The sequence below is a fragment of the Pseudomonas sp. SMSB3 genome (assembly GCF_052041965.1).
GTDB lineage: Bacteria > Pseudomonadota > Gammaproteobacteria > Pseudomonadales > Pseudomonadaceae > Aquipseudomonas.
On the sequence record NZ_JBKGGV010000009.1, the window covers coordinates 57053 to 268847 of the forward strand.

At 63.2% G+C, this 211795-nt stretch carries 195 protein-coding genes, 1 other RNA gene and 1 pseudogene (1 of these 197 only partly in view); 80 read left to right on the plus strand and 117 right to left on the minus strand.

Annotated elements, in window-relative coordinates:
• A protein-coding gene (locus tag ACLEJW_RS15725) for an ArsR/SmtB family transcription factor (protein ID WP_145188184.1) crosses the window boundary here: on the plus strand, positions 1-231 show its 3' portion. The gene continues 72 nt to the left of window position 1, outside the view; 231 of the gene's 303 nt are visible here — the last part of the coding sequence; its start codon lies beyond the left edge, outside the window; the stop codon is at positions 229-231.
• A gap of 17 nt (positions 232-248) precedes the next feature.
• A complete protein-coding gene (locus tag ACLEJW_RS15730; protein ID WP_440777868.1) occupies positions 249-1298 on the plus strand; it encodes an alkene reductase in 1050 nt (349 codons plus the stop codon).
• A gap of 46 nt (positions 1299-1344) precedes the next feature.
• Here the strand turns inward: ACLEJW_RS15730 and ACLEJW_RS15735 are convergent, their stop codons facing one another.
• The 3 genes and pseudogenes from ACLEJW_RS15735 to ACLEJW_RS15745 form a co-directional block, all read right to left on the minus strand.
• Positions 1345-2166 carry an ATPase gene (locus ACLEJW_RS15735; protein ID WP_440777869.1) on the minus strand — a complete coding sequence of 274 codons (822 nt, stop codon included), beginning with the start codon at positions 2164-2166 and terminating at the stop codon, positions 1345-1347.
• A gap of 81 nt (positions 2167-2247) precedes the next feature.
• Positions 2248-3249 (minus strand): NAD-dependent epimerase/dehydratase family protein, encoded by a 1002-nt coding sequence (locus ACLEJW_RS15740; RefSeq protein ID WP_440777870.1) that lies wholly within the window; start codon positions 3247-3249, stop codon positions 2248-2250.
• Positions 3250-3290: 41 nt separating this feature from the next.
• Positions 3291-4185, minus strand: a pseudogene (locus tag ACLEJW_RS15745) (LysR family transcriptional regulator ArgP); the annotation flags it as partial.
• A 90-nt stretch (positions 4186-4275) separates the two neighbouring features.
• Here ACLEJW_RS15745 and ACLEJW_RS15750 point away from each other — a divergent pair.
• The 9 genes from ACLEJW_RS15750 to ACLEJW_RS15790 all read left to right on the plus strand — a co-directional run bounded on the left by ACLEJW_RS15750 (position 4276) and on the right by ACLEJW_RS15790 (position 17588).
• A complete protein-coding gene (locus ACLEJW_RS15750) occupies positions 4276-4875 on the plus strand; it encodes a LysE/ArgO family amino acid transporter (RefSeq protein ID WP_440777871.1) in 600 nt (199 codons plus the stop codon).
• A 183-nt stretch (positions 4876-5058) separates the two neighbouring features.
• On the plus strand, positions 5059-5655 hold the full coding sequence (locus ACLEJW_RS15755; RefSeq protein ID WP_313645940.1) for a superoxide dismutase: 597 nt from the start codon (positions 5059-5061) through the stop codon (positions 5653-5655).
• A gap of 250 nt (positions 5656-5905) precedes the next feature.
• Positions 5906-7957, plus strand: coding sequence for a putative bifunctional diguanylate cyclase/phosphodiesterase (locus tag ACLEJW_RS15760; RefSeq protein ID WP_313295025.1), 2052 nt, complete (start codon positions 5906-5908; stop codon positions 7955-7957).
• A gap of 155 nt (positions 7958-8112) precedes the next feature.
• The gene (locus ACLEJW_RS15765) at positions 8113-9450 is read left to right on the plus strand and encodes an imelysin family protein (protein ID WP_145188208.1); all 1338 of its coding nucleotides are present in this window, start codon (positions 8113-8115) and stop codon (positions 9448-9450) included.
• Between the two features lie 163 nt (positions 9451-9613).
• Positions 9614-11041 (plus strand): di-heme oxidoreductase family protein, encoded by a 1428-nt coding sequence (locus ACLEJW_RS15770; protein WP_440777872.1) that lies wholly within the window; start codon positions 9614-9616, stop codon positions 11039-11041.
• A 19-nt stretch (positions 11042-11060) separates the two neighbouring features.
• Positions 11061-12125, plus strand: coding sequence for an imelysin family protein (locus ACLEJW_RS15775; protein WP_145188213.1), 1065 nt, complete (start codon positions 11061-11063; stop codon positions 12123-12125).
• Between the two features lie 2 nt (positions 12126-12127).
• The gene (locus ACLEJW_RS15780; protein ID WP_440777873.1) at positions 12128-13225 is read left to right on the plus strand and encodes a DUF1513 domain-containing protein; all 1098 of its coding nucleotides are present in this window, start codon (positions 12128-12130) and stop codon (positions 13223-13225) included.
• A 159-nt stretch (positions 13226-13384) separates the two neighbouring features.
• Positions 13385-14530: an efflux RND transporter periplasmic adaptor subunit gene (locus ACLEJW_RS15785; RefSeq protein WP_440777874.1), complete on the plus strand. Its 1146-nt coding sequence runs from the start codon at positions 13385-13387 to the stop codon at positions 14528-14530.
• 13 nt (positions 14531-14543) lie between these two features.
• Complete coding sequence (locus tag ACLEJW_RS15790) at positions 14544-17588, plus strand: multidrug efflux RND transporter permease subunit (RefSeq protein ID WP_440777875.1); 3045 nt, start codon at positions 14544-14546, stop codon at positions 17586-17588.
• A 69-nt stretch (positions 17589-17657) separates the two neighbouring features.
• Here ACLEJW_RS15790 and ACLEJW_RS15795 read toward each other — a convergent pair whose 3' ends face one another.
• From ACLEJW_RS15795 to colR, 5 genes are all read right to left on the minus strand, one after another.
• Positions 17658-17879: a hypothetical protein gene (locus ACLEJW_RS15795; protein ID WP_313295030.1), complete on the minus strand. Its 222-nt coding sequence runs from the start codon at positions 17877-17879 to the stop codon at positions 17658-17660.
• Positions 17876-18577 (minus strand): lipopolysaccharide kinase InaA family protein, encoded by a 702-nt coding sequence (locus tag ACLEJW_RS15800; RefSeq protein WP_313295031.1) that lies wholly within the window; start codon positions 18575-18577, stop codon positions 17876-17878. The genes ACLEJW_RS15795 and ACLEJW_RS15800 overlap by 4 nt, the downstream gene beginning before the upstream one ends.
• Positions 18578-18583: 6 nt before the next feature.
• The gene (locus ACLEJW_RS15805; protein ID WP_145188232.1) at positions 18584-19264 is read right to left on the minus strand and encodes a class I SAM-dependent methyltransferase; all 681 of its coding nucleotides are present in this window, start codon (positions 19262-19264) and stop codon (positions 18584-18586) included.
• Between the two features lie 107 nt (positions 19265-19371).
• The gene (locus ACLEJW_RS15810; RefSeq protein ID WP_145188235.1) at positions 19372-20673 is read right to left on the minus strand and encodes a sensor histidine kinase; all 1302 of its coding nucleotides are present in this window, start codon (positions 20671-20673) and stop codon (positions 19372-19374) included.
• The gene (gene colR / locus ACLEJW_RS15815; RefSeq protein ID WP_063913285.1) at positions 20663-21346 is read right to left on the minus strand and encodes a two-component system response regulator ColR; all 684 of its coding nucleotides are present in this window, start codon (positions 21344-21346) and stop codon (positions 20663-20665) included. Before colR ends, ACLEJW_RS15810 begins: the two co-directional genes overlap by 11 nt.
• A gap of 179 nt (positions 21347-21525) precedes the next feature.
• Here colR and ACLEJW_RS15820 point away from each other — a divergent pair, with 179 nt between their 5' ends.
• On the plus strand, positions 21526-22242 hold the full coding sequence (locus ACLEJW_RS15820) for a phosphatase PAP2 family protein (RefSeq protein WP_440777876.1): 717 nt from the start codon (positions 21526-21528) through the stop codon (positions 22240-22242).
• 141 nt (positions 22243-22383) lie between these two features.
• On the opposite strand, the gene groL is transcribed toward ACLEJW_RS15820, so the two are convergent.
• The 5 genes from groL to ACLEJW_RS15845 form a co-directional block, all read right to left on the minus strand.
• A complete protein-coding gene (groL, locus tag ACLEJW_RS15825; RefSeq protein WP_145188241.1) occupies positions 22384-24027 on the minus strand; it encodes a chaperonin GroEL in 1644 nt (547 codons plus the stop codon).
• A gap of 49 nt (positions 24028-24076) precedes the next feature.
• Positions 24077-24370 carry a co-chaperone GroES gene (locus tag ACLEJW_RS15830; protein ID WP_029614823.1) on the minus strand — a complete coding sequence of 98 codons (294 nt, stop codon included), beginning with the start codon at positions 24368-24370 and terminating at the stop codon, positions 24077-24079.
• Positions 24371-24624: 254 nt separating this feature from the next.
• Positions 24625-25086 (minus strand): FxsA family protein, encoded by a 462-nt coding sequence (locus ACLEJW_RS15835; RefSeq protein WP_145188244.1) that lies wholly within the window; start codon positions 25084-25086, stop codon positions 24625-24627.
• Positions 25087-25152: 66 nt separating this feature from the next.
• Complete coding sequence (locus ACLEJW_RS15840; RefSeq protein ID WP_145188247.1) at positions 25153-25884, minus strand: HugZ family pyridoxamine 5'-phosphate oxidase; 732 nt, start codon at positions 25882-25884, stop codon at positions 25153-25155.
• A 128-nt stretch (positions 25885-26012) separates the two neighbouring features.
• Positions 26013-27023 carry a DUF481 domain-containing protein gene (locus ACLEJW_RS15845; RefSeq protein ID WP_145188250.1) on the minus strand — a complete coding sequence of 337 codons (1011 nt, stop codon included), beginning with the start codon at positions 27021-27023 and terminating at the stop codon, positions 26013-26015.
• Positions 27024-27172: 149 nt separating this feature from the next.
• Here ACLEJW_RS15845 and ACLEJW_RS15850 point away from each other — a divergent pair, with 149 nt between their 5' ends.
• Positions 27173-27526 (plus strand): MGMT family protein, encoded by a 354-nt coding sequence (locus ACLEJW_RS15850; protein WP_313645653.1) that lies wholly within the window; start codon positions 27173-27175, stop codon positions 27524-27526.
• 43 nt (positions 27527-27569) lie between these two features.
• The gene (locus ACLEJW_RS15855) at positions 27570-29117 is read left to right on the plus strand and encodes an AmpG family muropeptide MFS transporter (RefSeq protein ID WP_313295036.1); all 1548 of its coding nucleotides are present in this window, start codon (positions 27570-27572) and stop codon (positions 29115-29117) included.
• A 39-nt stretch (positions 29118-29156) separates the two neighbouring features.
• Here the strand turns inward: ACLEJW_RS15855 and ACLEJW_RS15860 are convergent, their stop codons facing one another.
• From ACLEJW_RS15860 to ACLEJW_RS15870, 3 genes are all read right to left on the minus strand, one after another.
• Complete coding sequence (locus ACLEJW_RS15860; RefSeq protein ID WP_145188259.1) at positions 29157-30401, minus strand: MFS transporter; 1245 nt, start codon at positions 30399-30401, stop codon at positions 29157-29159.
• A 130-nt stretch (positions 30402-30531) separates the two neighbouring features.
• The gene (locus ACLEJW_RS15865; protein WP_145188261.1) at positions 30532-31371 is read right to left on the minus strand and encodes a mechanosensitive ion channel family protein; all 840 of its coding nucleotides are present in this window, start codon (positions 31369-31371) and stop codon (positions 30532-30534) included.
• A 114-nt stretch (positions 31372-31485) separates the two neighbouring features.
• Positions 31486-31971 (minus strand): YajQ family cyclic di-GMP-binding protein, encoded by a 486-nt coding sequence (locus ACLEJW_RS15870; RefSeq protein WP_145188264.1) that lies wholly within the window; start codon positions 31969-31971, stop codon positions 31486-31488.
• Between the two features lie 102 nt (positions 31972-32073).
• Between ACLEJW_RS15870 and ACLEJW_RS15875 the strand changes: the two genes are divergently transcribed.
• From ACLEJW_RS15875 to ACLEJW_RS15885, 3 genes are read left to right on the plus strand one after another with little or no spacing between them, the layout of a single operon-like run.
• A complete protein-coding gene (locus ACLEJW_RS15875; RefSeq protein WP_440777877.1) occupies positions 32074-32991 on the plus strand; it encodes a putative 2-dehydropantoate 2-reductase in 918 nt (305 codons plus the stop codon).
• Between the two features lie 32 nt (positions 32992-33023).
• The gene (locus tag ACLEJW_RS15880; RefSeq protein WP_440777878.1) at positions 33024-35054 is read left to right on the plus strand and encodes a sensor histidine kinase; all 2031 of its coding nucleotides are present in this window, start codon (positions 33024-33026) and stop codon (positions 35052-35054) included.
• A 1-nt stretch (position 35055) separates the two neighbouring features.
• On the plus strand, positions 35056-35622 hold the full coding sequence (locus ACLEJW_RS15885) for a cob(I)yrinic acid a,c-diamide adenosyltransferase (protein WP_145188272.1): 567 nt from the start codon (positions 35056-35058) through the stop codon (positions 35620-35622).
• Between the two features lie 31 nt (positions 35623-35653).
• Here the strand turns inward: ACLEJW_RS15885 and ACLEJW_RS15890 are convergent, their stop codons facing one another.
• The 4 genes from ACLEJW_RS15890 to secA form a co-directional block, all read right to left on the minus strand.
• Entirely contained in the window at positions 35654-36598 is a 945-nt protein-coding gene (locus tag ACLEJW_RS15890) for a Nudix family hydrolase (RefSeq protein ID WP_440777879.1), read from the minus strand.
• Positions 36595-37227, minus strand: a complete 633-nt coding sequence (locus ACLEJW_RS15895) for a glutathione S-transferase family protein (protein ID WP_313300751.1) — start codon at positions 37225-37227, stop codon at positions 36595-36597. The genes ACLEJW_RS15890 and ACLEJW_RS15895 overlap by 4 nt, the downstream gene beginning before the upstream one ends.
• A 60-nt stretch (positions 37228-37287) precedes the next feature.
• On the minus strand, positions 37288-38505 hold the full coding sequence (gene argJ, locus ACLEJW_RS15900) for a bifunctional glutamate N-acetyltransferase/amino-acid acetyltransferase ArgJ (protein WP_440777880.1): 1218 nt from the start codon (positions 38503-38505) through the stop codon (positions 37288-37290).
• A 171-nt stretch (positions 38506-38676) separates the two neighbouring features.
• Positions 38677-41412 (minus strand): preprotein translocase subunit SecA, encoded by a 2736-nt coding sequence (gene secA, locus ACLEJW_RS15905; protein ID WP_145188285.1) that lies wholly within the window; start codon positions 41410-41412, stop codon positions 38677-38679.
• A gap of 302 nt (positions 41413-41714) precedes the next feature.
• Between secA and ACLEJW_RS15910 the strand changes: the two genes are divergently transcribed.
• Positions 41715-42170, plus strand: coding sequence for a DUF721 domain-containing protein (locus tag ACLEJW_RS15910; RefSeq protein WP_440777881.1), 456 nt, complete (start codon positions 41715-41717; stop codon positions 42168-42170).
• Positions 42171-42217: 47 nt separating this feature from the next.
• On the opposite strand, the gene lpxC is transcribed toward ACLEJW_RS15910, so the two are convergent.
• The 18 genes from lpxC to rsmI form a co-directional block, all read right to left on the minus strand.
• Positions 42218-43129, minus strand: coding sequence for a UDP-3-O-acyl-N-acetylglucosamine deacetylase (gene lpxC, locus ACLEJW_RS15915; RefSeq protein WP_145188291.1), 912 nt, complete (start codon positions 43127-43129; stop codon positions 42218-42220).
• Positions 43130-43243: 114 nt separating this feature from the next.
• Entirely contained in the window at positions 43244-44440 is a 1197-nt protein-coding gene (gene ftsZ, locus ACLEJW_RS15920) for a cell division protein FtsZ (RefSeq protein ID WP_003251871.1), read from the minus strand.
• Positions 44441-44495: 55 nt separating this feature from the next.
• Entirely contained in the window at positions 44496-45752 is a 1257-nt protein-coding gene (gene ftsA, locus ACLEJW_RS15925; protein ID WP_145188295.1) for a cell division protein FtsA, read from the minus strand.
• Between the two features lie 14 nt (positions 45753-45766).
• Entirely contained in the window at positions 45767-46636 is an 870-nt protein-coding gene (locus ACLEJW_RS15930) for a cell division protein FtsQ/DivIB (RefSeq protein WP_145188298.1), read from the minus strand.
• Positions 46637-46641: 5 nt separating this feature from the next.
• Entirely contained in the window at positions 46642-47598 is a 957-nt protein-coding gene (locus ACLEJW_RS15935; RefSeq protein ID WP_145188301.1) for a D-alanine--D-alanine ligase, read from the minus strand.
• Positions 47595-49043, minus strand: a complete 1449-nt coding sequence (gene murC, locus ACLEJW_RS15940; protein WP_313300772.1) for a UDP-N-acetylmuramate--L-alanine ligase — start codon at positions 49041-49043, stop codon at positions 47595-47597. The genes ACLEJW_RS15935 and murC overlap by 4 nt, the downstream gene beginning before the upstream one ends.
• A complete protein-coding gene (gene murG, locus ACLEJW_RS15945) occupies positions 49036-50115 on the minus strand; it encodes an undecaprenyldiphospho-muramoylpentapeptide beta-N-acetylglucosaminyltransferase (protein ID WP_145188307.1) in 1080 nt (359 codons plus the stop codon). The genes murC and murG overlap by 8 nt, the downstream gene beginning before the upstream one ends.
• On the minus strand, positions 50105-51319 hold the full coding sequence (gene ftsW / locus ACLEJW_RS15950) for a putative lipid II flippase FtsW (RefSeq protein WP_145188310.1): 1215 nt from the start codon (positions 51317-51319) through the stop codon (positions 50105-50107). Before ftsW ends, murG begins: the two co-directional genes overlap by 11 nt.
• Positions 51316-52662 carry a UDP-N-acetylmuramoyl-L-alanine--D-glutamate ligase gene (murD, locus tag ACLEJW_RS15955; protein WP_440777882.1) on the minus strand — a complete coding sequence of 449 codons (1347 nt, stop codon included), beginning with the start codon at positions 52660-52662 and terminating at the stop codon, positions 51316-51318. The genes ftsW and murD overlap by 4 nt, the downstream gene beginning before the upstream one ends.
• A 6-nt stretch (positions 52663-52668) precedes the next feature.
• Positions 52669-53751: a phospho-N-acetylmuramoyl-pentapeptide-transferase gene (gene mraY, locus ACLEJW_RS15960; RefSeq protein ID WP_440777883.1), complete on the minus strand. Its 1083-nt coding sequence runs from the start codon at positions 53749-53751 to the stop codon at positions 52669-52671.
• A complete protein-coding gene (locus ACLEJW_RS15965; protein WP_440777884.1) occupies positions 53751-55118 on the minus strand; it encodes a UDP-N-acetylmuramoyl-tripeptide--D-alanyl-D-alanine ligase in 1368 nt (455 codons plus the stop codon). The genes mraY and ACLEJW_RS15965 overlap by 1 nt, the downstream gene beginning before the upstream one ends.
• The gene (locus ACLEJW_RS15970; protein WP_145188322.1) at positions 55111-56598 is read right to left on the minus strand and encodes a UDP-N-acetylmuramoyl-L-alanyl-D-glutamate--2,6-diaminopimelate ligase; all 1488 of its coding nucleotides are present in this window, start codon (positions 56596-56598) and stop codon (positions 55111-55113) included. The genes ACLEJW_RS15965 and ACLEJW_RS15970 overlap by 8 nt, the downstream gene beginning before the upstream one ends.
• Entirely contained in the window at positions 56598-58331 is a 1734-nt protein-coding gene (locus tag ACLEJW_RS15975; RefSeq protein ID WP_178108340.1) for a peptidoglycan D,D-transpeptidase FtsI family protein, read from the minus strand. The genes ACLEJW_RS15970 and ACLEJW_RS15975 overlap by 1 nt, the downstream gene beginning before the upstream one ends.
• Positions 58331-58624, minus strand: a complete 294-nt coding sequence (ftsL, locus tag ACLEJW_RS15980; RefSeq protein WP_145188328.1) for a cell division protein FtsL — start codon at positions 58622-58624, stop codon at positions 58331-58333. The genes ACLEJW_RS15975 and ftsL overlap by 1 nt, the downstream gene beginning before the upstream one ends.
• Complete coding sequence (rsmH, locus tag ACLEJW_RS15985; RefSeq protein ID WP_440777885.1) at positions 58621-59568, minus strand: 16S rRNA (cytosine(1402)-N(4))-methyltransferase RsmH; 948 nt, start codon at positions 59566-59568, stop codon at positions 58621-58623. The genes ftsL and rsmH overlap by 4 nt, the downstream gene beginning before the upstream one ends.
• Positions 59565-60020 carry a division/cell wall cluster transcriptional repressor MraZ gene (gene mraZ, locus ACLEJW_RS15990; RefSeq protein ID WP_313300831.1) on the minus strand — a complete coding sequence of 152 codons (456 nt, stop codon included), beginning with the start codon at positions 60018-60020 and terminating at the stop codon, positions 59565-59567. The genes rsmH and mraZ overlap by 4 nt, the downstream gene beginning before the upstream one ends.
• A 311-nt stretch (positions 60021-60331) precedes the next feature.
• An RNA gene (gene rnpB, locus ACLEJW_RS15995) (RNase P RNA component class A) lies at positions 60332-60691 on the minus strand.
• A gap of 67 nt (positions 60692-60758) precedes the next feature.
• Entirely contained in the window at positions 60759-61601 is an 843-nt protein-coding gene (rsmI, locus tag ACLEJW_RS16000; RefSeq protein WP_440777886.1) for a 16S rRNA (cytidine(1402)-2'-O)-methyltransferase, read from the minus strand.
• Between the two features lie 221 nt (positions 61602-61822).
• On the opposite strand from rsmI, the gene ACLEJW_RS16005 reads away from it, so the two are divergent.
• The 5 genes from ACLEJW_RS16005 (at position 61823) to ACLEJW_RS16025 (ending at position 65541) form a co-directional block, all read left to right on the plus strand.
• Positions 61823-63640 carry a penicillin-binding protein activator gene (locus ACLEJW_RS16005; protein WP_440777887.1) on the plus strand — a complete coding sequence of 606 codons (1818 nt, stop codon included), beginning with the start codon at positions 61823-61825 and terminating at the stop codon, positions 63638-63640.
• On the plus strand, positions 63640-64011 hold the full coding sequence (locus ACLEJW_RS16010) for a YraN family protein (RefSeq protein ID WP_440777888.1): 372 nt from the start codon (positions 63640-63642) through the stop codon (positions 64009-64011). Before ACLEJW_RS16005 ends, ACLEJW_RS16010 begins: the two co-directional genes overlap by 1 nt.
• Positions 64012-64097: 86 nt before the next feature.
• Complete coding sequence (locus tag ACLEJW_RS16015; RefSeq protein ID WP_008097558.1) at positions 64098-64691, plus strand: phosphoheptose isomerase; 594 nt, start codon at positions 64098-64100, stop codon at positions 64689-64691.
• Complete coding sequence (locus tag ACLEJW_RS16020) at positions 64688-65266, plus strand: BON domain-containing protein (RefSeq protein ID WP_145188346.1); 579 nt, start codon at positions 64688-64690, stop codon at positions 65264-65266. Before ACLEJW_RS16015 ends, ACLEJW_RS16020 begins: the two co-directional genes overlap by 4 nt.
• Before the next feature lie 56 nt (positions 65267-65322).
• Positions 65323-65541, plus strand: a complete 219-nt coding sequence (locus ACLEJW_RS16025; protein WP_145188349.1) for a YgdI/YgdR family lipoprotein — start codon at positions 65323-65325, stop codon at positions 65539-65541.
• Positions 65542-65589: 48 nt separating this feature from the next.
• On the opposite strand, the gene ACLEJW_RS16030 is transcribed toward ACLEJW_RS16025, so the two are convergent.
• The 7 genes from ACLEJW_RS16030 to rplM all read right to left on the minus strand — a co-directional run bounded on the left by ACLEJW_RS16030 (position 65590) and on the right by rplM (position 70453).
• A complete protein-coding gene (locus ACLEJW_RS16030; protein ID WP_145188352.1) occupies positions 65590-66021 on the minus strand; it encodes a ClpXP protease specificity-enhancing factor in 432 nt (143 codons plus the stop codon).
• Between the two features lie 10 nt (positions 66022-66031).
• Positions 66032-66655, minus strand: a complete 624-nt coding sequence (locus ACLEJW_RS16035; RefSeq protein ID WP_145188355.1) for a glutathione S-transferase N-terminal domain-containing protein — start codon at positions 66653-66655, stop codon at positions 66032-66034.
• A 115-nt stretch (positions 66656-66770) separates the two neighbouring features.
• Positions 66771-67550 (minus strand): cytochrome c1, encoded by a 780-nt coding sequence (locus ACLEJW_RS16040; RefSeq protein ID WP_313300808.1) that lies wholly within the window; start codon positions 67548-67550, stop codon positions 66771-66773.
• Positions 67550-68761 (minus strand): cytochrome b, encoded by a 1212-nt coding sequence (locus ACLEJW_RS16045; RefSeq protein ID WP_145188715.1) that lies wholly within the window; start codon positions 68759-68761, stop codon positions 67550-67552. Before ACLEJW_RS16045 ends, ACLEJW_RS16040 begins: the two co-directional genes overlap by 1 nt.
• On the minus strand, positions 68761-69354 hold the full coding sequence (gene petA, locus ACLEJW_RS16050) for a ubiquinol-cytochrome c reductase iron-sulfur subunit (protein WP_145188362.1): 594 nt from the start codon (positions 69352-69354) through the stop codon (positions 68761-68763). The genes ACLEJW_RS16045 and petA overlap by 1 nt, the downstream gene beginning before the upstream one ends.
• Positions 69355-69617: 263 nt before the next feature.
• Complete coding sequence (gene rpsI, locus ACLEJW_RS16055; RefSeq protein ID WP_003260797.1) at positions 69618-70010, minus strand: 30S ribosomal protein S9; 393 nt, start codon at positions 70008-70010, stop codon at positions 69618-69620.
• 14 nt (positions 70011-70024) lie between these two features.
• A complete protein-coding gene (gene rplM / locus ACLEJW_RS16060; RefSeq protein WP_003251819.1) occupies positions 70025-70453 on the minus strand; it encodes a 50S ribosomal protein L13 in 429 nt (142 codons plus the stop codon).
• Positions 70454-70712: 259 nt separating this feature from the next.
• Between rplM and ACLEJW_RS16065 the strand changes: the two genes are divergently transcribed.
• Both ACLEJW_RS16065 and ACLEJW_RS16070 read left to right on the plus strand, forming a co-directional pair.
• Complete coding sequence (locus tag ACLEJW_RS16065) at positions 70713-71753, plus strand: NADP(H)-dependent aldo-keto reductase (protein ID WP_440777889.1); 1041 nt, start codon at positions 70713-70715, stop codon at positions 71751-71753.
• Between the two features lie 230 nt (positions 71754-71983).
• On the plus strand, positions 71984-72907 hold the full coding sequence (locus ACLEJW_RS16070) for a GlxA family transcriptional regulator (RefSeq protein WP_440777917.1): 924 nt from the start codon (positions 71984-71986) through the stop codon (positions 72905-72907).
• A 91-nt stretch (positions 72908-72998) separates the two neighbouring features.
• Here the strand turns inward: ACLEJW_RS16070 and zapE are convergent, their stop codons facing one another.
• From zapE to ACLEJW_RS16085, 3 genes are all read right to left on the minus strand, one after another.
• On the minus strand, positions 72999-74093 hold the full coding sequence (zapE, locus tag ACLEJW_RS16075) for a cell division protein ZapE (protein WP_145188368.1): 1095 nt from the start codon (positions 74091-74093) through the stop codon (positions 72999-73001).
• Between the two features lie 85 nt (positions 74094-74178).
• On the minus strand, positions 74179-75528 hold the full coding sequence (locus tag ACLEJW_RS16080; RefSeq protein WP_145188371.1) for a tryptophan--tRNA ligase: 1350 nt from the start codon (positions 75526-75528) through the stop codon (positions 74179-74181).
• 9 nt (positions 75529-75537) lie between these two features.
• Positions 75538-76188, minus strand: coding sequence for an alpha/beta hydrolase (locus ACLEJW_RS16085; RefSeq protein WP_313457050.1), 651 nt, complete (start codon positions 76186-76188; stop codon positions 75538-75540).
• A 135-nt stretch (positions 76189-76323) separates the two neighbouring features.
• On the opposite strand from ACLEJW_RS16085, the gene ACLEJW_RS16090 reads away from it, so the two are divergent.
• Complete coding sequence (locus ACLEJW_RS16090) at positions 76324-76761, plus strand: YhcB family protein (RefSeq protein ID WP_145188377.1); 438 nt, start codon at positions 76324-76326, stop codon at positions 76759-76761.
• A gap of 63 nt (positions 76762-76824) precedes the next feature.
• On the opposite strand, the gene ACLEJW_RS16095 is transcribed toward ACLEJW_RS16090, so the two are convergent.
• Entirely contained in the window at positions 76825-78021 is a 1197-nt protein-coding gene (locus ACLEJW_RS16095; RefSeq protein WP_145188380.1) for a methionine gamma-lyase, read from the minus strand.
• A 127-nt stretch (positions 78022-78148) separates the two neighbouring features.
• On the opposite strand from ACLEJW_RS16095, the gene ACLEJW_RS16100 reads away from it, so the two are divergent.
• From ACLEJW_RS16100 to ACLEJW_RS16130, 7 genes are all read left to right on the plus strand, one after another.
• Entirely contained in the window at positions 78149-78628 is a 480-nt protein-coding gene (locus ACLEJW_RS16100; RefSeq protein ID WP_145188383.1) for an Lrp/AsnC family transcriptional regulator, read from the plus strand.
• A gap of 114 nt (positions 78629-78742) precedes the next feature.
• The gene (locus tag ACLEJW_RS16105; RefSeq protein ID WP_313301242.1) at positions 78743-81106 is read left to right on the plus strand and encodes an S-type pyocin domain-containing protein; all 2364 of its coding nucleotides are present in this window, start codon (positions 78743-78745) and stop codon (positions 81104-81106) included.
• Positions 81103-81363, plus strand: a complete 261-nt coding sequence (locus ACLEJW_RS16110) for a bacteriocin immunity protein (RefSeq protein ID WP_145188389.1) — start codon at positions 81103-81105, stop codon at positions 81361-81363. The genes ACLEJW_RS16105 and ACLEJW_RS16110 overlap by 4 nt, the downstream gene beginning before the upstream one ends.
• 841 nt (positions 81364-82204) lie before the next feature.
• Complete coding sequence (locus ACLEJW_RS16115; RefSeq protein WP_145188396.1) at positions 82205-82525, plus strand: S-type pyocin; 321 nt, start codon at positions 82205-82207, stop codon at positions 82523-82525.
• Positions 82522-82785, plus strand: a complete 264-nt coding sequence (locus ACLEJW_RS16120) for a bacteriocin immunity protein (protein ID WP_145188399.1) — start codon at positions 82522-82524, stop codon at positions 82783-82785. The genes ACLEJW_RS16115 and ACLEJW_RS16120 overlap by 4 nt, the downstream gene beginning before the upstream one ends.
• On the plus strand, positions 82782-82964 hold the full coding sequence (locus tag ACLEJW_RS16125; protein ID WP_145188401.1) for a hypothetical protein: 183 nt from the start codon (positions 82782-82784) through the stop codon (positions 82962-82964). The genes ACLEJW_RS16120 and ACLEJW_RS16125 overlap by 4 nt, the downstream gene beginning before the upstream one ends.
• Positions 82965-83036: 72 nt before the next feature.
• Positions 83037-83696 carry an RES domain-containing protein gene (locus ACLEJW_RS16130; protein ID WP_313301303.1) on the plus strand — a complete coding sequence of 220 codons (660 nt, stop codon included), beginning with the start codon at positions 83037-83039 and terminating at the stop codon, positions 83694-83696.
• A gap of 34 nt (positions 83697-83730) precedes the next feature.
• Here ACLEJW_RS16130 and ACLEJW_RS16135 read toward each other — a convergent pair whose 3' ends face one another.
• The 4 genes from ACLEJW_RS16135 to ACLEJW_RS16150 form a co-directional block, all read right to left on the minus strand.
• Positions 83731-84363, minus strand: coding sequence for a hypothetical protein (locus ACLEJW_RS16135; RefSeq protein WP_313301251.1), 633 nt, complete (start codon positions 84361-84363; stop codon positions 83731-83733).
• A gap of 158 nt (positions 84364-84521) precedes the next feature.
• Positions 84522-86423 (minus strand): sulfate adenylyltransferase subunit CysN, encoded by a 1902-nt coding sequence (cysN, locus tag ACLEJW_RS16140; RefSeq protein WP_313457057.1) that lies wholly within the window; start codon positions 86421-86423, stop codon positions 84522-84524.
• A gap of 15 nt (positions 86424-86438) precedes the next feature.
• Positions 86439-87356, minus strand: a complete 918-nt coding sequence (gene cysD / locus ACLEJW_RS16145; protein WP_283724765.1) for a sulfate adenylyltransferase subunit CysD — start codon at positions 87354-87356, stop codon at positions 86439-86441.
• A gap of 171 nt (positions 87357-87527) precedes the next feature.
• On the minus strand, positions 87528-88286 hold the full coding sequence (locus ACLEJW_RS16150; RefSeq protein ID WP_145188410.1) for a Nif3-like dinuclear metal center hexameric protein: 759 nt from the start codon (positions 88284-88286) through the stop codon (positions 87528-87530).
• Positions 88287-88454: 168 nt separating this feature from the next.
• Between ACLEJW_RS16150 and algW the strand changes: the two genes are divergently transcribed.
• A complete protein-coding gene (gene algW, locus ACLEJW_RS16155) occupies positions 88455-89615 on the plus strand; it encodes a Do family serine endopeptidase AlgW (protein ID WP_145188413.1) in 1161 nt (386 codons plus the stop codon).
• A gap of 32 nt (positions 89616-89647) precedes the next feature.
• On the opposite strand, the gene ACLEJW_RS16160 is transcribed toward algW, so the two are convergent.
• From ACLEJW_RS16160 to ACLEJW_RS16175, 4 genes are all read right to left on the minus strand, one after another.
• A complete protein-coding gene (locus ACLEJW_RS16160) occupies positions 89648-90412 on the minus strand; it encodes an amino acid ABC transporter ATP-binding protein (RefSeq protein ID WP_313301259.1) in 765 nt (254 codons plus the stop codon).
• 10 nt (positions 90413-90422) lie between these two features.
• Positions 90423-91520 carry an amino acid ABC transporter permease gene (locus ACLEJW_RS16165; RefSeq protein WP_145188421.1) on the minus strand — a complete coding sequence of 366 codons (1098 nt, stop codon included), beginning with the start codon at positions 91518-91520 and terminating at the stop codon, positions 90423-90425.
• 10 nt (positions 91521-91530) lie between these two features.
• Positions 91531-92709 (minus strand): amino acid ABC transporter permease, encoded by a 1179-nt coding sequence (locus tag ACLEJW_RS16170; protein WP_145188424.1) that lies wholly within the window; start codon positions 92707-92709, stop codon positions 91531-91533.
• A gap of 67 nt (positions 92710-92776) precedes the next feature.
• Entirely contained in the window at positions 92777-93805 is a 1029-nt protein-coding gene (locus ACLEJW_RS16175) for an amino acid ABC transporter substrate-binding protein (RefSeq protein ID WP_145188427.1), read from the minus strand.
• A 331-nt stretch (positions 93806-94136) separates the two neighbouring features.
• On the opposite strand from ACLEJW_RS16175, the gene ACLEJW_RS16180 reads away from it, so the two are divergent.
• Entirely contained in the window at positions 94137-94793 is a 657-nt protein-coding gene (locus ACLEJW_RS16180; protein WP_313301267.1) for an alpha/beta hydrolase, read from the plus strand.
• 99 nt (positions 94794-94892) lie between these two features.
• A complete protein-coding gene (rhlB, locus tag ACLEJW_RS16185; RefSeq protein WP_313457066.1) occupies positions 94893-96356 on the plus strand; it encodes an ATP-dependent RNA helicase RhlB in 1464 nt (487 codons plus the stop codon).
• On the opposite strand, the gene moaE is transcribed toward rhlB, so the two are convergent.
• The 5 genes from moaE to ACLEJW_RS16210 form a co-directional block, all read right to left on the minus strand.
• Positions 96357-96803 (minus strand): molybdopterin synthase catalytic subunit MoaE, encoded by a 447-nt coding sequence (moaE, locus tag ACLEJW_RS16190; RefSeq protein WP_145188435.1) that lies wholly within the window; start codon positions 96801-96803, stop codon positions 96357-96359.
• Between the two features lie 2 nt (positions 96804-96805).
• Complete coding sequence (locus ACLEJW_RS16195) at positions 96806-97051, minus strand: MoaD/ThiS family protein (protein WP_313301273.1); 246 nt, start codon at positions 97049-97051, stop codon at positions 96806-96808.
• On the minus strand, positions 97051-97521 hold the full coding sequence (gene moaC, locus ACLEJW_RS16200) for a cyclic pyranopterin monophosphate synthase MoaC (RefSeq protein ID WP_440777890.1): 471 nt from the start codon (positions 97519-97521) through the stop codon (positions 97051-97053). Before moaC ends, ACLEJW_RS16195 begins: the two co-directional genes overlap by 1 nt.
• Positions 97522-97654: 133 nt before the next feature.
• A complete protein-coding gene (locus tag ACLEJW_RS16205) occupies positions 97655-99049 on the minus strand; it encodes a PhoH family protein (RefSeq protein ID WP_145188441.1) in 1395 nt (464 codons plus the stop codon).
• 274 nt (positions 99050-99323) lie between these two features.
• Positions 99324-100460 (minus strand): polysaccharide deacetylase family protein, encoded by a 1137-nt coding sequence (locus ACLEJW_RS16210; RefSeq protein ID WP_313457071.1) that lies wholly within the window; start codon positions 100458-100460, stop codon positions 99324-99326.
• A gap of 136 nt (positions 100461-100596) precedes the next feature.
• On the opposite strand from ACLEJW_RS16210, the gene yaaA reads away from it, so the two are divergent.
• A complete protein-coding gene (gene yaaA, locus ACLEJW_RS16215) occupies positions 100597-101376 on the plus strand; it encodes a peroxide stress protein YaaA (protein WP_440777891.1) in 780 nt (259 codons plus the stop codon).
• Between the two features lie 15 nt (positions 101377-101391).
• On the opposite strand, the gene ACLEJW_RS16220 is transcribed toward yaaA, so the two are convergent.
• The 6 genes from ACLEJW_RS16220 to ACLEJW_RS16245 all read right to left on the minus strand — a co-directional run bounded on the left by ACLEJW_RS16220 (position 101392) and on the right by ACLEJW_RS16245 (position 107153).
• Complete coding sequence (locus tag ACLEJW_RS16220) at positions 101392-102618, minus strand: efflux RND transporter periplasmic adaptor subunit (RefSeq protein WP_313457075.1); 1227 nt, start codon at positions 102616-102618, stop codon at positions 101392-101394.
• A complete protein-coding gene (locus tag ACLEJW_RS16225; protein ID WP_313457078.1) occupies positions 102611-104002 on the minus strand; it encodes a TolC family protein in 1392 nt (463 codons plus the stop codon). The genes ACLEJW_RS16220 and ACLEJW_RS16225 overlap by 8 nt, the downstream gene beginning before the upstream one ends.
• Positions 103995-105080, minus strand: coding sequence for an ABC transporter permease (locus ACLEJW_RS16230; protein ID WP_256675090.1), 1086 nt, complete (start codon positions 105078-105080; stop codon positions 103995-103997). Before ACLEJW_RS16230 ends, ACLEJW_RS16225 begins: the two co-directional genes overlap by 8 nt.
• 76 nt (positions 105081-105156) lie before the next feature.
• Positions 105157-105828 carry an ABC transporter ATP-binding protein gene (locus ACLEJW_RS16235; RefSeq protein ID WP_440777892.1) on the minus strand — a complete coding sequence of 224 codons (672 nt, stop codon included), beginning with the start codon at positions 105826-105828 and terminating at the stop codon, positions 105157-105159.
• The gene (locus tag ACLEJW_RS16240) at positions 105825-106520 is read right to left on the minus strand and encodes a hypothetical protein (RefSeq protein ID WP_145188463.1); all 696 of its coding nucleotides are present in this window, start codon (positions 106518-106520) and stop codon (positions 105825-105827) included. Before ACLEJW_RS16240 ends, ACLEJW_RS16235 begins: the two co-directional genes overlap by 4 nt.
• A 195-nt stretch (positions 106521-106715) precedes the next feature.
• On the minus strand, positions 106716-107153 hold the full coding sequence (locus tag ACLEJW_RS16245; protein ID WP_313457090.1) for a hypothetical protein: 438 nt from the start codon (positions 107151-107153) through the stop codon (positions 106716-106718).
• Positions 107154-108083: 930 nt separating this feature from the next.
• On the opposite strand from ACLEJW_RS16245, the gene ACLEJW_RS16250 reads away from it, so the two are divergent.
• From ACLEJW_RS16250 to ACLEJW_RS16315, 14 genes are all read left to right on the plus strand, one after another.
• On the plus strand, positions 108084-109400 hold the full coding sequence (locus ACLEJW_RS16250) for a nucleotide sugar dehydrogenase (protein WP_440777893.1): 1317 nt from the start codon (positions 108084-108086) through the stop codon (positions 109398-109400).
• A gap of 85 nt (positions 109401-109485) precedes the next feature.
• A complete protein-coding gene (locus ACLEJW_RS16255; protein ID WP_178108334.1) occupies positions 109486-110967 on the plus strand; it encodes a glycosyltransferase family 2 protein in 1482 nt (493 codons plus the stop codon).
• Between the two features lie 37 nt (positions 110968-111004).
• Complete coding sequence (locus tag ACLEJW_RS16260; RefSeq protein ID WP_145188475.1) at positions 111005-112171, plus strand: alginate biosynthesis protein Alg44; 1167 nt, start codon at positions 111005-111007, stop codon at positions 112169-112171.
• Between the two features lie 12 nt (positions 112172-112183).
• Positions 112184-113611 carry an alginate biosynthesis TPR repeat lipoprotein AlgK gene (gene algK / locus ACLEJW_RS16265; protein ID WP_440777894.1) on the plus strand — a complete coding sequence of 476 codons (1428 nt, stop codon included), beginning with the start codon at positions 112184-112186 and terminating at the stop codon, positions 113609-113611.
• Positions 113608-115086 carry an alginate export family protein gene (locus ACLEJW_RS16270; RefSeq protein WP_145188481.1) on the plus strand — a complete coding sequence of 493 codons (1479 nt, stop codon included), beginning with the start codon at positions 113608-113610 and terminating at the stop codon, positions 115084-115086. Before algK ends, ACLEJW_RS16270 begins: the two co-directional genes overlap by 4 nt.
• Positions 115087-115108: 22 nt before the next feature.
• Positions 115109-116668, plus strand: a complete 1560-nt coding sequence (gene algG / locus ACLEJW_RS16275) for a mannuronan 5-epimerase AlgG (protein ID WP_145188484.1) — start codon at positions 115109-115111, stop codon at positions 116666-116668.
• Between the two features lie 13 nt (positions 116669-116681).
• Positions 116682-118121, plus strand: coding sequence for an alginate O-acetyltransferase (locus ACLEJW_RS16280; protein WP_313301318.1), 1440 nt, complete (start codon positions 116682-116684; stop codon positions 118119-118121).
• Between the two features lie 8 nt (positions 118122-118129).
• The gene (locus ACLEJW_RS16285) at positions 118130-119233 is read left to right on the plus strand and encodes a mannuronate-specific alginate lyase (protein WP_145188490.1); all 1104 of its coding nucleotides are present in this window, start codon (positions 118130-118132) and stop codon (positions 119231-119233) included.
• A gap of 186 nt (positions 119234-119419) precedes the next feature.
• Positions 119420-120880 carry an MBOAT family O-acyltransferase gene (locus ACLEJW_RS16290; protein ID WP_145188493.1) on the plus strand — a complete coding sequence of 487 codons (1461 nt, stop codon included), beginning with the start codon at positions 119420-119422 and terminating at the stop codon, positions 120878-120880.
• A 10-nt stretch (positions 120881-120890) separates the two neighbouring features.
• A complete protein-coding gene (locus ACLEJW_RS16295) occupies positions 120891-122048 on the plus strand; it encodes an alginate O-acetyltransferase (RefSeq protein WP_145188496.1) in 1158 nt (385 codons plus the stop codon).
• 20 nt (positions 122049-122068) lie between these two features.
• On the plus strand, positions 122069-122716 hold the full coding sequence (locus ACLEJW_RS16300) for an alginate O-acetyltransferase AlgF (RefSeq protein WP_313646961.1): 648 nt from the start codon (positions 122069-122071) through the stop codon (positions 122714-122716).
• A 34-nt stretch (positions 122717-122750) separates the two neighbouring features.
• Entirely contained in the window at positions 122751-124205 is a 1455-nt protein-coding gene (locus ACLEJW_RS16305; protein WP_145188729.1) for a mannose-1-phosphate guanylyltransferase/mannose-6-phosphate isomerase, read from the plus strand.
• Between the two features lie 583 nt (positions 124206-124788).
• Positions 124789-125253 carry a multidrug transporter gene (locus ACLEJW_RS16310; RefSeq protein WP_145188503.1) on the plus strand — a complete coding sequence of 155 codons (465 nt, stop codon included), beginning with the start codon at positions 124789-124791 and terminating at the stop codon, positions 125251-125253.
• A gap of 41 nt (positions 125254-125294) precedes the next feature.
• On the plus strand, positions 125295-126107 hold the full coding sequence (locus ACLEJW_RS16315) for an SDR family oxidoreductase (protein ID WP_313301329.1): 813 nt from the start codon (positions 125295-125297) through the stop codon (positions 126105-126107).
• Here the strand turns inward: ACLEJW_RS16315 and ACLEJW_RS16320 are convergent.
• The 4 genes from ACLEJW_RS16320 to ACLEJW_RS16335 form a co-directional block, all read right to left on the minus strand.
• Positions 126104-127573: an efflux transporter outer membrane subunit gene (locus ACLEJW_RS16320; RefSeq protein WP_440777895.1), complete on the minus strand. Its 1470-nt coding sequence runs from the start codon at positions 127571-127573 to the stop codon at positions 126104-126106. The genes ACLEJW_RS16315 and ACLEJW_RS16320 overlap by 4 nt on opposite strands.
• Positions 127570-128631 (minus strand): HlyD family secretion protein, encoded by a 1062-nt coding sequence (locus tag ACLEJW_RS16325; RefSeq protein ID WP_145188508.1) that lies wholly within the window; start codon positions 128629-128631, stop codon positions 127570-127572. The genes ACLEJW_RS16320 and ACLEJW_RS16325 overlap by 4 nt, the downstream gene beginning before the upstream one ends.
• Positions 128632-128658: 27 nt before the next feature.
• The gene (locus ACLEJW_RS16330; RefSeq protein ID WP_313301338.1) at positions 128659-130200 is read right to left on the minus strand and encodes an MFS transporter; all 1542 of its coding nucleotides are present in this window, start codon (positions 130198-130200) and stop codon (positions 128659-128661) included.
• 148 nt (positions 130201-130348) lie between these two features.
• Positions 130349-131257 carry a LysR family transcriptional regulator gene (locus tag ACLEJW_RS16335; RefSeq protein WP_440777896.1) on the minus strand — a complete coding sequence of 303 codons (909 nt, stop codon included), beginning with the start codon at positions 131255-131257 and terminating at the stop codon, positions 130349-130351.
• Positions 131258-131423: 166 nt separating this feature from the next.
• Here ACLEJW_RS16335 and ACLEJW_RS16340 point away from each other — a divergent pair, with 166 nt between their 5' ends.
• Positions 131424-131873 carry a universal stress protein gene (locus tag ACLEJW_RS16340; RefSeq protein WP_440777897.1) on the plus strand — a complete coding sequence of 150 codons (450 nt, stop codon included), beginning with the start codon at positions 131424-131426 and terminating at the stop codon, positions 131871-131873.
• Positions 131874-131895: 22 nt separating this feature from the next.
• On the opposite strand, the gene ACLEJW_RS16345 is transcribed toward ACLEJW_RS16340, so the two are convergent.
• The 4 genes from ACLEJW_RS16345 to ACLEJW_RS16360 are packed head-to-tail and all read right to left on the minus strand — an operon-like array spanning position 131896 to position 136675.
• Entirely contained in the window at positions 131896-132756 is an 861-nt protein-coding gene (locus tag ACLEJW_RS16345) for an efflux RND transporter periplasmic adaptor subunit (RefSeq protein ID WP_145188512.1), read from the minus strand.
• Between the two features lie 10 nt (positions 132757-132766).
• Positions 132767-132967 carry a DUF1656 domain-containing protein gene (locus ACLEJW_RS16350; RefSeq protein WP_145188732.1) on the minus strand — a complete coding sequence of 67 codons (201 nt, stop codon included), beginning with the start codon at positions 132965-132967 and terminating at the stop codon, positions 132767-132769.
• A gap of 4 nt (positions 132968-132971) precedes the next feature.
• The gene (locus tag ACLEJW_RS16355) at positions 132972-135149 is read right to left on the minus strand and encodes an FUSC family protein (protein ID WP_313301347.1); all 2178 of its coding nucleotides are present in this window, start codon (positions 135147-135149) and stop codon (positions 132972-132974) included.
• Positions 135146-136675 carry an efflux transporter outer membrane subunit gene (locus ACLEJW_RS16360; RefSeq protein WP_440777898.1) on the minus strand — a complete coding sequence of 510 codons (1530 nt, stop codon included), beginning with the start codon at positions 136673-136675 and terminating at the stop codon, positions 135146-135148. Before ACLEJW_RS16360 ends, ACLEJW_RS16355 begins: the two co-directional genes overlap by 4 nt.
• 179 nt (positions 136676-136854) lie before the next feature.
• Here ACLEJW_RS16360 and ACLEJW_RS16365 point away from each other — a divergent pair, with 179 nt between their 5' ends.
• Together ACLEJW_RS16365 and ACLEJW_RS16370 are read left to right on the plus strand one after the other, a co-directional pair.
• Positions 136855-137799: a LysR family transcriptional regulator gene (locus ACLEJW_RS16365; RefSeq protein ID WP_145188517.1), complete on the plus strand. Its 945-nt coding sequence runs from the start codon at positions 136855-136857 to the stop codon at positions 137797-137799.
• A gap of 732 nt (positions 137800-138531) precedes the next feature.
• Positions 138532-139506, plus strand: coding sequence for a 2-hydroxyacid dehydrogenase (locus tag ACLEJW_RS16370; protein WP_440777899.1), 975 nt, complete (start codon positions 138532-138534; stop codon positions 139504-139506).
• Between the two features lie 37 nt (positions 139507-139543).
• On the opposite strand, the gene ACLEJW_RS16375 is transcribed toward ACLEJW_RS16370, so the two are convergent.
• From ACLEJW_RS16375 to ACLEJW_RS16385, 3 genes are all read right to left on the minus strand, one after another.
• On the minus strand, positions 139544-140482 hold the full coding sequence (locus tag ACLEJW_RS16375) for a glycosyltransferase family 2 protein (RefSeq protein ID WP_313297722.1): 939 nt from the start codon (positions 140480-140482) through the stop codon (positions 139544-139546).
• 31 nt (positions 140483-140513) lie between these two features.
• Positions 140514-142034: a glucosyltransferase domain-containing protein gene (locus ACLEJW_RS16380; protein WP_440777900.1), complete on the minus strand. Its 1521-nt coding sequence runs from the start codon at positions 142032-142034 to the stop codon at positions 140514-140516.
• Positions 142035-142104: 70 nt separating this feature from the next.
• Positions 142105-143022, minus strand: a complete 918-nt coding sequence (locus tag ACLEJW_RS16385; protein ID WP_440777901.1) for a DMT family transporter — start codon at positions 143020-143022, stop codon at positions 142105-142107.
• Between the two features lie 182 nt (positions 143023-143204).
• Here ACLEJW_RS16385 and ACLEJW_RS16390 point away from each other — a divergent pair, with 182 nt between their 5' ends.
• A complete protein-coding gene (locus tag ACLEJW_RS16390) occupies positions 143205-144080 on the plus strand; it encodes a helix-turn-helix transcriptional regulator (RefSeq protein WP_440777902.1) in 876 nt (291 codons plus the stop codon).
• Positions 144081-144134: 54 nt separating this feature from the next.
• Here the strand turns inward: ACLEJW_RS16390 and ACLEJW_RS16395 are convergent, their stop codons facing one another.
• The 6 genes from ACLEJW_RS16395 to ACLEJW_RS16420 all read right to left on the minus strand — a co-directional run bounded on the left by ACLEJW_RS16395 (position 144135) and on the right by ACLEJW_RS16420 (position 150378).
• Positions 144135-146525: a TonB-dependent siderophore receptor gene (locus ACLEJW_RS16395; protein ID WP_313297710.1), complete on the minus strand. Its 2391-nt coding sequence runs from the start codon at positions 146523-146525 to the stop codon at positions 144135-144137.
• Between the two features lie 114 nt (positions 146526-146639).
• Positions 146640-147620 (minus strand): FecR family protein, encoded by a 981-nt coding sequence (locus ACLEJW_RS16400; RefSeq protein ID WP_440777903.1) that lies wholly within the window; start codon positions 147618-147620, stop codon positions 146640-146642.
• Positions 147620-148117 (minus strand): RNA polymerase sigma factor, encoded by a 498-nt coding sequence (locus ACLEJW_RS16405; RefSeq protein WP_145188735.1) that lies wholly within the window; start codon positions 148115-148117, stop codon positions 147620-147622. Before ACLEJW_RS16405 ends, ACLEJW_RS16400 begins: the two co-directional genes overlap by 1 nt.
• A gap of 55 nt (positions 148118-148172) precedes the next feature.
• Positions 148173-148499, minus strand: coding sequence for a DUF3325 domain-containing protein (locus ACLEJW_RS16410; RefSeq protein WP_440777918.1), 327 nt, complete (start codon positions 148497-148499; stop codon positions 148173-148175).
• Positions 148499-150076 (minus strand): PepSY-associated TM helix domain-containing protein, encoded by a 1578-nt coding sequence (locus ACLEJW_RS16415; RefSeq protein ID WP_440777904.1) that lies wholly within the window; start codon positions 150074-150076, stop codon positions 148499-148501. Before ACLEJW_RS16415 ends, ACLEJW_RS16410 begins: the two co-directional genes overlap by 1 nt.
• Positions 150073-150378: a DUF3649 domain-containing protein gene (locus ACLEJW_RS16420; protein ID WP_145188536.1), complete on the minus strand. Its 306-nt coding sequence runs from the start codon at positions 150376-150378 to the stop codon at positions 150073-150075. The genes ACLEJW_RS16415 and ACLEJW_RS16420 overlap by 4 nt, the downstream gene beginning before the upstream one ends.
• Positions 150379-150621: 243 nt before the next feature.
• Here ACLEJW_RS16420 and ACLEJW_RS16425 point away from each other — a divergent pair, with 243 nt between their 5' ends.
• Positions 150622-150969 (plus strand): HPF/RaiA family ribosome-associated protein, encoded by a 348-nt coding sequence (locus tag ACLEJW_RS16425; protein ID WP_145188539.1) that lies wholly within the window; start codon positions 150622-150624, stop codon positions 150967-150969.
• Between the two features lie 123 nt (positions 150970-151092).
• Positions 151093-151383, plus strand: a complete 291-nt coding sequence (locus ACLEJW_RS16430) for a DUF3509 domain-containing protein (protein ID WP_145188542.1) — start codon at positions 151093-151095, stop codon at positions 151381-151383.
• Positions 151384-151385: 2 nt separating this feature from the next.
• Here ACLEJW_RS16430 and ACLEJW_RS16435 read toward each other — a convergent pair whose 3' ends face one another.
• Both ACLEJW_RS16435 and ACLEJW_RS16440 read right to left on the minus strand, forming a co-directional pair.
• Positions 151386-151691 carry a hypothetical protein gene (locus ACLEJW_RS16435; RefSeq protein WP_145188545.1) on the minus strand — a complete coding sequence of 102 codons (306 nt, stop codon included), beginning with the start codon at positions 151689-151691 and terminating at the stop codon, positions 151386-151388.
• A gap of 109 nt (positions 151692-151800) precedes the next feature.
• A complete protein-coding gene (locus tag ACLEJW_RS16440) occupies positions 151801-152271 on the minus strand; it encodes a phosphate-starvation-inducible protein PsiE (RefSeq protein ID WP_145188548.1) in 471 nt (156 codons plus the stop codon).
• A gap of 218 nt (positions 152272-152489) precedes the next feature.
• Between ACLEJW_RS16440 and ACLEJW_RS16445 the strand changes: the two genes are divergently transcribed.
• Complete coding sequence (locus ACLEJW_RS16445) at positions 152490-152753, plus strand: YebG family protein (protein ID WP_145188551.1); 264 nt, start codon at positions 152490-152492, stop codon at positions 152751-152753.
• 14 nt (positions 152754-152767) lie between these two features.
• Here ACLEJW_RS16445 and ACLEJW_RS16450 read toward each other — a convergent pair whose 3' ends face one another.
• The gene (locus ACLEJW_RS16450; protein ID WP_313459776.1) at positions 152768-153787 is read right to left on the minus strand and encodes a Glu/Leu/Phe/Val dehydrogenase family protein; all 1020 of its coding nucleotides are present in this window, start codon (positions 153785-153787) and stop codon (positions 152768-152770) included.
• A gap of 121 nt (positions 153788-153908) precedes the next feature.
• Here ACLEJW_RS16450 and ACLEJW_RS16455 point away from each other — a divergent pair, with 121 nt between their 5' ends.
• A complete protein-coding gene (locus ACLEJW_RS16455; RefSeq protein ID WP_440777905.1) occupies positions 153909-154715 on the plus strand; it encodes a SirB1 family protein in 807 nt (268 codons plus the stop codon).
• Here ACLEJW_RS16455 and maiA read toward each other — a convergent pair.
• Genes maiA through hmgA form a run of 3 tightly spaced genes read right to left on the minus strand, consistent with a single transcriptional unit; the run spans position 154709 to position 157950 of the window.
• Positions 154709-155341: a maleylacetoacetate isomerase gene (gene maiA, locus ACLEJW_RS16460; RefSeq protein WP_440777906.1), complete on the minus strand. Its 633-nt coding sequence runs from the start codon at positions 155339-155341 to the stop codon at positions 154709-154711. The two genes, ACLEJW_RS16455 and maiA, sit on opposite strands and share 7 nt — an antisense overlap.
• Positions 155342-155352: 11 nt before the next feature.
• Positions 155353-156645 (minus strand): fumarylacetoacetase, encoded by a 1293-nt coding sequence (fahA, locus tag ACLEJW_RS16465; RefSeq protein WP_313297688.1) that lies wholly within the window; start codon positions 156643-156645, stop codon positions 155353-155355.
• 3 nt (positions 156646-156648) lie between these two features.
• Positions 156649-157950: a homogentisate 1,2-dioxygenase gene (gene hmgA, locus ACLEJW_RS16470; protein WP_440777907.1), complete on the minus strand. Its 1302-nt coding sequence runs from the start codon at positions 157948-157950 to the stop codon at positions 156649-156651.
• A gap of 111 nt (positions 157951-158061) precedes the next feature.
• On the opposite strand from hmgA, the gene ACLEJW_RS16475 reads away from it, so the two are divergent.
• Positions 158062-158844 carry an IclR family transcriptional regulator gene (locus tag ACLEJW_RS16475; protein ID WP_313297683.1) on the plus strand — a complete coding sequence of 261 codons (783 nt, stop codon included), beginning with the start codon at positions 158062-158064 and terminating at the stop codon, positions 158842-158844.
• Between the two features lie 206 nt (positions 158845-159050).
• On the opposite strand, the gene ACLEJW_RS16480 is transcribed toward ACLEJW_RS16475, so the two are convergent.
• The 3 genes from ACLEJW_RS16480 to ACLEJW_RS16490 all read right to left on the minus strand — a co-directional run bounded on the left by ACLEJW_RS16480 (position 159051) and on the right by ACLEJW_RS16490 (position 161619).
• Positions 159051-159953: an SDR family oxidoreductase gene (locus ACLEJW_RS16480; RefSeq protein ID WP_440777908.1), complete on the minus strand. Its 903-nt coding sequence runs from the start codon at positions 159951-159953 to the stop codon at positions 159051-159053.
• A 113-nt stretch (positions 159954-160066) separates the two neighbouring features.
• Positions 160067-160972, minus strand: a complete 906-nt coding sequence (locus ACLEJW_RS16485; protein WP_440777919.1) for an alpha/beta fold hydrolase — start codon at positions 160970-160972, stop codon at positions 160067-160069.
• A gap of 191 nt (positions 160973-161163) precedes the next feature.
• On the minus strand, positions 161164-161619 hold the full coding sequence (locus ACLEJW_RS16490; protein ID WP_145188574.1) for a flavodoxin: 456 nt from the start codon (positions 161617-161619) through the stop codon (positions 161164-161166).
• A gap of 181 nt (positions 161620-161800) precedes the next feature.
• Between ACLEJW_RS16490 and ACLEJW_RS16495 the strand changes: the two genes are divergently transcribed.
• From ACLEJW_RS16495 to ACLEJW_RS16510, 4 genes are all read left to right on the plus strand, one after another.
• Positions 161801-162418 carry a hypothetical protein gene (locus ACLEJW_RS16495; RefSeq protein ID WP_145188577.1) on the plus strand — a complete coding sequence of 206 codons (618 nt, stop codon included), beginning with the start codon at positions 161801-161803 and terminating at the stop codon, positions 162416-162418.
• Between the two features lie 104 nt (positions 162419-162522).
• Entirely contained in the window at positions 162523-163215 is a 693-nt protein-coding gene (gene folM / locus ACLEJW_RS16500; RefSeq protein WP_313644942.1) for a dihydromonapterin reductase, read from the plus strand.
• 9 nt (positions 163216-163224) lie between these two features.
• The gene (locus ACLEJW_RS16505) at positions 163225-163521 is read left to right on the plus strand and encodes a DUF1244 domain-containing protein (RefSeq protein WP_145188583.1); all 297 of its coding nucleotides are present in this window, start codon (positions 163225-163227) and stop codon (positions 163519-163521) included.
• On the plus strand, positions 163514-163855 hold the full coding sequence (locus tag ACLEJW_RS16510; RefSeq protein ID WP_313297671.1) for a HopJ type III effector protein: 342 nt from the start codon (positions 163514-163516) through the stop codon (positions 163853-163855). Before ACLEJW_RS16505 ends, ACLEJW_RS16510 begins: the two co-directional genes overlap by 8 nt.
• Positions 163856-163930: 75 nt before the next feature.
• Here the strand turns inward: ACLEJW_RS16510 and fabV are convergent, their stop codons facing one another.
• Entirely contained in the window at positions 163931-165142 is a 1212-nt protein-coding gene (gene fabV / locus ACLEJW_RS16515; protein WP_145188589.1) for an enoyl-ACP reductase FabV, read from the minus strand.
• A gap of 240 nt (positions 165143-165382) precedes the next feature.
• On the opposite strand from fabV, the gene ACLEJW_RS16520 reads away from it, so the two are divergent.
• Positions 165383-166561 carry an acetyl-CoA C-acetyltransferase gene (locus ACLEJW_RS16520; RefSeq protein ID WP_145188592.1) on the plus strand — a complete coding sequence of 393 codons (1179 nt, stop codon included), beginning with the start codon at positions 165383-165385 and terminating at the stop codon, positions 166559-166561.
• Here ACLEJW_RS16520 and ACLEJW_RS16525 read toward each other — a convergent pair whose 3' ends face one another.
• A complete protein-coding gene (locus tag ACLEJW_RS16525) occupies positions 166562-167413 on the minus strand; it encodes a 5-methyltetrahydropteroyltriglutamate--homocysteine methyltransferase (protein ID WP_440777909.1) in 852 nt (283 codons plus the stop codon).
• Positions 167414-167628: 215 nt separating this feature from the next.
• Here ACLEJW_RS16525 and ACLEJW_RS16530 point away from each other — a divergent pair, with 215 nt between their 5' ends.
• The gene (locus ACLEJW_RS16530; RefSeq protein ID WP_440777910.1) at positions 167629-169116 is read left to right on the plus strand and encodes a methylenetetrahydrofolate reductase C-terminal domain-containing protein; all 1488 of its coding nucleotides are present in this window, start codon (positions 167629-167631) and stop codon (positions 169114-169116) included.
• On the opposite strand, the gene yjiA is transcribed toward ACLEJW_RS16530, so the two are convergent.
• The 3 genes from yjiA to ACLEJW_RS16545 all read right to left on the minus strand — a co-directional run bounded on the left by yjiA (position 169076) and on the right by ACLEJW_RS16545 (position 172410).
• Positions 169076-170053 (minus strand): GTPase, encoded by a 978-nt coding sequence (yjiA, locus tag ACLEJW_RS16535; RefSeq protein ID WP_313297661.1) that lies wholly within the window; start codon positions 170051-170053, stop codon positions 169076-169078. The genes ACLEJW_RS16530 and yjiA overlap by 41 nt on opposite strands.
• Before the next feature lie 79 nt (positions 170054-170132).
• Entirely contained in the window at positions 170133-170330 is a 198-nt protein-coding gene (locus tag ACLEJW_RS16540; RefSeq protein WP_145188604.1) for a YbdD/YjiX family protein, read from the minus strand.
• A gap of 13 nt (positions 170331-170343) precedes the next feature.
• Positions 170344-172410 carry a carbon starvation CstA family protein gene (locus ACLEJW_RS16545; RefSeq protein WP_145188607.1) on the minus strand — a complete coding sequence of 689 codons (2067 nt, stop codon included), beginning with the start codon at positions 172408-172410 and terminating at the stop codon, positions 170344-170346.
• A 221-nt stretch (positions 172411-172631) separates the two neighbouring features.
• Here ACLEJW_RS16545 and ACLEJW_RS16550 point away from each other — a divergent pair, with 221 nt between their 5' ends.
• The 3 genes from ACLEJW_RS16550 to ACLEJW_RS16560 all read left to right on the plus strand — a co-directional run bounded on the left by ACLEJW_RS16550 (position 172632) and on the right by ACLEJW_RS16560 (position 175621).
• The gene (locus ACLEJW_RS16550) at positions 172632-173408 is read left to right on the plus strand and encodes a lytic polysaccharide monooxygenase (protein ID WP_313459749.1); all 777 of its coding nucleotides are present in this window, start codon (positions 172632-172634) and stop codon (positions 173406-173408) included.
• 67 nt (positions 173409-173475) lie between these two features.
• On the plus strand, positions 173476-173841 hold the full coding sequence (locus tag ACLEJW_RS16555) for a PilZ domain-containing protein (protein ID WP_145188614.1): 366 nt from the start codon (positions 173476-173478) through the stop codon (positions 173839-173841).
• Between the two features lie 262 nt (positions 173842-174103).
• On the plus strand, positions 174104-175621 hold the full coding sequence (locus ACLEJW_RS16560; protein ID WP_313297647.1) for a nucleobase:cation symporter-2 family protein: 1518 nt from the start codon (positions 174104-174106) through the stop codon (positions 175619-175621).
• 163 nt (positions 175622-175784) lie between these two features.
• Here the strand turns inward: ACLEJW_RS16560 and radA are convergent, their stop codons facing one another.
• A complete protein-coding gene (radA, locus tag ACLEJW_RS16565; protein ID WP_145188620.1) occupies positions 175785-177152 on the minus strand; it encodes a DNA repair protein RadA in 1368 nt (455 codons plus the stop codon).
• 174 nt (positions 177153-177326) lie between these two features.
• Here radA and mscL point away from each other — a divergent pair, with 174 nt between their 5' ends.
• The gene (gene mscL / locus ACLEJW_RS16570; protein ID WP_145188623.1) at positions 177327-177740 is read left to right on the plus strand and encodes a large-conductance mechanosensitive channel protein MscL; all 414 of its coding nucleotides are present in this window, start codon (positions 177327-177329) and stop codon (positions 177738-177740) included.
• A 74-nt stretch (positions 177741-177814) separates the two neighbouring features.
• On the opposite strand, the gene ACLEJW_RS16575 is transcribed toward mscL, so the two are convergent.
• A complete protein-coding gene (locus ACLEJW_RS16575) occupies positions 177815-178591 on the minus strand; it encodes a ferredoxin--NADP reductase (RefSeq protein WP_440777911.1) in 777 nt (258 codons plus the stop codon).
• Between the two features lie 206 nt (positions 178592-178797).
• Between ACLEJW_RS16575 and ACLEJW_RS16580 the strand changes: the two genes are divergently transcribed.
• The gene (locus tag ACLEJW_RS16580) at positions 178798-179508 is read left to right on the plus strand and encodes an autoinducer binding domain-containing protein (RefSeq protein ID WP_145188628.1); all 711 of its coding nucleotides are present in this window, start codon (positions 178798-178800) and stop codon (positions 179506-179508) included.
• A gap of 93 nt (positions 179509-179601) precedes the next feature.
• Complete coding sequence (locus ACLEJW_RS16585) at positions 179602-180726, plus strand: methyltransferase (RefSeq protein ID WP_313297728.1); 1125 nt, start codon at positions 179602-179604, stop codon at positions 180724-180726.
• A gap of 42 nt (positions 180727-180768) precedes the next feature.
• On the opposite strand, the gene ACLEJW_RS16590 is transcribed toward ACLEJW_RS16585, so the two are convergent.
• The 3 genes from ACLEJW_RS16590 to ACLEJW_RS16600 are packed head-to-tail and all read right to left on the minus strand — an operon-like array spanning position 180769 to position 183381.
• Positions 180769-180921 carry a DUF2474 domain-containing protein gene (locus tag ACLEJW_RS16590; protein WP_145188634.1) on the minus strand — a complete coding sequence of 51 codons (153 nt, stop codon included), beginning with the start codon at positions 180919-180921 and terminating at the stop codon, positions 180769-180771.
• A gap of 12 nt (positions 180922-180933) precedes the next feature.
• Positions 180934-181941, minus strand: a complete 1008-nt coding sequence (gene cydB, locus ACLEJW_RS16595) for a cytochrome d ubiquinol oxidase subunit II (RefSeq protein ID WP_145188638.1) — start codon at positions 181939-181941, stop codon at positions 180934-180936.
• A gap of 3 nt (positions 181942-181944) precedes the next feature.
• Positions 181945-183381 (minus strand): cytochrome ubiquinol oxidase subunit I, encoded by a 1437-nt coding sequence (locus ACLEJW_RS16600; RefSeq protein WP_145188641.1) that lies wholly within the window; start codon positions 183379-183381, stop codon positions 181945-181947.
• A gap of 343 nt (positions 183382-183724) precedes the next feature.
• Between ACLEJW_RS16600 and ACLEJW_RS16605 the strand changes: the two genes are divergently transcribed.
• The 3 genes from ACLEJW_RS16605 to trmA all read left to right on the plus strand — a co-directional run bounded on the left by ACLEJW_RS16605 (position 183725) and on the right by trmA (position 187491).
• Entirely contained in the window at positions 183725-184945 is a 1221-nt protein-coding gene (locus ACLEJW_RS16605; RefSeq protein WP_313459739.1) for an MFS transporter, read from the plus strand.
• Positions 184946-185113: 168 nt separating this feature from the next.
• On the plus strand, positions 185114-186409 hold the full coding sequence (locus ACLEJW_RS16610; protein ID WP_145188646.1) for an NCS2 family permease: 1296 nt from the start codon (positions 185114-185116) through the stop codon (positions 186407-186409).
• Positions 186406-187491 (plus strand): tRNA (uridine(54)-C5)-methyltransferase TrmA, encoded by a 1086-nt coding sequence (trmA, locus tag ACLEJW_RS16615; RefSeq protein ID WP_313297624.1) that lies wholly within the window; start codon positions 186406-186408, stop codon positions 187489-187491. Before ACLEJW_RS16610 ends, trmA begins: the two co-directional genes overlap by 4 nt.
• 45 nt (positions 187492-187536) lie before the next feature.
• Here the strand turns inward: trmA and pcaG are convergent, their stop codons facing one another.
• Positions 187537-188142: a protocatechuate 3,4-dioxygenase subunit alpha gene (gene pcaG / locus ACLEJW_RS16620; protein ID WP_440777912.1), complete on the minus strand. Its 606-nt coding sequence runs from the start codon at positions 188140-188142 to the stop codon at positions 187537-187539.
• Between the two features lie 10 nt (positions 188143-188152).
• Complete coding sequence (gene pcaH / locus ACLEJW_RS16625) at positions 188153-188872, minus strand: protocatechuate 3,4-dioxygenase subunit beta (protein WP_313297617.1); 720 nt, start codon at positions 188870-188872, stop codon at positions 188153-188155.
• Positions 188873-189058: 186 nt separating this feature from the next.
• Between pcaH and ypfJ the strand changes: the two genes are divergently transcribed.
• Together ypfJ and ACLEJW_RS16635 are read left to right on the plus strand one after the other, a co-directional pair.
• Positions 189059-189949, plus strand: coding sequence for a KPN_02809 family neutral zinc metallopeptidase (ypfJ, locus tag ACLEJW_RS16630; RefSeq protein WP_145188657.1), 891 nt, complete (start codon positions 189059-189061; stop codon positions 189947-189949).
• Between the two features lie 164 nt (positions 189950-190113).
• On the plus strand, positions 190114-192033 hold the full coding sequence (locus tag ACLEJW_RS16635) for a methyl-accepting chemotaxis protein (RefSeq protein WP_313459730.1): 1920 nt from the start codon (positions 190114-190116) through the stop codon (positions 192031-192033).
• A gap of 70 nt (positions 192034-192103) precedes the next feature.
• Here the strand turns inward: ACLEJW_RS16635 and ggt are convergent, their stop codons facing one another.
• The 3 genes from ggt to ACLEJW_RS16650 all read right to left on the minus strand — a co-directional run bounded on the left by ggt (position 192104) and on the right by ACLEJW_RS16650 (position 195454).
• On the minus strand, positions 192104-193771 hold the full coding sequence (gene ggt / locus ACLEJW_RS16640) for a gamma-glutamyltransferase (RefSeq protein ID WP_440777913.1): 1668 nt from the start codon (positions 193769-193771) through the stop codon (positions 192104-192106).
• A gap of 117 nt (positions 193772-193888) precedes the next feature.
• Positions 193889-194785, minus strand: coding sequence for a LysR family transcriptional regulator (locus tag ACLEJW_RS16645; RefSeq protein ID WP_313459726.1), 897 nt, complete (start codon positions 194783-194785; stop codon positions 193889-193891).
• Positions 194786-194863: 78 nt separating this feature from the next.
• Positions 194864-195454, minus strand: a complete 591-nt coding sequence (locus ACLEJW_RS16650; protein WP_313459723.1) for an NAD(P)H-dependent oxidoreductase — start codon at positions 195452-195454, stop codon at positions 194864-194866.
• Positions 195455-195619: 165 nt separating this feature from the next.
• Between ACLEJW_RS16650 and ACLEJW_RS16655 the strand changes: the two genes are divergently transcribed.
• Positions 195620-195934, plus strand: a complete 315-nt coding sequence (locus ACLEJW_RS16655) for a putative quinol monooxygenase (RefSeq protein WP_145188671.1) — start codon at positions 195620-195622, stop codon at positions 195932-195934.
• Positions 195935-196148: 214 nt separating this feature from the next.
• Positions 196149-196493, plus strand: coding sequence for a cupin domain-containing protein (locus tag ACLEJW_RS16660; RefSeq protein WP_209865360.1), 345 nt, complete (start codon positions 196149-196151; stop codon positions 196491-196493).
• Positions 196494-196547: 54 nt separating this feature from the next.
• On the opposite strand, the gene mmsB is transcribed toward ACLEJW_RS16660, so the two are convergent.
• Together mmsB and ACLEJW_RS16670 are read right to left on the minus strand one after the other, a co-directional pair.
• Positions 196548-197438 (minus strand): 3-hydroxyisobutyrate dehydrogenase, encoded by an 891-nt coding sequence (mmsB, locus tag ACLEJW_RS16665; RefSeq protein WP_145188677.1) that lies wholly within the window; start codon positions 197436-197438, stop codon positions 196548-196550.
• 10 nt (positions 197439-197448) lie between these two features.
• Complete coding sequence (locus tag ACLEJW_RS16670; protein ID WP_313297596.1) at positions 197449-198975, minus strand: CoA-acylating methylmalonate-semialdehyde dehydrogenase; 1527 nt, start codon at positions 198973-198975, stop codon at positions 197449-197451.
• 133 nt (positions 198976-199108) lie between these two features.
• Between ACLEJW_RS16670 and ACLEJW_RS16675 the strand changes: the two genes are divergently transcribed.
• Positions 199109-200053 (plus strand): LysR family transcriptional regulator, encoded by a 945-nt coding sequence (locus tag ACLEJW_RS16675; protein WP_313297593.1) that lies wholly within the window; start codon positions 199109-199111, stop codon positions 200051-200053.
• 36 nt (positions 200054-200089) lie between these two features.
• On the opposite strand, the gene ACLEJW_RS16680 is transcribed toward ACLEJW_RS16675, so the two are convergent.
• The 6 genes from ACLEJW_RS16680 to recC all read right to left on the minus strand — a co-directional run bounded on the left by ACLEJW_RS16680 (position 200090) and on the right by recC (position 211725).
• Complete coding sequence (locus ACLEJW_RS16680) at positions 200090-200581, minus strand: OmpA family protein (RefSeq protein WP_145188688.1); 492 nt, start codon at positions 200579-200581, stop codon at positions 200090-200092.
• 3 nt (positions 200582-200584) lie between these two features.
• Positions 200585-201856 carry a diguanylate cyclase domain-containing protein gene (locus tag ACLEJW_RS16685; RefSeq protein WP_313297588.1) on the minus strand — a complete coding sequence of 424 codons (1272 nt, stop codon included), beginning with the start codon at positions 201854-201856 and terminating at the stop codon, positions 200585-200587.
• Positions 201853-202422: a YfiR family protein gene (locus ACLEJW_RS16690; protein WP_145188694.1), complete on the minus strand. Its 570-nt coding sequence runs from the start codon at positions 202420-202422 to the stop codon at positions 201853-201855. The genes ACLEJW_RS16685 and ACLEJW_RS16690 overlap by 4 nt, the downstream gene beginning before the upstream one ends.
• 98 nt (positions 202423-202520) lie before the next feature.
• Positions 202521-204596 carry an exodeoxyribonuclease V subunit alpha gene (recD, locus tag ACLEJW_RS16695; protein ID WP_440777914.1) on the minus strand — a complete coding sequence of 692 codons (2076 nt, stop codon included), beginning with the start codon at positions 204594-204596 and terminating at the stop codon, positions 202521-202523.
• A complete protein-coding gene (gene recB / locus ACLEJW_RS16700; RefSeq protein WP_440777915.1) occupies positions 204593-208264 on the minus strand; it encodes an exodeoxyribonuclease V subunit beta in 3672 nt (1223 codons plus the stop codon). Before recB ends, recD begins: the two co-directional genes overlap by 4 nt.
• Entirely contained in the window at positions 208261-211725 is a 3465-nt protein-coding gene (gene recC, locus ACLEJW_RS16705) for an exodeoxyribonuclease V subunit gamma (RefSeq protein ID WP_440777916.1), read from the minus strand. The genes recB and recC overlap by 4 nt, the downstream gene beginning before the upstream one ends.
• Positions 211726-211795 lie beyond the last annotated feature (70 nt).

Sequence of the window (211795 nt, forward strand, 5' to 3'; positions counted from 1 at the left end):
AAGGACCCTGCGACGCAATTTCCCGATCAGTACCACAGCACCGACAACGGTGTCTGCGCCGGGCAGATCGACCAGCGTTGCGGGCTGTCCCAATCCACGGTCTCGGCCCATCTGGCCACCTTGCAGCGGGCCGGCCTGATCAGCAGCCAGAAGGTCGGCCAATGGCACTTCTTCAAACGTAACGAAGCCACTATCGAGGCATTCCTCGACCAACTGCGCCAAGCGCTTTGACCAGGCAGGTAACCGACATGACCACACTGTTCGACCCCATCACCCTGGGCGATGTACGACTGCCCAACCGCATCATCATGGCCCCGCTGACCCGCTGCCGCGCCGACGAGGGCCGGGTGCCCAATGCGCTGATGGCCGAGTACTACGTACAACGCGCCAGTGCCGGGCTGATTCTCAGCGAAGCGACTTCGGTGACGCCCATGGGCGTCGGCTACCCCGATACCCCCGGCATCTGGAACGACGAGCAGGTGCGTGGCTGGACCAATGTGACCAAGGCGGTGCACGCCGCCGGTGGGCGGATTTTCCTGCAGCTGTGGCACGTGGGCCGCATCTCCCACCCCAGCTACCTCAACGGCGAGCTGCCCGTGGCGCCGAGCGCGATCAAGGCCCAGGGCCATGTCAGCCTGGTGCGTCCGCTGAGCGACTACCCGACCCCGCGCGCCCTTGAAACCGAGGAAATCGCCGATATCGTCGAGGCGTACCGCAGCGCAGCCGAGAACGCCAAGGCCGCAGGTTTCGACGGCGTCGAGATTCACGGCGCCAATGGCTACCTGCTCGACCAGTTCCTGCAAAGCAGCACCAACCAGCGCAGCGACCGCTACGGCGGGTCGCTGGAAAACCGCGCACGTCTGCTGCTGGAGGTCACCGACGCGGCCATCGAAGTGTGGGGCGCGGGCCGTGTGGGCGTGCACCTGGCACCGCGCGCCGATGCCCACGACATGGGTGATGAGCACCGCAGCGAAACCTTCACCTATGTGGCCGGCGAACTGGGTAAACGCGCGATCGCGTTCATCTGCTCACGGGAGAAAGAAGCCGACGACAGCATCGGCCCGCTGATCAAGCAAGCCTTCGGCGGCCCATACATCGTCAACGAGCGCTTCGACAAGGCCAGCGCCAACGCCGCACTGGCTGCAGGCAAGGCCGATGCCGTGGCCTTCGGCGTGCCGTTCATCGCCAACCCAGACCTGCCTGCGCGGCTGGCCGCCGACGCGCCGCTGAACCAGGCGCACCCGGAAACCTTCTATGGCAAGGGGCCGGTGGGCTACATCGACTACCCACGCCTGTAATCGCCGGCGTCGCTGGCCGCTTAGGCCAGCGGACGCCCGCTCGCGCTCAAGGCCGCGCGTTGATTTGCTGCTGCAGGTTCTGGATCTGACTCTGCAGGGTCGTCAGGCTGCGCGTGGTCTGCCCGCGAAACGCATCGAATTCCTGCACCGTGGCGCCACTGGCGGCGGTGCTACGGGTTTCCAGCTGGCTCTTGAGCACCAGCACATCCTGTTCCAGGCTGTCGACCGCGGCCTTGAGGTTGCCCTGCTTCTTCAATGCCGCTATCTCATCGTTGACGCTCTTGAACTGGCCATCGAGCTTGCTGCCATCCACCTGAGCCGCTTTCAATGCCGCCAGTTGCTCGTTCACCGCTTTGAGTTGCGTCTGTAACTGCGCTTGCAACTCGGCGACCGCCTGCTGCCGGGCCTGGGCATCGGCCAGCACCTGCTCCAAGCGCTTGCCCAGGTCACCCGTCTGACCCGCCACGCCTTGCTGCTGCTTGTCCTGCTCGGCCAAGCTGGCCTGCAGTTGCTTGATCTGCAGCTTGAGCGCCTCGCTGCCGGTGGTGTTGGATGTCTCGCTGGCGGCGACCTTGCCGCTGATCGCCTGCAACCGCCCGGCGGCCTCTTCGCTGATGCGGGCGAAGCTTTCCTGAGTGGCCACCAACTGCTGCTCCATCAGCGAAATCTGTTGGAAACTCCACCAGCCCAAGCCTGCCAAGGCAATGAACGCCGCCCCGAGCAATGCCCATAGCGCCCCTGTGCTGGCAGGCTTGGCGGCCCGTTGGCGGCTGCGCGACACCCGCGCGGGCAGCAGTTCGTCGTCATCGGGGGTACCCGCTCGCAAGGTGGGCACATCGTCGAATTCGTCGTGGACATCGTTACGCATAAGTGGCTTCAACCGCAGTAATAGCAAAGAGGCATGAGTATAAACCGCTGGGGCGGCGCGCTGATGACCATGATGGGCCGATCAGGTTCCCTGGCCCGGCGGCTGGTGCTTCCACCAGGCGCAGAATTCATCCAGGGCACTCCACAGGCTGACCTTCGGCTGATAATCCAGGTAATGCCGAGCCCGGCTGATATCCAGGGTGAAGTCGCGGCTCATCACCTGCATGCCCAAGCGCGAGAGCGTCGGTTGTGGACGACCCGGCCAGAGCAGGCAAGCGGCTTCGTTGAGTGCGGCCAGGCTGTAGGCCAGTGGGTACGAGCGGTAGCGGGTCACCTGCGGCAGTTGCATCTGGCGCATGACGTAGTTGACCACGTCCCACAATGGCAACGGCTGACCATTGCTGATGTTGTAGGCCTGACCCAAGGCGCGTTCATCGGCGAACAACGCGCTCAGTAATGCGTCATTGAGGTTGTGCACGCTGGTGAAGTCAACCTTGTTCAGGCCGTTGCCGATGATTGCCACGCGGCCTTTGCGCTGCATCTGCATCAACCGCGGGAAAATGCTCGCATCGCCCGCGCCGGTGACGAAACGCGGGCGCAGGGCGAGCACCTCGAGGCCAAACTCCTGGGCGCCGAAGACCTTCTGCTCGGCGATATGCTTGGTATGCCCGTAGTGGTCGTGAAAGCGGCGTGGCACCTGGTCTTCGCGGATGTCCAGGCGCGAGCGGCCGTTGAAATAGATCGACGGCGACGACAGGTGCACCAGGCGCCGCACATGCTCTTTCAGGCAGCCCTCGACAACGTTCTCAGTGACCACCACATTGCCCTGGTAAAAGTCCTGATAACGCCCCCAGCTACCCACCGCGCCTGCGCAGTGCACCACTGCCTCGACCCCTTGGCACAGGCGGCGAGCCAGTTCCGGATCGCCGAGGTCACCCGGAATGAACTGCGCGCCGCGCTTGACCAGATGCTCGATGCCTTCGGCGCGTCGGCCGCTGACCCGTACTGCCAGGCCCTGCTCCAGCGCAAAGCGGGCAAAGCGCCCGCCGATGAAGCCGCTCGCGCCCGTGACCAGAATTTGCATGTAAGACTCCGCCAAGATTTCAGAAGCAATAGACGCCATCTACCGCTACAACGGCACCAACCAGTGCCGTGCCGTGCGCCGCAAGTGCTCGGTCAGTTGCGCGAGCAATTGCCCGCCATTGCGCCAATGATGCCAGTACAACGGCACGTCGATGGGCGTATCGCTGCAGATTTCCACCAGCAAGCCGCTGGCCATTTGCTCGCGCGCCTGCAATTCAGGCACCAGCCCCCAGCCGAGTCCGGCCTCGGTCATGCGCAAAAAGCCTTCGGAGGACGGGCACAGGTGATGCACGAAACCCTCCTCGATGCCCAGCGACGCCAGGTAACGGTGCTGCAGAAAGTCATCCGGGCCGTAGACGATGGCCGGCATGCGCGCCAGGCGCCGAGCTTCGAAGCCTGTCGGGAAACAGCGCGCCATGAACAGCGGGCTTGCCAGTGCCCGATAGCGCATGGCGCCCAGGGGCAGGCTGCGCGCACCGGCCACAGGGCGCTCGCTGCCGCACAGGCAGGCGGCCACTTCGCCTGCACGCATGCGCTTGAGCCCGACCTCCTGGTCTTCGACCACCAGATCGGTGAGCAGCCGCTGTTCGGCGCAGAAGTCCCCAACCGCTGCCGCCCACCAGGTCGCCAAGCTGTCGGCGTTGAGGGCGATGCGCAGGCGTTCAGGCATGCCCTCTTCATCCAGTGCCGGCACCTGGCGTTGCAGATCCCGTTCGAGCAGGCGCACCTGCTGCACATGGTTGAGCAACTGCCGCCCCACCTCGGTGGGACTCGGCGGTGTGGCACGTACCAGTACCGGTTGGCCAACGCGAGCTTCGAGCAGTTTGATGCGCTGGGAAATGGCCGATTGCGACAAACCCAGCACCTGCGCGGCGCGCTCGAAGCCGCCCTGTTCGATCACCGCCGCAAGGGCAGCGAGCAACTTGTAGTCGAACATCGATTTTCCTAATGCCGGATCAGGTTTATTTGTTTTTCTTATACAAGTTCGGGCTGCACACTGGCCAGCATCTTTTCCGGAGTGAATGCCATGTGGCAAAGCTATCTCAACGGCATGCTTGTGGCCCTTGGCCTGATCATGGCCATCGGTGCCCAGAATGCCTTCGTGCTCGCGCAGAGCCTGCGTCGCGAGCACCACTTGCAGGTGGCCGCAGTGTGCATCGTGTGCGATGCGCTGCTGGTGGCAGCGGGTGTGTTCGGCCTGGCCACGGTCCTGGCGCACAGCCCGACGCTGCTGGCCATCGCGCGCTGGGGCGGTGCGGCGTTCCTGATCTGGTACGGCGCCAGGGCGCTGCGCAGTGCCTACTCCAAGCAAAGCCTGCAGCATCAACAGGGCCAGGGCACGCGCTCGCGCCGGGCAGTGCTGCTGAGCGCCTTGGCCGTCACCCTGCTCAACCCGCATGTGTACCTCGACACCGTACTGCTGATCGGCTCGCTGGGCGCGCAACAGACAGCCCCTGGCGCCTACGTGGCAGGCGCCGCCAGTGCGTCGCTGCTGTGGTTCTCGACGCTGGCGCTCGGCGCCGCCTGGTTGGCGCCGTGGCTGGCTCGCCCGGCGACCTGGCGGCTGCTCGACCTGATGGTCGCGGTGATGATGTTCGCTGTCGCTGCCCAGCTCATCCTCTCTTGAGCTGGAAGCTGCAAGCTTGGGCCTGACGCTCTATTCCCTATGTTTGTTGCGTGGTTATGCGCAGGACCCAGTGCTATGATCCAAGGCTTGCGTCGCAAAGAGTACAAACTCGCCGACGTACCTTGGGCCGCCCGTGATCGGCCTTGCGCAAACCGCAGACAGACCTGAATCAGGAGATCTACCATGGCTTTTGAATTGCCGCCGCTGCCTTACGCCCACGATGCCCTGCAGCCGCACATCTCCAAGGAAACCCTGGAGTATCACCACGACAAGCACCACAACACCTACGTCGTGAACCTGAACAACCTGGTCCCAGGCACCGAATTCGAAGGCAAGACCCTGGAAGAGATCGTCAAGAGCTCTTCGGGCGGTATCTTCAACAACGCCGCTCAAGTCTGGAACCACACCTTCTACTGGAACTGCCTGTCGCCAAACGGCGGCGGTCAGCCGACTGGCGCGCTGGCCGACGCCATCAATGCCGCTTTCGGTTCCTTCGACAAGTTCAAGGAAGAGTTCACCAAGACGTCGGTCGGCACCTTCGGTTCCGGCTGGGGCTGGCTGGTGAAGAAAGCCGACGGTTCCCTGGCCCTGGCCAGCACCATCGGTGCCGGCAACCCGCTGACCAGCGGCGACACCCCGCTGCTGACCTGCGACGTCTGGGAGCACGCCTACTACATCGACTACCGCAACCTGCGTCCGAAGTACGTCGAGGCGTTCTGGAACCTGGTCAACTGGACCTTCGTTGCCGAACAGTTCGAAGGCCAGACCTTCAAGGCCTGAACCCTGCAGACCTGAACGAAAAACCCGGCCCTCGCGCCGGGTTTTTTCATGCCTGCCACTGCCGCCGGCAGTGGGCACGGTTTTGCTTGCTCAGCGCGCAGAGCGCGCTAACATCAATCCTCTGGAAGTTTGATACCGCGCACTCAAGTTGCAGGGTCGGGCGACCGATACACTGGCCAAGGTCGGCCAATAGTGTATTGCCAACGTTAATGGCAAAATGCTGCCATGCGCATGGATTAAGGAAACCCCATTGAAGCTGGAATTGCGGAACAGCTTATCGATCAAGTTGCTCAGGGTCGTGCTTCTTTCGGCGCTGGCGGTCGGCGTCGTCCTCAGTTGCGCGCAGATCGTCTATGACACGCACAAGACCCGCCAGGCCATCGATAACGACGCCCAACGCATCCTCGACATGTTCCGCGACCCTTCCACTCAGGCGGTCTACAGCCTCGACCGCGAGATGGGCATGCAGGTGATGGAAGGCCTGTTCCAGGACGGTTCGGTGCGCATGGCCTCGATCGGCCACCCCAACGAAACCATGCTCGCGGAAAAGTCGCGCCCGCTGCGCGATATGTCGATGCGCTGGTTGACCGACCTGCTGCTGGGCCAGGAGCGCACCTACACCACCCAGCTGGTCGGCCGTGGGCCGTACAGCGAGTACTACGGCGACCTCAGCATCACCCTCGACACCGCCGCCTACGGCGAAGGTTTCCTGATCAACGCGGTGATCATCTTCATTTCCGGCGTGCTGCGGGCGCTGGCCATGGGCCTGGTGTTGTACCTGGTGTATCACTGGCTGCTGACCAAGCCGCTGTCGAAGATCATCGAACACCTCACCCAGATCAACCCCGACCGCCCCAGCCAGCATCAGATTCCGCTGCTCAAAGGCCATGAGAAAAACGAGTTGGGCCTGTGGGTCAATACCGCCAACCAGCTGCTGGCCTCGATCGAGCGCAATACGCACCTGCGCCATGAAGCCGAGAACAGCTTGCAACGCATGGCCCAGTACGATTTCCTGACGGGGCTGCCCAACCGTCAGCAACTGCAGCAGCAGCTCGACAAGATTCTCGCCGACGCCGGACGCCTGCAGCATCGCGTCGCGGTGCTCTGCGTCGGCCTGGATGATTTCAAGGGGATCAACGAGCAGTTCAGCTATCAGGCCGGCGACCAGTTGCTGCTGGCCTTGGCCGACCGTCTGCGCGCCCACAGTGGTCGCCTCGGCGCCCTGGCGCGTCTGGGCGGCGACCAGTTCGCCCTGGTTCAAGCCAACATCCAGCAGCCCTACGAGGCCGCGGAGCTGGCCCAAAGCATTCTCGACGACCTGGAAATGCCCTTCGGCATGGAGCATCAGCAGATCCGCCTGCGTGCCACCATCGGCATCACGCTGTTCCCGGAGGACGGCGACAGCACCGAGAAACTGCTGCAAAAGGCCGAGCAGACCATGACCCTGGCCAAGGCTCGCTCACGCAACCGCTACCAGTTCTACATCGCCAGCGTCGACAGCGAAATGCGCCGGCGCCGCGAGTTGGAAAAAGACCTGCGCGAAGCCCTGCCGCGCAATCAGTTGTACCTGGTCTATCAACCGCAGATCAGCTACCGCGACCATCGCGTGGTCGGTGTCGAGGCGCTGCTGCGCTGGCAGCATCCGCAACTGGGCATGGTACCGCCAGATCAGTTCATCCCCCTGGCCGAGCAGAACGGCAGCATCATCGGCATCGGCGAATGGGTGCTCGACCAGGCCTGCCGACAGCTGCGCGAATGGCACGACATGGGCTTCGGCGAGCTGCGCATGGCGGTCAACCTGTCCACCGTGCAGCTGCACCACAACGAGCTGCCGCGGGTGGTCAACAACCTGCTGCAGGCCTACCGCCTGCCACCGCGCAGCCTGGAGCTCGAGGTCACCGAGACCGGCCTGATGGAAGACATCAGCACCGCTGCGCAGCACTTGCTCAGCCTGCGCCGCTCGGGGGCGATGATCGCCATCGACGACTTCGGCACCGGCTACTCGTCGCTCAGCTACCTCAAATCCTTGCCACTGGACAAGATCAAGATCGACAAGAGCTTCGTCCAGGACCTGCTCGATGACGACGACGATGCCACCATCGTTCGCGCCATCATCCAGCTGGGCAAGAGCCTGGGCATGCAAGTCATCGCCGAAGGGGTGGAAACCGCCGAGCAGGAAGCCTACATCATCGCCCAGGGCTGCCACGAAGGTCAGGGTTATCACTACAGCAAACCACTGCCTGCGCGCGAGCTGACCAGTTTCCTCAAGCAGGCCCAGCGCAATCACGCATCGGCCCTGTAACGCTGGCGCGATTACAGGCCGTGACGCGCATTTACACGATTTGCGACCCCGCCCCTTTACAGCAAATGCAAATCTTTCGCATGATGTTGCCGATTCGCGTGCCAAGACGCGCGGCGCAAACCCTCGGTCCAACCACACGACGCAGGAAACCCACAATGATTCGAATGCCTCTGGCCTCCGCCAGTCTGCTGGCCATTGCCATCGCTCTCGCCGGGTGTGGCGAAAGCAAGGATGACAAGGCGGCCGCGCCGCAAGCTCAGGCACCTGCCGCTGCCAGCGCCCCTGCCGCGGCATCCGGGGCAGTCGACGAAGCAGCCGGCAAAGCCGTGGTCAAGCATTACGCCGACATGGTGCATGCCGTCTACAGCGACTCGCTGAGCACCGCCAAGACCCTGCAGAGCGCCATCGACGCATTCCTGGCCAAGCCCGACGAGCAGACCCTGAAGGCCGCCAAAGAGGCCTGGGCAGCGGCACGCGTGCCCTACCTGCAGAGCGAGGCGTTCCGCTTCGGCAACACCATCATCGACGATTGGGAAGGTCAGGTGAATGCCTGGCCTCTCGACGAAGGCCTGATCGACTATGTCGACTCGAGCTATGAGCACGCCTTGGGCAACCCGGCAGCCAGCGCCAACATCATCGCCAACACCGAGATCCAGGTCGGCGAAGAGAAAATCGACGTCAAGGACATCACCCCTGAGAAGCTGGGCAGCCTGAACGAGCTGGCAGGTTCCGAGGCCAACGTCGCCACGGGCTATCACGCCATCGAATTCCTCCTGTGGGGCCAGGACCTCAACGGTACCGGTCCAGGCGCCGGCAACCGCCCGGCGTCCGACTACCTGGAAGGCGAAGGTGCCACTGGCGGTCACAACGACCGTCGCCGGGCTTACCTCAAGGCGGTCACCCAGCTGCTGGTGCAGGATCTGGAAGAGATGGTCGGCAACTGGGCGCCCAACGTCGCCGACAACTACCGCGCCACCCTGGAGGCCGAGCCGGTCACCGACGGCCTGCGCAAGATGCTGTTCGGCATGGGCAGCCTGTCGCTGGGCGAACTGGCCGGTGAGCGCATGAAGGTTTCCCTGGAAGCCAACTCCCCGGAAGACGAGCAAGACTGCTTCAGCGACAACACCCACTACTCGCACTTCTACGACGCCAAGGGCATTCGCAACGTCTACCTGGGCGAGTACACCCGCGTCGACGGTTCCAAGATGACCGGCCCGAGCCTGTCCTCGCTGGTCGCCAAGGTCGATCCAGCGACCGATGCCACGCTCAAGGCCGACCTGGAAGCCACCGAGGCAAAGATCCAGGTCATGGTTGACCGCGCGCAGAACGGCGAGCACTACGATCAGCTGATCGCTGCCGACAACGCCGCCGGCAACCAGGTGGTGCGCGACGCCATCGCCTCGCTGGTCAAGCAGACCGGCGCGATCGAGCAGGCGGCTGGCAAGCTGGGTATCGCCAACCTGAACCCGGACACCGCGGATCACGATTTCTGATCCGCCCACCGGCGAGTGAGCAGAGGCGACCTTAGGGTCGCCTTTTTCATGGGCGCACCACTGGGGCAGATTTCATCCGGGTAATTGCAAATTGCTCTTATTCAAATTCCAGCACTTTGCTAAGCTTGCACGCCGGTTTTTTCGTCCACGCCCAGGATTTTGCATGTCCTCGTCGCTGTCCCGATCCCTTCTTGCGCTGCTGGCCCTCGCCCTCGCCGCCTGTGACGACGCCCCGCGTTTCACCCAGGCCGAGCCTGGCGAAGCGCTGTCCGGTGGCCAGGCAACGGTCGTGCGCAGTGATCGCAAGGCGTTTTCCTTGCCGTCGGCCAACCTTTCGCCCGAGCGCCGTCTGGATTTTGCCGTGGGCAACAGTTTCTTTCGCAGTCCCTGGGTGATCGCACCCTCGACCACCACTGCGCGCGATGGCCTCGGCCCGCTGTTCAACACCAATGCGTGTCAAAACTGCCACGTGCGCGATGGCCGCGGCCATCCGCCGGAACCAGGCGCCAGCAATGCCGTGGGCATGCTCGTGCGCCTGTCGATCCCCGACCAGCCGTATCTGGCCAAGGTGATCGAGCGCCTGGGCGTGGTGCCCGAGCCAGTCTACGGCACCCAGTTGCAGGACATGGCGGTGCCCGGCGTGACGCCCGAGGGCAAGGTGCGGGTCAGCTACACGCCCCTGTGGGTGAGCTTCGCCGATGGGCACCAGGTCGAGTTGCGACGCCCGAGCTTGCAGATCAGCCAGCTTGGCTACGGTGCCATGCACCCCGATACGCGATTTTCCGCCCGCGTGGCGCCGCCGATGATCGGCCTGGGCTTGCTCGAAGCCATACCTGAAGCCGCCCTGCTGGCCAACGAGGACCCGGACGACCGCAACCGCGACGGTATCCGCGGGCGTGCCAACCGCGTGTGGGACGACGCCCTGGGCAAGACCGTGATTGGCCGCTTCGGCTGGAAGGCCGGGCAGCCCAACGTCAACCAGCAGAACGTGCACGCGTTCAACGGTGACATGGGCCTGACCACCACCTTGCAACCCAAGGACGACTGCACCGCCGCGCAGACCGCCTGCCTGGCAGCGCCCAATGGCGACGGCGACGGCGATGAAAAAGAAGTCAGCGACAATATCCTGCGTCTGGTCACCTTCTATGCGCGCAACGTTGCCGTCCCAGCTCGGCGCGAGGTGAACGCACCGCAGGTGCTGGCCGGCAAGAACCTGTTCTTCCAGGCCGGCTGCCAGGGCTGCCACACCCCGCAGTTCACCACCGCCGCCGATGCGCCCGAGCCGGAGCTGGCCAATCAGCTCATCCGCCCCTACAGCGACTTGTTACTGCACGACATGGGCCCGGGCCTGGCCGATGAACGCACCGAATTCGCCGCCAATGGCCAGGACTGGCGCACCCCGCCGCTGTGGGGCATCGGCCTGACCGCAACGGTCAGCGGGCACACCCAGCTTCTGCATGACGGTCGCGCGCGCAACCTGCTCGAGGCCGTGCTCTGGCACGGCGGCGAGGCACAGCGGGCACGCGACCAAGTGCTTACCTTCAATGCCGAGCAGCGCGATGCGTTGCTGGCGTTCCTCAATTCACTTTAATACGCGCAAGGAGCCGGGCATGTTCCGACCTAAACTGTTGTTCACCAGCCTCGCCGCACTCGCCCTGGGCGCCTGCTCGCCGCAAGACCCGCAGGCGGTGACCTCCGCCGCAATCGCCAAGCAGGTGATCCTGCCCACCTACAGCCGCTGGGTCGAAGCCGACCGCCAGCTGGCAGCCAGCGCCCTGGCGTACTGCGAGGGCAAGCAGAGCCTGGAAACCGCGCGCGCCGACTACCTCAACGCGCAAAAGGCGTGGGCTGAGCTGCAGCCCCTGCTGGTTGGCCCGCTGGCCGAAGGCAACCGCGCCTGGCAGGTGCAGTTCTGGCCTGACAAGAAAAACCTGGTAGGCCGTCAGGTCGAGCAACTGGTCAACGGCGACAAGCCGGTCGATGCCGCTACCCTGAGCAAGTCCAGCGTCGTGGTCCGCGGCCTGTCGGCCTACGAGTACATTCTCTTCGACAGCAAGCCGGACATCGCCACGGCTGAACAGAAGGCCCGCTACTGCCCTCTGCTGGTGGCCATCGGCGAGCATCAGAAAACCCTTGCCGAGGAGATCCTCAAGGGCTGGAACAGCACCGACGGCATGCTCTCGCAGATGACCAAGTTCCCCAACCAGCGCTATGCCGACTCCCATGAGGCCATCGCCGACTTGCTGCGCTCCCAGGTCACTGCCCTGGATACCCTGAAGAAGAAACTCGGCGCGCCGATGGGCCGGCAGAGCAAAGGCATCGCTCAACCGCTGCAAGCCGAAGCCTGGCGCAGCCACGCCTCGCTCAAGAGCCTGGAGGCGACCCTCAAGGCGGCCCAGGCGGTGTGGGTCGGGGTCGACAACCAGGGTCTGCGTGGCCTGTTGCCCAGCGATCAGAAAGCGCTGGCGCAGAAGATCGACGACGCCTACGCTACCTCGCTCAAGCTGCTGGCCGACAACCACAAGACCCTCGGTGAGCTGCTGGCCGACGATGCCGGGCAGCAGACCCTCAACCAGCTTTACGACAGCCTCAACGTCGTCCACCGCCTGCACGAAGGCGAGCTGGCCAAGGCGTTGAACATCCAGCTGGGCTTCAATGCCAACGACGGTGACTGATCATGCTGCGACGCCAGGCCCTCAAACTCGGTAGCGTGTTGCTCAGCGCCCTGACCCTGGGCGGCTGGAGCCTGCTGCGCAACAAAGGCAGCGAACCGCTGCTGCTGTCGGCGCGTGACGACGGTGATGGCAAGCACTACGCGGTCGGCTTTCGCCTGGACGGCACCCAGGTGTTCAGCACCGAGGTCGGCCAGCGTTGCCACGCCATCATCGATCACCCGCAGCTGCCGATCGCCCTGTTCGTCGCCCGTCGCCCTGGTACCGAAAGCTACCTGATCGACGTGCGCGACGGGCGCCTGTTGCAGACGCTCGCCTCACAGCCCAATCGCCACTTCTATGGCCATGCGGTCATCCATAACAGTGGCCAGTGGCTATATGCCACCGAGAACGACACCACCGACCCAGGTCGCGGCGTGCTGGGCGTGTACCGCTTCGAGGATGAGCGGCTGGTGCACAGCGGCGAGCTGCCAACCCACGGTATCGGCCCGCACGAAGTGGCCTGGCTGCCCGATGGCGAAACCTTGATCGTGGCCAACGGCGGTATTCGTACCGAGGCCGAAAGCCGGGTCGAGATGAACCTCGATGCCATGCAGCCGAGCCTGGTACTGATGAAGCGCGACGGCACCCTGCTGAGCCAGGAAACCCTGGCCCAGCAGATGAACAGCATCCGGCACCTGGCCGTGGGCAGCGATGGCACCATCGCCGCCTGCCAGCAGTTCATGGGCGATGCCGACGAAACCGCGCAACTGCTGGCGATCAAGCGCCCTGGCGAGGCCTTGCAGGCCTTCCCGGTACCCGAGCGGCAGTTGCAGTCCATGGCGCAGTACACCGCCAGTGTCGCCATCCACAGCGAGCTGCGCCTGGTGGCGCTGACCGCGCCGCGGGCCAATCGCCTGTTCATCTGGGACCTGGACAGCGGCGCGGTCAGGCTCGACGCACCGATGCCCGACTGTGCCGGGGTTGGCGCAGTGCAGGACGGTTTCGTCGTGACCTCCGGTCAGGGGCGTTGCCGCTTCTACGATTGTCGCAAGGCCGAGCTGGTCGGCCAGCCGATGCAGCTGCCCTCAGGCTTTTGGGACAACCACCTGCACCTGGCCTGAGGCACTGCCCTTGAGCGAAGAGCACTTGCGCTGCCTGGGCCAGCGCAATTGCTCCGACGTGCGGCGAAAAACAGACGATACTTGATGCATCCGCACATGGGCAGGATCGCCCGCTGTCGTGCCCCGCCCATTACCGCTCGTCGCCAAGGAATCGGACCTATGCGCCGCCGCATGCTCATCATGTTGGCAGTGGTTGTGCTAATCGTGCTGGCATTGGGAGGCTACAAGGCCTTCTCGATCTATCGGCAGATCCAGGTGTTCACCGCGCCGAGGCCGCCTGTCACCGTGGCGCTGGCGCCGGCCGAGCAACGCCAGTGGCAGCAGCGCCTGCCCGCTGTGGGCAGCCTCAGGGCTGGGCAAGTGGTCGACCTGAGCCTGGAGGTGCAAGGCATCGTCAAGACGCTGTATTTCGATTCGGGGCAGCAGGTCAAGGCCGGCCAACCGCTGCTGCAGCTCAATGACGATCAGGAGAGCGCCCTGCTCGGTACCGCCCAAGCCGATCTCGGCCTGGCCAGAATCGACTTCGGCCGAGCCAGTCAGCTGGTAGGTGACGCCGCCATCTCGCGCGGCGAGTACGACCGCCTGAGTTCGCAGTACCGACGCAACCAGGCGGTGGTCGAACAGCTCAAGGCGCAGCAAACCAAGAAGCGCATCGCCGCGCCCTTCAGCGGCACGATCGGCATTCGCCAGGTCGATGTCGGTCAGTACCTGGCACCTGGCAGCGTGATCGCGACCTTGCAGGACACCTCCAGCCTGTACGTCGACTTCAATGTGCCCGAACAGGCATTACCGCGCCTGAGCCTGGGCCAGGTGGTGCAAGTCGAGGTCGCTGCCTACCCTGGGCAAACCTTCAACGCCAGCCTCAGCGCGATAAACCCCAAGGTCGACGAAAACACCCGCAACCTGCTGGTGCGCGCCACCCTGGCCAATCCTGACGGCAAGTTGCTACCGGGCATGTTCGCCAACCTGATGGTATTGCTGCCTGATCCACAACCCCAGGTGGTGGTGCCGGAAAGCGCCATCACCTACACCCTCTATGGCAACTCGGTATACGTCGCCACAGCGCGGCAGACACCCAACGGCGACCGACCACCCGACCAGCACGGCCAGCCACAACTGAGTGCCGAGCCGCGTACCGTACAGACCGGCGAGCGCCGCGATGGCGTGGTGGTGATCACCCAGGGCCTTGTCGCTGGCGAGCAGGTAGTCACCGCCGGCCAGTTGAAGTTGACTGCGGGTGCGGCCATTCGTGCCGGCCAGGCCCCTGCGCCAGAGCGCCAACCCGACGCTGCGCGCGGCGACTGAGCAGGAGGTTGGCATGGCATTTACCGACCCGTTCATCCGCCGACCTGTGCTGGCCTGTGTGGTCAGCCTGCTGATCCTGCTGCTCGGGGTACAGGCCTGGAGCACGTTGCCGATTCGCCAATACCCGAAGATGGAAAACGCCCTGATCACGGTGACCACCGCCTACCCCGGGGCGAACGCCGAGACCATCCAGGGCTACATCACCCAGCCTTTGCAGCAGAGCCTGGCCAGCGCCGAAGGCATCGACTACATGACCTCGGTCAGTCGGCAGAATTTCTCGGTGATTTCCATTTATGCGCGCATCGGTGCCGACAGCGACCGCCTGTTCACCGAGTTGCTGGCCAAGGCCAACGAGGTCCGCAATCAGCTGCCGCAAGCTGCCGAAGACCCGGTATTGAGCAAAGAAGCGGCCGACGCCTCGGTGCTGATGTACGTGAGTTTTGCCAGTCAGCAGATGAGCAACCCGCAGATCACCGATTACCTGTCGCGGGTCATCCAGCCCAAGCTCGCCACGCTGCCCGGCATGGCCGAGGCGCAAATCCTCGGCAACCAGGTGTTCGCCATGCGCCTCTGGATCGACCCGATCAAGCTGGCAGGCTTCGGCCTGGCCGCCAGCGACGTGACCGATGCGGTACGCCGCTACAACTTCCTGGCGGCGGCGGGCGAGGTCAAAGGCGAGTACGTGGTCAGCAGTATCAACGCCAGCACCGAACTGAAATCGGCCGAAGCGTTCGCCGCCCTGCCGGTCAAGGTCGAGGGCGACAGCCGGGTACTGCTGGGCGATGTGGCCAGGGTCGAAATGGGCGCGGAAAACTACGACACGGTCAGCTCGTTCGACGGCACGCCGTCGGTCTACATCGGCATCAAGGCGACCCCGGCCGCCAACCCGCTGGAGGTGATCAAGCAGGTACGCCAGGTGATGCCCGAGCTCGAACGGCAGCTGCCCTCGGCGCTCCAGGCATCGATCGCCTACGATGCGACGCTGTTCATCCAGGCGTCGATCGACGAGGTGATCAAGACCCTGGGCGAGGCGGTGCTGATCGTCATCGTCGTGGTGTTCCTGTTCCTCGGCGCCCTGCGTTCGGTGCTGATTCCAGTGGTGACCATCCCCCTGTCGATGATCGGCGTGCTGTTTTTCATGCAGCTGATGGGTTACTCACTCAACCTGCTGACCTTGCTGGCGATGGTCCTGGCCATCGGCCTGGTGGTGGACGATGCCATCGTCGTGGTGGAGAACATCCACCGGCACATGGAGCAGGGCCAGCCTCCCCCTGTGGCGGCGCTGGAAGGGGCGCGGGAAATCGCCCTGCCCGTGGTGTCGATGACCATCACCTTGGCGGCGGTGTATGCGCCCATCGGCTTTCTCACCGGCCTGACCGGGGCATTGTTCAAGGAGTTTGCCCTCACCCTGGCCGGGGCGGTGGTGATTTCCGGCATCGTCGCGCTCACCCTGTCGCCGATGATGTGCGCCATGCTGTTGCGCCCTGGACACAATGCCAGCGGCCTGGCCCATCGGCTCGACACGCTGTTCGAGGCGCTCAAGGTACGCTACCGGCGCCTGCTGCATGCGACCCTGGACAGCCGCCCAGTGGTGCTGGTGTTCGCCGCCATCGTCCTGTGCCTGATTCCGCTGCTGGTGATGTTCAGCCAGAGCGAGTTGGCGCCCAACGAGGACCAGGGCGTCATCTTCATGATCAGCAGCTCGCCGCAGCCGACCAACCTTGATTACCTCAATGCCTACACCGATCAGTTCATGCCGGTGTTCCGCTCGTTTCCAGAGTACTACTCCTCGTTCCAGATCAACGGGTTCAACGGGGTACAGAGCGGCATCGGCGGCTTTCTGCTCAAACCCTGGAACGAGCGCGAGCGCACGCAGATGGAGCTGCTGCCACTGGTACAGGCCAAGCTCGAAGAAATCAGTGGGCTGCAGATCTTCGGCTTCAACCTGCCGTCGCTGCCCGGCACCGGCGAGGGCTTGCCGTTCCAGTTCGTGATCAATACCGCTGGCGACTACCCTGCCCTGCTCGAGGTCACCCAGCGGATCAAACAGCGTGCCCAGGACTCTGGCAAGTTCGCCTTCCTGGATATCGACCTGGCGTTCGACAAGCCCGAGGTGGTGGTCGACATCGACCGCGCCAAGGCCGCGCAGATGGGCGTCTCCATGGACGCCTTGGGCGGCACCCTGGCGACCCTTCTGGGCGAGGGCGAGATCAACCGCTTCACCCTCGACGGCCGCAGCTACAAGGTCATCGCCCAAGTCGAGCGGCCCTACCGCGACAACCCTGGCTGGCTGAACAACTACTACGTGAAGAATCGACAGGGCCAGCTCTTGCCCTTGTCGACGCTAATCACCCTGAGCGACCGTGCCCGACCGCGCCAGCTCAATCAGTTTCAGCAGTTGAACGCTGCAATCATCCAGGGCGTGCCGATCGTCAGCATCGGCGAGGCCCTGCAAACGGTGCAGGAGATCGCCCGGGAAGAGGAGCTGGAGGGCTTTTCCTTCGACTATGCCGGCACCGCGCGGCAATACGTGCAGGAAGGCAGCGCCTTGTGGGTGACCTTCAGCCTGGCGCTGGCGATCATCTTTCTGGTGCTGGCCGCGCAATTCGAAAGCTTCCGCGATCCCCTGGTGATTCTGGTGACCGTACCGCTGTCGATCTGTGGCGCCTTGCTGCCGCTGTTCCTTGGCCTGTCGAGCATGAACATCTATACCCAGGTCGGGCTGGTGACACTGATCGGCTTGATCAGCAAGCATGGCATCCTGATCGTCGAATTCGCCAACCAACTGCGCGCGGAGCAACGCCTGAGTGTGCGCGAAGCCATTGAACAAGCGGCTGCCATCCGCCTGCGCCCGGTATTGATGACCACGGCAGCGATGGTATTCGGCATGGTGCCGTTGATTTTGGCAAGCGGCGCAGGGGCGGTGAGCCGCTTCGATATCGGCATCGTGATCGCCACGGGCATGTCGATCGGGACCTTGTTCACCCTGTTCGTCCTGCCATGCATCTACACCCTGCTGGCGCACCCCGCTGCGCCGATGCGCCCCGGCGCTGGATGAGCCGCCATGGGTGCCCGCGAAAAAACAAAAGCCTCGCGACTGCGAGGCTTTTGCTGTGCTCGAACGATTTCAGCCAAATGGGCGTAGCCCCTGGCGCATGCCGAACAGGAACAGCAGCAGATCGTGGTCAGGCTGGGCCTGAGCCTCGGGTGCCTTGGCTATGCGCGGGATCGCGCATTGGCCAGCCTTGCTGATGACGCCAGGCTTGGGCTCTTCCCAGGCGGCGAATGCCGCTGTGGTCACAGCCAAGCCAGCCACCAGGAACAAAGCTCGAGCGATTTCTAGTTTCATTGCCCTAACCCTTTGACAGCGCTGCCAAACGCCATCTGGTAAAAGTAGAGCAGCGTTTGCCATTCCGTGTCATTTAGCGACGAGTGGCGACGCAGCTGGCGCAGGTCATTACCTGCCGCGCGCTGACAGCTGAGGCGGCGTCGGCACTTTTCCAGGTCCAGGAGTGCGACTTCGACGCGGGCCTGCTCACCCTCGCCGATGACCTTGATGAAGACGTGCTTGCCGTACAGGCAGCCGTGCTGCCAGTGGCCCAGGTGCATGCGCGCGAGGTTGTCGGCCAGCTCCTTGAGCATGCGCTCGTGCACCACCTGGGGATAGCGCTCGCGCGCGCCCTCGGCATGCCAGGTGTCGAGCTCGACGAAGCCGTCGAGGGCCTCGCTGACCAGCAACGCCCGCCATTGCCGATCGGCGTCGCGCTCGGCCCCGCAGAACACGATGCGCGGCACGCGGACCCCAAGCTGTTCGAAACTGTTGAGCGCGTCGAGCTCTCGCAGCACCGTCGGCCTGCCGAATGGGTGCAACAGGCTGCGATAGATGTGGCCAACCTGGCGCTTGGCATACAGCACCTTGCCGTTACCGTCGCTCAGCCGTTGTACGCCGCTTTCGCCGCCGCGCCGCTGATTGGGCTCCTCGACCCACTCGCCTTGCTGGCGCCAGTAATAGTCGAACCGTGATTCCCCATGTTGGGCTACCGCCATCAAACACTACCCCTTACGCAATACATAAACCCGCCACATGGCATAGAACGGCAGGAAGTCGAGGTGCTCCTGGATTCTGAAGCCGGCGGCCTTGAATTCGGCCTCTACCGTTTCTGCCGGTAACACGAACCGGTTCTGGTAGCTGTCCTGCTGCGCCCTGGCGCTGCGCTTGTCTTCGAGCTTGCGGCGGCGCCAGGCCTTGAAATTGCCGTCTACCCACAGCGACAGGATAACGCTGTCACGGCTAACCCGCTGAAACTCGTCAAGAATGGTCTTGCGGTGCGCCGGGTCACCGATGTGATGGAACAGGCGCATGCAAAATATGCTGTCGACCGCGTTGTCCGGCAGGTCGATGGCGAACGCAGATGTCTGCAAAGGCCGTACCCGGGCTACCACCTCTGGCGGTTGCGCGGCACACGCGGTCTGGATCATCGCCTCGGAATTGTCGGCACCGATGATCACCCGATTCGGTTTTTCCGCCAGCAGCGGCCAGAAGCGCCCAGCACCGCAGGGTAAGTCGAGCACCAGGCCCGGTTCCCCAGCCAGCGCCAGGGCGCGACGGGCCATCTGCTCATCGCGGGCATGGGACAGGCGTCGAGCCAGCCCGTCCTGGTGCTTGCGAAAGTAAGCCTGGGCATGTTGCTGGTCATACTTTTCGGAAAATTCGAGTTTGATCGGGCTGCGCATTGGGCGTCTCCAGGTTCCAGTGCGCACACCTTAGGTAACGAGTCGTAACGGCCAGGTTATCCTGATGTGAAAAAAATGTAAGCACTCGTCATGAATGTTTCATGCCATTACTGAAAGGGATCAGTCGTTTCCGCGCTCTGGCTGAGGTCGACCTGGAAGCGACAACCGTGGGGCGAGGTCGAGGTCAGCGTCACCCGCCAGCCTTGGTCATCGCAGATCCGCTGCACCAGCGAAAGCCCCAGGCCCAGCCCCTCGCCACGGCGCTCATCGCCGCGCACGAAGGGCTTGAACATCGCTTCGCGTTGTTCCTCGGGAATGCCGACGCCGCTGTCCTCGACGCTGAAACCGGTGGCTTCCAGGCTCAAGCGGATGTATCCGCTGTCGGTGTAGTGCGCGGCATTGCGCAACAAATTGCCCATCACCGATTGCAGGAAGGTGGCGTTGTACAGCAGCGGACCCGCGCTGACCTGGCCATCGAAGTACAGCGTCAGACCTTTTTGCTCGATGGTGTCGCGCCACACGCCGATCAGGTCTTCGGCAACTTCGCGCAGGGTGGCCCGGGACGCCACCGCGCCCTGATCACGCTGGGCACGCGCAAGCATCAGGAAGGTCTTGACCAGCTCGCGCATCTCCTCGGTGGCGCGGGCGATGCGCTCCACCTGGCTGCGGGAGCGCGTGTCGAGGTTGGGGTTTTCCATGAGCAGTTCGCAGGAGGTCGCCAGCACCATCAACGGTGTGCGCAGCTCATGACTGACATCGCTGGTGAACAGCCGCTCACGGGTCAGCGCGTCGCGCAGCCGGCCGAGGGTGTCGTCGAAGGCGACGGCCAGCTGCCCGACCTCATCGGCCGCGTAATCAGGCGCCAGCGGCGGCGCCAGCCCCAGCAGTTGGTCACGATGGCGCACCTGGCGGGCCAGGCGAATCACCGGCGCCATCACCCGCCGCGCCAACAGCCAGCCGAGCACCACGGCCAGGACCAGGCTGAGCACGAAGCCGACCACCACCACCGCAAACAACAGACGCTCGCGCTCCTCGAAATCGCTCTGGTCCTGCAGCAGCACGTAGCGCCGGCCATCGACGATCTCGACCATGGCATGATAGGAAAGCTGGTCGCGGAACACCTCATGAAAGCCCACATCCAGGTGGCGCAGATCCTTGGGCAGCTCGAAGTCATCGCGCCCGCCACTGAAGTAGAACAGCTGGTCGGGCCGCGGTCGGTGGCTCCAGTCGCTGACGCTGTCCATGCGCAGCAGGCGCTGCAAGTCGCCGCCGAGCACCGAGGAAATCAGCCGCTCTTCGACCAGGTGCACGGTGGCCACGATGCCAAAGGCAAAGGCGCCTGCCACCAGCGCGCTCATCAAGGCGAAGGCGATGATGATGCGCTGGGCGAGGCTCTGTTTAAACTCCATCACGGCCCTCGGCGAGGCGATAGCCGACGCCATGGACGGTATGCAGCAAGGGTTTCTCGAACGGCTTGTCGATCACCTGGCGCAACTGATGGACATGGCTGCGCAGGCTGTCGCTGTCCGGGCAGTCGTCACCCCACAGGGCTTCTTCGAGCACCTCGCGGCGCAGCACGTGGGGGCTCTTCTGCATCAGTACCGCCAGCAGCTTGAGACCAACCGGGTTGAGCTTGAGCAATCGGCCCTGGCGGGACACCTCGAGGGTGTCCAGGTCATAGCTGAGGTCGGCCACCTGCAGGGTACGCCGACCACCACCCTGGGCCCGGCGCAGCACCGCCTCGATGCGTGCGGCCAATTCCGACAACGCGAAAGGTTTGAGCAGGTAGTCATCGGCCCCTGAGCGAAAGCCCTGCAGGCGATCGTCGAGCTGGTCGCGGGCGGTCAGCATGATCACCGGGGTATCGCGGCGGGCGTCCTCGCGCAGGCGCTTGCACAGGGTGTAGCCGTCGATACCGGGCAGCATGATGTCGAGCACGATCAGGTCGTAGTGCTCGGTGGCGGCCAGGTGCAAGCCGGACAAACCATCCTGGGCGCAGTCCACGGTGTAGCCTTTCATGCCCAGGTAATCGGCCAGGTTGGCAAGGATATCGCGGTTGTCTTCAACCAAAAGAATACGCATCGGGGTCTCCTGTGCGGCGCTTCGCTTAGGTGCGCGGCAGGCGCAGCTTAAGGCCATCGCCGGTCGTGTACCAGCCCCGGGACGAATTCAGCGCACTTGACGGTTTTTTCACCGAACCTTCACGCACAGAGCATAGTGCCAGCACGACAATGCCGAACTTTTCGCATCCTGGAGTCGCCATGTCGCACACCCTTCACCCTCGCCCGCTCAACCTGTGGCTGTACCTGGGCACGCCGCTGGCCATTACGCTGGCCTTGCTGTTGCTGGAGTTGACCTCGCTGGACATGGACATCGCCACGTTGTTCTTCGACCCGGCCGCCGGTCAATTCATCGGCCGGCACAGCTACCTGCTGGAAACGGTGCTGCATGATCGGGTCAAGCAAGGGGTAATCGTGCTCGGTTTGCTCGCCCTCGCCGCCTTTGCCCTGAGCCTGGTCTGGCCCAGGCTGTTCGGTTGGCGTCGTGAGTTGGGATGCCTGGTCTTGGCGCTGGGGCTGTCGACGGCCTTCGTCACGCCACTGAAGAAGGTCACACAGGTGCAATGCCCGTGGAGCTTGACCCAGTTCGGCGGCAGCGAGACCTACAGCAAGTTGCTGGAACCGCGGCCGGCCACCGACAAACCCGGGCTGTGCTGGCCGGGCGGGCATGCAGCGACCGGCTTCTGCCTGTTCGGGCTGTTCTTCATGCTGCGCGATCGTAGGCCGCGCCTGGCACGGGCGGCGTTTGTCGTGGCGTTGGTGGCAGGTTCGGTGCTTGGTCTGGGGCGAATGATGCAGGGCGCGCATTTTCTGTCGCACAACGTGTGGACGGCGGTGTTCTGCTGGTTGATCGGCTTGGGATCGTACTACCTGATCCTCTATCGGCACCGCCCCAGTACCATCATTAACCCTAGATAGATCGTAGGAGCGAGCGCAACTCGCGATCCGCCGCACGACAGGCGCCCGATCGCACAGGCGCAAAACAATACCGTGGCGAACATAAAAAAGCCCCGGTTCTCACGAACCAGGGCTTCTGAGGGTGCAGCGGGTAAGGCTGGCTTACATCATGCCGCCCATGCCACCCATACCGCCCATGTCTGGCATACCGCCGCCAGCTGGAGCTTCGCTTGGTGCGTCAGCGATCATGGCTTCGGTGGTGATCATCAGACCGCCGATCGAAGCAGCCGCTTGCAGCGCCGAACGGGTGACCTTGGCAGGGTCGAGGATACCCATTTCGATCATGTCGCCGTACTCGCCGGTTGCAGCGTTGTAGCCGTAGTTGCCCGAACCTTGCTTGACCTTGTCAGCTACCACGCTTGGCTCGTCGCCGGCGTTGGCAGTGATCTGACGCAGCGGTGCTTCTACAGCGCGACGCAGCAGGGCGATACCGACGTTCTGGTCTTCGTTGTCGCCTTTGAGCTCGGTGATGGCCGACAGGGCACGCACCAGGGCAACACCACCGCCAGGCACCACGCCTTCTTCGACGGCTGCACGGGTAGCGTGCAGGGCGTCTTCGACGCGAGCTTTCTTCTCTTTCATTTCAACTTCGGTGCCTGCACCGACCTTGATCACGGCAACACCGCCAGCCAGTTTGGCCAGACGCTCTTGCAGCTTCTCACGGTCGTAGTCCGAAGAGGTTTCTTCGATCTGGGCACGGATCTGCTTGACGCGTGCTTCGATGTCGGCGTCGACGCCAGCACCATCGATGATGGTGGTGTTTTCTTTCGACAGGATCACGCGCTTGGCGTTGCCCAGGTGCTCCAGGGTAGTGGTTTCCAGGGTCAGGCCGATTTCTTCGGAGATGACCTGGCCGCCGGTCAGCACGGCGATGTCCTGCAGCATGGCCTTGCGGCGGTCGCCGAAGCCTGGAGCCTTGACCGCAGCAACCTTGACGATGCCGCGCATGTTGTTGACCACCAGGGTCGCCAGGGCTTCGCCTTCGACGTCTTCGGCAACGATCAGCAGCGGACGGCCGGCTTTGGCAACGGCTTCCAGAACCGGCAGCAGCTCGCGGATGTTGGAGATCTTCTTGTCGACCAACAGCAGCAGCGGGCTGTCCAGCTCGGCAACCATGGTGTCTGGCTTGTTGACGAAGTACGGCGACAGGTAGCCGCGGTCGAACTGCATGCCTTCTACGACGGACAGTTCGTTTTCCAGGCCCGAGCCTTCTTCGACGGTGATCACGCCTTCCTTGCCGACTTTTTCCATGGCTTCGGCGATGATTTCACCGATGGAGCTGTCGGAGTTGGCGGAGATGGTGCCTACCTGAGCGATGGCCTTGGAGTCGGCGCATGGCTTGGACAGGTTCTTCAGCTCGGCAACGACAGCAGCGGTGGCTTTGTCGATACCGCGCTTGAGGTCCATTGGGTTCATGCCAGCAGCAACGGCCTTGAGGCCTTCGTTGACGATGGCTTGAGCCAGGACGGTAGCGGTGGTGGTGCCGTCACCGGCAGCATCGTTGGCCTTGGAAGCGACTTCCTTGACCAGCTGGGCGCCCATGTTTTCGAAGGCGTCTTTGAGTTCGATCTCTTTGGCGACGGAAACGCCGTCCTTGGTGATGGTCGGAGCGCCGAAGCTCTTGGCCAGTACCACGTTACGGCCTTTCGGACCGAGGGTCGCTTTTACCGCGTCAGCCAGAACGTTGACACCAACGAGCATTTTCTTACGAGCGGAATCGCCGAATTTTACGTCTTTAGCAGCCATGATCGTTTAATCCTTGAAAAACTTTGGAGTAACGGGAAGTCGGGGGAAATCAGCCTTCGATGACGGCGAGGATTTCATTCTCGGCCATGACCAGCAGGTCTTCGCCATCGACTTTCACGGTGTTGCTGCCCGAGTAAGGGCCGAAAACCACTTTGTCACCGACTTTGACGGCCAGCGCACGTACTTCGCCGTTGTCCAGGACACGGCCGGTGCCAACGGCGACGACTTCGCCGCGGTTTGGTTTTTCAGCGGCCGAACCCGGCAGGACGATACCGCCAGCGGTTTTCGATTCTTCTTCGCTGCGACGGATGACTACGCGGTCATGCAGAGGACGAAGCTTCATTGTCGATCTCTCCCAATTTGTGGTTTTCATCGGCCGGTGTCGACACCGGCGGGTTGATGCGGTCCGGCGTTGCCGGGGGTAGCTCGCCGCAGGCAAGCCACCTGTGTAATGACTGGTGTTGCCACCAGAAACCTTGCGGTGACCACATACATGAGGCCGCTGTGGGCAATTACAAGGTTTGCCATGCAAAATTTTTCCGCAGGCCGAAAAACACAGGGGCCGCATCTGCGGCCCCCAAGGTTGGACGAATCGGTCTATTGGTCACGGCGTTCGTATTCGCCTTCGATCACATTCGGCCGATGGGCGCTGTCGCGCGGTTGCGGCTGCAGCGGGTCGTCCTGGAACGCGCGCTGGCGCATGGCCTGGGCCTCGGCGCGCTCACGCAGCTTGCGCACTGCCAGGCGACGGCTGAACGGCAACAGGCACAGCACGCCCAGCACGTCGCTGATGAAGCCGGGCAGCAGCAGCAGGCCGCCGCCGACGGCCAGCATCAGGCCCTGGAACATCTCCTCGGCCGGCAGCTCACCGCGCTGCAGGCTTTCCCGCGCGCGCAGCGCCGTCGCCAGGCCGGCCACGCGCATGACCAGCACGCCCAGGGCGGAACCGGCGATGATCAGCAGCAGCGCCGGAAAGAATCCGATGGCGGCGCTGACCTTGACGAAAACGAACAACTCCAGCACCGGAAACAGCAGTAACAGCAATAGAAAAGCACGCATCAAAGCATTCCTCGTCGGAAGAAACCTTCCAGTAAGACCATCAGATGGATGCATGCGCTCGGCTTTTCAAGCCTCGACGTCGATCGGATTCGGCCAATGAGCAGCGCGGGCCAGCAATACCAAGGCTTCGCGCACTTGTGTCGGCGTATTGCAAGTGCTCGGGAACGGCAACCAGTGAATGCCCTGGCCAATCCTCAGGTGCATGCCTTCGCTGTCGATGCCGGCCAGCTGTGCCGGCGCGCCGGTCGGCAGACCGCTCAGCGCGACATAGTGGGCAATGGCGCTGGCGTGGTCGGTGTTCATGTGTTCGACCATGCTGGCCTCCGCCTGGCCGGCGAAAGGGTTGGCCAAGGTCACCTGGTCGAGCCAGTGAATGGCGCCGAAGCCGCCGATGTAGCGGTGACGTACCGGCTGCAGCACCCAGAAATCGAAATCATGGGCTTTGTGGTAGTTGGCCGCATCGGGGAAATACCGGTAGTAACGCTCCGCTGCCGCCTCGATCGAGGCCTCTTCTACCAACGGGTGCGCTTCGGCCATCACGGTCAGGCGACCCACGGCCTGCACGTCTTCGGCCTCACGCTCGCCGACCAGCAACGAGCACTTGGGGTCTTTGAGCAGGTTGTGGGTGTGTTGGGCGATGCGGCTGATCAGCATCAGTGGGTTACCGGCAGCATCCAGGCAATACGGCACCACCGAACCGAAGGGAAACCCCGGCATGGACTTGGAATGGGTCGACAGCACGCCGCGGTATTCCTTGAGCAGCAATTGCCGCGCGGGTCGAATGGCCTGTTTGCTCATCACGTCTTCTCTACGTTGCACGCTATACGCTGCAAGCTACAAGAAAAAGCGCGCTCGCGGGCGGATGGGGGACTGCTTTTTTTTGCAGCTTGCAGCTTGAAGCAAGCCGCCGAAGCGGCTTGCGCGCCTTACCAGCTGACGCCGAAGCCTGCGGTGTAGCGGGTCTTGTCCAGATCGCTTTCGCGGGTGCCGGTGATGATGTCTTTTTCCGCCTTGAGGTTGAGCGAGGCCCAATCGGTGACCTTGTAGCGCAGACCGATCTCGGCATCCAGCGAATAGTCGGCGACGTTACCCAGCGGCTTGGCGAACTCACCGTTGGTGAACAGCTGAACCTTCTTGCCGATCAAGTAGCGGGTGTAGTCCCACTTCAGCGCGGCCGAATAGAAGTTGTCCTTGGCACCGTCCTGGTATTCGAAGTCGGTGCGGTTGAGCAGCGTACCGAGCGAGAATGCGCCCAACTCGTTATCCCAGAACTGATAGCCCGGGCCGGTACCCACCGTGCGCTGGCGCGCCAGGTCCTCGACGTGGTCGCGCTTGTACTCCAGGCGACCCTGCCAGAACCACTGCTCGGTCAGGAAGCGGTCAAGCGCGTACTCGGCGCTCCAGTTGTCGGTGGTGGTGACATCGTCCTTGGTTTCGCGGTTGTATTCGCCTTCGGCATTGTGCCGCCAGCGGCCATGACGCGCCGTGGTCTTGAACCCGACGTCATAGTCGTCGGTGTCGTTCTCGGCACGCTTGTAGTCCAGCGCCACATCGACATTGCCCTTCCATACCAGATCCTCGACCACAGGTTTGGGCTTCATGATCTGCTCGATGCTGGCCAGCTCGACAGTCTTGGGCGCATCGCCGTTGGCCAGAGTCACCTTGCCGGGCTCGGCAGCCTTGAGCGATTTGGCCTTCTCGCCGCTGTAGGCATCCTGCTTGACCAACAGCTGTTGGTCGCTTTCCAGGGTCTTGACCTGTTTCCAATCCAGCGACACCGAACCGCCATAAGGCGTTTCGAGCAGCAGCTTGCCGCCGTCGAACACGCGAATCTTGCCACTGAGGCGATCGCCGTTCTTCATCCACACGGTATCGGCGAACGCTGGGGCAGCGCACAGAGAAGCAGTCAACAGGCACAGCAAGGATCTAGAATGCATAAGCGCTAATGGATTCGAATTGACGAAAAAGCCGGCATTATCCGGCAACCCACGACATGAGCAAGCACAGACACAGGAGTCTGCAATGAGTTCCACTCGCATTTATTCGAACCATTGGTCCGCTTTCATCCAAGGCCAGGGCTGATCGGGTGCACGGGGAAGATGGGCTGTACCAGGACACGCCTGACGCCCGACGAACGGCGCTGTATTCGGTGCTCGGGCAGGTGCCGTCAGGCAAGGTGGTCAGCTACGGCCAATTGGCCGAACTGGCCGGCCTTGGTCGCGCGGCGCGCTGGGTGGGCCGTACCCTTGCGCAACTGCCAGATGGGAGTCGTCTGCCCTGGCATCGTGTGCTGGGCGCCAGTGGCCGCCTGAGCCTGGCAGCGGGTACGCCCAGTGGCGACGAACAGCGCGCCAGGCTGCGCGCGGAGGGCGTGCAAGTAACCCATAATCGTGTGGATATCACGCGTCATGGCTGGCGCCCAGTGGAGCACAGCGGTTAGAGTGCGCGCTTTGTTTTCGTAAATTTGAGGCAGATGTTGGCCCATGCCCCGTAAAACCTGGCGCGCTGCGCTCGCTGCCTATGCCAGCCCGTCAACCTTGGTGCTTCTGCTGTTGGGCTTTGCTGCCGGCCTGCCCTACATGCTGGTGTTTTCGACCTTGTCCGTGTGGCTGCGCGAAGCGGGCGTGGCGCGGGAAACCATTGGCTATGCCAGCCTGATCGGCCTGGCCTACGCCTTCAAGTGGGTCTGGTCGCCCCTGCTGGACCAGTGGCGCCTACCGCTGCTCGGTGGCATGGGGCGTCGTCGCTCGTGGCTGTTGCTGTCGCAAGCGCTGGTGGTGATCGGCCTGCTGGGCATGAGCCTGTGCGACCCGCAGCAGCATCTCTCCTGGCTGATCGCCCTGGCGGTGCTGGTGGCCTTCGCCTCGGCCACTCAGGATATCGCGGTCGACGCCTACCGTCTGGAGATTGCCGACGACCAGCGCCAGGCCGCCCTGGCCGCCAGCTACATGGCCGGCTACCGGGTCGCTGCGCTGCTCGCCACTGCCGGTGCGCTGTTCTTCGCCGAATGGTTCGGCTCCACCGGCTTCAGCTACCTGCATAAAGCGTGGGCCGGCACGTACGTGTTGTTCGGGGTGATGATGCTGCCGGCGCTGTTCACCACCCTGGTGATGCGCGAACCGCCGGTGCCACTGCGCACGCAGCTGTCGGCTGCGCGCTATGGCCTGATGCATCAGCTGGCGTCGGTATTCGTGCTGATCATCCTGCTGGTCTCGGTGCCGGCGAGCTTTACCCAGATGTTCAATACCGGCTGGTCGACGGTCATTTCCGGCGACGCCACGCCGCTCGACCTGTTGCTCGAAGATCGCGCCTTCCTGCGTTTGATCCTCTACGTACTGCTGACCTGGGCTTGCCTGTCCAGCCTGGGCCGGCGTGGCCTTGCGCCGGTGCTGGTGCCGGTCAACGACTTCATCGCCCGTTACCGCTGGCAAGCCTTGCTGCTGCTCGGGCTGATCGCCACCTACCGGATGTCCGACACCGTCATGGGTGTGATGGCCAATGTCTTCTACATCGACATGGGCTTCACCAAGGACCAGATCGCCAGCGTCAGCAAGATCTTCGGCCTGATCATGACCCTGGTCGGCGCCGGTGCCGGCGGCCTGCTGATCGTGCGCTTCGGCATCATGCCGATCCTGTTCGTCGGCGGCGCCGCCTCGGCCGCGACCAACATCCTGTTCCTGATGTTGGCCGACATGGGGCCTAACGTCGAAATGCTGGTGGTGACCATCTCGCTGGACAACTTCAGTTCGGGCCTGGCTACCTCGGCGTTCGTCGCCTACCTGTCGAGCCTGACCAACCTGAAGTTCTCGGCCACGCAGTACGCGCTGCTCAGCTCGATCATGCTGCTGCTGCCGCGGCTGATTGGCGGCTATTCGGGGGTGATGGTGGAGAAATACGGCTACCACGATTTCTTCCTGATCACCGCCCTGCTTGGCGTGCCGACGCTGATCCTGATCGCCCTGCAGTGGCGTCAGGAAGCCGGCCGCGGCAAGCCCGCCGCGACCGACTCGCCTGCCGCCGATCAGCCCTGAGCGATCATCGCTGCCTGCACAGGCCTGTGCAGGCAGCCATCAGCCTGCAACCGTCGCATCGGCATGACGCCCGCCGACCACGTACCACAACGGCCACAGTGCCAGCGCACCGGCAATGCTTGCCGCCCAGGCGAAGTGCAACAGGCTCGCGCCCGCCCCGATCATCGCCAGCAACGCGCCGCCCAGGCCGAGCAAGGCGATGGTGATCATGCCCAGCATGGCCGATACCAGGCCTTTGCTTTGCTCGCTGGCGAACAGGGTCATGCGGTAGAGCACCGCGTTGGCCACCCCTAGCCCCAGCGCATACAGCGACATGCCTGCGACGACGCTGGCCACGCTCGGCCACCACCAGGTCGCCAGCAGCATCAGGGCCAAGCCAGCCAGGTACGGCGCCAGGGCACCCCGCACCAAGGCCGGCAGCGGGTAGCGGTCGGCGATACGGTTGATGATCAGGTTGCCCAGGATCAGGCCACCGAATACCGGCAATTGCCAGAGCGCGTAATCCAGGGTGCTGAGCCCCTCGTCATGGATCAACAGCACCGGCGACAGGCCGATCCAGGCGATCAGCGGCAAGCCCACCAGGCCCAGGGCGGCACTTCCTGCGACGAACTTGCGGTTGCGCAGCAACTGGCCATAGCCGGCCAGCAACGGCAGCAGGTGGATGGGTGTGAACGCAAGCCGCGAGCCATCGCGGCGCTCGACCCCGAGGGTTTCCGGCATCAGGCGATACAGCAGCCCCCAGCACACCACCGCGCCCACGGCGAAGGCCACGAACAGCCAGCGCCAGTCCAGCCACTGCAGCATCAGCGTGCCCACCAGCGGCCCGAGCAGCGGCGAGAGCAGCGCGATATTGGCCAGCAACGCCATCATGCGCACGGCATCGGCTTCGCTGAACGACTCGTTCAACGCCGGATAGCTGACCGTCACCACGAAGCCCAGGCCGATGCCCTGCAGCAGGCGCAACAGGTTGAACACGCCGATGTCCTGCACCCAATAGGTCGCCAGGCAAGCGACGCCAAAGCAAGCGCAGCCAGCCAGCAGCAGCGGGCGCCGGCCATAGCGGTCGGCCAGCGGGCCGATCAGCCACTGCAACACGACACCGCCCAGCAGGTACAGGTTGAGCGCGTGGGGAATGAACTCGGGGCTTGCTTGCAGGTGCTCGACCACCACCGGCATGGCCGGCATCACGGCGTCGCTGGCCAGGTAGGTGAGCAGCTCGAACAGGGCCAGGGTCAAGCCGAACAGCAAGGCCCGCAGGGGAGTGATGTAGAGCAGTGGTTTCATGGTGGCGAATCGATGCAGACAAGAAGGGTCAGGCTATATGCCAGAAATGCAGCCGTTTTGCTGTGAACAAGTGTAAGGCCGAAAACGACCAGGGCCGCAGAAGCGGCCCTGGTTGCAACAGGGTAGATACTCAGGCGGTGGTTTCCTGCACCACGCGGATGACCCGCTGCGGGAACGGAATGTCGATACCTTCGGCTTTCAGGCGATCGCGGGCCTGCTCATTGAGCATGAAGATCACATCCCAGTAGTCGGAGGTCTTGGTCCACAGGCGCAGCGACACCGTGATCGAGCTGTCGCCAAGGGTCGACACCACCGCCTGCGGGGCAGGATCTGGCAACACCCGTGGATCCTGGGCCAGTTCCAGCAGCACATTGCGGGCTTTTTGCAGGTCGGCCTCGTAGTCCACACCCACATCGAACACCACCTTGCGCGTGGGCTGACGGTTGGTGTTGGTGATGATGCCGTTGGACAAGGTGCCGTTGGGCAGGATCACGGTCTTGTTGTCACCGGTACGCAGCACGGTGTGGAAGATCTGGATGCTGTCGACGGTGCCGCTGACGCCTTGGGCCTCGATCCAGTCGCCGATGCGAAACGGCCGGAACAACAAGATCAGCACACCACCGGCAAAGTTGGCCAGGCTGCCCTGCAGCGCCAGGCCGATCGCCAGTGTCGCACCACCGATCGCGGCGACGAATGAGGTGGTCTCGATGCCGATCATCGAAGCGACGCTGATCGCCAGCATGATCTTCAGGATGATGTTGGTCAGCGTGCGAATGAAGCCCTGCAGCGCCGGGTCGTGCACGCGCAGACCGACCACGCGGGCAAGACGATCGCTGACCAGGTTGGTGATCCACCAGCCAATGGCCAGGGTCAGCAGCGCCAGCAGCACACGGCTACCGTACTGCATGATCATGGGAATCCAGGTATGGGATTGGCGAACCAGCTGATCGACCTCAGCGCTAAAGTCCATGTTCTTCTCCTGATGCCGAGCGGCAAATCTGTGTAAAGCAGGCCGCCTAGGTTCGAGCGGCCCCGGAACCGATGGACCGCCCAGGCGGCCCTGCGGTTCCTGGAAAGGCGCGGATCAGTCGCGGAAGTTGTTGAACTGCAGCGGCATGTCGAATTCCTTGGTGCGCAGCAGGGCAATGGCTTCCTGCAGGTCGTCGCGCTTCTTGCCGGTGACGCGCACCTGCTCGCCCTGGATGGCGGCCTGGACCTTGAGCTTGCCGTCCTTGATGGTGGCGACGATCTTCTTGGCCAGGTCTTTATCGATGCCCTCGCGGAATTTCGCTTCCTGCTTCTTTTCCTTCCCGGAAGCATACGGGTCCTGGGTTTCCAGGCACTTGACGTCGATCTTGCGCTTGACCAGCGCCAGTCGCAGGATTTCCAGCATCGCCTCGAGCTGGAACTCTTCTTCGGCCGTGAGCACCACGGTCTGCTCTTTGTCCTTGAACTCGAAGCTACCTTTGCCTTTGAGGTCGTAGCGGCGGTCGAGGTCCTTGATGGCGTTGTCGACCGCGTTCTGCACTTCGTGCTTGTCCAGTTCCGATACCACGTCGAACGAAGGCATTGGCTATTCTCCATGAGAGTGAGCGCGCTCGAGCTGAACATGGAGCGCGTCGGTGTTGGCGGGTTAAAATGCGGGCTCATTATAACGGGTTGCGAAACGCAGATGAGCAGCACCTGGCATATTCTCGGCGCCGGTAGCCTCGGCAGCCTCTGGGCGTGCCGTCTGGCACGCGCCGGCAAAGCGGTTCGCCTGATCCTGCGCAACGACCAGCGCCTGCGGGCGTACCGGCACGCCGGTGGCCTGACCCTGATCGAGCAGGAGCAGGCCGCGTTGTTCGCCATTCCTGCCGACACCCCCGAATCCGCAGGTCCCGTGCATCGACTGCTGGTCGCCTGCAAGGCGTATGATGCCGCCCCCGCCATCACCCGTCTGCTGCCACGCCTGGCTGCGGATGCGCACATCATCCTGTTGCAGAATGGCCTGGGTAGCCAGGAGGAAGTGGCCGAACAGGCCCCCCACGCCCGCTGCATCGCCACCTCGAGCACCGAAGGCGCGTTTCGCGAGGCGGACTGGCGGGTGCGTTTCGCCGGCCACGGCTTCAACTGGCTGGGCGACCCGACCAACCCCGCGCTACCCGACTGGTTCGAGGACCTGGCCAATGCGGGCATCCCGGCCCAGTGGACGGTCGACATTCTCACCCGCCTGTGGCGCAAGCTGGCGATCAACTGTGCTATCAACCCGCTGACGGTGCTGCATGACTGCCACAACGGTGGTCTGCTGGGCCACCTCGACCAGGTCGAGGCGCTGTGCGTGGAGCTGACTCAGTTGCTGCAGCGTTGTGGCCAGCCAGCAGCGGCGAGCGAGCTGGGCGAAGATGTGCAGCGGGTGATCCTCGCCACCGCGGCCAACTACTCTTCCATGTACCAGGACGTACGCGCCGGCCGGCGCACCGAAGTGCACTACCTGCTCGGCCACGCCTGCCGCGCGGCCGAGCGCCATGGCCTGGTGCTGCCGGCGCTGGAACACCTGCACCGGCAACTGGTCGATAACCTGCGCGCGCGCGGTTTGCCCAGCGCCTGATCCGGCTTTTTCACAAGGACACCGCCCAACCCATGACCCTGCGCCAACGCCTGGAAAACCTGCCGGTCGGTCACAAGCTACTGGCGGCCCTGCTGGTGCTGCTCGGCACGATTCTGCTGGTGGCCAACCTGGCCTTCATCAGCGCCGCCTACTGGATCACCCAGGAAAGCATGGCGCCGCAGGCCTTGCAGACCATCGGCCGGCTGGTGGCCAACCCGCAACTGTCCGCCCGCGCCGGCGACTCCACCCCGGCGGCCACGGCGCTGCTCGAAGCCTTGGACAGCTACGCGCCCCTACGCGCTGCGGCCATCTATGGCAGTGATGGGCGCATGCTGGCGCAACTGCAGCATGGTGAGCCGCTGACCCTGCCCAAGCGCTACCGTAACGTCGATGCCTGGCGCCTGATGGAGTTTCGCAGCACCCAGCTGATCCGTATCGCTCGCCAGGCCAGCCCACCAGCGCACCTGCTGCTGGTTGCCAGCAGCGAACTGCCCAGTGCGTTCTACACCGGCACCTTGACTGCCAGCCTGGCGATCCTGGTGTTCAGCATCTTGCTATGGCTGGTGATCGCCCGGCAGATCAAGCGCCTGATCACCCAGCCGATCAACCAGCTCGAAGAACTCACCCGCCAGGTCACCCGCGAAGAGAGCTATGCCCTGCGTGCCACCCCCGGCAACGACGACGAGATCGGCAGCCTGGCCGAAGCGTTCAACACCATGCTCTCGCGCATCGAAGCCCGCGAGCAGCAACTCAAGCGCACCCGCGATGAGTTCCAGAGCGCCTACGATCAAGCCCAGGGTCTGGCCGAGGAAACCCGCCACACCAACCGCAAGCTGGAGCTGGAAGTGCAGGTGCGCAGCAAGATCGAGAAAAAGCTCACCGGCTTTCAGAACTACCTCAACAGCATCATCGACTCCATGCCCTCGGCATTGATCGCCCTGGATGAACAGCTCTACGTCACCCAGTGGAACCACGAGGCTACGGTGCTCTCGGGCACACCGCTGGACGAAGCGCTGAACCAGCCGATCTTTCTCGCCTTCGCACCGCTAAAGCCATACTTGCCCCAGCTCAAGGAGAGTGTCGAGAAGCACCGTGTGGCGAAAATCGAGCGCGTCACCTGGGCCAAGGACGACGAGCCGCGCCACTATGCCCTGACCTTCTACCCGCTGACTGGCGGCGGCGGCCGTGGCGTGGTCATTCGCATCGATGACATCACCCAACGCCTGTCACTCGAAGAAATGATGGTGCAATCGGAGAAGATGCTGTCGGTCGGCGGCCTCGCCGCTGGCATGGCCCACGAGATCAACAACCCACTGGGCGCCATCCTGCACAATGTGCAGAACATCCGCCGCCGCCTGTCACCTGAGCTTGCTCGCAACCAGGAGCAGGCCAGCGAGCTGGGCATCGACCTGGCCACCGTCAATCGCTACCTGCACAACCGCGAAGTGCCGCAACTGCTCGACGGCATCCAGCAAGCGGGGGCACGGGCCGCCAAGATTGTCACCCACATGCTCAGTTTCAGTCGCCGCAGCGATCGCCAGCTGGCCCCCTGCGATCTGCCAGCACTGATCGACCAGGCCTTGGAGATCGCCAGCAACGATTTCGACCTGAGCATCGGTTTCGACTTCAAGGGCCAGGCCATCGTGCGCCAATTCGACCCCAACCTGGGGCCGGTGCCGTGCACGGCCAACGAGCTTGAACAGGTCTTGCTCAACCTGTTGAAAAACGCCGCGCAGGCTATCCACCAACGGCCACAGGCGAGCGAGCCGGGGCGCATCGTTCTGCGTACTCGACTCAATCCGCCATGGGCCGAAATTCAGGTCGAGGACAATGGCGTGGGCATGCCCGAAACGGTACGCAAACGCACCTTCGAGCCGTTCTTCACCACCAAGGAAATCGGTCAGGGCACCGGGCTCGGGCTGTCGGTTTCGTACTTCATCATCACCAACAACCACAAGGGGCAGATGGAGGTGCATTCCACCCCCGGCCAGGGTACCTGCTTCACCTTGCGCCTGCCCCTTGGCCAGCCGTCCCCCACGGCAGACAACCAAACGGAGATGTGACATGGGCTATCGCCTGTCGAAGATCTACACCCGCACCGGCGACCGGGGCGAAACCGGCCTGGGCGACGGACGGCGGGTGCCCAAGGACCACCCCCGCGTCGAGGCAATCGGTGAGGTCGACACCCTCAATAGCCACCTGGGGCTGCTGCTGGCCGGGCTGGCCGAATGCGGCCTGAGCGAGGTGAGCGAGGTCCTTGCGCCCTGCCAGCACCGCTTGTTCGACCTCGGCGGCGAGCTGGCGATGCCCAGTTACCGGGCGCTGAGCGAAGCTGAAGTGGCGCGCCTGGAGGCGGCCATCGATACCTGGAACGAGGAATTGGGGCCACTGGAAAACTTCATCCTGCCCAGCGGCTCGGCGCTGATCGCCCAGGCCCATGTGTGCCGCAGCCTGGCGCGCAGCGCTGAACGCCGCTGCCAGCAGTTGAATGCGCTGGAGCCATTGGAGGGCGTGGGGTTGGCCTATATCAATCGGCTGTCGGATTTGCTTTTCGTGGCGGCGCGGATCATTGGCCGGCGACAGCGGGTTGCCGAGGTACTGTGGCAACCTGCGCCCAAGCCCGCCAGCTGAAAACGCGGGGCCGCACCGCGGCCCCGATCACTCAGGCCTCAGGCCAGAAGGCACGGATACCCGCAACGCCCTGGGCGCCGGCCTGCCAAGCTTGCTCGCGTTGCGCCGGGCCGACACCGCCCAGCAGATAGACCGGGTGCTTGAAACCGGCAATCAACTGCTCGGCCTGCTCCCAGCCCAACGGCGTCGCATCGGGGTGAGTCTGGGTCGCCTGCAGCGGTGACAAGGTGACGAAGTCCACGCCCATCTGCTCGGCCAAGGCCAGCTCTTCAGCGCTGTGGCATGAGGCCGCCAGCCAGCGCGCCTGGGGAAACGGTCGGCCTTTGGCGGCATACTTTCGCAGCTGTGCCGAGGTCAGGTGCCAGCCGGCGGACGGGAAATCGCCCAGCCACTCCAGCGGGCCCTTGAGCATCAACTGCGCCTTGCCAGCGCACAGCCCCACGGCGTCCACGGCAACGTCGCGGTACTTGGGGTCGTACATGTCCGGCGCGCGCAGCTGAATCAGGCCAATACCGCTGGCGACGGCCTTCTGGATACCCTTGAGCAGTTGCGGCACTTCCAGGCCATCCGGGGTAATCAGGTACTGATCGGGCAGGCGCGCGGCAGCGACGATGGGCTGGTTGGCCTCGGGAAAGGCATACTGCGCCAGGTCGCGCGGCGCCACCCAGGCCAGCGGTTGCCCCTCGGCGCCATGGGGCTCGCCGCTGAAGGCCTGGACTTCACGCACGTCCAGCAACACCTGCTTGTCCGGATAGTCATGGTTGACCTTGATCAGTGCGCGCGAGGCGCTGATCTCGATGCCGAGCTCTTCACACAGTTCACGGGCCAGCGCTGCCTCGACGCTCTCACCCGCCTCGACCTTGCCGCCTGGGAATTCCCACAGGCCGCCTTGATGCTGACTGTCGGAGCGCCGCGCAATCAAAATGCGCCCGTCCGTGCCGCGGATCACGGCGGCGACTACATGGATACGTTTCACCCTTGATGCTCCGCCAGGCCAGCGTGCTGCCAGGCCTGGAAGGCCGGCCACTGGTAGATGGTCTCGATATAACTCGCAGCTGCCGCTGGCACCTGCACACGGTAGGTTCGCAGGCGTACCGCCACCGGCGCGAAGAAAGCATCGACCAGACCTGGTTTGCCGAACAGGAAGGGGCCGGGCTCCTTGGCCACCACACGGCACTCCGACCACAGGGCAACGACCCGGTCGATGTCCACCTGCACGTCGAGCGGGATCTGCTCCAGCGCCTGGTCCCGGGACAGGTCGAACGGCATGGCAGTGCGCAACGCGGCAAATCCGCTGTGCATTTGCGCGCAGGCAGAACGGGCCTGGGCCCGTGCGGCGACATCAGTCGGCCACAACTGCGCCTGGGGGTGACGTTCGTTGAGGTATTCGGCGATGGCCAGGGAGTCGGCGATCGTGCCGTGCTCGGTCTGCAGCACAGGCACCTTGCCGGTAGAGGAAAACGCCAGGATGCGCTGGCGCGTATCGGGCTGGCGCAACGTGATCAAGGTTTCCTGGTAGGGCGCGCCGGTCAGTTCAAGGGCCAAGGCGCCGCGCAGCGACCAGGAAGAGTACAGTTTGTCGCCGATGATCAGGTGATAGCTCATGGGTCGGCTCCATGTATCTGGTGAGTGGGGGCCGCCGTGCAGCGCGGCCCCAGGGTTGCATCAGGTGCGGTATTCGGCGTTGATCTTCACGTATTCGTGGGACAGATCGGTGGTCCAGATGGTCTCGCTGCACTGACCGCGACCCAGTTCGATGCGGATGGTGATCTCTTCCTGCGCCATGACCTGCGAGCCTTGCTCTTCGGTATAGCTCGGGCTGCGCCCACCCTGGCTGGCAATGCACACCTCGCCCAGGTAGACGTCGATCAGACCGACATCCAGCGCTGGCACGCCGGCGCGGCCGACGGCGGCGAGAATCCGCCCCCAGTTGGGGTCGGAGGCGAACAGCGCGGTCTTGATCAGCGGCGAGTGCGCCACGGCGTAAACCACGTCCAGGCACTCCTGAGGATTACCCCCGCCGTTGACCTGTACGGTCACGAACTTGGTCGCCCCCTCGCCGTCGCGCACGATGGCCTGGGCCACCTCCATGCACACCTCGAATACCGCTTTTTTCAGCGCTTCGAACAAGGCGCCGCTGGCCTGGGTCACTTGCGGCAGGTCGGCCTTGCCAGTGGCGATCAGCATGCAGCAGTCGTTGGTCGAGGTATCGCCGTCGATGGTGATACGGTTGAACGACTTGTTGGCACCGTCGAGAATCAAGTCCTTGAGCACCTCAGGCGCCACCTTGGCGTCGGTGGCGATATAGCCGAGCATGGTCGCCATGTTCGGCCGGATCATCCCGGCGCCTTTGCTGATGCCTGTCACGGTGACGGTCACGCCATCGTGCTGGAACTGGCGGCTGGCACCCTTGGGCAGGGTGTCGGTGGTCATGATGCCGGTAGCGGCTTCGGCCCAGTTGTTCTCGGACAGATTGTCCAGGGCAGCTTGCAGCGCGCCTTCGATCTTCTCGACCGGCAGCGGCTCGCCAATCACCCCGGTGGAGAACGGCAGCACCGACTCGGCGGGTACGCCAGTCAGCTCGGCCAGCTTGGCGCAGGTGCGCTCGGCGGCAGCCAGGCCGGGTGCACCGGTGCCGGCGTTGGCATTGCCGGTGTTGGTCAGCAGGTAGCGCACCTGGCCCTGCACGCGCTGCTTGGACAGGATCACCGGCGCCGCGCAGAACGCATTCAGGGTGAACACGCCCGCCACGCTGGAGCCTTCGGCGCAGCGCATCACCACCACATCCTTGCGCCCTGGGCGCTTGATGCCGGCAGAGGCGATGCCGAGTTCAAAACCTGGCACCGGGTGCAGGGTAGGCAGGGGACCAAGACCAACAGCCATGAAAGCGCTCCTAGAACATTTGATTGATAGCGAAAAGCGGGGCCGCTTCGCGCCCCATCGCGAGACAAGGCCGCTTCCACGGGGACTGCGCAGCAGCAGGGCTGTGCGCTATCGCGGTGGTAGCGGCCTGGTGTCGCAACAGGGCCGCGAAGCGGCCCCATTCAGGTCAGATCACTCGATCTGACCGTGGCAGTGCTTGAATTTCTTGCCCGAGCCGCACCAGCAAGGCTCGTTACGGCCTAGCTTGAGGTCGTTGCGCACCGGGGCGGCAGCCACGGCTACTTCAGCGCCCTCCTCGGCCAGCGTTTCGCTTTCAAGGCCTGGCGCTTCGGCATGCTGGAACTGCATGCGGCTGGCCAGTTCTTCGGCCTCGCGGCGCAGACGCGCTTCCTCTTCGATCGGGTCTTCGCGGCGCACCTGGACGTGCGACAGCACGCGAATGGTGTCGCGCTTGATCGACTCCAGCAGCTCCTGGAACAGGGCGAACGACTCGCGCTTGTATTCCTGCTTCGGGTTCTTCTGAGCGTAGCCGCGCAGGTGGATACCATGACGCAGGTGGTCCATGGTCGACAGGTGGTCTTTCCACAGGTCGTCCAGTACGCGCAGCAGAATCTGCTTCTCGAAGGTGCGCAGGGCGTCGATACCGGCCTGATCTTCCTTCTCGGTGTAGGCCGAAGTAATCTCGCTCAGCAGCTTCTCGCGCAGGGTTTCTTCGTAGAGGTGATCGTCTTCGTCCAGCCATTGCTGAATCGGCAGCTTGATGCCGAAGTCGCTGGCCAATGAGGCTTCCAGGCCGGCGACGTCCCACTGCTCAGGCAGCGACTGCGGGGGAATGTGCTGGCTGATCGTGGCGTCGAGCACTTCCTGACGGAATTCGGCGATGGTGTCGCCAATGTTCTCGGCCGCCAGCAGGCTGTTGCGCATGTGGTAGATCACCTTGCGCTGTTCGTTGGCGACGTCGTCGTATTCGAGCAGTTGCTTACGGATGTCGAAGTTGCGGCCTTCGACCTTGCGCTGGGCCTTTTCGATGGCATTGGTCACCATGCGGTGCTCGATGGCCTCACCGGACTGCATGCCCAGCGCCTTCATGAAGTTCTTCACCCGGTCGGAGGCGAAGATGCGCATCAGGCTGTCTTCGAGCGACAGGTAGAAGCGGCTCGAACCCGGGTCACCCTGACGACCGGAACGGCCACGCAGCTGGTTGTCGATACGGCGCGATTCGTGGCGCTCGGAGGCGATCACGTGCAGGCCACCGGCCTGGATCACCTGCTGGTGACGCTTCTGCCAGTCGGCCTTGATCTGGGCGATCTGCTCAGGGGTCGGGTTTTCCAGGGCGGCGACTTCGGCCTCCCAGTTACCACCCAGGAGAATGTCGGTACCACGGCCGGCCATGTTGGTGGCGATGGTCAGGGCGCCAGGCGCACCGGCCTGGGCGATGATCTCGGCTTCCTTCTCGTGGTACTTGGCGTTCAGTACCTTGTGCTCGATGCCTTCCTTGTGCAGCAGGTTGGACATGTGCTCGGAGGTTTCGATGGTCGCGGTGCCCACCAGAATCGGCCGGCCCTGGGTCATGCTCTCTTTGATGTCGGCGATGATCGCGGCGTACTTCTCGTCGGCAGTCAGGTACACCAGGTCGTTGAAGTCTTTACGCGCCAGCGGCTTGTTCGGCGGAATGACCATCACGTTGAGGGCGTAGATCTGGGCGAACTCGAACGCTTCGGTGTCGGCAGTACCGGTCATGCCGGAGAGCTTGTTGTAGAGGCGGAAGTAGTTCTGGAAGGTGGTCGATGCCAGGGTCTGGCTTTCGGCCTGGATGTTGAGATTTTCCTTGGCTTCGATGGCCTGGTGCAGGCCCTCGGAGAGACGACGACCGGGCATGGTACGGCCGGTGTGCTCGTCGATCAGCAGTACCTGACCGTCCTGGACGATGTACTCGACGTTGCGATGGAACAGCTTGTGCGCACGCAGGCCAGCATACACGTGGGTCAACAGGCCCAGGTTGTGCGCCGAATACAGGCTCTCGCCCTCGGCCAGCAGGCCGACCTGGGTGAGCATTTCCTCGATGAACTGGTGACCGGATTCGTTGAGCTCGACCTGGCGGCTCTTCTCGTCGATGGTGAAGTGGCCTTCCTGGGTAACCTGGCCCTCGACCTCTTCGATGTGCTGGGTCAGGCGCGGAATCAGGCGGTTGATCTCGATGTACAGCTTGGAGCTGTCTTCGGCCTGGCCAGAGATGATCAGCGGGGTGCGCGCTTCGTCGATGAGGATCGAGTCGACTTCGTCGATCACCGCGAAATTCAGTTCACGCTGAAATTTTTCTTCCTGGCTGAACGCCATGTTGTCGCGCAGGTAATCGAAACCGAATTCGTTGTTGGTGCCGTAGGTGATATCGGCGCCATAGGCTGCGCGTTTTTCCTCAGGCGGCTGGAAGGCCGAGACGATACCCACGGACAAGCCGAGGAATTCGTACAACGGACGCATCCAGTTAGCGTCACGGCGGGCCAGGTAGTCGTTCACCGTGACCACGTGCACGCCCTTGCCGGACAGCGCATTGAGGTAGACAGCCAGGGTACCGACCAAGGTCTTGCCTTCACCGGTACGCATCTCTGCGATCATGCCCTCATGCAGGGTCATGCCGCCAATCAGCTGGACATCGAAGTGGCGCATGCCCATGACGCGCTTACCGGCCTCGCGGGCGACGGCGAAGGCTTCGGGCAACAGCTGGTCCAGTGTCTCGCCTTTGGCCAGGCGCTCCTTGAACTCTGCGGTCTTGCCCCGCAGCTGCTCATCGGAGAGGGCCACCATCTTCTCTTCGAAGGCATTGACGATAGATACCGTCTTGAGCATGCGTTTGACTTCACGCTCGTTCTTGCTTCCAAAAAGTTTTTTTAACAAAGGCGCAAACATATCGGCAGGATCTTCCACACGTAGGGATGGAGGGCGGCCCCATGAGTCGCCCGTGCAGCCCTGAGGCCGCATGCGAACGAGCATTCTACCCGGAAACGATGGTGAGGAAAGTGGTGGATTGCCACGATGCTGGCACAGCGCTTGGGTGGGGACTTTTCTAAGATAGGGGCATTTTCCCTGAGTTCAACCTCAAGGTGGATGAAACCGTCTGCGCGTACGTTCAGGCTGTGCTGACCGGTGAGCGGGCCAGTGCGGGTGGCACAGTGTTAGACTGGCGATCTTGTAACTTCATGCATATCGCCATGGCCTTCAAACCCTCCCCTGCCCAGCCGCCTGCTGCCCTGCTGCGGCAAAACCGTCCGTTGCGCCTGCTGCTGAATCAGGCCGAGCGCCTGGAGCACCTGCAGCGCCTGCTCGAAAGCCAGCTACAGCCGGCCGCGCGCGAACATTGCCACGTCGCCTCATGGCGCGATGGCACCTTGCTGCTGGTGGTGACCGACGGCCACTGGGCCACGCGCCTGCGTTATCAGCAAAAGCGGCTGCTGGCGGCGCTGCAGGCCATGGAGGCCTTCGGCAACCTCCGGCGCATCCTGTACAAGGTGCAGCCCCCGCTGGTGCCAGCCAAACGCGGCGGCAACAGCAGCGAGTTGTCTACCTGCGCCGCCGCCACCTTGCGCGATACCGCCGATGGCATCACCGACCCAAAGCTGCGCGCGGCCCTGGAGCGCCTGGCCGCCCACGCCCAGGACAAGCCATAAAAAAGGCCACCCGAAGGTGGCCTCAATGAACTAGAGAGTGTTCGAACTTACACCGCCGCAACAGGGCGCATGTACGAGATCGGTGCCGTGCTGGCATCTTCGAACGTGACCACTTCCCAAGCATCGGTTTCAGCGATCAGCTTGCGCAGCAGTTGGTTGTTCAGCGCGTGGCCGGACTTGAAGCCCTTGAACTCGCCGATCAGGCTGTTGCCCAGCAGGTAAAGGTCGCCGATGGCGTCGAGAATCTTGTGCTTGACGAATTCGTCATCGGAACGAAGGCCGTCCTCGTTGAGCACACCGGTCTCGTCGACCACGATGGCGTTCTCGACACTGCCGCCCAGCGCCAGGTTGTGCTTGCGCAGGTACTCGATGTCACGCATGAAACCGAAGGTCCGGGCGCGGCTGACTTCCTTCACGAACGAGGTGCTGGAGAAATCCACGACTGCACTTTGGGTCTGGCCCTTGAGGACCGGATGATCGAAGTCGATCTCGAAGCTCACCTTGAAACCATCGAAGGGCAGGAAGGTGGCGCTCTTGTCGCCCTCCACCACCGTCACTTCGCGCAGGATACGGATGAACTTCTTGGCTGCGTCCTGTTCTTCCAGGCCGGCAGATTGGATCAGGAATACGAAGGGGCCGGCGCTGCCGTCCATGATCGGCACTTCCGAGGCGGAGAGCTCGACGTAGGCGTTATCGATGCCCAGACCCGCCATGGCGGAGAGCAAATGCTCGACCGTATCGACCTTGACGTCCCCGTTGACCAGCGTGGTGGACATGGTGGTCTCGCCAACATTGGCCGCACGCGCCGGGATTTCGACCACAGGGTCGAGGTCGGCGCGACGGAAGACGATGCCGGTGTCGACAGGCGCAGGCTTGAGGGTCAGGTAGACCTTCTCCCCGGAGTGCAGGCCGACGCCGGTGGCACGGATGGTATTCTTCAGGGTGCGTTGTCTAATCATGGCATTGGCCGCTTCAGCGCAATTAATGCGAACAGGTATCAACAAAGGCTGGGGATAATAACAGACCCTGCCTTTGCTGAACACCAATCACCCTTATACCCCTGATAAATTCCATCAATCGGCCTGACGACGCAGGAAGGCTGGGATATCAAGGTAGTCCAGGTCATCCTGAGGGTTGAGTTTAGCTGCCGCCGCGGCGCCTGCATGGGCCTGGTTGCGCATCACGGTCGGACGCTCCAGGTCACGGTAGTTGACGGCTGGCTGCTCCTGACGAACCGGCGCCGGGTTGGACGCCTCGTAAGCCTGCTGGGCAGTCTGCAGGGTGTTGTCGACCACTTTGACCGGCTTCTCGATGCGCGCGCCCAGGCCAGTGGCGACCACGGTCACGTGCAGTTCGTCGCGCATGTCCGGATCGATGACGGTGCCGACCTTGACCATGGCGTGGTCGGAGGCGAAGGCTTCGATGATGCTGCCGACGTCGGAGTACTCACCCAGCGACAGGTCCGGACCTGCGGTGATGTTCACCAGGATGCCGCGGGCGCCCTGCAGGTTGACGTCTTCGAGCAGCGGGTTGCGAATCGCCGCTTCGGTGGCTTCACGGGCGCGATTCGGGCCACTGGCGCAACCCGTACCCATCATCGCCATGCCCATTTCACCCATGACGGTGCGCACGTCGGCGAAGTCGACGTTGATCATGCCTGGGCGCTTGATGATGTCGGAGATACCGCGAACGGCACCGGCCAGGACATCGTCGGCCTTGGCGAAGGCGGACAGCAGGCTGGCATCCTTGCCCAGGATGGTCAGCAACTTCTCGTTGGGAATGGTGATGAGCGAGTCGACGCTCTCGGCCAGCATGCGGATGCCCTCATCGGCGATCTGCATGCGCTTGCGACCCTCGAACGGGAATGGACGGGTCACCACCGCAACGGTGAGGATGCCCATTTCCTTGGCCACTTCGGCGATGATCGGCGCCGCGCCGGTACCGGTACCGCCACCCATGCCGGTGGTGATGAACACCATGTTGGTGCCTTGCAGCACTTCGGCGATGCGCTCACGGTCTTCCAGCGCGGCCTGACGGCCGACTTCCGGGTTGGCACCGGCACCCAGACCTTTGGTCACACCGGTACCCAGTTGCAGGATGGTGCGGGCGCCGATGTTTTTCAGCGCCTGGGCATCGGTGTTGGCGCAAATGAACTCCACGCCTTCGATGCTGCTCTTCACCATGTGGTTGACGGCGTTGCCGCCGCCACCGCCGACACCGATCACTTTGATGACCGGGCTTTGCGGGACGTTGTCTACGAGCTCGAACATTTTCCCTCTCCTTTCAGTTCTCTAGTTGTCGCGCCTACCACTACTGCTTTGAAACTTAGAAGTTGCCCTGGACCCACCGCTTGAAGCGCTCAAGCACTGGGGCCTTCGGTTCATCGCCATAGCTGTTGCTGCTGGTGTTACCGGTCAGGGGCAGGTCCTCGGACTGCTTGTGCAGGCCGTAGGTGAGCAAACCCACGCCGGTGGAATAGATCGGGTTGCGCACCACGTCGCTCAGCCCCCGAACGCTGTGCGGTACGCCCAGGCGTACCGGCATGTGGAAGATTTCCTCGGCCAGTTCGACCGCACCTTCCATCTTCGCAGTGCCGCCGGTCAGCACGATGCCGGCCGGCACCAGGTCTTCGTAGCCACTGCGGCGCAGTTCAGCCTGAATCAGGGTGAAGAGCTCGTCGTAACGCGGCTCCACGACTTCGGCCAGGGCCTGACGCGACAGTTCGCGCGGCGGACGATCGCCGACGCTCGGCACCTTGATGGTCTCGCCGGCGCCGGCCAGCTTGGCCAGGGCGCAGGCGTAGCGGATCTTGATCTCTTCGGCGTATTGAGTCGGCGTACGCAGAGCCATGGCGATGTCGTTGGTGACCTGGTCGCCCGCGATCGGGATGACCGCGGTATGGCGAATGGCGCCTTCGGTGAAGATGGCGATGTCGGTGGTACCACCGCCAATGTCCACCAGGCACACGCCCAGCTCTTTTTCGTCGTCGGTGAGCACCGAATAGGCCGAAGCCAGTTGCTCGAGGATGATGTCGTCGATTTCCAGGCCGCAGCGGCGCACGCATTTTTCGATGTTCTGCGCCGCGTTGACGGCGCAGGTGACCACATGGACCTTGGCCTCCAGGCGCACGCCGGACATGCCCAGCGGCTCGCGCACGCCCTCCTGGTTGTCGATCACGTAGTCCTGCGGCAGCGTATGCAGCACGCGTTGGTCGGCCGGAATGGCCACGGCCTGGGCGGCGTCGAGCACTCGCTCAAGGTCGGCCAGGCTGACTTCGCGGTCGCGAATGGCGACGATGCCGTGGGAGTTCAGGCTGCGGATGTGGTTGCCGGCGACGCCGACGAAGGCCGAGTGGATGCGGCAGCCGGCCATCAGCTGGGCTTCTTCCACCGCGCGCTGGATCGACTGCACGGTGGATTCGATGTTCACCACCACGCCTTTTTTCAGGCCGCGCGACGGATGGGTACCGATACCCACGATCTCCAGGGTGCCGTCTTCGCCCACCTCACCCACCAGCGCCACCACCTTGGAGGTGCCGATGTCCAGCCCGACGATCATTTTGCCGCTATGCGCGTTTGCCATGGTCCTGCCTCTCTCTAATTCTTCGCAACGGCGGGTTGGGCCGTCGTCGGTGCAATCGGTTCCCGCCAACCAACGGCAAGTCCGTTGGAATAACGCAGATCAATGCGGGCGATGGTGGTGATCTGGTCTTTGAGTGTCTTGTCGTAAATGGCAATGAAACGGCGCATCTTCTCCACCAGATGGTCGCGCCCCAGCAGCAGCTCGATGCCCGGGCCGGCGCTGCTCGCACCGGTGGTCAGGAACCAGCTGCCACGCTCGCGCAGCTCCAGGCGAGCGATGGAAAAGCCCAGGGGGCGCAGCATCTGGCTCAGTACCTGATACTGCTGCATGACTTGTTGCTGAGCACGTTGCGGACCGGCCAGTTGCGGCAAGTGCTCGTAGTTGGCCAGCTCGCGAGGGGTGAAGGCCTGGCCCTGGTTGTTGAGCAGCGCCTCGTCACCCCAGCGCGCTACCGGCAGTTGTTCTTCCAGGCGGATGACCACCTCGTCCGGCCACACGCGGCGTACTTCGGCGTGGGCGATCCATGGCATCTGCTCGAGCTCGGCGCGCATCGCCGGCAGGTCGACGCTGAAGAAGCTCGCCGCCACGTAGGGTGCGATGCGTTGCTGCACCGACTGCTGGCTGATGTAGCTGAGGTCGCCCTGCACGTCGATTTTGGTGATCGGGCGGTCGGCATACGGCATCAGGCGAATGGCCCCTTCATAGGCACCAAACCCTGCGGCCACCAGCACGATCGGCCACAGCAGACGCTTCAGGCCGCCCAGGCTAGGCCGCGGCAGGCGCGCCGATACGGGCTCGTCGGCCACCAGTCGGCTGGCACCGCGCGGCACCGGCTTGCTGCGGCCGGTAACGGGTTGCTGCTGACGTATCATTGCGCCTTGCATGATGATTAACCTCGCGATGCCACGCTGTCGGCCAGAATCGCCAGCACCAGCTGCTGGAAATCCAGACCAGCCGCGCGGGCCGCCATGGGCACCAGGCTATGATCAGTCATGCCGGGTGCGGTGTTGACTTCGAGCAGCCAGAAACGGCCCTGCTCGTCCTGCATCACGTCCAGCCGGCCCCAGCCTTCGATGCCGATGGCATCGCAGGCGCGCGCGGTCAGGTCGATCAGTTCCTGCTCCTTGGCACTGTCCAGCCCGCACGGGATGCGGTACTGGGTGTCATTGGCGATGTATTTGGCGTCGTAGTCGTAGAACACGTGCGGGGTACCCAGGGCGATCGGCGGCAGCACCTGGCCACGCAGTACCGCGATGGTGAACTCCGGGCCGTGAATCCATTGTTCGACCAGGACTTGCGAATCGTACTTGGCGGCATCCTTCCACGCGGCGACCAGTTCCTGCACGCTGGCGACCTTGGCCATACCGATGCTGGAGCCTTCATGCGCCGGTTTGACGATCAACGGGAAGCCCAGTTCCGTGCCTGCAGCAATACAGTCATCTTCACTGCTCAATACGGCATGTCGCGGGGTCGGAATGCCCAGGCTCTGCCACACCTGCTTGGTGCGCAGTTTGTCCATCGCCAGTGCCGAGGCGAGAATGCCGCTACCGGTGTAGGGAATCCCCAGGCACTCGAGCAGGCCTTGCATGCTGCCATCTTCGCCGCCACGCCCGTGCAGGATGATGAACGCACGGTCGATCTTTTCATTGAGCAGGCGCGCCAGCAGGTCATCGCCCACGTCGATGGCCACCACGTCGACCCCTGCCGCGCTCAGGGCGTCGATCACCGCGGCACCAGACTTCAGCGACACCTCACGCTCGGCGCTCTTGCCGCCATACAGGACGGCGACGCGGCCAAACGCCTTCACATCCAGGGTCGAATGCAATTGTGGGTAGGCGTGGCTCATTGCGACTTCTCCTGCTTGGTGCCAGCGAACAGCGGGCTTTTCATCAGTTGCGGAGCCAGCCCGCCAACGTCGCCGGCACCCTGGCACAACAGGATGTCGCCGGCACGCAGCAGCGGCTTGACCAGCGGCGCGAGCTCCGCGCCACGTTCGATGTAGATAGGGTCGAGCTTGCCGCGCTGGCGAATGCTGTGACACAGCTGACGGCTGTCGGCACCGGGGATTGGCTCTTCGCCGGCCGGGTAGACCTCCATCAGCAGCAGCACATTGGCATCACCGAGCACCTGCACGAAATCGTCGTACAGGTCACGGGTGCGGCTATAGCGGTGCGGCTGGTAGACGATCACCAGGCGGCGACTAGGCCAACCACCGCGCACGGCCTTGATCACCGCGGCGACCTCGGTCGGGTGATGGCCGTAGTCATCGACCAGCATCACACTGCCATCGTCGACCGGCAGTTCGCCGTATACCTGGAAGCGCCGGCCGACACCCTGGAAGCCGGACAGGCCCTGGACGATGGCCTCGTCACTGATGCCTTCGTCAGAGGCAATGGCGATGGTGGCCAGGGCGTTGAGCACGTTGTGGTTGCCGGGCATGTTGACCGACACCTCGAGCGGCTCGCGGTCGCGGCGCAGAACGGTGAAGTGGGTCTGCATGCCCTGCTGGCGCACGTTGATGGCGCGAATGTCGGCCTCTTCGCTGAAGCCGTAGGTCACCGTCGGACGCTTGACCTGCGGCAGGATCTCGCGCACCACCGGGTCGTCCAGGCACATCACGGCCAGGCCGTAGAACGGCAGGTTATGCAGGAACTCGACGAAGGTTTTCTTCAGCTTGTTGAAGTCGCCTTCGTAGGTCGCCATGTGATCGGCGTCGATGTTGGTGACCACGGCCACCATCGGCTGCAGGTGCAGGAAGCTGGCGTCGCTCTCGTCGGCTTCGGCGATCAGGTAGCGGCTGGTGCCCAGCTGCGCGTTGGTGCCGGCGGCGGTCAGGCGGCCGCCGATGACGAAGGTCGGGTCCAGGCCCCCGGCGGCGAACACCGAGGCGAGCAGGCTGGTGGTGGTGGTCTTGCCGTGCGTGCCGGCCACGGCGACGCCATGGCGGTAGCGCATCAGCTCGGCCAGCATCTCGGCACGCGGCACCACAGGGATGCGGCGCTCCAGGGCCGTGGCGACTTCCGGGTTGGCCGGGTTGATCGCGCTCGACACCACCAGTACGTCGGCGTTGGCCGCGTTTTCGGCACGGTGTCCGACGAAGATCTCGGCACCGAACGACTCCAGGCGCTCGGTCACAGGCGAAGCCTTGAGGTCCGAACCCGATACCTGGTAACCCAGGTTCAACAGGACTTCGGCGATGCCGCACATGCCAACGCCGCCGATACCGACGAAGTGGATGCGATGGATACGGCCCATCTTCGGCTGGGGCATGGCTTTCTGGTTTTCAACCATGGGCCACCTCCAGGCAGATATCGACCACGGTGCTGGTTGCAGCAGGTTTGGCCAGGCGCCGTGCGGTGCCAGCCATGGTGTTGAGTTTCTCGGGTTGCATCAGCACCTCGTTCAGGCGGTCGGCCAATTGCGCCGCGCCAGTTGTCGCTTGTGGCATGAGGAAGGCAGCGCCTTCACGGGCCAGATATTGGGCGTTATGGGTCTGGTGGTCGTCGATCGCGTGGGGCAACGGCACCAGTACCGAAGGCAGGCCTGCCGCCGCCAGCTCGCTGACGGTCAGGGCACCGGCCCGGCAGACCACCATATCGGCCCAGCCATAGGCGTGGGCCATGTCTTTGATGAACGGTTGCACCTCGGCCTGCACCCCGGCTTCGCGGTAACGCTCGGCAGTGGCTGGCGCGTGGTGCTTGCCGGCCTGGTGAAACACCTCCGGGCGCAGCGCCGCAGGCACTTCGGACAGGGCCTTAGGCAACAATTTGTTCAATGGTTCCGCGCCCAAGCTGCCGCCCATGACCAGCAGGCGCGCCCGGCGTTCGGCCAGCGGCGCACGCTCGGCGCTCATGAACAGCTCGGCGCGCACCGGATTGCCGGTGGTTCGCAGCTTGTCGCTGGCGCTGAAGGTCGCCGGGAAGGCTTCGCAGACCCGCGCAGCCATTGGCAGCAGCAGACGATTGGTGGTGCCGGCGCGGGCATTCTGCTCGTGGATCACCAGCGGCACGCCGCATAGCTTGGCTGCCACGCCGCCAGGGCCGGTCACGTAGCCGCCGAAGCCGACCACGCACACCGGCTGGAGCTGACGCACGATTCGCCGCGCCTGCAACACGGCCTTGACCAGGGTGAACGGGGCCTTGAGCAACGACAACTTGCCTTTGCCGCGCAGGCCGCTGACCTGGATCAGGTGCAGCGGCAGGCCGGCCTGCGGCACCAGCTCGTTCTCGATACCGCGCGGTGTGCCCAGCCAATGCACGCTGTAGCCGCGCGCCTGGAATTCGCGCGCGCAGGCCAGCGCCGGGAATACGTGGCCACCGGTGCCACCGGCCATGATCAGTACGTTTTTGCCGTCAGCGCCCATGACTGGTCTCCTCGGCAAAATCGCTCTCGCTGAATTCGTGCTCTTCACTGCCCAGGTGCGTGCGGCTTTCCCATTCGATGCGTAGCAGTAAGCCCACGCAGGCGCAGCAGATCACCAAGGACGAGCCACCATAGCTGAGAAACGGCAGGGTCAACCCCTTGGTCGGCAGCAAACCGACGTTCACCCCGATGTTGATCAGGAACTGGCCGATCCACAGGAATGCCAGGCCGAACGCCATGTACGCGGCAAAGAACTGCTTGGCCTTCTCGGCCCACAGGCCGATGTAAAGCGCACGGACGGTAACGAAGACGAACAGGGCAATGGTCAACAGCGAGCCGACCACGCCCAGCTCCTCGGCCAGCACCGAAAACACGAAGTCGGTGTGCGCCTCAGGCAGGTAGAACTGCTTCTGCACACTGTTGCCCAGGCCTACGCCCAGCCATTCACCGCGGCCGAAGGCGATCAGCGCCTGGGTCAGCTGGTAGCCAGAGCCGAACTGGTCGGACCACGGATCGGTGAAGGTGATCAAGCGCGCCATGCGGTAGGGCTGCGCCTGCACCAGGACGAACACGGCGAACACCGCCAGCACCACCATCAGGCTGAAGCGGAACAGTCCCACACCACCGAGGAACAGCATCGCCGCAGCCGCGCCCATCATCACCACGGTGGCGCCGAAGTCGGGTTCCATCAGCAGCAGCACGGCCATCGGCAACAGCACGATGAACGGCTTGAAGAAGCCCATCCAGGTTTCGCGCACCTCGGTCTGACGCCGCACCAGATAGCCGGCGAGGTAGATGACCACGAATACCTTGGCGATTTCCGAAGGCTGCACGTTGAAGAAGCTGAAGCCGATCCAGCGCATCGAGCCGTTCACTTCGCGGCCGATGCCCGGCACCAGCACCAGCACCAACAGACCGAAGGCGCCCAGCAGCATCATGAAGCCCATGCGCTGCCAGGTGGCGATCGGCACCAGCATGGTGGCGCCGCAGGCGACCAGGCCGAGGAACACGTACACCAAATGGCGGAACATGTGGTACAGCGGGTTGCCCGATTGCACGGCGGCCACTTCCGAGGAGGCCGAGGTGATCATCACCAGGCCAAGGCCCAGCAGCGCCAGGCAACCGGCGAGCATGGCGAAGTCGAGGTCGATGCCCCGGCCGCTGATCAGCGGCGATGGGTAAGGCTTGAGGATGCCGAAGATCATGCCAGCTCCCCCGCCGCCTGGGCGAACAGGCGCCCACGCTCTTCGAAATTCTTGAACATGTCGAGGCTGGCGCAGGCCGGCGACAACAACACCGCATCGCCCGGCTGGGCCAGCTCGGCGCAGCGCTGCACGGCCTCCTCCAGCGTCTTGGCCCGCACCTGCTGCACCTCGCTGCCCAAAGCGCCTGCCAGACGCTCGGCGTCTCGGCCGAGCAGTACCACGGCGCGGCAGAAGCGCTCGACCGGCGCGCGTAATGCGGCGAAGTCGGCCCCTTTGCCATCACCACCGGCAATCAGCACCAGCTTGCCGTCGATGTCGGCACCCAGGCCTTCGATCGCAGCCAGGGCAGCACCGACATTGGTGGCTTTGGAATCGTCATACCAGTTGACCGCACGATGTTGGCGAATCCATTGGCAACGGTGAGCCAGGCCCTTGAACTCGCGCAGTGCTTCGAGCATCGGCGCCATCGGCAGGCCGGCGGCATGGCCCAGGGCCAGGGCCGCCAACGCGTTGCTCTGATTGTGCGCGCCACGAATTTTCAGCTCGCGGACCGGCATCAGGGTCTGGAACTCGAATGCCAGGTATTTTTCGCCATCGACTTCACGCAGGCCGAAGGCCTTGAAGTCCGGTTGATTCAGGCCGAAGCTCCAGCACGGCCGGCCTTCGACCGGCAACGGCCGGCTCAGGGCGTCCTGGCGGTTGACCACCACCTGGCGGGCGCCCCGGAAAATCCGGTGCTTGGCCAAGTGATAGGCCGGCAGGCCGCTGTAGCGGTCCATGTGGTCTTCGCTGATGTTGAGCACGGTCGCGACTTCGGCGTTGAGCTGGTCGGTGGTCTCCAGCTGAAAGCTCGAGAGCTCCATCACATACAGCTCGATATCGTCACTCAGCAGATCCAGCGCCGGCGTGCCGAGGTTGCCGCCGACGGCGACCCGCTTACCGGCCTTCGCAGCCATTTCGCCCACCAGGGTAGTCACGGTGCTCTTGGCATTGGAGCCGCTGATGGCGACGATCGGCGCCTTGGCATGCCGCGCGAACAACTCGATGTCACCCGACAGCACCACACCCCGCGCTGCAGCCTGTTGCAGGGCTGGGGTAGCCAGGGCCAGGCCCGGGCTCACGTACAGCTCGCTGGCACGGCAGAGGAAGTCGACGTCCAGTTCACCACAGCGCACTTCCACCTGCGGGTAATCACGGCGCAGGGTTTCCAGTTCCGGCGGTTGCTCGCGGGTGTCGGCGACCGCAAAGGCGATGCCCCGGTTCGCCAGGAAGCGAACCAGGGACATGCCGCTCTTGCCGAGGCCGACAACGATGCGGAATTGGTCGGAAGCGATCAATGACACGCTTTTCTACCTCAGTTTCAGGGTGGCAAGGCCGACCAGTACCAGAATCACGGTGATGATCCAGAAGCGGACGATCACGCGTGGCTCGGGCCAGCCCTTGAGTTCAAAGTGGTGGTGTATCGGCGCCATGCGAAACACGCGCTTGCCGGTGAGCTTGAAGGAGGCCACCTGGATCACCACCGACAAGGTTTCCATCACGAAGATGCCACCCATGATGAACAGCACGATCTCCTGGCGCACGATCACGGCGATGGTGCCCAGCGCAGCGCCCAGCGCCAGCGCACCGACGTCGCCCATGAATACCTGCGCCGGGTAGGTGTTGAACCACAGAAAGCCCAGGCCTGCGCCGATCAGCGCGCCACAGAAGACAATCAGCTCACCGGAGCCTGGCACGTAGGGAATCAGCAGGTACTCGGCGAATTTCACGTTGCCCGACAGGTAGCAGAAGATACCCAGCGCGCCGCCGACCATGACGGTTGGCATGATCGCCAGGCCGTCCAGGCCATCGGTCAGGTTGACCGCGTTGCTCGAGCCGACGATGACGAAATAGGTCAGCACGACGAAACCGATGCCCAAGGGAATGGTGACGTCCTTGAGGAACGGCACGATCAGCGTGGTTTCGACGCTGGTCGGTGCGCTCGTGTACAGGAATACCGCAGCGCCCAGGCCGAAAACCGATTGCCAGAAGTATTTCCAGCGGCTCGGTAGCCCGCGCGAGTTCTTCTCGATCACCTTGCGGTAGTCGTCCACCCAGCCGATCGCGCCGAACAGCAGCGTGACGACGAGGACAGTCCATACGTAGCGGTTGCTCAGGTCGGCCCACAGCAGCGTGCTGATGGCGATGGCAGACAGGATCAGCGCACCGCCCATGGTCGGTGTGCCGGACTTGGACAGGTGCGATTGCGGACCGTCGTTACGGACCGCCTGACCGATCTGGCGGATCTGCAGGGTACGAATCATCCACGGCCCCAGCCACAGCGCCAGCGACAACGCGGTCAGTACGCCAAGAATCCCGCGCAGGGACAGGTACTGAAAGACCGCGAAGCCTTTGTAGAACTGTTGCAGATACTCGGCCAACAGCAGCAGCATTAATGTTTCTCCCCGCTGGCACCGCACAGTGCAGCCACGACGTTTTCCATCGCAGCGCTGCGCGAGCCCTTGATCAAGATAGTGGTATCACTGGCCGTCTCGGCCTGAACGGCTTCGATCAGCTCAGCTTGCGTAGCGAAATGACGGCCACCGGCGCCAAACGCCGTGACCGCGTGGATCATGTTGTTGCCCGTCGCGTAAACGGCATCGACCTTGCCCCGAGCGTACTCGCCCACCTGCCGGTGGCCTTCCTCAGTCCAGGCACCCAGCTCGCCGATGTCTCCCAGCACCAGAACGGTGCGTCCGGAAAAGCCGGCGAGTATATCAATGGCCGCGCACATGGAGGTGGGATTTGCGTTGTAGCTGTCATCGATGACGCGCACGCCATTGGCGGCGATCTGCGCCACACTGCGACCCTTGACCGGCTGCACTGCATTGAGCCCGGCGGCGATGCCGCTCAGGCTCAGACCAACGGCGTGGGCAGCGGCAGCGGCGGCCAGGGCGTTGCTGACGTTGTGGGTACCGAGCAGGTTCAGTTGCACCGGCACGCTGCCCTCGGGGCCGTGCAGGGTGAACGATGGACAGCCGCGGGCATCGCGACCGATGGCGCTGGCATGGAAGTCGGCGCGGGCATCGGACAAGGCAAAGCTCAGGACCCGATGATCGCCGGCGCGCGCCTGCCAGGTAGCGAACGCCTTGTCGGCGAGGTTGAGGATCGCAATGCCGCCCTCGCCCAGGCCTTCGAGGATCTCGCCCTTGGCTTCGACGATCTTTTCCGGGCCGCCGAATTCACCGACGTGGGCGGTGCCGGCGTTGTTGATGATCACCACCTGCGGGCGGGTAAGGCCGACGGTGTAGCGGATCTCGCCGATGCGCGAGGCCCCCAGCTCGATGACCGCGGCGCTGTGCTGCGGGCCGATTTCCAGCAAGCTCAGCGGTGCACCGAGGTCGTTGTTCAGGTTGCCACGGGTGGCGTGCACCAGGCCGCGCGTGCGCAGGATGCTGGCGAGCATTTCCTTGACCGTGGTCTTGCCGCTGGAACCGGTGATGGCGATCACCGGCTTGTCGAACGCGGCGCGATTCAGCGCACCGAGTTGGCCCAGCGCCAGGCGGCAATCGGCGACCAGCAGTTGCGGCAGATCGACACCGGCGACTTCGCGTTCGACCAGGGCGGCAACAGCACCCTTGGCCTGCACATCGGCCAGGTAATCATGGCCGTCAAAGCGCGGCCCGCTCAGGGCGACGAAAAGCTGCCCGGCGGCCACGCTGCGGCTGTCGATGCTGACGCCGTCGAAGCTGGCATCGGCGCCGACCAGGCGTGCGTTCAGCACGCCGGTCAGCTGGCTCAGGGTCATGGCTTCAAGCATGCGGCGCCTCCCAGGCGGCAAGTGCCTTGTCGGCTTCGATCAGGTCGGAGAACGCCTGGCGCTCGCCGTTGATTTCCTGGTAATCCTCGTGCCCCTTGCCGGCCAGGACGATGACGTCCTCGGCAGCTGCGCTGGCGATCAGGCGGGCAATGGCAGCGCCGCGACCGGCGACGAATTCAACGGCATCGGGCGCTGTGAAGCCCGGGCGGATGTCGTCGAAGATGCGCTGCGGCTGTTCGCTGCGCGGATTGTCGTCGGTCACCAGTACCCGATCGGCCAGGCGCTCTGCCACGCCTGCCATCAGCGGACGCTTGCCACGATCACGGTCGCCGCCGCATCCGAACAGGCACAGCAGCTTGCCATGGGCATGCGGGCGTAACGCTTCGAGGACTTTCTCCAGGGCGTCGGGGGTATGCGCGTAGTCGACCACCACCAGCGGCTTGTCGCCGCCGCCCAAGCGCTGCATGCGGCCCACCGGGCCCTGCAGCAGTGGCGTGACCTTGAGGATTTCATCCAGCGAATAGTCCATGGCCATCAAGGTGGCCACGGCGGCGAGCATGTTGCTCAGGTTGAAGCGGCCCAGCAACTGGCTACGCAAGGTGCGTTCGCCCTGGGCGGTCACCAGCACGGCGCTCACGCCATCGTCGCTGAACCGGGCCTCGCGGCAGAACAGCGCTGCATCGGGATTCTCCAGGCTATAGCTGAGCAGCCGGCTCTCGAGGTGTTCGACACTCGGGCGACGCGCGAAGTCTGCCGCCAGGCGACGGCCGAAGTCATCGTCCAGGTTGACCACCTGGCAACGCAGGCTCGGCCAGGCGAACAGCTTGGCCTTGGCGGCCTCGTAAGCCTGCATGCTGCCGTGGTAGTCGAGGTGATCACGCGACAGGTTGGTCATCACCGCAATGTCGAATTCCAGCGCAGCGACCCGCCCTTGCTCCAGGGCATGGGAGGAAACCTCCATGGCCACGGCCTTGGCGCCGCCCTTCTTGAGGTCGTACAGGGTCGCTTGCACGGCGATCGGGTCAGGCGTGGTCAAGCGGCCGCTCTGCAGCTCGCCGTAGAACCCGGTGCCCAGGGTGCCGATCAGCCCGCAACGCTGGCCCAGCGCATCGAGCGCCTGGGCAACCAGCTGGGTGACGCTGGTCTTGCCATTGGTGCCGGTCACCCCGACCAGGTACAGCTGGCGGCTCGGCTCGCCATAGAAGCGCCCGGCGATCTGCGACAGCTGGCCGATCAGACCCTTGACCGGAATCAGCGGCACGTCGGTCAGCGGCAGCACGTTGGCGCCCTGCTCTTCATAGGCCACCGCCGCCGCACCGCGCGACAGCGCGTCGGCAATATGGGCACGGCCATCGACCTTGGCGCCGGGTACCGCCAGGAACAGGTCGCCCTGTCGCACCTGACGGCTGTCCAGGGTCAGTTCACGAATCAGAGGGTCGCGGCTGGCATGGGCGAACAGCTTGCTCAGTGGCATCGTCATTATCCACGCCCTCCCTTGGCGGGTACTGCATTGGCCTGCTGCGGATCGCTGGGCGGCGGCAGGTTATCTGGCGGTACGTTCATCAGGCGCAGGGTGCCGGACATGACTTTGCTGAACACCGGGGCTGAAACCAGGCCGCCGAAGTAGCCGCCCTTGCCTGGTTCGTCGATCACCACGACGATGGCGTAGCGCGGGTCGCTCATCGGACCGAAGCCTGCGAACAGCGAGCGGTAGGCGTTTTCGGTGTAGCCCTTGGAGCCGACCGTGGCTTTACGCGCCGTGCCGGACTTGCCGGCCACGTGATAGAACGGCACCTGGGCGCGGAACACCCCGCGCGGCGCCTCGATGACCTGTTGCAGCATGCCCTGGACGGTTTCGGCGGTGTCCTTGGGAATCGCCTGTACCGCTTCGGGAGCCTTGTCGACCTTGAGGATCGACAGCGGCACCATCTTGCCGTCGTTGGCCAGTGCAGCGTACGCGTGCACCAGCTGCAAGGCGGTCACCGAAACGCCGTAGCCGTAGGAAAGGGTCGCGGTCTCGGCCTTGCGCCACTCACGGTGGTTGGGCAGGTTGCCCACGCGCTCGCCGGGGAAACCGAGGCCGGTGTATTGGCCCAGGCCCACCTGGGACATGACTCGGTAGATGGCTTCGCCGCCAATGTCGAAGGCGATCTTGCTCATGCCGACGTTGGACGAGTTGATCAGGATGCCGGTCAGGTCGAGGATCGGGCCCTCGCTGCGCGAAACGTCCTTGATGGTGTAGCGGCCGATTTGCAGGCTGCCCGGATACACCTCGACCTTGTCGGTGGGTTTCCAGCGACCGCTCTCGAGCGCCGCACTCATGGAAATCGGCTTGACCGTCGAGCCTGGCTCGAATACGTCGATGATCGCCCGGTTACGCATGGCTGCCGGGAACATGCTGCGACGGTTGTTGGGGTTGTAGGTCGGCTGGTTGACCATGGCCAGGACTTCACCGGTCTTGACGTCCATGATCACCAGGCTGCCGGCCTTGGCGTCCTGCTCGGCAATGGCGTTGCGCAGCTCACGGGTGGCCAGGTACTGCAAGCGCAGGTCGATCGACAACGCCAAGGTCTTGCCGGCCTTGGCGTTCTTGGTGACCTGGATGTCCTTGATCAGGCGCCCGCGCCGGTCCTTGATCACCTGGCGCTTGCCCGGTACGCCGGCCAGCCACTCGTCGTAGGCCAGCTCCACGCCTTCGCGGCCATGATCGTCCAGGTCGGTGAAGCCGACCATGTGCGCCGTGACGTCACCGGCTGGGTAGAAGCGGCGGAATTCTTCCAGACCGTAAACACCCGGCACCTTCAGGTCGAGCACGTGCTGACCTTGCTCGGGGGTGAGCCCGCGCACCAGGTAGATGAACTCCTTGTTCGCCTGTTGGGTCAGGCGCTCGGTCAGCTGTTGGGCATTCTGCCCAAGTGCCGCGGCCAGTTGCCCCCAGCGCTCCTTGGAACCCTGCATCTCCTTGGGGTTGGCCCACAGGGTGGTGACCGGCGTACTGACGGCCAGGGGCTCACCGTTACGGTCGGTGATCAGACCGCGGTGCGCTGGAATGGGAATGTGCCGCAGGCTGCGAGCATCGCCCTGGCCTTTGAGGAAGTCGCGGTCGACCACCTGCAGGTCGATGATGCGCCAGCAGATAGCGCCGACCATCAGGGCCAGCAAACCGATCACGACCCGGAAGCGCCATGGGTAGAGTGCGCCCTCGAGCTTCATCATGGCGCCACCATCCGCACTTCGTCAGCGGCCGGAACGCGCATCTTCAGTTGCTCGGACGCCAGGTTCTCGATACGACTGGCGGCAGTCCAGGTGCTTTGCTCGAGGATCAGCCGGCCCCACTCGGCCTGGGCCTTGTCGCGCTCGTTCAATTCTCCGTAGAGGGTGTTGAGCAACTGGCGGTTCCAGTGGGCGCTGTAGGACACGGCGATCGCCGAGACCAACACGCCCACGAACAGCAGCAGCATCAGAAAGCTTCCGCCTGGCAGAGGTTTGGCGAAGAGCCGGCTCACCGAAGCTTCTCCGCCACACGCATCACTGCGCTGCGTGACCGTGGATTGGCCTTGAGTTCCGCCTCGGAGGCGAACTGGGCCTTGCCGATCAGCTTGATCTTCGGCTCGAAGGCCTTGTGCTGCACTGGCAGGTTGCGCGGCAGGTTGTCCGCCTCGCCCTTGACCAGTTTGCGCATGAACAGTTTGACGATGCGGTCTTCCAGCGAGTGGAAACTGATGACGGCCAGGCGCCCACCGACTTCCAGGGCCTGCATGGCTGCCTCGAGGCCTGCCTCGAGATCGCCCAGTTCGTTGTTGACATGGATACGCAGGCCCTGGAAGGCACGGGTCGCTGGATTCTTGCCCTTCTCCCAGGCGGGGTTGGCCACCTTGAGCACTTCGGCCAGGTCTGCGGTTCGGGTGAACGGCTGCTGTTCGCGGCGCTCGACCACGGCACGCGCCATACGCCCGGCAAAGCGCTCCTCGCCATACTCCTTGAACACGCGGGCGATCTCCTCGACCGGCGCAGTGGCGATGAACTCGGCAGCGCTGATGCCCTGGTCGGGGTTCATGCGCATGTCCAGCGGGCCATCGTTGAGGAAGCTGAAGCCGCGCTCAGGGTCGTCCAGTTGCGGCGACGACACACCAAGGTCGAGCAGGATGCCGCTGACCTTGCCGGCCAGACCGCGCTCGGCGACTTCCGTACCCAGCTCGGCAAAGCTGCGCTGCACAATGACAAAGCGGCCGTCTTCGGCCGCCAGCGCTTGCCCGGTGGCAATCGCTTGAGGATCCTTGTCGAACCCCAGTAGTCGGCCTTGCGGCCCCAGTTTGCTGAGGATCAGGCGGCTATGCCCGCCCCGCCCGAAGGTGCCGTCCAGATAGCAACCGTCGGCGCGCAGGGCCAAAGCCTCGACAGCTTCCTCGAGCAGGACGGTGATGTGGTTGAAGCCGCTATCTATGGTCACAGGATCAGGTCACGTAAATCGTCGGGCATGGCGCCCGGTTGTTGAATAGCTGCAAGATCAGCTGCCGAAACCGCGTTCCAGGCATCTTCATCCCACAACTGGAATTTGTTCAGTTGCCCCACCAGCATCGCCTTCTTGTCCAGCTTGGCGTACTCACGCAGGCGGGGCGGTACCAGGAAACGCCCACTGCCGTCGAGCTCCAGGTCAACCGCGTTACCGATCAGCAGGCGCTGCAGGCGGCGGTTTTCCTCACGCAACGACGGCAAGGCACGCAACTTGGCTTCTATCTGTTCCCACTCATCGAGGGGGTAAACACACAAGCAGGGATCGACGGCGTCGATGGTCACGATCAGCTGACCATCACAGCGCGAATCGAGCTCGTCACGGTACCGGCTCGGCATGGCGAGACGGCCTTTGGCATCGAGGCTGACGGCGTTGGCTCCGCGGAACACGGCTGCGATTCCCCACAATATTAGCTTTTTTGTGTCAGAAAACCCACTTCGTCCCACTTTCTGCCACTTGCGCACACTATAGGAATCCGTCCGCTGCACCGTCAAGGCACGTTCATAAGGAAAACCCTTACAGGACCGAGATTTAGCGCGTTAAAGGAAGGAGGAAGGTGTACCGGGGCATGAAAAAAACGTGAAAAATCAAAACTGCACAGACGCATGCGCTGTGAAGTTAAAGTGGTTTATTAAGAGTAAGATCTTTTTGGTATTACCAGAATGCGTCTGCTATCGATTCAAGCAGGGGGGGGGGAAAGGTGGAGAGTCGATCTGTAAGCCGGGTTTTGTCGAGGACAGTCATTCCTCTACGACGGCCATCACTGGACGCCTCTAGCAACCTACCCGGTTCCGACGCGGGCCACGCCTAATGGAACCCTATTTGGTCTTGCTCCGAGTGGGGTTTACCTAGCCACGACCTGTTGCCAGACGTGCGGTGCGCTCTTACCGCACCTTTTCACCCTTACCGGCACCGAAGTGCTTAGGCGGTTATTTTCTGTGGCACTTTCCGTAGGCTCGCGCCTCCCAGGCGTTACCTGGCACTCTGCCCTGCGGAGCCCGGACTTTCCTCCCCCATCTTTTGCGGAACAAAAGACGGCAGCGACTGTCCGATCGACTCTCCGCCGACAAGATTAACGGCAGGCGCGCTCAAGAACAAGCAATACCGTCAACTATGTCTAAATGCCATTACTGGGCTTTCTGCTTTTCAAGCGCCACTTGATAGAGCAGGTTCTTGCGCACACCGGTGATCTGCGCCGCCAAGGCCGCTGCTTTTTTCAGCGGCAGCTCAGCCAGCAGAAGATCGAGCACGCGCTGCGCTTCGGTACTGATCGCCTCTTCACCCTGTGGCGCTGTCCAACCCCCCACTAGCACTACGCACTCGCCGCGCTGCTGATTGCTGTCGCCAGCGACGAACGCCCGCAGCTCGGCCAGGGGCAGGCCCTTGAGGGTTTCGAACGTTTTCGTCAGTTCCCGCCCCAGCAATGCCGGGCGCTCGCCACCGAACACCGCCTCCATGTCTTCGAGGCATTCGAGGATGCGGTGCGGCGCTTCATAGAAGATCAGTGTGCGGGGCTCCTCCTTCACCTGCTCCAGGCGCGCACGACGAGCGGCAGCCTTGGCTGGCAGGAACCCTTCGAAGATGAAACGATCCGACGGCAGTCCCGCCGCCGACAGCGCCGCGATCAAGGCACAGGCACCTGGCACCGGCGCCACCTGCACGCCAGCAGCGCGCGCCTGCCGCACCAGGTGGTAGCCAGGGTCGGAAATCAACGGCGTGCCGGCATCGGAAACCAGCGCCACGTCCTCACCGGCCAGCAGCTTGGTGATGAACCGCCCGCCTTCGTCGCGCTCGTTATGCTCATGACACGCGGCCAGGGGCGTCTCGATGCCGAAGTGCTGCAGCAGACGGACCGAATGCCGGGTATCCTCGGCGGCGATCAGGGCGACATCGGCCAGCACCTTGAGCGCTCTGGCGCTGATGTCGTCAAGGTTGCCGATGGGGGTCGCGACCACATACAGCGTACCCATGGTGGATTTCGAAGCCCCGGCCACATCAATCACTGCTAACACCCTGCCTTTCGGATCAAAGGCGCCATTGTAGCCCGAGCGCCGGTTACACAGCGCAAAGAACTTGACCGGCGAGCGGCGAAGCGGCGCCTATAGTGAAGGTTCTGCCATCGGCGGATCGCGCCCCGGCCGCCGCTTGGGTACAATTGCCGACCAACTTGATCGAGTAACAGGACCCTTACATGATCGCTTGCCTGCGGCTGTTCACAGCCCTCTGCTTCGCTGCCCTGCTGGCAGCTTGCGCCAGCTCGCCCTCATCCAGCCTGGGTGAGTTGCCACGCACGCCGGATGCCAGCATCGAGCAACTGCTCGAACAGGCGGCTTCCAGCAAGTCTGCGCAAGATGCCGCCCTGCTGCGCCTGAGCGCCGCCGACCTGGCCTATAAGCAGAAGGACTTCCCACGCGCCGCGCGTATCCTGGAACAGGTGCCGATCGAGTCGCTCAAGCCTGCGCAGCAGATTTTCGCAGCCACCCTGGGCGCGGAGCTGGCCATGAGCCGCAACCAGCCCAAGGCTGCCCTGAGCGCCCTGTCCCACCCGAGCCTGCAGCACCTCGCCGAGCTGCCTGCCGAACAGCAGGTACGCACCTACAGCGTGCATGCTGCAGCCCTCGAAGCCGACGGTCAGGCCCTTGCAGCCGCCCAGCAGCGCGTGCTGCTCAGCCCGCTGCTCAGTGGCGCTGCTGCCAGCGCCAACAACGACGCGACCTGGGCCCTGGTCGCTGCGCTGCCCGCCGAGCAGCTGCAACAGCCTGCCAGCGACCCCGTGTTGGCTGGCTGGACCCGCCTGGCACTGGCTGTAAAAAGCGCTGGCACCCTTGAACAGCAGCAAGCGGCCATCGACACCTGGCGCCAACAGCATCCTGACCACCCGGCCGCCAAGCAACTGCCGAGCGCCCTGGCCAAGCTCAAGGAACTGGCCAGCCAGCCGCTGACCAAGATCGCCCTGCTGCTGCCACAGGAAGGCCCACTGGCCGGCGTCGCCCGGGCGCTGCGCGATGGCTTCATGGCCGCGCACTTCCAGGCCCAGCAAGCCGGCCAGCAGGCCCCGGCGGTACAGGTCTACGACAGTTCGCGCATCGGCTCGCTGGAAGACTTCTACCGCCAGGCGCAAGCCGATGGCGTACAACTGGTGGTCGGGCCGCTGGAAAAGCCGCTGGTGAAAAAGCTCGCCGCCAATCCACAGTTGCCCCTCACCACCCTGGCTCTGAACTACGCCGACGCCGGTCAGCAAGCGCCCGCGCAGCTGTTCCAGTTCGGCTTGGCTGCTGAAGACGAAGCCCGTGAGGTCTCCCGCCGCGCGCGTGCCGACGGCATGGTCCGCGCCGCAGCAATGGTGCCCAGCGGTGAATGGGGCGATCGCGTACTGGCTGCCTTCCGCCAGGACTGGGAGAGCAACGGTGGCACCATTGTCGCCGCCGAGCGCATCGCGCAGCCGGTAGCCCTGGCCCAACAGATCGCCAACATGTTCCAGTTGCGCCAGAGCGAAGGCCGTGCCCAGAGCATGCAGAGCGCTGTCGGCGGCAACGTCGCTGCGCAGCCCTCGCGACGCCAGGACATCGAGTTCATCTTCCTCGCCTCTACCCCACAACAGGCTCAGCAGATCAAGCCGACCCTGAACTTCCAGTACGCCGGCGACGTGCCGGTCTACGCCACCTCGAACCTGTACAGCGCCAGCGGTGACGTGAACCAGTACAACGACATGAACGGCATTCGCTTCTGCGAAACGCCGTGGCTGCTCGACACCAGCAACAGCCTGCGCCAGCAGGTGGTGCAACAGTGGCCGCAGGCTGCGGGCAGCATCGGCCGCCTGTATGCGATGGGCGTCGATGCCTATGCCCTGGCACCGCGCCTGGGCCAGCTCAAGGCATTGCCGGACAACCGCATCCAGGGCCTGTCCGGTAGCCTGAGTATGAACCCCAGCCAGCGGATCGAGCGCCAGCTGCCGTGGGCCGAGTTCGCCGGTGGCCAGGTCAAACGCCTGCCGGACACCCCGCGCTGATGCCAGACGCATCGTCGACCAGCGCCGGCCAGGCTGCGGAAAACCAGGCCCTTGGCTACCTGCAAGGGCACGGCCTGCAGTTGCTGGCGCGCAATTGGCGATGCAGGGGCGGCGAGCTTGATCTGGTCATGCTCGACGCCGATACAGTAGTATTCGTCGAAGTCCGCTATCGCTTGCACGCAGGCTTCGGTGGCGCCCTCGGCAGTGTCGACGGGCGCAAGCAGCAACGGCTGGTGCTTGCCGCAACGCTGTTCCTGCAGAAGGAGTCGCGCTGGGCCGACTACCCTTGTCGCTTCGACGTTGTCGCCCTGCAAGGCAGCCAGCATGCAGGGCGGCCGCTGCAATGGCTGAAAAACGCCTTCGAATGCTGAACCCACTTCGATTTTCTAGCGCTATGTTTCGCGGGCAGGTCCTGGTTGCGCGCAGCAACGGCCACCGCCCCACTTAAGGTCACCAGATGGACATGCAATCCCGAATTCGCCGGCTGTTCCAGGCCAGCATCGACACCAAGCAACAGGCAATGGACATCCTGGCACCGCACATCGAGCAGGCTAGCCTGGTCATGGTCAATGCGCTGCTCAACGAGGGCAAGATGCTCGCTTGCGGCAACGGCGGCTCGGCCGGCGATGCCCAGCATTTTTCCTCCGAGCTGCTCAATCGCTTCGAGCGCGAGCGGCCGAGTCTGCCGGCCATCGCTCTGACCACCGACAGCTCGACCCTGACCTCGATCGCCAACGACTACAGCTACAACGAGATCTTCTCCAAGCAGATCCGCGCACTCGGCCAGCCCGGTGACGTCCTGCTGGCGATCTCGACCAGCGGCAATTCGGCCAACGTGATTCAAGCGATCCAGGCGGCACATGATCGCGAAATGATTGTCGTAGCATTGACCGGGCGTGACGGCGGTGGCATGGCTTCGCTGCTGCTGCCCGAAGACGTGGAGATCCGCGTACCGTCCACGGTCACCGCACGTATCCAGGAAGTCCACCTGCTGGCGATCCACTGCCTGTGCGATCTGATCGACAGCCAATTGTTCGGGAGTGAAGAATGACCCCCATACGCCTCGGCCTGATGGCCCTTACCCTGTGCCTGAGCGTCACCGGTTGCAGCTCGGTGCTGACCTCGACCCGCAATTCGCCGATCGAAGACAACCGCGGCACGCGCACCATCGGTAGCAAGATCGACGACTCGCTGATCGAAACCAAGGTTTCGGTGAACATCGCCAAGGCCAACCCGGACCTGGACGACGGTTCGCACATCGTTGTCAGCAGCTACAACGGTATCGTGCTGCTGGCCGGGCAAACCCCTCGAGCCGAGCTCAAGAGCCTGGCCGAACAGACCGCCAGCCAGGTTCAGCGGGTGAAAAAGGTGCACAACGAACTGCAAGTCATGCAGCCTTCGTCGATCCTGGCGCGCAACAACGACGCGTGGCTGACCACCAAGATCAAGACCCAGATGCTCACCGACAACGCGGTGCCCAGCTCGCGCATCAAGGTGATCACCGAAAACGGCATCGTCTACCTGCTCGGCCTGGTCACCCAGCAAGAGGCCAATTCGGCCACCGCGGTGGTTCAGGGCGTCTCGGGCGTGCAGAAGATCGTCAAGTTGTTCGAATACATCGATTGATCGGCCGCTGGCTCGCACCAGCGCTGGCTTTACCTGGGAAACATGGGAAACACCGCATGAAACAGCTTCTGCTACCGACCCTGCTGCTCGGCACGCTGGCCACCCTGGCCGGCTGCTCGACGCCAAGCGTCATCACCCTCAACGATGGCCGTGAAATCCATGCCGTCGATGCGCCGAAGTTCGACAGCGACTCAGGCTTTTACGAACTGCAGCAACTGGACGGCAAGCGCACCCGCGTCAATCGTGACCAGATCCGCACCATCACCGATCTGTAAGCGCAGCCGAGCCATGAAAAAGGCGATCCACGTGGATCGCCTTTTTTGTTACTTGACCACCTTCAGACTAGGCCGGCCGCTGGGGCGTGGCGGTTGGCCACCGCCCTCGGGTGGGCCGTCGTCGTCCGGCTCGACGCCTTCTTCTTCCAGCTCATCGTCTTCCATCAACGGCGGCTCCAGCTCGAAGACCATACCTTGGCCATTCTCCCGAGCATAGATGCCCAGGATGGCGCCAGCGGGCACGAACAGCGAGTGGGCAACTCCACTGAAGCGACCTTCGAAACTGACCGCGTCATTGTCCATGTGCAGGTTGCGCACGGCGCTGGGCGAGATGTTCAGCACGATCTGGCCATCACTGGCAAAGCCTTGCGGAACCTGGACCTTCGGGTATTCGGCATTGACCAGCATATGCGGGGTGCAATCGTTGTCGACGATCCACTCATACAGTGCTCGTACCAAATAGGGGCGACTGGAGTTCATCAACGGCTCCTTAAAGCTTGCGCATTTCACGCTCAACGGACGACAGGCTCGCCTGGAAGGGCTCGCGGGCGAACTGTCGCTCCATGTAATCCAGCAGCGGCTTGGCTTGCCGCGGCAATTCGATACCCATCACCGGCAAACGCCAGAGGATGGGCAATAGACAACAATCGACCAGGCTTTGCTCCTCGCTCATGAAGCAAGCGAACTCGCCGAACAACGGCGACACCCCGGTCAAGCTCTCGCGCAAGGCCTTGCGCGCGTCGCTGCGCGCCGCCTCGGCACTGCGTGGGTCGAGAATGGTATCGGCCAGCGCGCACCAGTCACGCTGAATACGGTGGATCAGCAGGCGGCTGTTGCCACGCGCGACCGGATAAACCGGCATCAACGGCGGATGCGGGTAACGCTCCTCGAGGTATTCCATCACCACGGTCGGCTCGTACAACGCCAGGTCGCGATCGACCAGGGTCGGCACGCTGCCGTAAGGATTGACCTCTGCAAGCTTGGCTGGCGGGCGTGCAGGCTCGACATCGATGATCTGCACAGCAATGCCCTTTTCGGCAAGCACCAGGCGAATCCGATGTGAATAGTGATCAGCCGGATCGGAATAACAGGCTAACCGGTTGGTTGCGCCCATGTAGCGCCTCCTCGCAGGGAATACATGTCAACTCTAAATGAAAACGCGCCTGGGGCGCCCTGGCATTTCTGTCAGGGCGCCCCAGGCGCGTTCAACTACCAGAACTACTGCGTGATCAGTGCACGTCCTTCCAGAATTCGCGCTTGAGCAAATAGGCGAATACGAAGAAGAAAGCCAGGTACAGCAACACGTAGGTACCGATGCGCTGGCTTTCCAGTTTGACCGGGTTGGCCGAATAGGCCAGGAAGGTCACCAGGTTCTTGACCTTCTCGTCGAACTGCTCGGCGCTCAGGGTACCGGAATTCGGCGTAACGGTCAGCTGGTCGCAGGCTTCGTGGGTCAGCGGGCTGCCGGTCAATGGGTCAAATTGTTTCTTGCCATCGACCACCATCTGCACCTGCTTGCAACCAATCACCTGGTTACCCTGCAGCCCCACCAGCACATTCGGCATGCCGACATTGGGGAAGACCTTGTTGTTCACGCCATAGGGCCGCGACTTGTCCTCATAGAAGCTACGCAGGTAGTTGTACAGCCAATCGTTGCCACGCACCCGTGCAACCAGGGTCAGGTCTGGCGGCGCTGCGCCGAACCAGGTCTTGGCGTCGTTGGGCTGCATGCCGATCTGCATGTGATCGCCAATCTTGGCACCGGTGAATACCAATTTTTCCAGCATCAGCTCATGGGGAATGCCCAGATCATCGGCGACCCGCTCGTAGCGTTGGAACTTGGCGCTGTGGCAACCCATGCAATAGTTGGCGAAGGTACGCGCACCGTCTTGCATGGCGGCTTTGTCGGTGAGGTCGATATCGACCTTGTCCAGCTCCATGCCGTGCTCGGCGGCGAAGGTAAAGGCAGGCATCACGGCCAATAACAGTACTGCAATCAACTTTTTCATCAGCCAGTCACCCTTTCCGGAACCGGTTTGGTCTTCTCAAGCCTTGTATAGAACGGCATCAACAGGAAGTAGGCGAAATACAGCACCGTGCACGCCTGCGACAGCAAGGTGCGACCAGGTGTGGGCGCCAGTACGCCGAGCACGCCGAGCGTGACGAAGGCGATGCAGAACAACAGCAGGAAGACTTTGCTGATCCAGCCCTTGTAGCGCATGGAACGTACCGGGCTGCGATCGAGCCAGGGCAGCACGAACAGCACGGCGATGGCGGCGCCCATGGCGATCACGCCCATGAGCTTGTCCGGCACCGCGCGCAAGATCGCGTAGAACGGCGTGAAGTACCAGACGGGGGCGATATGCTCGGGCGTCTTGAACGCGTTGGCCTGCTCGAAGTTAGGTTTCTCCAGGAAGTAACCGCCCATCTCAGGGAAGAAGAACACCACAGCGCAGAACACGAAGAGGAACACCACCACGCCGACGATATCCTTGACGGTGTAGTAAGGATGGAACGGAATGCCGTCCAGTGGGATGCCGTTCTCGTCCTTGTGCTTCTTGATGTCGATGCCGTCAGGGTTGTTCGAGCCGACTTCGTGCAGGGCTAGAATATGCAGCACGACCAGGCCGAGAATCACGATGGGCAGTGCCACGACATGCAAGGCGAAGAAGCGGTTGAGGGTGATGCCGGAGATCAGGTAGTCACCGCGGATCCATTGGGTCAGGTCGTCACCGATCAACGGAATGGCGCCGAACAGCGAGATGATCACCTGGGCCCCCCAGTACGACATCTGCCCCCACGGCAGCAGATAGCCCATGAACGCCTCGGCCATCAGTGCCAGGTAGATCAGCATGCCGAACAGCCACACCAGCTCACGGGGCTTCTGGTAAGAGCCGTAGAGCAGGCCGCGGAACATGTGCAGGTAGACCACGATGAAGAAGGCCGAGGCACCGGTGGAATGCATGTAGCGCAAGATCCAACCGTACTCGACATCACGCATGATGTATTCGACCGAGGCGAACGCCTCTTCGGCCGAGGGCGTGAAGCTCATGGTCAGCCACACGCCGGTGACGAGCTGGTTGACCAGCACCAGCAACGCCAGCGAGCCGAAGAAGTACAGGAAGTTGAAGTTCTTCGGCGCGTAATACTTGCTCAGGTGGTCTTCCCACATTTTGGTTGCGGGGAAGCGAGCGTCGATCCAGTCCATGAATTTGCTCATCATGCGTTCTCCTGGTCGACGCCAATGACGACGATGTCGTCCGACTCATAGGAATGCGGCGGCACTGGCAGATTCAGGGGTGCCGGTTGGGATTTGTAGACACGACCGGCCAGGTCGTAGTGCGAGCCATGGCAAGGGCAGAAATAGCCGCCGACCCACTTTGGCCCAAGGTCGACGGGCGCGACTTCCGGGCGGAAGGTCGGCGAGCAACCCAGGTGGGTGCACAGCCCGACGAGCAACAGGATTTCCGGCTTGATCGCCCGGGTTTCGGGGTCGACATAGGCGGGTTGATCCGAGCTCTTGGAGAGCGGATCTGAGAGATCGCCTTCGATCTTCTTCAGGTTGCCAAGGATTTCTGGCGTTCGGCGCAAAATGAATACCGGCTGCCCGCGCCATTCGGCGACCATCTGCTGCCCGGGTTCGATCTTGGCGATGTTGACCTTCACCGGTGCGCCTGCTGCCTTCGCCTTGGCACTGGGGAACCATGACCCCACGAACGGTACCGCAGCCCCCACCGCCCCCGCCGCCCCGACCACGGACGTCGCGGCTACGAGGAAGCGGCGCCGGCCTGCGTTGACGCCGTCATTGCTCATTCAGTCCTCTCCCATCAGCTTGCTTGGCCAGTTGTACCTGACCTGTAGTTAGGTTGTGTCTGTGGCACTAAAAGTTGGTCGCCATGGTAAGAAACAAATCCACACAGTGACAAGGTGATTAGCCCTGCATAGGGCTACAACCCGCGCTTTGCTTGATCTGCGTCTATGCGACCAGTGGTCATGGACATGCTGAGAGGTTAGTTCAAACGCAAAAAAAAGCCCGGTTCCAAGGAACCGGGCTTCTTTCGACTGCCGAAGCGCTATTAACGCTTGGAGTACTGAGGACGCTTACGCGCTTTACGCAGACCCACTTTCTTACGCTCGACTTCACGAGCGTCGCGGGTGACGTAGCCAGCACGACGCAGAGCGCCACGCAGGGTTTCGTCGTATTCCATCAGAGCGCGGGTGATACCGTGACGGATCGCACCGGCTTGACCGCTGACACCACCACCGGAAACGGTGACGTAGATGTCGAACTTCTCAACGGTTTCGGTCAGTTCGAGTGGCTGACGAACAACCATGCGAGCAGTTTCACGACCGAAGAACACGTCCAGAGAACGGTTGTTGATGGAAATGTTACCAGTACCCGGACGCAGGAAAACGCGAGCGGTTGCGGTCTTGCGACGGCCAGTGCCGTAATTTTGAGTCGCCGACATAATGAACTTTCCCGTTAGATCTTCAGTTCTTGAGGCTGCTGAGCAGTGTGTGGGTGAGCAGCACCCGCGTACACTTTCAGCTTACGGTACATGTCGCGACCCAGCGGGTTCTTAGGCAGCATGCCCTTGACCGCGGTTTCGATAACACGCTCAGGGGCTTTGGCGATCAACTTCTCGAAGTTGATTTCCTTGATGCCACCTGGGAAACCGGAGTGGGAGTAGTACATTTTGTCGGAAGACTTGGCGCCCGTCACACGAACCTGCTCGGCGTTGATGACGACGATGTAGTCGCCGGTGTCAACGTGAGGGGTGTATTCAGGTTTGTGTTTGCCACGCAGACGGGTAGCGATTTCGGTAGCCAGACGACCCAGGGTCTGGCCAGCGGCGTCGACTACGAACCACTCGCGCTTTACTGTTTCCGGTTTAGCAGTAAAAGTTTTCATTCTCTAAAGCCTCAGAGGCCGCCCAGCGAAAAATAGACGGCGAATCTTACTGGATAGTGCACAACTTGCCAAGGGCAAGCGCGCAGCCGAACACTGGCGCTATTGGGGGCTCGGGTCGGGCACGCCAATATTCGACGGGGGTTCTTCCTGCGTGGTGGTGCATCACTTCCGCCACATGGAGAGGGGCAGAATTATCCAGATTGCGCGAAAAATTTCAACCTGCTTTGATGGGCTTCTTAGCCAATGGAGAGTCTTCCCGATGGAATACCGCAAGCTCGGCCGTACCGACCTCGACGTCAGCGCCCTGTGCCTGGGCACCATGACCTGGGGTGAGCAGAACACCCAGGACGAGGCGTTCGAGCAAATCACCCTGGCCAAGGCCAGCGGCATCAACTTCATCGACACCGCCGAAATGTACCCGGTGCCGCCGCGCCCGGAAACCTACGCCGCCACCGAACGCATCATCGGCAACTGGTTTCGCGCCAACGGCGACCGTGATGACTGGGTCCTGGCGAGCAAGGTCGCCGGCCCCGGCAATGGCATCAGCCACATCCGCGACGGCCAGCTCAAGCACAACCGTCAGCACATCGTGGCGGCCCTGGACGAAAGCCTGAAGCGCCTGCACACCGACCGCATCGACCTCTACCAGCTGCACTGGCCGGAGCGCAGCACCAATTTCTTCGGCAAGCTGGGCTACCAGCACCTGTCCAACGACCTGTTCACCCCGCTCGAGGAAACCCTCGAAGTCCTCGATGAGCAGGTGCGCGCTGGCAAGATTCGCCATGTTGGTCTGTCGAACGAAACACCCTGGGGCACCATGAAGTTCCTGCAATTGGCCGAGGCCCGCGGCTGGCCACGCGCGGTGTCGATCCAGAACCCCTACAACCTGCTCAACCGCAGCTTCGAAGTGGGCCTGGCCGAGGTGGCGATCCGCGAACAGTGCGGCCTGTTGGCCTATTCGCCGCTGGCGTTCGGCATGCTCGCGGGCAAGTACGAGAACGGCGCACGCCCAGAGCAGGCGCGCCTGACTCTGTTCAGCCGCTTTGCCCGCTACTCCAATCCACAAACGGTGGCAGCCTGCAGCCGCTACGTGCAACTGGCCCAGGCCCATGGCCTGGATCCGGCGCAGATGGCCTTGGCCTTCGTCACCCGCCAGCCGTTCGTGACCAGCAACATCATCGGCGCCACCACGCTCGCGCAACTGCAGAGCAACCTCGACAGCCTGCACGTGACCCTGTGCGACGAATTGCTGGCAGCCATCGAGGCGATTCATCAGGAGCAACCCAACCCCGCGCCCTGAGCGCGTAGCGGCAAGTGGCAGGCAGCGAGAAGAAGCGCCCGACCCCAGCGCGCTTTTATCTTGCCGCTTGCAGCTGACATCTTGCAGCTTTGCAAAAAACGTAAGACGATTCAGCCGGTGATTGACCACTCTCCCATATAAGAACAATGACAATGATGTTTACCCAACCCTCCGCGTCGCTGCGGCGCGTCAGCATCCTGGCCATTGACAAGGTGTTCGCTTCGACACTGATGCAGGCCAAGGACTTCTTCCACCTCGCCAGCCTGCGCTACAGCAAGCAGCTGGGCCTGGGCTTGCAGCCGATGTTCGACATTCATCTGGTCAGCCCGGATGGGCAACCGGTGGACAGCTTCAGCAATGTGCAATTACCGGTCGATGGCGGCCTGGGCGATGCCGACGTGATCATCCTGCCGGCGTTCTGGGACGATTTCGACAACCTTCAGCAACGCTACCCGCAGGTGCTACCTTGGCTGCGCGAGCAGCACGCCCGCGGCGCGGTGCTGTGCGCCGAAGCCAGCGGGGTGTTCTGGCTGGCAGAATCGGGTCTGCTGGACGGTAAGGAAGCGACTACCTACTGGCGGTTCTTCAGCACATTCGCCGAGCGCTTCCCGCAGATTCGTCTGAACCAGGACAAGCACCTGACCGACGCCGACAACTTGTACTGCGCCGGTGGCACGACGTCGGCGTGCGACTTGTACATCTACCTGATCGAGCGTTTCTGTGGGCCCAATGTGGCGCGGGCCGTGGCCCGCGACATCCTCTATGAAGTGCAGCGCAACTACACCCCAGGACGCATGGGCTTCGGCGGCCAGAAACTGCATCAGGACCTGATCATCCTGCAGATTCAGCATTGGCTGGAAGAGCACTTCGCCGACAAGTTCCGCTTCGAAGATGTGGCGCGTAACCATGGCATGAGCATCCGCAACTTCATGCGCAGGTTCCAGGGCGCGACCGGCGACAAGCCGCTGCATTACTTGCAACGCCTACGCATCGAGACGGCCAAGGGGCTGCTGTCGAGCACACGCAAGAGCATCAAGACCATCAGCTACGAGGTCGGCTACGACGACGCCAGCTTCTTCGCCCGCCTGTTCCGCCAGCATACCGACTTGTCACCAAACCAGTATCGGCAGCAGTTCATGCAAGAGGCTTCCTAGGGCGCTTTGAGCTGCAAGCTGCAAGAAAAAGCCAGAGCAGTCCGCGAACCGCTCTGGCTTTTTGCTTTTCTCTTGCAGCTTGCAGCTGTTGTCAGGGCCTGTGTGCGCGAGAAAGGAATTCGTGGGACTGCATTTCCAGCAAGCGGCTCAGGGTGCGCTGGAATTCGAAACTCAGGCGACCGCCGGTGTACAGGTCCTTGAGCTCGACTTCGGCGGAGATGATCAGCTTGACGTTGCGGTCATAGAATTCATCGACCATGTTGATGAAACGACGGGCGATATCGTCGGTGGTGACGCCCATCTGCTCGACATTGCTCAGCAACACCGCATGGAAGATCTTGCCTAGCTCGATGTAGTCGTTCTGGCTGCGCGGGCCATCGCACAAGGCGCGGAAGTCGAACCAGGCGACATCGTCGCAGGTACGCAGGGCGTGGATCGGGCGGTTCTCGATCATCAGCACGTCGTTCTCGACAGCCTGGGTGCACTCGGGCGTCAACGCCTTGAAGCTCGCCTGCATGCTTTGCTGCGCCGCTTCATTGAGCGGGAAATGGAACAGCTCGGCCTGCTCCAGATGGCGCAAGCGGTAGTCCACGCCGCTGTCGACGTTCACTACGTCGGTGTATTGCTTGATCATGGCGATGGCCGGCAGGAAGCGCGCACGTTGCAGGCCGTCCTTGTACAGGCCGTCAGGCACGATGTTGGACGTGGCCACCAGCGAGACGCCGTTCTTGAACAGCTCTTCCATCAAGGTGCCGAGGATCATGGCATCGGTGATGTCGGACACGAAGAATTCGTCGAAGCAGATCACCCGGGCTTCGTCGCTGAAACGCTTGGCGATGATGGTCAGCGGGTTCTTTTCGCCCTTGAGGGTCTTCATTTCTTCATGCACACGCTTCATGAAGCGGTGGAAGTGCGTACGCATCTTCTGCTTGAACGGCAGCGCCTCGAAGAACGTGTCGACCAGGTAGGTCTTTCCTCGCCCTACCCCGCCCCAGAAATACAGGCCTTTGACCGGCGTCTGATCCTTCTTGCCGAACAGCTTGCCGAAGACGCCCGGCTTGTTGTTCTGCGCCTGGACCAGGTCGTCGTACAGGCGCTGCAAGTGACGCACAGCAGTTTCCTGCGCCGCGTCATGGAAGAAGTCGGGACGTTTCAGATCTGCTTGATATCGTTCTAGGGGCGTCATGATTTCGTTAGCGAGGCAACAAAAAACGGGCCGTCACTGTAGCGAGCGGCCCGCTTAATGGCAATCAGACTTGCGGCGAAATGCCTCAGTCCTGCGCCGGCTGAAGCGCTACACGCAGGCTTTCGATAGCCGAATCACGCGCCTGGGCGCTGTCGAACTGCGGGCCATCAGCCACCTGCTCGTCGTTCAGCCACAGGCTGAAGCCCATGCCTTCGACGCGCACATCGGCCTCACCACCCTGCTGCAGCTGCTTGCTCACGGCGCCGGCGCTCTTGCCATCGGCGAAGCTGCGCGAGAGCAGCAGTTGCTCGCCATCAGCGGCCAGCAGGCGGAAGCGGAAGCTGCCATCGTCGTCACGGAAGCTGACGAAGCGCGCGCTCTTGGCGGCTTTCTTCTTCACCTCAGTACTGCCTTGCACGCTACTGCGAAACGAGCGCAGGCCCACTGCCTCACGCAGCTGTTCGAGGAACGGCGTAGCGATCGAGCGTGCCTTGGCAGCACCGGCGAGGAGAATGTCCTCGAGGTCGGCGGGGCGCGCAATGAGCTGGTGGTAGTGCTCGCGCTTCTCGGCCAGTTGCCCGTCGAGCAGCTGGAACAGGCGCTGCTTGGCCTCCCCCCAGCCCAGGCCCTGCAGCAGCTCGTCGCGGAACTCGGCGCACTGCCCAGGCGTTGCGAATGCCTGGTACAGGGTGAACAGGTGGGCGGTGTCCGGATCCTTGGCTTCGCCTGGCGCGCGCGAGTCGGTGACGATGCGCGAGATGGCGTCCTTCATGTCCTTGGCGCTGGTGAACAGCGGGATGGTGTTGTCGTAGCTCTTGGACATCTTGCGCCCGTCCAGGCCCGGCAGGGTGGCCACGCTTTCTTCGATCAGCGCTTCGGGCAAGGCGAAGAAGTCCTTGCCCTGCCCGAACAGGTGGTTGAAACGCTGGCCGATGTCGCGAGCCATTTCCACGTGCTGGATCTGATCACGACCAACCGGCACCTTGTTGGCGTTGAACATCAGGATGTCCGCAGCCATCAGCACCGGGTAGCTGTACAGGCCCATGGTCACGCCAGCATCCGGGTCTTCGCCGGTTTCCAGGTTCTTGTCGACCGAAGCCTTGTAGGCGTGGGCGCGGTTGAGCAGCCCTTTGGCCGCCACGCAGGTGAGTAGCCAGGTCAGCTCGGGGATTTCGGGAATGTCGGACTGACGGTAGAACGTCACCTTCGCCGGATCCAGGCCACCGGCCAGCCAGGTGGCAGCGATTTCGAGGCGCGAGCGCTGGATGCGCAGCGGGTCATCGCACTTGATCAGGGCGTGGTAATCAGCCAGGAAGTAGAACGAGTCGACGCCCGGTTGCTGGCTGGCGACGATCGCCGGACGGATGGCGCCGGCGTAGTTGCCCAGGTGCGGGGTGCCGGTGGTGGTGATACCGGTAAGGATGCGCGTGGTCATGGTGTTCGCTTATTCAGGCTTGGCTCGGTTCGAAAGGCGCGGCAGCAGCAGATCCTTCAGATCGGTCAGCTTGCCATGGAAGAAGTGTCCGCATTCTGCCACTTTCAGCAGCTCATGGGGGCGACCCAGTGCGTCGGACCATTCGTAAACCAACTGCGGATCGACGACCTCGTCGGCATCCGGCTGCACCACCGCGAGCGGGCAATGCTGCGGCAGCGGGAAGTCCGCGCTCAGGCGCATCACCGCCGGGGCAATCATGAACAGCTGCTGCAGCGTCACGCCTTCGCCCTCCAGGCGCCCAGCCAGGCTGGCCGCGACGAACCCGCCGAACGAAAAGCCCATGATCACCAGCGGCAGTTGCGGATGTTGCTGACGCAGCCAGGCGGCGGCGGCCTCGGCATCAGCCACTTCGCCTGCGCCCAGGTCATGGCTGCCGGCGCTTTGGCCGACACCACGGTAGTTGAAGCGCAAGGTCACGTAGCCGGCATCGCGAGCCGTGCGTTGCAGGGTCGAGACCACCTTGTTGAGCATGGTGCCACCCTGGACCGGATTGGGATGGCAGATCAACACCGCACCCCGGGCATCGGCCACGTCCAGGTACAGGGCTTCGAGCTGGCCGAGCGGGCCATCGATGAACAAGGGGGTTTCGCGGACAAGCAAGGCACTACTCCGTGACCTCGAAGGGGGTCGATTCGTCTAGGTGAGGAATTCTGTTCTGATTTGCGATCGCTCGCGGTATACAGCGCAGGTCTGAGCCGTTAACGTAAAGCAAAGCCGTTTATAGAGGAAGGACTCGTGGAACTCTCGCTCCTTGTTTGGTTGTTGCCAACCCTGGCCCTGGTCATCGGTGTGGCGGTCGGTTTCATCGTGGCCCGCCTGTTGCCCAATGCGGCGCCCAGCAGCACCCAGCGCCAGCTGGACGATATCCAGCAGCGCTTCGACAATTATCAGAACCAGGTGGTTACTCATTTCAACAGTACTGCGGTGCTGGTCAAGAAGCTGACCCAGAGCTACCAGGACGTGCAGGATCACCTGGCAGAAGGCGCCAACAGCCTGGCCCTCGACGACGTGACCCGCCAGCGCCTGCTCGCGGCCCTGCATTCCGAAGGCAATCAGGGGCCACGTGACCGCCTGACCCCGCCAAAGGACACCGCCGAAGTGCCACGTGACTATGCACCGAAGTCGCCGAACTCGCCGGGCATGCTCGACGAGAGCTATGGGCTCAAGCGTTGAATCGCTGAAATGAACAAGGCCTCGCATGAGGCCTTTTTCCTGGGCTGGATTTGACGCAGCTATTTAACTGCAAGCCTCCAGCGCCTGCTGCACATCAGCCACCAAATCATCCACATCCTCCAACCCCACCGACAACCGCACCAGCCCCTCGGAAATGCCGTGGTGCGCCCGCTCTTCAGGCGTATAGCTGGAATGGGTCATGCTCGCCGGATGCTGCGCCAGCGATTCGGCATCCCCCAGGCTCACCGCCCGGGCAAACAGTTGCAGCGCATTCATGAAGCGCCGCCCGGCCTCGATTCCGCCCTTGAGTTCGAAAGCGATCATCCCGCCCGGCAAGCGCATCTGCCGCTGCGCCAGTTCGTACTGGGCAAACGATGGTAGCCCCGGATACTGGATCAGCTCCACCTGTGGCTGGACCGCGAGAAACTCGGCAACCCGCTGGGCATTCGCGCAGTGGCGATCCATACGCAAAGCGAGTGTCTTGATGCCACGCATCAGCAGCGAGGCATCGTGCGGCGACAGCACAGCGCCCGTCATGTCCTTGAGGCCTTCAAGGCGAATCCGGTCCACCAGTGCCTTGCGTCCGATCACCAGCCCGGCCGTGATATCGCCGTGCCCACTGAGGTACTTGGTCGCCGAATGCACCACCAGGTCGGCCCCCTGCTCCAGCGGCCGCTGCAGGTAAGGCGTGCAATAGGTATTGTCGACCACGATATGCAGGTCATGCCCCCGCGACGCTTCAGCAACTGCCGCGATATCGACCAGTTGCATGTTCGGGTTGGCCGGGGTTTCGAAGTAGATCATCCGGGTTTTGGCGTTGATCGCAGCCTTCAAGGCCTTGGCGTCATTGAGGTCGACATGGCGCACCTTCACTCCGAACTCGCCGATGCCATGGTGCATGTAGGCAAAGGTGCAGCCATACACCGTGCGCCCGACGATCAGCTCATCACCGGGGCGCAGCAGGGTCCATAGCGTCGAGGTGATGGCCCCCATGCCTGAAGCCAACGCCAAGCCTGCCTCGCCTCCTTCCAGAGAAACCATGCGCTGCTCCAGCAAGGCTAGGGTCGGGTTGGAGATACGGCTGTAGAAGTGCCTGCCCTCCTCACCGGCAAAGCACGCCGCGCCGTATTCGACGCTGGGGAAGGCATAAGTTGCAGTCTGGTAAACCGGTGGCACCAAGGCACCGCCGTGGGAAAGCGGGTCGTAGCCATGATGGATGGCGCGGGTGGAAAAACCGGTGTTGTTATGGGAGTCGCGCATGGCAACAGCCTCTGGTGGTTTGTTATAAGCTTATGCCACCGAGCTGTCTGAATTTTTCCAAAATTGCCCACGCATTCGCGCCTGTTTTGGAAAGAAAACAACAAATACAACATCAGGAGGGCAAATCATGCCTTCAAGCCTCGACCGCACCGACCGCGCCCTGCTCGCCGCCCTCCAAGACAACGCCCGCCTGACCATTTCCGAACTTGCCGACCAGGTCGCACTGACCACCTCGCCGTGCTGGCGGCGGGTCAAGTTGCTGGAGGATAACGGCTATATCACCGGCTACCAGGCCATCTTGTCGCCCAAGTCGCTGGGGTTTGGGGTGACGGCGTTTGTCAGCATCATGATGGACTCGCATACCAAGGACATGGCGTTGACGTTCGAGCAGCGGCTGATGGAGATCCCCGAGATTGTTGCTTGCCACAACATCTCTGGACGGTATGACTTTCTGCTCGAGATTCTGGCGAGGGATCTGGAATCGTTTGGGGAATTTACCCGGGAAGTGCTGCAGCGGTTGCCGGGGGTGAAGGAGATTTATTCGAGTTTTTCCTACAAGGCGGTTAAGGAAAAACACGTTATTCCTGTTGCTGAAAAACACATCTGAAACAGATCATTCCAGTCAGTCGGAATACTCCTACTGATTGACGAGCAGCGCCTGACATACAGGAAAAACTGCCTGGAGCACGCTTTGCCATGTAGCGACCAGGAGGATGACTACATGGCTCAAAATGAAACTGTCAAATTTGGTGAACCCTTCCGTGATTCCCGCGGTGCGCTGAATCTGAATGAAGGCGTCTTGACGCGCGCGCAAGCCCCGGACCGAGTGTCTCTCAGCCCGTTGCCGCCATTGTCTGGGACCGGCTATGGCGGCTGGGGGCTTGATGCAGGGCGGCCTCGAGGTACTGGAGGGCCTAGCCCTTTCGCCCAGGAAAAAGGCTGGCGAACGGTTTTCGGCGAGGAGTTTACTGCCGTCAACAATATCAACGCCGATCAATATGCACCCGCTCTTGAACAACTTCCCGCGCAAATCAGCGCTGAACGCGCCGCCATCGAACAACAGGCAATCGCGGGAGCTGCGGGTCAGCCTGTCCAGCATCTGGGGCTACGCCAGCAACTGGCCACGACGAGCTTGCAACAAAGGCGCGCCGAGTATCTTCAAATCGTCCCCGTGGCAACCAGCTTCTACGGTGCCATTCCTTTTTATAAACGCTACGACTCCTTCGCCACCCGGTTGAATGACAATGGCGCATTCCCGATAGGCACCTCTGGCGAGGCATGGGGCCGACAGGTCTGGGAGACTTTCAACGCGTCTGTAGATGCCGCCTACCGCTTGCACATCGCAGCGCAGAAGTTTCACGCGTTGGCGGTGGACCTGCCTGAAATGGCTCGCCAGGTCGACGAGGCAGAAATTGCGCAACCTGCTGTCGACCTCCCCAAAGCCATCGAACGGCGGTATGGGCAAATTCTTCATGAACAGCAGATCTACTTCGACTGCCTGCCCAGCTTCCTGCAGCAGCAAGTGGCTCAATCCACCCCAACCCAGGAAACCGATACCCTCATCCAGCGCTTTTCGGCCTATGTGAACACTGCCAATGCGCTGATCGCAGCGAAGCAAGCCGAGATACCCGCTTTCAGTGACTCCAACCCGAACATCGTGGGGCCACTTTCCAAGCCTCAAACCGAGGCACTGCACGACCTCGTCAACGAACAGGCCACCCGCAGGGCCGGCGTGCTTTGGGCAGATTATCACCGGGCACTGGCGCTCACAGAGTCCATTCGCTATTTGCAGCAATTCAGCGCGTCCATGGCGAACCTCACCCAGCGAGCGATGGAAATGGAACAACTGCAGGCAAGGATTGCAGCCGAACATGCAGCTGCCGAGGAGGCTGCACGTCAGCAAGCAGAAGCAGCGCGAATAGCTACCGAAGAAGCCGCACGTCAGCAAGCAGAAGCTGAACGGATAGCTGCCGAAGAAGCGGCCCGGCGCCAAGCTGAGGCAGCACGCCAACGCATCAGTTACATCAACGACACCCACTCCGCTGCCTCTGCGACGACCGTCATTCCGATCGGGTTGGCGACCTTTGCTGCGGATGTCGCGTCGGTTGCTATTCGCGGAGCAATTATCGCAGCGGTAGGTCGATTGGCTACCACAACGGCCCCCTTGGCTGTAGCCATACTTTCGGCAGCCTGGCCTGCAACGCTGGGTAATTCGGAAAGGCGGTACCTGATCAGCACTCCTCTTTCCAGCCTTTCTCCACCAGACGGGCCTGACCTGGCCGCCCTCGCCCTTTCATCAGCCAGCGTGGACGTGCCTTATTTACTTGCTGGTAGTGAAGACGCAAACGACATCAGCTTGTACGTGGTTCCCGGCGGTAAGGCAGTCCCGGTAAGGGCCGCAACATTTGATGCTGAACGGCAAGTATACAGCCTCGCACTGGAGAACCCACAGCGCATCCTGACCTGGACACCCGCCAGCCCGCCCGGAGGTGGTGAAGGTAGCTCCACTAGCCTGCCACCCGCTCCGCCGGGCACGATTGTTTACACCGGCAGCAGCCTCAACCCTGTAAGCAACACGACGGAAAGCTATCCTGCACTGGATCTTCTCGATCAGGAACGGCTGATCATCACCTTCCCGATCGACTCGGGATTGCCGCCTATTCTGGTGGTGTTCAAGAGTCCGAGGTTTGAGGCTGGGACCTCGATTGGTCAAGGCGTGCAGGTTACAGAGACATGGCGCGCGCAGGCCGCCAGCCTTGAAGGTGCGCCAATTCCGTCTCAAATTGCCGATCTGCTCAGAGGTGTTGAATTCAGAAACTTTGATGCGTTCCGGCGACGCTTCTGGAAGTCTGTGGCTAACGATCCTGAGCTTTCTAAACAATTCAGTGAAAGGGACCTAGCGCGCATGAGGAAAAATGGAAATGCACCATTGGTGAATGACGAGGACATTTACATGAGCCAGATGACTTTCGCGATCCATCACGTGCTACCAATAAGTGAAGGCGGTGGTGTTTACGACATGAGCAATTTGAGAATCGTAACGCCAAGGGTGCATAACACCATCCATTATGGAGAAAAGCCATGATACTCAAGGAAAACCTAAGTGATTACACAGAGCAGGAATTCCTGGAGTTTCTAGCTGAAATCGACAGAGCAAACGAGGACGAGCCTGACGAGGTACTCACGCCTTTACTGCAGCATTTCAGAAAAGTAACTGAGCATCCTTCTGGAATAAATCTCCTTTACAGGCCAGCTACCCCGGAGGATGGTAATCCGGAGAAAATTGTAGAAATCATCAAGTCTTGGCGACTAGCCAGCGGGAAAAGCGGCTTTAAGTCATAGCCAACACATGCCCCGTTTTCACGGGGCATATCACTCCTTGACCAAGAATATTCCTACACGCTCATTAAAAAAATCTCACACCAAATGCAGCACGGTGAATATTTCCACCCCAAGCAACCAAAGCCATGATCTCGATATCTTTTTAAGAGAGAAACACTGACATGGCGTTCCACCTCCCCGAGCACATCGCAAACCCAGAACCTTGAAACGGCCGAAATTTTAGTTGTTAATACTTGCTTTCACCATGACGAAAGCTCCCGCAAGCGCAATCGACAGCAAAATTAGAAAACACGTAAGCCCCAACCATGGGCAAATTTTCCTACAACAACGATAGATCCCACCCACACTCAATACTCATATTTCCTATTGAAGAATTGGCCATAATTTCCAATGCACGGTAAGGGTCTACCCGACGGGCACAAAAACAATAAAAATGCCAAATAACCCCAAAAGGACGCTGTCACACGAGCACCATATGATACAGCTATTAGCAGTCGTTATTTTTGTATTGTTCGGATGCACAGGCGAAATGCCCCTACTGCTTCCCAACAGGCAAGAAATGAAATTTCAGTGTGACATGGACCCTTACAAACAAGGCTGCGAGTGGATGATGGACTATCAAGAGCACCGTCGCTGGATCAAGAAACCGACGACCTGAAGCCACGACATGCAGGTAATTCAAGACCCCACCGGCGGGTGGCATACTACGGCAATTGTTAAACCAGCAAGGAATAATCCTACAAAAACAGAAAAATCCTCACAATTCACATAGCACCACGAATATTTAACTACCGCGCAACTTAAGTGATGCTGCCAGCATCAACAGGAGGGAAACGCTGACATGGCATTACCACTACCCAACCACATCGCAAACAAGCTTGCTGAGCAAATCTTCAACAACTTCGACGATTTCTCGCAGGCTTTCTGGTTAGCAATCGCCGAAGACCCGATCTACTCCCAACAATTCGTTACCTCGCAACTCAACCGCATCAAGCAAGGCTGGCCACCCCGCGCGCCCTTTGGCGAAACCGCAAAAGGCGTACGCGACTATCAGATCTGCCACCTCGACCCACCCGCCTTTGGCGGTGCGATGTACGGCGCCGAAAACCTGCGGATCATGAGCGCCCTGCAGTACGCGCTGTCATCGGAGGTGAAGTGGTGATCAGTCAAAAACACTCCCTTGCCGATTACACCTGTGCCGAATTCAGGACGGTGGTTGAGGAATTGCTACAGGCGTCTGGAACCTCCGCCTGGCAGGATCGCTTGCTCGAACACTTTATCGACATGGCCGAACACCCGGACGGCTCCGACCTCCTCTACTACCCGGCAAACGAACTGGAGGGCTGCGCCGTGGGGGTGATCGCACGTATCATCGCCTGGCGAAAATCAAACGGACTTCACCTGTTCAAGGACGTGCAATGAAAAAGTCTGTATGGGTGTTGAAGCTGTTTCTGACCGGTTGTGTAGACGGCAAGTTCTTTCTTTTGCCCGATCAGCAGAACCAGAAGTTTTCCTGCGACATGGATCCTTACAAGCAGGGATGTGAACGCCAATGTGACTATGACCGGCACTTCAAGTCAGTCGAGGACAAGAAGAGCTAGGTAGGCCAGTCCGTTCATATGGCGCTATCTGCGAACACCACCGCGATTGCTCGGAGGCATTTCGTGAGCGGTATGGCGAAGCAGCCCGAAAATACAATCGCCAGGCAAGTGCTGGAATCACTGAGGCGTTATCCGGAACTGATACGCCAGATTCCCGTGGGTACAGTGCCACACCGCGTCCAGCCTTCCCTTTACGATACCAACCCCGCCAACTATCGTGCCAACTCCGACACCCGCCATGCCGATCCCGCCAAACATTTCGGTGTCTATTACCTCGGTCTTACCGAGGAAGTTGCCGTGGCCGAGTCCTTCCAGCCTGGCCAGGGTGTTGATGACCAGTCAGTTAATCTCTGGCGACTAAAGCAAACGTCACTGCATCGACTCAAGGCGGCGCGTGTATTGAACGTGATTGACGTGGCCGCATTGGCGAATAGAGCCACCCACCACAAAGTGCGCGATATCGTGCAGGCCAAGGGACAGGGGCGAGAAGGATATGCACTTACCAAAAAAATCAGCCAAGCGTGCATGAATGTCGGTGAGGTCGATGGCCAGCTCTATCAGTCAGCGGTCTACACCGTGACCGGGTCAATGGACGGGTGCAACCTTGTGTTGTTCGAGGGTCGTAGGCGCCAAGTCGAGGCGATCAGCCACCAGCTGGTAATGGAAGCACTGCTATTGAATGGGGAGACGGCTGTGGAATTCCTGGAGAGTCTGGGTGTAGTGCTGGAGTAAACACAAAAAAGCGGACCTCTCACGAGGCCCGCCTTCACTGTCCTGCCATCAACGCATTCCGGTAGTCACGCTTGATGATTTCCAGAGCGGCTGGATCATCCAGTACTTCAAACCGTGGCACTTCGTGGCTCGGCTCGCCTGGGTCGGAGTAATCCATTATGCCGACCAGGTGCTGAACGAGTGTGTTCATTGCTTCCGTATCAGCAGGATCAACATCAAGCGATGCAATCAATGCCTCAATGATTGACCTTGGTTTGTTTTCGACAAACTGAAACGACGGGTAGAACTTTCTGCGATTGCCGGTATTGGTGTAGGCCAGGAGCTTCCCCGCCTTGGTCTTCTGACTCAGTGCTTGCTTGGTAATGCCCAGGATTTCGCACGCTGCTTTGCCGTCAAGCAGCTCACAGCGGCTGTCTACCCGCTCAAAGGCGCGTGCCTTCATCCTGGCCACCGCTTCCTGGTTGCGCGTTGCAATACTGCGTTTCGCCTCAACCTCGACCTTGGCGAGCGCAGCAAAAGCCTTCTCGTCCGCAAGCGCCACTGCTTTGAGCACTACCGCAGCCGACGCTCGGGCAAGATGCTCCTCGAAGCGCTCCCGCAATGCAGCCTTGGCGGCCTCGATGCTTGCGAGCGCGGGATGAATGGCACCGTGGGTGACCGCACTCATAGACCCTCCTCAGGGCCTGAATAGCCCGTGTGCCCATAGGCTATGGCCGCTGCGAAAAGTCTGTCAACTTGTCAATTCGTCAAAATATAAAGCAACTATAGAAAATACCCACAAACAAAAAACCCCGCCGAAGCGGGGTTTATCAAAAGCATCAACGCTTAGATCGCGCCACGCTGGCGCAGCACATCCAGCACCTGCTTCACGCCTTCTTCAACACTCGTGCTCTGGGTATCGATCACGAGATCGGCATCCAGCGGCACATCGAACGGGAAGCCTTCGCCCGGGATGTTGTCACCACCGGCCGCGTACAGGCCCTGGGGGTCGCGTTCGCGGCAGACCAGCGGCGAGGCCTGCACGTAGACGGTGACCAGACGGTCCTTGCCGATCAACGCTTTGGCCTGTTCGCGGCCCTCGGCATCGGGGGCGACGAAAGCTGCCAGGGTCAGCAGGCCAGCTTCGTTGAACTGGCGCGCCACATGGGCGGCGCGGCGCCAGTTTTCGGTGCGGCCGGCGCGGTCCTGTGGCAGGCCTTTGTTCAGGTCGTGGCGCAGGTTCTGGCCGTCAAGCACGTATACCGCGCGGCCCATGTCGAACAGTTTGCGTTCGACTGCGTAGGCCAGGGTGCTCTTGCCAGCGCCAGACAGGCCGCTGAACAGTACGGTGGCCGGTTGCTGGCCAAAGCGCAGGGCGCGCTCCTCGGTCGACACATGGGCCTGCTTGCCATGCTGGCCAGTGCTGCCGTGGGGCAGTACCGGCGGCGCGATGATCATGCCGGCGCCGACAGTGCCGTTGGTCAAGCGGTCGATGACGATGAACGCACCGGTGGTGCGGTTGCTGTCGTAACCGTCCAGGGCGATGGCGCTGTCCAGCGACACGCTGACGCGGCCGATCTCGTTCAGTTGCAGCGCGCTGGCGGCGCCGCGCTCGAGGGTGTTGACATCGACCTTGTGGGTGATGCTGGCAATCGAGCCCGGCACATAGCTGGTGGCGCGCTTGATGTCGTATTTCTTGCCGGGGAGCATCGGCTCCTCGGCCATCCAAACCAGCATGGCATCGAACTGGTCGGTGACCGGCGGCACGTTATCGGCATGTACCAGCAGGTCGCCACGGGAGATGTCGATCTCGTCTTCCATGGTCAGGGTCACGGCCTGGCCAGGCCCTGCGTTTTCCAGTTCACCTTCGTAGGTAACGATGGATTTGACCCGGCTGCTCTTGCCCGACGGCAGCACGACCACTTCGTCACCTTTATGCACCACGCCGCTGGCGATGGTGCCGGCGAAGCCGCGGAAGTTCAGGTTCGGACGGTTGACGTACTGCACCGGGAAGCGCAGGTCGGTGAAGTTGCGGTCGGCGGAGACTTCGACGGTTTCAAGGATTTCCATCAGCGTCGGGCCGGCGTACCAAGGCGACTGCTCGCTGTGGTTGACCACGTTGTCGCCCTTGAGCGCCGACATCGGCACGAAATGCAGGCTGCTTGGCTTCAGGTTGATGGCGTCGGCGAACTTCAGGTAGTCGGCCTTGATCGACTCGAATACGCCTTCGTCGAAGCCTTTGAGGTCCATCTTGTTGACCGCAACCACGATGTGCTTGATGCCCAGCAACGAGGCGATGTAGCTGTGACGACGGGTCTGAGTCTGCACGCCGTAGCGGGCATCGACCAGGATGATCGCCAGGTCGCAGGTGGACGCGCCGGTGGCCATGTTGCGGGTGTACTGCTCGTGGCCGGGGGTGTCGGCGATGATGAACTTGCGCTTGGCGGTCGAGAAGTAGCGATAGGCGACATCGATAGTAATGCCCTGCTCGCGCTCGGCCTGCAAGCCGTCTACCAGCAGCGCCAGGTCGACTTCTTCGCCGGTGGTGCCGACTTTCTTCGAATCACGGGTGATGGCCTCGAGGTGGTCCTCGTAGATCATCTTCGAGTCGTGCAGCAGGCGCCCGATCAGGGTGCTCTTGCCATCGTCGACGTTGCCGCAGGTCAGGAAGCGCAGCAGTTCCTTGCGCTCGTGCTGGGCCAGGTAGGCGAGGATGTCCTCGCTGATCAGATCAGATTGGTGCGACATGGAGTAACCCTGAAATTAGAAGTAGCCTTGGCGTTTCTTGTCTTCCATGGAGCCGGCGCCATCGTGGTCGATGACACGGCCCTGGCGTTCGGACGTGCGGGTCAGGAGCATTTCCTGAATGATGTCCGTCAGGGTCTCGGCTTGCGACTCGACAGCGCCCGTGAGCGGGTAGCAGCCGAGGGTACGGAAACGTACCTTCTTCTTGACGATGCGCGCTTTTTCTTCCTCGGAGAGGTGCTCGAGGATGCGATCGTCGTCGATCATGATCAGGGTGCCGTTCTTCTCGATGACTTCACGCTCGGCGGCGAAGTACAGCGGCACGATCGGGATGCCTTCGAGGTAGATGTACTGCCAGATGTCCAGCTCGGTCCAGTTCGACAGCGGGAAGACGCGGATCGACTCGCCCTTGTTGACCTTGCCGTTGTAGACGTTCCACAGCTCCGGACGCTGGTTCTTCGGGTCCCAGCGGTGCTTGCTGTCGCGGAACGAGTAGACGCGTTCCTTGGCTCGCGACTTTTCTTCGTCGCGGCGCGCGCCACCGAAGGCGGCGTCGAAACCATGCTTGTCCAACGCCTGTTTCAGGCCCTGGGTCTTCATGATGTCGGTGTGCTTGGAGCTGCCATGGGTGAACGGGTTGATGCCCTGCGCCACACCTTCGGGGTTGACGTGGGTGATCAGCTCCAGGCCCATTTCCTCGACCATCTTGTCGCGGAAGCGGTACATTTCCTGGAATTTCCATTGGGTGTCGACGTGCATCACCGGGAACGGCAACTTGCCCGGGAAGAAGGCCTTGCGCGCCAGGTGCAGCATCACGGCGGAATCCTTGCCGATCGAGTACAGCATCACCGGGTTGTCGAACTCGGCGGCCACCTCGCGGATGATGTGGATGCTTTCCGCCTCCAGCTGTTTCAAGTGCGTCAGTTTGTCGACCATGGCTACTCACGTAAAACGATGTTATGGACGGCCTGCGGGCCGTGTTCGAGCGAGCCACTCTATCACAGCAGCTGCTTCTATTTAGGAGGCTAACTAGATCGAAAGCGTCTAACGATATGACTGCCGGTTTGGGCTTGGAGGACCTGTGCGGGCCGCGGTCCCCCGCCGAAATCAAATGGGATTGGGGCAGTCGATGAACAGGTGTTCCAAGGCAAAGCGCCGCGCCAGGTAGTCACCCAAGGCCTGCACCCCATAGCGCTCGGTGGCATGATGCCCGGCGGCGATGAAGCTGACGCCATTCTCGCGCGCGCTGTGGTAGGTCTGCTCGGATGCTTCGCCGGTCAGGTAGAGGTCGACCCCAGCGGCGATCGCCGTGTCGATGTAGCCCTGCCCGCCGCCGGTGCACCAGCCGACCCTGCGGATCATCGCCTGCCCTTCCACCAGCAGCGGTTCACGCCCCAGCACATCCTGCACCCGGCGGGCGAAGTCGCGCGCCGTCACCGGCTCGGCCAGCGAGCCGACCAGCCCCACCACCTTGGGGTTGTCCGCATCCAGTGGCCCTTCGACGGTGATATCCAGCTGCCGGGCCAACTGCACGTTGTTGCCGACTTCCGGATGCACGTCCAGCGGCAGGTGAAACGCCAGCAGGCTGATGTCGTTGTTCAGCAGAGTCTTCAGACGGCGCTGACGGATACCGGTGATGCAGGGGTTCTCGCCTTTCCAGAAGTAGCCATGGTGCACCAGGATCAGGTCGGCCTCGGCCTCGACCGCCGCATCGAGCAAGGCCTGGCTGGCGGTCACGCCGCTGACGATGCGGCTGACCTGCGGCCGGCCTTCGACCTGCAAGCCGTTGGGGCAGTAGTCTTGAATCCTGGCGCTAGCGAGGTAACGCTCGGCCTCCTCGACCAGGGTATTGAGCGCGACGGCCATGACGATCTCCTCGATTTCTGTACGTATAGCGGGCCCAACAGCGGGTCAACGCCCGTATAATGCCGGCCATTATGAGCCGTCGCCGGCAGCGGGGGAACCGGTGTATGATCGCGCGCGTTCATGGCCCCACTGCGGCCACAGGCCCCCGCTCCTTTCCAGGATTCGTTCATGTTCAAGGCGTTGCGTTATTTTGGCTGGCCCCTGCTTACCGGTGTTCTGATCGCCGTACTGATCATCCAGCGTTTTCCGCAATGGGTCGGCCTGCCCAGCCAGGATGTCAACCTGCAGCAAGCCCCGCAGACCACCAAGGTCATGCAGGGGCCGGTGTCCTACGCCGACGCCGTGACCCTCGCCGCACCGGCAGTGGTCAACCTGTATACCACCAAGGTGGTCAACAAAAGCGCGCATCCGCTGTTTGAGGACCCGCAGTTCCGGCGCTTCTTCGGTGACAACCTGCCCAAGCAACGGCGCTGGGAATCGAGCCTGGGCTCGGCGGTGATCATGAGCCCCGAGGGCTATCTGCTGACCAACAACCACGTCACCAGCGGCGCCGACCAGATCGTCGTGGCGCTCAAGGACGGTCGCGAAACCCTGGCGCGGGTGATCGGCAGCGATCCGGAAACCGATCTGGCGGTGCTCAAGATAGACCTGAAGAACCTGCCAGCGATCACCATTGGCCGCTCCGACAGCATTCATATCGGCGACGTGACTTTGGCCATTGGTAACCCCTTCGGCGTGGGCCAGACCGTGACCATGGGCATCATCAGCGCCACCGGGCGCAACCAGTTGGGCCTGAACAACTACGAAGACTTCATCCAGACCGACGCTGCGATCAACCCGGGCAACTCGGGCGGCGCCTTGGTCGATGCCAATGGCAACCTGGTCGGCATCAACACCGCGATCTTCTCCAAGTCCGGCGGCTCCCAGGGCATCGGCTTCGCCATTCCGGTGAAGCTCGCGCTGGAGGTGATGAAGTCGATCGTCGAGCATGGTCAGGTGATTCGTGGCTGGCTGGGCATCGAAGTGCAGCCGCTGAGTCAGGAGCTGGCCGAATCGTTCGGCATGCAAGGTCGCCCAGGCATCGTGGTGGCGGGGATTTTCCGCGATGGTCCGGCGCAGAAGGCCGGCCTGCAACTGGGCGACGTGATTCTGAGCATCAACGGCGAGCCCGCCGGTGACGGGCGCAAGTCGATGAACCAGGTGGCGCGGATCAAGCCCAACGAAAAGATCAGCATCGAGGTGATGCGCAATGGTCAGCAATTGAAGCTGATCGCCGAAGTCGGCTTGCGACCGCCGCCGGCACCGGTGGTGACCAAGGAAGAGAAGTAACAACCAGGGCCGCGCAAGCGGCCCTGGTTGCATCAGTGCAGAATCTGGCTGAGGAACAGCCGGGTCCGCTCGCTGCGTGGGCGGTCGAAGAAGTCATCGGGCGCTGCCTGCTCGACGATTTCCCCCTTGTCCATGAAGATCACCCGGTTCGCCACGGTCCGGGCAAAGCCCATTTCGTGGGTCACGCAGAGCATGGTCATGCCGTCCTCGGCCAGGCTGACCATGGTGTCGAGCACCTCCTTGACCATCTCCGGATCGAGCGCCGAGGTAGGCTCGTCGAACAGCATGATCTTTGGCTTCATGCACAACGCTCGGGCGATCGCCACACGTTGCTGCTGGCCGCCCGACAGCTGCCCGGGGAACTTGTGCGCCTGCTCCGGAATGCGCACTCGCTCCAGATAGTGCATGGCAATTTCCTCGGCCTGACGGCGCGGCATCTTGCGCACCCACATGGGCGCCAGGGTGCAGTTTTCCAGGATGCTCAGGTGCGGGAACAGGTTGAAATGCTGGAACACCATGCCAACCTCACGGCGGATCGCCTCGATCTGCTTGAGGTCGTTGGTCAACTCGACGCCATCGACCACGATACGCCCCTGCTGGTGTTCTTCCAGGCGGTTGAGGCAGCGAATGGTGGTCGACTTGCCCGAACCGGATGGCCCGCAGAGCACGATACGCTCACCCTGGCGCACGTTGAGGTTGATGTCCTTGAGCACATGGAATTGCCCGTACCACTTGTTGACACCCTGCATCTGGATAATGCCTTCCGGGCCAACAGGCTGCTTGATCGCTTCACTCATCTCGACACTCCTAACGCTTGTGGCCAGTGTCCAGCTTGCGCTCCAGATGCATGGAGTAGCGGGACATACCGAAACAGAAAATCCAGAACACCAGGGCGGCGAACACGTAGCCCTCGGTGGCCATGCCCAGCCAGGCCGGGTCGGCGGCAGCTTGCTTGACGCTGTTCAACAGGTCGAACAGGCCGATGATGATCACCAGACTGGTGTCCTTGAACAGGGCGATGAAGGTGTTGACGATGCCGGGGATCACCAGCTTGAGGGCTTGCGGCAGGATCACCAGGCCCATCGCCCGCCAATAACCCAGGCCCATGGCCGCGGCCGCTTCGTACTGGCCTTTGGGGATGGCCTGCAGGCCGCCGCGCACCACCTCGGCGATGTACGCCGACTGGAACAGAATCACCCCGATCATGGCCCGCAGCAGCTTGTCGAAGCTCATGCCTTCAGGCAGGAACAGCGGCAGCATCACCGATGACATGAACAGCACGGTGATCAGCGGTACGCCACGCCAGAACTCGATGAAGGTGACACAGACCACCTTCACCGCCGGCATTTTCGAGCGCCGCCCCAAGGCCAGCAGGATGCCCAGCGGCAAGGCGCCAACGATGCCCACGGTGGCGATCACCAAGGTCAGCATCAGGCCGCCCCACTGGCTGGTGGCAACGCTGCTCAGGCCCAGCACGCCACCGTGCAACAGGGTGTAGGCGACGATTGGGTACAGCACCAGCAGGCCCAGGCCATAGATCGCCTTGCGCGGGAAGCGCTTGATGAACAGCGGCGCGCCACCCAGTACCGCCAGCCACACGGTCAGGTCGACCCGCCAGCGCAATTCGGCAGGGTAATAGCCGTACATGAACTGGCCAAAGCGCTGCTGCACGAACACCCAGCAGGCGCCTTGCTTGGTGCAGTCGGCGCGTGTGCTGCCGACCCAGTTGGCGTCCAGCAACGCCCACTGCACCAGCGGCGGCACGATCAGCCACACCAGGTAAACCGCGAACAGGGTCAACAGGGTGTTGAGCCAGCTGGAGAACAGGTTTGCACGCATCCATGCGAGCACGCCGACGGTCTTCACCGGCGGCGGCATGTCAGGTTTGAAAACATGTGCATTCACGGGCGTATCCTCACCGCTCGATCAGCGCGATGCGCTTGTTGTACCAGTTCATCAGCAGCGAAATGCTGATGCTGATGGCGAGATAGACACTCATGGTGATGGCGATCACCTCGATGGCCTGGCCGGTCTGGTTGAGCACCGTCCCGGCGAACAGCGAAACCATCTCCGGGTAGCCGATGCCCGCCGCCAGCGACGAGTTCTTGGCCAGGTTCAGGTATTGGCTGGTCAACGGCGGAATGATCACCCGCAGGGCCTGCGGGATGATCACCTTGCGCAGGGTCGGGCCTTCGCGCAGGCCGAGCGAGCGCGCAGCTTCGGTCTGCCCATGGCTGACCGAGCGAATCCCGGAGCGCACGATCTCGGCGATGAACGCAGCGGTGTAGATGGTCAAGGCCAGGGTCAGCGCCAGCAGCTCAGGTATCAGCACCCAGCCACCGACGAAGTTGAAGCCCTTGAGCTGCGGCACCTGCCAATGCACCGGGCTGCCGAACAGCAGCACGCAGGCCCCGGGGATGCCGATCAGCAAGGCCAGGCCCAGCCAGAACTTGTGCAGCGGCTGCCCAGTGGCGTCGAAGCGCCGGTTGGCGTAGCGGACCATGGCCACGATGGCCAGCAGCGCCACGGCAACGGCCACCACGAACGGCCAGAAGCCTTCGGCCATCGAGGCTCCGGGGATGTTCAGGCCGCGGTTGCTGATGAACACCATGTCGTCGATGTTGATGCTGCCCCGTGGTCCTGGCAGGGTCAGGAACACGGCGAAGTACCAGAACAGGATCTGCAGCAAGGGCGGGATATTGCGGAAGGTCTCGACATACACCGCCGCCAGTTTGCTGATCATCCAGTTCGGCGACAGCCGCGCCACGCCGATGACGAAGCCCAGTACGGTGGCCAGGATCACGCCGATCAAGGTCACCAGCAGGGTATTGAGCAGGCCGATGACGAACACCCGCGCATAGCTGTCGGATTCGACGTAGGGGATCAGGTGCTGGGCAATGCCGAAGCCTGCGCTGCGCTCGAGAAAGTCGAAGCCCGAGGTGATGCCCCGGTGTTGCAGGTTGGTCTGGGTGTTGTGGAACAGGTACCAGCCCAGACCCACCACCAGGACCACGGTGAGGATCTGGAACAGCCACGCGCGCACACGTGGATCGCTCAGGGACAGGCCCCTTTGTGCGCCGATTCGATTTTGCATGAAGTGCCCCGGAAAGTAGGGTTCCGAACGACCTGCGGCGGCCGAATGCCGCCGCAGGGTGCAGCCATCAGCGCACCGGTGGCGCGTACTGGATGCCGCCGTTGTTCCACAGGGCGTTCATGCCACGGTCGATCTTCAGGTCGGTGCTCTGGCCCAGGTTCTTCTCGAACACTTCGCCATAGTTGCCGACTTGCTTGACGATCTGCACCACCCAGTCCTTGGGCAGCTTCAGGTCCTTGCCGTACTCACCGTCGCCACCGAGCAGGCGGGCGACATCCGGGTTCTTGGTCGCCTTGGCTTCAGCCTCGACGTTCTTCGAGGTGATGCCGGCCTCTTCGGCGTTGAGCATGGCGAACAAGGTCCATTTGACGATGCTGAACCATTCCTCGTCGCCCTTGCGCACCACCGGGCCCAGCGGTTCCTTGGAGATGGTTTCCGGCAGCACCACGTACTCGGTCGGTGCGGCCAGCTTGGAGCGCTGCGCGAACAGCTGGGACTTGTCCGAGGTCAGTACGTCGCAACGGCCAGATTCCAGGGACTTGGCGCTCTCGTCCGAGGTATCGAAGGTGATCGGGGTGTATTTCAGGCCATTGGCGCGGAAGAAGTCCGACACGTTCAGTTCGGTGGTGGTACCGGCCTGGATACAGATGGTCGCACCATCGAGTTCCTTGGCGCTGGAGACGCCAAGCTTCTTGTTGACCAAGAAGCCCACGCCGTCATAGTAGGTGACGCCGGCGAACACCAGGCCCATGCCGGCATCGCGCGAGCTGGTCCAGGTGGTATTGCGCGACAGCACATCGACCTCGCCTGACTGCAGCGCGGTGAAGCGCTCCTTGGCGTTGAGCTGGCTGAACTTGACCTTGCTGGCGTCACCGAACACGGCCGCTGCGACTGCGCGGCAGACATCGGCGTCGATACCGACGATCTTGCCTTGTGCATCCGGTACCGAGAAGCCTGGCAAGCCATCGCTCACGCCACACTGGACGAAGCCCTTCTTTTTCACCGCATCGAGGGTGGCACCGGCCTGGGCAGTGCTCACGGCGCCCAATGCGGCGGCAGCGGTCAGGACTGCCAGGGTGGTTTTCAACATCTTCATTCACAACCTCCAAATCGCTCTTGTTGTACGAGCCGGAATTGCACCGCACCCTTATGAGGCGCATCCGACCCTTGTTGGCTTGTTATTGGGTCAATTGGCGCAATGGGCTGTTCTGTGACAGCCTTCGCGTGCAAAGGGTGTTACCGTCACGGCCTGCCTTTTGCATCGGTTGAAGAATTGCAAAGCGCGTACCAGAGTTGTCGGCTGTAGCGTTTAAGCGATCGTCAAGTAGCTAAAGTTGTATCGTTGCGACATTCTTTTACTGACAATCATTTGCTACGCCTTTTTTCAACGCACGCTTGTGCTACACCCGCACTATTTCGGAGCAGTCATGACCAACCCGCTGATTCTCGAACCACAGAAAACCGCAGACGCTTGTGTGATCTGGTTGCATGGTTTGGGCGCCGACCGTTACGACTTCCTACCCGTGGCTGAATTCATGCAGGAACGCCTGCCCAGTACCCGCTTCGTGATGCCCCAGGCGCCGACCCGTCCGGTCACCATCAACGGTGGCTACGCGATGCCCAGTTGGTACGACATCAAGGCCATGACGCCGGCGCGCGCCATCGACGAAGCACAGCTCGACGCCTCGGCCGAGCAGGTCATCGAGCTGATCAAGGCCGAGCAGGCCAAGGGCATCGACTTGTCACGGATCGTCCTGGCCGGGTTCTCGCAAGGCGGCGCGGTGGTGCTGCACACAGCCTATATAAAGTGGCAGGAAGCCCTCGGCGGCGTGATTGCGCTGTCCACCTACGCTCCGACCTTCGCTGACGATCATCAGTTGAGCGCCTGCCAGCAACGCACCCCGGCGCTGTGCCTGCATGGCGTGCACGATCCGGTGGTGATCCCGTCCATGGGCCGCACCGCCTTCGAGTACCTCAATACCTGGGGCGTGGCCGCCCGCTGGCACGAATATCCGATGGAGCATGAAGTGGTGGTCGAGGAGCTGAGCGACATCCACGACTGGCTGAGCAAGCAGTTGCAATAAGACCAGCCCGCCCCTGGCTGGGCGTTTTCCGCTACGCCGTGCGGATGTCTTGCATTACACTGCCCGGCGTACATTCCTTAATCAGTTGATGAGAAGATCGTGCTCAAGGCACTCAAGAAACTATTCGGCAAACCAGACGCCGCGCCCACTGCGCCCGCGCCTGCTGCCAGCGTCACGCCCGCCGCGCCCGCGCCAAGCGCACCGGCCCGGCCGCAACCGAAAGCGCCAGCGCCTCGGCAACCTGCCATCGCCAAGCCCACTGCAAGCGCCGAGCCTGCGGCAGCAGCCAGCAAGCCTGCCAAGGACAAGCCGCGCCGCGAACGCAAACCCAAACCCCAGGCCAGCCTGTGGAAGCCGGAAGACTTCGTGGTCGAGCCGCAGGAAGGCAAGACCCGCTTCCACGACTTCAAGCTCTCCAACGAGCTGATGCATGCCATTCACGACTTGGGCTTCCCCTACTGCACGCCGATCCAGGCGCAGGTGCTGGGCTTCACCCTGCGCGGCCAGGACGCCATCGGCCGGGCGCAGACCGGCACCGGCAAGACCGCGGCGTTTCTGATTTCGATCATTTCCCAGTTGCAGCAGACGCCACCGCCCAAGGAGCGCTACATGGGCGAGCCACGGGCACTGATCATCGCCCCAACGCGCGAGTTGGTGGTGCAGATCGCCAAGGACGCTGCCGCCCTGACCAAGTACACCGGCCTGAACGTCATGAGCTTTGTAGGCGGCATGGACTTCGACAAGCAGCTCAAGGCCCTGGAGGCGCGGCACTGCGACATCCTGGTGGCCACGCCGGGCCGCTTGCTGGACTTCAACCAGCGCGGCGAGGTGCACCTGGACATGGTCGAGGTCATGGTGCTCGACGAAGCTGACCGCATGCTCGACATGGGTTTCATCCCGCAAGTGCGGCAGATCATCCGCCAGACCCCGCCCAAGAGCGAACGCCAGACCCTGCTGTTCTCCGCCACCTTCACAGACGATGTGATGAACCTGGCCAAGCAGTGGACGACCGACCCGGCAATCGTCGAGATCGAGCCGGAGAACGTCGCCAGCGAGACGGTCGAGCAGCACGTGTATGCGGTGGCCGGCAGCGACAAGTACAAGCTGCTGTACAACCTGGTGACCCAGAACCAGTGGGAACGGGTCATGGTCTTCGCCAACCGCAAGGACGAGGTGCGGCGCATCGAGGAAAAACTGGTGCGCGACGGCATCAACGCCGCCCAGCTCTCGGGCGATGTGCCTCAGCACAAACGTATTCGTACCCTGGAGAACTTCCGCGAAGGGCGCATCACCGTGCTGGTGGCAACCGACGTGGCTGGGCGCGGGATCCACATCGATGGCATCAGCCACGTGATCAACTTCACCCTGCCAGAAGATCCGGACGACTACGTGCACCGCATCGGTCGTACCGGCCGCGCCGGTACCAATGGCGTGTCGATCAGCTTCGCCGGGGAGGATGACTCCTACCAGTTGCCAGCGATCGAAGCGCTGTTGGGGCGCAAGATCAAGTGTGAGATGCCACCGGATGAGTTGCTCAAACCAGTGCCGCGCAAGCCGCACTGATTACCAGCGCCCGGCAGCATCCTGGTCGCTCTGCCTGCCTTCGACCCAGCGCGGCCCTTCCTGGGTGTTTTCCTTCTTCCAGAACGGCGCGCGGGTTTTCAGGTAATCCATGATGAAGTTGCAGGCATCGAACGCTGCTTGCCGATGGGCACTGGCCACACCCACGAAGACGATCGGCTCGCCTGGCTCGAGCGCGCCGATGCGGTGCAGTACCTCGACCTTGAGCAGTGGCCAGCGCTGCTCGGCCTCGACGACGATCTTGCCCAGGGCTTTCTCGGTCATGCCGGGGTAGTGTTCGAGGAACATGCCGGCGACGTCGCGCCCGTCATTGAAGTCGCGCACGTAGCCGACGAACCCCACCACCGCGCCGACCCCGACATTCGCCGCATGCATGGCGTTGACCTCGGCGCCTGGATCGAAAGCGCTTTGCTGTACGCGTACCGCCATGCTCAGCCTCCTGTCACAGGTGGAAAGAATGCCACTTCATCGCCGTCCTGCACCGGCTCATCCAGGCGGCACAGGTCTTCATTGCGCGCACACATCAGGTTGTGTTCTGCCAGCACCGCGTAGTCCCCGCCTTTGCCGACAAGCGCCTGACGGACATCGTCCAGCACGCTGAACCGACCTTCCAGCTGTTCGGCATCCAGCCCCAGTCGCTCGCGGTAACGGGCGAAATACATGACCTTGATCTTCATCACGCCTGCACCTTGTAGTGGCCACTCTTGCCGCCGAGCTTTTCCAGCAGGCGCACCTGCTCAATGAGCATGCCCTTGTCCACGGCCTTGCACATGTCGTAGAGCGTCAGCGCGGCGACGCTGGCGGCGGTCAGCGCTTCCATCTCCACCCCGGTCTGCCCGGCCAGCTTGCAACGGGCCACGATGTGTACCGAATCTTCGCCTTGGGCGCTCAATTCGACTTTCACGCTGGTCAGCATCAGCGGGTGGCACAACGGGATCAGGTCGCTGGTCTTCTTCGCCGCGTGGATGCCGGCGATACGTGCTACCGCGAACACATCGCCCTTGGGGTGTTGACCGTCGACGATCATTTGCAAGGTCTGCGGCAACATGCGCACCCGCGCTTCTGCCACCGCTTCGCGCTCGGTCACGGCTTTTTCAGTGACGTCGACCATGTTGGCGCGCCCCTGGGAATCAAGATGTGTCAGCACTGCTCTGCTCCTGTGAAGGGAACAGAGAGTGTAAACCCGTGGGTCAGCTTTGCGCAGTGGATTGTGTTATGGAGAGGCGACCTTGCCGGCGTATCGAACCGGCAAGGTGGCTTACACAGGATCTTCCAAGGGCTTACATGTGCGACTCGGCGTATTCGGCCAGAACCGACCGCGGTACACCTTGCAGCGTGATGTGCACGCCGTGGGGGAAGTCCTTGAAGCGCTCGGTCAGGTAAGTCAGGCCGGAGCTGGTCGCGGACAGGTAGGGGGTATCGATCTGCGCCAGGTTACCCAGGCACACCACCTTGGAGCCAGCGCCGGCACGGGTGATGATGGTCTTCATCTGGTGCGGCGTGAGGTTCTGGCATTCGTCGATGAGGATCAGGCTCTGCTGGAAGCTGCGCCCGCGGATGTAGTTCAGCGACTTGAACTGCAAGGGCACACGTTCAAGGATGTACTCGACGCTGCCATGGGTGCTTTCGTCATCCATGTGCAGGGCTTCGAGGTTGTCGGTGATCGCGCCCAGCCAAGGTTCCATCTTCTCGGCCTCGGTACCCGGCAGGAAGCCGATCTCCTGGTCCAGCCCCTGCACGCTGCGGGTGGCGATGATGCGCCGGTAGCGCTTGCTGACCATGGTCTGCTCGATGGCTGCAGCCAGGGCCAGAATGGTCTTGCCGGAACCTGCGGCGCCGGTGAGGTTGACCAAATGGATATCGGGGTCGAGCAAGGCGAACAGCGCCAGGCTCTGGTGGATGTCGCGCGGCTTCAAGCCCCAGGCTTCCTGGTGCAGCAGCGGTTCCTGGTGCAGGTCGAGCAGCAGCAGCTCATCGTTGCGCATGCCCTTGACCCAGCCGACGAAGCCTTGCTCATCGATGATGAATTCATTGATGTGCACCGCCGGCAGGCTTTCACTCATCTGCACCCGGTGCCAGGTACGACCGCGCTCCTGACGCGTTTCGACCTTGCTGACGCGGTCCCAGAACGAGCCGGTGACCGAGTGATAGCCCTTGGACAGTAGCGAAACGTCATCGACCAGCTGGTCGGTGCTGTAGTCCTCGGCAGCAATGCCACAGGCGCGCGCCTTCAGGCGCATGTTGATGTCTTTGGTGACCAGCACCACGTCCAGGTCGGTGCGCCGGGCGCGGACCTCGAGCAGTTGGTTGATGATGATGTTGTCGTTGAGGGTTTCGGGCAGCAGCTTGTTCGGTTCGTTGCGCGGGGTCATCAGGATCGACAAAAAGCCCTTGGGCCCACTCTTGCCGCGCTGGATCGGCACGCCCTGTTCGACTGCGCTGGGCGAGGCATCGCCCAAGGTCTGGTCGATCAAGCGAATGGCCTGGCGGCATTCGGCAGCGATGGACTGTTTACCGGTCTTGAGCTTGTCGAGTTCCTCCAGCACCGTCATGGGCAGGGCGACGTGGTGCTCCTCGAAGTTGAGCAATGCGTTGGGGTCGTGAATCAGGACGTTGGTATCGAGCACATAGAGGATTGGCTTGCTGGAGGAAGGGGTGCGTCCTTGGTCATCCATACTCGGTCACCTTATGTCGAAGCCACACGGCACGCGCTGTGGCGCGCCGCAGAGTGACGACCGTTCTCCCCGTATCCGCGTTGCTACGGGCGGGAAGCGAACCTGGCAAGGTGGGCCTGGATGACGCCACCTGTGCTGCAGGAATCGGCTGTCTGGTTTCTTCATACCGCAAAAACCATGACCGGAAAAAGCACTTTTACGTATTTTTGAAGTTTATTTTTCCGATTGACGAAGCGCCCTTGGCGATCGCTCGATCGCAGACTACAGTCAGAAGTCATACCCCCGATTCACCTGCCGCATAATCGTGGCAATCCTCCCAACCGAGTCCGCTTTGCGCGGTGTGCTGCAGCAGCCATTGCAGCGCTGGCTGAGCCTTTGGCAGGCTGTCGTGAAACTGGATGACGCCTTTGCGCCACAGCAGCATCAAGGTCACGACACGCTGGGCAGATGCCTCGGCCGTCAGCGCAGTATCGTCCTGAGCATCGATGTCCCACAGCGATACGCTGAGCTGCTGGCTGGCCATGAACGCTTCGCCATCGGCGCGGCGCTGACCGTAAGGTGGACGAAACAGCGGCACGTATTGCCCGGGCAGGTCCGCCTGGACTCGCGCCTGGGCACGTTTGATCGAGTCCTGCCAGCCCTGCCACTGGGCATGCGAGCGGTATTCCCAGCCTTGTATGCCAACACACTGGCCGGCATACAGCCGTGCCAAGCTGCCGGCCGGCGTAGCATCGCGGCGCTGCTGCAGGCGGCTGCCCAGCACGAAGAAGGTGCCTTGCAGGCGCTGCTTGCGCAGGTAGGCTGTCAAGGCGTCGACAGGGCTGCCCTCAGGCCCGGGACCTCCGGCGAAGGTCAGCAAGAACATCCGATCGTTCAATTCGTCGCCGCTGCGCTCACCACTGGACAGGCGCTCGATCTCGCTGCTGGTCTGCGGCAACAACGCGGCCTTGCGCAGTTGCTCATCGAGGTAGCGCACATGGAACTGATAGCTTGGCTCGACCCAGCCTGTGTAGAAGGTGCCAACATCGCTGGCGAACGTCGCAGCCTTGCTGCGCAATTCACTCATGGACTCGACCAGATAGCAGAATGACGCATCCTGCTCGCAACTGCGCTGGGCCTGTTGATAACCCTGCCACAGGCGCTGCCACATCTGCGCGCGCACCGCGCGGATCTTCTGCAGGTTGATCTGGCGCAGGCCCAGGCGCGCGCCCAGGGCAGCGTCGTCGAGCAGCTCGCTTTCGTGCAGCACGCGGGCAAACGACAGGATCTCCGCCCGCGAGGCAACATCGAACAAGGGCGGGCTGTCGAGCTGTTCAGGCCACTGGCTGCGGTCGAGGCTGGCCGGCGGCATGGGCGCAGCCTGGGCGGCCAGGCCCAGCAACATGGCAAGCAACGCGGCGACGATGCGCATGAGCGATCCCTGGGTGACGGCAAAGCGCGCACTATAGCGCCTGCCTGGCCTATGGTCTGTGACTATCGTCGTCATAGTTTGGACTTGTCCTCCCTACCCCGTAGAATTGCCGGCAACGTTTCCTGGAGCCGACCCGATGCTGACGGTGATTTCCCCCGCCAAGACCCTCGATTACGAAACCCCCGCGGTTACCGAGCGGTTCACCCTGCCGCAATACCTGGACGACTCCCAGCAGCTGATCGGCCAATTGCGCGAGCTTTCGCCGGCGCAGATCAGCGAACTGATGCACCTCTCCGACAAGCTCGCTGGCCTCAATGCTGCGCGTTTCGGCAGCTGGAGACCACAGTTCACGCCGGCCAACGCGAAGCAAGCCTTGCTCGCCTTCAAAGGCGATGTGTACACCGGCCTCGACGCCCAAAGCCTCAGTGAAGACGACTTCAGCTACGCCCAGGATCACCTGCGCATGCTCTCTGGCCTGTACGGCCTGCTGCGCCCACTCGACCTGATGCAGCCGTATCGCCTGGAGATGGGCACCAAGCTGGCCAATGCGCGCGGCAAGGACCTGTACGCCTTCTGGGGCACGCGTATCAGCGAATGGCTGAACCAGGCGCTGGCCGACCAGGGCGACGATGTCTTGCTCAACCTGGCCAGCAACGAGTACTTCAGTGCGGTCAAACGCAGCGCCCTCAAGGCCCGGGTGATCAATGTCGACTTCAAGGACCAGAAGAACGGCCAGTACAAGATCATCAGCTTCTACGCCAAGAAAGCCCGCGGCATGATGAGCCGTTTCGTCATCCAGGAACGGGTCAACGATCCCGAGCAGCTCAAGGCCTTCGATGTGCAGGGCTATTACTACAGCGCCGAACAGTCCAAGGCCGATCACCTGGTGTTCCTGCGCGATCACCCGGACGACTGAGCCGAGCACAGGCCATCAAGGCCCATCGGCCAGGCGTACCCAGCCCGCTGCCAGGCCATCGACTTCGATCCCCTGCACCACTGCTGCGCCAGGCGTTACCCTGACCTTGCGCGGCGGTTGCCCGTCCTGCGCGCGAAACAGCACGTAAACCTGCCCCGCCTGATCCTCGTGCAGCGCCTGCGGCGGTATGACCATCGCCTGCCGGCGAGGCTCCAGCTCGACGCTCAACTGCGCGCTCATGCCCAGCCGCAACCCCAGTGCGGTGGCTGCCTTGGGTAGGGTCAATCCCACCGTCAACGCGTACCAGGCCGCTTGCCCGCGATCATCCAGGGCCTGCTGGCCAACCTGCTCGACGCGGCCTTCGAAGCGCTGCCCGGCGATCAGCGCCTGCACCGGCTGCCCCTCGCGCAGCTTGGCCAGATCTTCCTCGTGCACCCTAGTGACCACCTGCAGACGCTCGAGCGCCACGAGGCTACCAAGGGGCGCGCCTTGGCTCAGCAGCTGTCCGACCTGCAACGGCCGCCCGGTATCATTGCGCTCGCTGGGCGCTGCCACCAGCAGCCCGCTGAAAGGCGCCACGACCACGCTGAGCGCACGCCGATCGGCCAATGCCTGCCAGCGCGCTTGCGCATTGGCCAGCTCCATGCCGGCAATCGACAGTGCCTCGCCCTCGCCACGCGTGCGGGTTTGCCGGACATCCTGCTCGGCATCCAGCAAGGCCTGGCGTTGCGCCTGGGCTTGCTGCTCCAGGCTCTCTAGCTCCATGCGTGCGATGATGCCGCGCTCGAACAGGCGGCGGGCCTCGCGCAAAGCGCCCTCGCTGGCCTGCAGGTTGGCCCGGGCGGCGCCGAGCGCGCGTTCGCTGCGTGCCATTTGCGGCCCTTCGCGCCAGGCGCGCAACTCAGCGAGCTGCGCGCGAGCCTTGAGTCGCTCCGCTTCGGCCTGGCGCAACTGGATATCGATCTGCGCCGTGTCCAGCACGAACAGCGGCTGGCCAGCGGCGACTGGCTGCCCTGGCTGGACCAGAACGGCTGCCAGCACCGCGTCGAACGCTGCGCCCAGCGCCTGTCGGCGGCTCGCCTCAAGCCTGCCGACCAGTCCCAGGCGGCTGTCCACGCGCTGCGCCTCGACCCTCACCCACCGTGGCGCAGGACGCGGTTCGACAACCGGCCAGCAGGCCCAGGCGAGCAGCACACCCGCACATGGCAGCAGGCGTATCACCCAACGCCAATGCCTAATCATCCAGCGCCACCTGCCAGCGTTGTAGCGTGCTGCCCACCACTTGGTTGAGCATGACCTGCGCCTGCAAGTAGTCGATGCTGGTGTCCAGCTCCGTGCTCTGTGCCTGGCGCAGATCGCTTTCGAAGCTCAGCACCTGGAAATTGCTGGAGCGTCCAGCGGCCAGCTTCTCTTGCTCGATGTCCAGCTTGCGCTGTGCCAGCTCCAGGGCTCGGCGGGCGATGCCCAGTTGTCGCCAGCGCACCTGCAGGTCGCGCACGGCAACGGCGACATCGCGAGCCAATTGCTGCTGGGCCTGTGCTTCGCGCAGGCGCTGGGTGTCCGCCGCTACCTGGGCCTGTACCAGGACTTGCCGGCGGCTCAGGTCGCCGAGCGGGATGCTCAGTTCAAGGCCCAGGTAATGCTGCCAGGCCCTGCTGTCCACAGGCCGCTCGCGCTGTTGGCTCGCCCCCCCGATCAAGGCCAGGTCCCACCACTGTTCGTTACGGGCCACCTGCAAGTCGATCGCCGCCAGCTCACCTGCCAATAGCTGCGCGCGGTAGGCCGGTTGCAGGCGTTGCGCGCGCTGCAGCGCCTGCTCGGCATCCAGGTGCGTCGGCTCGACGCGCAGGGGCTCGACGGCGCGCAAAGGTGTGGTCATGTCCAAAGCCAGAACCTGCGCCAAGGCCAGACGGCTTTGATAGAGTCGGTTGCGACTGCCCTCGCGCGCCAGTTCCTGATCAGCGACCTGCGCCTGGGCCTGGACGATCTCGAAAGCCGGCATGCGCCCGGCCGCGATCAACGCACGGTTCACCTCGACCCATTGCCGCGCGCGTGCCAAGGCGTCATCGGCGATGCGTAGCTGCTCCTGGGCACGCAGCAAGTCGTGGTAGTCGAAGATGGTCTGGGCAACGACTTGAGCGACGCTCTCCTGCAATGCCAGGCGGTTGATCTGTTCAGCCAGGTGCGCCTGGCGCAGCGGCGCGGTGGCGATCGCACGTCCGGCACCGCGCAGCAGCGGCTGGATGATCGTCAGGTTGGCGCCGTCGCTGTAACGCCGCCCGGCGTCATCGGCGCGGGTATCATCGTACGCCCAGTCCAGGCTCAGGCGCGTGCCGTAGGGCGTGAGCAGACTGGCGCTCGGCGTGAGCTGGGCCTGACGGTAACGGTCAGCCTGGTTGCGCTGACCCAGATAGCGCGCGCGCAACGACAATTGTGGGGCGAACTGGTCGGCGGCCACCCGCAGGTCGAAGCGTTGCACCACCCGCTGCAAGTAGGCACCGCGCACGGCCCGGTTGTCGCGCAAGGCCAGGGCAATGGCATCGGTCAGGCGAAGCTCGACCGACTCCTGCGCCCCTACGCAGGTCATTGTCACCAGGCTGCCGATCAGCAACAGCCACCTAGTCATCGCGCAGCGCCTGCACCGGTTGCAGCCGCGCCGCCGCCAGCGCCGGCTGCAGGCCGAAGAACAACGCCAAGGCCAGCGAACTGCCAACCCCGGCCGGCAACGACCGGACGTCGAATGCGAATCCCCAGCCGGTCAGCCAGACGAACCCCCAGGCCGCGGCCAACCCAAGCAGCAGCCCGGCAAACGCAGCGGCCGCCGCCAGCACCACCGCCTCGAGCAGGAACAACCCGGCGATATCTCGCCCGCGGGCGCCGAGCGCCAGGCGTACGCCTATTTCACGGCGGCGCTGGCTGACGTTCATGACCATCACATTCATGATGCCAACACCGCCGAGCAGCAAGGCGATGGCGGCCGTGCCGGCCAGGCTCCAGCGCAGCAGCTGGGTCTGACTGGCCATGCTTGCCAGCAGTTGCGCAGGCAGTTGCACGCTCAGCGCATGGGCGGGCAATTGCGCCTGCAAGTCATCGAGCAATTGCTGGGCAATCGCTGCCAACTCACCGCGATCATCGCCTCGGGCCAGCACGGCACTCACCTCACCCGCACTGGCCAGGCGGCCCAGGGCAGACAGAGGCATCAGTACTGTCTGGTCGAGATCGATCGGCAGCATAGGGTTGGCGCCGCGCTGCGCCAGGATGCCGATCACGTCGAACAGGTAGTTGTCCAGTTGCAGACGATCGCCAGGTTGCGCCTGCAAGCGCTCGGCCAGCGCTGCCCCAAGCAGCACGTGCAGCGCGCCATCATCGTGACGGGACAGCGCCCGCCCGCTGTGGATCTGTAAATCGAGCACCTGCGCCAGCGCCGGGGTGCTGCCAGCCACCATCAGCGCTTCGCTGACCTCACCCAGCCGCGCTGCGGCGACGCTGACTGCCAACGGCGCCGCAGCCACGATTGCTGGCGGTAGCGCCGCCAACGACAGCCGTACAGGCGGCGCGGCAACGCCTGGGGTGTCGATGCTGACCAGTACCAGGCTGCTGCCCAGGCGCTGGAACATCTGCCGGGTGTGCTGCGCAGCGCTATGGCCGATGTTCAGCAACGCCACCAGCGCCGCGCAGCCGACAGCGATACCGAACGCGGCCATCCAGGCTCTCCCTCCCAGCTGCCGAACACTGCCGAGTGCCTCCTGCAGCCTTTGCGGCCATGACGGTCCGTAGTCTTCAGGCATGCTCGAGCGCACCCTCGCGCACCCGGACGCGTCGCTGCATGCACGCGGCGACGCGCTCATCATGGGTGACAAGCAACAGCGTCATGCCCTGCTCGCGGTTGAGCGCGAGCAGCAGCTCGACCACCGCTTGCGCCGCCTCGCCGTCCAGGTTGCCGGTGGGCTCGTCAGCCAGCAGGATGCGCGGCTGGGTGACCAGGGCCCGGGCGATCGCCACGCGCTGGCGCTGCCCGCCCGACAGATCGGCTGGCAGACTGGACGCCTTGTGCAACAAACCGACGCTGTGCAGCCGCACCTTGGCGGCCTCACGCGCGGCTGCACGGGGCACACCGCGATAGCTCAGGGGCAAGGCAACGTTGTCCAACGCGCACAAGCGTGGCAGTAGATTGAAGCTCTGGAACACGAATCCGAGCAGATGATTGCGGGTGATCGCCCGGCTGTCGGCGTCGGCGGTGCTCATGTCACGGCCGTCAAGGTACACCATCCCTTCGCAGGCGCGGTCCAGCAGCCCGATGATGTTGAGCAAGGTGCTTTTGCCTGAGCCAGAGGCCCCAAGGAGGGCGCAGGATGCGCCGCGCGCCAGGGTAAACGAGGCATTGTGGAGGATGCGCTGGCCACCGAATCGGCGGCCGATGCCGTGCAAGGCAATGATGGGATCCTGGATCATTGCTGTTTGCTCGCGTCCTGCGCAGGTGGCGTCAGTGGCGGCTTTGCTTCGTCGGCCTGCTGTTCCAGTTCGAGGGTGGTTTGCAGGACCGTGTCAAACAAGAACATTGACGTACGAGTGCGCGGCAACTCTGCACCCTCTTTATTCAGCATGGCATGCAGCTCGAAACCGTCGAATTCGGCGCCAATGATAGGCGGGAGTGACCTGTAGTAGTCACTCATCTCGCGGATCGCCAATTCACGCGAACCGCTTCGTTGATATTCGCTGTTCGATTTTTCTACGATATAGGCTGTCCACTGGGACGCGCGTAGCCCCAGTTCCCAGTTGGCTGCGTAGCGTTCGTTGTGGGTAAACTCACCTGCCTCATCGTAGCTGATGAGTGCCAGTTGCTCGGTTGTCAGATCTTTGAAAGGGTTAGTGTCTTTTCCATTGGAAAAATCGGTCGCTTGACGCGCCCTGGCCAATAACTCGGGATCATCTGTCTCAGGGACGATGGCGTCATAAAGCGCTTTGTTCGAGATATAAGCGTTACCGCCCAGGTGGATACTGATGCGCAGTGCCAGAGCGGCCAACTCTTTGCGGCTCAATTGGCTGTCACGCGCAGCAGCGCGTTCCGCCGCAGCCGCCAGCTGCTTGGCTAAAGGTGACACCTGTAGGGAGTCTGCCGCCTGATCCGTCGATATTTCAGGCATAGCCCCTGACACGCCTGGTCGAACTGGGTTTAATCCTGACGTGATAGATGCTGGTAAGGATGTAACGAGTGAATCGCCAACTTTTGTCATGAGCGCTATCTCCACGACTGGTAGCACGAATGTAAAACCATCGGTTGCGGTAGCCTGCGCGCCAAGCAATGCTCGGACACGCGCAGGCCACCCTGCACATGAGGTCTATTTCATGACAAATTCAGCTTTCCATGAGTAGTTTGCGCCAAAGCCTGAATTGACAGCGGTGCACGTCGCGCCGCCGCTTGGATTGGCAGCCTTGCTCCATTTAGGCAGCATCATGCCGCCTGACATCATCATGACGAACGAAGTGCCAAAGGCGCAGGTTTTAGTGCCGTCGGAATAACGCAGCGAGGCACCATTAACGTCTGGACTGACTTGACGTTGCACCGTGAACTTGATCGATTGGCCGGCATTGACCTTTTGTTCAGGTTTGGGATTGGCAATCAGGTAAGTGCTGTTTTCATTGGCGTTCGTCAATTGCAACGTGACGGTCTTGGCAGAGAGGTTCTTGAAGGTCACCTCGACCGGCGGACCCGCCAGCGCCTGCCCTGTGGCAAGCAAGCAAACGGTAGAGCATAGAAATTGAAAGATAGTTTTCATCGGTATGGGTCTCGTCTCTTCCATGTGTTGATGGATGAGACGCCCTATCTGGCCATCAGCCGGAGGCTGTCCAAGACGTTCCCTCGTTCATGGACAGCCTAGAAAGGCGTCCAAGAAGGCTAACGGCAGCTCTACGTAAAACCTTAGCCTCTGTGTGGCCTTGTTCTGTTACGGCATGTGTCTCAGGCCATCCTGTCCCACAGGTCGCAGGTGAAAAAGCAGAATAGCCAATATTCCGGCGCCACGAAAACGACGAAGGCCGGTTTATCGCGAAACGCCATAAGCCCGTTCGTACTTTTTTGACTAATTTTGAAAAAAAATTTTGCGTGATGGCATAACAACGGCGCGCGTCAGTTCCGCCCCTTATAGCCGGGGGTAAAACCGAGCTGTGCTATCAAATTGAAAGTATTCGCCACTGAAAAATTATTTAGAAATCTTTCATGGTGGCCAATCCGCCTCAGGAACTTCTCCCACTACCTGTCGCTCATAGTGCCGTAACGAATTTCATGCCTCCGGGCTGTACGAGATGACTTACAGGACAATCGGCCGGTAACTAATACCCGCCTCACTCAGTAACACCGGTGCAAACGGGTTCCCCCGACAGCCCCGTCCATGGAGGACAGACGCGCCCCTGACAATTCGTCCTAGTGGTTGATTTCAAAGGATTTTTCCACTTGAAAGAACAAGCACAGCAGTACGCCACGTAAGCGTATTGCAATAAAGACGGCTGCATCATAGGGCACGCCTTTTAATTACTGGTTAGCAACTGCCATTTACTAGTGCACAACTTTGTGCGCGACGGATTCATTCATGCCTGCGCTCGGCGAAGTGAGCATTCGCCACGGACCCGTGCGCCCGAAAACTGTTGTTAATCAACCCAGTCCGGCTTTTGCGAAAGAGCCGACGTGATAAACACACGAGGTGATAGCGATGCGTATCAGCATCTTTGGTTTGGGTTATGTAGGTGCGGTCTGTGCAGGCTGCCTGACGGCGCGTGGCCATGACGTGATTGGTGTGGACGTGTCCAAGACCAAGATCGACCTGATCAATCAGGGCAAGTCGCCCATCGTCGAACCTGGCCTGGAAGCACTGCTGCAACAAGGCATCGCCAATGGCCGCCTGCGTGGCACCACCGATTTCGCCGAGGCCATCCGCGCCAGCGACGTGTCGATGATCTGTGTCGGCACCCCGAGCAAGAAAAACGGCGACCTGGGCCTGGAGTACATCGAGTCGGTGTGCCGCGAGATCGGTTACGTGCTGCGTGACAGCGAGCGCCGCCACACCATCGTGGTGCGCAGCACCGTGCTGCCAGGCACCGTGAAGAACGTGGTGATCCCGATCCTCGAAGCGTGCTCCGGCAAAAAAGCCGGTGTCGACTTCGGCGTCGCGGTGAACCCGGAATTCCTCCGCGAAAGCACCGCGATCAAAGACTATGACCACCCTCCGATGACCGTCATCGGCGAGCTGGACAGCGCCAGCGGTGACGTGCTGCAAGCGTTGTACGAAGAACTGGACGCCCCGGTCATCCGCAAGCCGATCGAAGTGGCCGAGATGATCAAGTACACCTGCAACGTCTGGCACGCCACCAAGGTCACCTTCGCCAACGAGATCGGCAACATTGCCAAGGCCGTGGGTGTCGATGGTCGCGACGTGATGGACGTGGTCTGCCAGGACAAGGTGCTGAACCTGTCGCAGTACTACATGCGCCCAGGCTTCGCCTTTGGCGGCTCGTGCCTGCCCAAGGACGTACGCGCCCTGACCTACCGCGCGGCCAGCCTCGATGTACGCGCACCGCTGCTCGACTCGCTGATGCGCAGCAACGAATCCCAGGTGCAGAACGCCTTCGAACTGATCGAAGCCCACGACAAGCGCAAGGTCGCCCTGCTCGGCCTGAGCTTCAAGGCCGGTACCGACGACCTGCGCGAAAGCCCGCTGGTGGAACTGGCCGAACGCCTGATCGGCAAGGGCTACCAGCTGGACATCTACGACGAGAACGTCGAGTACGCCCGCGTTCACGGCGCCAACAAAGAGTACATCGAGTCGAAGATCCCCCACGTCTCGTCGCTGCTCAACGCCGATTTCCAGAAGGTCATCGACAACGCCGACATCATCGTCCTGGGCAACCGTGACGAGCAGTTCCGCGCCCTGGCTCAACAGGCACCGGAAGGCAAGCAAGTCATCGACCTGGTCGGCTTCATGAACAAGACCACCTGCAACGTCAGCCGTACCGAAGGCATCTGCTGGTAAGCGCTTGACCGGCCAGCGATGGGGCCTTGGCACCAGGCGCCCCATCGCTGCCCACCTTTCCCCGAATTCTCGACGGATGCTGAACATGCAAAGGCTCCAGACAGTGCTGTTGCAGTGCGCCGGGTGGCTGCTCTACATGAGCCTGCTCATGCTGATCGCCCTGGCCCTGCCAGCCGATATCTTCGACTCGCAGTCGAAGCACTTCATCTTCCTGGTCGGCGCAGTCGGCATCTGGCGCTACTCCATGGGCGCCACCCATTTCATCCGCGGCATGATCTTCCTCTACGGCGTCTACCCCTACCTGCGCCGCAAGGTTCGGAAAATGGGCGAGTCCGCGGCGCCGTCGCACGTCTACCTGATGGTCACCAGCTTTCGTATCGAAGCACTGACCACCGCCCAGGTGTACAGCTCGGTGATCCGCGAAGCCATCGAATGCGGCTACCCCACCACCGTGGTCTGCTCGCTGGTAGAGATGTCCGATGAGCTGCTGGTGAAAAGCCTCTGGGCCAAGTACAACCCGCCGTCCCACGTCACCCTGGACATCGTGCGCATCGCCGGCACCGGCAAGCGCGACGGCCTGGCCTACGGGTTCCGCGCCATCTCGCGGATGCTGCCGGACGAAAATGCCGTGGTCGCGGTGATCGACGGCGACACCGTGCTGGGCGAAGGCGTGGTGCGCAAGACCGTGCCGTGGTTCAAGCTGTTCCCCAACGTCGGCGGCCTGACCACCAACGAGTTCTGCGAAGTGCGCGGCGGCTACATCATGAGCGAGTGGCACAAGCTGCGCTTCGCCCAGCGCCACATCAACATGTGCTCGATGGCCTTGTCCAAGCGCGTGCTGACCATGACCGGGCGCATGTCGATGTTCCGCGCGAGCGTGGTGACCAACCCCGAGTTCATCGCCGACGTCGAAAGCGACTCGCTGATGCACTGGCGCCTGGGCCGCTTCAAGTTCCTCACCGGCGACGACAAGTCCAGCTGGTTCAGCCTGATGCGCCTGGGCTATGACACCTTCTACGTGCCGGACGCGGCGATCAACACGGTCGAGCACCCGCCTGAAAAGAGCTTCCTCAAGGCCAGCCGCAAACTGATGTACCGCTGGTACGGCAACAACCTGCGGCAGAACTCCCGTGCCTTGGGGCTGGGGCTGCGGCGCCTGGGTGTGTTCACCAGCATCGTGCTGTTCGACCAGCGCGTGTCGATGTGGACCAGCCTGCTCGGCCTGACCGTGGCGGTGATCGCCAGCCTCAAGTTCGGCATGGCCTACCTGCTGGTGTACCTGCTGTGGATCGGCATCACCCGTCTGATCCTGACCATCATGCTGCTGTGCTCCGGCCACAGCGTCGGGCCGGCCTACCCGCTGATTCTCTATTACAACCAGATCGTCGGCGCGCTGATGAAGATCTACGTGTTCTTCCGCCTCGACAAGCAGTCCTGGACCCGCCAACCGACTGCCCTCAAGCGTGACCTCGCCAGTTTTCAACAATGGTTCAACACCTGGTCCTCGCGGACCATGACCTTCTCGGCTGCCAGCGTCTTCGTCGCTGTGCTGTTCATGGTCGTGTGAGCCCAACCCGGATCGGTACTAACAGGAACAAACCAAGATGAATAACGCCGTGAACGTCAACGTCGTGCATGAGTCCGAAGCCCAGCGCCAACACGCCCGTGTGCGCATTCCGGCCAAGCTGCGCATTCTGGACCAGGCGCGCCAGGCACCGGATGTAAAGGTCGACGACCTCTCTGCCGGTGGCTTGAGCTTCCACAGCCCCCTGCCCCTGGCGATCGGTGAAGTACTGCGCGGCCGCCTGCAGTTCACGGTCGACAACCTCGGGTTGTCGATGGACATCGAATTTCAGGTGCGCTCCCACGACAGCGCCAGCGGCCGTACCGGTGCCCAGTTCCAGAACCTGGAGCCACGTGACATCGCCACCCTGCGGCACATCATCACCAGCCATCTGTCCGGTGAGCTGATCACCGCCGGCGACGTGCTCAGCACCTTGCAGCGCGACAACTTCACCAAGGCACGCAAGCAGAAGGACAACGGTTCGGGCCTGTCCGCCTTCGGCCGGCTCAAGGCGGTGACCGTGACCCTCGGGGTATTCGTGGTCGGCGTGGCGGCCTTCGGCTTCGTTGCCAAGTCGCTGTATGGCATGTACTTCGTCAGCCATGCCGAAGCAGGCGTGGTGGCGGTGCCGACCACCACCGTGACCATGCCGCGCGACGGCACCGTGAACAGCCTGACGCAAACCGGCGGGCAGATCGTCAAAGGCGCGCCACTGGCCAGCTTCACCACCAGCATGCTGGACATGCTCAAGGGCAGCCTGGACGACTCGCAGCTGGAACCGGCGAAGATCGAGGAGCTGTTCGGCAAGCAACTCTCCGGCACCCTCACCAGTCCTTGCGATTGCGTGGTCGCCCGGCAACTGGTCGATGACGGCCAATATGCCGCCAAGGGCCAACCGATCTTCCAGCTGATACCGCGAACCACCACACCGATGGTCGAGGCGCGCTTCAGCTATCGCCAGTTCGACGAGGTCAAGCCAGGCACCCGGGTCAGCTTCCAGGTCGCCGGCGAAGACGCGATGCGCAGCGGCCAGATTGTCAGCAGCACCAGCCTCAACAGCGATGACCTGGCCTCCGACATCCGCGTGCAGATCAAGCCGGACAGCGCCATGCCTGCCGAGCTGGCAGGCCGCCCGGCCTCGGTACAAAGCGATCGCGGCCCGTCCCTGGACTGGCTGGTCGACAAAGCTGCGGCCCGCGGGCTGTAAGGGGATCAAGCGATGACCTTGCCGAAGAAAAGCGCAAGCCTGGGCCTGTGTGCCCTGGCCACGGCGGTGGCCCTGGCCGGTTGTGCCGGCCTGCCTGACCAGCGCCTGGCCAACGAAGCCCTCAAGCGCGGCGACACTGCGCTGGCCGAGCGCAACTACCAGGCGTTGGCCGACCTCGGTTACAGCGATGCCAAGGTCGGCTTGGCCGACATCAAGGTGGCCAGCCGCGACCCTGGGCAGATCCAGCAAGCCGAGGCGACCTATCGCGCCGCAGCGGCGACCTCGCCGCGGGCCCAGGCGCGTCTTGGGCGGCTGCTGGTGGCCAAGCCCGACAGCACCCAGGCCGAACGCGAACAGGCCGAAACCCTGCTCAAGCTGGCCGCCCAGCAAGGCCAGGGCAATACCCTGATTCCGCTGGCCATGCTCTACCTGAGCTATCCGCAGAGCTTCCCCAAGGTCAACGCCCAGCAGCAGATCGACCAGTGGCGTGCCGCCGGCAACCCGGAAGCGGGCCTGGCCCAAGTGCTGCTGTACCGGACCCAGGATACCTACGACCAGCACCTGGACGAGGTCGAATCGATCTGCAAGGCAGCCCTGACCAGCACCGACATCTGCTATGTCGAGCTGGCCACGGTCTATCAGAAACGCGCCCAGGCCGATCAGCAAGCCGCGCTGATCGACCAGCTCAAGTCGGCCTATGCCCGCGGCGCGGTACCTGCCAGTCGGGTCGACAGCGTGGCGCGAGTGCTGGCTGACCGCAGCCTCGGCCAGACCGATGAAAACACCGCCAAGGCCTTGCTCGAAGAAGTCGCGCCGGCCAATCCGGCCTCCTGGGTGAGCCTGGCCCAGCTGCTGTACGACTTCCCCGAGCTGGGCGACACCGACCAGTTGATGAGCTACATCGACAAGGGCCGGGCCGCCGAACAGCCGCGCGCCGATCTGCTCCTGGGTCGACTGTATTACGAAGGCAAGACCGTGCCGCCCGACGCTGCCAAGGCCGAGCGCCATCTGCAAGCTGCAGCCGCGGCCGGCGAAGTCAGTGCCGACTATTACCTTGGCCAGCTGTACCGCCGTGGTTACCTGGGCAACGTCGAGCCGCAGAAAGCCGTCGATCACCTGCTCGCCGCCGCCCGCGGCGGCCAGAACAGCGCCGACTATGCGCTTGCCCAGCTGTTCAGCGAAGGTCACGGCATTCGCCCGCAACTGGGCAACGCCTGGGTGTTTGCGCAGTTGTCGCAACTCAACCCCACCCCGCAGTCCAGCGAGCTGCTGCGACAGCTCGATCAGCAGCTCAGCCCCGAACAGCGCAACCAGGCCCAGAGCCTGTTGGCACAGGAACGCCAGGCCCGCGGCAGCATGGGCCAAGGCGCCACCCGCTCCCTGGCCATGGAGGCCCTGCAAGACGACGAAAAAGACGTAGACGCCGAGGACTCGCTATGACGCTCAATCCCTTCGTGAAAGCCGGCATCGGCCTGAGCTTCGCGCTGCTGTGGTCGTGCCCGACCCTGGCGGACATGACTGCGCAGAAGAACTTCGGCCTGGACGTGAAGATCACCGGCCAATCCGAGGACGACCGCGACCTGGGTACCCGCCCCGGCGGCGACGTCAACGGCCTGGGTCTGGACCTGCGCCCCTGGGTATACGGCGAACGCGGCAACTGGAGCGCCTACGCCATGGGCCAGGCAGTGACTGCCACCGACACCATCGAAACCGACACCCTGCGCCAGAACGACGACGGCACCACCACCGACACCGGCGACAACAGCCGCAAACCTGATAAAAGCTACCTGGCCATGCGCGAATTCTGGGTCGGCTACAGTGGCCTGACCGCCTACCCCGGCGAGCAACTGCGCCTGGGTCGCCAGCGCCTGCGCAGCGACGACGGCATGTGGCGCGACACCAACATCGAGGCGCTGAACTGGACCTTCGACACCACGTTGCTCAAGGCCGACCTGGGGGTTGCCCAGCGTTTCAGCGAATACCGCACCGACCTCACCGAGCTGGCCCCGGAAGACAAGGACCGCACCCACGTGTATGGCAACGTCGCCGCGCAGTGGACGCCGGGTCACTGGGTTGGCCTGCGCGCCCACCACACCCATGACAGCGGCAGCCTGAAGAACCCCGGGGAAACCGTCGATGCGCTGGACAAGACGCGCACCGGCGACCTCACCTGGCTGGGCCTGGAAGCCAACAGCGACGCCTACAACTGGCGCAACGAACACACCGTCAACTACTGGGGCAGCGTCACCTGGTTGAGCGGTGATCGCGACAAGCTCAGCACCCAGCTGGTCGGCGACGACCAGGTCGCCACCGGCAAGCAGAGCGGCGACGTCAATGCCTGGGCCACCGACCTCGGCATCCGCCTGCGCCTCGATCCGCAGTGGCAGGTCGGCGCCGCCTATGCCCGCGGCAGCGGCGGGGGTGGCGATGATGGCTCGAACAACTTCGAGCAGACCGGTCTTGAGAGCAACCGCTCCAACTTCACCGGTACCCGCTCGCGCGTGCACCGCTTCGGCGAGGCCTTCCGTGGCGAACTGGGCAATCTGCAGGCAGCGACCCTGTTCGCCTCCTGGCAACTGCGCGACGACTACGACGCCAGCCTGATCTACCACAAGTTCTGGCGCGTCGACGGCAACCAGAACATCGGTTCCAGTGGCATCAACGCGGTGGTCAACGACAACGGCGTGAACCGTCAGCTGGTCGATGGCGAAAAAGACCTCGGCCAGGAAATGGACGTGGTCGTCACCAAGTACTTCAAGCAGGGCCTGTTGCCCGCTTCGATGAGCCAGGCGATCGACGAGCCTTCAGCCCTGGTGCGCCTGCGCGCCGGTGTGTTCAAGCCCGGCGACGCGTATGGCAAAGAAGCGGACTCGTACATGCACCGTGCCTTCGTCGACGTGATCTGGCGCTTCTGAGGCCGGCAAAGGACCTGAGCAAATGAACCTTCACCCGCACATTCGTCACAGCCTGCTGGCCAGCGCCCTGCTGCTGGCCAGCCAGGTCGCCGTCGCCGCCCAGCCCCAGGTGATCGCCAAGGAGCTGCAGCAGGCCAAGACCTACACCGTGGCCAGCGCACCGATCGAGCCGCTGCGCATGGACCCACCGAAGCTGCCGGATCTGTCCGGCTACACCGCCGAGGCGGTGCAGCAGAAGATCGACCGCAGGCACAAGGGCAAGGTCAGCGTGCGCCGCATGTTCCAGGAAGATACCCTCAAGGAATTCGTCGGCGGCGACAACAAGGCCGCCGAGTGGGTACAACGCCAGCACGGCATTCCCCAGGCGATCTTCATCGACGACGGTCACCTGGACCTGGTCGAGCTGAGCAAGCGCGTGCCCAAGCAGTACCTGAGCGAAGTGCAACCTGGCGTGTATCTGGCGCGCCTGCCGATCGTGGTCGGGCACAAGGGCATTCTGGAAATCGACGGCAAGGTCAAGCAGCTGCGTCTTTCCCAGGAAGGCGGCGCGTTTCTGGTCAACGATGGCAAGTTGTTCGTCACCGACACCCAGGTGACCGGCTGGCGCGAGCAGGACAATGGCCCGGCGACCTTCCGTTCGCCCAAGGAGTTTCGCCCGTTCCTGCTGTCCTGGGGCGGCACCGAGACCTACATCGTCAATTCCAGGATGGCCAGCTTCGGCTATTCGAAATCCAAGTCGTACGGCGTGAGCATTTCCCAGTACACGCCGAACATGTCCAAGCGCATGGGCCGTGCCGAACCCACCGGCTGGATCATCGGCTCGCAGTTCAGCGACATGTGGTACGGCTTCTATTGCTACGAAACGTCCGACTTCGTGGTCAAGGACAACACCTACAACGACAACATCGTTTATGGCATCGACCCGCACGACCGTTCGCACCGCCTAATCATCGCCGGCAACACCGTGTACGGCACCAAGAAGAAGCACGGCATCATCGTCTCGCGTGAGGTCAACGACAGCTGGATCATCCACAACAAGAGCTACGACAACAAGCTCTCGGGCGTGGTGATCGACCGCAACAGCGTCAACAACCTGGTGGCCTACAACGAGATCTACCGCAACCACACCGACGGCATCACCTTGTACGAAAGCGGCGACAACCTGATCTGGGGCAACAAGCTGATCAACAACCGCCGTCACGGCATTCGCGTGCGCAACAGCGTGAACATCCGCCTGTACGAAAACATCGCCATGGCCAATGGCCTGGTCGGGGTGTACGGGCACATCAAGGACCTGTCCGACACTGACCGCGACATTGCCCTCGACCCTTTCGACACCAAGGTTTCGCTGATCGTGGTGGGTGGCGAGCTGGCGGCCAACGGGTCCGGCCCGCTGTCGATCGACTCACCGTTGTCGGTCGAGCTGTACAAGGTGTCCATGCTCGCCCCGCGCAAGGCCAGCGGCATCAGCCTCAACGGCGTGCTCGGCGAGCGCCAGGACGAAATTCTCGACCTGCTGGTGCGCCAGCAGAAGGCCGTGCTGATCGACCCGGTCGAACGCCAGACCGAAATGATCGATTAAGGAAGCCCAGACCATGACTCCACACCTGATCAAACTGCTGGGCTTGTCCGCCGCCCTTCTGGCCATCAGCCAAGGCGCGCGCGCCGATCAAGTACAGGCCCCGAGCTTCACCGCCGAGCCCTGCTGCCAGCTGTGCCCGCAGGCGCACGACGCCAGCCGCTACACCACGCGCTACCAGCAGAACTTCACCACCCTGGTGCAAGCCCAAGGCGATTGGCTGTTCCGTACCCGGGAAGACCTGCGCACCGAATTCGACACTACCCCGGCCGGTTACAAGCGCCTGCAGCAGGTACACGATGCGTTCAAGAAGCGCGGCGTCGAGCTGGTCGTGGTGTACCAGCCCACGCGTGGCCTGGTGAACCGCAACATGCTCAACCCGGCCGAGAAAGCCGCCTTCGATTACCAGAAGGCCCTGGGCAACTACCAGGCCATGCTCAAGCGCTTCGCCAGCATGGGCTACAACGTGCCGGACCTGTCGCCACTGACCAACGAACAACTGGCCGCCGCCGACCAGGGCAAGGACTTCTACTTCCGCGGCGACCAGCACTGGACCCCGTATGGCGCCCAGCGCGCGGCCAGGATCGTGGCCGACACCGTGCACCAGATGCCGGCATTCGAAGGCATCCCGCACAAGGAATTCGAAACCCACAGGTCGGGGCGCATGGGCAAGACCGGCACCCTGCACAACGTCGCCGGTCAACTCTGCGGCACCAGCTACGCGGTGCAGTACATGGACCAGTTCACCACCGAGCCGAAGGGCTCGAGCGGTGGCGACGACCTGTTCGGTGACAGCGGCAATGCACAGATCACCCTGGTCGGCACCAGTCACAGCGGCAAGAACTACAACTTCTCGGGTTTCCTGCAGCAATACATCGGCGCCGACGTGCTCAATGTCGCCTTCCCCGGTGGTGGCCTGGAGGGCTCGATGATCCAGTACCTGGGCAGTGAGGAATTCCAGAACAACCCACCGAAGATCCTCATCTGGGAATTCTCGCCGCTGTATCGCCTGGATCAGGAAACCATCTGGCGGCAGATCCTCGCCCTGCTCGACGATGGCTGTGAAGCGCGCCCGGCCCTGATGAGTGCCAGCACCACGCTCAAACCCGGCAAGAACGAGCTGATGGTCAACGGCAAGGGTGGCGTGATCAAAGAACTGGTCAACCGCAACTTGCAGATGGACATCAAGTTCGAAGACCCGTCGGTGAAGGTGTTGCAGGCGACCTTGTGGTACCTGAACGGTCGCCACGAAGACATCAAGCTGGAGAAACCGGAGACCTCCGACACCGATGGCCGCTTCGTCTTCCAGATGCGTGAAGATCAGGACTGGGCCAGCCAGAACCTGCTGGCCCTGGAAGTCCAGGGGCCGGAAAGCGGCACCCAGAAGGTCGAAGCCAAGCTCTGCAAACGCAACAACTTTGCCATCCCTGCGCACACCGCGCAGGCCGGACAGTGAGGCGAACCATGTCAGCATTCACGCGTATTTTCCGCCCCGCCCTGCTCACCCTGGCACTGTTCGGCGGCGCCGCCCAGGCCGCACTGGTGCCACCGCAAGGCTATTACGAGGGCATCGAGAAGATCAAAACCGGCGAGAACCGCTTCCGCTGCGAATCGGCGCCCAAGCCGTACACCGGAGCGCTGCAGTTCCGCAGCAAGTACGAAGGTTCGGATAAGGCACGGGCGACGCTCAATGTCGCGTCGGAAAAAGCCTTTCGCAAATCCACCGAAGACATCACCACGCTGGAGAAAGGCGTGAGCAAGATGGTCGGCCAGTACATGCGTGACGGCCGCCCGCAGCAACTGGATTGCGCCCTGAGCTGGCTAGGCACCTGGGCGCGCGCCGATGCGTTGATGTCCAAGGACTACAACCACACCGGCAAGTCGATGCGCAAATGGGCGCTGGGCAGCATGAGTGGCTCGTGGCTGCGCCTGAAGTTTTCCAACGCACACCCCCTGGCGGCGCATCAGGCCGAGGCCGAGCTGATCGAGAAGTGGTTCGCCCGCCTGGCCGAGCAGACCGTGCGCGACTGGAGCGACCTGCCGCTGGAAAAGATCAACAACCACAGCTACTGGGCCGCCTGGTCGGTGATGGCCACGGCCGTGGCGACCGATCGCCGCGACCTGTTCGACTGGGCGGTGAAGGAATACAAGATCGGCGTCAACCAGATCGACGACCAGGGCTTCCTGCCCAACGAGATCAAGCGCCGCCAGCGCGCCTTGGCTTACCACAACTACGCCCTGCCACCGCTGGCGATGATCGCAAGCTTCGCCCAGGCCAATGGCGTGGACCTGCGCGCCGAGAACAACTTCGCCCTGCAGCGGCTGGGTGAAGGCGTGCTGTACGGCGCCCGCGATCCGCGTCATTTCGCCGAGCGCGCCGGTGAGAAACAGGACATGAAGGACCTCAAGGTCGACACCAAATACGCCTGGCTGGAGCCCTGGTGCGCGCTGTACCACTGCGTCGGCGACACCCTGGAACGCAAGCAGGACATGCAGCCGTTCAACAGCTTCCGGCTCGGCGGTGACGTGACGCGGGTCTATGACCCGAACGCAGAATCGAAAAAGTAGTTGTCGCCTGGATAGCGGCCGCTGCCACACGGGATACGCGGTACCTGTGGGCGCGGCCGGGTGTTGCGAAACGAGGGTGAAGCCCTCGCCAGTGGCCATGAAGTGAAAAAGGTTTCCTCCAGTTCTGCACTGGGGGGTTTGGGGGGCGCTGTGCCCCGGATGCTGTGAACAATAAGGAGAACCGGGATGGTCTTCTCGTCCAACGTGTTCCTGTTCCTGTTCTTGCCGATCTTTCTCGGCCTGTATTACTTGAGCGGACAACGTTATCGCAACCTGCTGCTGCTGGTCGCCAGCTACATCTTCTACGCCTGGTGGCGGGTCGACTTCCTCGCCCTGTTCGCTGGCGTGACCCTGTGGAACTACTGGATCGGCCTCAAAGTCGGCGCCGCCGGGGTGCGTAGCAAACCCGCCCAGCGCTGGTTGCTGCTGGGCGTCGGGGTGGACCTGGCAATTCTCGGTTACTTCAAGTACGCCAACTTCGGCGTCGATAGCCTGAACGCGATCATCACCTCGTTCGGCCTTGAGCCGTTCATCCTCACCCACGTGCTGCTGCCGATCGGTATTTCGTTCTACATCTTCGAGTCGATCAGCTACATCATCGACGTGTACCGCGGCGATACTCCAGCGACCCGTAACCTGATCGACTTCGCCGCGTTCGTGGCGATCTTCCCGCACCTGATCGCAGGCCCGGTGCTGCGCTTCAAGGACCTGGTCGACCAGTTCAACAACCGCACCCATACCTTGGACAAGTTTTCCGAAGGCTGCACCCGCTTCATGCAGGGTTTCATCAAGAAGGTGTTCATCGCCGACACCTTGGCGGTGGTCGCCGATCACTGCTTCGCCCTGCAGAACCCGACCACCGGCGATGCCTGGCTGGGCGCCCTGGCCTACACCGCGCAGCTGTACTTCGACTTCAGCGGCTACAGCGACATGGCCATCGGCCTGGGCCTGATGATGGGCTTTCGCTTCATGGAGAACTTCAAGCAGCCGTACATCAGCCAGTCGATCACCGAGTTCTGGCGGCGCTGGCACATCAGCCTGTCGACCTGGCTGCGCGACTACCTGTACATCACCCTGGGCGGTAACCGCAAAGGCACCTTCAACACCTACCGCAACCTGTTTCTGACCATGCTCCTGGGCGGCCTGTGGCACGGTGCCAACTTCACCTACATCATCTGGGGCGCCTGGCACGGCATGTGGCTGGCGATCGAGCGCGCGCTGGGCATCGACACCAACCCGCAACGCTTCAACCCGATCAAATGGGCCTTCACCTTCCTGCTGGTGGTGGTCGGCTGGGTGATCTTCCGCGCCGAGAACCTGCACGTTGCCGCCCGCATGTATGGCGCCATGTTCAGCTTCGGCGAATGGCAGCTGTCGGAACTCAACCGCGCCCAGCTCACCGGCCTGCAGGTGGCGACCCTGGTGATCGCCTACCTCACCCTGGCGTTCTTCGGCCTGCGCGACTTCTACCGCAACGCCACCCCGCCTGCCGCCATCCGCACGCCGGCGCAAGTGCATGCCGACGGTTCGATCGGCCTGGACTGGACCCGGGTGATGAGCCGCGCGCTGATCCTGCTGCTGTTCGCCGCCTCGATCCTCAAGCTGTCGGCGCAGAGCTACTCGCCGTTCCTGTACTTCCAGTTCTGAGGCCAATGACATGAACCGGACACTACGCATCACTTATTCGCTGTCGTTCCTGGGCCTGTTGGTCGGCATGGGCGCCTGGTCGACCGGGGCCTTCGAGAGCTTCCACCGTACCGAGCAGATGACCTTGCTCAACGGCAAGCTGGCCAAGGCCGCCGAGACTCACTACGACGACCAGTTCCCGATCAAGCGCCTGGGCACCAACCTGTGGGCGGCGCTGGACTTCAAGCTGTTCAACGAAGGCCGTCCCGGCGTGGTGCTGGGCCGCGACCAGTGGCTGTTCAGCGATGAGGAATTCAAGCCCAGCGCCGATGCCCAGCAATTGATGCAGGACAACCTGGCGTTGATCCGTGGCGTGCGCGATACCCTGCACCAGCACGGCAGCCAACTGGTGCTGGCGATCGTCCCGGCCAAGGCGCGGGTCTATGCCGAGTACGTTGGCAAGGAGCAACCGGCCAGCCTGCACGATGACCTGTACAACCAGTTCCACGCCCAGGCGCGTCAGGCCAATGTCTTCGCCCCGGACCTCAAGACCCCGCTGGAGCAGGCCAAGGCGCGCGGCCAGGTGTTCCTGCGTACCGATACCCACTGGACGCCGATGGGCGCCGAGGTAGCGGCCCAGGCCGTGGCCGAAGCGGTCAGTCGCCAGAGCCTGCTCAATGGTGCCCCGCAGGCGTTCGTCACCGAGGCCGGCGACAGCGCGCCGTACAAGGGCGACCTGACCAACTTCCTGCCGCTCGACCCGCTGTTCAGCAGCCTGCTGCCAGCCCCGGACACCTTGCAGCAACGCAGCACGCATCCGGTGCAAAGCAGTGCAGATACCGGCGATGCGCTGTTCGCCGATACCCAGATCCCGGTAGCGCTGGTAGGTACCAGCTACAGCGCCAACCCGCACTGGAACTTCCTTGGCGCGCTGCAGCAGGCGCTGCACAGCGACGTTGCCAACTACGCCGAAGACGGCCATGGCCCGCTGCTGCCGATGCTCAAGTACCTGCAAAGCGACGCTTTCAAGAATGCTGCGCCACAAGTGGTGGTGTGGGAATTCCCCGAACGTTATCTGCCAATGAAAAACGACCTCAGCAGCTTCGATCCGCAGTGGATCGTGCAGCTGAAAAACACCCGTAAATCCGAAGAAAACCTGGCCTTGTCGTCCACCCGGACGAACCACTGATCGATAGAGAGGAAATGCACATGACTACCAAGACTTCCATTGCCAAAGCCCTCACCCTCGCGGCCGGCCTTTCCCTTGCTTCGATGCAAGCCTTCGCTGGCGCCGATGCTGCGCTGTATGGCCCGAGCGCACCGAAGGGGTCGACCTTCGTACGCCTGTACAACGCCGCCAGCGCCCCGGCTGCCGCCAGCGTCGGCAACACCCAGATCAAGCAGGTCGGCGCCCAGTCGAGCAGCGACTTCAGCTTCCTGCCAGGCGGCGACTACACCGCCCAGGTCGGCGGCAAGAGCGTCCCGGTCAAGCTGGCGGCGGACAAGTACTACACCCTGGTCAACAGCACCAGCGGCACCCCGCAGTTGATCGAAGAACCACCGTTCAAGAACAAGCAGAAAGCGCTGGTCCGCGTGCAGAACCTCAGCGACCAGGCCGTGACCTTGAAGACCGCCGATGGCAAGACCGAAGTGGTGCCGTCGGTGGCGACCAAAGGCCGCGGCGAGCGTGAGATCAATCCGGTCAAGGTCAACCTGGCCTTGTTCGAAGGCGACAAGAAAGTCAGCGACCTCAAGCCGGTCGCCCTGGAGCGCGGCGAAGCCGCTGTGTTGTACGTAACAGGTTCCGGCAGCAACTTGTCGCCGGTGTGGGTAACTCGCCCCGTGACCAGCAACTGATTCCCTGCCTCATAACGACTATTGGAGAAACATGATGATCCCGGTAATTCTTTCTGGTGGTAGCGGTTCGCGTCTGTGGCCTTTGTCGCGCAAGCAGTTCCCCAAGCAATTCCTGGCCCTGACCGGCGAGCACACGCTGTTCCAGCAGACCATCGAGCGCTTGATCTTCGAAGGCATGGACACCCCGATCGTGGTCTGCAACAAGGACCACAAGTTCATCGTCCAGGAACAGCTGGCTGCCCTGAAGCTGCAAACCCAAGGCCTGCTGATGGAGCCGTTCGGCCGCAACACCGCACCGGCGGTGGCGATGGCGGCGATGAAGCTGGTCAATGAAGGGCGCGACGAACTGATGCTGGTGCTGCCTGCCGACCACGTCATCGATGACCAGAAGGCATTGCAACGCGCCCTGGCCCTGGCCACCGTGGCCGCCGAACGTGGCGAAATGGTGCTGTTCGGGGTGCCGGCGACCAAGCCTGAGACCGGCTATGGCTACATCCGCTCCAGCCAGGACGCGCTGCTGCCCGAAGGCGTGGCGCGGGTTGCGCAGTTCGTCGAGAAGCCAGACGAAAAGCGTGCGGCCGAGTTCGTTGCCGCCGGCGGTTACTTCTGGAACAGCGGCATGTTCCTGTTCCGTGCCAGCCGCTTCCTCGAAGAGCTGAAGAAGCATGACTCAGACATCTACGACACCTGCCTGCTGGCGCTGGAGCGCAGCCAGGAGGACGGCGACGTGCTGAGCATCGACGAGGCGACCTTCGCCTGCTGCCCGGACAACTCGATCGACTACGCCGTGATGGAAAAGACCCAGCGTGCCTGTGTGGTGCCGATGTCCGCTGGCTGGAGTGACGTGGGCTGCTGGTCGTCGCTGTGGGAAGTGCACGACAAGGACGACAACGGCAACGTCACCAAGGGCGATGTGGTGGTGCAGGACAGCCACAACTGCATGATCCATGGCAACGGCAAGCTGGTGTCGGTGATTGGCCTTGAGAACATCGTGGTGGTCGAAACCAAGGACGCGATGATGATTGCCCACAAGGACAAGGTCCAGGGCGTCAAGCAGATGGTCAAGACCCTCGACGAGCAGGGCCGCAGCGAGACCCAGAACCACCTGGAAGTGTATCGCCCGTGGGGCTCGTACGATTCGGTGGACATGGGTGGTCGTTTCCAGGTCAAGCACATCACCGTCAAGCCCGGCGCCAGCTTGTCGTTGCAGATGCACCACCACCGTGCCGAGCACTGGATCGTGGTATCCGGCACGGCCGAGGTGACGTGCGACGAGAACGTGTTCCTGCTCACTGAAAACCAGTCGACCTACATTCCGATCGCTTCGATCCACCGTCTGCGCAACCCTGGCAAGATTCCACTGGAGATCATCGAGGTGCAATCGGGCAGCTACCTGGGCGAGGACGACATCGAGCGTTTCGAGGACGTCTATGGCCGCACCTCGAATAGCCTTGAGCGGGGGGTTTCCGTCAAGACCATCGCGCAGTAAGGCGAGCCTGCAAGGTCTGGGGATTTGCAGCGCCTATGCGATCGAGCGCCGCCTGTGCGGCGCATCGCGAGCTACGCTCGCTCCTACGGGTTGTTTCAATCCTGTGGGGAAACATTCGTAGGAGCGAGCGCAGCTCGCGATGCGCCGCGCAGGCGGCGCTCGATCGCACAGGCGCCAAAGCATCGAGCGCTTCGAGGACGTCTGCGGCCGCACCTCCAATAGCCTTGAGCGCGGCGTTTCCGTCAAGACCATCGCGCAGTATGGCGAGCTGCCAGGCCTAGATAGTTGCAGCACCTAGGCGATCGAGCGCCGCCCGCGGCGCATCGCGAGCTACGCTCGCTCCTACGGGCTGTTTCTGGCCAATCAATCCTGTGGGGCAACATTCGTAGGAGCGAGCGCAGCTCGCGATGCGCCGCGCGGGCGGCGCTCGATCGCACAGCCACCCACTGTCTCAAGACAAACACCTGCCGCCTGACTGGCATCAAGCCGAAGTAGACCCGCGATTGTAGGTTCACGCCCGCCCCGCTTTTGCTTTAGTCTTGCAGCGTGCACCTCGAAACTCGCGGATCAAGGGGAGGTTGGATTGATCGTAGGCGCGCTTCTCATCCTGACTTGGCTGGTGTTGCTCTTGCGCTACCCGGGCAAGGCGTTGCCGATATCCCTGGCGGCAGTGCTCGGGCTTGGGCTGGTGGCGCTGTTCGTCGCCTGGCAGGACACGCGCGAAGCCTCGCAGCTGGCGCGCCTTGACCTGCGCCTGCGTTATGCACCCGAGCAGTGCCCTGCCGATCGCGCGCTGCAGGTGCAAATGAAGAACGGCAACCAGGTTCCGCTGACCGAACTGCGTTGGCGCATTGCAGCCTATGCGCCCGGCGACAGCGTCAACCTCGCCGAGAATACCTACAACGCACCGCGCTATCGCGGCCCCGGCGACCTACAGCCGGGCAGTGAATGGAGCGACTGCCTGCCCCTGCCCCCGCTGCGCTCCGGGTATCGCCCGCAGACGCTGGAATTTCGTGCCGAGCACCTGCAAGGTAGCTTCGCCAACTGATCTATCATCGGCTCTCTCTACGCTCACTAACAGGCTCATCCATGCCCACCGTCCTGATCACCGGTTGTTCCAGCGGCATCGGCCGCGCCCTGGCCGACGCCTTTCGTGACGCCGGCTATCAAGTCTGGGCCACCGCCCGCAAGGCAGAGGATGTCGAGCGCCTGGCCGGCGCTGGCTTCACTGCGCGGCAACTGGATGTCAACGACGGCGCAGCCCTGGCCCATCTTGCCGATGAGCTGCAAAGCCTCGACATCCTGATCAACAACGCCGGCTACGGCGCCATGGGGCCGCTGCTCGATGGCGGTGTCGAGGCCATGCGTCAGCAATTCGAAACCAACGTCTTCGCCGTGGTCGGGGTGACCCGCGCCCTGTTCGCACCGCTGCGCCGTGGGCGCGGGCTGGTGGTCAACATCGGCAGCGTCTCCGGCGTGCTGGTCACCCCATTCGCCGGCGCCTATTGCGCCTCCAAGGCGGCGGTACACGCCTTGAGCGATGCGCTGCGCCTGGAGCTCGCGCCCTTCGGCATCCGCGTGATGGAGGTGCAGCCCGGGGCCATTGCCTCGCAGTTCGCCAGCAATGCCCAGCGCCAGGCCGAGCAGGTGCTGGCGGCGGACTCGCCGTGGTGGCCCTTGCGTGAGCAGGTGCAGGCCCGTGCGCGTGCCTCGCAAGACCGACCCACGCCAGCTGCGGTATTTGCCCAGGGCGTACTGCAAGCCGTGGGCAAGACGCCGGTGCCGGCACTGGTGCGATTGGGTAACGGCAGCACCGCGCTGCCGCTGATGGCCCGGCTGCTGCCACGGCGTGTACTGAACTGGGCCTTACGCAAACGCTTCGGCTTGTTGCGACCGCTTTAAGCGCCGTGGCCCTGGCCGCTAGGGTTGTGCGGCGCTTCATCGAAGGCTTGCCAACCACCGCCTAGGGCCTTGTACAGGCCGACCAGCGCCTGGGACACCGCAGCCGAGCTGTCGATCCACTGCTCTTGGCTGGCGAGCAGCGCGCCCTGCACGGTCAGCACATTGAGAAAGTCCACCGCGCCTTCGACATACTGGCGCTGAGCAGTCTCCAGGGCGATGCGGTTCTGCCGCACCGCTTCGGCAAGGTGGTCACGGCGCAATTGGCTGGCGTTGTACAGGCGCAGCACGTCGTCGATCTCGTGCCAGGCGCCAAGCACCACCTTGCGGTAGTTGAGCGCTGCTTCCTGCTGCTGCGCCTCGCGCAGGGCCAAGGTGCCCTTGAGCCTTCCGCCTTCGAAGATCGGCAGTGACAGCTGCGGCCCAAACGCGAAGCGGCGCGAGTCCCAGGCGCCAAAGTCCGCCAGCTGCATGGCCTGGAAGCCGACACTCCCTGACAGTCTAATACTCGGGTAGAAATCGGCCTTGGCCACCCCGATGCTGGCGGTGGCCGCGTGCAGGCGGGCCTCGGCCTGACGGATGTCCGGGCGGCGCGCGGCCAGCTCTGACGGCAGGCCGATGGCGAAACGCTGCTGCGGCGCTGGCAACTCGCCGCCCTGTAACAGTTCGCTCTGCAAGCTGCGCGGCGGCTCGGCGGCCAGCAGGCTGAGCGCGTTGATCAGGTCATCGCGCCTGGCCTCCAAGGTCGGCAGGCGAGCTTCGATCGAAGCCACCTGGGCACTGGCCTGCGCCACGTCGAGGCGGGTTGCGACCCCTTCTGCCTGGCGGTCTTGGGAAAGCGTCAAACTGTGTTCGGCAACCTTCAGGTTGTCCTGGGTGACGGCCAGGGTGTGCTGCACCGCGCGCAGCTGGATGTAGTCCCCGGCGGTTTCGGCCAACAATGCCAACAGCACGCCACGCCGGTCATTCTCGGCGACCTGCACCGAGGCATCGGCGGCCTCGACCTGGCGACGGACACGGCCCCACAGGTCGAGCTCCCAACCGGCAACCAGATCACCCTGCCAGAGGTTGAACGCCGATTTGCCGGCCTGTCCGGAAGGATCGTTCAAGCCTTCGGCGCTGTTGCGCGCCCGGCTGTAACCCAAATCGGCGTCAACCGCCGGGGCTTGCTCGGCCGCAACCGAGCTGCGCAGTGCGCGGCTTTGCAACAGGCGCGCGCTCGCCATCTGCAGGTCCAGGTTGTTCTCGGCCACCCGCTGGATCAAGGCGCTCAGCTGCCTGTCATGGAACGTCTCCCACCAGCGCAATTGCAGCGTTTGTGCCAGTGGCTGGCTGCTGGCAGCTTCGCCTTGCAGCGGCGCCCAGCGTTGCGGAGCCTGGCTGGCGGGGCGCTGGAAATCAGGGCCTAGCGTGCAGCCGGCCAGCAGCGCAGCCAGCAGCAAAGGGCTCAAGCGCAGGGCAGGCTTCATCGGGCAGTCACCTGTTTGTTCGACAGCGTAGGGGCTGCGGTATCGATGGTCGCCTCCACCGACATGCCGACACGCAAGCGCTCGAGCAGAGGTTGGCCGGCGTCGAAGACGATCTTCACCGGAATACGCTGCACCACCTTGGTGAAGTTGCCGGTGGCGTTGTCAGGCTTCACCGCGGCGAAGGTTACGCCGGTGGCCGGGGCGATACTCTCGACATGCCCGGTGAGGGTCTCGCCGGCAAAGGTATCGACACTGATGCGCACCGGCTGCCCCGGCTGCACGTGGGTCAGCTGAGTCTCCTGGAAGTTGCCGACCACGTAGGCCTGCTGCAGCGGTACGACCGAAAGCAGACGCGCGCCGGGATTGACATAGGCGCCGACGCGCAGGGCCCGCTCACCGACCATGCCATCGACCGGTGCGGTAATGCGGGTGTAGGAGACATCCAGCTGTGCCTTCTCCAGGCCCGCTTCGGCGCGCTTGAGCTGGCCGTCGGCACTGGCCACCTGGGCAGTGAGGATATCCACCTGCTTGCGCGCCGCTACCTGTGCCGCTTGGGCATTGGCCAGACGTGCACGCGCCTGGTCGACCGCGCTGCGCGCCTGCTGGGCGTTCTGCACGGTGCCTGCGCCCTGCGCCGCCAGGCGGCTGTAGCGATTGACCTCATGATCGGCGAACGCAGCTTCGGCCTGGGCGGCCTTGACCTGCGCTTCGGCCTGGGCGATCAACGCGGCCTGGCGCTCCAGAGTGGCACGGGCATCGGCGCTCTGCGCCTTGGCCACCAGCAATTGCGCCTGGGCGGCATCCAGCGCTGCCTGATAGTCGCGCGCGTCGATGGTCGCCAGCAACTGCCCGGCCTGCACCTGCTGGTTGTCTTCGACCAGCACCTCTTTGATGAAGCCCGCGACCTTCGGCGCCACTACCGTGAAGTCGGCGCTTACATAGGCATCGTTGGTACTTTGCTGCTGGTCACTGCCCAACAGCCAGGGCCCGACGAGGGCGGCCAGCACGGCCACGGCGAGGACCGAGCCGATGACCAGGGTTTTACGGTTTTGCGTCATGTTCAGTGTCTCGAATGCTTGCACAGGTCAGGCCACCGCGCGCGGTGGGTAGACCCGGGTAGGTACGAAGGGAATCAGGCAAATCAAGGCGGCGGCCACGCAGGCCATGACCAGGTACAGGTCCGCTGAGGTCAATACCAAGGCCTGCTCGTGCAGGCGCTTGGCCAGGCCTGCCGTGGTGTCGTCGATCAGCGTGGCGTTGCCCAGGCTGTCGACCAGGTGGTTGGAATGAAAATGCCGGCGCACGGTACCGAGCGCATCGAGCAGCCCTGAGGCAACCACCGCAGCCAGGCCTTTGACGGTGTTGAACCAGGCAGAAGCGAACGGGCCTTCCTGCGGCGTCATGCCGTTGGTCGAGAGCATCAGCAGCGGCAGCACCGCCATCGGCTGACCGAACACCTGCAACAGGTAGAACGGATAGAAATCGCCGCGTATCCACTGGCTGGTCAGCAGGCTGCTGCCCACGCACGACAGCGCGAGCATGCCCAGCCCGCAGGCCAGCACCCAGCGGCAGTCGACCGCGCGGATGTTGCACAGCGCAGCGGTCAGCGGCAAGGCGAGCAATTGCGGCATGGCCACCAACAGCATCAGCGGGCTGGTCTGCGCCGGCCGGTAGCCCTGAATCTGCGCCAGGTATGCCGAGGGGATGCTGCCCACCCCGGACAGCACGATCAGCACCCCGGCCAAGGTCACCAGGGCAAACGCGAGGTTGCGCCGCTGCAGCATGCGCAGCTGAAAGAACGGCAGCGGTTCGGACCACTCGTTGAACAGGAACAGCACCAGGAGCAAGACACCGCCACCAAGCAACCAGCAGATCAAAGGCGAGTCGAACCACCCCCAGCGATCGCCCAGCGACAACCCAAGCACGACGCAGCTGATGGCCGGCAGGCCCAGCACTACGCCGCGCCAATCGAACTGCCTGAAACGCTCCAGACGCAGCGGATCCTGGGGCAGGCCCCAGGCGACGCAGCACATGGCCAAGGCCGAGGGCAGGATGATTTGCCAGAAGGCCCACTGCCAGCCGACGTATTCGGTCCACAGACCTGCCAGCGGGGTGCCGAGGTTGGGGCCGAAGGTGGCCGTCAGGGCATAGCAGGCCAGGCCGTACACCTTGATGCCTGGCGGCAGAAAGCGCAGGGCTACGCTCATCAGCATCGGCGGCAAGGCTCCGGAGGCAAAGCCCTGCAGCACGCGCAGCGTCATCAAGCCATGCAGGTTGGGGGCGAACGGTTGCAGCAGGCCCAGCACGGCAAACAGGCCGATGGCACTGAGGGTGAAGCGACGCAGGGAAAAGGTGGTGGCCAACCACGGGGCGAAGGCCATGGCCGAAACCGACGCGGCGCTGTAGGCCGCCACCAGCCAGGCGCCTTCATCGGCCCCAATGCCCATGGCGCCGCGAATATCGTTCAGGGAGATCTTGGTGACCGACTCGTTGAGCCCCGCGCACAATACCGCGAGCAGCACACCGAACAGCCCCACGACCACGCGCAGACCGAACGCCGCTTGCGCAGGGGCAGCCGCGGCGGGGGCAGCGGCGCTCAGGGCAGATGGCGCGGACAGGGCACTCATTTACAGACATCTCCAGCAACATAATTGTGACTGGAGCCAGTTTAAGAAGGTCGAATGCTGACGAAAACTGACTTATCGGCAGCTTTCAATTGCGCCAGGCGCAATCGACTACCGCTGCGTGTTCCCTGAAGATGTACTGTCAACGTCTTCAGGGATCGACACTGCAGCAGCTCTTCAACGCCTGGCGCAACCAGCGGTGCGCGGGATCGTTGTGAAAACGCGGGTGCCAGGCTTGCAAAACGTTCACCCGCTCCAACGGCAGCGGAATGTCGAACGCGCGCAACGGCAGGCCAAGCTTGTCCACGCTGCTGAGGATATTTGCCGGCATTGGCAGGATCAGGTCCGAGTCCGGCAGCGAAAACAGCGCCGAATGGAAACTCGGGGTGATCAACGCGACCCGCCGTTGCGCCTTGAAGTGGGCCAGCTCGACATCGATCGGTCCATTGGCACGGCCGCGCCGGGACACGCTGATTTGCGGGAAGCTGGCGAAGCGTTCCGGGGTGATCGGCTGGTCGAAGATCGGATGGTCGCGCCGTGCCAGGCCCACGTAGTAGGTCTGGAACAGGCTCTGCACCTTGATTTCCGGCCCCAGGTCGACGGTGGAGCTGATGATCAGGTCGGTGTGCCCTTCGCGCAGCACGCTGTCATCATCGCCACCTGGGCTTTCCGGGACGAAACGCAAGACCGTGCGCGGCGCCTGCTCGTGCATGCGCCGCAGCAGCTGAGCACCGTACAGGGCAATGAACAGATCGTTGGTGCGGATGTTGAACGCCCGTTCGAGCTTGGGCAGGTCCACCTGGTCGGCACTGCGAAACACCTCCCCGGCCTGCTGGACCAACCCCGCCACCTGCTCACGCAGGGCCAACGCCCGCGGGGTCGGCACCAGGCCGCGGCCAGCGCGCACCAGGATCGGATCACCCAGGGCGTCACGGATCCGCCCCAAGGTTCTGCTCATGGCGGCAGGGCTCAGGTTCATGCGCTGCGCCGCGCCGACGACGCTGCCTTCGTCGAGCAGTGCATCAAGGGCGACGAGCAGGTTCATGTCCGGGAGTGGCATGGCCGTTTTCCATAACTGCTGTGGGAGAAACCGATGGTAACAGGTGGTCGATTGCACCAGACGTAATGTGCTCGTGCGTGCCAGGGCATTTATTTGCGGCGACCGGTGAGCCTTAAATGAGCTGTCGCTGCCAGCCCTGCAGCAAGCCGCCATCAAGGACCTGCCCATGCCTCGCCCCGTACTCATTGCCATCGACGCCTCGCCTGCCGCCAGCGCCCTGCTCGCCCTCGCCCGCCGCTATTGCCACCCAGACGAACACCAGCTGCACGTGTTGCTGGCCATCGATGCCACCTTCGCCGTTCACGACCGGCCCAAGACCTACACCGAGCAGGAGCTCGAAGAATACCCTGCCGCCTGCGACGAGCAGCAGTTGGCTGAGCGCGCCGTGTCCGACGCCGTGCACAGCCTGCGCGACGCAGGCTTTCATGCCGAAGGTCGCATGCTCGCCAGCCCACCGGTGGCGGCCATCGTGAGCACGGCGGGCGAGCTCGACTGCGAGCTGATCATCATGGGCCACCGCCACCTGTCGCGACTGGGCCGGCTGCTGGATCCGTCGATCAGCGCCAAGGTGATCGATCGGGTCCAGATACCGGTGCTGGTTGGCGCTGCTGGTTGAGCCGCGCAGCAGGACGGCGCCTTCAAGGCACCTGCGGCTTGACCACCACCGTACAGGTCGTGCCTGCCGCCAGCAAAAAGCCCTCGGGCACTTCGTCGATATGGATGCGCACCGGCACACGCTGGGCCAGCCGTACCCAGTTGAAGGTCGGGTTGACGTCGGCGATCAGCTCGCGGCTCTGCGGGTTGTCGCGGTCGTAGATGCCACGGGCGATGCTCTCAACGTGGCCGCGCAGGCGTTCGCCGCTCATCATCTGCAGTTCGGCCGGATCGCCGACCCTGACGTGGGGCAGCTTGGTCTCCTCGAAAAAGCCATAGACCCAGAACGAACGCTCATCGACCACCGCCATCACCGCCTCGCCGGTACGGGCATAATCGCCCTTGTGCACATTCAGGTTGGTGACGTACCCGTCCACCGTTGCGACGATATGGGTGCGCTTGAGGTTGAGCTCGGCCGCCGCCAGTGCCGCCTGGGCCTGTTGGTAGTCGGCCAGGGCGGCAGTGGCGATGTTGCTGGCGTCGTCGCGGTTTTCCTTGGAGATCACCAGGTTGTCCATGTCGGCGCGGCGCTTGGCGTTGACCTTGCGCATTTCCCAGGTGGCCTTGCGCGAAGCGACCAGGGCCTTGGCCTGATCGACCGCCATCTGGTAATGCTCCGGGTCGATCTGAATCAGCAGGTCGCCCTTCTTCACCCGCTGGTTGTCCTTGACCGGAACATGCACCACATAGCCGGGCACATCGGCAGCGACGTTGATGATGTCGGCGCGCACGCGACCGTCGCGGGTCCACGGCGTGGTCATGTAGTGCAGCCACAGCTGGCGACCGATCACCACGGCGGCGGCCAGCACCAGCAAGGTGGCGAGCAGGCTGAAGAACTTTTTCATCGAAGGTTTCTCACCAGTAGAGCGACAGCGCCAGGGCGCCGAACAGACAGACGAACAGGCTCAGGCGCAGCAGCGCCGGGTGCCAGAAAAAGCGGTAGCCATCATGACTGGCAATGAATCGGTCCAGGCCCCAGGCCAGGCCCAGGGCGAACAGGAACATCAGGGTCATGGCGGGCATGTACACGCCATGAAAGGCGATTTCGCGGGGCATGATTTCACTGAGCATCGGGCAGTTCTCGGGCCGTGGCCAAGGGCGAGTGTGGGTCCAGCAGGGAAGACCGAATGAAGTGCAGGTAGCTTTGCGCGCGGCGCAGCACCGAGGTGTCGAAGTGGCGGGCGAACGGCTCGTCGGTGGCCTGCACGCGGGCGATGGCGTGGTCCACGGCGATCAGGGCACGTTCATGGTTGCTGGCACTGGGCTGCAGGAACAAGCGCGCCAGGGCGCGGCCCATCACGCGAATGGCCTGGCGCCAGGGCTGCGACTCGGCGTAGGCCGGGTGCACCGGCGCGTTGGCCTGTTCCTTGCGCAACTCGATGACCGCATGGCCGATCTCCAGCACCGTGAACATCCAGCCCATCAGTTGGTGTTGAACCTGTCGATTACCGGCGGCCAGGCCGTAGGCCTGGTGCAGCAGGTCACGGGTGCGGCTTTCGAAGGCCGAGCCGACGCCGCGCAAGCGCCCGCTGATGGCGAACAGCACCTGCTCGCGCAGCGCTTGCTCCAGCCGGCACCACAGCCAGCGACTGTTGGGCGGCAGGATGATCGCCCCGGCCGCCGCGCAGACGAACATGCCCACGACCATGCCGATGTAGTCGTTGATGAAGCTGTAGGGGTCATACAGGGTCAGGTTGTTCGGCACCGAACCGATGGCGAAGAACACCAGCAGGCCGACCCCGTACCCGGCGTAGGCCGGCCGCGAGGAGAGAAAAGCGCCGAGCACGAACACCGGCGCCAGCACCATGCACAACAGCGCGAAGCCGTCGATCCAGGGGAACACGAAGAAGGTTTCGAAAAAACCGATGAAGGCGCCGACCGCCGTGCCGCAGGCCATCTGGAACGCCATGCGCTTGGGGTTCGGCGAAGCGGCCGAGAGGCCCACGGTGACGGTGGCGATCAAGGTCATCATGGCGCCGCTGGGCCAATCGTTGAGCAACCAGAAGCTGCCCAGCAGCAGCAGTACCGTGGCGGCGCGAACGCCGGCCGCCGCCGACACCAGCCAGCTGGTCTGCGCGACATAAGGCTCGTCCCACTGCTCACGCTGGTGACGGTGCGCGGCCAGCGAGGCGTGGGTCTGGGCATAGTCGTGCATCTCGTCGATGAAGCGGTAGAGCAGCTCGAACGCGGTATGAAAATCCAGCAGGTCGGCGTCGCTGGGCGCCGTAGCCAGGTAGTGGGCGCGCAACCCGCGTACCTGGGCCTGCAAGCCGTCCTTGTAGGCCGCCAGTTCCAGGGTCAGGCGCAGTGCATCGGCGTCGGTCAGCGCCCGGCCCACATAGGGCTGCAACAGCTCGATCAAGGTCGCCAGACCCGGCTCGATGGCGTCGAGGATTGGCGCAGAGCTGCGCGTGCGCAGGCGCTCGAGCAGGCGATGCAAGGCGTTGAAGCGCGTGGTGATGGCCATGAATTCGCTGTTCATGCGCACCAGGCGGCCAGAGCGTCGACGCATGTGCGGGTCTTCGAACGCGGTGACGTTGCGCAGGCTCTCCAGCCCCACGGCCTCGGCGATGAAACGCACGTTGCTGTTCTCGAAGCGCTCGCGCTCGCTGTCACCGCGCAAGGCATCGACGACCACTCCGGCGAACACCCCGAAGCGTTGATACAGCGCGTTGCGCATGGCGGCGCTGGCCGACTGCGGCAGGATCGCAGCACTGACGAAGGTCGACACCAGGATGCCCAGGGCGATTTCCAGCACGCGCCACACCGCCGCCATGAACGCCTGGTCCGGATGCTGCAGCACCGGCAGCCCGATCATCGCAGCGGTGTAGCCGGCGAGCACGAAGCCGTAGGCGCGAAAGGTGCGGTAGCGCATGGCGCCGGCCGAGCACAGCCCGACCCACAGCGCCAGGCTCGGCAGAAACAGCTCGCTGTTCTGCGCAAAGAGGGCGATCAGCACCACCATCATCGCCGAGCCTGCCAGGGTGCCGAGCACCCGGTAGAAACTCTTGGCGAACACATGACCGCTTTGCGGCTGCATGACGATGAACACGGTGATCATCGCCGTGCGCGGCTGCGGCAGTTCCAGGCGCATGGCCAGCCACAGGGTGATGAACGCCGCTGCCAGAACCTTGAAGATATACACCCAGGTGACGCCGTCGGTACGCGCCCAGGCAAAGAAGCCGCGGCGCCATTCGAGGCGCTGCAACCAGCGCACGGCCAATGGGATTGCGCTCATTCGGCGCGGCCTGGGTGCGGATTGAACGTGGCCAGTGCCGCCGGTGTTTGCGGCGCCGCCTGACGCTCGAGCGGCGGGACGTCCGCGCCCGCCTGCAAGCCGCCGCCGAGGGCGGTGACCAACTCGGCATGGGCTCTCAGGCGCGCCGCCTGGACCTGTTGTTGCACCTGGCGCTGGCGCAGCAACAGGGTTTGCGCGTTGAGCACGTTGAGGTAGTCGGTGAGGCCGCGCTGGAAAGCGACCGTGGCAATGTCATAGGTTTTTTGCGCAGCGGCTACCGACTCGTCGGCGAAATGCGCCTGTGCTTGCAGTGACTGGCGGCGGATCAGCTGATCGGAGATGCCCTGCAGCGCTGCGATCACCGTCTGGTTGTAATGGGCCACTGCCACGTCGTAACCGGCTGAGGCGACGCCCAGTTGTGCACGCAGGCGACCGCCATCGAAAATTGGCAGGCTGATGGCAGGGCCGACGCTGTAATTGAATTTGCGCCCGCTGAGAAACGCCAACGGGCCACCGCCGGTGGCCATGAAGCCCAGGCCGCCGACCAGGTCGACATTGGGAAAGAAGCCGGCGTGGGCGACATCGATACCGCGGGCCTGGGCCGCAACCTGCCAACGGCTGGCGACCACATCGGGGCGCTGACCGACCAGCTCTGCCGGCAGGTTCGACGGTAGCGCCAGCGGCGCTGCCAAGGTCAGGCTTGGCCGTTGCAGCTGGGCGCCCTCCCCTGGTCCCCTGCCAGCCAGGGCTGCCAGCTGATTGCGGGTCAGGGCAATGGCCTCATCGAGGCTGTCGAGCTGGCGGTGAGTTTCAGGCAGCGTAGCCTCGGCCTGGCTGACCTCGAAATGCGTGCCGATGCCTGCATCCAGACGGCGTCTGGCCAGGGCCAGGATCTGCTCCTGCTGATGCAACTGCTGTTCGACGATGTCGCGCTGGGCAAAATGCAGGCTCAGCTGGATGTAGGCGCGCACCACGTTGTTGTGCAATTCGAGCTGCGCCTGGCGTGCCTCGGCGACGCTCACGTGCGCTTGGTCCAGGGCCTGCTCGCTGGCATTGCGCTCGCGCCCCCAGAGGTCCAGCGCATAGCTCAGGCCAATGCTGGCGTTGTTGTCCCAGGTATTGGCCCCCGACAACGCGCCAGGGCCGTAGAACTGATCCTCCGGCCAGTTGTGGCGCTTGAGGGTGGCCTCACCGTTGCCTTGCACATGCTCGGCGGACTCGACCACCCCGGCCATGGCCTTGGCCTGGCGCACCCGCGCAGCGGCCATGGCCAGGCTGGGGCTACCGGCCACCGCCAGCGCGATCCAGCGCTCGAGCTGGGGATCGTGGTAGGCGCGCCACCACTGTTGCTCGGGCCAATGGGCATCGCTGAGCGCCTGAGCGATCGCGGCGTCAGTGCCCAGGGTGTTGGCTTGCAGGGTTTCGCTATGCGGGGCGACACCCCAGGTTCCGATACAGCCGCTCAAGGTCAAACTGAAGGCACAGGCACTGAACGCTCGAAGCGCTCTGATGATGCGACGCGGCACAGCGGCGATTTCCCGGGGCAAGAGGTGGAGGCCGAGCAATTCTAGGGGGCTGCTGCACTGGCGATAAGCGGGTATTCCTGCGAATCTTTGTTACCGAAACAGCGATAATCCGGCTTTGGTCGAACGCACTTTTGCGTTGCTTCGTGACACAATTTTGTCCTCTACCTTGAGAGTGACCCATGGACACCCTGCAAAACATGCGTGCTTTCAGTTGCGTCGCGCAACTGGGCAGTTTCACCGCTGCCGCGGTGCAGCTGGACACCACCACCGCGAACGTCTCGCGGGCGGTCTCCAACCTGGAAGCGCATCTGCAAACCCGCCTGCTCAACCGCACGACCCGCCGTATCGCCTTGACCGAGGCGGGCAAACGCTACCTGATGCGGTGCGAGCAGATTCTCACCTATGTCGAAGAAGCCGAAGCCGAGGCCAGCGATGCCCACGCGCGCCCGGCCGGGCAGTTGAAGGTGCACTCGATGACCGGGGTGGGCCAGCATTTCGTGGTGGACGCCATCGCCCGCTACCGCGAATCGCACCCGGACGTGACCTTCGACCTGACCATGGCCAACCGCGTGCCGGACCTGCTCGATGAGGGGTACGACGTGTCGATCGTGCTGGCCACCGAGCTGCCGGATTCGGGCTTCGTTTCGCAGCGCCTGGGCATCACCTACAGCATTGTCTGTGCTTCGCCCGACTATGTGGCCAGGCACGGTTTCGCGCACAAGCCGGTGGACTTGCTCAAGCATGCGTGTCTACGCATGGTGAGCCCGGTGATTCCGTTGGAAAAGTGGCTGTTCGACGGCCCGGAAGGCCAGGAGTTGGTGAACATCAGCAGTTCGCCGTTTCAGGTGAACTCGGCCGATGCCATGAAGACGGCGATCCGCAGCGGCATGGGCCTGGGCGTGCTGCCGATCTATTCGGTGATCGATGGCTTGCGCGACGGCAGCCTGGTCAGAGTACTGCCTGAGTACCGGCTGCAGGAGTTGAACCTGTACGCGATCTACCCTTCGCGCCAGTACCTGGATGCCAAGATCAAGACCTGGGTGGAGTACCTGCGCAACTCCCTGCCGGAAATACTCGCCGCCCACGAAGCCGACCTGAAAACCCACGAACTCCTCGGGCACTGAACAGCGCATCGCGAGCTGTGCTCGCTCCTACGTGTGTTCCGGTTCGATATCGCGTAGGAGCGAGCGCAGCTCGCGATATTGAGCAGCGGTAGCGCCTATGAGATCGCGCGCCGCCGACGCGGCGTATCGCGAGCTGTGCTTGCTCCTACGTGTGCTTCGGCTCGATATCGCGTAGGAGCGAGCGCAGCTCGCGATACTGAGCAGCGGCAGCGCCTATGAGATCGCGCGCCGCCGACGCGGCGTATCGCGAGCTGTGCTCGCTCCTACGTGAGTTCCGGTTCGATATCGCGTAGGAGCGAGCGCAGCTCGCGATACAGAGCAGCGGCAGCGCCTATGAGATCGCGCGCCGCCGCCGCGGCGTATCGCGAGCTGTGCTCGCTCCTACGTGTGCTTCGGTTCGATATCGCGTAGGAGCGAGCGCAGCTCGCGATGCAGAGCAGCGGCAGCGCCTATGAGACCGCGCGCCGCCGGCGCGGCGTATCGCGAGCTGTGCTCGCTCCTACGTGTGCTTCGGTTCGATATCGCGTAGGAGCATCGCGAGCTGTGCTCGCTCCTACGTGTGCTTCGGCTCGATATCGCGTAGGAGCGAGCGCAGCTCGCGATGCGCCGCGCGGGCGGCGCTCGATCGCACCGGCAACGAAGCTCTCAAGGCAAGCAACTGGCCTCAACGCCCGCCGGCTTTTTCTTACCGCTAGAAACTTGTAGCTTGTAGCTTTGAAAAGGAGTTGGTTGATGAAGAAGACCGTTCTGGCGTTCAGCCGTATCAGCCCCGCCATGGCTGAGCGTTTGCAGCAAGATTTCCATGTGATCGTGCCCAACGCCAAGCAGGGCGACATTGGCGCGCAGTTCAACGAAGCGCTGCCTGAGGCGCATGGTCTGATTGGCGCCGGACGCAAGCTGGGCCGGGCGCAGCTGGAAGGGGCCAGCAAGCTTGAAGTGGTGTCCAGCGTATCCGTGGGCTATGACAACTACGACCTCGATTACTTCAACGAACGCGGCATCGCCCTGACCAACACCCCCGACGTACTGACCGAAAGCACCGCCGATCTTGGCTTCTCGTTGATCATGGGCTGCGCCCGGCGCACCGCCGAGCTCGACGCCTGGACCAAGGCCGGTAACTGGCAGGCAACCGTCGCGCCTTCGCACTTCGGCAGCGACGTGCATGGCAAGACCCTGGGCATCGTCGGCCTGGGCAACATCGGCGCCGCCGTGGCGCGCCGTGGGCGCTTCGGCTTCAACATGGCGATCCTGTACAGCGGCAACAGCCGCAAGGCCGCACTGGAACAGGAACTTGGCGCGCAGTACCGCAGCCTCGAGCAGTTGCTGGCCGAATCCGACTTCGTTTGCCTGGTGGTGCCGCTGTCCGATGCCACGCGCAAGCTGATCGGCGCCCGTGAACTGAAGCTGATGAAACCCAGTGCGTTTCTGATCAACATCTCCCGCGGCCCGGTGGTGGACGAGGCGGCGCTGATCGAGGCGCTGCAGGCTGGCACCCTTCGCGGCGCAGGGCTCGATGTGTACGAGAAAGAGCCGCTGAGCGCATCCCCGCTGTTCCAGCTGCCCAACGCCCTGACCTTGCCGCACATCGGATCGGCGACTGCTGAAACCCGCGAAGCCATGGCCGACCGGGCGATGACCAACTTGCGCGCAGCCCTGCTCGGCGAGCGGCCACAGGACCTGGTCAACCCGCAGGTGTGGAAAGGCTGAGCAGCGTCAGTCGCACGCGGTTGGCACGCTTCGCCTGTCAGCGAGCCTGCCGCCGCCTGCCGATGACCCTGCGCACCACATAGCGAGGTCGGTGCTTGGTTTCCTGGTAAATGCGCCCGATGTACTCGCCCAGGATGCCGATACCGATCAACTGCACCCCACCGAGAAACAGCACCGCAGTCATCAATGACGGATACCCAGGCACGTCGCTGCCGTACAGCACCTTGTCGACCAGCATGTAGACGGCGAAGGCGAAAGCGAATAACGACACACAGCCGCCGACATAGCTCCACAGGCGCAGCGGTACGGTGCTGAACGAGGTGATGCCGTCCAGCGCCAGGTTCCACAGACGCCAGAAACTGAACTTGCTGTGTCCGGCGGTACGCTCGGGGCGGTCATATTCGACGATCGCCGTGCGAAAGCCGACCCACGACAACACCCCTTTCATGAACAGTTGCTGCTCGGGCAACTGGCGGATGGCGGCCACCACCTTACGGTCCAGCAGGCGGAAATCGCCGACGTTTTCCTCGATCCGGGTCGAGGCGATGCGGTTGTGCAAGCGGTAATAGAAGCGCGCGCTCCAGCGCTTGAACGGCGTATCGGCGGCGCGGGTCCGGCGTTTGGCCAGGACCACGTCGGCGCCCTGCTGCCACAGCTCGATCATCTGCGCGATCAAGCCGATGGGGTCTTGCAAGTCGACATCGATCGGCACCACGGCATCGCCATCGGCGTGTTCCAGGCCTGCGAACAGTGCTGACTCCTTGCCGAAGTTGCGTGAGAAATCGACCACCGTGACCCATTCGTCCACCGCCGCCAATTCGGCGCAGATTTCTTCGCTGGCATCCGTGCTGCCGTCATTGACGAACAGGATCTCCACATTGATGCCGCGCAAGCTCGGCTCGTTGCGCACCGCGTCGTAGAAGGGCCGCAGGGTATCCTGCTCGTTGTAGATCGGCACGACCAAGGTGATGTTCATGGCGTCTCCAGGATGAAACCAAGCGGCGCGCTCACCATCGGTAAGCCTCCGGCGCCTTCGGCGCTTTCATGAGCACGTAGACCGTGCCACCGACCTTGTGGATGGCGTAATACATGTCGTCTACCAAAGGCGCAGGGCTTTGCGCCAAGACCTGTTCGCGATCCAGCGCAGGGTGCGAGCCGAAGTTGCTGACGCCGAAGCGAGGCATCATTTCCGGAAGCAGCAGAAAGTTGACGTTAAGCACATACCGCAGCGCAGGCATGGCCTCGTACGAGCCATGAGCCCCGGCGAGCCATTGGCCGCTGCTGCCGCTATCGAGCATGAACAGCCGTTGTGCATCGTACAGCGCGGGTTGACTCTGAATGCGCTGGGCCAGCGCCATGCCTACCGTCTGCTGCAGGGTCTTTTGCACCACCAGCACGCGACCATAGGCGTATGAAAACGACAGCATGAACAGCAGCGGCACGGCCAACAGCCAAGCCAGACGAGCTTGCAGACTCGTCAGCAGCCGATGGGCAAGCAGCATCAACGTCACCATCAACACGCCAAAGCCCTGCAGCGAGCGAGCACCGTCGTCGAAACTGGCGAACAGCAGCATCATGCCGTGAACCAGCAGCACGATGGGTGCGAGCGGCAGCAGCAAGAAGGCGGCGAGCAGCGCACGCTCAACCATCGAGCGGCGTTGCTTCGATACTTCGCGCACTGCCGCCATCAGGGCAATCAACGCCAGCAGCAGCAGGCCGATGAACAGCCATGCAGGACCGGGTGTAAGCAATGACAGCACATGATCGGCGATGATGCTCAATCGCTGGCGCATTGCCGGCAACCAAGCGCCATCCACTGGCAACAGCGCCGTGCGCGGCACATCGATCAACTGAAACGCCGTCAGGTAGTACAGCCCGCAGCCACCCAGCAGCTGACCAAGCCGGCCAAGCGCATGCCGGCAGACCTGGCGCAGGCTTGCCTGCCCAAGCACCTGGCGCATCACCTCGACACAGCACAGCCCGGCGAACACATTGACACTCACCTGATAGAAGCTGGCCGCGACGGCTACCAGCAAAGCGCCGGCAAGGCATTTCCAGACAGGCTCGAGCGTGAGCGTGATGGCCCAGATGCACGCCGCCAATGCCAACGCCATGCCCGCACCGTCATATTGGTAGGACAGCCCCTGGAGGAAGAAGGGGTTGAACCAGAGGGGCAATACCACCAGCACGCTGGAGGCGCTCGGCACCGAATGGTAATGCCTGGCCAAGCTGGCCAAGGCCATTGCGCAGACGCCGGCACCCAGCAGCAGCGGCAATGGAAAGAGGTTGGGCGCTGCACCGGAAACACTCAGCAATTGGTACAGCCATGCGAGCAGAAAACGCCCGTGCCCAGTCCAGGATTCGCGGCCATCATCTCCCAGCCCGGCGCTCTGGGAGCGCCAGATGTCATCGATATAGGGATAGTCGGCGATGATCAGCGGCAAGACATGCAGCGCCACTGCCAACGCGCAGAGCCCTCTGACCTGCACGGGTGACAACGGCGTGCTCAATGACGGTACTGTCCCCATTTACCCATCCGATCAGCAGAGGTTCAGGGCTCAGTCTAGACAGCCTGCCGCTGGCCGCTCCTGTCATTTTTCATAGTTGTCGTGGCTGCGGCGCGCATGCTAATGGCACTTCGGGCCGAGTCCGGGGCTTGCGAAACACCAGTACATTCCCTGCCATCACCGCCACCAGCCCAAGCAGCGCCGGGGCCGTCCATTGGTAGCCCTCGGCGTAGGCCGAGACGTTCAGCGCCACCAGCGGAAACAGTACCGTGCAATAGGCAGCACGTTCCGGCCCCATGCGGCCGACCAACGTCAGGTACGCGGTGAAGCCGATCACCGACCCCGGAATGACCAGGTAGAGCAGCGAACCGATGTAGCGACCGTTCCATTCCAGGGTGAACGGGATGCCGCTGAGCAGGCAGTACAGCGCCAACATCGCAGCGCCGTAGGCCATGCCCCAGGCGTTGGTGGTCATGGGCTTGAGCCCGGCTTTCTGCTGCATGCTCGACAGCATGTTGCCCGCCGAAAAGCACAGCGTACCCAGCAACGCCAGGCCCAGCCCGTACAGGGTTTCAGGGCTGGCGCTGTGGTGCGCGAGCTCCGGCCAGAACAGCAGCCCCAGGCCGATCAGGCCCAATGCGCCGCCGCCCAGCACATTGCCGGCGATCTTCTGGCCAAAGAACACCCGCGCATTCAGGGCATTCCACAAGGTGGCCGTGGAGAACACCACGGCGATCAGGCCACTGGCGATCCACTGGCTGGCGGTGAGAAAGCACATGAAATTGATGCAGAACAGGCACGCGCCCTGCGCCAGGCAGATCAGATGCCCGCGCCTGCCCATCGGCTGCAGGCGACGGCTGAGCAGGAGGATGGCGAACAGGATCAGGCCGGCCAGCGCAAAGCGATAGACGATCGATACCGGGATGGCGACCACCCCCAGTTGCAGTTTCAGGGCAATCCAGGTGGTGCCCCAGATCAACACGGTGAGCAGATACAAAGACAGGTTCATGGCGGTTCCTTGAGCCTTTACTGAATGGCCCCCAAGCATGCGCGGCCAAGCCACAAGCCAGCGGGGGCTTTCAGTGTTCTGCCAACGCCACTGACGCGGCTTGCACAAACTTGCGCATTTGCCGGCAGACAGGCTGCCAGCGACGCGCAGGCGCAGTAGGATGAGCGGCAGAGGAAACGCCGATGACGCCATTTACCCAGTTGCAAGTGTTCAATGCCATGCACGCATCGCCCAACGCCCGCCTGGAGCTCAGCGCGCAACTGGGCGATGGCATGGCCGCCGCGCGGTGGAGCAACCGCGACGACGCCCGCGATTACCTGGCGCCAAGCCACCACACCTTGTCGTGCTACATCGCCGATGGCACCGGCACCTTTCGCCGTCAGCGCCCGGCCGATAAAGGCGCGCCGAACAAGCTATGCATCATGCCTGCCGGGCTTGAGTCGAACTGGATCGTCAATGGCGCGATTCGCCTGGCCCACCTGTACATCAGCGAAACCCAGTTCGCCCTGGGCTGCGTGCGTCTGCTCGACCGCGAGCCGCGCGAGCTGCAATTGCGCGAAGCGACGTTTCTCGATGACCCGCAGCAATCGGTGCGTTTCCGCCAGCTGGTGGGCCTGAACTGGGCCGAGCCCGCCGAGCGTCTGCTGGCCAGCAGCCTGGCCCACGAGATCGTCGATCATGCGCTGCTAAGCCAGGTCGGCCAGCGTCACGGCCTGCGCCTCAAAGGCGGACTGGCGCCCAGTGCGCGCCGGCAGCTGGCCGAGTACCTCGAGGCGCACCTGGATCAACCGATCACCCTGGGCGACTTGGCGCTGCCCTGCAATCTGTCGGAGTACCATTTCGCCCGCATGTTCCGCACCAGCTTCGGGGTGCCGCCGCACCAGTATCTGCTGGCGCGCCGGTTGCACCGGGCCTGCCAATTGCTGCGCCTGGGCGCCCTGCCGCTGGGCGAGGTAGCGCTGATGTGCGGCTTCGCCAGCGCCAGCCATTTCAGCAACCGTTTCCGCCAGGCGCTGGGGGCGACGCCTGGGCAGTATCGTGCGGCGGTCAGCGGCTAAGGCGGGGTCAGCCGCGCTTGCCTTACAAGTAGTTCGCCAACGTATTTCTTGCACTCAGAACTCGAACGTACTCGACAGGCTCACCTGCCGGGCATCGCCGAGGGCGACGAAATACTGATTGACTGCCGAGCTGTAGTAGACCCGATCGAACAGGTTCTTCACATTGAGCTGCAAGCGCACCTTGTGCTCGTCGAGCTTGGTTTCGTACGTGGCAAAGGCATCGGCCACGGTGTAGCTGGGCAAGTCGAAGGTATTGGTCGCATTGCCCGGCCGCTCGCCGACGTACCGCGCGCCGGCACCAAGGCGCAGCCGGTCGCCACCGAAGACACTGCCGAAATCGTACACCGCCGACAACGAGGCGCCGTGGCGCGCCACATTCTGCAGACGGTTGCCCTCCAGGGCCGGATCCTTGGTGACCTTGGCATCGGTGTAGGCGTAGGCACCGATCAGGCTCCAGCGCTCGCTGAGCTGGCCGGTCACGTCGAGTTCCAGGCCCCGTGAATTGACTTCGCCAGCATTGCTGTAAAGGGTCTCGCCGGTCGCACTGTCGAAATTGGCCACCAGCACGTTCTGCTTGGTGATATCGAACAGTGCCAACGTCCCGGTAAGGCTGCCGGGCATGTCCAGCTTGGCGCCCAGCTCCCACGACTTGCCTTCTTCGGGAGCCACCGTGCCATCGAGCACCAGGCCGCCGGTCAGCGGCGCGATGCTGGAGTTGGGCTTGAACGATTCGCTGTAGCTGCCGTAGAACGACAGTCGCTCGTCGACCTTGTAGACCACGCCGGCATGCGGCACCCAGGTCTGGCCACTGCTATCGGTATTGGCCTTGAACGGTCGACCGCGGCCGGCGTACTGGTCGAATTGCTGATAGCGCGCACCCGCCACCACGATCCAATGCTCGTCCAGGTGCAGGGCGTCCTGCACGAACAAGGCATCGGTGCGCAGCTTGTCGGTCTGATCGCTGTCACTGGCGCGCACCGTGCTGCCCTCCACTTCCCGGCCGTAGACCGGGTCCAGGTAACTGAAGGTGGAGCGCGCGTTCTGACGGATCAGGTCGCCGCGAAAGACCTTGCGGTCCTCGTGATCGAGGCCGAACAGCACATCATTCTGCAGCCCGGCCAGTTCGAGCGTGCCATTGACACTCAAGGTCGCGAACTGATCGCGGCTCATGGCGTTGTGGGTACCGTCGATGCTGCGGGTCAAGGTGCCCCTGGCCGCGTTGATCGCGGTGATGCGCACCTGGCTGGCGTCATAGGTTTCGCGGTTGAAGCTGTAACCGAAGTGCAGTTTCCAGTCATCGGCCAGTTGGTGGTCGACTTCCAGGCGATACAGGTCGGAACGCCCCTGCATGTCGTTGAACGGCTCGTCCAGGCGCCGACTCGCTGGGATGTTCAGCGGGTGGCCGTCGTTGCCGAATGCTGTGCCACGGTCGAACGGGTAAAGGAATTCGCGATGCTCATAAGCCAGCACCACCTGCGTGTCCTCGCCCAGCCAGGCCAACGATGGCGCCAGCAACGACTCGCGGCGCACGCCGTAATTGCGCCAGTAATCTTCATCCTGGTGGTCGGCGATCAGACGGTAGGCGAAGTCGCTGTCGCCCAACGCGCCGGTGCTGTCCAACCCGCCGCCGCTGCCATTCTTGCCGCTGCCGTAGCTCGAGCCGCGCAGGGTCAGGGCGTTGTACGCCTGCAGTTGCGGGCGTTTGCTGACCACGTTGATCACCCCGCCTGGGTCCTGGATGCCATACAGCAGCGACGCCGGCCCCTTGAGCACCTCAACCCGCTCGGTGCTGGCGTTGAGGCTGCGGCCCTGCACCACGGGCATGCCGTCGCGCATGATCGAACCATCGCGGTTATCGCCGAAACCGCGCTTCATCACGGTATCGGAAGTGCCGCCGAAATTATTGCCCTGGGTAATGCCGCTGACATTGGCCAGGGCGTCGTCGAGGTTACGCGGTGCCTGGTCGCGAATGACCTGCGCGGGCACGATGTTCACCGCTTGCGCGATGTCCTGCACTGGGCCTTGGCCACGCATGATGGATGCGCTGGCCGGCGGCTGGTAGCTGTAATCGTCCAGCTGCGAGGTGACGGTGGTGGCCTGCAGGTTCAGCGCCCCCGCAGTCGCGGCAGGCTCCAGGGTCAAGGTCCGGGCATCGACGCGGCGCCAGCTCAGCCCGCTATTGCCGAGCAGTTGCTGCAGGGCTTGCTCGGCGCTGAACATGCCCTCGAGCGCCGGGGCCTGCACGCCTGGCAGCTCGAGGGTGTACAACACGCTTTGCCCGGTCGCGCGGCTGAATGCGCCCAGCGCTTGCGCCAAAGGCTGGCTCGGTTGCGCGAAATGGTGCAATTGCAAGCGCTCGGCGGCCATCAGGCCAGGGGCGGCGGCAATGGCCGAGCCTGCCGAGAGGCCAAGCATGAGGGGAACGCAACGCGAGGTGAACTTCATGGACGCTGACCTGTGAGAGGGATATGACTGCGAATGAATCGCACTTCCACTCATTACACGGATGCCGCGAGCTGTTACCTCACGCGGCTGGCCGATTTATTTTCAGGTGCTGCGCTAGCGAACGATGGTCAAGCGCCCGAGCACGGTCTGGCGCGTGAAACCCAGCACCTTGCCCAGCGAATCCAGGGCCAGCAACGGTTCGGTCAGCGGAAAACTGCCGCTGACCTTGCGCTGGCCCAAGGCATCATCGAGCAGGACGATACGGCCCGGATAATAACGGCGCAGATCCTCGATCACCTGCGTCAACGGCGCCTGGTCATAGCTCAGCCAGCCCTGGCGCCAGGCCAGGCGGGTATCGCTGTCGACCCGCCGCCGCTCGCCGGCATGACCGCTTGCATAGACCAGCTGTTGATTGGCCGTCAGCTCGCGGGCGGCGTCATCTGGGCTGGCACTGACCGCGACGCGGCCGCTGCGCACGGTGACCTGCACGGCCTGGCGCTGTTCGCGGACCTCAAATTGGGTGCCCAGCACACGCACCTCCCCGCCTGCCGCCTGCACCACGAACGGCTGACCGGTGTGGCTGACCTCGAAATAGCCGGCGCCGCGCAGCAGGCGCACGCGCCGCTCGCCGTGCTGGAAGTCGACGGCGAGGGCGCTGCCGGCATCGAGCGTCACCTGGGATCGGTCGGCCAAGGTCACTTGGCGGATCGCCCCGCCACTGGTGAAGTCCGCTTGTAGATCCTGCCACCAGTAGCCGGGCTGCCAGCCACCGATGACGCCCACCGCCAGCACCAGGCAAGCAGCGGCCAAGCCGACGCCCACTCGCCACCGACGCTGGCGCCGTGGCGGTTCGGCCATGGCGCGCAGGTAGCGCTGTAGATCGTCATGCTGCTCAGCGGCCAGGCGCGCTGCCGGCGCTTCGCTGAGCTGCCACAGCAATTGGGCCTCGGCGTAGGCTTCGCGGTGCAGCGGGTGTTCGAGCAGCCAGCGCTTGAATGCGGCGCTGTGGGCCAGCGCAGGGCTCTGCATGATCCGGCTCAGCCACTGCAAGGCGGCTGCGGACTGCGCGGCGCTCACCGAGTCGCACGGGCTCATCAACGGGGGCTCCCAGGCCGGCGGATGGAGGACGCGGGCTCGGCGACACTCGCCTTGCACGCTTCAAGGGCGCGCATCATATGCTTTTCCACAGCGCTCTGGGACACTTGCATGGCTTTGGCGATGTCAGCATAGGTGCAGCCATGAATGCGGTTGAGCAGGAAGATCTGTTGGGTCCGCTCAGGCAAGGCACGTAACGCCGCTTCGATGCGTTGCAGGTCGTGCTCGACCTCAAGGGCATGCTCAGGGGCCTGAGCCAGCGCCTCCTGATCCCAGCCCTGCGCCGTTTCGGCGAGCCGCTCGCGGCTGCCCTGGCTGCGCAGATGGTCGATGGCCAGATTGCCGGCGCAGCGCAGCAGGTAGGTGTCGAGCGCTTCGACCTTGACCTCGGGGCGGCGCCAGAAGCGCAGAAACAACTCCTGGACCAAGTCGGAGGCGGTCGCACGACAGCCCACGCGGCGGCTGACCAGCGCTTCCATGCGGGCGCGTTGGGCCATGAACACCTGGACGAAGCGCGCGCGGGTGCCGTCGCTTTCCAGCTCGCTCACCGCATCACCCGGCCAACACGGCCAGCAGCGGGCCACAGACAAGGCTGACTGCGGCCAGGCCCAGCAGCAAGCGTGGCTGATAGGGCAAGCCGAACACCCACAGTGTCACCCCTGCCATCATCACCGCCAACCATTCCACCAGGCCATGGGCCCAGCCGCGTCCGTGCACGGCAAGCACCAGCGAGAGCAGCAGCAGCAGCCAGCCGCCGATGCGCAAAGCGCGCAGTTGGCCAGCGCCGGGCTTGCGCTCGAGCACTTGCTGAAAATGTTTGTCCATTGCCAGGCATAGCCCGGCAAAACCGGCGAAAGCGATCAGCGCGACGCCCAGCATCATTGCACCTCGAGCAGGTCAGCAGCGCTCTCGCGCGGCTTGGCCGCGCGCTTGGCCAAGAGCTGCGGGGGGCGCAGCATCTTGCCCGCAGCCCAAGCCAGGAACAACCCAGCACCCAGTGCGGTGAGGTCGAAGCCGGCCATGACCCAATCGCCGGCCGCAAGCGAAGCATTCAAGCCCTGCCCGGTGGTCAAGCCGTTGAGCAGCGGCAGCAAGGTGAAGAGCAACGCGCCCAGGGTCAGCTGCTCAGCCCAGGCCCGACGCCCTGGGCGCAGCGCGGCGTGCAGCAGCGCGCCCAGCCAGGCCAGGAAAAACACGTTGACCTCCCAGTCGGCGCGGCCGGGCAGCGCCGTCGGCAGCAGGCGGTTGGCCCAGAAGAACCCGGCCACAGCGAGGAGCAGGCCGCTCATGCTGGCGATGTTGAGCACCTCGACCAGGCGCAACTCACCCGGCTGACGGGCCTGCTTGGCATGCTTGAGCTGGCGCTTGCCCAGCCACATCACCAGGCCCGTGCCGATCACTGCGGTGCCGGCCAGGCCGAAGACGAAATACAGCCAACGCAGCCAAGGGCCGGCGAAATTGCCCATGTGCAGCCCGGCGAAACTGAACGAGGTGAGCATGGCAGCGGTTTCCGGCGCGCCTTGCTTGAGCAGCTCGCCGGTGGCGCCGTCGAATGTCCAGTTGGCACTGCGCTTGTAGGCGACATTGTCGGCCGATGCCTGGGTGAAGATGACGCGGGCATTGCGATCGCCGGCGTTGTGCACCTGAATGAAGCCCATGCGCGCCCCCGGCACCTGCTCCTGAACCTTGGCGTACAGGCTCGCCAGCGGCACCAATGGCGCCGCGACATTGGCCACCTGGGGAGCCTCGTCGCGACCGAACAGGTCGTTGAAGTAGCCGTCGGTGTTGCCCGCGTAACTGGCCAGGATGCCGGCCGGCATCACCAGGTACATGAACAGCACCAAGCTGCTGTAGCTGATCATCAGATGAAACGGCAGCACCAGGACACCAATGGCATTGTGGCCATCGAGCCATGAACGCTGGCCCTTGCCTGGGCGGAAGGTGAAGAACTCCTTGAAGATCTTCTTGTGGGTGATGATCCCGGTGATCAGCCCGAGCAGCATGATGAAGGCGCAGCCTGTGGACAACCAGCGACCCCAGGGGTACGGCATCTGCAACTCGAAATGGAAGCGGTAGAAGAAATCGCCGCCGCGGCTCTCGCGGGCCTCGACCGGCTGGCCGCTCTGGGCGTCCAGGCTCTTGCGCACGAAGCCGCGCCGCCCGCCTGCTGCCGGGTCGCGCCAGCCGACGCCCAAGGCCGCCTCGCGCTCGCTCGGCAAGCGGATCATCCAGCTGGACGAATGCGCGGCGTAGCGTTGCAGGTACTGCTGCGCCAGGCCCAGGCTGGCCACCGGGTCGAGCGCATGGCGGCGCACTTCGGGTTTGGCCCAGTGACTGACCTCTTCCTTGAAATACGACAGCGTACCGGTGAGAAAGATGGCGAATAACAACCAGCCGAACAGCAGGCCGGTCCAGGTGTGCAGCCACGCCATGCTCTGGCGGAAACCTTCCTTCATGGCTGATTCATCCAGTAAGTGATGCCGCCCAGGAGCGCCAGCGCCGCGCTGGGCAACAGCACGCCCAGCCAGGCCTGCACGGCATTGCGACAGGCGAAGCACCAGAGGAAGGCCAGCAGGTAGACCACGAAGGAGGCCATCAGCCCGGTCAAGGTGGCATCGACCTGCGCCAGCGGCAACAGCAACGCGAGGCACACGCTGGCCAGCGATGCCAGCAGGTAGCCGCCCAGCGCGGCGGCAAGACTGCGAGACACCACGGCCAGGCGATAGCTGAGGGGAAGGCTGCCGGCACTGCGCTTCATGACGGGAATCCGGAAAATGGGGCTGCAATAATAATGATTTCAATTCTCATAAGCAAAATCTTCCCGACGCTCGATCAGTTCCAACGGCGTTTCCCAGGATTTGCTACAGAACATTTATTTTTGCCAAGGACTTGAATTCGTTTCCCGGTTGCCTGACCTTACAGTAAAGAGGCGCAGAATTCCCAGGGCCTTCAGTGGCCTAGGCGCTCCTCCCTGCGAGCAAGCTGAATAAGGATTGGAACCATGCAAATCCAGGTCAACAGCAGCAACCATATCGAAGGCAACATCCGTCTTAACGAGTGGGTCCGCAGCACGCTTGAAGCCACCCTCGAACGTTTCGATGACGACCTTACCCGCATCGAAGTGCACCTGAAGGACGAAAACGGCGACAAGCCCGGCCCGCATGACAAGCGCTGCCAGTTGGAGGCTCGCCCCAAAGGCCATCAGCCGATTTCCGTGACCCATACCGCAGGTTCGCTCGATCAGGCCGTCGAAGGTGCCGCGAGCAAGCTGAGCAACGCCCTGGAACACCTGTATGGCAAGTTGCGCAGCAAGCGCGGGGTACTGGAGCTGAGCGACCCAGACGCCTGATCGCCTCCACCACGAAAACCGCCCGGCATTGCCGGGCGGTTTTGTTTATACGATCAATGGGCTGAACCTTCCTCCCATCATTCCGGTCAACTTTTGCAGTCCATCTTCTGCAAGGCACTGACCATGAACAATCCTTTCGAGCAGATCAGCGCTGCCTTCGCCGACGAGTACCGGGTCAACCTGAGTATCGAACGACTCGACGGCAGCATCATGCTGACCTTGTCCAATGACACTGGCATCGTCGCCAAGCGCCTGATCAGCAAGGCCCAGCGCAATGATCCCGTGCGTTTGCGGCGGGTCATCGACAGCATTCGCCTGGGGCTGGCGATCGAGCTGGGCGAAAATCCGATGCCCCTGCTCGCCGCCATGACGGGCGAGGCCCGGCGCTTCGCCACGGTCGGCGTGGCCAACTGATCTCAGCCCAAGGCGGCCAGCAGGCGCCCGATGAGGCGCTCGAAGTCGCTCAGGCGCAGGCTGCCAAGCCGATGAGCCGGGTCGAATGTACCCGGCTGCTGAAACAGGCCGAACAGGCCTTGGTCGTAGGTCGGCTCCTCGCGCTGTTCCAGCCAGTAGGCGGCCTCTTCGACCAGGGTACGGGTGCGGACCACCTCAAGCTCGACCACATCGGCCACTTCATTGACGAACACCGCGTCGGGGTTCAGCCCCAAGGGCATCAGTTCTTCGGTCAGGTAAGCGCGGATCGCTTCGGTTGCATCGTTCATGTCAGTCTCCTGCAACGCGCGGTGTCATGACCCTGCGTCACGACCGCACCGGCGTAGCGCAGCATTCAACACGCCGCCGCCCTGGCCCTGTACATGACGGGATAGCCCCTTATTTGCCGTCTTCCACATCCTTGCCATTGGCATCCAGAGCCTTGGTGGACGGGTAGCGATAGGACGCGTAGCGCACCACCAGAATCGAGAATGCCAGCAACAGGATGCCTCCGCACACATACAGCAGGCCCTCATCGGGTGCCTTGTGGTGCGAGACGTCACCGATCAGCAAGCGAGTGAGCGCGGTGATCGCCACATACAGCAGAAAACGGATCGGCATGTGGTTGGTCTTGAAGTAGATCCCCACCATGGCCCCCAGCTCCAGGTAGATGAACAGCAGCAGAATGTCATCGACGCTGATGCCGCCCTTGCCCAGCATGTCCAGAAACGTCACCACTGCCGCGTAGGCTGTGATCGCACCGATGCCGAACAACGCCAGGTAGTGAAAGGCCTCCACGCACAGATTGCCCAGCGAGTCCGCCGAGCCATGCAGCCCTTTGCGCAGTCTTTCAGCCCATTTGATGTTCACGGTGTGCATTCCCCCTACGACGAAACGATGATGCGTCAGCTGTGTGACGCTTGTGCCATGCAGTAAAAGGGCCAGGCCCCAGCCTTGGAAGGCGACCGATTGCCGCAAGACACTCCCCGGCTGGGTCTGCCAGAACTTTTTGTTGCGCCGCGGGGGGAAATGCCATTACTGTATATAGATACAGTAACCCAATCAGCAAAAAGGCATAGAGGTGATGAATGGCCGTCGAAGTGGTGTACCGCAGCAGCCGCGACCCGGAGCGCTTGTTCATGGATAAGGCCGAAGCAGACCGTCACGACAAGATGCTCGAATTGGCCGAGCGCCTGGCCGAGGTGCTGCACAAGGCCGTGCCGTCGATGAGCGAGCAGCAAGTCGAGGAAGCCGGTATCTACATGGCGAAGAACCGCGATGTATTCGCCCGCGCGTTCAAGAGCCAGCCCGATGCGCTGGCCGAACTGCTCGAAAGCCAGGCCGCCGAGTAATCCCCGCGCGAACATCAGCCGTACAGCAAGCGCTCGGCCAACATCTGCGCCACCCGCGCAGGGGAGCGTTTTTCCGCCTGGGCATGCCCGAACACCTCGGTCAGCCGCGTCGGTATGCGCGCCAGGTGAGCGGTGACGGCGCTCAGGTCGCAGCCCTGGTGCTTGAGCGCCACGTAGATCATGCCACCGGCATTGATGACGTAATCAGGGGCGTAGAGGATGCCGCGTGACTCCAGTTGATCAGCCACCTGCAACGTGGTCAGCTGGTTGTTGGCAGCCCCGGCCACCGCCGCGCAGCGCAATTGCATCACTGACTGCCCATTGAGCACCGGTCCGATCGCGCAAGGTGCGAAGATATCGCATGGCGTGCTCAGCAGCGCTTCGTGAGGGACCGGATGGGCATCGAATAGCTCCACGGCCAGGCGCACGCGCCCAGGGTCCAGGTCGCTCACCAGCAAGTCTGCGCCGGCTGCATGCAGTTGCTCGGCCAGGGCATAGCCGACGTTGCCCAAGCCTTGAACCGCGACCCGTAGCCCTTCCAGGTTGCCGCTGCCCAGTCGTGCCTGGGACGTGGCGCGGATGCCAGCGAAGACGCCCATCGCCGCGTGCGCCGACGGGTCGCCACAGGCGGTGGTGCTGGTCACGTGTGCGGTGCATTGGGCGATGCAGTCCATGTCCAGGGTCGAGGTGCCGCTGTCCACGGCGGTGATGAAGCGCCCCTGCAAGGAATCGACGAAACGGCCGAAGGCCTCGAACAACGCGGCGCGATTTTCCACATGAGGGTTGCGCACCAGTACCGCCTTGCCACCGCCCAACGCCAAGCCTGCCAGCGCCGCCTTGTAGCTCATGCCCTGCGCCAGTCGGATGGCATCACACATGGCGCTTTCATCATCGGCATAAGGCAGGTAGCGGCAGCCGCCCAAGGCTGGGCCCAGCGCTTGGCTGTGGATCGCCACCACCGCCTTGAGGCCACTGGGTGGGTCGACGAACAGGTGCAACGACTGGGTTCGGGTGCTTTGCATCAGCGCGAACATCGACAGGCTCCCCTAGGTGCTGGCTCCATTATAGGCACGCGGCCAGAACCGGCAGCGCGGGCAGACCACTGGACGAATAGGCGCAGCGCGACTAATACTCAAGCGTGTGTGGAGGGCCCCCATGAACCCACGTCAAGCCTGCCTGGCCTGCCTGGAGCGCGAGCCGATCGCCCTGCTGGAAGCTGCCCTGTGGATAGCGGTCGAGCATGACCGCGAGGTTGATCCCGCAGCCTGCCTGGCGACGCTGCGCAACGTGCAAGGGCAAATCAGTGCCAGCTTGCCGCTGCTGCCGTTACCGGAGCTGGCGCAACCGCTGCTGCGTCAGCTCAGCGCGCTGGGCTTTCAGCAAGATGAGTTTCACCCGCTGCGCCCGCAAGCGGCGCTGCTCGACAAGGTGCTGCAACGCAGGCGCGGTCAGCCCCTGGCACTGGCGCTGATCACCCTGGAACTGGCCGGGCGCCTGTCCATTCCCCTGGAGGGCGTAGCCTTTCCCGGTCATTTCCTGCTGCGCGTGCCCGGTGCCGATCACTTGCTCGACCCTTGCGGCGGGCGCCGCCTGTATCCCAACGATTGTCGAGAGTTGCTGGCCCGCCAGTTCGGCCCGCAGGTGCCGCTGACTGCCGAACACCTGCGCCGCGCCAGCCCTGTGCAGATGCTGCAGCGCCTGTCACGCAACCTGCGACAACTGCACAGCAGCAACGATAACCCGCTGGCCGCACTGATCGACGCCGAGCGGGTCATGCAGCTGGGACCTGTACAGGTGAATGATTACCTGAGCCGCGCCGCGCTGTACCAGCAGCTGGGCTGCCCCCAGGCCGAACGGTTCGACCTGGAGCATGCCCTGCTACTGACCGATGACCCCGTGCAGCGCCTGAAACTGTCCGAACGCATCGGCAAGCTACCGGCCGTGACCCGCTCGATTCACTGAGTCGGCGCATCCGGCTGGGCAGCTGGATGGGCAGCGCGGAACGCCGGGTGAAGCGCAGCCAGGGCGGCGACGCGACTGACCCGTGGATAGCGGCCAAGGTCGATGCCGAAGCGCTCGGCGGCGTACAGTTGCGGGATCAGGTAGACGTCCGCCAGGCCCGGCTCGTCGCCGAAACAATAGCCCCGTGCGCCGATCAAGCGCTCGACGGCTGCCAGACCTTCGCCGATCCAGTGCGCGATCCAACGATTGATCTGCGCCTCGTCGTGGCCCAATTGGCGTAACTGGTTGAGCACGCTGACGTTGTGCAGCGGGTGCACATCGCAACCAATGAGCGCCGCGACGCCACGCACTTTCGCCCGTTGCGCAGCCTCGACCGGTAGCAGCGGCGGTTGCGGCTGCACCTCCTCCAGGTACTCGATGATGGCCGGTGATTGCACCAGCAAGATCCCATCGTCAAGGCGCAAGGCCGGCACCCGACCCTGGGGGTTGAGCGCGGTATAACCCGCTGCGCGCTGCTCGCCCTCGAGCAGGTTGACCGGCACGGCCCGGACGTCCAGGCCCTTGAGCGCCAGGGCGATACGCACCCGGTAGGAGGAGGTGGAACGGTAATAGGTGTACAGCTCCATGACCCACTCCCTCAATTGGCGGCGATGACCTTGCCCCGGCATTCGCCAAAGCCGATGCTCGCCAGTCCTTCGCGGGTGCAACGCGCACGCAGGATGATTTCGTCGCCATCTTCAAGGAAGGTGCGGCGTTCGCCACTGGCCAGTTGCACCGGCTGTTTACCGCCTTCGGTGATTTCCAGCAGGCTGCCGTAGGCGTCGGGGGTCGGGCCCGAGAGCGTCCCGGAGCCAAACAGATCGCCCGGTTGCAATTGGCAGCCGTTGACGCTGTGATGGGCGATCAGCTGGGCCACCGTCCAATACATGTTCAACGTGTTGCTCAGGCCCAGGCGATGAGCCGGCAGGCCCTGCTCGCGCATGCGCTCGGTCAGCAGCAGCACTTCGAGCTCGATATCGAATGCGCCGTTGGCCTGGTCATTTGCATCCAGCAGGTACGCCAGCGGCTGCGGATCACCCTGCGGGCGCGCTGGCTGGGCACAGCGAAACGGCTCCAGGGCCTCGGCGGTGACCACCCAGGGCGACAGGCTGGTGATGAAGCTCTTCGACAGAAACGGCCCCAGCGGCTGGTATTCCCATGCCTGGATATCACGCGCCGACCAATCGTTGAGCAGGCACAGGCCGGCAAGGTGGCGATCGGCTTCGGCGATCGGAATGGCCTGGCCGATCTCATTGCCCTCGCTGATCCAGATCCCCAGCTCAAGCTCGTAGTCCAGCCGTGCACAGGGGCCGAAGCGCGGCTCGGTCTGCCCGGCAGGTAGCGTCTGGCCTTTGGGCCGGCGCACAGCGGTGCCAGAGGGGCGCAAGGTCGAGGCGCGGCCGTGGTAGCCGATCGGTACGTACTTGTAGTTGGGCAGCAAGGGATTGTCGGGGCGGAACAGCTTGCCGACGTTGGTCGCGTGCTGAATGCCGACATAGAAATCGGTGTAGTCGCCGACCTTGGCTGGCAGATGCAACTGGCACTCGCTGGCCGGGTACAGTGCACCTTGCAGTTGGGCGCGATGCTCGCTGTGCTCGCCCAGCAGGTGCAGCAGACGCTCGCGTAGCGCCACTCGCGCTTCGCGGCCCAGGGCGAACAAGCCATTGAGGGTGCCGTCGGCCGTGGCCTCGACCGCCGCTTTGGCCTGACCATCGAACAGGCCTGCGGCCAGCACGGCGTGCAGATCGAGTATCGCATCGCCAATGGCGACGCCGCAGCGCTGGCCCTGACCCGGGCGACTGAAGATCCCCAGCGGCAGGTTCTGCAGGGGGAAGTCGCGGTGCCCGTTGGCGTGCTCGATCCAGCTGCGGGCGCGTGCGGTCTGGTTCATCGGTTATCTCCGGTTCGGGTTGAAGGTGCTCGGCAGGCTTGCCCAGCAGCGGTCGTAGTCGGCCTGCAATTGCGGGCTGTCGAGGGCCTGCAGGCTTGGCCGCAACACTTGGCTGGTCTCGAACATGAAGGCCATGGTGTTGTCGATCTTGTGCGGCGCCAACTCGGCGGCGATGGCTTTGTCGCAGGTGTCGGCGTCCGGCCCATGGGCGCTCATGACGCCATGCAGCGAGGCGCCGCCGGGCAGGAAACCGTCGGCCTTGGCATCGTACGCACCGCTGATCAGGCCCATGAACTCGTTCATCAGGTTGCGGTGGAACCACGGTGGACGGAAGGTGTTCTCCGCGACCATCCAGCGTGGCGGGAAGATGACGAAGTCCATGTTCGCCAGCCCATGCACGCTGCTTGGCGAGGTCAGTACGGTGAAGATCGACGGATCGGGGTGGTCGAAACTGACGGTGCCGATCGTGTTGAAGCGGCGCAAGTCGTACTTGTAGGGCACGTTGCTGCCATGCCAGGCCACTACGTCCAGCGGCGAGTGCTGCAGCTCGCAAGCCCAGTACTGGCCAAGGAATTTCTGTACCAGTTGCACCGGGCCCCGGGCTTCTTCGTAATGCGCCACCGGCGTCAGAAAATCGCGCGGATTGGCCAGGCCGTTGCTGCCGATCGGCCCCAGATCGGGTAGGCGCAGCGGCGCGCCATGGTTTTCGGCGATGTAGCCACGGGCTTGGCCATCGGGCAGCTCGACGCGAAACTTCATGCCGCGGGGAATCACCACGATCTCCAATGGCTCGACTTCCAGCAAGCCCAGTTCGGTGGCGATGCGCAGGCGGCCCTGCTCGGGCACCAGCAGCAATTCGCCGTCGGCGTTGTAGAACACCCGCTCCATGCTGCGGTTGGCGCAGTAAATATAGATGCTCACGCCGGTCGGCTTGTCGGCCCCTGCGTTGGCCACCATCGGCAACCAGCCATCGATGAAATCGGTTGGTTCAGACGGCATCGGCTGTGGGTTCCAGCGCAGTCGATTAGGCGTTGCGGCGCCCTGCGGGCCGGCCAATGGCTGGCGTTGCAGGCGCTCGAAGCGTGGGTGCAGTGCCGAGGGGCGGATGCGGTAGAGCCAGGTGCGGCGCAGCTCGCTGCGCGGCATGGTGAAGGCCGTACCGGACAACAATTCGGCGTACAGCCCATAGGGTGCTTTTTGCGGCGAGTTCTGCCCGACTGGCAGGGCGCCAGGCAGTGCCTCACTGGCGAACTCGTTGCCGAAACCGCTCAGGTACTGACGGTCCTGGGGCGTATCGCGCGTCATCGGAGCCTCCGCATTTTGTTTTTATCGTAATCTGATTACGAATAACGTAATTTGCTACCCGCCAGGCGTCAAGCTATAAAGGCGCGATACTGAACCGGAAGCCCTCGATCCATGGCCAAAGCCCACTCCCCCGCCGACACCGGCAAGCAGAAGGTCCGCTCGGCGGAAGTCGGCACCGACATCCTCAAGGCGCTTGCCGAGCTTTCTCCTTCGACCTCGCTGTCACGCCTGGCCGAGCATGTGCAGATGCCCGCAAGCAAAGTGCACCGTTATCTGCAGGCCTTGATCGCCAGTGGCTTCGCCGAACAGGATGGTGCCACCAATCACTACGGCCTCGGGCGCGAAGCACTGCGGGTGGGGCTGGCCGCGCTGGGCAGCATGGACGTGCTGAAAGTGGCGGCGCTGCCGCTGTCGCAACTGCGCGATGCGCTCAACGAAAGCTGCTTCATTGCGGTATGGGGCAACCAGGGGGCTACGGTGGTGAGCATCGAGCCGGCCGTCCGTGCGGTCACGGTGGTGACGCAGATCGGCTCGGTGTTGCCGCTGCTCAGTTCGTCCACTGGCCTGGTGTTCGCCGCCCATCTGCCCGCGCGCGAAACCGTGGAGCTGCGCGACCGCGAACTGGCAGCGCTGCAACAGCACGCCAGCGACTACGACGGGCTGTTCGCGGGGATTCGTCAGCGCGGTCTGCACCATGTGCATGGCTTGTTGATGCCGGGCGTGGATGCGTTGTCCGCGCCGGTGTTCAATGCCATGGGCCAGGTGGCGGCGGTGATGACCGTGGTCGGCCCGACGTCGATTTTCCATGCCGACGAGCAAGGCCCGGCAGCGCAGCGCCTGCTCGCCGCAGCGCGCGAAACCAGTTGGCGCATGGGCTACTCGGCAGCGCCATGAGCAAGCGGCGACTATTGCCCGAAACGTAAAGGTGAATGTCACAGGCAGCTATTTTTCCTGCCTGATCAAAGGCTTATTCTTGGCACACTGGCCGGCATGCAGGGCTCTCCCCCCGCTTTTCATGCCGGCGAGGTTCACCGACGTTGATTTTGAAGCTCCTTGATCTAACGTCTCGATTGGCCGCTGCCTGGTTGCAGCGGCTTTTTTTATGCCTGCAGGTTGGCCATCATCTGTTGCAGGGCCTGCAGGTTGTCCTGCGGATGCACGGCGCCCTCGAAGTCGCCGATCTGTGCCCAATGCTGCGCCACCTGCTCGGGAGTGAAGCCTTGCGCAGGATCGAAGCCAACGCCAAGGCTGCGCTCCCAGCGCACCTTGCCGACCCAACCGCCGCCCACTTCGAACAGCTGGCCACTGTCTTGGCATTGTTCGCTGCCCAGGTAAACCACCAGTGGGCTGATCAACTCGGGCCTGAGCTGCTCGAACACCTGCGGCGGGATCAGGCCTTCGGTCATGCGCGTCCCGCCAGTGGGTGCAATGGCATTGACCAAAACCCCGTGCTTGCGGCCCTCGATGGCCAGTGTGCGTGTCAGCCCATACAGCCCAAGCTTGGCCATGGCGTAGTTGGCCTGACCGAAATTGCCGTAGATGCCGGAAGTTGACGAGGTGAAGATCACCCGCCCCCACTGCTGCTCGCGCATATGCGGCCAGGCGGCCCGGGTGACTTTGAACGCACCCTCGACGTGGACTTTGTAGACCAGCTCCCAGTCGCTGTCGTCCATCTTGTGAAATGCCTTGTCGCGCAGAATACCGGCATTGTTGACGACCACATCGACCCTGCCGAAGCTGTCCAGCGCGTGTTCGACGATGCGTGCGCCGTCAGCGACCGAGTCGTGGTTGGCCACGGCCGAGCCACCCGCTGCACGGATCTGCGCCACCACCTGGTCGGCAGCCGAGGCGTTGGCGCCTTCGCCGTGGGTCGAACCGCCCAGGTCGTTGACCAGCACATGCGCACCGCGCGCCGCAAACAGCAGGGCATGGGCGCGGCCCAGGCCGCCGCCCGCTCCAGTGACGATCACTACGCGGTCTTGCAGGGAAACCGGCTCGCTCATGCTCAAGGCTCCAGATCAGGGTGAGCGTCGAGTGTCTGCCAGCCGGCAACGCTGGACAATCAAGCTCGCCCTGGCTGAATGCCAGGCGATAACGAGCGGCGATGGTCGCCTGCTCAAGACCAGGCGAACTTGCGCGGCAGCGATATCAGGGGCTGCTCGCGAAACGCCAGGTAATGACGCAGCACCTGCACCGGGGCCTCAGTGTGCGGATAGTGGCCGATGTTGGCCAACTCGACCACGTCGGCGCCGGGTACCAACTGGCGGTAGCGCTCAACCATGCCGGCGCCGGAAACCGGGTCAGCCACGCCGTTGATCAGGCGCAGCGCCACCCCGTCACGCTGCAAGGCGCCAACCCAGCGCTCGCGATGCTGCCTGCGCTCGGGCACGAACCCCACCAGCTTGTGCATGATGCGGGTGCCACGGTTGGCGGTCATCAGGCTCCAGCAGTCATCCAGCGCGCTTTCGCTGGGGCGGGTGGCCGGGCCGTAGATGTGGCTGACCGTGCGCACCAGGTCGTCGCGCCCGAAGGTGCGCCCGACCAGCCAGCCAAGGCGACTGAGCAGCAGCTTCTGCACCAGCAGGACCTGGCAGCTTTCCGGGAACAGGCCGCTGTTGAGGAACGCGCAGCTGGCGATATCGGCACGCTGATCATGATGCCGGGCCAGCAGTTCCTGGGCGACGCTACCACCGTAGTCGTGCGCCAGCAGGTGCACGGGCTGGTCGACCTGCAAGTGCGCCAACAGTGCCTGCTGCAGGTCGGCCTGTTCGATCAGGCTGTAAGTGTGATCGAGCGGCTTGGCGGAATCGCCGAAACCGAGCATGTCGCAGGCGATGACCCGAAAGCGTTGGGCCAGGGGGGCCCATAAATAATGCCAATCCCAGCTGGCCGTGGGAAAGCCGTGCAGCAGCAGCAGTGGCTCCCCCTGCCCCGCCGTCCAGTAACGAATAGTCTGCCCCCGGAAGGCAAAACTCTGCCCACGGGTGCGCCAGACGCGCAGTGGAATCTCGGCCAAAGGCATCAGGATGGTCTCGGTGGGTTGCTGCTGGCGAAACAGAGCAAGGCTGCGGTCATTGCATGTCACCTCGGCACTTACATGTGCTCTCTATGTCGAGGTGAGTGTAATCAGCAGCCCGGCGGGTGAAACTTGCGTTACCAGCCAGCTTGATGACCGAGCGAGTCAGTGGCACGAACGGTCACTGCTGTCAGGGCTCAGGCCTTGAGCGCTTGCACAAGCTCCGCCAACCACGGCTCGGCATCCGCTTCGGGGGTGACGGTTTCACTGGCATCGAGCTTGAGCATCGGCAGCACTTCACGCACGCCAAGCTCGGCGAACAATTCGCGCAGTTGCTCGCCGGCGCCGCAGTAGGTGTCGCCATAACTCGAATCGCCCAGGGCGATCACCGCGCCCGGCAAGTCGCGCAGCGCGCTTGGCAGGGTATCGCGCAGGCTGCTGTACAGTGGCATCAGGCTGTCCGGCAGTTCGCCCATGCCGGTCGTCGAGGTGACTGCGAGCAACGCCTCAGGCGCAAAGCCTTCGATATCCTGGGCGGTGGCGCGTGCAGCATGCCAGGCTTGCAGGCCGGCCGCGGCGAGCAATGAAGCGGCATGCCGGGCAACTTCATCGGCAGTGCCGTAGACGGAGCCAGAAATGATGGCGACTTTCATGAAAGAAGATTCCGAAACTGAGTGAATCCGTAGGATACTAGCATCGCGAGATAGCAAAAGGCCGCCAGTGCGCACTTTGCCAGCCTGTACCGTTCGTCGCCAATCAAGGCCAAGCCTTTGAACCAAGCCCTACGGCGCAGGTCAATCTTCGTTGAAGAAACGGTCATCATCGAGTTCGATCATGCAAGCAGATACGCTCCTGACTCAGGACGAGCTGGACTTCATCCAAGACATGCAGCATTCGCCACAGTTGAACCAGGCTGAGCCGACGGCGAGCCTGCTGGTCAATGGCGATCCGCATGTGCAGTCGCTGCTTGCGCGCCTGGTGGCCAATGAACGCGTGACCCTGCAGGCGCAAGTCAACAACCAGCAGATCAGCTTTCCGCTGCAACTGGTCGAAGATGAATTTCACGCCATGCACGTGCAGATCGGCTCGCCGGAAATCTACGAAGATGGCCCGATGCTGCGCCCCTGGCGCCTGTCGCTGGAGCAGCCTTGCCCATTGCTCGACGACCAGGGCCGTGCCAGTGGCCTGTGTGTGCGAGACATTTCCTTCAACGGCGCATTGATCGAAGTCCAGGGCCTGGACAAGGCGCCCTCGCGTTTCGACCTGCATTTCGCCGCCGATGGCATCGCCGCGATCGGGCTGCATGGCCGTTTACTGCGCCGCGTCGGCCCGCACCTGGCGGCTTATGACCTGAGCCGCAGCCCAGCGGCGGAAATCGAGCGGCTGCGTGAGTACATCCTGCAAGCCCACCGTCAGGTTCATCCTGAATTGCACGAGCAGCTACCTGGCTGAGCAGCGGCCGGTACACGCGACTCGCGGCCTGTCACTGCTCCAAGGGGGAAACACTTCGGGTATGCTGGGCGGCAATGAAGAACGTACAAGTTGACCGCCCGCACATGAACAGCCCAATCCTTGTCACCGGCGCCAGCCAGCGCGTCGGATTGGCCCTGGCCCTCGAGCTGGCCGAGGCCGGCCACACCGTGGTCAGCGCCAGCCGCAGCCTGTCAGCCCACCCAGCGCATCCGAATATCCTGCAGTTCCAGGCCGACTTGTGCATCAAGGCCGATCGGGATGCGCTCATCGAGTACCTGCAGCAGCGCTACGACGGCCTGCGGGCGATCATCCACAATGCCTCGCTGTGGCTCGACGATGGCCTCGACAACCTCGAGACCATGTTCCGCCTGCACGTCGAAGCGCCCTACCACCTCAACCTTGCGCTCGGTGAAATGCTCGGCAAGGTCGAAAAGGCCGACATCATCCATATTTGCGACGAAACCTCGTCACGCGGCAGCAAAGGCCACATCGGTTATGCCGCGACCAAGGCTGCGTTGCAGAACATGGTGCTGTCGTTCGCTGAAAAGTACGCACCCACCGTGCACGTCAACGGCATTCTGCCTGGCCTGCTGATTCTCAAGCAGGACGGCGACGAGGCTTACCGCCAGCAGACCCTGAAAAAGGCCCTGCTGGAATTCGAGCCTGGCGCAGGCCCGTTGATCGAGACCGTCAAGTACCTGCTGGCCAGCCAATACAGCACCGGCAGCCAGGTGGTCATCAACGGTGGCCGGCACCTTAAGAATCGCATGATCTGAGAGGACTCCATGACCGAACAGCAACAGCTCGAACTCGAAGCCGCCGCCTTCCGGCGCCTGGTCGACCACCTGCAGAAACGCACCGACGTGCAGAACATCGACCTGATGAACCTGTCCGGCTTCTGCCGCAATTGCCTGTCCAAGTGGTACAAGGCCGCGGCCGATGAGCGCCAGCTCGACCTCAGCCTGGACGATGCCCGCGAAGCGGTGTACGGCATGCCCTATGCGCAGTGGAAAGCCCAATACCAGAAAGAAGCCAGCGCCGAACAGCAAGCGGCGTTCGAACAAGGAAAACCCCGTGACTGATCTGAACACCCTGTACGCCAGCCTTTCCAGCGGCCAGCACCAGTTCGCCGACACCCTGGCGTTCATTGCCAGCCATTACCACTACCAGCCGCAAGCGTTCAGCAACGGCGGGGTGGAAAACGCGGCTGGGCAGAACGAAGGCTCATGCAAGACCTTGGGCCTGGCATTGCTTGAAGGGCTGAGCGACGAGCAAGCGCTGCTGGCCTTCGGCGAGCACTACCGCGACGTGCTGGCAACGCCTGAAGGCAGCGACCACGGCAATATCCGCGCACTGATCGAGCACGGCCTGGCAGGCGTCAAGTTTGCCGCGCAGCCGCTGTCGCGCAAGGGCTGAAGGACGTCCGGCCCGGTTGCCGGGCGAGCGTGCCAGCAGGGCTAAGACAGCCCTGCTGGCGCAGCTGACGGGCGCTTACAGCTCGACGCAGTCGAACTTCACGTCGGTGGCCACGTCTTCGTCATAGTTGACGTCGGCGCGCTCGAAGCCGAACAGGTTGAGGAACTGCTTCTTGTAACCGGCATAGTCGGTCAGCTCGAACAGGTTCTCGGTGGTGACCTGCGGCCACATGGCCTTGCAGGCGTCCTGCACGTCGTCGCGCAGTTCCCAGTCATCCAGGCGCAGGCGGGCTTTTTCGTCAACTTGCGCTGGAGCGCCATCGGCGCGGTACAGGCGATCGCGGAACATGCGGTCGAGCTGATCCTGGGTGCCTTCGTGCACACCCTTCTCCTGCATGATCTTGAACACCATCGACAGGTACAGCGGCATCACCGGGATCGCCGAGCTGGCCTGGGTGACGACCGATTTGAGCACCGCCACGTTGGCACCGCCGTTCACATCTGCGGCCAGTTTCTGGTCCAGGCGCAGGGCGGTTTCGTCCAGGTCCTGCTTGGCCTGGCCCAGTGCACCGTGCCAGTAGATCGGCCAGGTGATTTCGGTACCGATGTAGCTGAAGGCCACGGTGCGGGCGCCTTCGGCCAGCACGTCGGCGCCAGCCAGGGCGTCGATCCACAGCTGCCAGTCCTGGCCACCCATCACGGTGACGGTATCGGCGATTTCCTGCTCGGTGGCCGGCTCGATGCTGGCCTCGATGATGGTGTCCTTGTTGGTGTCGATGGCGGTCGACTTGTACGGTTGGCCGATCGGCTTGAGCGCCGAGCGGATCACTTCACCGGTCTGCGGCAGCTTGCGTACAGGCGAAGCCAGCGAGTAGATGACCAGATCGACCTTGCCGCCCATTTCGTGCTTGATCAGCTCGATGACCTTGGCACGGGCTTCATCGGAGAAGGCGTCACCATTGATCGACTTGCTGTACAGGCCCTCGGCCTTGGCGAACTTGTCGAAAGCGGCAGCGTTGTACCAGCCGGCGGTGCCAGGCTTGGTTTCAGTGCCGGGCTTTTCGAAGAACACGCCCAGGGTATCGGCCTTGAAGCCGAACGCCGCGGTGATGCGCGCAGCCAGGCCGTAGCCGCTGGAGGCGCCAATTACCAGGACCTTCTTCGGGCCATCCTCGCGCACGCCGAGCTTGCGGGTGGCTTCGATCTGGTCACGGACGTTGAGCTCGCAGCCCTTCGGATGAGTCGTGGTGCAGATGAAACCGCGAACCTTAGGATGAATGATGGCCAATGTCTGTACCTCGTCAGGTTTATGCGCGGAAACGCCCCCTGGGGCGATTCCATTTGATCAGAGGGTGAGACTACCCCCGCAGGTTATCCGACACATATTACGGTGTTCGCGGCCATTGTTCGTCCGCAGTACGGCCATTTATTTGCTTTTCACATCAATGGCAAAGAAAAACAAACTTAACAAATCAGCCAAAGCCGCCGATGCTGGAGTGATCCTGCCCATTGCCCGGAGAACAACAACATGAACGACGTCGTGATCGTCGCCGCCACCCGCACCGCCATCGGTAGTTTCCAAGGCGCGCTGGCCAACCTGCCAGCCGTCGACCTGGGTGCAGCGGTGATCAAGCAATTGCTGGAGCAGACCCGACTGGATCCGGCCCAGGTCGATGAAGTGATCCTCGGCCAGGTATTGACGGCAGGCGCTGGGCAGAACCCGGCACGCCAGGCGGCGATCAAGGCCGGCCTGCCCTATTCGGTGCCAGCCCTGACCTTGAACAAGGTCTGCGGCTCTGGCCTCAAGGCCCTGCACCTGGCGGCGCAAGCGATTCGATGCGGTGACGCCGAGGTGGTGATCGCCGGAGGCCAGGAGAACATGAGCCTGGCCCCGTACGTGATGCCCTCGGCCCGTACCGGTCAGCGTATGGGCCACGGGCAACTGGTCGACAGCATGATCAGCGACGGCCTGTGGGATGCCTTCAACGATTACCACATGGGCATCACGGCCGAGAACCTGGTAGAACGCTATGGCCTGAGCCGTGAGCAGCAGGACGCCTTCGCTGCCGAGTCGCAGCGCAAGGCCGTGGCAGCCATCGAGACCGGCCGCTTCGCCGATGAAATCACGCCAATCGTGATCCCGCAGAAAAAAGGCGAGCCGACCGTGTTCGCCCGCGACGAACAACCGCGCGCGGACACCACTGCCCAATCGCTGGCGAAACTGCGCGCGGCCTTCAAAAAAGACGGCAGCGTCACCGCTGGCAATGCCTCCAGTCTCAACGACGGCGCCGCCGCCGTTCTGCTGATGAGCGCCAGCAAGGCGCAGGCATTGGGCTTGCCGGTAATGGCGAAGATCGCCAGTTATGCCAGCGCCGGGGTCGATCCGGCGTTCATGGGTATCGGGCCGGTGTCGGCGACCCAGCGTTGCCTGGAAAAGGCCGGCTGGCAACTGGCCGACCTCGACCTGATCGAGGCCAACGAGGCCTTTGCCGCCCAGGCGCTGGCGGTGGGCAAGGCACTGGAGTGGGATGCGAACAAGGTCAATGTCAATGGCGGGGCCATCGCCCTGGGGCATCCGATCGGCGCGTCCGGCTGCCGGGTGCTGGTGACGCTGCTGCATGAAATGATCAAGCGCGATGCCAGGAAGGGCCTGGCCACCTTGTGCATCGGCGGCGGCCAAGGCGTCGCGTTGGCGATCGAGCGCTGATCAGGCGCTGACCCGCACCGCGCGCTCAGCCGCCTGGTTGACGGCCTTGGCCAGCCGCGCGACTTCCTGGCACTTGTGCACAGCCTGCTCGACCGGGCTACGCAGCGAGGCGCAGGCGGTGGCTACCCACAGCCTGTCACCCAGCCGCTCGTGAGCATCGAACAACAGCTGCAGGTGCTGTTGCTGCTCACCCGGCGCGGCATCCTCGGCATCGACCACACCGAGTGACAGCACTTTGTAGGCCGGCAGCCGGTCGAGCACCGTCTGATACTGCTCGGCGGCCTGCACCAGGTCCACATGCAAGCCGTCGACGGGCAGATTGACGGCCAAGCCGAGGTTCCCGTCGAGCGCGCCGCCATAGGTGGCAATGAGTTTTTTCAGCGGCGCGCGCTGCAGGATGTTATAGACGCGCTCGTAGGCATTCTTCCAGGCTTGGGGCAACTCGAGGGTCAGGATCGGCTCATCGATCTGCACCCATTCGACACCTTGCCCAGCCAGGCGATTGAGCATCTGGTCGTACAGCGGCAACAGGCGATCGAGCAGTTCCAGCCTGTCGAGCTGAGCGTCTTCTGCCTGGCCGAACCACAGGTAACTCAACGGCCCTGTCACCACGGGCTTGACTGCGTGGCCCAACGCAGTGGCGTCTTGCACCTCGGCGTGCAAGGCTTCCCAGCCGAGAATGGCCTGCGGGTCGGCATCAATCAGCGCGTGCGGCTGCTCAGGGGCGTACCAGGCGAAGTCGCCTAAGGGCAGCAGTTCGATGCCGGCCTCTTTCTGCACCTGCCAGTGGCGTGCCCGCATTGCGCGATCGCAGCCGGTACGCGGAAAGCCCAGATTGTGTGCCAGCGCCATGTCATGTCTCTCGAACTGCAAAAAAGAATGAGGCGATTGTCCGGTGCCGAAGGCGTTGAGACAAACTCATAAAATTTGAGATCAACTCAAGAATTTCTCATGATCGAGTGGACCGGCATGTCTTTTTCGGAGCAGCATTCTGCGCCTGCGGACATGGGTCAGGGACACGCCATGTCGCACAATGCCAATCTGAACCGCCTGGGTGCCTATTGCCGATGAGCCTGCTGAAAACTGCACTGCGCGAAAAGCGCTTCGTCTGCGTCATGGAATTCGTGCCGAAACCGTCGGCGCAGCGTTTTGCCGACATGCAGGCGATCCTGGCGCGCCAACAGCTATGCGGTTGGCCGCTGAGCGTGGCCATCGGCGATCGCGTGGGCAGCCCGCTGGACCTCTCACCGCTGGATGCACTGGCCTCGTTTACCCATCAACCTGACGCCCTGCCGCACTTCTCGGGCAAGGACCGTGAGCGCCATCACCTGCTGGCGCAGTTGCAGCGCATGCAGGCGGCAGGGCTCGAGCAACTGTTGCTGCTGACCGGCGATCGGCTGCCAGGTCACCAACCGGGACAGCGCACGGTGCGCTACCTGGAGTCGGTCGCAGCCTTGCTGATCGCGCGCCAGGCATGCCCTGATTGGCTGTTGGGGGCGGCGCTGAACCCGTTCAAATACCAGGAGGAAGAAGGCGCAGCGCAATATTTCAAGGGGCAGAAGAAGCTCGCTGCCGGCGCGGATTTTCTAACCTTGCAACTGGGTTTCGATGCCGACAAGCACCACGAAGCCATGCACTGGATGCGCCGCCAACCCGCACCTAAGCCGATGCTCGCCTGCCTGATGAGCCTGACCCACGGCCGCGCCGGCATGCTCGAGCACGTCGCCGGGGTGACCGTCACCGCGTCGATGCGCGAGATGCTCGCGGCCGAAAGCCAGGTATCCAAGGCCTTTGCCCAGAGGCGCAGTGTCGATCGTCTGGCCTTGCAGATCATCGGCGTCAAGCTGATGGGTTACGCCGGGGTGCATCTGTCGGGGATCCACGCGCCGCAGCAGCTCGATGACCTGCAGGACCGGTTGGCCCACTGGCAAGCGCAGGTCGAGAACCTCGAGCAGTGGGCACCGGCGTGGGCCGCCAGCTGGCAGATGCCGGACCTGCCCCATGTCACGTTTCATCCCCCACAGGGTAACTGGCGCCACGGCCAGGCTCGGGCGCAGGCGTCGTTTACCGAGAAAGCCCGCTACCACCTGCTGCACGGCGCCCATGACTTGCTGTTCGAGCGCGGCCAGTGGTTGAGCAAGGCGTTTGGTTGGGCGGTGCGTCAGCCGCTGTGGGCCACCGGCACGGGCGCACGCTTGCTGCATGGCGTGGAGCGCGCCGTCAAGCGCCCTTTGCTAGGCTGCGATACCTGCGGGCGCTGCCGGCTGCAGGACACGCTCTATACTTGCCCGGAAACCTGCCCCAAGGGCCTGGCCAATGGCCCGTGCGGCGGCACTACGCTGAACCGCTGCGAGTTCGGCGACCGCGAATGCATCCACAGCGTCAAGTACCGGACCGCCAAGGCCGTAGGGCAAACGGCGGTGCTCAGCGAGCGTTTGATCCCCTGCGTCGAGGCCCACTCGCGTCACCGCAGCTCCTGGCCGCAGTGGTTCGAGCCGGGCGCGCCAGCGCGGCTCAGCGCGCAGTCAGTGCCTCGAAGCCAGCCCGAATCGTAGCTTCTGGCAACTCATCGGCGATGAACACCAGCACGCTTTCGCGGGGTTCGTCACTCGCCCATTCGGCATCCCAGTCGAAGCCGTAGAGCTTCAGCACCCCTTGAAAAACCAGCCGGCGCTCTTCGCCAGCGATGTTCAGCACGCCCTTGTAGCGCAGCAGTTGCTTGCCGTGGGTCTCCAGCAGCTCGTTCATGAAGGTGCTCAAACGGTCGATGTCCAGCGCGCGCTCGGTGCGCAGCACCAGGGTGGAAATGCGGTCTGGAGTCGCCGCTTTGCGCACCGGGCGCAGGCTCGGCTTGAGGTTGGCGCCCAGGTCCGGATTGAGGTTGAAGCCGCGCACATCGAGCAGCTCGGCCAGATCGATCCGGCCCTGCTCGACCACACGGATCGCCGCCCGTCCATTGATGCGCGCCAGGCGCTCGCTCAGCGCCTGCACGGCTGCCGGATCGACCAGGTCGGTCTTGCTCAGCAGCAGGCGATCGGCGAAGCCGACCTGGGCCTGGGCGATGGCCTGGGCCAGGTGCACCTCGGCGTGCGCGGCATCGACCAGGGTGATGATGCCATCGAGGAGGTAACGTTCACGCAGTTCTTCGTCGACGAAGAAGGTTTGTGCAACCGGCGCCGGATCGGCCAGGCCGGTGCACTCGATGACCAGGCGCTCGAAGGCGATCTCGCCGGCGTCGAGACGCTCGAGCAGCAGGTACAGGGCGCGGGTCAGGTCGCCATGGATGCTGCAGCACACGCAGCCATTGGCCAGGGTCATGACCTGCACCGGTTCGTCACCGAGCAGTTGGCTGTCGATACCGGCTTCGCTGAACTCGTTTTCGATCACGGCGATCTTCAGCCCGTGTTCGGCCTTGAGCATGTACTTGAGCAGCGTGGTCTTACCGGCGCCGAGAAAGCCGGTCAGCACCGTTACGGGGATAGGCGTGTGCACGCAAGGATTCTCCTGAAGCTGAAAATGAGTGTGGGAGGCCGGTTGCCCGGCCTCCCACAGGTTCACGCACGTTGCTGGCTCAACAGCACTTGGGCCCGGACTTGCCACCGTAGCGTGCCTCTTGGCGTTCGCGGAAGAACTCCTCGTAGGTCATCACCGGCTTGTCCGGGTGCTTGTTGCTCATGTGCTCGACGTAGTTGTCGTAGTCAGGCATGCCCACCATCAGGCGGGCAGCCTGCCCAAGGTACTTACCCAGCCGACCCAAGTCGTTGAACATCACTGCAGCCCTCTCATGCGTCAGGCAAGGCCTGGAACGGGGTTTCCTTGTCGCTGCGCTCCTTGCGGCCAAGGGCGGCATAGCCGACTTTGATCGCGAAGAACAGCACACTGAACACCACCAGCAGGAACAGGATGGTCAGCCCGGCGTTGGTGTAGGCGTTGTAGATCACGTGCTGCATCTGACCGATGTCCTTGGCCGGCGCCAGTACCTGGCCTGCATCGAGGGCGGTGCTGTACTTGTTGGCCAGGGCCAGGAAGCCGACTGCCGGGTTCGGATCGAACAGTTTGATCAGGCCCGCTGCGGTGGTGCAGATCAGCAGCCACACCGCTGGCACCAGGGTCACCCAGATGTAGCGTTGGCGCTTCATCTTGATCAGCACCACGGTGCCGAGCATCAAGGCGATGCCCGCCAGCATCTGGTTGGAGATGCCGAACAGCGGCCACAGGGTATTGATGCCGCCCAGCGGATCGATCACGCCCTGGTACAGCAGGTAGCCCCACAAGGCCACGCAACCGGCGGTGCCGATCAGGTTGGCGGTCCACGACTCGGTACGCTTGAGCGCCGGCACGAAGCTGCCCAGCAGGTCCTGCAGCATGAAACGCCCGGCGCGGGTACCGGCGTCCACCGCGGTGAGGATGAACAGCGCCTCGAACAGGATCGCGAAGTGGTACCAGAAGGCCATGGTGTTCTCGCCCGGCAAGACCTGGTGGAGGATCTGCGCGATCCCCACCGCCAGGGTCGGCGCACCGCCGGCACGGGCCAGGATGGTGTGCTCGCCGATGTCGCGGGCGACCGCTTCAAGCTGCTCAGGGGTGATCATGAAGCCCCAGCTGCTGACGGTCTGCGCCACCGCGACGGCGTCGGTGCCGACCACCGCGGCCGGGCTGTTCATGGCGAAGTACACGCCCGGCTCGATCACCGAGGCGGCGACCATGGCCATGATGGCCACGAACGATTCCATGAGCATGCCGCCGTAGCCGATGTAGCGGGCGTTGGTTTCGTTGTCGAGCAGCTTCGGCGTGGTGCCCGAGGAGATCAGTGCATGGAAGCCAGACACCGCGCCGCAGGCGATGGTGATGAACAGGAACGGGAACAGGGTGCCCTTCCACACCGGCCCGGTGCCGTCGGTGAACTGGGTCAGTGCCGGCATTTTCAGCTCCGGCATGGTGACCAGGATGCCGATCGCCAGGGCGATGATGGTACCGATCTTGAGGAAGGTCGACAGGTAGTCGCGCGGAGCCAGCACCAGCCATACCGGCAGCACTGCGGCGACGAAGCCGTAGCCGACCAGCATCCAGGTGATCTGCACGCCGGTGAAGGTGAACGCCGGGCCCCAGACCGGGTCGGCGGCGATCTGGCCCCCCAGCCAGATGGACGCCAGCAGCAATACCACGCCGATCAGCGAAATCTCGCCGATGTGGCCTGGACGGATGTAGCGCATGTAGATGCCCATGAACATCGCGATCGGGATGGTCGCCATCACCGTGAACATGCCCCACGGGCTTTCTGCCAGGGCCTTGACCACGATCAACGCCAGCACCGCGAGGATGATGATCATGATCAGGAAGCAGCCGAACAGGGCGATGGTCCCGGGGATGCGGCCCATTTCCTCGCGCACCATGTCACCCAGGGAGCGACCGTTGCGGCGGGTGGACAGGAACAGGACCATGAAGTCCTGCACGGCGCCGGCCAGCACCACGCCGGCGATCAGCCACAGCGTGCCGGGCAGATAGCCCATCTGCGCAGCGAGTACCGGACCGACCAGCGGGCCGGCGCCGGCGATGGCGGCGAAATGGTGACCGAAGAGGATGTGCTTGTTGGTCGGCACATAGTCCAGACCGTCGTTGTTGAGTACCGCAGGGGTGGCTCGACGTGGGTCCAGTTGCATCACCTTGGTGGCGATGAACAGGCTGTAGTAACGGTAGGCGACCAGGTAGATGGCCACTGCCGCGACCACGATCCACAAGGCATTGATCGCCTCGCCGCGCCGCAGGGCGACGACCCCCAGGGCGCAGGCGCCCATGACTGCCAGCGCCAGCCACGGAATGTGGCGCAGCAGGCTGTTATTGTTGTTCATGGCATGCTTCCAGCTAAGTGGTTGGAATAGACAGCCCTTTGAGTCTAGGGCCTGCCGGGGCGCTTTACCATATCCAATTACAATCGCTGCGGTGTCGCCAACACGCGCGCTAGAGCGGCATTGAACAACTAAAGGGGTATGCACCTGACATTTCTGCCAGTTGCAAGGATCTGCCCCTCATCCCATCGTCATGGCTCTTCAATGACTAAAGGGATTTTGCGATGAACCTCTACCTGCAAAGCGCACTTGCAAGCCTGGTGGCCGGATTCACCCTGCACGGCACCGCCGCACCCATCGAGCCCAGGCATGGTGCGATGGAAACGCCCATCGCTCGCCAGCTTGCCTGCTATCAGGCGCAAGACTTCTATTGGCCACCTGATGGTTCGGGGATCAAGAGCCAGGGCTGCAAAGCGGCTTATCAACACGTGTATACGAAGTTCGGCAATGACGCACAGCAGGCGGTCTATCAGTTCAATCAATGGCATGAAGTGTCGAAGAACGTCAAAGACTACAAGAACCTCGACGAAGTGAAGAAGGCCATTCCCGATGGGCAACTGTGCTCCGCCGGTAACAGCGTTGACGCGAGTGAGCGCGCGTCTGCCGCCAAAGAGGTTGGCTCGGCGCGCATTCTGGTGCTGGCCAATGACAAGAGCGGCCTGGATGTTCCCGCGAACTGGCAAGCTCAGACCCTTGCCAAGGGTGCCGACAACAAAGTGAAGATGCGTTACAAGATCCAGGCCGCACACAACCCAAGCTACTGGGAGATCTATGTCTCCAAGCCCGATTACGATCCGAAGGTGCGCGCCTTGAACTGGGATGACCTGGAACTGGTGGGCGAATTTGGCGATGTTTCACCCATCAACGGATACTACGAACTGGATGTAGATCTCAAAGACAGTGAGGGTCGTCGCGTGATCTATAGCCGCTGGCAGCGGCAAGACTCGGCCGGCGAAGGCTTCTACAACTGCAGCGATGTGAACATCGTTTCCAGCCGATAGGCGATACTGCGCGCGAAAAAATGGCCATGGCTGGTCTATAGTCAGTGCAACTGACGAGGGGCCTGCCATGACTAATTCTGCGGACGACCGCCGCCGTTTTCAGCGCATCGACTTCGATGCTCCCGCCGAACTGCGCCAAGGCGATCGCCGCTGGCCGGTGAAGCTGCTCGACCTCTCGCTCAAAGGCCTGTTGGTGGAACGTCCCTCGCCATGGGATGCCGACCTGACCCAGGATTTCGACGCCATCGTCCACCTGGACCGCGACGTGCGCGTGCAGATGCAGGTTGAACTGCGGCATGAAGAAGCGGCGCGCCTGGGCTTCGTCTGCCTCTATATCGATGTCGAGTCCATGAGCCACTTGCACCGTCTTGTGGAATTGAACGTGGCCGACAGCACCGAAATGATGCGTGAACTGCGCGAACTGATCGAATAATACAATCTCTTAGCTAGCTAACAAGCGGGCCACCCCTGTTTCCTGTCTACCCAGACAGCTTTATCACTGGGTAGTGCAGTGTTGTACACACCCCCTACCGCGCTTCTGTGAACACTTGGTACGCGATCTGCATTGCCTTCAAGCACCGCTTGCAAGGGCAAGTGTCTGCGGTTCGATCAAAATATTGTATACAATTCTGATGGCGTTCCTTGGCGCTAAGTGTCTACAGTATCGCCACAACAATAAACAGAGAGCCTGCTCCATGACTACGTCCACTAGCACGTCTCCGGCCAAGCGACCCGAGGATGAAAACCTTGGGCTTGGTGCCAATCTGGCCTATGGTCTGCAGCATGTCCTGACCATGTATGGCGGGATCGTCGCGGTACCGCTGATCCTGGGTCAGGCGGCGGGCCTCAACGGCGCCGAGATCGGCATGCTGATCGCAGCCTCGCTGTTCGCCGGAGGCCTGGCGACCTTGCTGCAAACCTTGGGCATCCCGTTCTTCGGTTGCCAGTTGCCGCTGGTGCAGGGCGTATCGTTCGCCGGCGTCGCGACCATGGGCGCGATTCTGAGCAGCGAGGGCGGCGGTGGCTTGCCGGGTGTACTGGGCGCTGTGATGGCGGCTTCGCTGATCGGTTTGCTGATCACCCCGGTGTTCTCGCGCATCACCAAGTTCTTCCCGCCGCTGGTGACCGGTATCGTCATCACCACCATCGGCCTGACCTTGATGCCGGTCGCTGCCCGTTGGGTGATGGGTGGCAACAGCGCTTCACCGGAATTCGGCAGCATGGCCAACATCGGTCTGGCCGCCCTGACCTTCGCCATCGTGTTGCTGCTGAGCAAGCTGGGCAGCGCCACCATCTCGCGCCTGTCGATCCTGTTGGCGATGGTGGTCGGTACCGTGATCGCCTGGGCATTGGGCATGACCGACTTCAGCAAGGTCAGCGAAGGGCCGATGTTTGCCTTCCCTACCCCTTTCCACTTCGGCATGCCGGAGTTTCATATTGCCGCGATCCTGTCGATGTGCATCGTGATCATGGTGACCCTGGTGGAAACCTCGGCCGACATCCTGGCCGTCGGTGAGATCATCGATACCAAGGTCGACTCCAAGCGCCTGGGCAATGGCCTGCGCGCCGACATGGCATCGAGCATCCTGGCGCCGATCTTCGGCTCGTTCACCCAGAGCGCCTTTGCCCAGAACGTCGGCCTGGTGGCGGTGACCGGAGTCAAGAGTCGCTACGTGGTCGCCACCGGCGGGGTCATCCTGGTGGTGCTCGGGCTGCTGCCGGTGATGGGCCGCGTCATCGCCGCCGTGCCCACGCCAGTGCTCGGCGGTGCCGGCATCGTGCTGTTCGGCACCGTGGCCGCCAGTGGCATCCGGACCCTGTCCAAGGTCAACTACAAGAACAACGTCAACCTGATCATCGTGGCGGCTTCCCTGGGCTTTGGCATGATCCCGATCGCCGCACCGAACTTCTATCATCACTTCCCGAACTGGTTCGAGACCATTTTCCACTCCGGCATCAGCTCGGCGGCGATCATGGCCATCCTGCTCAACCTGTTGTTCAACCACTTCAAGACCGGCAACTCGGAGAACCAGTCCGTGTTCGCCGCCGCCTACGAACGGACGATTCAGTACTCGGACATCTCATGCCTGCGCGATGGCGACTACTTCAAAGATGGCAAGCTGTTCGATGCCGATGGCAACGAAGTGCCGGTGATGGAGCAGGACGAGCACGGTAACCAGGCGCTCAGGCGCACTGCGGTGGCCGAGCACTGAGGGGACAGGGGCAGAAAAGAAAGGGGCTGACGCGCATCGTCAGCCCTTTTTTTGTTCGTTGCGGCACTGGTGGGGTGGTGGATCGAGCGCCGCGCGCGGCGCATCGCGAGCTGTGCTCGCTCCTACGGGGGGCACAGCGTGGCCGGGGGCACGGGACGAAGGCTTACTCGAACAACGCGTCCAGGGCCTGCTCCAAGCGGGTCACGGCGATCACCTGCAAGCCTGCCGGGGGTTCCTTGGGGGCGTTGCCCTTGGGTACGATGGCGCGCTTGAAGCCGTGCTTGGCCGCCTCCTTGAGCCGCTCCTGCCCGCTGGGTACTGGCCGCACCTCACCCGACAGGCCGATCTCGCCGAACACCAGCAAGCCATGAGCCAAGGGCCGATTGCGCAGGCTCGACATCACCGCCGCCAGCAGCGCCAGGTCCGAGGCGGTTTCCAGTACCTTGACGCCGCCCACCACGTTGAGGAACACATCCTGATCGTGTGTGGGAATGCCGCCATGGCGGTGCAACACCGCCAGCAACATGGCCAGGCGGTTCTGGTCCAGGCCCAAGGTCACCCGTCGTGGGTTGGCCAGGTGGCTGTCATCGACCAGCGCCTGCACCTCCACCAGCATCGGCCGGGTGCCTTCCCAGGTGGCCATGACCACGCTGCCGGGCACTTCTTCCTGGGTGCGGTTGAGGAAGATCGCCGATGGGTTGGAGACTTCCTTCAGGCCACGGTCGGTCATGCCGAAGACGCCCAACTCGTTGACCGCGCCGAAGCGGTTCTTCACCGCCCTGAGCAGACGCAGGCGGCCGTCGGACTCGCCTTCGAAATACAGCACGGTGTCGACCATGTGCTCCAGCACCCGAGGCCCTGCCAGCGAGCCTTCCTTGGTGACATGGCCGACCAGGAAGATCGCCGTCCCGCTTTGCTTGGCATAACGCACCAGCAACGCGGTGCTCTCGCGCACTTGAGCGACGCCACCCGGTGCCGATTGCAACTGCTCGGTGAAGATGGTCTGGATCGAATCGATCACCATCACCCGTGGTTTTTCGACCCGCGCGGTGGCGATGATGGTTTCGATGCAGGTTTCGGTCATCACCTTGAGCTGGTCCTGAGGCAGGCCCAGGCGCCGCGAGCGCATTGCCACCTGTTGCTGCGATTCCTCGCCGGTGACGTACAGCGCGGGCATGGCCACGGCGATGTTGCACAGGGTCTGCAGCAGGATGGTTGACTTGCCGATACCGGGGTCGCCGCCGATCAGCACCACCGAACCGTCGACCAGACCGCCGCCGAGCACGCGATCGAGCTCGGTGCTGCTGGTCGAGAAACGTGGGATCTCTTCGACGCTGACTTCGGCGAGGGTCTTGATCTGCGCTTGCTGCCCGGTCCAGCCGGCGCGGCCGCTGGGAGGCGCGGCACCGCCGCTTTCGATGGTGGTTTCGACCAGGGTGTTCCAGGCGCCGCAATCGGCGCACTGCCCGGCCCACTTGGGGAAGGTCGCGCCGCATTCGGTGCAGCCATACAGACGCTTGGCTTTGGCCATGGGCAAGATCTCCGGAAAAACCGCCATGATAGCTGAGACAGACGTGTCTCGAACCCGCCCAGATGCGACAAAACTATTCGATCTAACCGCAGTCACTACCCCTGACGCCAACGCATGAAGCTTTTCTGTGGCTTACACTGCGTTAACCTCACCATTTGTTACAAGGAATCAAACATGGGCATGATCAGTGAGTTCAAGGCCTTCGCGGTCAAAGGAAATGTCGTCGACATGGCGGTCGGTATCATCATCGGCGCGGCCTTCGGCAAGATCGTCTCCTCGTTCGTCGGGGATGTGGTCATGCCGCCACTGGGACTGCTGATTGGCGGTGTGGACTTCAGCGACCTGGCGATCACCTTGAAAGCGGCCCAGGGCGACGTACCGGCCGTGGTGCTGGCGTATGGCAAATTCATCCAGACGGTGATCGACTTCATCATCATCGCCTTCGCCATCTTCATGGGTGTGAAAGCCATCAACCGTCTCAAGCGCGAAGAGGCCAAGGCGCCAACCACCCCGCCGGTGCCAACCCCTCAGGAAACCCTGCTGACCGAAATCCGCGACCTCCTCAAAGCCCAGAACACCAAGCTCTGAGCTACAAGCTACAAGCTGCAAGCTGCAAGCTGAGCGGCGTGAGGCTGCTCCCGCTTGTAGCTTGCCGTTTGCCGCTACCAGTAGTTCTCGACGGCGACTTGGCCGGGGCGTTTGCTCAAGCTCAGTTGCAGATCGCGGGCTTTGAGGACTTTGCGGGTTTCGTCGATCATCTCGGGGTTGCCGCACAACATGATGCGCGAATGCTCGGGAGAGAACGGCAGTCCCGCCGCCTTTTCCAGCTCGCCGTTCTCGATCAACGTGGTGATCCGCGCATTCAGGGCGCCAGGGTGTTGCTCGCGGGTTACGACCGGGATGAACTGCAACTTGCCGGCGAATTCTGCCAGGTAATCGCGCTGTTGCAGACCGGCGATCTCATCGACGTAGGCCAGCTCCCTGGCCTCACGGACCGAATACACCAGCTTGATGTTATCGAAGCGCTCCCACGCTTCGAAGTCCTGCAGAATCGACATGAACGGTGCGATACCGGTACCGGTGGCCAGCAGCCACAGGTCGCGCCCGCCAACGAAGCGGTCGAGGGTGAGGTAGCCGAATGCCTGACGGTCGATCATCAGCGTGTCGCCCTCACCCAACCGGCTCAGCTCGCTGGTGAATTCCCCGCCCTGCACCACGATGGAAAAGAAATCGAGGTACTCGTCGTGCGGCGCGCTGACCATCGAATAGGCCCGCCAGACCACACTGCCATCAGCCTTGGTCACACCCAGACGCGCGAACTGACCCGCCCGGAAACGAAACCCAGGATCGCGGCTGACCCGCAAGCTGAACAGGTTGGCGGTCAGCGGCTCAACGGCGAGCAAGGTCTGGCGGGTGAATTTTTCGGCACTGGCACTCATGTGGGGCTCCATCGATAGCAGGCGCCCAGTGTCGCCCAAAGCGCTTGGGATAAAAACCACTGGAGTGTAGGGAGACAGCCGAACGGTTGCTTTTTACACAGGAAAAACTGTAGCGCTATAGCAAAAAAGACCAACAAAAGTGTCAGCTTTTTCCTACACTCATCCGGCACGACACGGATTGACGATAACGACAGGGAGGATGGCAGATGACTCATTGGAACTTTGAGCATCTACATCAGCTGATCAGCGAAAGCTCACCGCAGAAGGTGTTCGACCTGGCGGTGCATCTGGTGCAGGACATGGACCTGGATTTTCTTGGGTTCAAGGTTCGCATCCAGCTGGCAGCGCAGTCCCCACGCCTGTATCTGTATAGCAACTATCCAGCTGAGTGGATCGAGCGCTATCAGCGCGACGACTTCTACCGGCAAGATGCCGCTGCCTTGCTCAGCCAGAACTCGACCATGCCCATCTTGTGGACCGACGAGCTCTATCACGACATGCCCGAGTTTCGTGAGCAAGCCTGCAACCACGGTTTGCGCCACGGCTGGACGCAGTCACTGCATGACCGCCAGCACAATGAAAGCCAGATCAGTGTGAGCAGGCCATTGAACCCGGTGAGCATCGGCGAGCTGTACGACAAGGCCGGCGCCGTGCAGTGGTTGTGCCATACCCTGCACGCGATCATCGGCGAGTACCACCTGGCCAAGCTCAGTACACCCATGAAGATGAGCGAGCGAGAAATCGAAGTGCTCAAATGGTCAGCGGCTGGCAAGACCGCGGCAGACGTCGCCTGCATCCTGTCGCTGTCGCAGAGCACGGTCAACTTCCATATCCGCAGCGTCATCACCAAGACCAATGCTGCGAACAAGGCCGGCGCCATCGCCATCGCCATGATGCGTGGCCTGATCGAGCAGTAGCCAGGCCTGCGACCTTCGCCAAAGCCCTGTAGAATCGCGTACCAAAGCTTGTGGCGGTTGGCCATTAGCAGATCCGTACCCGAGCCAGACGCCATGCCCCTGTTGACCACCCCCTTCGCCGAACTCGACCTGATCCGCCAGCCGGAACAGGCCAACGACCCATTGCAGGCTTTCGATGCCGCTGATCACTACCTGCTCGAGCACCTGCACGCCCAGGGCCTGGCGGCCGACACCCGGGTGCTGGTGCTCAATGACAGCTTCGGCGCCCTGGCGGCGAGCCTGGCCGGCCGTGTGCACGTGGTCAGCAGCGGTGACTCGCACCTGGCGCGCATGGCGCTGGAGAAAAACCTGACGCGCAATGGCCAGGCGTTCGACAGCGTGCCCTTCGTGCCCGCTAGCGAACAATGGCAGGGGCCGTTCGACCGCGTGCTGGTGCGGGTGCCGAAAACCCTCGCGCTGCTCGAAGATCAACTGATCCGTCTGCAAGGCCATCTGGCCCCGGGCGCCCAGGTCATTGCCGCCGCCATGATCAAGCACCTGCCACGGGCAGCGGGTGACCTGATGGACAAATACATCGGCCCGGTGCAGGCGTCACTGGCGCAGAAAAAGGCCCGCCTGTTGACCGCCACGCTGGCCGAGCGCGCTGCCGCCCACTCCCCGTATCCGAGCCATTACCGCCTGGACTCGCCGGCGCTCGAGCTGGTCAACCATGCCAACGTATTCTGCCGCGAGGGCCTGGACATCGGCACCCGCGCTTTCTTGCCGCACTTGCCCACAGGGTTGGGTGATGCACGCGTCGCCGACCTTGGCTGCGGCAACGGCGTGTTGGCGATCGCTTGCGCGATGGCCAACCCCGAGGCCGACTTCACCCTGGTAGACGAGTCCTACATGGCGGTACAGTCAGCGCAGGAAAACTGGCGAGCGGCCTTCGCCGAGCGCCCGGTCACGGTGCTACCGGGCGATGGCCTGGCAGGGCTCGAGAAACAATCGCTGGACGTGGTGCTGTGCAACCCGCCCTTCCACCAACAGCAGGTGGTGGGTGACTTTCTCGCCTGGCGCATGTTCCAGCAGGCACGCGAGGCGCTGGTGGTGGGCGGTGCGCTGTACATCGTCGGCAACCGTCACCTGGGCTACCACAGCAAACTGGCGCGCCTGTTCCGGGGTGTCGAGCAGGTGGCGGCAACGCCCAAGTTCGTGATCCTCAAGGCGCGCAAATGACAGGGGCGGCAGTACGCCGCCCCCTGGCCAAGTTGCCGCCGTTCAATGCGTGGTCAAGCCCGCTGCGGCCATGAACAGGCGCATCACCCAGGCCGCAGCGCCCAGCGCCGCTACGCTCAGCACCCAGATCAGCACCAGCCAGCCCAGGCGCTGCCACAGCGGCTTCTTGTCGTCTACACCCTGCTTGCCCGTCATGCCCATGGCCTCCTAGTGATAGCCATCTTCATGGGTCACCTTGCCGCGGAACACGTAGTAGCTCCAGAAGGTGTACATGAGGATGAACGGCAGGATGATCAACGTGCCCACCAGCATGAAGCCTTGGCTCTGCGCCGGTGCCGCGGCCTCCCAGATCGAGATCGATGGCGGGATGATGTTCGGCCACAGGCTGATGCCAAGACCGCTGTAGCCCAGGAAGATCAACACCAGCGTCAGCAGGAACGGCGTGTAGTGTGCGTTGCGCGCCACCGCCTTGAGCAAGCCATAGAAGGTCAGCAACACCAGCAGCGGCACGGGCATGAACCACAGCAGGTTGGGCATGGTGAACCAGCGGTCGGCGATGTTCGGGTAGGCGATCGGCGTCCACAGGCTGACCAGGCCGATCACTACCAGCAGCACCAAAGCCAATGGTCGGGCGATGTCATGCATCTTTTTCTGCAGCGGCCCTTCGGTCTTCATGATCAGCCAGGTGCAACCCAGCAGGCTGTAGGCGACGATCAGGCCGAGGCCGCTGAACAGGCTGAACGGTGTCAGCCAGTCGAGCGTGCCACCGGCAAAATGCCGATCGACCACCTTGAAGCCTTCCAAGAAGGCGCCCAGCGCCACACCCTGGAAGAATGTCGCCACCAGCGATCCACCGATGAACGCCTTGTCCCACAGGTGACGTTTCTCGTCGGTGGCCTTGAAGCGAAACTCGAAGGCCACGCCGCGAAAGATCAAGCCGATCAGCATCAGGATCAGCGGCAGGTACAGTGCCTCCAGTACCACCGCATAGGCCATCGGGAACGCCCCGAACAGCCCGGCGCCGCCCAACACCAGCCAGGTTTCGTTGCCGTCCCAGACTGGCGCCACGGTGTTCATCATCACATCGCGGTCATGCTCGTGCTTGACGAAGGGAAAGAGCATGCCGATGCCCAGGTCGAAGCCGTCCATCACCACGTACATCATGATGCCGAAGATGATGATCACGGCCCAGATCAGCGGAAGGTCGATACCCATGGCTCAGTTCCCCTCGTGCAGGTTGGCGGAGGTGCCGTCGCTGTGCTCGTCGGCGGCCGACAACGGCCGCGCCGGCGTGCGTTTCTGACCCGGGCCACCCGGGCGCGGAGCATCGCCTTCACCGGTATGCGGGCCTTTGCGGACCAGCCGCATCATGTAGGCGAAACCGGTGCCGAACAGGGCGAAGTACACCACCACGAAAGCGATCAGGGTAAAGCCGAGTTGGCTGTAGCTGTGGTTGGAGACGCCATCGGCCGTGCGCATCAGGCCGTACACCACCCATGGCTGACGCCCGACCTCGGTGGTGATCCAGCCGGCGAGGATCGCCAGCAGGCCCGACGGCCCCATCCACAGCACGAAATGCAGGAACGGCCGAGAGCTGTACAGCTTGCCGCCCTTGCGCAGCAGCAGGCTCCACAGCCCCGCCGCGATCATCAGCAGGCCCATGGCGACCATGATACGGAATGACCAGAAGATGATTGTCGAGTTGGGCCGGTCTTCAGCCGCGAATTCCTTCATGGCCGGGACCTGCTTGTCCAGGCTGTGGGTCAGGATGAGGCTACCGAGCACCGGGATCTCGATCTTGAAGCGCGTGGTTTCAGCCTTCATGTCGGGGATACCGAACAGAATCAACGGCGTCGGCTCGCCCGGCTCATTTTCCCAATGGCCTTCGATGGCGGCGATCTTGACTGGCTGATGCTTGAGCGTGTTCAAGCCATGGAAATCGCCGATCACCGCCTGCACCGGGGCGACGATCAGGGCCATCCACATGGCCATCGAGAGCATCTTGCGCACGGCTGGGTTGTCTCGGCCACGCAGCAGGTGCCAGGCCGCCGAGGCACCGACGAAGAACGCCGTGGCGACGAAGGCTGCAGTGGCCATGTGCGCCAGACGGAAGGGGAAAGAGGGGTTGAAGATGATCGCCAGCCAGTCCACCGGCACTACCCGGCCATCGATGATCGCGTGGCCCTGGGGCGTATGCATCCAGCTGTTGGAGGCCAGGATCCAGAAGGTCGACACCAAGGTGCCCAGCGCCACCATGCAGGTCGAGAAGAAGTGCAGCCCGCGCCCGACCCGGTTCCAGCCGAACAGCATGACGCCGAGGAAGCCTGCTTCGAGGAAGAACGCCGTGAGCACCTCGTAGGTCAGCAGGGGACCTGTGACCGATCCTGCGAATTCCGAAAACCGACTCCAGTTGGTGCCGAACTGGTAGGCCATGACCAGGCCCGAGACCACGCCCATGCCGAAGTTGACGGCAAAGATCTTCGACCAGAAATGGTAGAGATCGCGGTAAACACGGTTGTCGGTACGCAACCACAGGCCTTCGAGCACCGCCAGGTAGCTCGCCAGTCCAATGGTGATGGCCGGGAAAAGAATGTGGAACGACACGGTAAAGGCGAACTGCATTCGGGCGAGCTCTAAGGCCTCTATTCCGAACATGGTGCTTCCTCTTCAGATAATTCGGCGTCCGGGCACGTGGCTCCGTCGCCCACTGCCCCCACGATGTGTCGAGTGCGGCACGTTGGAATTGTTCTGTTGAATCGCAGGGATTTCGGCCAAGGGGCCCTTTCGTTGAATCTGCAACGATTGATCCAGATCAACGACTGCTCAAAGCATAGTCCTGAATAGCCTGCAGGGCCGTGTGGTTGTTTGCCGCGTGACCGGTTGCCCCACCCTCATCCAAGCGCACCAGGAACGTGCCGATCAGGGCAAACAGTAACCGCTTGTTACAAACAGATGATACGCTGCCCGGCCCCCACCGCGCTGAGCCCGCAGGTCGCCGATGCCCGATTCCGCACCGCAGTTGCTGCGTCACCACCGCCCGTTCATGGCCTTCTGGCTGGCCCGGGTATTCACCGCCAGCGGCTTTCAGATGCTCACCGTGGCGATTGGCTGGCACCTTTACCAGCTCACTGGCAATGTCCTCGACCTGGGCCTGGTCGGGCTGGTCGAATTCGCCCCACGGGTGCTGTTCATGCTGCACACCGGGCACGTCGCCGATCGCTACGACCGGCGCAAGGTGGCGGCGTTGTGTCAAACGCTGCAGGGGCTGATCGCCTTGGCCTTGGCCCTGGGCAGTGCCACTGACAACGTCAGCCGCGAACTGATCTTCGCATTGGCCTTCCTGCTCGGCGCCACGCGTTCGTTCGAAATGCCGGCGACCCAGGCGCTGCTGCCCAACGTGGTGCCACCGGGGCTATTCCCGCGGGCGGTCGCGGCCTCGGCCTCGGCCACCCAATCGGCGACCATCGTCGCCCCGGCGGTTGGCGGTTTCCTCTATGCCTTCGGCAGCATCTGGGTGTACGGCCCGACCGTCGCCCTGTACGCCATCGCCTGCCTGCTGACCCTCAGCCTGCAAGCCCGCGGCCAGGTCGCCCAGCGCGGCCGCGCCAGTCTCGAGTCATTGCTGGCGGGCATTCGCTTCATCCGCAGCCGCCCGGACATCCTCGGCGCCATCTCACTGGACCTGTTCGCCGTGCTGCTCGGCGGCGCCACGGCGCTATTGCCGGTATTCGCCAAGGACATTCTGTTGACCGGTCCGATGGGCCTGGGGCTGCTGCGCTCGGCGCCAGCGGTGGGCGCACTGCTGATGTCGCTGTGGCTGGCGCGCTTCCCGTTCGAGCGCAAGGTCGGGCGCACCATGTTCACGGCGGTCGGCGTGTTCGGCGTGGCGACCATCGCCTTCGGCCTGTCGACGTCATTCTGGTTCTCGTTGGCGGTGCTGGTGGTGCTGGGTGCAGCCGACATGATCAGCATGGTGATTCGCAGCTCGTTCGTGCAATTGGAGACCCCGGACGCAATGCGCGGTCGGGTCAGCGCCGTCAATGGCTTGTTCATCGGCGCTTCGAACCAGCTTGGCGAGTTCGAGTCGGGGCTGACGGCGCACTGGTTCGGCACCGTACCGGCGGTGGTCATGGGCGGCGTCGGCACCTTGCTGGTGACCGGGGTGTGGATAAAACTGTTCCCGACCCTGGCCCAGCGCGACCGCTTGCACGAGGGCTGATGCGCGCCAGTGCGAGGCTTTCCCGAACGGCCATAGGCCCTTGCCGAGCATGCTGGTATGATGCGCGGCTTTTTTGAGCCTCCTACAAAAGCACGGCAACCGCTGTGGTCTGTGCTTTGCTGATGGGGTCGATACATTCATGGCGCGAGGGCGTCTTGGGGAGCGGGCATGCTGGACAGGCTGTTTCAACTGAAAGCACACAACACCAACGTGCGCACCGAGATTCTGGCGGGCGTCACTACCTTCCTGGCCATGGCCTACATCCTTTTCGTCAACCCGAGCATCCTCGGCGAGACGGGCATGGACAAAGGGGCGTTGTTCGTCGCCACCTGCCTGGCTGCCGCCATTGGTTCGGCAACCATGGGCCTGATCGCCAACTACCCGATCGCCCTGGCTCCGGGCATGGGCTTGAACGCGTTCTTCACCTACACCGTGGTGCTGCACATGGGGCACACCTGGCAGGTGGCGCTGGGCGCGGTGTTCCTCTCGGCAGTGATGTTCTTCCTGCTGTCGATCCTGCGTATCCGCGAGTGGATCGTGAACAGCATCCCGCTGCCGCTGCGCTCGGCGATCGCCGCCGGTATCGGCCTGTTCCTGGCGCTCATTGCCCTGCACAACGCCGGTATCGTCGTCGATAACCCAGCGACCCTGGTGGGCCTGGGCGATCTCAAGCAGCCTGCGCCGATCCTCGCCACCCTGGGCTTCTTCCTGATCGTCGGGCTGGAAGCGTTGAAAGTACGTGGCGCTGTGTTGATCGGTATCCTGGTGGTCACCGTGGCCTCGATCCTGATGGGCGTGACGCCGTTTGGCGGGGTGATATCGCTGCCACCGTCGCTGGCCCCGACGTTCCTGCAGCTGGACATCAAGGGTGCCCTGGACGTAGGCCTGGTCAGCGTGATCTTCGCCTTCCTGTTCGTCGACCTGTTCGACAACTCCGGGACCTTGATCGGCGTGGCCAAGCGCGCCGGGCTGATGGGCAAGGACGGGCACATGCCGAAGATGGGCCGCGCCCTGATCGCCGACAGCACCGCGGCGATGGCCGGTTCGCTGCTGGGGACCTCGACCACCACCAGCTACATTGAATCCGCCGCTGGCGTCAGCGCCGGGGGCCGTACCGGCCTTACCGCCATCGTGGTCGCCGTGCTGTTCCTGCTGGCGTTGTTCTTCGCCCCCTTGGCTGGCAGTGTGCCAGCCTTCGCCACCGCCCCGGCGCTGCTGTTCGTGGCGGTACTGATGGCGTCTGGCCTGGCTGAAATCAATTGGGACGACGTGACCGAGGCCGCGCCGGTGGTGGTCACCGCCCTGGCCATGCCGCTGACCTACTCGATCGCCAACGGCATCGCCTTCGGTTTCATCGCCTGGACCGCCATCAAGCTGATTTCGGGGCGCCACCGCGACCTGAACGCGGCGCTGGTGATCCTTTCCATCCTGTTCGTCATCAAGCTGGGCTGGTTCAACGCATGAGTGCCGTCTTCGATCCTTGCACCTACGACACCCAGCTGGAGGGCAAAGTCGCCCGCCTGCGCGAGTTGCTGGCGCCCTTCGGCGCGCCGGAGCCGGCCGTTTTCGATTCGCCGCGCGAGCACTACCGCCTGCGCGCCGAATTCCGCCTGTGGCGCGAAGACGGCCAGCGTCACTATGCGATGTTCGCCCCCGGCGACAAGCACAAGGCGATCCTGATCGACGACTTCCCCATCGCCAGCCAGCGCATCAATGAGCTGATGCCGCGCCTGAAGGCTGCCTGGCAGGCCAGCGAGGCGCTGAGCAATCGCCTGTTCCAGGTGGAGTTCCTCACCACGCTGGCCGGCGACGCCATGGTCACGCTGTGCTATCACCGCCCGCTGGACGAGGCCTGGGAAGTTGAAGCCCGACAGCTGGCAGAGCATCTCGGGGTCAGCCTGATCGGCCGCTCGAAAGGCAAACGTCTGGTGATTGGCCGCGATTACGCGCTGGAAAAACTCGACGTGGCCGGGCGCGTGTTCAGCTACCGTCAGCCAGAAGGCGCGTTTACCCAGCCAAATGGCGCGGTCAATCAGAAGATGCTGAGCTGGGCGTGCGAGGCCATGGGCGAGCGTGCTGACGACCTGCTGGAGCTGTACTGCGGCAACGGCAACTTCACCCTGCCGCTGGCCACTCGAGCGCGTCAGGTGCTGGCTACCGAGATCAGCAAGACCTCGGTCAACGCTGCACTGAGCAACCTTGACGAGAACGGCGTGGATAACGTGCGCCTGGTGCGCCTGTCGGCCGAGGAACTGACCCAGGCGCTCAACGACGTGCGCCCGTTCCGCCGCCTGGAAGGGATCGACCTCAAAAGCTACGACTTCGGCACGGTGTTCGTCGACCCGCCGCGCGCGGGCATGGACCCGGATACCTGTGAACTGACCCGGCGTTTCGAGCGAATCCTGTACATCTCGTGCAACCCGGAAACCCTGGCGGCGAATATTGCCCAGTTGCACGACACGCACCGCATCGAGCGTTGCGCGTTGTTCGACCAGTTCCCGTATACCCACCATATGGAGAGTGGGGTGTTGCTGGTTCGGCGCTGACCGGCCAGACCACTGGAGCCGCTCTGCGGCCCCAGCGGCGCTGCATCAGAAGTCGAAGAACACCGTCTCCCCTTCCCCCTGAATGCGGATATCGAAGCGATAGGCTGTCTTGCCATCGACCTCGCAGCGCGTCGCGAGCAGGGTCTGGCGGCGCTGCGGTTGCTCGATCAGGTTGAGCACCGGGCAGTTGGCGTTTGCCTCGCCCTCATCGTCGAAATAAAGCCGGGTATGCAGGTGGATGTTGATGCCACGGGCAAACAGGCTGATGTTGATGTGCGGCGCCATCGGCACGCCGGCCGCGTTGTTGACCACCCCAGGCTTGACCGTATGCACGGTCCATTCACCGGCGTCGAACGTGGTCGCCGTGCGACCGAAGCTGTTGAAAGGGTTTTCCAGGTCGTAGGCATCCTGGTACTCGCCGTTGGCGTCGGCCTGCCACAGCTCCAGGAATGAATCGCGCACCAAGTGGCCGTTGCCGTCATAGACATGGCCGATCAGCACGATGTGTTCGCCAGGGGCGTGGGGCTTGGCCATGCAGTTCCAGATTTCCTGGTCGCGGGTCGGGTTGCCGGCCGCTTGCAGGGCCAGGCCGATGTGCACGTAGGGGCCGGCAGTCTGCGAAGGGGTTTCCGGCAGCAGTTCGATGGGCATGGCGGGTTCCTCAGCAGTTTTCGAAGTGAGTCTTGCGCTGGCCGCGCAGTACGATGTCGAAGCGATAGGCCAGGCAGTCCATGGGGTTGGCGTGGCTCATGTCGAGCTTGGCGATCAGCTGCTGCACCGCTTGCGGGTTGGCGATCGACTTGACGATCGGGCACAGCGGGATCAGCGGGTCACCTTCGAAATACAGCTGGGTGATCAGCTTGGTGGCGATCGACGGGCCACTGACGCCGAAGTGGATATGCGCCGGGCGCCAGTCGTTGGGGCCGTTGCGCCATGGGTACGGGCCGGGCTTGATGGTGCGGAAGCTGTAGTGACCGTCGCGGTCGGTCAGGCAACGCCCGACGCCACCGAAATTCGGGTCCAACGGTGCCAGATAGCGGTCGTTCTTGTGCCGGTAGCGGCCGCCAGCGTTGGCTTGCCACATTTCCACCAGGGTATTGGCCACCGGTTTGCCGTACTGGTCGACCACGCGGCCGGCGACGATGATGCGCTCGCCGATGGGCAGGCCACCATTATTGAAGTTCAGCAGCAGGTCGTGGTCGTGCGCGCCGAAGCGCAGATGGGAAAAGTCCGGGCCGGTGGTTTCGCTGATCGACTGCGGGATGCTGACCAGCGCCTGGCGCGGCGAGCGGGCCACGGAGGTCTTGTAGTCGGGGGTCAAGGCCTTGGGGTGCCAGTTGCGATCACGGATCACGAAGCGGCTATTGTCCTGGGCGGGCATGCCGGTTTCCTCTCTTGGAATTATCGAAACACCTGTGCAGGGCAGGCGGACGTGCAGTTTCCGGCAGGCCAGAGGGAATGAATACTGAAAAGCAGCCTCCAATACATAACCAAATGGTTATGCATTAGTACTTTGGCTGAGCTGATCTAATCTATAACCCGATGTTTCACGGCGTGGAGAGCTTTCATGGAATGGCGAAAAGGTCGACGCAGCGACAATGTCGTCGATGCCCGCGGTACAGGTGGTGGCGGTGGCGGCATGCGTTTCGGCGGTGGCAAAGGACTCGGCCTGGGCGCGATCCTGCTGATCGTCGGCATCGGCTGGCTGACGGGCCAGGATCCGCTGCAGATTCTTGGCCAGCTCACTGGGCAGATGGGCCAGCAGCAGCAGGCAGCACCAGCGGGTGCAGGCGGCAAGGCGCCGCCGGCCAACGACGAACAGGCGCAGTTCGTCGCCTCGGTGCTGGGCGATACCGAAGACACCTGGAAGGCGCTGTTTTCCCAGGCCGGCAAACAGTACCGGGACCCCAAGCTGGTGCTGTTCAGCGGCCAGGTGAATTCAGCCTGCGGCTACGCCACTGCCGCAGTGGGACCGTTCTATTGCCCAGCCGACCAGCGGGTTTACCTGGACATGTCGTTCTTCCGGGAAATGGAAACGCGCTTCGCCGCAGCCGGCGACTTCGCCCAGGCCTACGTCATCGCCCATGAAATCGGCCACCATGTGCAGACCCTGCTGGGCGTCTCGGCCAAGGTCGATGCCGCGCGCCGCAGCGGCCAGCGCATGGAGGGCGACAACGGTCTGCTGGTGCGCCAGGAGTTGCAAGCCGACTGCCTGGCCGGGGTCTGGGCCTATCAGGCGCAACAGCGGCTCAACTGGCTGGAGCCAGGCGACGTCGAAGAAGCGCTCAACGCTGCCAATGCCATCGGTGACGATCGCCTGCAGCAGCAAGGTCAGGGCCGCGTGGTGCCCGACTCGTTCACCCACGGCACCTCGGCGCAGCGGGTTCGCTGGTTCAAGGCCGGGTTCGCCAATGGCGAAGTCGACAGCTGCGATACCTTCAGCGCGCGTAACCTTTGACCGATCCCGGGCCGGTCGCCGGCCCGGGTTACAAATCAGCTGAAAAAGCGATTCAGCTTTCCGTGCCGGGTGCCGATAACACCTGCACGATTCAGCGGGCCCCAGAACAATAACGCCCTGCGATCGACGATCAAGTGAGCGAATGAATTTTCTGGAGTGCGTGCATGAACAGCTGGTTTGCCAATATCAGCGTCAACCTCAAACTCGGCCTGGGCTTCGGCCTGGTGCTGTTTCTAACCGGCCTGTTGGCCCTCACCGGCTGGACCAGCCTGGGCAGTCTCATCGACCGCAGCAACTGGATGGGCGATATCGGCCAGCTCAATAAAGACCTGACCGAACTGCGCGTGGCGCGCCTGCAATACATGATCGCCAACGGCGATGATGCCGCCGCCGCCAACACCCTGGCCAAGCTGGACACCTTCAGCAAGCAGCAGCAGTACCTGGTAACCACCTTCACCAGCCCCGCCAACGTTGCGTTGCTCAAGGAACTGGGCCAGACCATCAGCGAGTACAAGGTCTCGCTGGACAAGATGCGCACCGGTTACAAGCACTCGCAGACGGCCCGCGATGCCATGAACGTGCACGCAGCCAATGCCGATCAGGCCCTGGAAACCCTCAGCCGTGACGTCATGTCGCGACCCGAGTCCGACAGCGTGCGCCTGGCCCAGTACCAATTGACCAGCCAGGCGCGCCAACGTCTGTTGCAAGTGCGCGTCGATGTGCGCGGCTACATTGCCGACAACAGCGCCAGCAATGAACAGGCCGCCTTGCGTCAGCTCGAAGGCTCGCTGGCCGACATCGACAAGCTCAAGGGCCAGTTGCCCGCCGAAGCCGCACGCGTGCAGCAGTTCGAGCAAGCCGTGCTCGGCTACCGCGATGCCGTGCGCCAGTTCCGCGATGCCGTCGCCGAGATTGCCGTGGCGCGCGCCGAGATGACGGTCGAAGGCGCCGACATCGTCAAGCGCAGCGATGCCCTGTACAAGATCCAGATCGAACGCCGCGACGCCGAAAGCAGCGAAGCGCGCAGCCTGCAGATGATTGCCACGTTGCTGGCGCTGCTGGCCGGGGTCATCGCCGCCGTGGTCATCACCCGCCAGATCACCCTGCCCCTGCGCGACACCCTGCAATCGGTGGAACGCATCGCCGGTGGCGACCTGACTCACGAGCTGCGCGTTACCCGCCGTGACGAGATCGGCGTTTTGCAGCAAGGCATCGCGCGCATGGGCACGACCCTGCGCGAACTGATCGCCGGCATCCGCGATGGCGTCACCCAGATCGCCAGCGCCGCCGAAGAACTGTCGGCGGTCACCGAGCAGACCAGCGCCGGCGCCAACAGCCAGAAGGTCGAGACCGACCAGGTGGCCACCGCCATGCATGAAATGGCTGCCACCGTTCAAGAGGTGGCGCGTAACGCCGAGCAGGCTTCGCATGCCGCTACCGGTGCCGATGATGAAGCACGGGCCGGTGATCGGGTGGTCGCCGAGGCGATCAGCCAGATCGAGCGCCTGGCCGGTGAAGTGCATCGCTCCACCGAAGCCATGAACCTGTTGCAGCAGGAAAGCCAGAAGATCGGCAGCGTCATGGATGTGATCAAGTCGGTGGCCGAGCAGACCAACCTGCTGGCACTCAACGCCGCCATCGAAGCGGCCCGCGCCGGCGAGGCCGGGCGCGGCTTCGCGGTAGTCGCCGACGAAGTGCGCGGCCTGGCCCAACGCACGCAGAAATCCACCGAAGAGATCGAAGAGCTGGTGGCCAGTCTGCAGCATGGCACCCAGCAGGTAGCCAATGCCATGCAAGGCAGCCGCACGCTGACCGACAGCAGTGTCGAACTGGCGCGCAAGGCCGGCAGTTCGCTCGAGAACATCACCAGCACGGTGTCGAGCATCCAGTCGATGAACCAGCAGATTGCAGCGGCGGCCGAGCAGCAGAGCGCAGTGGCTGAGGAGATCAGCCGCAGCATTCTGAATGTTCGCGACGTGTCGGAGCAAACCGCTGCGGCGAGCGACGAAACCGCCGCCTCCAGCGTCGAGCTGGCGCGCCTGGGTGGTCAGCTGCAGATGCTGGTCAGCCAGTTCCGCGTCTGATCTGAGCACCTGTGGCGAGCCTGGCGATACGATCGCTCAGGCTTGCCACAGGGGCGCCTTTGCCCCCCGCTTATTTGACGATCATCCCTACCCCACGCCCGCGCGGATCGGACGCGGTTTCGACCTTGGCGCCGTCGATGCGAATCGCCTGAATGTCGCCCATCTCCCAGCCTTGATCCTCCAGCACATAGCCCATTTTCTTCAGCTCATCGGCCGCAGGCCCGGTCAACGGCGCGTAGCTGTCGTAATAAATGGTGTCCTTGGGCAGCAGCTGGTGATGCACACGCTGCGCCGCCACAGCTTTCTCCAGCGGCATGTCGTAGTCATAAAGGTTGTTCATCACCTGGAAGATCGAGGTGAAGATCCGCGAACCGCCTGGAGTGCCGATCACCAGCTCGACCTTGCCATCGCGGGTCATCAGGCTAGGGCTCATCGACGACAGCATGCGCTTGCCCGGCTCGATGGCGTTGGCGTCGCCGCCGACCACGCCAAAGGCATTGGCTGCACCGGGCTTGGCGCTGAAATCATCCATCTCGTCGTTGAGCAGGAAGCCTGCGCCCTTGACCACCACGCCACTGCCGTAGTCGAGGTTGAGGGTGTAGGTGTTGCTGACCGCATTGCCTTGCTTGTCGACGATCGAGAAGTGGGTGGTCTGATGCGGCTCCAGGCCGGGCTTGACCTGGGCGGTCGCGGAAATCGCCTTGGGGTCGACCTGGGCGGCGCGCTTGGCCAGGTAATCCTTGGCCACCAGTTGATCGACCGGCACTTTGGTGAAGGCCGGGTCACCCAGGTAGTCGGCGCGGTCGGCGAACACGCGCTTCTCGATCTCGGCCAGCAGGTGGATGTACTGCGCCGAGTTGTGCGCCACCCCTTTGAAGTCGGCCGCGCGGTCCTCCTTGATGCCCAGCAGCTGGGCCAGGGCCACGCCGCCGGAGCTCGGCGGTGGCGCGGTGTAGACGACATTACCGCGCCAGCTCAGGGCCATCGGCTCGCGCCATACGGCCTTGTAGTCCTTGAGGTCTTGCTTGCTGATCAGGCCATTATCGGCCTGCATTTGCGCCACCAGCAGATCTGCAGTCTTGCCCTGATAGAACTCGCTGACCCCTTTGTCGGCGATGCGCTCGAGGGTTTGCGCCATTTCAGGCTGCTTGAACAGCTCGCCGACTTTCATGCTGCCGAAGTAGTCGTTGAAATTGGTCGCGGTCTTGAACAGGCCTTGGGCGTCGTTGCGGTATTGATACTGTTTTTCCGCAACCTTGAAGCCGTTTTTGGCGTAGCCGATGGCAGGGGTCAGCAGTTCGCTCCACGGCAGCTTGCCAAACTTCTGGTGCGCTTCCCACATACCCATCACCGTGCCGGGCACCCCGGCTGCGCGCACGCCCACCAGGCTGAGGTTTTCGATCACCTCGCCTTTGTCATCCAGGTACATGTTGCGCGTCGCCGCTTTAGGCGCCACTTCACGATAGTCGAGGAAGTACGCCTTGCCGTCGACGAACAAGGTCATGAAGCCGCCACCCCCGATGTTGCCGGCTTCCGGATAGGTCACTGCCAGGGTGAAGGCAGTGGCCACGGCAGCATCCACCGCGTTGCCGCCTTTTTTGAGGATATCGGCGGCTACCTGTGCACCATATTGATCGGGTGCAGCCACCGCGCCGCCTTCGAGCGTAGCGGCAAAGGTCGACGAACAGCTCAGGAGCGCGGCTGTCAGAGCCAGGTACTGAAACGGGACAATACGCATGACACGTCCTTGGTGTTGTTTTTGTTGAGCAGTCAGTAAGGCCGAAGCCACGGCACTGCGCAATCGACCCAAGGGACTTTCGCCGCCTGTAGACACAAACTGTCGCGTTCAGGCAACTCAGCAGGCGTACATGGCCAGCTTGCGCTGGATGAAATCGAGAAAGCATTGAATGCGCAGGGCCAGCTGGGTGTTGCGGTAGTACACCGCATGGATCGGCTGTCGATAGCCGTTGTTGGCCTCGCTGAGCAAGACCTTCAGGCGGCCTTGGCGGATGTCTTCGTGGGTCATGAAGTGCGACAGGCTGACGATGCCCTCCCCGGCCAGCGCCAACTGACGCAGCGTTTCGCCGCTGGAGGCGACCAGTGCCGGGCGGATGCGCCACTGATCGCCCTCGGCGTGGCGCAGCGGCCAGCGGTTGAGCGATTCGGGCTGACTGAAGCCGAGCAAGGTGTGCCCATGCAGATCCTCGACCCTTCGCGGCGTGCCGTGGCGTTGCAGGTATGCGGGACTGGCCAAGACCTGGACCGGGCTGCAACCCAGCGAACGGGCATGCAGGCTGGAGTCGGCCAGCTCACCGATGCGAATGGCCACATCGGTGCTCTGTTCGAGCAGGTCGATGATCAGGTCGTCGGTGTTGAGCTCCAGTTCGATGCCTGGGTACTGCCGGCGAAAGTCGCCGATCCACGGCACGATGGCATGCAGCATGAATGGCGCGGCGGCATTGATGCGCAGGCGCCCGGATGGGCTCTGGCGGCTCATCGATAGACGCTCCTCCATCTCGTCCATCTGCTCCAGCACCTTGCGCGCGCTGTCGAGAAACACCCGCCCCTCTTCGGTCAGGTCCATGCGCCGCGTGGTGCGATTGACCAGCGTAGTGCCCAGCTTGGCCTCCAGGCGTGACAGCGTGCGACTGACGGCAGACGGGGTCTGGCCAAGCTGCTCGGCGGCGGCGGAGATCGAGCCGCTGTCGATGACGGCGACGAACACCTGAAGTTCTTCTGAGCGGATTTTCACAGCAGGTCCTGGGGCGAATTGATGCTGGATTAGATAGCCGCTTGGCGGCAGCAAGTCCAGCCCGCCCGCGGCGATACGTTACCGGGCCTTGCCAAACACCTGCTGCAGATGCGCTCGATAGGCCGCCAAAGCTGCCGGCACATCCGGGCGCTTCATCACATCCACGGCCAGGAAGGTCGGCAGGCCGGTCATGCCAAGGAATTGGTTGGCCTTGTGGAATGGGAAATACACGGCATCCACGCCCTTGCCCTCGAAGAAATCCGCGGGGTCATCGAAAGCCTGCTGCGGCGCGTTCCAGGTCAGCGAGAGCATGTACTGCTTGCCCTGGATCAGGCCGCCGCTGCCGTATTTCTGGGTATGGTCCGAACGGGTGCGCCCATCGCTGGCGTACAGGCTGCCGTGACCTTCGGTGAACACTTCGTCGAGGTATTTCTTCACCGTCCACGGGGCACCCATCCACCAGCCGGGCATCTGATAGATGATCACATCGGCCCAGAGGAATTTCTCCACCTCGGCCTTGATGTCGTAGCCGCCGTCAATGAAGGTCTGTTGTACATCAAAGCCTGCATGGTCCAGATAGGCCAGTGCGGCATCGTGCAGGGTCTGGTTGAGTCGGCCATCGGAATGGGCGAATTGCTTGCCACCGTTGAGCAGAAGGATCTTTTTCATGCTGGCCTCCCCGGCCTGGTCAATCATCGAGGTCGGCAGGTTAGTGTTTCCGGTCACGCGGAAACAGCGCAGGCAGGGCAAATGACATTTGCCTGCAGATCAAGAATGATTCACCCATTGTTGCCTTAGAATTGGCTCACCTTCTGTTCACCGTGGAGATCCAGCATGAGCGAGCAACACGCCTTCATCCTTAAAGCCAAGACCCGTCCGGACATGGCTGACGCCTTCGAGACCCTGTTCCGCGCCTATGTCGAACCGAGCCGACAAGAACCCGGCTGCATCGAATACCACATGCTGCGCGACCAGCAGGACCCGACGCTGTTCGTGTTCTTCGAAGTCTGGGCCAGCAAAGCGGCACTGGACGAACATTCGGCCCTGCCGCACATGGCTGAATTCTTTGCCAAGCGCATGGAATACCTGGAGCGCGACTTCGACATCCAGCCCATCGTGATGCTCAGTGCCTCGTCTGCCAATCGGTGACGGCACAATGGCCAAGCGATAACGCTCGCAAGGCAGCAGAGGCCCAAAAACCTGAACCTAGCGAGTTCACCGCGCGATGTGGGAGGCTGCTCAGCGTACGGTAGGAAACATCGCTTAGCGCTTACAGACACTTAAGTGTCGAGCCCAGGCAACTGCAGCGGCGGGGATGGTCATAAGGTGGCGAGTCATTCAGCCAGTCACCAGGAGTTGTGCCATGTCCGATTTCATCACCGTCCTGCGCGAAACCTGCCCGACGCCGGTCGTGGACGCCACCAAGTGGAAGCGCATCGGCGGCGATCCGCACACCGTCAACCTCAACGCCTATCTGTCGGCCGATGGCAGCAAGATCATGGGCACGTGGATCTGCACGCCTGGCAAATTCGAGGTCAACTATGACAAGTGGGAGTTCTGCCACTTCCTCGACGGGTACTGCATCGTGACGCCGGAAGGTGAAGAACCCAAGCACTTGAAGGCCGGCGATGTGTTCGTGATCGAACCTGGGATGAAGGGTACCTGGGAAGTGGTCGAAACCGTGCGCAAGTATTTCGTCTTCGCCTGACGCTGTGAGCCGCTCGCTCCCTATCGCTGGAGCGAGCGTGCCAGGGGCCTTGCCTCAATCTTTCTTGCGATAGCCTTCGATGATCGCCGAGAAGTCCTTGCCGCCCTCGCCGCGCAGGCTCATGGCCTGGTACAGCTGCTGGGCCACCGCGCCGAGGATCACCGGCTGGTGCGCCTGTCGTGCGGCTTCGGTGGCCAGCCCCAGATCCTTGAGCATCAGTTCAGCGCCGAATCCACCGGTATAGCCGCGTGAGGCCGGGGCGGTCTCGATGATGCCCGGCCAGGGATTGTAGGTATCGGAGCTCCAGCAACGCCCGGTGGAACTGTTGATGATGCCGGCCAGCACCTGGGTATCGATGCCCAGGGCGTTGCCCAGGGCCATGGCTTCCGATACCCCGATCATCGAGATGCCGAGCAGCAGGTTGTTGCAGATCTTGGCGATCTGCCCAGTGCCTACGTCGCCGCAATGCACGATGTTACGGCCCATCTGCTTGAGCACCGGTTCCAGGGTGGCGAACAGCTCGGCGCTGGCGCCGACCATGAACGTCAACGTACCTGCCGCAGCCCCGCCAGTGCCGCCAGACACCGGCGCATCGCCCAAGTCCACACCCTTGGCAGCGGCGGCCTTGAACACCTCGCGGGCGGTCTGCGGGTCAATGGTGCTGCAGTCCACCGTCGGCGTACCGGGGCGAATACCGGCCAGCACGCCGTCTTCTTCATTGAGGTAGACCGCGCGCACATGCGCCGCTGCCGGCAGCATGGTGATGACCAGTTCGCTGTTCGCTGCAGCGTCCTTGGGCGAAGCGCTGACCTGCCCACCGAGCTCGGCAAGCTCCGCCAACACGCTCTGGTTGAGGTCGAACAGATGCAACTGGTGCCCAGCCTTGAGCAAATTACGGGCCATGGGCGCGCCCATGTTGCCCAAGCCGATGAATGCAATTCGCATGGCGTGCTCCTTAGCGCAGGCTGATGGTGGTGTTGACCCCGTCGTTGACGCTGTCGTCATCGAACCAGCGGGCGGTGACGGTCTTGGTCTGGGTGTAGAACTGCACCACCTGTTTGCCGTAAGGGCCGAGGTCGCCCAGCTTGGAGCCGCGCGAACCGGTGAAGCTGAAGAACGGTACCGGCACTGGAATCGGGATGTTGATGCCCACCTGGCCGATGTCGATTTCGCTCTGGAACTTGCGCGCCGCCGCCCCGCTCTGGGTAAACAGCCCGGTGCCGTTGCCGAACGGGTTGGCGTTGACCAGGGCGATGGCTTCATCAAGGGTGTCGACCTCAACGGTGACCAGCACCGGGCCGAAAATTTCCTGGGTGTACACCTGCATGTCGGTCTTGACCCCAGAGAACAGGGTTGGGCCGATGAAATTACCCTGCTCGTAGCCTGGGACCTGCACATCACGGCCATCGAGTTCGAGAGTGGCGCCTTGCGCGACGCCGCTTTCGATCAAGCTCAACACGCGCTCCTTGGCGCGCTTGGAAACGACCGGCCCGACATCCGTGCCCGGCTCGCAACCGGCATTGACCTTGAGCTTGCTGGCGGCGGCCTTGATATCCGGCAGCCACTCCCGGGCCTTGCCCACCAGTACTGCCACCGAGGTCGCCATGCAGCGTTGGCCGGCTGCGCCGAACGCGGCACCGACCAGCGCATTGATGGTTTGCGTGCGATTGGCGTCGGGCAGCACCACGGCGTGGTTCTTGGCGCCCATCATCGATTGCACACGCTTGCCGTGCTGACTGGCCAGGTTATAGACGTGGGTGCCGACCTCGGTCGAACCGACGAAGGAAATCGCCTTGATATCGCTGTGGGTACACAAGGCATCGACCACCTGCTTGCCGCCGTGCACCACGTTGAGCACACCGGCCGGCACCCCGGCTTCCAGCGCCAGCTCTACCAATAGCAGGGTCGACAGCGGATCCTGCTCGGAGGGTTTCAGGACAAAGGTGTTGCCACAGACGATGGCCATCGGGAACATCCACAGCGGGATCATCGCCGGGAAGTTGAACGGCGTGATGCCGGCGCATACGCCGATCGGCTGCCGCAGGGTGTAGGTGTCTACGCCGGAGGCCACGTTCTCGGCAAACTCACCCATCTGCAAGGTGCCGATGGAAGCGGCGTGCTCCACCACTTCCAGGCCTCGGAAAATATCGCCCTCGGCATCGGCGATGGTCTTGCCCTGCTCGGCGCTGAGGACTTGGGCGATGCGCTTGCTGTGCTCGCGAATCAACGCCTGCAGCTTGAGCATGATGCGCATGCGCGCGCCGATCGGGGTGTCGCGCCAGGTCTTGAAGGCGCGCTGGGCGGCAGCCACGGCAGCGTCCACTTCTTCGGCAGTGGCAAACGGTACCCGCGCCAGCACCGCCTGGGTTGCAGGGTTGACGATGTCGCGCCATTCGGTGGTCTGCGACTCGACCCACTGACCGTCGATCAGCAGCTTGGCCTGCTCGACCTTGGTCTGGTCCGGGGACTGGGGTGCGTTCATCTGCGTGCTCCTTGGAATTATTGTCAGGGCGAGAGCGTCAGCGCCGAACCCTTTGCACAGTGGCGCCGGGGGGCTTTTATCGAGTATAGATGTGCAAACATCCTACAAGAACGCACAAAAAAACCGGATCAACATGCAAAAAGACCTGACTTCCCTCAGTGCCTTGAACTGGGACGACCTGAAGTTCTTTCTTGAAGTGGCACGCACGCGCAAGGCCAGCAGCGCGGCCAAGCGCCTGGCGGTGGACTACACCACGGTGTCGCGCCGCATCACTTCGCTGGAAAGCGCGCTGGGCACCTTGCTGTTCGAGAAATCGCGCACCAGCGGCTTCGTCCTGACGGCCGAAGGGCAGCGATTGCTGGGCTATGCCGAGTCCATCGAAAGCACCCTGCACATGGCCTGCGAGCAGGTTTCAGGCTCGGGCGTGGCGCTGTCGGGGCATGTGCGGATGGGCTGCACCGAGGGCTTCGGCAGTTTCTTCGTTACCCCGCAACTGAGTCATTTCGTTGAAACCTACCCAGCGATCTCGGTCGACATCCTGCCGTTGCCGCACTTCATCAGCCTGTCCAAGCGCGAAGCGGACATCGTCATCGCCCTGGAGCGACCCGAGCATGGGCCGTATGTGTGCTGCAAGCTGTGCGACTACCGCCTGCGGCTGTATGCGACGCAGGATTACCTCGACCGCCACGCGCCGATCGAGCAGGTCAGCGACCTGAATGGGCATCCGTTCATCAGCTACGTCGACGACCTGGCCTTCAGTTCCGAGCTGCTGTACCTGGCCAACCTGATGCCCAATGCCAATGCCCGCCTGCGCAGCACCAGCGTCATCGCCCAGTACACGGCAGCGCTGCAGGGCCGCGGCCTGGCGATATTGCCGTGTTTCCTGGCGGCGCAGGATGCGCGCCTGGTGACCGTGCTGCCCGAGCAGATCGACGTGACCCGGCAATTCTGGATGTACTGCCGCGAAGACTTGCGCAAGCTCAAGCGCATCACCCTATTGTGGGATTACATCCGCCAGGTCACCGAGGCCAATACACCGCTGTTGATGGGCGATGCGGGTGAGCTGCGTTTTGCTTGAGCGCAGGCGGCGCAACGGCGCAGACGTGATGCCCCTTTAGTAGGAGGCCACCACGATCGACACCCGGCGATTCTCAGTGCGGCCGGCGCTGGTACGGTTATCCGCCACCGGCTGCGTGCTGCCCAGGCCGCGCGTGCGGATGTTCTGCGCTGGCATGCCGACGGCGATCAGCGCATTGGCCACGCTCTGGGCACGGCGTTCGGACAGCAATTGGTTGTACGAGGCCTTGCCCGAGGCATCGGCATGGCCATCGACGCGCACGCCGGCGATGCCAACCTCCAGCAGCGCCCGGCCGATACGCTCGACGATGGCCCGGCTGGCGCTGTTGAGGCTGTCCAGGTCACTGCCGAACAGCACCTTGCCGGACAGGTCGAATGCCCAGCCCTCTTCGGTCGGGGCGAAGCCCTCACGCTTGAGCACGGCGATCTGCTCGGCGGTCAAGCCCTTGGGAGGCGTGCTCTGGCAACCTGCCAGGGCCACTACCGCCATGCACATCAATAGCAAAGAAAAACGCAAACGCTGGATCACGGTTCAGCTCCTGTCGGTGAAATCAGCGGCGCAGCGTTCCGTCTGCGCCGCCTGCCATTGGCCGCGCCGTTCGCGCTTGGCCTGGTACATCGCCGCATCGGCGGCATTGAGAAGACTGGCGGGGTCAGCGCCATCGTCCGGGTAATAAGCGATACCGACACTCAGCGAGGTGCTCAGGCTCTGGCCGTTGTCGAGCAGCATCGGCAACTGCATGCTGGCAATGATCTTGTCGGCGATGCGTTCGGCGTCCTGGCGCGCATGCAGTGGGGTCAGCAGCACGGCGAACTCGTCGCCACCCAGGCGCGCCACCAGGTCGTGCTCGCGCAGTTGCGCACGCACCCGGTCAGCAACGTTGACCAGCACCTGATCGCCCACGGCGTGGCCGAGGCTGTCATTGATCTGCTTGAAGTGATCACTGTCGAGGAACAGCACTGCCAGGTGGTCTTGCTGGCGCGCGGCATTGCGCAAGCTGCGGCTGAGGCGGCCTTCGAAGAACGCGCGGTTGGGCAGGCCGGTGAGGCTGTCGTGACTGGCCTGATGGGCAAGCGTGGCGTTTTCGCTTTGCAGGTGGCTGTGCCAGACCTCGAGTTCGTCGAGCAGCGCATTGAAGTCATGGCCCAGTTCGTTGAGCTCGGCAATCGGCGCTTCCGGCACGCGCCGGTCGAAGCTGCGCTCGCGGCGCGCGGCATGGGCGACGCTGGCCAGGCTGCGCAGTGGCCGCACGATATCGCCCAGCAGGCGCCGCGACAGGTACAAGGCGACGAAGGCGCTAAGCGCCGTGCACAGCAAGATCCCGCCCAAGCCGCTAAGCAGGAACAGCAGCAAGCTGCGCCCCTGGCCGACCAGCTCGATGTGCCCGACCTTCTGTTGCTGGTGCAGGATCGGCAAATGGATCGGCTCATCGAGCAAGGTGCTGGCCACCTGCGTTTCGAGGTGGCCGAGCACGCCCTCATCGCTGCGTTGCCAATGCGCCAGCTGTTCGCCGTCGTTGTTGAAGACCTTGGCTTCGGCGACCTCTTCGCTGCGTGCAATCAACGCCAGCGCCTCGTTGGCGGCGGCGCTGTCGTCGAACACCACCGCGGCCTCGACGGTGTAATTGATCGAGCGGGCGATCAGATGCAGGTTGTGATTGGCGTAGACGCGCAGCACCAGCACGCCGAGCAAGGTCAACGAAATACCTGCCAGGCCCACGGCCAACAGGGCCACGCTCAGATGCCCACGGCCAAGCACCGAGCGCAGGGTCGGGCGCACGCCGGGCTTCTTCGCAGGCTTCATGGCTGGCTCCCGCGCCGGCGCGAAAGCTGCAGCACGCTGGGGTGAATACGCACCCCCGAGCGCGCCACCGAATCGAGGTTGACCTCGAAGGCGACCTGTTCGTCACCGATGCGCAGGCAGAACAGACTACCGACCGTGCACGGATCGTCTGCTTCGCTGATGCTCAGCACCGGTCGCCCGCTGATGGACTGGAACAGGCGCTGGCGCTGGGCGCCGTCGAGCTTGCCGATGTACAGGGCATCGCAGGCCTGAGCGACCTGGGCGTCGTCGGCGAGCAAGCGGCGCACCTGCAGGGGCTGACCGGAATTCTGCACATTGCCTTTGATCAGGTCATCGGCATATTCGGTCGGCCCGACCAGGCACAGGCGCAAGGGCACCGGTTCGCTGGGCCAACGGGCATAGCTGAGAATACCCAGCACCACCTGGGTCACCGCCTTGGCGCGCTGCTGCACCTGCGCCGCGCTGGCCGCCGTCTGGGCCTGCGCCAGGGTGGCGGATAACGACAAGATAGCCAGCAACAGCAGCAAGAACGCACCGCCTGTCAACCGCTCCTTGGCCACTGTCATGTGAGAATTCTCTCAAATCCTGTCTGAATTCGGCGCAAAGATAGCACAACGCTGGCTAGCTGGAGGAGCGCGCCCTGTCGCACACGCTGCGCATCAGGTCACAGCTGTTCGAGCATGAGTCCGGAAATGCGCCGCACCTTCCGCCGCACTGCCTCTTCGAAGACCCCCTGACGTGGCTCGATCAGGCTGAAACAGTGCTTGGCGCGGGTGATCCCGGTATAGACCAGCTCCTTGGTCAGCACCGGGTTCAGCGCATCGGGCAGCACCAGCGCCGTGTGGCTGAATTCCGAGCCCTGGGACTTGTGCACGGTCATGGCGAAGACGGTCTCGACCTCGTTGAGGCGGCTGGGCAGGATGAAACGCACGCCACCGTTGCCATCGTTGCGCGGGAAGGCCACCCGCAACAATGCCTCGCCATGCTCGTCGGGCAGGCGCAGGGCAATGCCGATGTCGCCGTTCATCAAGCCCAGGCCGTAGTCGTTGCGCGTGACCAACACGGGCCGGCCCTCGTACCAGGGCTGCTGATTATCGATCAGCCCGGCACTGTGCAACACCCTCGCAACGCGCTCGTTCAGCCCTTCAACACCCCAGGGGCCACGGCGCACTGCGCACAACAGCTGGAAATCTTCGAAGCTGAGCAGCACCCTGGCGGCCCACTGCTCCCAGCGCGGATCGTCGAACGCCGTCCCGGGCGGCGGCCGGTGGCGGCCAATGGCGCGCAGGTAACTGCGATAGCCTTGCGGCCCGTCATCGCCGCGATTCAGACCGTCGAGGATCAAGCGGTCGAATGCACGATCCTGCTCGCCACGCAGGGCCAGGGCGAAGACGTCAGGCGGCGGCATGCTGAGCAGATCGCGAGCCGCCTGGTGTTGCTGGCGGTTGACCAGGCGGGCCAGTTGGCCGATGCCACTGCCCTCGCCGAAGCGCCTTGAAAAGCGCAGCATCACGACCTGCTGCGACAGCGGGTTGTGTTGCTCATCGCCGGGCGTGAGCCCGCTGTTAGCCAGTGACTGCCCACCGATCTGCTCCAGCCAGGCCTGGGTCGCCGGTGAATAGCAGCCCTCCTCGGCATCGCGGCACAGATCACCGAGTACCGCGCCGGCCTCGACCGAGGCCAATTGGTCCTTATCCCCCAGCAGCACCAGACGGGCCATGGCTGGCAGCGCCGCAAGCAGATTGGCCATCATCTCCAGATCGATCATCGAAGCTTCGTCGACCACCAGCACGTCCAGTGGCAATGGGTTGCCGGCGTGATGACGAAAATGCCGCGAGCCCGGGCGGCTGCCGAGCAACCGGTGCACCGTGCTGACATCGGTCGGGATCTGCTCGCGCACCGTGGCGCTGACTTGCAAGCGTTCGACTTGCTGCCCAATCGACTCGGTCAGGCGCGCAGCCGCCTTGCCGGTGGGGGCTGCCAGGCGAATGCGCAGTGGCCTGCCCTGCTCGACCGCAGGCGCCTGCAGCAGGGCCAGCAAGCGCACCACGGTGGTGGTCTTGCCGGTGCCGGGGCCGCCGGTGATGATGCTGAAACCTGCACGCGTGGCCAAGGCACAGGCCAGTTTCTGCCAATCCACCTGGCCGGCAAGGGCACCTTGGTCGAACAATTGAGACAGACGCTGGGCAAGGTCCGTCGGCGCTGCATCGCTGTGGCTCAGGCGTTGGCGCAGGTTGTGGTCGACCTGTCGCTCGTAGCGCCAGTAGCGCCGCAGGTACAAGCGCTGACCGCTCAGCACCAGCGGGCGCGCTTGTTCAGCCAGCTGGTCGCCCTGCGCCACCAGCGGGCTGGCGGCGATGCGCTGCAACCAGGTGGGCAACTCGAGCTCGGCCAGCAGTTGTGACGGCAGCAGCAATGGACCGCCCAGGGCATCGCCTTCGGGCGGCAGCGACAGGGCGAAATCCGGCTCCGCCAGGGTCTGGCCCAGATCGAGGCAGACGTGGCCGTGGCCCAGTTGATGGCTGGCCAGCGCCGCGGCCAGCAACAGCAACGGATCACTGCCGGGGGCGCGCTCCTCCAGAAAAGTCACGAAGGCGCGGTCCAGCGCGCGCAGCCAGCCCCGTTCGACCCAACGATCGAGCAACTGCAGCAGGTCGGCGCTGTTGCGCTGAGGTGCCAGGGCGAGCAGATGCTCGGCGTGCAATGGGCTGGGCAAAAGATCGTCAAGGCGGCGGCTCATGGCGCGACTCCGGCAAACAGGTCCTGCTGTTCAGGCTGATGCAGCCCGCGAAACAGTGCATCGAGGCTTTCGATCAGCTCGCGCGGCGGCTTGGCGAAATAGATGCCGTGGCCACTGCTGCTGGCACCGCGCAGGAAGATGAACAGCGCGCCGCCGACATCGCGGTCGTAGTCATAGTCGGCGAGCCGCGCCCGCAGCTGGCGGTGCAAGGCCAGCAGGTAGAGGACGTACTGCAAATCGTAGCGGTGCTCGAGGATCGCCCCCTGCATGGCCAAGGCGTCGTACGCCATGAGGTCCGGGCCAAGCCAGTTGGACTTGTAATCCACCACGTAGTAGCGCCCGTCCAGCTCATAGGCGAGGTCGATGAAACCCTTGAACATGCCATTGAGCAAGGTCGGCTGGGCTACCGGGCGCGCCGCGCCGCCATGGGTGTGGCGGGCGACCAGGTAATCGAGTTGCGCAGCATCGACGTTGTGGCTGGCGAACCAGAACTCCATCTCGATCTGATAGCGCTCAAGCTTGGCCAGGGTCAGAGTGCTGTCGCCAACTGGCAGGGCTTGGTTGAGCAGGTGCTCGAGCCATTGGCTGAGCGCCGGGATCCAGCCGGTCCAGTCGCGACGATTGCAGCGCTGGCCGACGGTGCGCTCGATCAGCGCGGGACTGCCTGCAACCTCGCCGAACCCCTCGCGCCCTGCCCATTCCAGCAAGCCATGCAGAAACGTGCCGGGGTTCGGGCCGCGCGGGAAGCGATGGATATCACCCCCCTCTGCCGGCACCTCGCGCAGCAGTTGCGTATCGACCCGTTCATCGTCGAACAGCTGCTGGGCTTGTGAACTGTCGGCGCCCAAGGTTTGCTCGCCGACGCGCAGGGCGCTGTAGGAGGCGATCCACCAATGCTCGGCGGCGGCACGCCGTGGCTTGCGTGCCGGCAACAGCTCACGCTCGGTCTGGGCGGCGCGGTAGCGCTCGTCGCTCGCCGGCGGCAATGGCAGGCAGGCGATGTCTTCGCAGCCGGCGCGCAAGTCGTCCAGCCAACCTTGCAGGGCGGGTGAGTCCGTCAGCGCTGCGCCGCCGCCCAGCAGATAACCGATCGCCGAGCGGTGTAGCTGAGACTGCTTCTGGCTGCCCCGCTTGAGATCGGCCAGGCCAAGCCAGCAGGCGTACTGCGCGCGCGTCAGGGCGACGTACAACAGGCGCAGGTCTTCGGCCAGGCGCTCGTCGTCGGCCAGGGCGATCTGCTCGGCAGTGGGGGTGAGGGTCAGTTGCGCATGGCCCTGGTTGTCGTGCCAGGCCAGCGGCAGGCGGCTGCCGTCCACCGGCTTGCTGGTGCAGATGAAGGGCAGGTAGACCAGCGGGTATTCCAGGCCCTTGGATTTGTGGATCGTGACCACTTTGACCAGCTGCTCATCGCTTTCCAGGCGCAGGATCTGCTCCTCACCCGCTTGCCCGGAACTGGACAGCTGCTCGGCCAGGTGACGGATCAAGGCCTGTTCGCCGTCCAGCTCACCCGCCGCTTGTTGCAACAGTTCGGCCAGGTGCAGCAGGTTGGTCAACACCCGTTCGCCGTCGCTGCGGCCGATGAGCGTGCGCGGCAGCTGGAAGTCGTGCAGCAGGTGCCGCAGCATCGGCAGCACGCCCTGACGCTGCCAGATGTCGCGGTAGCGGCGAAAGCGCATGACCCAGCCTTCCCAGACCCGCTCGTCCTGGTTGAGCTGGTCGAGTTCGGTCAGCGACAGCGCCAGGGTAAGGCTGGCCAGCGCAGCTTTGAGCAGACGTTCGGAATCGGGCTCGGCGCAGGCCTTGAGCCAGGCCAGCAAGTCATGGGCTTCCTGGGCGGCGAACACGGAGTCTTTGTCGGAAAGGTACACGCTGCGCACATCGCGCGCCGCCAGCTCGCTGCGCACCAGCTGCGCTTCATGGCCATCGCGCACCAGGATGGCGATGTCCGATGGCAGGCACGGGCGCAGCTCGCTCTCGCCGCCCTTGAAACCGGTCACCCCGCGCTGACCGCCGCTGAGCATCTGCACGATATGGCTCGCGCAACTGGCGGCCAGCTGCTGGCGGTACAGGCCGCTGGAGACCGGCTCGTCACTGGGCAATTGCCAGCATTGCAGCGCCGCACAGGGTTCATTGTCGATCAGCAGCTGAGCGTCACGGCCTTTGGCGTGCACTTCGACGAACGGCAGCGGGTTGTCGTCGGCTTCCCGAAACAGGAAAGCGCCCCTGCCTTGCGTGCGGGTTTCCGCTTGCAGGAACACGCGGTTGACCGCCGCGACCATGGCCTGGCTCGAGCGGTAGTTGGTGTCGAGGCTGTGCAAGCGGCCGGTGGTCGCGCGTCGGGCAGCCAGGTAGGTGTGAATATCGGCGCCGCGAAAGGCATAGATCGCCTGTTTGGGGTCGCCGATCATGAACAGGCCGGTTTCGGCGCGGTTTGCGTCGATGTGGTAGATGCGTTCGAAGATGCCGTATTGCACCGGGTCGGTGTCCTGGAATTCATCGATCAGGGCCACTGGAAACTGTTCGCGGATCAAGGCCGCCAGGCGCTCACCGGCGTCCGAACTCAACGCCTGTTGCAGGCGCACCAGCATGTCGTCGAAACCCATTTCCGCGCGGCGGCGCTTCTCTACCTCGAAGCGCGCTGCCACCCAGGCGGCTGCATGCTCGAGCACCGGCGCATGCGGGCTCGCCAAGCCCTGCAACTGGCCTTGCAGGTCGGCCATGGCATGCAGGGCCGGGTGCTCGGGTGGATCGCCGACCTTCCAGGCCTCAGTCATGCCGGCGCGGGTGAGGCGGATGAAACCTGTACCGAGGTCAAGTTCGGTGGCCTGCTCGTCCAGCGCCCAGTGGCGCAGCTTGTCGAACCAGGGGTCGAAGAAGCGCGCCTGCAACTTGCGACCGTCGGCTTGCTTGGCCGCCACCGCGTCACGGCAGATCTGCTGCAGTTCATCGGCCCACTGCGCCCAGGGCGCCTTGAGCGTGCTCAACTGCTCGAGGCGGTGTTGCAGCGCCGCGTCGATCAGCGCTTGCAGCGGGGTTTCGTCGAGCTGCGCGCGCACCCGGCCGAACAGCGGGCGTATTTGCGCCAGCAAGGCGTCGGGGCTGACCCAATGACTACGCACCCAGTCCAGTGCCTGGCCGTGCATGCCATAGCAGAAGCGGCGCCAGTAATCGCGCATGACCTGGCCGAGCAAATCGCTGTGGTCGGTTTCCAGGCTTTGGGTGAACAGGCTGCCGCTGTCGAATGCGTGTTCGCGCAGCATGCGCTGGCACCAGCCGTGGATGGTCGACACCGCCGCTTCGTCCATCCATTGCACGGCCACTTCCAGGCGGTTGGCACAGCGTGGCCAGTGCTCTTGGGCATAGTCGTCACGCAGTTGCTGCAGCAACGGGTCGGCAGCCTCCAGCTCACCGCGGAAGAAGCGCGCGGCCTCGGCCAGCCGCGCACGGATGCGCTCACGCAGCTCCTTGGTGGCGGCATCGGTGAAGGTCACCACCAGGATCTGCGGCGGCAGCAACTCGCGCCCGAAGCCCTGTGCAGCGCCGTGGCCGAGAATCAGGCGCAGGTACAGCGCGGAAATGGTAAAGGTCTTGCCCGTGCCAGCGCTCGCTTCGATCAGCTGGCTGCCGTGCAGGGGAAAATTCAAAGCCAGGGGGCGGGCCTGGGTCATGCTCGACTCTCCGGATTGCCCAGGGCCTGCCACGCGGCGCTGAACAGGGGGCGGTACAGGGTTTCACACCAGCCTTCGAAGGTTTCGTCGGCCGTCAGGGCGGCAAAGTCGCGGAACTGTCGGGCCAGCGCAAGGCTTTCGCTGCGCTCGCCGAAACTGTTGCGCCCATCGCCCTCGTAAGCCCGTGCAGCGGCGGCCAGCGCTTTGTCCGGGTCTGGCTGGGCGAGCCAGGCGAAAGCGGTCTTGGCTGCGACCGGCAGCGGTGCGTTCATCGCCGCCTGACGCGCGACCAGCAGTTGCCCAAGCTGTTCGCTGGCCTCGGCTTGGGGCAAGGGGTCGAGCAGCAGGGTCAGGTCGCTGGCCAACAGCGCCGTGTGCAACGGGTAACCCGCCGCGCAGGCTGCCAGGTGCATCACCCAGCTGGGAATGAGTCGGTGCCACTTGAGGCCGTTGCGCCCGGCGCTGATGGTGTTGGGGATGGTGGTGATGCTCAACAGGCTCTGATCGGCGGCCTGATGCACGCGGCCGAGCCAGCCTTCGAGCCGATGGGCAGCGTGCTCGAAGTGAATCGGCAGGGCGCCATCGACCACCGTTGGCCAGCGCTGCAGCAACTGGGTGTGGCGCTGCAGCAGATCAGGCAGCGGCTGGATCAGTTCGGCTTGCAGCCGCTCGCCGAAACCTGCCAGGGGCAAAACGCCGCAAGCCTGTAGCCGACGGGCCTGCACCTGCAACGCCTGTTCGGCGTTATCCGGGTCGCTCAGTGCGGCGCTCAGCAGCAGTTCGCTGGCGCCGTAACGCTGCAGGGCATCGAGCACGAAGGGTTCTTCGTCAGGTATTGGCGCAGACAGGGCTTCAAAGAAGACTTTCAGTCGCTGACTGAAGAAGTGCTTGACCGGGTGGCGCAAGAAGTCTTGCAACAGGATCAGCGTCAGCGCTTCCTGGCTTTCATAAGGCGCCAGGCTGAGCGGCCGCCGGGGCATCTCGGTGTGGGGCTGATGCAACAGGTGCCATTCGTGGGCATAACTGAACAGCGGGCTGCCTTTCTCGAAATAACGGGCACTGAACGGTTGCAGGGGATGCTCCTGGGTCAATGCGTGCAACAGGCGCTGGCCATCGGCATCGCCTTTGAGTCGCCAACCTGCTGCCAGGTGGTCACGCAGCTGGCCGATCAATACCGATGCGGGGCGTTCGCTGTTGTCGCGGATGCTGCGGCCGACCCAGCTGATATAGAGTTGGTCGCGGGCAGACAACAGCGCCTCGAGCAGCAGGTAGCGGTCATCTTCGCGCCGCGAGCGGTCGCCAGGGCGGTAGTCGCTGGCCATCAAGTCGAAATCCAGCGGCGGTTGCGCACGTGGATAGTCACCATCGTTCATGCCAAGCAGGCAGACGACCCGAAACGGGATCGCGCGCATTGGCATCAGGGTGCAGAAGTTTACCGATCCAGCGAGAAAACGCTGGGACAGCTTGCCCTCGTCCAGCCCCGACAGCCAGGCCTCGCGGATCACCGTCAGCGGCAGCTGGTCTTGCAGGCCGACGGTTTCGCACACCTCCAGCCAGCGGTCACGCAGCTCTTGCAGTTGCAGCAGCAGGAACTCGTCGTGTTCCTCCTCAGCCTGGAAGAACACCTGCAGCAAGGCATTCAGGCGCTCGCCCCACTCGTTGGCCGTGGCCGGCTCCGACAACGTCTGGTTAGCGACCTCTAGGGCGTCGAGCAATGCTACCAACGGGCCGATCAATGCCGCGTCCAGTCCGCCAATCTCGTCGTAAGGCTCGATGCCATCGCAGCCTTCACCCATGCCCACCGCATACCCGAGCAGCATGCGTCGCAGGCCGAAACGCCAACTGTTCTGCTCCAGGCCCTCCGGTAGCCCGAGGCTGGCACGCTGGTCGGCATTCAGGCCCCAGCGGATTCCGGCGCCCTCGATCCAACGGTGCAGCGTGGGCAGGTCGCTTTCGCGAATGGCGAAGCGTGCACGTAGCGCGGGGACATCGAGCAGGTCGAGCACTTCGCTGACGGCGAAGCGACTCTCCGGCAGTTTCAGCAGGTGCTCGAGCGCAATTAGCAGCGGGTCGCGCCCGCGCTGCCCCTGGTCAGTCAGGGTAAAGGGGATGTAGCGCGGATCGTTGCGCCCTAGCTGTCCGAACACGGCGCGAATGTGTGGGGCGTAGGTATCGATGGCGGGCAGCATGACGATGACATCGCGCGGGCGCAGGGTTGGGTCGGCGCTGAAACGGGCCAGAAGCTGGTCATGCAGGATCTCGACTTCACGCTGCGGGCTGTGGGCTACGTGAAAACGCACGGAGCGATCTTTGCCGAAATCGACCGCTGGCCAGCGCTCGCGGGTTTCGGCAAGCGGGCGCAGTTCGAGAATATCGTCCTGCAGCTGATTGAGCAGCGTGGTGGGCTCGCTGTCGCTGAACAGGTCGATGCGCCCGTCGCTGAATACGCCCTGGTAGCTGCCGGGGTTGTCGTAGCTATCGAGCAAGTTGATGTAGTCGCGGCCCTGCTTGCCCCAGGCAGCCAGCAGCGGATGAGCGTGCTGGTGCAGCGACTCGTCGTCCAACTGCAGCGGCATGCCTTGCTTGCGCTGCTGGCGCTTGTATTGGTGGCGGAGCAGGTCCTTGTCGGCGACGATGTCTGCCCAGTGGTGGCGACAGGGGTTGTGCACGCACAGCAGCACCTGGCTGAATCGGGCCAGGCCCGCCAGTGCTTCCAGGGCCTGGGCCGGCAGCGAGGAGATGCCGAAGACGATGACGCGCGAGGGCAGCCCGCGAGGAGCGGCATCCAGGCTGTGAATGCGCTCCATGAAGCGCTGGTGCACCCCGGCCCGGCTCTGCGCCATTCCCTGCGCGCCAACGTCCTCGAGCAAAGCCTGCCACAACTCGGCCTGCCAGCGATTGCCGGGCGCCAAAGGCTTGCGCTCACCGCGTGCGCTATTGATGAAATGGGCACCGGTAGCCCAGTCCTTGAGCCAGTCAGCGCGATAGACCTGATACTGGTCGAAAAGATCAGCCAGGCGCTCGGCCAGTTGGTAGCGCTTGCGCAGGTCACCGTCATCCAGCAGAAAACGGCGCAGGGGCTCGAAATGCGGGCGCTCGACCAGGGCCGGCAACAGGCGCATCAGACGCCAGGTCAAGGGCGCCTTGTCGAGCAGCGACACCTCCGGGATTTCATCGCGTCCGAGTACTTTTCGGTACAGCTGCCACATGAAGCTACCGGGGAGTTGCACTTCGATGGCGGCGGCGATCCCGCATCCACCTGAGTCGTCATCTTGAGGATCCTCGGCGAGCGCCAGTTTCAGCCACTGGGCAATACCGTTGCTCTGTACCAGGGCGATTTCGTTTTCCAACGGTGCCAGCGGATAGCGTCGCATCCAACTCACGACCAGGCTGCGCAGGTCGTCCAGGCGATTGCCGTGGACGATCATGAAACCAGGTTGCAGTGAGGAGGCGGCAGGCATGGAGAATTTCCTGGAGGATGATGGGGAACCATATCACGGCTGATCGCCAAGACAGGTTCGCAGAACCAGA

Coding starts and splice junctions, on each gene's coding strand:
- ACLEJW_RS15730 (WP_440777868.1), top strand. CDS start 249: ATGACCACACTGTTCGACCCCATCACCCTGGGCGATGTACGACTGCCC.
- ACLEJW_RS15735 (WP_440777869.1), bottom strand. CDS start 2,166: ATGCGTAACGATGTCCACGACGAATTCGACGATGTGCCCACCTTGCGA.
- ACLEJW_RS15740 (WP_440777870.1), bottom strand. CDS start 3,249: ATGCAAATTCTGGTCACGGGCGCGAGCGGCTTCATCGGCGGGCGCTTT.
- ACLEJW_RS15750 (WP_440777871.1), top strand. CDS start 4,276: ATGTGGCAAAGCTATCTCAACGGCATGCTTGTGGCCCTTGGCCTGATC.
- ACLEJW_RS15755 (WP_313645940.1), top strand. CDS start 5,059: ATGGCTTTTGAATTGCCGCCGCTGCCTTACGCCCACGATGCCCTGCAG.
- ACLEJW_RS15765 (WP_145188208.1), top strand. CDS start 8,113: ATGATTCGAATGCCTCTGGCCTCCGCCAGTCTGCTGGCCATTGCCATC.
- ACLEJW_RS15770 (WP_440777872.1), top strand. CDS start 9,614: ATGTCCTCGTCGCTGTCCCGATCCCTTCTTGCGCTGCTGGCCCTCGCC.
- ACLEJW_RS15775 (WP_145188213.1), top strand. CDS start 11,061: ATGTTCCGACCTAAACTGTTGTTCACCAGCCTCGCCGCACTCGCCCTG.
- ACLEJW_RS15780 (WP_440777873.1), top strand. CDS start 12,128: ATGCTGCGACGCCAGGCCCTCAAACTCGGTAGCGTGTTGCTCAGCGCC.
- ACLEJW_RS15785 (WP_440777874.1), top strand. CDS start 13,385: ATGCGCCGCCGCATGCTCATCATGTTGGCAGTGGTTGTGCTAATCGTG.
- ACLEJW_RS15790 (WP_440777875.1), top strand. CDS start 14,544: ATGGCATTTACCGACCCGTTCATCCGCCGACCTGTGCTGGCCTGTGTG.
- ACLEJW_RS15795 (WP_313295030.1), bottom strand. CDS start 17,879: ATGAAACTAGAAATCGCTCGAGCTTTGTTCCTGGTGGCTGGCTTGGCT.
- ACLEJW_RS15800 (WP_313295031.1), bottom strand. CDS start 18,577: ATGGCGGTAGCCCAACATGGGGAATCACGGTTCGACTATTACTGGCGC.
- ACLEJW_RS15805 (WP_145188232.1), bottom strand. CDS start 19,264: ATGCGCAGCCCGATCAAACTCGAATTTTCCGAAAAGTATGACCAGCAA.
- ACLEJW_RS15810 (WP_145188235.1), bottom strand. CDS start 20,673: ATGGAGTTTAAACAGAGCCTCGCCCAGCGCATCATCATCGCCTTCGCC.
- colR (WP_063913285.1), bottom strand. CDS start 21,346: ATGCGTATTCTTTTGGTTGAAGACAACCGCGATATCCTTGCCAACCTG.
- ACLEJW_RS15820 (WP_440777876.1), top strand. CDS start 21,526: ATGTCGCACACCCTTCACCCTCGCCCGCTCAACCTGTGGCTGTACCTG.
- groL (WP_145188241.1), bottom strand. CDS start 24,027: ATGGCTGCTAAAGACGTAAAATTCGGCGATTCCGCTCGTAAGAAAATG.
- ACLEJW_RS15830 (WP_029614823.1), bottom strand. CDS start 24,370: ATGAAGCTTCGTCCTCTGCATGACCGCGTAGTCATCCGTCGCAGCGAA.
- ACLEJW_RS15835 (WP_145188244.1), bottom strand. CDS start 25,086: ATGCGTGCTTTTCTATTGCTGTTACTGCTGTTTCCGGTGCTGGAGTTG.
- ACLEJW_RS15840 (WP_145188247.1), bottom strand. CDS start 25,884: ATGAGCAAACAGGCCATTCGACCCGCGCGGCAATTGCTGCTCAAGGAA.
- ACLEJW_RS15845 (WP_145188250.1), bottom strand. CDS start 27,023: ATGCATTCTAGATCCTTGCTGTGCCTGTTGACTGCTTCTCTGTGCGCT.
- ACLEJW_RS15855 (WP_313295036.1), top strand. CDS start 27,570: ATGCCCCGTAAAACCTGGCGCGCTGCGCTCGCTGCCTATGCCAGCCCG.
- ACLEJW_RS15860 (WP_145188259.1), bottom strand. CDS start 30,401: ATGAAACCACTGCTCTACATCACTCCCCTGCGGGCCTTGCTGTTCGGC.
- ACLEJW_RS15865 (WP_145188261.1), bottom strand. CDS start 31,371: ATGGACTTTAGCGCTGAGGTCGATCAGCTGGTTCGCCAATCCCATACC.
- ACLEJW_RS15870 (WP_145188264.1), bottom strand. CDS start 31,971: ATGCCTTCGTTCGACGTGGTATCGGAACTGGACAAGCACGAAGTGCAG.
- ACLEJW_RS15875 (WP_440777877.1), top strand. CDS start 32,074: ATGAGCAGCACCTGGCATATTCTCGGCGCCGGTAGCCTCGGCAGCCTC.
- ACLEJW_RS15880 (WP_440777878.1), top strand. CDS start 33,024: ATGACCCTGCGCCAACGCCTGGAAAACCTGCCGGTCGGTCACAAGCTA.
- ACLEJW_RS15885 (WP_145188272.1), top strand. CDS start 35,056: ATGGGCTATCGCCTGTCGAAGATCTACACCCGCACCGGCGACCGGGGC.
- ACLEJW_RS15895 (WP_313300751.1), bottom strand. CDS start 37,227: ATGAGCTATCACCTGATCATCGGCGACAAACTGTACTCTTCCTGGTCG.
- argJ (WP_440777880.1), bottom strand. CDS start 38,505: ATGGCTGTTGGTCTTGGTCCCCTGCCTACCCTGCACCCGGTGCCAGGT.
- secA (WP_145188285.1), bottom strand. CDS start 41,412: ATGTTTGCGCCTTTGTTAAAAAAACTTTTTGGAAGCAAGAACGAGCGT.
- ACLEJW_RS15910 (WP_440777881.1), top strand. CDS start 41,715: ATGGCCTTCAAACCCTCCCCTGCCCAGCCGCCTGCTGCCCTGCTGCGG.
- lpxC (WP_145188291.1), bottom strand. CDS start 43,129: ATGATTAGACAACGCACCCTGAAGAATACCATCCGTGCCACCGGCGTC.
- ftsZ (WP_003251871.1), bottom strand. CDS start 44,440: ATGTTCGAGCTCGTAGACAACGTCCCGCAAAGCCCGGTCATCAAAGTG.
- ftsA (WP_145188295.1), bottom strand. CDS start 45,752: ATGGCAAACGCGCATAGCGGCAAAATGATCGTCGGGCTGGACATCGGC.
- ACLEJW_RS15930 (WP_145188298.1), bottom strand. CDS start 46,636: ATGCAAGGCGCAATGATACGTCAGCAGCAACCCGTTACCGGCCGCAGC.
- ACLEJW_RS15935 (WP_145188301.1), bottom strand. CDS start 47,598: ATGAGCCACGCCTACCCACAATTGCATTCGACCCTGGATGTGAAGGCG.
- murC (WP_313300772.1), bottom strand. CDS start 49,043: ATGGTTGAAAACCAGAAAGCCATGCCCCAGCCGAAGATGGGCCGTATC.
- murG (WP_145188307.1), bottom strand. CDS start 50,115: ATGGGCGCTGACGGCAAAAACGTACTGATCATGGCCGGTGGCACCGGT.
- ftsW (WP_145188310.1), bottom strand. CDS start 51,319: ATGATCTTCGGCATCCTCAAGCCTTACCCATCGCCGCTGATCAGCGGC.
- mraY (WP_440777883.1), bottom strand. CDS start 53,751: ATGCTGCTGCTGTTGGCCGAGTATCTGCAACAGTTCTACAAAGGCTTC.
- ACLEJW_RS15965 (WP_440777884.1), bottom strand. CDS start 55,118: ATGCTTGAAGCCATGACCCTGAGCCAGCTGACCGGCGTGCTGAACGCA.
- ACLEJW_RS15970 (WP_145188322.1), bottom strand. CDS start 56,598: ATGACGATGCCACTGAGCAAGCTGTTCGCCCATGCCAGCCGCGACCCT.
- ACLEJW_RS15975 (WP_178108340.1), bottom strand. CDS start 58,331: ATGAAGCTCGAGGGCGCACTCTACCCATGGCGCTTCCGGGTCGTGATC.
- rsmI (WP_440777886.1), bottom strand. CDS start 61,601: ATGGGTACGCTGTATGTGGTCGCGACCCCCATCGGCAACCTTGACGAC.
- ACLEJW_RS16005 (WP_440777887.1), top strand. CDS start 61,823: ATGATCGCTTGCCTGCGGCTGTTCACAGCCCTCTGCTTCGCTGCCCTG.
- ACLEJW_RS16010 (WP_440777888.1), top strand. CDS start 63,640: ATGCCAGACGCATCGTCGACCAGCGCCGGCCAGGCTGCGGAAAACCAG.
- ACLEJW_RS16015 (WP_008097558.1), top strand. CDS start 64,098: ATGGACATGCAATCCCGAATTCGCCGGCTGTTCCAGGCCAGCATCGAC.
- ACLEJW_RS16020 (WP_145188346.1), top strand. CDS start 64,688: ATGACCCCCATACGCCTCGGCCTGATGGCCCTTACCCTGTGCCTGAGC.
- ACLEJW_RS16025 (WP_145188349.1), top strand. CDS start 65,323: ATGAAACAGCTTCTGCTACCGACCCTGCTGCTCGGCACGCTGGCCACC.
- ACLEJW_RS16030 (WP_145188352.1), bottom strand. CDS start 66,021: ATGAACTCCAGTCGCCCCTATTTGGTACGAGCACTGTATGAGTGGATC.
- ACLEJW_RS16035 (WP_145188355.1), bottom strand. CDS start 66,655: ATGGGCGCAACCAACCGGTTAGCCTGTTATTCCGATCCGGCTGATCAC.
- ACLEJW_RS16040 (WP_313300808.1), bottom strand. CDS start 67,550: ATGAAAAAGTTGATTGCAGTACTGTTATTGGCCGTGATGCCTGCCTTT.
- ACLEJW_RS16045 (WP_145188715.1), bottom strand. CDS start 68,761: ATGAGCAAATTCATGGACTGGATCGACGCTCGCTTCCCCGCAACCAAA.
- petA (WP_145188362.1), bottom strand. CDS start 69,354: ATGAGCAATGACGGCGTCAACGCAGGCCGGCGCCGCTTCCTCGTAGCC.
- rpsI (WP_003260797.1), bottom strand. CDS start 70,010: ATGTCGGCGACTCAAAATTACGGCACTGGCCGTCGCAAGACCGCAACC.
- rplM (WP_003251819.1), bottom strand. CDS start 70,453: ATGAAAACTTTTACTGCTAAACCGGAAACAGTAAAGCGCGAGTGGTTC.
- ACLEJW_RS16065 (WP_440777889.1), top strand. CDS start 70,713: ATGGAATACCGCAAGCTCGGCCGTACCGACCTCGACGTCAGCGCCCTG.
- ACLEJW_RS16070 (WP_440777917.1), top strand. CDS start 71,984: ATGCAGGCCAAGGACTTCTTCCACCTCGCCAGCCTGCGCTACAGCAAG.
- zapE (WP_145188368.1), bottom strand. CDS start 74,093: ATGACGCCCCTAGAACGATATCAAGCAGATCTGAAACGTCCCGACTTC.
- ACLEJW_RS16080 (WP_145188371.1), bottom strand. CDS start 75,528: ATGACCACGCGCATCCTTACCGGTATCACCACCACCGGCACCCCGCAC.
- ACLEJW_RS16095 (WP_145188380.1), bottom strand. CDS start 78,021: ATGCGCGACTCCCATAACAACACCGGTTTTTCCACCCGCGCCATCCAT.
- ACLEJW_RS16100 (WP_145188383.1), top strand. CDS start 78,149: ATGCCTTCAAGCCTCGACCGCACCGACCGCGCCCTGCTCGCCGCCCTC.
- ACLEJW_RS16105 (WP_313301242.1), top strand. CDS start 78,743: ATGGCTCAAAATGAAACTGTCAAATTTGGTGAACCCTTCCGTGATTCC.
- ACLEJW_RS16110 (WP_145188389.1), top strand. CDS start 81,103: ATGATACTCAAGGAAAACCTAAGTGATTACACAGAGCAGGAATTCCTG.
- ACLEJW_RS16115 (WP_145188396.1), top strand. CDS start 82,205: ATGGCATTACCACTACCCAACCACATCGCAAACAAGCTTGCTGAGCAA.
- ACLEJW_RS16125 (WP_145188401.1), top strand. CDS start 82,782: ATGAAAAAGTCTGTATGGGTGTTGAAGCTGTTTCTGACCGGTTGTGTA.
- ACLEJW_RS16130 (WP_313301303.1), top strand. CDS start 83,037: ATGGCGAAGCAGCCCGAAAATACAATCGCCAGGCAAGTGCTGGAATCA.
- ACLEJW_RS16135 (WP_313301251.1), bottom strand. CDS start 84,363: ATGAGTGCGGTCACCCACGGTGCCATTCATCCCGCGCTCGCAAGCATC.
- cysN (WP_313457057.1), bottom strand. CDS start 86,423: ATGTCGCACCAATCTGATCTGATCAGCGAGGACATCCTCGCCTACCTG.
- cysD (WP_283724765.1), bottom strand. CDS start 87,356: ATGGTCGACAAACTGACGCACTTGAAACAGCTGGAGGCGGAAAGCATC.
- ACLEJW_RS16150 (WP_145188410.1), bottom strand. CDS start 88,286: ATGGCCGTCGCGCTCAATACCCTGGTCGAGGAGGCCGAGCGTTACCTC.
- algW (WP_145188413.1), top strand. CDS start 88,455: ATGTTCAAGGCGTTGCGTTATTTTGGCTGGCCCCTGCTTACCGGTGTT.
- ACLEJW_RS16160 (WP_313301259.1), bottom strand. CDS start 90,412: ATGAGTGAAGCGATCAAGCAGCCTGTTGGCCCGGAAGGCATTATCCAG.
- ACLEJW_RS16170 (WP_145188424.1), bottom strand. CDS start 92,709: ATGCAAAATCGAATCGGCGCACAAAGGGGCCTGTCCCTGAGCGATCCA.
- ACLEJW_RS16175 (WP_145188427.1), bottom strand. CDS start 93,805: ATGAAGATGTTGAAAACCACCCTGGCAGTCCTGACCGCTGCCGCCGCA.
- ACLEJW_RS16180 (WP_313301267.1), top strand. CDS start 94,137: ATGACCAACCCGCTGATTCTCGAACCACAGAAAACCGCAGACGCTTGT.
- moaE (WP_145188435.1), bottom strand. CDS start 96,803: ATGGCGGTACGCGTACAGCAAAGCGCTTTCGATCCAGGCGCCGAGGTC.
- ACLEJW_RS16195 (WP_313301273.1), bottom strand. CDS start 97,051: ATGAAGATCAAGGTCATGTATTTCGCCCGTTACCGCGAGCGACTGGGG.
- ACLEJW_RS16205 (WP_145188441.1), bottom strand. CDS start 99,049: ATGGATGACCAAGGACGCACCCCTTCCTCCAGCAAGCCAATCCTCTAT.
- ACLEJW_RS16210 (WP_313457071.1), bottom strand. CDS start 100,460: ATGCGCATCGTCGCCGCGTTGCTTGCCATGTTGCTGGGCCTGGCCGCC.
- yaaA (WP_440777891.1), top strand. CDS start 100,597: ATGCTGACGGTGATTTCCCCCGCCAAGACCCTCGATTACGAAACCCCC.
- ACLEJW_RS16220 (WP_313457075.1), bottom strand. CDS start 102,618: ATGATTAGGCATTGGCGTTGGGTGATACGCCTGCTGCCATGTGCGGGT.
- ACLEJW_RS16225 (WP_313457078.1), bottom strand. CDS start 104,002: ATGACTAGGTGGCTGTTGCTGATCGGCAGCCTGGTGACAATGACCTGC.
- ACLEJW_RS16230 (WP_256675090.1), bottom strand. CDS start 105,080: ATGGCCGCGTTCGGTATCGCTGTCGGCTGCGCGGCGCTGGTGGCGTTG.
- ACLEJW_RS16235 (WP_440777892.1), bottom strand. CDS start 105,828: ATGATCCAGGATCCCATCATTGCCTTGCACGGCATCGGCCGCCGATTC.
- ACLEJW_RS16240 (WP_145188463.1), bottom strand. CDS start 106,520: ATGCCTGAAATATCGACGGATCAGGCGGCAGACTCCCTACAGGTGTCA.
- ACLEJW_RS16245 (WP_313457090.1), bottom strand. CDS start 107,153: ATGAAAACTATCTTTCAATTTCTATGCTCTACCGTTTGCTTGCTTGCC.
- ACLEJW_RS16250 (WP_440777893.1), top strand. CDS start 108,084: ATGCGTATCAGCATCTTTGGTTTGGGTTATGTAGGTGCGGTCTGTGCA.
- ACLEJW_RS16255 (WP_178108334.1), top strand. CDS start 109,486: ATGCAAAGGCTCCAGACAGTGCTGTTGCAGTGCGCCGGGTGGCTGCTC.
- ACLEJW_RS16260 (WP_145188475.1), top strand. CDS start 111,005: ATGAATAACGCCGTGAACGTCAACGTCGTGCATGAGTCCGAAGCCCAG.
- algK (WP_440777894.1), top strand. CDS start 112,184: ATGACCTTGCCGAAGAAAAGCGCAAGCCTGGGCCTGTGTGCCCTGGCC.
- ACLEJW_RS16270 (WP_145188481.1), top strand. CDS start 113,608: ATGACGCTCAATCCCTTCGTGAAAGCCGGCATCGGCCTGAGCTTCGCG.
- algG (WP_145188484.1), top strand. CDS start 115,109: ATGAACCTTCACCCGCACATTCGTCACAGCCTGCTGGCCAGCGCCCTG.
- ACLEJW_RS16280 (WP_313301318.1), top strand. CDS start 116,682: ATGACTCCACACCTGATCAAACTGCTGGGCTTGTCCGCCGCCCTTCTG.
- ACLEJW_RS16285 (WP_145188490.1), top strand. CDS start 118,130: ATGTCAGCATTCACGCGTATTTTCCGCCCCGCCCTGCTCACCCTGGCA.
- ACLEJW_RS16290 (WP_145188493.1), top strand. CDS start 119,420: ATGGTCTTCTCGTCCAACGTGTTCCTGTTCCTGTTCTTGCCGATCTTT.
- ACLEJW_RS16295 (WP_145188496.1), top strand. CDS start 120,891: ATGAACCGGACACTACGCATCACTTATTCGCTGTCGTTCCTGGGCCTG.
- ACLEJW_RS16300 (WP_313646961.1), top strand. CDS start 122,069: ATGACTACCAAGACTTCCATTGCCAAAGCCCTCACCCTCGCGGCCGGC.
- ACLEJW_RS16305 (WP_145188729.1), top strand. CDS start 122,751: ATGATCCCGGTAATTCTTTCTGGTGGTAGCGGTTCGCGTCTGTGGCCT.
- ACLEJW_RS16315 (WP_313301329.1), top strand. CDS start 125,295: ATGCCCACCGTCCTGATCACCGGTTGTTCCAGCGGCATCGGCCGCGCC.
- ACLEJW_RS16320 (WP_440777895.1), bottom strand. CDS start 127,573: ATGAAGCCTGCCCTGCGCTTGAGCCCTTTGCTGCTGGCTGCGCTGCTG.
- ACLEJW_RS16325 (WP_145188508.1), bottom strand. CDS start 128,631: ATGACGCAAAACCGTAAAACCCTGGTCATCGGCTCGGTCCTCGCCGTG.
- ACLEJW_RS16330 (WP_313301338.1), bottom strand. CDS start 130,200: ATGAGTGCCCTGTCCGCGCCATCTGCCCTGAGCGCCGCTGCCCCCGCC.
- ACLEJW_RS16335 (WP_440777896.1), bottom strand. CDS start 131,257: ATGCCACTCCCGGACATGAACCTGCTCGTCGCCCTTGATGCACTGCTC.
- ACLEJW_RS16340 (WP_440777897.1), top strand. CDS start 131,424: ATGCCTCGCCCCGTACTCATTGCCATCGACGCCTCGCCTGCCGCCAGC.
- ACLEJW_RS16345 (WP_145188512.1), bottom strand. CDS start 132,756: ATGAAAAAGTTCTTCAGCCTGCTCGCCACCTTGCTGGTGCTGGCCGCC.
- ACLEJW_RS16350 (WP_145188732.1), bottom strand. CDS start 132,967: ATGCCCCGCGAAATCGCCTTTCATGGCGTGTACATGCCCGCCATGACC.
- ACLEJW_RS16355 (WP_313301347.1), bottom strand. CDS start 135,149: ATGAGCGCAATCCCATTGGCCGTGCGCTGGTTGCAGCGCCTCGAATGG.
- ACLEJW_RS16365 (WP_145188517.1), top strand. CDS start 136,855: ATGGACACCCTGCAAAACATGCGTGCTTTCAGTTGCGTCGCGCAACTG.
- ACLEJW_RS16370 (WP_440777899.1), top strand. CDS start 138,532: ATGAAGAAGACCGTTCTGGCGTTCAGCCGTATCAGCCCCGCCATGGCT.
- ACLEJW_RS16375 (WP_313297722.1), bottom strand. CDS start 140,482: ATGAACATCACCTTGGTCGTGCCGATCTACAACGAGCAGGATACCCTG.
- ACLEJW_RS16380 (WP_440777900.1), bottom strand. CDS start 142,034: ATGGGGACAGTACCGTCATTGAGCACGCCGTTGTCACCCGTGCAGGTC.
- ACLEJW_RS16385 (WP_440777901.1), bottom strand. CDS start 143,022: ATGAACCTGTCTTTGTATCTGCTCACCGTGTTGATCTGGGGCACCACC.
- ACLEJW_RS16390 (WP_440777902.1), top strand. CDS start 143,205: ATGACGCCATTTACCCAGTTGCAAGTGTTCAATGCCATGCACGCATCG.
- ACLEJW_RS16395 (WP_313297710.1), bottom strand. CDS start 146,525: ATGAAGTTCACCTCGCGTTGCGTTCCCCTCATGCTTGGCCTCTCGGCA.
- ACLEJW_RS16400 (WP_440777903.1), bottom strand. CDS start 147,620: ATGAGCCCGTGCGACTCGGTGAGCGCCGCGCAGTCCGCAGCCGCCTTG.
- ACLEJW_RS16405 (WP_145188735.1), bottom strand. CDS start 148,117: ATGGCCCAACGCGCCCGCATGGAAGCGCTGGTCAGCCGCCGCGTGGGC.
- ACLEJW_RS16410 (WP_440777918.1), bottom strand. CDS start 148,499: ATGCTGGGCGTCGCGCTGATCGCTTTCGCCGGTTTTGCCGGGCTATGC.
- ACLEJW_RS16415 (WP_440777904.1), bottom strand. CDS start 150,076: ATGAAGGAAGGTTTCCGCCAGAGCATGGCGTGGCTGCACACCTGGACC.
- ACLEJW_RS16420 (WP_145188536.1), bottom strand. CDS start 150,378: ATGAAGCGCAGTGCCGGCAGCCTTCCCCTCAGCTATCGCCTGGCCGTG.
- ACLEJW_RS16425 (WP_145188539.1), top strand. CDS start 150,622: ATGCAAATCCAGGTCAACAGCAGCAACCATATCGAAGGCAACATCCGT.
- ACLEJW_RS16430 (WP_145188542.1), top strand. CDS start 151,093: ATGAACAATCCTTTCGAGCAGATCAGCGCTGCCTTCGCCGACGAGTAC.
- ACLEJW_RS16435 (WP_145188545.1), bottom strand. CDS start 151,691: ATGAACGATGCAACCGAAGCGATCCGCGCTTACCTGACCGAAGAACTG.
- ACLEJW_RS16445 (WP_145188551.1), top strand. CDS start 152,490: ATGGCCGTCGAAGTGGTGTACCGCAGCAGCCGCGACCCGGAGCGCTTG.
- ACLEJW_RS16450 (WP_313459776.1), bottom strand. CDS start 153,787: ATGTTCGCGCTGATGCAAAGCACCCGAACCCAGTCGTTGCACCTGTTC.
- ACLEJW_RS16455 (WP_440777905.1), top strand. CDS start 153,909: ATGAACCCACGTCAAGCCTGCCTGGCCTGCCTGGAGCGCGAGCCGATC.
- maiA (WP_440777906.1), bottom strand. CDS start 155,341: ATGGAGCTGTACACCTATTACCGTTCCACCTCCTCCTACCGGGTGCGT.
- fahA (WP_313297688.1), bottom strand. CDS start 156,645: ATGAACCAGACCGCACGCGCCCGCAGCTGGATCGAGCACGCCAACGGG.
- hmgA (WP_440777907.1), bottom strand. CDS start 157,950: ATGACGCGCGATACGCCCCAGGACCGTCAGTACCTGAGCGGTTTCGGC.
- ACLEJW_RS16475 (WP_313297683.1), top strand. CDS start 158,062: ATGGCCAAAGCCCACTCCCCCGCCGACACCGGCAAGCAGAAGGTCCGC.
- ACLEJW_RS16480 (WP_440777908.1), bottom strand. CDS start 159,953: ATGAGCGAGCCGGTTTCCCTGCAAGACCGCGTAGTGATCGTCACTGGA.
- ACLEJW_RS16485 (WP_440777919.1), bottom strand. CDS start 160,972: ATGCCTTTGGCCGAGATTCCACTGCGCGTCTGGCGCACCCGTGGGCAG.
- ACLEJW_RS16490 (WP_145188574.1), bottom strand. CDS start 161,619: ATGAAAGTCGCCATCATTTCTGGCTCCGTCTACGGCACTGCCGATGAA.
- ACLEJW_RS16495 (WP_145188577.1), top strand. CDS start 161,801: ATGCAAGCAGATACGCTCCTGACTCAGGACGAGCTGGACTTCATCCAA.
- folM (WP_313644942.1), top strand. CDS start 162,523: ATGAACAGCCCAATCCTTGTCACCGGCGCCAGCCAGCGCGTCGGATTG.
- ACLEJW_RS16505 (WP_145188583.1), top strand. CDS start 163,225: ATGACCGAACAGCAACAGCTCGAACTCGAAGCCGCCGCCTTCCGGCGC.
- ACLEJW_RS16520 (WP_145188592.1), top strand. CDS start 165,383: ATGAACGACGTCGTGATCGTCGCCGCCACCCGCACCGCCATCGGTAGT.
- ACLEJW_RS16525 (WP_440777909.1), bottom strand. CDS start 167,413: ATGGCGCTGGCACACAATCTGGGCTTTCCGCGTACCGGCTGCGATCGC.
- ACLEJW_RS16530 (WP_440777910.1), top strand. CDS start 167,629: ATGAGCCTGCTGAAAACTGCACTGCGCGAAAAGCGCTTCGTCTGCGTC.
- ACLEJW_RS16540 (WP_145188604.1), bottom strand. CDS start 170,330: ATGTTCAACGACTTGGGTCGGCTGGGTAAGTACCTTGGGCAGGCTGCC.
- ACLEJW_RS16545 (WP_145188607.1), bottom strand. CDS start 172,410: ATGAACAACAATAACAGCCTGCTGCGCCACATTCCGTGGCTGGCGCTG.
- ACLEJW_RS16550 (WP_313459749.1), top strand. CDS start 172,632: ATGAACCTCTACCTGCAAAGCGCACTTGCAAGCCTGGTGGCCGGATTC.
- ACLEJW_RS16555 (WP_145188614.1), top strand. CDS start 173,476: ATGACTAATTCTGCGGACGACCGCCGCCGTTTTCAGCGCATCGACTTC.
- ACLEJW_RS16560 (WP_313297647.1), top strand. CDS start 174,104: ATGACTACGTCCACTAGCACGTCTCCGGCCAAGCGACCCGAGGATGAA.
- radA (WP_145188620.1), bottom strand. CDS start 177,152: ATGGCCAAAGCCAAGCGTCTGTATGGCTGCACCGAATGCGGCGCGACC.
- mscL (WP_145188623.1), top strand. CDS start 177,327: ATGGGCATGATCAGTGAGTTCAAGGCCTTCGCGGTCAAAGGAAATGTC.
- ACLEJW_RS16575 (WP_440777911.1), bottom strand. CDS start 178,591: ATGAGTGCCAGTGCCGAAAAATTCACCCGCCAGACCTTGCTCGCCGTT.
- ACLEJW_RS16580 (WP_145188628.1), top strand. CDS start 178,798: ATGACTCATTGGAACTTTGAGCATCTACATCAGCTGATCAGCGAAAGC.
- ACLEJW_RS16585 (WP_313297728.1), top strand. CDS start 179,602: ATGCCCCTGTTGACCACCCCCTTCGCCGAACTCGACCTGATCCGCCAG.
- ACLEJW_RS16590 (WP_145188634.1), bottom strand. CDS start 180,921: ATGACGGGCAAGCAGGGTGTAGACGACAAGAAGCCGCTGTGGCAGCGC.
- cydB (WP_145188638.1), bottom strand. CDS start 181,941: ATGGGTATCGACCTTCCGCTGATCTGGGCCGTGATCATCATCTTCGGC.
- ACLEJW_RS16600 (WP_145188641.1), bottom strand. CDS start 183,381: ATGTTCGGAATAGAGGCCTTAGAGCTCGCCCGAATGCAGTTCGCCTTT.
- ACLEJW_RS16605 (WP_313459739.1), top strand. CDS start 183,725: ATGCCCGATTCCGCACCGCAGTTGCTGCGTCACCACCGCCCGTTCATG.
- ACLEJW_RS16610 (WP_145188646.1), top strand. CDS start 185,114: ATGCTGGACAGGCTGTTTCAACTGAAAGCACACAACACCAACGTGCGC.
- trmA (WP_313297624.1), top strand. CDS start 186,406: ATGAGTGCCGTCTTCGATCCTTGCACCTACGACACCCAGCTGGAGGGC.
- pcaG (WP_440777912.1), bottom strand. CDS start 188,142: ATGCCCATCGAACTGCTGCCGGAAACCCCTTCGCAGACTGCCGGCCCC.
- pcaH (WP_313297617.1), bottom strand. CDS start 188,872: ATGCCCGCCCAGGACAATAGCCGCTTCGTGATCCGTGATCGCAACTGG.
- ypfJ (WP_145188657.1), top strand. CDS start 189,059: ATGGAATGGCGAAAAGGTCGACGCAGCGACAATGTCGTCGATGCCCGC.
- ACLEJW_RS16635 (WP_313459730.1), top strand. CDS start 190,114: ATGAACAGCTGGTTTGCCAATATCAGCGTCAACCTCAAACTCGGCCTG.
- ggt (WP_440777913.1), bottom strand. CDS start 193,771: ATGCGTATTGTCCCGTTTCAGTACCTGGCTCTGACAGCCGCGCTCCTG.
- ACLEJW_RS16650 (WP_313459723.1), bottom strand. CDS start 195,454: ATGAAAAAGATCCTTCTGCTCAACGGTGGCAAGCAATTCGCCCATTCC.
- ACLEJW_RS16655 (WP_145188671.1), top strand. CDS start 195,620: ATGAGCGAGCAACACGCCTTCATCCTTAAAGCCAAGACCCGTCCGGAC.
- ACLEJW_RS16660 (WP_209865360.1), top strand. CDS start 196,149: ATGTCCGATTTCATCACCGTCCTGCGCGAAACCTGCCCGACGCCGGTC.
- mmsB (WP_145188677.1), bottom strand. CDS start 197,438: ATGCGAATTGCATTCATCGGCTTGGGCAACATGGGCGCGCCCATGGCC.
- ACLEJW_RS16670 (WP_313297596.1), bottom strand. CDS start 198,975: ATGAACGCACCCCAGTCCCCGGACCAGACCAAGGTCGAGCAGGCCAAG.
- ACLEJW_RS16675 (WP_313297593.1), top strand. CDS start 199,109: ATGCAAAAAGACCTGACTTCCCTCAGTGCCTTGAACTGGGACGACCTG.
- ACLEJW_RS16685 (WP_313297588.1), bottom strand. CDS start 201,856: ATGAAGCCTGCGAAGAAGCCCGGCGTGCGCCCGACCCTGCGCTCGGTG.
- ACLEJW_RS16690 (WP_145188694.1), bottom strand. CDS start 202,422: ATGACAGTGGCCAAGGAGCGGTTGACAGGCGGTGCGTTCTTGCTGCTG.
- recD (WP_440777914.1), bottom strand. CDS start 204,596: ATGAGCCGCCGCCTTGACGATCTTTTGCCCAGCCCATTGCACGCCGAG.
- recB (WP_440777915.1), bottom strand. CDS start 208,264: ATGACCCAGGCCCGCCCCCTGGCTTTGAATTTTCCCCTGCACGGCAGC.
- recC (WP_440777916.1), bottom strand. CDS start 211,725: ATGCCTGCCGCCTCCTCACTGCAACCTGGTTTCATGATCGTCCACGGC.